The sequence below is a fragment of the Solirubrobacter soli DSM 22325 genome (assembly GCF_000423665.1).
GTDB classification, from domain to species: Bacteria; Actinomycetota; Thermoleophilia; order Solirubrobacterales; family Solirubrobacteraceae; genus Solirubrobacter; species Solirubrobacter soli.
Genome location: NZ_AUIK01000024.1, coordinates 1 through 195,837, shown reverse-complemented (window position 1 = coordinate 195,837; position 195,837 = coordinate 1). Strand labels below are relative to the sequence as shown.

Annotated in this window: 183 protein-coding genes, 1 tRNA gene, 1 pseudogene and 1 riboswitch; of the genes and pseudogenes, 82 read left to right on the top strand and 103 right to left on the bottom strand. The window is 70.5% G+C overall.

Translation table 11 applies throughout. The annotated features are described in order from the left end of the window. Positions 1 to 23: 23 nt before the first annotated feature. The 3 genes from G569_RS49910 to upp all read right to left on the bottom strand — a co-directional run bounded on the left by G569_RS49910 (position 24) and on the right by upp (position 1,962). Positions 24 to 683 (bottom strand): integrase core domain-containing protein, encoded by a 660-nt coding sequence (locus G569_RS49910; RefSeq protein WP_169542108.1) that lies wholly within the window; start codon positions 681 to 683, stop codon positions 24 to 26. Between the two features lie 398 nt (positions 684 to 1,081). Beyond that, positions 1,082 to 1,264: a hypothetical protein gene (locus G569_RS62760; protein ID WP_157592162.1), complete on the bottom strand. Its 183-nt coding sequence runs from the start codon at positions 1,262 to 1,264 to the stop codon at positions 1,082 to 1,084. Between the two features lie 68 nt (positions 1,265 to 1,332). Beyond that, entirely contained in the window at positions 1,333 to 1,962 is a 630-nt protein-coding gene (upp, locus tag G569_RS0119770; protein WP_028064702.1) for a uracil phosphoribosyltransferase, read from the bottom strand. A gap of 27 nt (positions 1,963 to 1,989) precedes the next feature. Here upp and G569_RS61280 point away from each other — a divergent pair, with 27 nt between their 5' ends. The 9 genes from G569_RS61280 to G569_RS0119725 all read left to right on the top strand — a co-directional run bounded on the left by G569_RS61280 (position 1,990) and on the right by G569_RS0119725 (position 11,669). Beyond that, positions 1,990 to 2,898 carry a cytidine deaminase gene (locus tag G569_RS61280; protein ID WP_084285256.1) on the top strand — a complete coding sequence of 303 codons (909 nt, stop codon included), beginning with the start codon at positions 1,990 to 1,992 and terminating at the stop codon, positions 2,896 to 2,898. Beyond that, the gene (locus G569_RS0119760; protein ID WP_028064700.1) at positions 2,895 to 3,671 is read left to right on the top strand and encodes a purine-nucleoside phosphorylase; all 777 of its coding nucleotides are present in this window, start codon (positions 2,895 to 2,897) and stop codon (positions 3,669 to 3,671) included. The genes G569_RS61280 and G569_RS0119760 overlap by 4 nt, the downstream gene beginning before the upstream one ends. Before the next feature lie 3 nt (positions 3,672 to 3,674). Continuing rightward, positions 3,675 to 4,979 carry a thymidine phosphorylase gene (gene deoA, locus G569_RS0119755; RefSeq protein ID WP_028064699.1) on the top strand — a complete coding sequence of 435 codons (1,305 nt, stop codon included), beginning with the start codon at positions 3,675 to 3,677 and terminating at the stop codon, positions 4,977 to 4,979. Next, a complete protein-coding gene (add, locus tag G569_RS0119750) occupies positions 4,976 to 5,962 on the top strand; it encodes an adenosine deaminase (protein WP_028064698.1) in 987 nt (328 codons plus the stop codon). The genes deoA and add overlap by 4 nt, the downstream gene beginning before the upstream one ends. 41 nt (positions 5,963 to 6,003) lie before the next feature. Beyond that, the gene (locus G569_RS0119745; RefSeq protein ID WP_028064697.1) at positions 6,004 to 7,059 is read left to right on the top strand and encodes a BMP family lipoprotein; all 1,056 of its coding nucleotides are present in this window, start codon (positions 6,004 to 6,006) and stop codon (positions 7,057 to 7,059) included. 61 nt (positions 7,060 to 7,120) lie between these two features. Beyond that, positions 7,121 to 8,647: an ABC transporter ATP-binding protein gene (locus tag G569_RS0119740; protein WP_028064696.1), complete on the top strand. Its 1,527-nt coding sequence runs from the start codon at positions 7,121 to 7,123 to the stop codon at positions 8,645 to 8,647. Further along, positions 8,644 to 9,849: an ABC transporter permease gene (locus tag G569_RS0119735; RefSeq protein WP_053226680.1), complete on the top strand. Its 1,206-nt coding sequence runs from the start codon at positions 8,644 to 8,646 to the stop codon at positions 9,847 to 9,849. Before G569_RS0119740 ends, G569_RS0119735 begins: the two co-directional genes overlap by 4 nt. Beyond that, positions 9,846 to 11,009: an ABC transporter permease gene (locus G569_RS0119730; protein ID WP_211233029.1), complete on the top strand. Its 1,164-nt coding sequence runs from the start codon at positions 9,846 to 9,848 to the stop codon at positions 11,007 to 11,009. The genes G569_RS0119735 and G569_RS0119730 overlap by 4 nt, the downstream gene beginning before the upstream one ends. 36 nt (positions 11,010 to 11,045) lie before the next feature. After that, on the top strand, positions 11,046 to 11,669 hold the full coding sequence (locus tag G569_RS0119725; protein ID WP_157592160.1) for a hypothetical protein: 624 nt from the start codon (positions 11,046 to 11,048) through the stop codon (positions 11,667 to 11,669). A 158-nt stretch (positions 11,670 to 11,827) separates the two neighbouring features. Here the strand turns inward: G569_RS0119725 and G569_RS49905 are convergent, their stop codons facing one another. Both G569_RS49905 and G569_RS0119715 read right to left on the bottom strand, forming a co-directional pair. Then, positions 11,828 to 12,241 carry a response regulator transcription factor gene (locus G569_RS49905; RefSeq protein WP_157592159.1) on the bottom strand — a complete coding sequence of 138 codons (414 nt, stop codon included), beginning with the start codon at positions 12,239 to 12,241 and terminating at the stop codon, positions 11,828 to 11,830. A gap of 59 nt (positions 12,242 to 12,300) precedes the next feature. Continuing rightward, entirely contained in the window at positions 12,301 to 13,308 is a 1,008-nt protein-coding gene (locus tag G569_RS0119715) for a hypothetical protein (protein WP_157592158.1), read from the bottom strand. Positions 13,309 to 13,411: 103 nt separating this feature from the next. Between G569_RS0119715 and G569_RS0119710 the strand changes: the two genes are divergently transcribed. From G569_RS0119710 to G569_RS0119695, 4 genes are all read left to right on the top strand, one after another. Then, on the top strand, positions 13,412 to 13,720 hold the full coding sequence (locus tag G569_RS0119710; RefSeq protein WP_028064691.1) for a DUF4031 domain-containing protein: 309 nt from the start codon (positions 13,412 to 13,414) through the stop codon (positions 13,718 to 13,720). Next, positions 13,713 to 14,102, top strand: a complete 390-nt coding sequence (locus tag G569_RS0119705) for a cupin domain-containing protein (protein ID WP_053226678.1) — start codon at positions 13,713 to 13,715, stop codon at positions 14,100 to 14,102. The genes G569_RS0119710 and G569_RS0119705 overlap by 8 nt, the downstream gene beginning before the upstream one ends. A gap of 443 nt (positions 14,103 to 14,545) precedes the next feature. Continuing rightward, positions 14,546 to 15,172, top strand: coding sequence for a hypothetical protein (locus tag G569_RS0119700; protein ID WP_028064689.1), 627 nt, complete (start codon positions 14,546 to 14,548; stop codon positions 15,170 to 15,172). After that, a complete protein-coding gene (locus tag G569_RS0119695) occupies positions 15,169 to 16,701 on the top strand; it encodes a tetratricopeptide repeat protein (protein ID WP_028064688.1) in 1,533 nt (510 codons plus the stop codon). Before G569_RS0119700 ends, G569_RS0119695 begins: the two co-directional genes overlap by 4 nt. Positions 16,702 to 17,085: 384 nt before the next feature. Here the strand turns inward: G569_RS0119695 and G569_RS0119685 are convergent, their stop codons facing one another. From G569_RS0119685 to G569_RS0119655, 7 genes are all read right to left on the bottom strand, one after another. Next, positions 17,086 to 17,334 carry a hypothetical protein gene (locus tag G569_RS0119685; RefSeq protein WP_028064687.1) on the bottom strand — a complete coding sequence of 83 codons (249 nt, stop codon included), beginning with the start codon at positions 17,332 to 17,334 and terminating at the stop codon, positions 17,086 to 17,088. Between the two features lie 66 nt (positions 17,335 to 17,400). Beyond that, positions 17,401 to 17,643 carry a hypothetical protein gene (locus G569_RS62755; RefSeq protein WP_157592157.1) on the bottom strand — a complete coding sequence of 81 codons (243 nt, stop codon included), beginning with the start codon at positions 17,641 to 17,643 and terminating at the stop codon, positions 17,401 to 17,403. A 77-nt stretch (positions 17,644 to 17,720) separates the two neighbouring features. Next, positions 17,721 to 18,815, bottom strand: coding sequence for a lytic transglycosylase domain-containing protein (locus G569_RS58450; RefSeq protein ID WP_169542198.1), 1,095 nt, complete (start codon positions 18,813 to 18,815; stop codon positions 17,721 to 17,723). 67 nt (positions 18,816 to 18,882) lie between these two features. Continuing rightward, positions 18,883 to 19,569 carry a hypothetical protein gene (locus tag G569_RS0119670; protein WP_028064685.1) on the bottom strand — a complete coding sequence of 229 codons (687 nt, stop codon included), beginning with the start codon at positions 19,567 to 19,569 and terminating at the stop codon, positions 18,883 to 18,885. Between the two features lie 56 nt (positions 19,570 to 19,625). Next, positions 19,626 to 19,877 carry a hypothetical protein gene (locus G569_RS0119665; RefSeq protein WP_028064684.1) on the bottom strand — a complete coding sequence of 84 codons (252 nt, stop codon included), beginning with the start codon at positions 19,875 to 19,877 and terminating at the stop codon, positions 19,626 to 19,628. Further along, a complete protein-coding gene (locus tag G569_RS49890) occupies positions 19,865 to 20,062 on the bottom strand; it encodes a hypothetical protein (protein WP_037497682.1) in 198 nt (65 codons plus the stop codon). Before G569_RS49890 ends, G569_RS0119665 begins: the two co-directional genes overlap by 13 nt. A gap of 293 nt (positions 20,063 to 20,355) precedes the next feature. After that, positions 20,356 to 21,294 (bottom strand): NAD-dependent epimerase/dehydratase family protein, encoded by a 939-nt coding sequence (locus G569_RS0119655; RefSeq protein WP_169542197.1) that lies wholly within the window; start codon positions 21,292 to 21,294, stop codon positions 20,356 to 20,358. Positions 21,295 to 21,334: 40 nt separating this feature from the next. On the opposite strand from G569_RS0119655, the gene G569_RS0119650 reads away from it, so the two are divergent. After that, on the top strand, positions 21,335 to 22,279 hold the full coding sequence (locus G569_RS0119650; protein WP_028064682.1) for a polysaccharide biosynthesis protein: 945 nt from the start codon (positions 21,335 to 21,337) through the stop codon (positions 22,277 to 22,279). 5 nt (positions 22,280 to 22,284) lie between these two features. After that, positions 22,285 to 22,959, top strand: coding sequence for a nucleotidyltransferase family protein (locus G569_RS0119645; protein WP_211233028.1), 675 nt, complete (start codon positions 22,285 to 22,287; stop codon positions 22,957 to 22,959). Here G569_RS0119645 and G569_RS0119640 read toward each other — a convergent pair. Continuing rightward, positions 22,945 to 24,660, bottom strand: coding sequence for a hypothetical protein (locus G569_RS0119640; RefSeq protein WP_028064680.1), 1,716 nt, complete (start codon positions 24,658 to 24,660; stop codon positions 22,945 to 22,947). The genes G569_RS0119645 and G569_RS0119640 overlap by 15 nt on opposite strands. Positions 24,661 to 24,680: 20 nt before the next feature. Between G569_RS0119640 and G569_RS0119635 the strand changes: the two genes are divergently transcribed. After that, complete coding sequence (locus G569_RS0119635) at positions 24,681 to 25,289, top strand: histidine phosphatase family protein (protein WP_084285251.1); 609 nt, start codon at positions 24,681 to 24,683, stop codon at positions 25,287 to 25,289. Here the strand turns inward: G569_RS0119635 and G569_RS0119630 are convergent. From G569_RS0119630 to metG, 6 genes are all read right to left on the bottom strand, one after another. Further along, a complete protein-coding gene (locus G569_RS0119630; protein WP_028064678.1) occupies positions 25,286 to 26,122 on the bottom strand; it encodes a sulfotransferase family protein in 837 nt (278 codons plus the stop codon). The two genes, G569_RS0119635 and G569_RS0119630, sit on opposite strands and share 4 nt — an antisense overlap. Then, positions 26,115 to 27,041 carry a glycosyltransferase family 2 protein gene (locus G569_RS49885; RefSeq protein ID WP_053226676.1) on the bottom strand — a complete coding sequence of 309 codons (927 nt, stop codon included), beginning with the start codon at positions 27,039 to 27,041 and terminating at the stop codon, positions 26,115 to 26,117. Before G569_RS49885 ends, G569_RS0119630 begins: the two co-directional genes overlap by 8 nt. Next, positions 27,038 to 28,099, bottom strand: a complete 1,062-nt coding sequence (locus G569_RS0119620; protein ID WP_028064677.1) for a glycoside hydrolase family 99-like domain-containing protein — start codon at positions 28,097 to 28,099, stop codon at positions 27,038 to 27,040. Before G569_RS0119620 ends, G569_RS49885 begins: the two co-directional genes overlap by 4 nt. 8 nt (positions 28,100 to 28,107) lie before the next feature. Next, positions 28,108 to 28,593 carry a methyltransferase domain-containing protein gene (locus G569_RS0119615; protein WP_028064676.1) on the bottom strand — a complete coding sequence of 162 codons (486 nt, stop codon included), beginning with the start codon at positions 28,591 to 28,593 and terminating at the stop codon, positions 28,108 to 28,110. Further along, entirely contained in the window at positions 28,590 to 30,404 is a 1,815-nt protein-coding gene (locus G569_RS0119610) for a glycosyltransferase family A protein (protein WP_169542196.1), read from the bottom strand. The genes G569_RS0119615 and G569_RS0119610 overlap by 4 nt, the downstream gene beginning before the upstream one ends. A 71-nt stretch (positions 30,405 to 30,475) precedes the next feature. Further along, positions 30,476 to 32,155: a methionine--tRNA ligase gene (gene metG / locus G569_RS0119605; protein ID WP_028064674.1), complete on the bottom strand. Its 1,680-nt coding sequence runs from the start codon at positions 32,153 to 32,155 to the stop codon at positions 30,476 to 30,478. 128 nt (positions 32,156 to 32,283) lie between these two features. On the opposite strand from metG, the gene G569_RS0119600 reads away from it, so the two are divergent. The 4 genes from G569_RS0119600 (at position 32,284) to G569_RS0119585 (ending at position 37,454) form a co-directional block, all read left to right on the top strand. Next, positions 32,284 to 33,198, top strand: a complete 915-nt coding sequence (locus tag G569_RS0119600; protein ID WP_157592155.1) for a radical SAM/SPASM domain-containing protein — start codon at positions 32,284 to 32,286, stop codon at positions 33,196 to 33,198. Positions 33,199 to 33,990: 792 nt separating this feature from the next. Further along, positions 33,991 to 34,569 carry an adenylyl-sulfate kinase gene (cysC, locus tag G569_RS49880; protein WP_084285249.1) on the top strand — a complete coding sequence of 193 codons (579 nt, stop codon included), beginning with the start codon at positions 33,991 to 33,993 and terminating at the stop codon, positions 34,567 to 34,569. 600 nt (positions 34,570 to 35,169) lie between these two features. Further along, positions 35,170 to 36,456 carry an IS256 family transposase gene (locus G569_RS49875; protein ID WP_064750400.1) on the top strand — a complete coding sequence of 429 codons (1,287 nt, stop codon included), beginning with the start codon at positions 35,170 to 35,172 and terminating at the stop codon, positions 36,454 to 36,456. Beyond that, a complete protein-coding gene (locus tag G569_RS0119585; protein ID WP_028064672.1) occupies positions 36,384 to 37,454 on the top strand; it encodes an IS110 family RNA-guided transposase in 1,071 nt (356 codons plus the stop codon). The genes G569_RS49875 and G569_RS0119585 overlap by 73 nt, the downstream gene beginning before the upstream one ends. 1,102 nt (positions 37,455 to 38,556) lie before the next feature. On the opposite strand, the gene G569_RS66020 is transcribed toward G569_RS0119585, so the two are convergent. Both G569_RS66020 and G569_RS61270 read right to left on the bottom strand, forming a co-directional pair. Then, on the bottom strand, positions 38,557 to 38,874 hold the full coding sequence (locus G569_RS66020; protein WP_306765113.1) for a transposase: 318 nt from the start codon (positions 38,872 to 38,874) through the stop codon (positions 38,557 to 38,559). Positions 38,875 to 40,204: 1,330 nt separating this feature from the next. Beyond that, entirely contained in the window at positions 40,205 to 41,023 is an 819-nt protein-coding gene (locus tag G569_RS61270) for an IS110 family transposase (RefSeq protein ID WP_245602516.1), read from the bottom strand. A 1,646-nt stretch (positions 41,024 to 42,669) separates the two neighbouring features. On the opposite strand from G569_RS61270, the gene G569_RS0119555 reads away from it, so the two are divergent. Next, positions 42,670 to 43,044, top strand: coding sequence for a hypothetical protein (locus G569_RS0119555; RefSeq protein WP_028064668.1), 375 nt, complete (start codon positions 42,670 to 42,672; stop codon positions 43,042 to 43,044). 199 nt (positions 43,045 to 43,243) lie between these two features. On the opposite strand, the gene G569_RS0119550 is transcribed toward G569_RS0119555, so the two are convergent. Continuing rightward, positions 43,244 to 44,986, bottom strand: a complete 1,743-nt coding sequence (locus tag G569_RS0119550) for a ParB/RepB/Spo0J family partition protein (RefSeq protein ID WP_157592153.1) — start codon at positions 44,984 to 44,986, stop codon at positions 43,244 to 43,246. A gap of 147 nt (positions 44,987 to 45,133) precedes the next feature. On the opposite strand from G569_RS0119550, the gene G569_RS49865 reads away from it, so the two are divergent. Beyond that, positions 45,134 to 45,355, top strand: coding sequence for a hypothetical protein (locus G569_RS49865; RefSeq protein WP_037497671.1), 222 nt, complete (start codon positions 45,134 to 45,136; stop codon positions 45,353 to 45,355). 189 nt (positions 45,356 to 45,544) lie between these two features. Here the strand turns inward: G569_RS49865 and G569_RS0119530 are convergent, their stop codons facing one another. The 17 genes from G569_RS0119530 to G569_RS0119435 form a co-directional block, all read right to left on the bottom strand. Next, positions 45,545 to 45,748 (bottom strand): hypothetical protein, encoded by a 204-nt coding sequence (locus tag G569_RS0119530; RefSeq protein WP_028064666.1) that lies wholly within the window; start codon positions 45,746 to 45,748, stop codon positions 45,545 to 45,547. A gap of 69 nt (positions 45,749 to 45,817) precedes the next feature. Further along, positions 45,818 to 47,719 carry a vWA domain-containing protein gene (locus G569_RS0119525; protein ID WP_028064665.1) on the bottom strand — a complete coding sequence of 634 codons (1,902 nt, stop codon included), beginning with the start codon at positions 47,717 to 47,719 and terminating at the stop codon, positions 45,818 to 45,820. After that, positions 47,719 to 48,762 (bottom strand): AAA family ATPase, encoded by a 1,044-nt coding sequence (locus tag G569_RS0119520; RefSeq protein WP_028064664.1) that lies wholly within the window; start codon positions 48,760 to 48,762, stop codon positions 47,719 to 47,721. The genes G569_RS0119525 and G569_RS0119520 overlap by 1 nt, the downstream gene beginning before the upstream one ends. A gap of 83 nt (positions 48,763 to 48,845) precedes the next feature. After that, entirely contained in the window at positions 48,846 to 49,391 is a 546-nt protein-coding gene (locus G569_RS58445) for a metal-dependent hydrolase (protein ID WP_053226675.1), read from the bottom strand. A gap of 349 nt (positions 49,392 to 49,740) precedes the next feature. Then, positions 49,741 to 50,727, bottom strand: coding sequence for a nucleoside 2-deoxyribosyltransferase (locus G569_RS0119510; protein WP_028064663.1), 987 nt, complete (start codon positions 50,725 to 50,727; stop codon positions 49,741 to 49,743). Between the two features lie 133 nt (positions 50,728 to 50,860). After that, positions 50,861 to 53,530 carry a TrlF family AAA-like ATPase gene (locus tag G569_RS62750; protein ID WP_157592152.1) on the bottom strand — a complete coding sequence of 890 codons (2,670 nt, stop codon included), beginning with the start codon at positions 53,528 to 53,530 and terminating at the stop codon, positions 50,861 to 50,863. A gap of 204 nt (positions 53,531 to 53,734) precedes the next feature. Continuing rightward, positions 53,735 to 56,809 (bottom strand): helicase-related protein, encoded by a 3,075-nt coding sequence (locus G569_RS0119490; protein ID WP_169542194.1) that lies wholly within the window; start codon positions 56,807 to 56,809, stop codon positions 53,735 to 53,737. 298 nt (positions 56,810 to 57,107) lie between these two features. Then, positions 57,108 to 57,836: a DUF6946 family protein gene (locus G569_RS0119485; RefSeq protein WP_028064660.1), complete on the bottom strand. Its 729-nt coding sequence runs from the start codon at positions 57,834 to 57,836 to the stop codon at positions 57,108 to 57,110. Positions 57,837 to 58,293: 457 nt separating this feature from the next. Next, on the bottom strand, positions 58,294 to 58,503 hold the full coding sequence (locus tag G569_RS0119480) for a hypothetical protein (RefSeq protein ID WP_028064659.1): 210 nt from the start codon (positions 58,501 to 58,503) through the stop codon (positions 58,294 to 58,296). Positions 58,504 to 58,714: 211 nt separating this feature from the next. Next, positions 58,715 to 61,243 (bottom strand): Ig-like domain repeat protein, encoded by a 2,529-nt coding sequence (locus G569_RS0119475; RefSeq protein ID WP_084285242.1) that lies wholly within the window; start codon positions 61,241 to 61,243, stop codon positions 58,715 to 58,717. A gap of 106 nt (positions 61,244 to 61,349) precedes the next feature. After that, positions 61,350 to 62,267: a PD-(D/E)XK nuclease family protein gene (locus G569_RS0119470; RefSeq protein ID WP_028064657.1), complete on the bottom strand. Its 918-nt coding sequence runs from the start codon at positions 62,265 to 62,267 to the stop codon at positions 61,350 to 61,352. A gap of 81 nt (positions 62,268 to 62,348) precedes the next feature. Beyond that, positions 62,349 to 62,744: a hypothetical protein gene (locus tag G569_RS0119465; protein WP_028064656.1), complete on the bottom strand. Its 396-nt coding sequence runs from the start codon at positions 62,742 to 62,744 to the stop codon at positions 62,349 to 62,351. Further along, complete coding sequence (locus G569_RS58440) at positions 62,741 to 63,601, bottom strand: hypothetical protein (protein ID WP_053226674.1); 861 nt, start codon at positions 63,599 to 63,601, stop codon at positions 62,741 to 62,743. Before G569_RS58440 ends, G569_RS0119465 begins: the two co-directional genes overlap by 4 nt. A 28-nt stretch (positions 63,602 to 63,629) precedes the next feature. Then, entirely contained in the window at positions 63,630 to 65,675 is a 2,046-nt protein-coding gene (locus G569_RS0119455) for an ATP-dependent helicase (protein ID WP_028064655.1), read from the bottom strand. 851 nt (positions 65,676 to 66,526) lie between these two features. After that, positions 66,527 to 66,829, bottom strand: coding sequence for a hypothetical protein (locus G569_RS0119445; RefSeq protein WP_028064653.1), 303 nt, complete (start codon positions 66,827 to 66,829; stop codon positions 66,527 to 66,529). Further along, positions 66,826 to 68,025 carry a hypothetical protein gene (locus G569_RS0119440; RefSeq protein WP_028064652.1) on the bottom strand — a complete coding sequence of 400 codons (1,200 nt, stop codon included), beginning with the start codon at positions 68,023 to 68,025 and terminating at the stop codon, positions 66,826 to 66,828. The genes G569_RS0119445 and G569_RS0119440 overlap by 4 nt, the downstream gene beginning before the upstream one ends. Before the next feature lie 65 nt (positions 68,026 to 68,090). Further along, a complete protein-coding gene (locus tag G569_RS0119435) occupies positions 68,091 to 68,384 on the bottom strand; it encodes a hypothetical protein (RefSeq protein WP_028064651.1) in 294 nt (97 codons plus the stop codon). 153 nt (positions 68,385 to 68,537) lie between these two features. Between G569_RS0119435 and G569_RS61265 the strand changes: the two genes are divergently transcribed. Beyond that, the gene (locus tag G569_RS61265) at positions 68,538 to 69,119 is read left to right on the top strand and encodes a DUF2510 domain-containing protein (RefSeq protein ID WP_157592151.1); all 582 of its coding nucleotides are present in this window, start codon (positions 68,538 to 68,540) and stop codon (positions 69,117 to 69,119) included. A gap of 122 nt (positions 69,120 to 69,241) precedes the next feature. Here the strand turns inward: G569_RS61265 and G569_RS0119430 are convergent, their stop codons facing one another. The 9 genes from G569_RS0119430 to G569_RS0119390 form a co-directional block, all read right to left on the bottom strand. After that, entirely contained in the window at positions 69,242 to 69,478 is a 237-nt protein-coding gene (locus tag G569_RS0119430; RefSeq protein WP_157592150.1) for a hypothetical protein, read from the bottom strand. Positions 69,479 to 69,496: 18 nt separating this feature from the next. Beyond that, the gene (locus G569_RS0119425; protein WP_028064649.1) at positions 69,497 to 69,718 is read right to left on the bottom strand and encodes a hypothetical protein; all 222 of its coding nucleotides are present in this window, start codon (positions 69,716 to 69,718) and stop codon (positions 69,497 to 69,499) included. 144 nt (positions 69,719 to 69,862) lie between these two features. Continuing rightward, positions 69,863 to 70,429: a Uma2 family endonuclease gene (locus G569_RS49850; RefSeq protein WP_053226673.1), complete on the bottom strand. Its 567-nt coding sequence runs from the start codon at positions 70,427 to 70,429 to the stop codon at positions 69,863 to 69,865. A gap of 40 nt (positions 70,430 to 70,469) precedes the next feature. Continuing rightward, positions 70,470 to 71,087: an NADAR family protein gene (locus G569_RS49845; protein WP_053226672.1), complete on the bottom strand. Its 618-nt coding sequence runs from the start codon at positions 71,085 to 71,087 to the stop codon at positions 70,470 to 70,472. Next, positions 71,080 to 71,598: a hypothetical protein gene (locus G569_RS0119410; RefSeq protein ID WP_028064647.1), complete on the bottom strand. Its 519-nt coding sequence runs from the start codon at positions 71,596 to 71,598 to the stop codon at positions 71,080 to 71,082. Before G569_RS0119410 ends, G569_RS49845 begins: the two co-directional genes overlap by 8 nt. Continuing rightward, on the bottom strand, positions 71,595 to 72,320 hold the full coding sequence (locus G569_RS0119405; protein ID WP_028064646.1) for a response regulator transcription factor: 726 nt from the start codon (positions 72,318 to 72,320) through the stop codon (positions 71,595 to 71,597). The genes G569_RS0119410 and G569_RS0119405 overlap by 4 nt, the downstream gene beginning before the upstream one ends. A 148-nt stretch (positions 72,321 to 72,468) precedes the next feature. Further along, positions 72,469 to 72,693, bottom strand: a complete 225-nt coding sequence (locus tag G569_RS0119400; protein WP_028064645.1) for a hypothetical protein — start codon at positions 72,691 to 72,693, stop codon at positions 72,469 to 72,471. Between the two features lie 374 nt (positions 72,694 to 73,067). Further along, the gene (locus G569_RS0119395) at positions 73,068 to 73,259 is read right to left on the bottom strand and encodes a hypothetical protein (RefSeq protein WP_028064644.1); all 192 of its coding nucleotides are present in this window, start codon (positions 73,257 to 73,259) and stop codon (positions 73,068 to 73,070) included. A 195-nt stretch (positions 73,260 to 73,454) separates the two neighbouring features. Further along, complete coding sequence (locus tag G569_RS0119390) at positions 73,455 to 73,811, bottom strand: hypothetical protein (RefSeq protein ID WP_028064643.1); 357 nt, start codon at positions 73,809 to 73,811, stop codon at positions 73,455 to 73,457. A 227-nt stretch (positions 73,812 to 74,038) separates the two neighbouring features. On the opposite strand from G569_RS0119390, the gene G569_RS58435 reads away from it, so the two are divergent. Next, positions 74,039 to 74,647, top strand: coding sequence for a hypothetical protein (locus G569_RS58435; RefSeq protein WP_157592149.1), 609 nt, complete (start codon positions 74,039 to 74,041; stop codon positions 74,645 to 74,647). Between the two features lie 220 nt (positions 74,648 to 74,867). Here G569_RS58435 and G569_RS0119380 read toward each other — a convergent pair whose 3' ends face one another. The 3 genes from G569_RS0119380 to G569_RS0119370 form a co-directional block, all read right to left on the bottom strand. After that, complete coding sequence (locus tag G569_RS0119380; protein ID WP_028064641.1) at positions 74,868 to 75,146, bottom strand: hypothetical protein; 279 nt, start codon at positions 75,144 to 75,146, stop codon at positions 74,868 to 74,870. 737 nt (positions 75,147 to 75,883) lie between these two features. Further along, entirely contained in the window at positions 75,884 to 76,789 is a 906-nt protein-coding gene (locus tag G569_RS49835; protein WP_053226671.1) for a ParB/RepB/Spo0J family partition protein, read from the bottom strand. Further along, positions 76,786 to 77,628 carry a ParA family protein gene (locus tag G569_RS0119370; RefSeq protein ID WP_028064640.1) on the bottom strand — a complete coding sequence of 281 codons (843 nt, stop codon included), beginning with the start codon at positions 77,626 to 77,628 and terminating at the stop codon, positions 76,786 to 76,788. The genes G569_RS49835 and G569_RS0119370 overlap by 4 nt, the downstream gene beginning before the upstream one ends. A 593-nt stretch (positions 77,629 to 78,221) precedes the next feature. On the opposite strand from G569_RS0119370, the gene G569_RS0119365 reads away from it, so the two are divergent. After that, on the top strand, positions 78,222 to 79,646 hold the full coding sequence (locus G569_RS0119365) for a restriction endonuclease (RefSeq protein ID WP_211233027.1): 1,425 nt from the start codon (positions 78,222 to 78,224) through the stop codon (positions 79,644 to 79,646). Positions 79,647 to 79,773: 127 nt separating this feature from the next. On the opposite strand, the gene G569_RS0119360 is transcribed toward G569_RS0119365, so the two are convergent. The 5 genes from G569_RS0119360 to G569_RS0119340 all read right to left on the bottom strand — a co-directional run bounded on the left by G569_RS0119360 (position 79,774) and on the right by G569_RS0119340 (position 83,497). Next, the gene (locus G569_RS0119360; RefSeq protein ID WP_211233026.1) at positions 79,774 to 80,664 is read right to left on the bottom strand and encodes a NaeI family type II restriction endonuclease; all 891 of its coding nucleotides are present in this window, start codon (positions 80,662 to 80,664) and stop codon (positions 79,774 to 79,776) included. Between the two features lie 181 nt (positions 80,665 to 80,845). Then, entirely contained in the window at positions 80,846 to 81,865 is a 1,020-nt protein-coding gene (locus G569_RS49830) for a DNA cytosine methyltransferase (RefSeq protein WP_064750404.1), read from the bottom strand. A gap of 41 nt (positions 81,866 to 81,906) precedes the next feature. Then, positions 81,907 to 82,137 (bottom strand): hypothetical protein, encoded by a 231-nt coding sequence (locus tag G569_RS0119350; protein ID WP_028064637.1) that lies wholly within the window; start codon positions 82,135 to 82,137, stop codon positions 81,907 to 81,909. A gap of 41 nt (positions 82,138 to 82,178) precedes the next feature. Next, on the bottom strand, positions 82,179 to 82,586 hold the full coding sequence (locus G569_RS0119345; protein ID WP_028064636.1) for a very short patch repair endonuclease: 408 nt from the start codon (positions 82,584 to 82,586) through the stop codon (positions 82,179 to 82,181). 71 nt (positions 82,587 to 82,657) lie between these two features. Continuing rightward, complete coding sequence (locus G569_RS0119340; protein WP_028064635.1) at positions 82,658 to 83,497, bottom strand: hypothetical protein; 840 nt, start codon at positions 83,495 to 83,497, stop codon at positions 82,658 to 82,660. A gap of 58 nt (positions 83,498 to 83,555) precedes the next feature. Between G569_RS0119340 and G569_RS0119335 the strand changes: the two genes are divergently transcribed. From G569_RS0119335 to G569_RS58430, 6 genes are all read left to right on the top strand, one after another. Next, positions 83,556 to 84,569 carry a hypothetical protein gene (locus G569_RS0119335; RefSeq protein WP_157592148.1) on the top strand — a complete coding sequence of 338 codons (1,014 nt, stop codon included), beginning with the start codon at positions 83,556 to 83,558 and terminating at the stop codon, positions 84,567 to 84,569. Next, positions 84,566 to 86,068, top strand: a complete 1,503-nt coding sequence (locus tag G569_RS0119330; RefSeq protein WP_028064633.1) for a DISARM anti-phage system protein DrmE domain-containing protein — start codon at positions 84,566 to 84,568, stop codon at positions 86,066 to 86,068. Before G569_RS0119335 ends, G569_RS0119330 begins: the two co-directional genes overlap by 4 nt. Positions 86,069 to 86,076: 8 nt before the next feature. Next, the gene (locus tag G569_RS0119325) at positions 86,077 to 87,771 is read left to right on the top strand and encodes a nuclease-related domain-containing DEAD/DEAH box helicase (RefSeq protein ID WP_169542193.1); all 1,695 of its coding nucleotides are present in this window, start codon (positions 86,077 to 86,079) and stop codon (positions 87,769 to 87,771) included. Further along, entirely contained in the window at positions 87,764 to 91,270 is a 3,507-nt protein-coding gene (locus G569_RS0119320) for a helicase-related protein (RefSeq protein ID WP_037497659.1), read from the top strand. The genes G569_RS0119325 and G569_RS0119320 overlap by 8 nt, the downstream gene beginning before the upstream one ends. Continuing rightward, positions 91,207 to 93,174 carry an MrfA Zn-binding domain-containing protein gene (gene drmB / locus G569_RS0119315; RefSeq protein WP_084285233.1) on the top strand — a complete coding sequence of 656 codons (1,968 nt, stop codon included), beginning with the start codon at positions 91,207 to 91,209 and terminating at the stop codon, positions 93,172 to 93,174. Before G569_RS0119320 ends, drmB begins: the two co-directional genes overlap by 64 nt. Before the next feature lie 341 nt (positions 93,175 to 93,515). Further along, positions 93,516 to 94,451: an NgoMIV family type II restriction endonuclease gene (locus G569_RS58430; protein WP_053226668.1), complete on the top strand. Its 936-nt coding sequence runs from the start codon at positions 93,516 to 93,518 to the stop codon at positions 94,449 to 94,451. 376 nt (positions 94,452 to 94,827) lie between these two features. On the opposite strand, the gene G569_RS0119305 is transcribed toward G569_RS58430, so the two are convergent. From G569_RS0119305 to G569_RS0119295, 3 genes are read right to left on the bottom strand one after another with little or no spacing between them, the layout of a single operon-like run. Beyond that, positions 94,828 to 97,566, bottom strand: a complete 2,739-nt coding sequence (locus tag G569_RS0119305) for a C-terminal helicase domain-containing protein (RefSeq protein WP_028064629.1) — start codon at positions 97,564 to 97,566, stop codon at positions 94,828 to 94,830. After that, the gene (locus G569_RS49820; RefSeq protein ID WP_157592146.1) at positions 97,563 to 99,557 is read right to left on the bottom strand and encodes a phospholipase D-like domain-containing protein; all 1,995 of its coding nucleotides are present in this window, start codon (positions 99,555 to 99,557) and stop codon (positions 97,563 to 97,565) included. Before G569_RS49820 ends, G569_RS0119305 begins: the two co-directional genes overlap by 4 nt. A gap of 8 nt (positions 99,558 to 99,565) precedes the next feature. Next, the gene (locus G569_RS0119295) at positions 99,566 to 100,849 is read right to left on the bottom strand and encodes a hypothetical protein (protein ID WP_157592145.1); all 1,284 of its coding nucleotides are present in this window, start codon (positions 100,847 to 100,849) and stop codon (positions 99,566 to 99,568) included. 307 nt (positions 100,850 to 101,156) lie between these two features. On the opposite strand from G569_RS0119295, the gene G569_RS66430 reads away from it, so the two are divergent. Further along, positions 101,157 to 101,327: a DUF6228 family protein gene (locus G569_RS66430; RefSeq protein ID WP_371683479.1), complete on the top strand. Its 171-nt coding sequence runs from the start codon at positions 101,157 to 101,159 to the stop codon at positions 101,325 to 101,327. Between the two features lie 498 nt (positions 101,328 to 101,825). Here G569_RS66430 and G569_RS0119290 read toward each other — a convergent pair whose 3' ends face one another. The 14 genes from G569_RS0119290 to G569_RS62740 all read right to left on the bottom strand — a co-directional run bounded on the left by G569_RS0119290 (position 101,826) and on the right by G569_RS62740 (position 120,256). Beyond that, positions 101,826 to 104,696, bottom strand: coding sequence for a type IV secretion system DNA-binding domain-containing protein (locus G569_RS0119290; protein ID WP_028064627.1), 2,871 nt, complete (start codon positions 104,694 to 104,696; stop codon positions 101,826 to 101,828). Then, positions 104,693 to 106,030 (bottom strand): hypothetical protein, encoded by a 1,338-nt coding sequence (locus tag G569_RS0119285; RefSeq protein WP_157592144.1) that lies wholly within the window; start codon positions 106,028 to 106,030, stop codon positions 104,693 to 104,695. Before G569_RS0119285 ends, G569_RS0119290 begins: the two co-directional genes overlap by 4 nt. Further along, entirely contained in the window at positions 106,027 to 106,578 is a 552-nt protein-coding gene (locus G569_RS0119280) for a stage II sporulation protein M (protein WP_028064625.1), read from the bottom strand. The genes G569_RS0119285 and G569_RS0119280 overlap by 4 nt, the downstream gene beginning before the upstream one ends. After that, on the bottom strand, positions 106,575 to 107,294 hold the full coding sequence (locus tag G569_RS0119275; RefSeq protein WP_028064624.1) for a CpaE/TadZ family protein: 720 nt from the start codon (positions 107,292 to 107,294) through the stop codon (positions 106,575 to 106,577). The genes G569_RS0119280 and G569_RS0119275 overlap by 4 nt, the downstream gene beginning before the upstream one ends. 74 nt (positions 107,295 to 107,368) lie before the next feature. Further along, the gene (locus G569_RS0119270) at positions 107,369 to 110,044 is read right to left on the bottom strand and encodes a VirB4 family type IV secretion system protein (RefSeq protein ID WP_028064623.1); all 2,676 of its coding nucleotides are present in this window, start codon (positions 110,042 to 110,044) and stop codon (positions 107,369 to 107,371) included. Beyond that, complete coding sequence (locus tag G569_RS63875; RefSeq protein ID WP_028064622.1) at positions 110,035 to 110,415, bottom strand: hypothetical protein; 381 nt, start codon at positions 110,413 to 110,415, stop codon at positions 110,035 to 110,037. The genes G569_RS0119270 and G569_RS63875 overlap by 10 nt, the downstream gene beginning before the upstream one ends. Beyond that, a complete protein-coding gene (locus tag G569_RS0119260; protein WP_157592142.1) occupies positions 110,412 to 112,286 on the bottom strand; it encodes a TrbL/VirB6 family protein in 1,875 nt (624 codons plus the stop codon). Before G569_RS0119260 ends, G569_RS63875 begins: the two co-directional genes overlap by 4 nt. Positions 112,287 to 112,310: 24 nt before the next feature. After that, positions 112,311 to 112,628, bottom strand: a complete 318-nt coding sequence (locus tag G569_RS0119255; RefSeq protein WP_028064620.1) for a hypothetical protein — start codon at positions 112,626 to 112,628, stop codon at positions 112,311 to 112,313. A gap of 125 nt (positions 112,629 to 112,753) precedes the next feature. Next, positions 112,754 to 113,098: a hypothetical protein gene (locus tag G569_RS0119250; protein WP_157592141.1), complete on the bottom strand. Its 345-nt coding sequence runs from the start codon at positions 113,096 to 113,098 to the stop codon at positions 112,754 to 112,756. 311 nt (positions 113,099 to 113,409) lie between these two features. After that, positions 113,410 to 114,933 (bottom strand): Ig-like domain-containing protein, encoded by a 1,524-nt coding sequence (locus G569_RS62745; protein ID WP_157592140.1) that lies wholly within the window; start codon positions 114,931 to 114,933, stop codon positions 113,410 to 113,412. Continuing rightward, complete coding sequence (locus G569_RS0119240; RefSeq protein ID WP_028064617.1) at positions 114,934 to 116,169, bottom strand: S8 family peptidase; 1,236 nt, start codon at positions 116,167 to 116,169, stop codon at positions 114,934 to 114,936. It abuts the gene before it with no gap. Beyond that, the gene (locus tag G569_RS0119235; protein ID WP_157592139.1) at positions 116,166 to 117,827 is read right to left on the bottom strand and encodes a hypothetical protein; all 1,662 of its coding nucleotides are present in this window, start codon (positions 117,825 to 117,827) and stop codon (positions 116,166 to 116,168) included. Before G569_RS0119235 ends, G569_RS0119240 begins: the two co-directional genes overlap by 4 nt. A gap of 20 nt (positions 117,828 to 117,847) precedes the next feature. After that, positions 117,848 to 119,188: a sigma-70 family RNA polymerase sigma factor gene (locus G569_RS0119230; RefSeq protein ID WP_028064615.1), complete on the bottom strand. Its 1,341-nt coding sequence runs from the start codon at positions 119,186 to 119,188 to the stop codon at positions 117,848 to 117,850. Between the two features lie 300 nt (positions 119,189 to 119,488). Continuing rightward, positions 119,489 to 120,256, bottom strand: a complete 768-nt coding sequence (locus G569_RS62740) for a hypothetical protein (protein ID WP_157592138.1) — start codon at positions 120,254 to 120,256, stop codon at positions 119,489 to 119,491. Positions 120,257 to 120,606: 350 nt separating this feature from the next. Here G569_RS62740 and G569_RS0119220 point away from each other — a divergent pair, with 350 nt between their 5' ends. The 6 genes from G569_RS0119220 (at position 120,607) to G569_RS0119195 (ending at position 129,888) form a co-directional block, all read left to right on the top strand. After that, a complete protein-coding gene (locus G569_RS0119220; protein WP_028064613.1) occupies positions 120,607 to 124,365 on the top strand; it encodes a GTPase in 3,759 nt (1,252 codons plus the stop codon). Between the two features lie 10 nt (positions 124,366 to 124,375). Further along, positions 124,376 to 126,088 (top strand): GTPase domain-containing protein, encoded by a 1,713-nt coding sequence (locus G569_RS0119215; protein ID WP_169542192.1) that lies wholly within the window; start codon positions 124,376 to 124,378, stop codon positions 126,086 to 126,088. Beyond that, positions 126,088 to 126,846 carry a hypothetical protein gene (locus tag G569_RS0119210; protein WP_028064611.1) on the top strand — a complete coding sequence of 253 codons (759 nt, stop codon included), beginning with the start codon at positions 126,088 to 126,090 and terminating at the stop codon, positions 126,844 to 126,846. Before G569_RS0119215 ends, G569_RS0119210 begins: the two co-directional genes overlap by 1 nt. A gap of 67 nt (positions 126,847 to 126,913) precedes the next feature. Then, entirely contained in the window at positions 126,914 to 127,600 is a 687-nt protein-coding gene (locus G569_RS58425) for a sigma-70 family RNA polymerase sigma factor (protein WP_084285226.1), read from the top strand. Between the two features lie 132 nt (positions 127,601 to 127,732). Beyond that, on the top strand, positions 127,733 to 128,086 hold the full coding sequence (locus tag G569_RS49810) for a hypothetical protein (RefSeq protein ID WP_037497651.1): 354 nt from the start codon (positions 127,733 to 127,735) through the stop codon (positions 128,084 to 128,086). Between the two features lie 257 nt (positions 128,087 to 128,343). Beyond that, positions 128,344 to 129,888, top strand: coding sequence for a tyrosine-type recombinase/integrase (locus tag G569_RS0119195; RefSeq protein WP_028064609.1), 1,545 nt, complete (start codon positions 128,344 to 128,346; stop codon positions 129,886 to 129,888). A gap of 278 nt (positions 129,889 to 130,166) precedes the next feature. Here the strand turns inward: G569_RS0119195 and G569_RS0119190 are convergent. Next, positions 130,167 to 130,240 (bottom strand) — tRNA-Thr (locus G569_RS0119190). Positions 130,241 to 130,297: 57 nt separating this feature from the next. On the opposite strand from G569_RS0119190, the gene G569_RS63870 reads away from it, so the two are divergent. Continuing rightward, complete coding sequence (locus tag G569_RS63870) at positions 130,298 to 132,577, top strand: sensor domain-containing protein (RefSeq protein ID WP_028064608.1); 2,280 nt, start codon at positions 130,298 to 130,300, stop codon at positions 132,575 to 132,577. Positions 132,578 to 132,592: 15 nt separating this feature from the next. On the opposite strand, the gene G569_RS0119180 is transcribed toward G569_RS63870, so the two are convergent. The 4 genes from G569_RS0119180 to G569_RS62720 form a co-directional block, all read right to left on the bottom strand. Beyond that, positions 132,593 to 133,306, bottom strand: coding sequence for a L,D-transpeptidase (locus tag G569_RS0119180; RefSeq protein WP_037497646.1), 714 nt, complete (start codon positions 133,304 to 133,306; stop codon positions 132,593 to 132,595). Continuing rightward, positions 133,306 to 134,787 carry a choice-of-anchor D domain-containing protein gene (locus G569_RS0119175; protein WP_028064606.1) on the bottom strand — a complete coding sequence of 494 codons (1,482 nt, stop codon included), beginning with the start codon at positions 134,785 to 134,787 and terminating at the stop codon, positions 133,306 to 133,308. The genes G569_RS0119180 and G569_RS0119175 overlap by 1 nt, the downstream gene beginning before the upstream one ends. 88 nt (positions 134,788 to 134,875) lie before the next feature. After that, the gene (locus G569_RS0119170; RefSeq protein ID WP_028064605.1) at positions 134,876 to 135,784 is read right to left on the bottom strand and encodes a GDP-mannose 4,6-dehydratase; all 909 of its coding nucleotides are present in this window, start codon (positions 135,782 to 135,784) and stop codon (positions 134,876 to 134,878) included. 127 nt (positions 135,785 to 135,911) lie between these two features. Beyond that, a complete protein-coding gene (locus G569_RS62720) occupies positions 135,912 to 136,442 on the bottom strand; it encodes a hypothetical protein (RefSeq protein WP_053226667.1) in 531 nt (176 codons plus the stop codon). 66 nt (positions 136,443 to 136,508) lie between these two features. On the opposite strand from G569_RS62720, the gene G569_RS61260 reads away from it, so the two are divergent. From G569_RS61260 to G569_RS0119140, 5 genes are read left to right on the top strand one after another with little or no spacing between them, the layout of a single operon-like run. Continuing rightward, a complete protein-coding gene (locus tag G569_RS61260; protein WP_157592137.1) occupies positions 136,509 to 138,170 on the top strand; it encodes an NAD(P)H-dependent glycerol-3-phosphate dehydrogenase in 1,662 nt (553 codons plus the stop codon). Positions 138,171 to 138,181: 11 nt separating this feature from the next. Beyond that, a complete protein-coding gene (locus tag G569_RS0119155) occupies positions 138,182 to 138,715 on the top strand; it encodes an RNA polymerase sigma factor (protein WP_028064604.1) in 534 nt (177 codons plus the stop codon). Then, positions 138,708 to 139,085 (top strand): hypothetical protein, encoded by a 378-nt coding sequence (locus G569_RS0119150; protein WP_028064603.1) that lies wholly within the window; start codon positions 138,708 to 138,710, stop codon positions 139,083 to 139,085. The genes G569_RS0119155 and G569_RS0119150 overlap by 8 nt, the downstream gene beginning before the upstream one ends. Before the next feature lie 33 nt (positions 139,086 to 139,118). Continuing rightward, positions 139,119 to 139,685, top strand: coding sequence for an RNA polymerase sigma factor (locus G569_RS0119145; protein WP_028064602.1), 567 nt, complete (start codon positions 139,119 to 139,121; stop codon positions 139,683 to 139,685). Next, on the top strand, positions 139,682 to 140,407 hold the full coding sequence (locus tag G569_RS0119140) for an anti-sigma factor (protein WP_028064601.1): 726 nt from the start codon (positions 139,682 to 139,684) through the stop codon (positions 140,405 to 140,407). The genes G569_RS0119145 and G569_RS0119140 overlap by 4 nt, the downstream gene beginning before the upstream one ends. On the opposite strand, the gene G569_RS49795 is transcribed toward G569_RS0119140, so the two are convergent. After that, positions 140,375 to 141,082 (bottom strand): TetR/AcrR family transcriptional regulator, encoded by a 708-nt coding sequence (locus tag G569_RS49795; RefSeq protein ID WP_037497644.1) that lies wholly within the window; start codon positions 141,080 to 141,082, stop codon positions 140,375 to 140,377. The two genes, G569_RS0119140 and G569_RS49795, sit on opposite strands and share 33 nt — an antisense overlap. Before the next feature lie 38 nt (positions 141,083 to 141,120). Here G569_RS49795 and G569_RS49790 point away from each other — a divergent pair, with 38 nt between their 5' ends. From G569_RS49790 to G569_RS0119120, 3 genes are read left to right on the top strand one after another with little or no spacing between them, the layout of a single operon-like run. Continuing rightward, on the top strand, positions 141,121 to 142,071 hold the full coding sequence (locus tag G569_RS49790) for a daunorubicin resistance protein DrrA family ABC transporter ATP-binding protein (RefSeq protein WP_037497642.1): 951 nt from the start codon (positions 141,121 to 141,123) through the stop codon (positions 142,069 to 142,071). Next, on the top strand, positions 142,068 to 142,841 hold the full coding sequence (locus G569_RS0119125; protein ID WP_028064600.1) for an ABC transporter permease: 774 nt from the start codon (positions 142,068 to 142,070) through the stop codon (positions 142,839 to 142,841). The genes G569_RS49790 and G569_RS0119125 overlap by 4 nt, the downstream gene beginning before the upstream one ends. Before the next feature lie 38 nt (positions 142,842 to 142,879). Then, entirely contained in the window at positions 142,880 to 143,677 is a 798-nt protein-coding gene (locus G569_RS0119120) for a rhomboid family intramembrane serine protease (RefSeq protein WP_028064599.1), read from the top strand. Here G569_RS0119120 and G569_RS0119115 read toward each other — a convergent pair. Continuing rightward, positions 143,674 to 144,558 carry a cobalamin-binding protein gene (locus tag G569_RS0119115; protein WP_028064598.1) on the bottom strand — a complete coding sequence of 295 codons (885 nt, stop codon included), beginning with the start codon at positions 144,556 to 144,558 and terminating at the stop codon, positions 143,674 to 143,676. The genes G569_RS0119120 and G569_RS0119115 overlap by 4 nt on opposite strands. Between G569_RS0119115 and G569_RS49785 the strand changes: the two genes are divergently transcribed. Together G569_RS49785 and G569_RS49780 are read left to right on the top strand one after the other, a co-directional pair. After that, positions 144,557 to 144,814, top strand: coding sequence for a 4a-hydroxytetrahydrobiopterin dehydratase (locus G569_RS49785; protein WP_245602515.1), 258 nt, complete (start codon positions 144,557 to 144,559; stop codon positions 144,812 to 144,814). The two genes, G569_RS0119115 and G569_RS49785, sit on opposite strands and share 2 nt — an antisense overlap. 37 nt (positions 144,815 to 144,851) lie before the next feature. Then, the gene (locus tag G569_RS49780; protein WP_053226664.1) at positions 144,852 to 146,174 is read left to right on the top strand and encodes a hemolysin family protein; all 1,323 of its coding nucleotides are present in this window, start codon (positions 144,852 to 144,854) and stop codon (positions 146,172 to 146,174) included. Positions 146,175 to 146,603: 429 nt separating this feature from the next. On the opposite strand, the gene G569_RS0119100 is transcribed toward G569_RS49780, so the two are convergent. Beyond that, the gene (locus tag G569_RS0119100) at positions 146,604 to 147,395 is read right to left on the bottom strand and encodes a 3-hydroxyacyl-CoA dehydrogenase family protein (protein WP_028064597.1); all 792 of its coding nucleotides are present in this window, start codon (positions 147,393 to 147,395) and stop codon (positions 146,604 to 146,606) included. A gap of 138 nt (positions 147,396 to 147,533) precedes the next feature. Here G569_RS0119100 and G569_RS49775 point away from each other — a divergent pair, with 138 nt between their 5' ends. Then, positions 147,534 to 148,223, top strand: a complete 690-nt coding sequence (locus tag G569_RS49775; protein ID WP_053226663.1) for an FHA domain-containing protein — start codon at positions 147,534 to 147,536, stop codon at positions 148,221 to 148,223. A gap of 16 nt (positions 148,224 to 148,239) precedes the next feature. Continuing rightward, positions 148,240 to 149,193, top strand: coding sequence for an oxidoreductase (locus G569_RS0119090; RefSeq protein WP_037497637.1), 954 nt, complete (start codon positions 148,240 to 148,242; stop codon positions 149,191 to 149,193). On the opposite strand, the gene xseB is transcribed toward G569_RS0119090, so the two are convergent. After that, positions 149,183 to 149,410 (bottom strand): exodeoxyribonuclease VII small subunit, encoded by a 228-nt coding sequence (xseB, locus tag G569_RS49770; protein ID WP_037497635.1) that lies wholly within the window; start codon positions 149,408 to 149,410, stop codon positions 149,183 to 149,185. The genes G569_RS0119090 and xseB overlap by 11 nt on opposite strands. 247 nt (positions 149,411 to 149,657) lie before the next feature. Between xseB and G569_RS0119080 the strand changes: the two genes are divergently transcribed. Next, complete coding sequence (locus G569_RS0119080) at positions 149,658 to 150,767, top strand: HD-GYP domain-containing protein (RefSeq protein WP_028064595.1); 1,110 nt, start codon at positions 149,658 to 149,660, stop codon at positions 150,765 to 150,767. A 565-nt stretch (positions 150,768 to 151,332) separates the two neighbouring features. Here G569_RS0119080 and xseA read toward each other — a convergent pair. From xseA to G569_RS0119060, 4 genes are all read right to left on the bottom strand, one after another. Further along, positions 151,333 to 152,709, bottom strand: a complete 1,377-nt coding sequence (gene xseA, locus G569_RS0119075) for an exodeoxyribonuclease VII large subunit (RefSeq protein WP_028064594.1) — start codon at positions 152,707 to 152,709, stop codon at positions 151,333 to 151,335. 91 nt (positions 152,710 to 152,800) lie between these two features. Continuing rightward, a complete protein-coding gene (locus G569_RS0119070) occupies positions 152,801 to 153,049 on the bottom strand; it encodes a hypothetical protein (protein ID WP_028064593.1) in 249 nt (82 codons plus the stop codon). Between the two features lie 65 nt (positions 153,050 to 153,114). Further along, a complete protein-coding gene (locus G569_RS49765; protein WP_053226662.1) occupies positions 153,115 to 153,426 on the bottom strand; it encodes a hypothetical protein in 312 nt (103 codons plus the stop codon). 2 nt (positions 153,427 to 153,428) lie between these two features. Beyond that, the gene (locus G569_RS0119060; protein ID WP_169542191.1) at positions 153,429 to 154,619 is read right to left on the bottom strand and encodes a cell wall-binding repeat-containing protein; all 1,191 of its coding nucleotides are present in this window, start codon (positions 154,617 to 154,619) and stop codon (positions 153,429 to 153,431) included. Between the two features lie 147 nt (positions 154,620 to 154,766). Next, positions 154,767 to 154,911: riboswitch (cyclic di-AMP (ydaO/yuaA leader) on the top strand. A 4-nt stretch (positions 154,912 to 154,915) separates the two neighbouring features. On the opposite strand from G569_RS0119060, the gene G569_RS62715 reads away from it, so the two are divergent. The 7 genes from G569_RS62715 to G569_RS0119025 all read left to right on the top strand — a co-directional run bounded on the left by G569_RS62715 (position 154,916) and on the right by G569_RS0119025 (position 160,012). Then, positions 154,916 to 155,536, top strand: coding sequence for a hypothetical protein (locus G569_RS62715; protein ID WP_157592136.1), 621 nt, complete (start codon positions 154,916 to 154,918; stop codon positions 155,534 to 155,536). A 116-nt stretch (positions 155,537 to 155,652) separates the two neighbouring features. Beyond that, positions 155,653 to 156,450, top strand: a complete 798-nt coding sequence (locus tag G569_RS49755) for a PspA/IM30 family protein (RefSeq protein ID WP_084285213.1) — start codon at positions 155,653 to 155,655, stop codon at positions 156,448 to 156,450. Then, complete coding sequence (gene pspAA / locus G569_RS0119045; RefSeq protein WP_028064591.1) at positions 156,447 to 156,725, top strand: PspA-associated protein PspAA; 279 nt, start codon at positions 156,447 to 156,449, stop codon at positions 156,723 to 156,725. The genes G569_RS49755 and pspAA overlap by 4 nt, the downstream gene beginning before the upstream one ends. A 79-nt stretch (positions 156,726 to 156,804) precedes the next feature. Continuing rightward, on the top strand, positions 156,805 to 158,043 hold the full coding sequence (locus G569_RS0119040; RefSeq protein ID WP_028064590.1) for a sensor histidine kinase: 1,239 nt from the start codon (positions 156,805 to 156,807) through the stop codon (positions 158,041 to 158,043). Beyond that, positions 158,031 to 158,684: a response regulator gene (locus tag G569_RS0119035; protein ID WP_028064589.1), complete on the top strand. Its 654-nt coding sequence runs from the start codon at positions 158,031 to 158,033 to the stop codon at positions 158,682 to 158,684. Before G569_RS0119040 ends, G569_RS0119035 begins: the two co-directional genes overlap by 13 nt. Then, positions 158,681 to 159,517 carry a DUF4097 family beta strand repeat-containing protein gene (locus G569_RS0119030; RefSeq protein ID WP_028064588.1) on the top strand — a complete coding sequence of 279 codons (837 nt, stop codon included), beginning with the start codon at positions 158,681 to 158,683 and terminating at the stop codon, positions 159,515 to 159,517. Before G569_RS0119035 ends, G569_RS0119030 begins: the two co-directional genes overlap by 4 nt. Beyond that, positions 159,518 to 160,012, top strand: coding sequence for a hypothetical protein (locus G569_RS0119025; RefSeq protein WP_028064587.1), 495 nt, complete (start codon positions 159,518 to 159,520; stop codon positions 160,010 to 160,012). It abuts the gene before it with no gap. Here G569_RS0119025 and G569_RS0119020 read toward each other — a convergent pair. Further along, entirely contained in the window at positions 160,009 to 160,335 is a 327-nt protein-coding gene (locus G569_RS0119020) for a winged helix-turn-helix transcriptional regulator (protein WP_028064586.1), read from the bottom strand. The genes G569_RS0119025 and G569_RS0119020 overlap by 4 nt on opposite strands. A 66-nt stretch (positions 160,336 to 160,401) precedes the next feature. Between G569_RS0119020 and G569_RS0119015 the strand changes: the two genes are divergently transcribed. Genes G569_RS0119015 through G569_RS63860 form a run of 3 tightly spaced genes read left to right on the top strand, consistent with a single transcriptional unit; the run spans position 160,402 to position 162,127 of the window. Then, entirely contained in the window at positions 160,402 to 161,217 is an 816-nt protein-coding gene (locus tag G569_RS0119015) for an SDR family oxidoreductase (RefSeq protein WP_028064585.1), read from the top strand. A gap of 11 nt (positions 161,218 to 161,228) precedes the next feature. Further along, positions 161,229 to 161,366, top strand: coding sequence for a hypothetical protein (locus tag G569_RS63865; protein WP_169542190.1), 138 nt, complete (start codon positions 161,229 to 161,231; stop codon positions 161,364 to 161,366). Beyond that, the gene (locus G569_RS63860; protein WP_169542189.1) at positions 161,363 to 162,127 is read left to right on the top strand and encodes a class I SAM-dependent methyltransferase; all 765 of its coding nucleotides are present in this window, start codon (positions 161,363 to 161,365) and stop codon (positions 162,125 to 162,127) included. The genes G569_RS63865 and G569_RS63860 overlap by 4 nt, the downstream gene beginning before the upstream one ends. Positions 162,128 to 162,166: 39 nt before the next feature. Here the strand turns inward: G569_RS63860 and pspAB are convergent, their stop codons facing one another. Continuing rightward, positions 162,167 to 162,739, bottom strand: a complete 573-nt coding sequence (gene pspAB, locus G569_RS0119000) for a PspA-associated protein PspAB (protein WP_028064584.1) — start codon at positions 162,737 to 162,739, stop codon at positions 162,167 to 162,169. 10 nt (positions 162,740 to 162,749) lie between these two features. Then, positions 162,750 to 163,637, bottom strand: coding sequence for a zinc metalloprotease HtpX (htpX, locus tag G569_RS0118995; protein ID WP_028064583.1), 888 nt, complete (start codon positions 163,635 to 163,637; stop codon positions 162,750 to 162,752). A gap of 124 nt (positions 163,638 to 163,761) precedes the next feature. On the opposite strand from htpX, the gene G569_RS58405 reads away from it, so the two are divergent. The 7 genes from G569_RS58405 to G569_RS49735 are packed head-to-tail and all read left to right on the top strand — an operon-like array spanning position 163,762 to position 170,679. Next, a complete protein-coding gene (locus tag G569_RS58405) occupies positions 163,762 to 164,964 on the top strand; it encodes a murein hydrolase activator EnvC family protein (RefSeq protein ID WP_157592135.1) in 1,203 nt (400 codons plus the stop codon). Positions 164,965 to 164,967: 3 nt separating this feature from the next. Beyond that, positions 164,968 to 165,699: a prolipoprotein diacylglyceryl transferase gene (locus G569_RS0118985; protein WP_028064581.1), complete on the top strand. Its 732-nt coding sequence runs from the start codon at positions 164,968 to 164,970 to the stop codon at positions 165,697 to 165,699. A gap of 11 nt (positions 165,700 to 165,710) precedes the next feature. Then, positions 165,711 to 166,937, top strand: a complete 1,227-nt coding sequence (lysA, locus tag G569_RS0118980) for a diaminopimelate decarboxylase (protein ID WP_028064580.1) — start codon at positions 165,711 to 165,713, stop codon at positions 166,935 to 166,937. Further along, on the top strand, positions 166,921 to 168,144 hold the full coding sequence (locus tag G569_RS0118975) for a homoserine dehydrogenase (protein ID WP_028064579.1): 1,224 nt from the start codon (positions 166,921 to 166,923) through the stop codon (positions 168,142 to 168,144). The genes lysA and G569_RS0118975 overlap by 17 nt, the downstream gene beginning before the upstream one ends. Before the next feature lie 2 nt (positions 168,145 to 168,146). Beyond that, positions 168,147 to 169,154: a threonine synthase gene (gene thrC / locus G569_RS49740; protein WP_037497632.1), complete on the top strand. Its 1,008-nt coding sequence runs from the start codon at positions 168,147 to 168,149 to the stop codon at positions 169,152 to 169,154. After that, complete coding sequence (gene thrB, locus G569_RS0118965) at positions 169,151 to 170,002, top strand: homoserine kinase (protein WP_028064578.1); 852 nt, start codon at positions 169,151 to 169,153, stop codon at positions 170,000 to 170,002. The genes thrC and thrB overlap by 4 nt, the downstream gene beginning before the upstream one ends. Continuing rightward, complete coding sequence (locus G569_RS49735; protein WP_053226659.1) at positions 169,999 to 170,679, top strand: alpha/beta fold hydrolase; 681 nt, start codon at positions 169,999 to 170,001, stop codon at positions 170,677 to 170,679. The genes thrB and G569_RS49735 overlap by 4 nt, the downstream gene beginning before the upstream one ends. Before the next feature lie 92 nt (positions 170,680 to 170,771). Here G569_RS49735 and G569_RS49730 read toward each other — a convergent pair whose 3' ends face one another. From G569_RS49730 to G569_RS58400, 3 genes are read right to left on the bottom strand one after another with little or no spacing between them, the layout of a single operon-like run. Then, positions 170,772 to 171,146 carry a response regulator gene (locus G569_RS49730; protein ID WP_053226658.1) on the bottom strand — a complete coding sequence of 125 codons (375 nt, stop codon included), beginning with the start codon at positions 171,144 to 171,146 and terminating at the stop codon, positions 170,772 to 170,774. A 14-nt stretch (positions 171,147 to 171,160) separates the two neighbouring features. Then, complete coding sequence (locus G569_RS49725) at positions 171,161 to 171,931, bottom strand: ParA family protein (RefSeq protein WP_037497630.1); 771 nt, start codon at positions 171,929 to 171,931, stop codon at positions 171,161 to 171,163. Between the two features lie 16 nt (positions 171,932 to 171,947). Continuing rightward, a complete protein-coding gene (locus G569_RS58400; RefSeq protein ID WP_053226657.1) occupies positions 171,948 to 172,403 on the bottom strand; it encodes an FHA domain-containing protein in 456 nt (151 codons plus the stop codon). A 199-nt stretch (positions 172,404 to 172,602) separates the two neighbouring features. Here G569_RS58400 and G569_RS0118940 point away from each other — a divergent pair, with 199 nt between their 5' ends. From G569_RS0118940 to G569_RS0118930, 3 genes are read left to right on the top strand one after another with little or no spacing between them, the layout of a single operon-like run. Next, positions 172,603 to 172,800 carry a hypothetical protein gene (locus tag G569_RS0118940; protein ID WP_028064577.1) on the top strand — a complete coding sequence of 66 codons (198 nt, stop codon included), beginning with the start codon at positions 172,603 to 172,605 and terminating at the stop codon, positions 172,798 to 172,800. A gap of 23 nt (positions 172,801 to 172,823) precedes the next feature. After that, complete coding sequence (locus G569_RS58395; RefSeq protein ID WP_028064576.1) at positions 172,824 to 173,318, top strand: SRPBCC family protein; 495 nt, start codon at positions 172,824 to 172,826, stop codon at positions 173,316 to 173,318. A 12-nt stretch (positions 173,319 to 173,330) separates the two neighbouring features. Beyond that, on the top strand, positions 173,331 to 173,879 hold the full coding sequence (locus tag G569_RS0118930) for a hypothetical protein (RefSeq protein WP_028064575.1): 549 nt from the start codon (positions 173,331 to 173,333) through the stop codon (positions 173,877 to 173,879). On the opposite strand, the gene G569_RS0118925 is transcribed toward G569_RS0118930, so the two are convergent. Beyond that, complete coding sequence (locus tag G569_RS0118925) at positions 173,876 to 175,597, bottom strand: penicillin-binding transpeptidase domain-containing protein (RefSeq protein ID WP_084285206.1); 1,722 nt, start codon at positions 175,595 to 175,597, stop codon at positions 173,876 to 173,878. The two genes, G569_RS0118930 and G569_RS0118925, sit on opposite strands and share 4 nt — an antisense overlap. 41 nt (positions 175,598 to 175,638) lie before the next feature. Here G569_RS0118925 and G569_RS62710 point away from each other — a divergent pair, with 41 nt between their 5' ends. From G569_RS62710 to G569_RS0118910, 3 genes are read left to right on the top strand one after another with little or no spacing between them, the layout of a single operon-like run. Beyond that, a complete protein-coding gene (locus G569_RS62710) occupies positions 175,639 to 176,784 on the top strand; it encodes a MarP family serine protease (protein ID WP_028064573.1) in 1,146 nt (381 codons plus the stop codon). 20 nt (positions 176,785 to 176,804) lie between these two features. Next, a complete protein-coding gene (locus G569_RS49710) occupies positions 176,805 to 179,024 on the top strand; it encodes a type IA DNA topoisomerase (RefSeq protein ID WP_053226656.1) in 2,220 nt (739 codons plus the stop codon). A 50-nt stretch (positions 179,025 to 179,074) separates the two neighbouring features. Then, on the top strand, positions 179,075 to 179,938 hold the full coding sequence (locus G569_RS0118910) for a DUF559 domain-containing protein (RefSeq protein ID WP_028064572.1): 864 nt from the start codon (positions 179,075 to 179,077) through the stop codon (positions 179,936 to 179,938). Here G569_RS0118910 and G569_RS0118905 read toward each other — a convergent pair. Next, positions 179,935 to 180,264 (bottom strand): hypothetical protein, encoded by a 330-nt coding sequence (locus G569_RS0118905; RefSeq protein WP_028064571.1) that lies wholly within the window; start codon positions 180,262 to 180,264, stop codon positions 179,935 to 179,937. The two genes, G569_RS0118910 and G569_RS0118905, sit on opposite strands and share 4 nt — an antisense overlap. 164 nt (positions 180,265 to 180,428) lie before the next feature. On the opposite strand from G569_RS0118905, the gene G569_RS0118900 reads away from it, so the two are divergent. Both G569_RS0118900 and G569_RS0118895 read left to right on the top strand, forming a co-directional pair. After that, entirely contained in the window at positions 180,429 to 183,278 is a 2,850-nt protein-coding gene (locus G569_RS0118900) for a PD-(D/E)XK nuclease family protein (RefSeq protein ID WP_037497628.1), read from the top strand. Then, positions 183,275 to 187,126: a UvrD-helicase domain-containing protein gene (locus tag G569_RS0118895; RefSeq protein WP_028064569.1), complete on the top strand. Its 3,852-nt coding sequence runs from the start codon at positions 183,275 to 183,277 to the stop codon at positions 187,124 to 187,126. The genes G569_RS0118900 and G569_RS0118895 overlap by 4 nt, the downstream gene beginning before the upstream one ends. Here the strand turns inward: G569_RS0118895 and G569_RS61240 are convergent. Both G569_RS61240 and G569_RS65430 read right to left on the bottom strand, forming a co-directional pair. Then, positions 187,035 to 187,835 (bottom strand): YihY/virulence factor BrkB family protein, encoded by an 801-nt coding sequence (locus G569_RS61240; RefSeq protein WP_245602517.1) that lies wholly within the window; start codon positions 187,833 to 187,835, stop codon positions 187,035 to 187,037. The genes G569_RS0118895 and G569_RS61240 overlap by 92 nt on opposite strands. A gap of 143 nt (positions 187,836 to 187,978) precedes the next feature. Next, positions 187,979 to 188,152: a hypothetical protein gene (locus tag G569_RS65430; RefSeq protein WP_245602518.1), complete on the bottom strand. Its 174-nt coding sequence runs from the start codon at positions 188,150 to 188,152 to the stop codon at positions 187,979 to 187,981. Positions 188,153 to 188,189: 37 nt separating this feature from the next. On the opposite strand from G569_RS65430, the gene G569_RS58390 reads away from it, so the two are divergent. Beyond that, positions 188,190 to 188,945 carry an inositol monophosphatase family protein gene (locus G569_RS58390; RefSeq protein ID WP_084285199.1) on the top strand — a complete coding sequence of 252 codons (756 nt, stop codon included), beginning with the start codon at positions 188,190 to 188,192 and terminating at the stop codon, positions 188,943 to 188,945. Here the strand turns inward: G569_RS58390 and G569_RS0118875 are convergent. Then, positions 188,934 to 189,530: an ANTAR domain-containing response regulator gene (locus G569_RS0118875; RefSeq protein WP_028064566.1), complete on the bottom strand. Its 597-nt coding sequence runs from the start codon at positions 189,528 to 189,530 to the stop codon at positions 188,934 to 188,936. The genes G569_RS58390 and G569_RS0118875 overlap by 12 nt on opposite strands. A 111-nt stretch (positions 189,531 to 189,641) precedes the next feature. Between G569_RS0118875 and G569_RS0118870 the strand changes: the two genes are divergently transcribed. Continuing rightward, complete coding sequence (locus tag G569_RS0118870; protein WP_169542188.1) at positions 189,642 to 190,439, top strand: SigB/SigF/SigG family RNA polymerase sigma factor; 798 nt, start codon at positions 189,642 to 189,644, stop codon at positions 190,437 to 190,439. Positions 190,440 to 190,450: 11 nt separating this feature from the next. Beyond that, entirely contained in the window at positions 190,451 to 190,774 is a 324-nt protein-coding gene (locus tag G569_RS0118865; protein ID WP_028064564.1) for a pirin family protein, read from the top strand. Here G569_RS0118865 and G569_RS0118860 read toward each other — a convergent pair. The 6 genes from G569_RS0118860 to G569_RS0118835 all read right to left on the bottom strand — a co-directional run bounded on the left by G569_RS0118860 (position 190,771) and on the right by G569_RS0118835 (position 194,205). After that, positions 190,771 to 191,193, bottom strand: a complete 423-nt coding sequence (locus tag G569_RS0118860; RefSeq protein ID WP_028064563.1) for a BON domain-containing protein — start codon at positions 191,191 to 191,193, stop codon at positions 190,771 to 190,773. The genes G569_RS0118865 and G569_RS0118860 overlap by 4 nt on opposite strands. A 26-nt stretch (positions 191,194 to 191,219) precedes the next feature. Next, positions 191,220 to 192,104 carry a ParB N-terminal domain-containing protein gene (locus G569_RS49700; protein ID WP_053226652.1) on the bottom strand — a complete coding sequence of 295 codons (885 nt, stop codon included), beginning with the start codon at positions 192,102 to 192,104 and terminating at the stop codon, positions 191,220 to 191,222. Positions 192,105 to 192,121: 17 nt separating this feature from the next. Continuing rightward, the gene (locus G569_RS0118850) at positions 192,122 to 192,475 is read right to left on the bottom strand and encodes an STAS domain-containing protein (RefSeq protein WP_028064562.1); all 354 of its coding nucleotides are present in this window, start codon (positions 192,473 to 192,475) and stop codon (positions 192,122 to 192,124) included. A gap of 221 nt (positions 192,476 to 192,696) precedes the next feature. Next, positions 192,697 to 193,104 carry a hypothetical protein gene (locus G569_RS0118845; RefSeq protein WP_028064561.1) on the bottom strand — a complete coding sequence of 136 codons (408 nt, stop codon included), beginning with the start codon at positions 193,102 to 193,104 and terminating at the stop codon, positions 192,697 to 192,699. After that, a complete protein-coding gene (locus G569_RS49695) occupies positions 193,101 to 193,556 on the bottom strand; it encodes an ATP-binding protein (RefSeq protein WP_053226648.1) in 456 nt (151 codons plus the stop codon). Before G569_RS49695 ends, G569_RS0118845 begins: the two co-directional genes overlap by 4 nt. Before the next feature lie 418 nt (positions 193,557 to 193,974). Then, entirely contained in the window at positions 193,975 to 194,205 is a 231-nt protein-coding gene (locus G569_RS0118835; RefSeq protein WP_028064560.1) for a hypothetical protein, read from the bottom strand. Positions 194,206 to 194,270: 65 nt separating this feature from the next. On the opposite strand from G569_RS0118835, the pseudogene G569_RS49690 reads away from it, so the two are divergent. Further along, positions 194,271 to 194,846: pseudogene (locus G569_RS49690) on the top strand (type 1 glutamine amidotransferase domain-containing protein). Between the two features lie 175 nt (positions 194,847 to 195,021). Next, entirely contained in the window at positions 195,022 to 195,804 is a 783-nt protein-coding gene (locus G569_RS49685) for a SigB/SigF/SigG family RNA polymerase sigma factor (protein ID WP_169542187.1), read from the top strand. Positions 195,805 to 195,837: the final 33 nt, after the last annotated feature.

The following is a 195,837-nucleotide window of genomic DNA, read 5'->3' as shown; positions in this document are numbered from 1 at the left end:
GACTAGGTGTCCTGCCCGCGGAGTTAGTGGACGCGGGTGATGGGTGCTCGGCCGCCTGCGGCGCTGTGAGGTCGGTAGCGGTTGAAGTATCGGATGAATGAGCTCAGGGCGCGGTCGCGGGTGGCGCTGTCGGGCCAGAGGCGGCCGTGGGCCCATTCGTCTTCGAGGGTGCCGAAGAAGCGCTCGATCTTCCCGTTCCAGCGCGGCGTGTAGGGCGGGATGAGGATGTGACGGGCGCCGAGCTCGCTGAGCGTGTCGCCAAAGGCGTGGCTGCGCGAGTAGCACTTGGCGTTGTCGCTCATGACCGCCTCCACGGGGCCGCAGCCCTGCTCGAGAAACCAGCGCGCGGCGCGGCGCAGCACGATCGAGACGTTCGCGCCGTTCTCGGCGCTGTGCAACTCGGCATAGACCAGGCGCGTGTGATCGTCTTGGACGGCGATCACGACGGTCTTGCCGAGGTTGCGCGCCCGGTCGTGCTTGTCACGATCGCCGGTCACGCGATGCCCGGGCGTCAGGAATTTCGGGGCGCTGTAGGCATCGATGTGCAACAGCGCGCCGGGCTGGCTCCACTCAAAGCGCCGAAAAGTCTGCCGCCGGCCGCGCCGGCGACGCGACACGCCGTGGCGCCAGAGCACCTTCCAGATCGTTGAGCGGTGCCGACCCGTCAACGCCGCCAGCCGCATCGGGCCCCAATTGGTGCGCTCCCGCGCTCGCACGATCAGCGCTTGCTCCTCACCGCTCAGCTGCCACGGACACGACGCAGGCACCGGACGCCGCGGCGCCAGACAGCTGAAGTCCGCCCGCCCGGCCTCGTCGGCCTGCGCCCACCGATCAGCCTGCACCTTCACCGTCGTCGGCGAACACGCCATCGACCGCGCGATCGAACGCAACGACTCCCCGGCCTCGCGACGACGGACCATCTCGATCCGCGCCGCCAGTCCGAACCTGCATCTACGGTCTTGCACTGTCCGGTCCCTTTCCACTCGCTGAGCTGGCTCGCACCTCTCAGCGTCCGGCAGGGACCGGACAACTCTCCCCTAGATCAATTGATCACTGTCCAGCAAGACCGCGGGCAGGACAACTAGGCGGGCGGTGCGGCCGCGGGCGGCATCGGCCGCTCCGGCGTCACCGCGCTCGTCACCGGCGAGCGGAACCGGTCACGCGGCTCCATCGTGGTCAGGCAGCGCGGGCACTGATCCCCGCGCAGGTAAGTGGCCGTGGCCGGCACGGTCAGCTTGCACTCCGGGCACTGCATATAGGCCATCGAGGAGTCCTCCGCAATTCGGGGGGCCTGCTCGCAACGATAACCCGTTTGTCCGCGCTGGACAAACCTCAGCGGTCGGTGCCGAAGATCCGGTCTCCGGCGTCTCCCAGCCCAGGGCGGATGTAACCGGTTTCGTCCAGTTCCCGGTCGATCGTGGCGGTCGTGATCGTGACGTCCGGGTGGGCTTCGCGCAGCGCCGCCACGCCCTCGGGCGCCGCCACCAGGCAGACGAAGTGCAGCCGCTTCGCGCCCGCCCGCTTGAGCCGCGCGACCGCCTGCACGCCGGAACCGCCGGTGGCGAGCATCGGGTCGACCACGAACACCTCGGCGTCCTCGACGCCCGAGGGCACGTTCTCGTAGTAGCCGACCGGCCGCAGCGCCTCCTCGTCGCGGTACATCCCGAGGTGCCCGACCCGCGCCTCCGGCACGAGCCGCAGGAACCCGTCCACCAGCCCGAGCCCGGCGCGCAGGATCGCGACGACGAAGACCTCGTCGGCGAGCCGCACCCCGGACGTCGTCTCCAGCGGCGTCTCGACCGAGATGTCGGCGCCGCGCAGCCCGCGCATCGCCTCGTAGCCGAGGATCAGCGCGGCGTCGGTCATCGTCTCGCGGAAGACACGGTGTGGCGTGTCCTTGTCGCGCAGGATCGAGAGAAGCCGCCGTAGCAGCACGTGATCGACCACCGTGACCCCATCCATGATGCGCAACGTACTAGCGTTGGGCCCATGGCCGCGCCGCGCCGCAACATCGAGCTCAAGGCGTCGGACCCGGACCCGGAGCGTTCGCTGGCCGTCGTGCTCGGCCTCGGCGCCCGCGATCGCGGGCTCCTACGCCAGCGGGACACCTACTACCGGGTCACCACAGGTCGCCTCAAGCTCCGCGAGGAGGACCCTGGGGGCGCCGTCCTGATCCAGTACGACCGGGTCGACGCAGACGAGGCGCGCGAGAGCCGCTACCGGCTGATCCCGATCGAGGACCCAGCTGCGCTGCACGCCGCACTGGCATCGAGCCTCGGGGTGCTGGCGGTGGTCGAGAAGGAACGCCACCTGCTGCTGTGGCAGAACGTCCGCATCCACCTGGACCGCGTCAAGGACCTCGGGAACTTCGTCGAGCTCGAGGGCGTCGCGACCCCGGACTCCAACCTCGCCCAGGAGCTCGACAGCGTCACCCGCCTCACCGAGGCGCTGGAGATCCCGCCCGAGCGGATCCTGCGCAACTCCTACAGCGACCAGGTGGTCGGCAGCGACGCGCTGGTCAACGCCGCCAAGGACGTGATGGAGCGGGCGCACGCGCCGTATAGCCGCTTCCGGGTCGGCGCCGCGCTGAGGGCCGAGGACGGCTCGATCCACGTCGGCGCCAACGTCGAGAACGCCGCCTACCCGCAGGGCCAGTGCGCGGAGGCGTCCGCGATCGGCGCGCTGATCGCCGCCGGCTGCAAGCGCATCACCGAGGTGGCGGTGATCTCCGACGGGGAGGACTTCTGCGTGCCCTGCGGCGGCTGCCGCCAGCGCCTGCGCGAGTTCATCGTTCCCGGCGCCGAGATCCACGTGTGCGCCGCCAATGGCGCGCGCCAGACCACGACGCTCGACGCGCTCCTGCCGCGCTCGTTCGGACCGGAGTTCCTGCCCAAGTGAACGTCACCGACTTCAAGCCCCGGCTGGGCATCGTGCTCGGGTCGGGCCTCGGCGGCATCGCCGACGCGCTCACCGACGTCACCCGCTTCCCCTACACCGAGCTCGACGGCTTCCCGCAGCCCACGGTCGCCGGCCACGGCGGGACGCTGCACATGGGCGAGCTCAACGGCCTGCCGGTCGCGGTCTACGCCGGCCGCAAGCACGTCTACGAGGGCGGCGACCCGGGCGCGATGCGCGTGCCGATCCGCCTCCTCAAGCAGCTCGGCGCGGACGCGCTGCTGGTGACCAACGCCGCGGGCAGCCTCAGAGGAGAGGTCGGCCCCGGCCGCCTGATGGCGATCACCGACCACATCAACCTGTTGGGCGTCAACCCGCTGACCGGCCCGAACGACGACAGCGTCGGCCCGCGGTTCCCGAGCCTCCGGGACGCTTACGACCCGGCGCTCCTGGAGCACCTCCGAGCCGGCGCGTCCAAGCTCGAGATCGACCTCGCCGAGGGCGTCTACCTCGCCACGGCGGGCCCGACCTTCGAGACCCCGGCGGAGATCCGCATGTTCCGCACCCTGGGCGCGGACGCGGTGGGGATGTCCACGGTCCCCGAGGTGATCCTCGCCCGCCACGCGGGCCTCAGGGTCGCCGCGGTCTCGGCCATCACCAACCTCGCCGAAGGCATGGGCGGCGAGGAGCTCTCGCACGAGCAGACGCTGCGCAACGCGGAGGTGGCGGCTCAGGATCTCGTGCGGCTCGTCCAGCAATTCGCGGAGGACTTCTGAACAGTGCTCGCCCCTGAGATCATCCGGAAGAAGCGCGACGGGAGCGCGCTGACCGCCGACGAGATCGCGTTCCTCGTCAGTGGCATCACCGACGGCGGGCTCTCCGACGCGCAGGTCGGCGCGCTGGCGATGGCGTTCTTCCTCAGAGGCCTGGACGCCCAGGAGCGCCTCGCGCTCACCACGGGCATGCGGGACTCGGGCACGGTCCTGGACTGGGATCTCGACAAGCCCGTGCTGGACAAGCACTCGACCGGCGGGGTGGGGGACAAGGTCTCGTTGATCCTCGCCCCGATCCTCGCCGCCTGCGGCGCGGCGGTGCCGATGATCTCCGGCCGCGGCCTCGGCCACACGGGCGGGACGCTCGACAAGCTCGACTCGATCCCCGGCTACCAGTCGGTCCCCGCGATCGAGGTCATCAAGCGCGTGGTGCGCGACACCGGCGCCGCGATCGTCGGCCAGACGGCGGACCTCGCGCCCGCCGACCGCCGCCTGTACGCGGTCCGCGATGCCACCGGCACGGTCGAGTCGATCCCGTTGATCGTCGCCTCGATCCTCTCCAAGAAGCTGGCCGAGGGCCTGGACGCCCTCGTGCTCGACGTCAAGACCGGCTCGGGCGCGTTCATGGCGCGGCGCGACGAGGCGCAGAGCCTGGCCGAGGCGCTGGTCGAGGTCGCCAAGGGCGCCGGGCTGAACACCGTCGCGCTGATCACCGACATGGACCAGGTGCTCGGCAGCACCGCGGGCAACGCGCTCGAGGTGCGCGAGTCGATCGACCACCTGACCGGCGCGGCGCGCGAGCCGCGTCTGCACGAGGTGACGCTCGCGCTCGCCGCGGCCGCGCTCGTCCAGGCCCGCGTGCACCCGGACGACGCGACCGCCCGGGCGGCGGCGCAAGCCGCGCTCGACGACGGCAGCGCCGCCGAGCACTTCGCCCGCATGGTCAACGCGCTGGGCGGCCCGAGCGACCTGCTCGAGCACCCCGGCTCGCACCTGCCGCACGCCACCGTGACCAAGCCGGTCGCGCCCGAGCGGCCCGGGTACGTCGTCGCGATGGACGCGCGCGCCGTCGGCCTGGTCGTCACCGGCCTCGGCGGCAACCGCCGGCGCGAGGACGACCAGATCGATTACGGCGTAGGGCTCAGCCGGGTCGCGGCGATCGGGACCCAGGTCGGCCCGGACACCCCGCTGGCGATCGTGCACGCCCGCGGCGACTCCAGCGCCGACGAGGCGGCGAGCGCGTTGCGCGCCGCGGTCCGGGTGTCGAGCGAGCCGCCCGCGGAGAAGCCGGTGCTCCTGGGACGCGTATGACCCTCCCGCTCGCCGAGCTGCACGTCCACCTCGAGGGCACGGCGCCGCCGGCGCTGATCCAGAGGCTGGCCGACCGCAACGGGCTCACGGTCCCCGACGGGGTCTTCGCCGGCCCGGACCGCTTCCGCTGGGTCGACTTCCTCGACTTCCTGCGCACCTACGACCTCGCCGCCAGCGTGATCCGCACGGAGGAGGACTACCGCGACGTCGCCTACGAGTACCTGATGGCCTGCGCCTCCGAAGGCGCCATCTACGTCGAGCTGATCGTCTCGCCCGACCACGCGGCGTCGGTCGGCCTCAGTGATGCGGCCCACTACGGAGCGATCGCGCAGGGGATCGACGACGCCCGCCGCGACTCCGGCATCGAGGCGCGGATGCTGGCGACCGCGATCCGCAACTTCGGCCCCGAGGCCGCGGTGTCGATCGCGGGGCGCGAGCACCACCCGTACGTGGTCGGCTTCAACCTCGCGGGCGACGAGGCGGGCTACCCGGCCTCGCTGTTCACCGAGGCCTACGCCGTCGCGACCGCCAACGGCCTCGGGTGCACGTGCCACGCGGGCGAGCACGACGGCGCCGACTCCGTGCGCCAGGCGATGGCCCTCCCGGGCATCTCCCGCATCTCGCACGGGGTGCGCGCGATCGAGGATCCGGAGCTCGTCAAGGAGATCGCCGACCGCGGTCTGGTGCTCGAGACGTGCCCGACGTCCAACGTCGCGACAAAGGTGTTTTCCGGATACGAATCTCACCCATTCAGAGCGCTTCACGAAGCGGGTGTGAAGCTCACGTTGGGTTCTGATGACCCCCCCTATTTCGGCGCTACGATCGGCGGCGAGTACGCCGTGGCGCGTGAGCGCTTCGGCTTTGAGGAGGGTGAGTTGGAGACGATCACGCGGACGGCAGTCCAGGGGTCCTTCGCGGACGATGCGGTGAAGCGCGCCCTGCTCAATCGAATTACTGCCACAAGCGACCGACGCACCGAATAGGCTCGCGCCGGTCGCGTTCTTCGACAAAAGGAGTTCCGGCCGTGCGCCGACCTCTTCATCTACTCGCGTTGCTGCTGCTGGTGGCTTCTTGTGCCGTTGTGACGGCGTGCGGGAGCGACGACAACTCGAGCTCTGGCTCGTCGTCGACGAGCAACAGCAGCACGAGCACCCCCGAGGCCAAGAAGATCAAGGTCGGTCTCGTGACCGACATTGGCGGCCTCAACGACCGTTCGTTCAACCAGTTGGCCAACCAGGGCCTGGAAAAGGCCAAGGCCGACCTCGGCGTCGAGACCCGCGTGCTCGTGTCCAAGGCCAACTCGGACTACGTTCCGAACCTCTCCACGCTGGCGCAGCAGAAGTTCGACCTGGTGATCGGCGTCGGCTTCCTGATGGCTGACGCGATGGACACCGTCAGCTCGAAGTTCCCCGACACCAAGTTCGCGATCATCGACGTCGACGCGACGGGCCTCAAGAGCAAGCCCCAGAACGTCTCCGGCGCGCTGTTCAAGGAGCAGGAGGCCGGCTACCTCGTCGGCTACATGGCCGGTCTGTACCTGAAGGACGAGGGCGGCGGAACGGCCGGCTCGGTCGGCGGCCAGAAGATCCCGCCGGTCGACCACTACATCGCGGGTTACCAGGCGGGCGTGAAGGCCGCCAACCCGGACGCGAAGGTCGTCAACGCCTACTCGCAGAAGTTCGATGACCCGGCGCCGTGCAAGGAGATCGCGCTCGACCAGATCTCCAAGGGCGCGAAGGTCGTCTTCCAGGTCGCCGGCGGCTGCGGCCTCGGCGCGCTCGACGCGGCCAAGGAGAAGGGCGTCCAGGGCATCGGCGTCGACGCCGACCAGGCGTACCTCGGAGACCACATCATGACCTCGGCCCTCAAGAAGGTCGATCAGGCCGTCTACGACGAGACCAAGGCCGTCCAGGACGGCACGTTCAAGGGCGGCACCAACACGGTGTTCGACGTCAAGTCGGGCGGCGTGGGGATCGGCGACACGAACGAGGTCGGCGCCAAGTACGCCGATCAGGTCAAGGCGATCCAGGACAAGATCGCCTCCGGCGAACTCACGGATATCCCCGACACGGTGAAGTAGAGGCGATGCAGCCCCTCCGCCCCACCCCGATCATCCGACCTTAACCACCTAGGACGGAACGTTGACTGACACGCCCGCGCTCGAGCTCCGCGGCATCACCAAGCGGTTCGGACCCCTGGTCGCGAACCGCTCGGTGGACTTCGAGCTGCGCCGTGGGGAGATCCACGCGCTGCTCGGGGAGAACGGGGCGGGCAAGTCGACCCTGATGAACGTCCTCTACGGGCTCCACCAGCCCGACGAGGGCGAGATCCTGCTCGGCGGCGAGAAGGTCGAGATCCGCTCGTCCAGCCGGGCCATCGGCCTCGGCATCGGGATGGTGCACCAGCACTTCATGCTCGTGCCCGTGATGACGGTCGCCGAGAACCTGGTGCTCGGCGCCGAGCCGAAGAACGGGCCGCTGCTGGACTACAAGGAGGCCGCGCGCCGCACGCGTGAGCTCTCCGAGCGGTTCGGCCTCGCGGTCGACCCGGAGGCCCGCGTGCAGGACCTCGGCGTGGGCGCCCAGCAGCGGGTGGAGATCCTGCGGGCGCTGTTCCGCGGCGCCAAGGTGCTCGTCCTGGACGAGCCGACCGCCGTGCTCACGGCCCAGGAGGCGCAGGACCTGTTCGTGGTCCTGCGCAACCTCAAGGCCGAGGGCACGGGGATCATCTTCATCTCGCACAAGCTCAACGAGGTGCTCGACGTCGCCGACCGGATCACGGTCCTGCGGCGCGGCGAGAAGATCGACACGGTCCCGGCCGAAGGCGCCACCGAGCGGTCGCTCGCGACGCTGATGGTCGGCCGCGACGTGCTCCTGCGCGTCGAGAAGGACGACACCCAGCCGGGCGAGTCGCTGCTCTCGCTCGCGAATGTCTCCGCGCGCGACGATCGCGGCCTCCCGGCCGTCCGTGACGTCACCCTGGACGTCCGCGCGGGCGAGATCGTCGGGCTGGCCGGCATCGACGCCAACGGGCAGAGCGAGTTGATCGAGACGATCATGGGCCTGCGCAAACCGGACGAGGGGACGATCAAGGTCGCCGGCCGCGACGTCACCCACGCCAACCCACGCCAGACGCTGGACTCGGGTGTCAGCCACATCGCCGAGGATCGCCACCGGCGGGGCCTCGTGCTCGAGTTCAACCTGGCGGAGAACCTGGCGCTGCGAGAGTACGACACGCCCGCGTTCTCCAAACGCGGTTTCCTCTCGCCGAAGAAGATGGTCGCCCGCGCGCGCAAGCTGCTCAAGGAGTTCGACGTCCGCGGCGGCGACCCGGAGACCCGCGCCGGCTCGCTGTCGGGCGGCAACCAGCAGAAGGTCGTCATCGCGCGTGAGCTCAACGCCGACCCGCAGGTGATCATCGCCGCCCAGCCCACACGCGGGCTCGACGTGGGCGCGATCGAGTTCGTGCACCGGCGCCTGGTCGAGGAGCGCGACGCGGGCCGCGCGGTGTTCCTGGTGTCGCTCGAGATGGAGGAGATCCGGTCCTTGAGCGATCGTGTGCTGGTGATCTACGAAGGGCAGATCGTCGCCGAGATGTCACCTGAGTCCTCCGAGGAGGACTTCGGGGTGATGATGACCGGCGGTGGGCGAGGAGAGGCTGTAGCTTGAGCGACGTCGACGACGAACTCCCGCCCGACGCGACCGTCGCGGCGAAGCTCGCCACCTATCTCCGCGCCGGCGGGATCGTCACCCCGCTCATCACGCTGTTCATCGCGTTCCTGATCGCCGGCCTGGTGGTGCTCATCACCGGGCACGATCCGATCGCCACCTACAAGGCGATCTTCAACGGCACCGGCCTGAACTGGTTCTTCCCGTGGATCAGCGAGAGCGACCGCACGATCGCCGCGATCAACCTGCAGCAGACGCTGATCTGGACGACGCCGCTGATCCTCACCGGCCTCGCGGTCGCGTTCGCGTTTCGCTGCGGCCTGTTCAACATCGGCGGCCAGGGCCAGTACATCATGGGTGGCATCGGCGCCGTCTGGGTCGGGTCCTCGTTCGCCGGCATGCCGAGCCTGCTGCACATCGTGCTCGCGATCCTCGCGGGCATGGCCTTCGGCGGCGTCTGGGCCGGCATCGCCGGGCTCCTGAAGGCCGTCGCGGGCACCAACGAGGTGATCACGACGATCATGCTCAACTGGATCGCGATCTGGACCGGTGCCTACCTGTTCAACCTCGGCGGCCCGCTGCAGAACGACAACCCGGCGCAGAAGGACGTGCCGGTCTCCAATGACGTCGTCGCGGGCGCGAAGCTCCCGGTCTTCTGGGGCGACCCGGACCTGCAGGGCCTGCACATCGGCCTGTTCATCGCGATCGGCGCGCTGCTCGTGTTCTGGGTGCTGCTGAACCGCACGACGCTCGGCTTCGAGGTCCGCGCGGTCGGCTTCAACCCGGACGCCGCGCAGGCCTCCGGCATCTCGGTGCGCCGCAACTACATCGTCGTGATGGCGATCTGCGGCGCGTTCGCGGGCCTGGCCGGGACGATGGACGTGCTGGGCTGGCAGTTCCGCATCGCGGTCAACGACGTGCAGATCGGCAACCTCGGGTTCTTCGGCATCGCGGTCGCGCTGCTCGGGCGCAACACCGCGGTCGGCACGTTCTTCAGCGCGCTGCTGTTCGGCGCGCTGATCACCGGCACCTCGGGCCGCACGCTCGACCCGGACGTGTTCGACCCCGCGCTGGCCACGAACCTCACGTCGATGATCCAGGGCCTCGTCGTCCTGTTCGTCTCGACCGACATCATCGTGCTCTGGCTCTGGCGGCTGCGACGTAAACGGCGCACCTCGACGGATGTGGCGGTGGCGGCATGACTCCGGCCAAGCAGATCGGCTGGGGCGGGATCGCCCTCGGCTTCCTCGCGTTCTTCATCGCCGTGCCGCCGATCACGGTGCGCACGCCGATCCCGATCGCGCTCGTCGGGCTGCTCGCCATGACGGCCGGCCTGCTGGCCTATCGGGGCGGTGAGAAACGGCTCGGCTGCGGCGGCATCGTCGCGGGCGTGATCGGGATCTCGGGCGGCTACGCGGCCACGCGGTCGGGCGAGAGCAACCTCACGGAGGTCGTGGTCTGGGGCGCGCTGCTGGCCTCGACGCTGCGCTACGCCACCCCGCTGATCTTCGGCTCGCTCGGCGGCCTGTTCTCCGAGCGCTCCGGTGTCATCAACATCGCGCTCGAGGGCATGATGCTGATGGGCGCGTTCTTCGCCGCGTGGGGCGCGGACATCACCGACTCGTGGTTCCTCGGCCTCGTCATCGCGCTCGTCGCGGGAGCGATCTTCGCCGCGCTGCACGCGCTGTTCGCGATCACCTTCCGCGCCGACCAGATCGTCTCGGGCACCGCGCTGAACCTGCTCGCGGTCGGCATCACGGGCTACATGTACGTGGACATCTACGGCGAGCAGGGCACGCCGGACGACCTGCCGGCCGTGCCGGACGTCCACCTGCCGATCAAGTCCGTGCCCCTGCTCGGCGACGTCTTCGGCCAGCTCAACCTGCTGATCTGGGTGGCGCTGGCGATGGTCGTCGTCACGTGGGTCGTCGTGTTCCGGACGGCGTGGGGCCTGCGGCTGCGTTCGGCGGGCGAGAACCCGCTCGCGGCCGAGACGGCCGGCCTGTCGGTCGTGCGCACGCGCTACATCGCGGTCATGTGCTCCGGCTCCCTGGCGGCGCTCGGCGGCGCGTTCCTGTCGATCGGCTTCGTCCACACGTTCTCGCAGAACATGACCGCGGGACGTGGGTTCATCGCGCTCGCGGCGCTGATCTTCGGCCGCTGGAGGCCCGGGGCGGCGCTGGCCGCGACGCTCCTGTTCGGCTTCGGCTCGGCGCTCGCGCAGCGGCTCCCGGTGTTCTCGCAGTCGGGCGCCGTGCTCTTCCAGGCGCTGCCGTACGTGCTGACCTTGATCGCGGTCACGGGGCTGATCGGGCGCTCGATCCCGCCCGCGGCGCTCGGCCGACCTCTACCGAAGTCGTGACGTTTTCAGCCCTCGCCCACCTACAATCGATCTCGGATGAGGCTGCCGTGGGCGATTGCTGGAGTGGCGCTGGTGCTCGCAGGATGCGGGAGCACGGCGAAGCAGCCGGATCGCTTTGACCTGACCACCCCCGGCGTGCACACGGGCGATCCGGTCCCGTCGTCGACGCCCGTCGCGACCCCTACGCCCGAGCCGGTGACCGCCGCCGAGAAGCGCGTGATCAAGGGCTGGGCGGACAGCCTGCGCCGCGGGCACGTCAACGCGGCCGCGGCCTACTTCGGGGTGCCGTCGTCGGTCTCCAACAACACGCCCGGCCTCGTCGAGCTGGCCACGATCGAGGACGTCCGAGCGTTCAACGCCACGCTGCCCTGCGGCGCGAAGCTGCTGCGGACGCGGCGCGCCACCGACGGCTTCGTGGTCGGCGAGTTCCGGCTGACCGAGCGCAAGAACGCTCCGGCGCCCTGCGGTCAGGGGGTCGGCGCCGAGGCCGCGGTGGCGTTCCAGATCGCCGACGGCCACATCAAGATGTGGGTGCGGGTCGTGGATCCGAGCGAGACCGACCCGCTGGCGACCGCCACACCGTCGGCGACGGCCACGCCCACCGAGACGCCGACGCCGACGCCCACCGAGACGCCGAGCGCCGAACCGACCGTTACGTAGGGTTCGCTGAGGAATGGTCGGTCCGACCGCTGTGGTGTAGCCGCCAGTGGCTCGGGTCGCCCGCGCTCGCGCTGCGGCCCTCTGGGCCGTGAGCAGCGTGGGTGGCGCGAGGCGCTGCGGATGCGCCGCGGCGGGCGCACCGGAATTCCTCAGCGGCCCTAAGTCAGGCTGGGGCTCAGGTACTGGTCGCCGCGGGTGACGGCGTCCAGGCCTGCCAGGAGCTCCGGCAGGCCGCCTTCCTTGAGCACGATCCCGTCGGCGCCCGCCTTGAGGACCTCGTGCAGCTCCGTCGGGTCGGTCGTCGCCGTGAAGACGACGAGCTTCGTGTCCGACGCGGTCTCCGCGAGGCGGCGGATCAGCGCGTCACCGCCCCCCTCGGAGGCGAGGTGCAGGTCGACGACGGCGACGTCGGGAGCGGTGTTCAGGACGAGCTCGGCGCCGGACTCGGCGGTGCCGGCGACGCCGGTCACCCTCCAGCCGAGGCGGGTCAGGACGTCGCGAAGGAAGATGCGCAGCGCTCCGTGGTCCTCAACGATCGCGACGCGGCGAACGGCGGTCTGGTCAAAGCTCATCAAACGGATGATCGGCAGCCGCACACTGAACTTGCGGCTGCCGGTCGTCGTTCAGACGACTATCCGAGGACGCGCTTGATGCGGATCACGTCGTAGACGGTCCCGCGGGCCATCAGCGAGTTGCCCTTGAACGAGTACCGCATCCGGTACGTCCCGACCTTGAGCCGGAAACGCAGCGTGATCTGGCCCTTGCTGTTGATCTTGGGCTTGCCGAGCGTGCGGAACCGCTTGCCCTTCTTGCCGTTGGCGACGGCGACGGTGACGCGGCTGCCGGCGGCGCTGGCGTCGCCGAGCGTGGCGCGGACCTGGTAGCTCGGCCCGCGTGAGTCGGGGAACGTGCGCGACGAGATGTCGAACGGCGTGATCAGGTTGAAGTTCTGCGGCGCCGTCCACGGCGTGAAGTACCCGAGGGACTTGGCGCGGGCGACGATCGTGTACGTGCCCGGCTCGCGCGCGCCGATCAGCTCGACCTTGCCGGTCGTCGAGTTCACGAACCCGTCCTTGATCGCGGGCGAGTTCAGGCTGCCGTCGGGGTTGACGGTCGCGCCGAGCGCGTACTTGATCTCATAGCCCGAAGCGCCCGGGTTGCCGGCGAAGTTGAACTGCTGCACGATCGTGGAGTACGAGTTCGGCTGCCGCGTGAGCATCGTCGGGGCGGGCGGTGAGATCGCGACACCCGCGGCGATGTTCCACGTGTACGTCGTCGAGCCCGTGGCCTTGGTGCAGCCGATGTCCGAGAACGCCGTCACGAGGAGTGTGTACGTGCCGTTGCCGTGGTAGTCGACGTAGCGCGTCGATTCGATGCCCGGCGACCCGCAGCTGAGCGCGCTGCCCGCCGGCTGGCCGTCCGGGCCCGCGACGGCGACGCTGAAGCCCTTGCCATCGCTGGTGTTGACGTAGGCCTTGACGTCCATGTTGCGCAGGGTCGGCGGCGCGCCCGGAGCGATCAGCGCCGGGTTCCCGGTGTCGTCCGTGATCTTGACCGACAACGCGGCGTTCGCCGTCGCCGGCACGACGAGTCCCATCGCGGCGACTGCGGCCGCGAGGAGCTTCCCCCCTACCTTCATCCCTTGCCTCCTGCTGTGAATCAGATCCGTCTTGGTAACCCAAGATCCTGACGAACGATTCGCCGCCTTCAAGGCCCAAGCGCCAAGATGAGACCCCGGACCCATGCCCGTCCTCGTCGACCCGATCCGCCGCTACGACCACATCCGCCTCTCCGTCAAGGACTGGTGCCACATGGCCGTCGACGGCTCCTTCGAGGAGCTGCACGCCTTCGCCGCCTCGTTGGGGATCCCCCGCCACCGCTTTCAAGGCGACCACTACGACCTCCCGCCCTGGCTGCGCGTGCGCGCCGTCGAGCTCGGCGCCCTGGAGGTCTCCACCGCCGATCTGCTGGTCCGGATGGCCGGCCCGCGCGGCGACCGCGCCCGCGTGCGCGCCGCCCGCCGCGCCGGTACCGTCGGCGTCGATGACTGAGCAGCCCTACTTCGACGACGCGGGCGAGGCGTCCACCGAGCCCGGTCGGTTCCTGCGTGTCGCCGAGGACGTCGCACCGCTGGAGCTCATCCCCGGTCTGCGCTTCCAGCCCGTCACCACCGACTCGGTGATGACGAACGTCGTCACCTTCGAGCCCGGGGTCGAGGCGGCGACCCACCACCACTTCGAGCAGCAGATCGCGATCATGGTCTCCGGCGAGCTCACGTTCACGGTGGGCGGCGAGACGCGGGTGATGACGGCGGGCGACCTGGTGGTCATCCCGCCCCACGTCCCGCACGGCGGCGTCGCCGGCCCGGACGGCTGCGTCGTGATCGACGTCTTCACGCCCCCGCGCGAGGGCATCGTGCGCGCGATGGGCTGACCGGCACGGTACGCGCGTAGAAGCCGGAGGACGGATTCGAACCGACGACCTACCGCTTACAAGACGCCAGTGGTCACCGTTCGTCTGCCGAAGATATCCCTGCACGCAGCCGCATTCCATCACGTGACGCCAGGCCCGAAATGCCGCCGGTTTCGACCAGAATCCCGTGGGTTTCGTCACCGTAGTGTCACCGAGCGTCGGCGGATGCCGAGCCGCCCCGGCGGGTTGCTCCGGGCGCGCTGTAGGCCCCTGATGCGCGTCGTGCGAAGTAACCGCGGGACTGGCGTGAGGCGGACGCCGGAAGTACGCGGACAGCAGTGCAGCTATGCCAAGTGGGAGTTCGATTCCCCTCGCCAGAGCCAAGCCCCGTCGTGCTGAGCGCGGAGGACCTTGACCGTGCGTCCCGCCGTGGCGATGATCGCTTCTCAGCGCGACTCACGCCCATGCGCTACTTCTGCTACATCTCGCGGCGAAAGATCGACGTGCTCTACGGTCAGCTCGAGCCGGAAGGCCTCGACGAGATCGCCGAGACTGAAACAGCCGAGCGCACGGTGGGTGGACACGCCGAAGCCGGCCTGAGCGTCGCTGACGTGATTTCGCTCTTTAGAGGGGACGTTACCTACGGGCGGAAGAGCGTCATCCAAACCGAGCGCAAGGTCAAGGCCAGCTACACCGACCGCCTCTATCGCGTCCTGCGCGCCCTTGCCGACGACAAGCCCATCCCGCCGCTGGAGTCTGTCCTGTCCGGTGCGGAGCCGAGCGCGCGGTACTGCCACTACATAGGGCAGTTCAGTGTCATCTCGCGGCAGGCGAACGACACGATCGTCACGATGGAATCCGAGACGCTGAGGCATCGCGTCGTGCTCGACTGCTCGGTGCGCTTCTTCAGCGAGAGCACCGACGTGGACGGGCAGCTCAACCCGCATTCCGGCAATGTCCGGTTCTTCTCGGGTGAGATCGCATTGACCCTTCGCACGGTTCTCGTGCTGATGGCAATCCGCGACTCGACCGTGTTCGGCTCGCCGCTCTTCCTCGAGCTGCCCGACCCGGACCCGTGGACGGTGCTGTGACGGCCGAGCGAGAGCCCCTGGACCTTGCCGTCCATGACCCCGAGCAGTGGGAGGGCAAGTACATCGACGTGGGCGGCGCCCGGTACACGATCGGGCATGAGATCGGAGCCGGCTCCTCGAAGATCGTCCACCGGCTGGTCAACGACCGGTCCGGGCTGTTGGAGCTCGCGCTCAAGATCTGGCGCGACCCGTCGGCCGCGGGCCCAGGGGGCGCCGAAAGTGTCCGCCGCCTGTACGGCAGCCTAGGCATGAGCACGACCATCCCCAGCGAGGTGACGTTTTGGGCGCATGGCGGCTGCCTGCAGCTCCAGGAGTTCTTCGGGAACAGCAACACGAATCCAGTGGTGTCCAAGCTGCTCGACGACGCGCTGGAGCTCCTGCTGTCCGCCCAGGCGGTCGAGCCGCGTGGGGGCGGTCAGCTGAAGCTCAGCCGGGCACGCGCGCCGTTCCGGCGCCAGACGCTCGGCACGTTGTCGCTGGTCGACCTGGAGTGGGGCGACCCTGCGGGCAACCGGCTCGACGAGTACCGGACCAATAATTTCGAGTCGGGAGGACGGCCGCTGCGGTCGCTCACGCGCAGGCTACGAGAGCGGCTGGGCGGGACGTCGGTGCTCGCGCAGGCGATGGCCTGCTACCAGGCCGTGCTGCGCGAGAACCCCGAGCACTCCGAGGCCCTGCACAACGCCGCGGGCATATGCGCGGTCGCGGGTGACATCGAGCAGGCAACCGACCTCGAGACCCGCGTGGTCGTCATCGAGCCTAATTACCTTCCCTACCTCCAGGCCTGCACGTACTACGCCTCGGCGGCGGGGTTACCGCGCCGCGCGTTGTTGGCGTTCGAACAGGCACGGCACAAGTTCCCCTATGATCACGACCAGGACGGACTCGCTTGTGAGGCCTATCTCCAGTGCGGGGAGCCAGAGCGAGCGGCCGAGCTGCTCGACGCGGCGGTCGCTGCCGCGGACGAGGCGCTGCGCGGGTCTGTCGCGGCCGCCGTCCGCGGCCACGAGGCTGCGAGGGAGCTGCTGGTGTTGGGATGCCGGGGGCTCGATGAGGGTGACACCGGGGCCTCGCGGCGCGCGGTGGAGCAGGCGAGCCGTCAGGCTCCGGCGGATCTGCTCGTGCGCGCCACGATGGCCCTCTTCACGCGCGCCGACGGAGATCCGGCCGCGGCGCTCGACGAACTGCTGCGCGTCCATGACCTGGCACGTCCGGGGCTCGATATGCACTGCCTCAGCACCGCAGCCGCGATCGCCTTGGAGATCGGGGATCTCGCGCAGGCCGCCCACCTCCTGGATCGTGCGTGGCGGCTGATGCAGGCATACCACGACGACGCCTCACCGATCGATCCCGACTGGATTCCGGGAATCGCCGAGTTCTTCAGCCCCGACGGCGTGTTCGAGCGCCCTATGAGCGCGATGGCCGAGCTCCTGGAGAACGCCGTACAGGGTCGGGGGGCCGAGGCGCCGGCTCAGCTGATCGAGGCGTATGCGGCCAGGTACTGGGAGGCGGCCGCGCTGACCGAATAAGGCGCCAGGGGGCGAGGCTCTTCGGGGGTCGGCCGACAATCCGGATATCGAAATGGACGACGGCATCAAGTGCGCCACCTGCAGGCGCCGCCTGAATAGTGGTCCGCCTGCGCGGGTTTAGAAGTGGTCCACCTCGGCGCGGGGTCGGAGGTCGTCCGGCCGGGCCGGAGATCTGGCTCGATCTGTTGATCGAGACCGGGGGGGATGGGCGCTTGGGTTGGCGTGGAGCTGTGAGCGGAGATCCGGCGGTTGAACCATTTGGAGGGCCTCTCGCAGCGCGAGATCCATCGTCGCACCGGTGTTTATCGCGACACGATCCGCAACGTGCTGGCGTCGTCGACGCCGCCGGTCTACGGCCGCGGCCGCCGCGGCTCGAGCCGTTCGTCACGGTGATCGGATGGCTCTAGCCCACCGGAACCTCCGAGCGCGGCTCACACAGATCGAACTGCCCAGCTCGCCAGGTCGGTACCGGGTGCGCTGGAAGCTGCGCGGCGGCCGAGCAAACCGCGGCCGCAACTCGCGCAACAACTCATCAAGGATCGTCTTGCGGCCCCCGTAGCCGAGCTTCTCGAGCTCCTCGCGAACACGCATCGCCGGCAGCGTCGGCTCGCCAGCGAGCAGTTCCTGGACCATCGACAACTCATGGTCCGATGGTCCGATGGTTCGATGGTGCGATGGTGCGACGCGAGCAGCCGCGAACTACCCGACTTCCCGCAACGCGGAGCGCGCATTGGCGGCCAAACGGTGTTGGCGCGAGCGATCGACGGCGTTGCTCGCGACGTTGACGAAACGTATGTCCGGTTCCCGATCACGGTGCCGCGAGACGGCGTGGATGACATCCCGATCGCCGTTTGCGTCGTCGCCGATGGCGCCGAGCAACCGGCGTCCGTCGTGTACCCGTTGCGCATCGGCCGCGGGCCGCAGGCTGAGCGGTACACGCACCGTCGTCGCCCCTCCGAGACGCCGGGCAAGGGTCCGCCCTAGGCTCAACCACCTTGGTCGGATTGTGGTCCCGGCGGTTAGCGGTCCGACGCCACGGCATTCGCGGTGGCGAATGCGGTGACTGACGCGCACGGAGGCGACGGCGCGCTGGTGCCGTAACACGGGGATACCCACGAGATGTGCAAGTGCGCCGCGCATGATGGTGCGCGGCAGGTGCGGGGTGAGCCGTGGCCGGGGTAGCCCTCGTAGCCAACGAACTGGATGGCGGGTACCAGCGGGCAGGCCGGTCGCACGCCTGACGCGCCGCAGGGGGCTGTCCAGCCGAGGTCGCGGGCGAGCGCCCGGGCCGTTGCATCCCACGCGGACTGGTCGACTGGTTCCGCGGGGATGAGGTCGAGGGCGGTGCCGTCGCCGTGGGTGTTGTGGCCGGTTTCGCGGGCGGCTGTGACGCGGAGGTGGTAGGTGCGCAGGATCCAGAGCGCGTTGTCGAGCAAGCGAGCGTCGATCGGCTCGGCAGCCCGGCCGCCGGCCATGGTCCACGCGGGCAGCATCGCGTACGCGCGCGGGGTTTCGCGCCGCTCGGCTTCGTGCAGATTCGCCGGGGTCCCGACCTGCTGTCCTGGTGCACAACCGGCGTTGGCGGGTGCCGTCAGTGCCTGTTCGGGTCGAGCGCTGTACGCGTTGGCGCGTGCGAGTACGTCGGTGACGTAGAGGCTGGAGTGGTTGTAGCCGTAGACGGCGCGCGAGATGTCGCCGTGGGATTGCGCGAGCAGGGTGTGCAGGTAGCGCCCGGCTGACGCGATCGCGTCCGCCGGGTCATACGGGTCGGTGTTTCCGTCTCCGTAGCCGTCGACGCGGTAGGTCTGCCACGTCGAGGGTGGGCCGTCGCGCAGGTTGAACTGCATCGGGCCGGCGCAGCAGCCGACGGCGTTGACGCCGGACTGCACGCCGGGGGCGTGCGAGCGGCCGTGGTCGGATTCGATCGCACCGATCGCGGCGAGGACCGTCCAGGGGACGTGGTAGGCGGCTGCGGCCCGCTGGTAGAGCGCGAGGTAGGGGGCGGGGATCGTCTGCAGCGCCGAGGGAGACGGTGTCGTGTCCGAGCCGGTGCCGCAGTTGGCGCCGGTCAGCAGGGCGGGGATCAGGCTGGCCGCACCGGCCAGCAGCAGCACGGCGACTGTCGCGAGCGCGGCGCTGACGCCGGCGAGGCGCGGGCCGGGGGAGAGGACGGCGCCCACGTCAGATCGGTGGGGCCGGTTGCGACGCGCGGTGGCGGCCCACTCTCTTGTCCGTCGCGGGTTGACGGCCGGGACTGGATCGGCCGACGTCGGCTACCGCGGTCTGGAGCGGGTGGCGCTGGTTGGCTGACCAGTCGAGACGTTGCGTTCTGTCAGCCCGCGTCGGGAACGCGTCCGCTCGGGCCGCCTCGGGCGTCCTGTACAGCCGACGGATCACCGACTGCGATGGCCAGCGAGCGGAGCTGTAGCGAGCGAGCGCGGCACCGCCGCGTCGGCGCGCGTGGGTGCCCGACCAGTCGACCGAGGACGCGACGAAGCCGAAGCGCTCACGCCAGAAGTGGTGCGCTCCGCGAACGAGCTCGCGGGTCCAGCGTGCCCGGGATTGCGGCTTGCAGCGCTGGCAATGGCACGACGCGTGTCCCTTGCCGTCCGCCCCGGACGTCGGCGTGCCGCAGCGCTCGCAGGTGCCGGCGTAGGAGGCCTTGCGGGCCTTCGCCTTCTCGCCGGTGGGGTCGTGCAGGTAGCCGCGGATGGTCGCGGGCGCGCGGTCGAGCAGGTGCGCGATCTGGGCGATCGACCAGTCCTGCTGGCGGTGGTGCTGGGCGAGCAGGACGTTGCGTCGTCGCGTGAGCCGCCGGCTCTCAGGCGGACGGTCCGCCGCGGCGGGATCGGGTGCTGCCTGGGCCATCGTGAGGTGCTTCCGCTCGTGCGTGCCGCTGCCTGCCGCGGCGTTGGACGGACTGATCAGGCGGTGTCGTCGGGCATGCCCACGGGTCCGCCGGGGTGTAGCTGAACCGCCGCGCCGGCGGCGGCGTGCGCGACCTCTTCCAGCGTCCGCGTCGTGTCTCTGAACGGGTTGGGCGAGTCGTCCGCATCGGCTCCGTTGATGTCGTCGGCGGTCGGGTGGGGCACCTGCGCGTCGAGTACCTCGAGCATGGCTTGTTGGAAGCGCGGGACGGGCCCGTGCGCGCCCGGATCGGCGGTCATGAGCGGCATGGCTTCCTTGACGCGTCGGCCCAGCGCGCGATCACGAGCGTGATCTGGATCGCCGGTCGCCAGGCGGGCTCGTACATCTGCACGCTGACCAGGTGCGCGTGCAGATGCTCGATCTGCTCGGCGCGGTCGGCGGGCGCGAAGGCCATCCTGGCGCGCAGCGCGCCTGCCGCGGCCAGGCCAGCCACGCGGTCGCGGCGCGCTGGGCGTCGGCGTTGCCGGGGCGCTCGCTGACTGCGGCACATGCGCTGCGAGGACCGCATGATCAGAGGCTGGGCGCGAGCTTGAGCCCGGCGCCGAGCGGCCATCCGAGGTGGATATTAGGTTGTTCCAACCGGCAATCACGGTGTCCGTCGGACCCAGCCCGCGTCAATTTGACTCACGGCCCGAGCGCAGGAGGGAGCCGACAGCGGGCGCTGGACCGGGAGCGGTGCGCGCAGTGCCGCGCGCCCCCACGGCAAGGCCGGAATCATCACACGCGTCAGCCTGCGCCACCGGGAGCGAATTCACCCGCAGCCCATGCGGAGCGAAACCACTCGAAGGTTCGGCTCAGGCCATCCTCCAGTCCAACCTTGGCACGCCATTCGATATGTCTCGCTGCCTGTTCGGTATCAGCACGGATCGCGGTCACGAACGGTCGATCGACCATTGCTCCGTACTGCGGCTCAACGGCGGTCTGGCTCAGTTCGCTTACAATTCCTACAATCTCGCGGAGGGTGGCGAGCCGCCCCGTCCCGATGTCGACTCGCGCCGTTGGCCGCGCGAATGCCGCCGCCAGCAGGCCATCGACCGCGTCGTCGATGAAGGTCCAATCCAAGGGAAGCACTCCCGCCCCGAAGCGTGGCCTCTCGTTGCGAATCGTCGCCAGCATCAGGTGCGGAACCGCCTTTGTCAGCTGCGTGTCGCCCGGGCCGTAGACCATGAAGAGGCGCGCGCGCACGACCGGAACGTCGCAGATGTGCGCGTAGAACTCGGCGACGCCGGCGGCCGCGGCTTTGGTAGCGGCGTACGGGGAAGCGGCAAGTTCTTGGCCGCCCGGACCAGGCTCGGCCATCGATCCGACGAGCACGACGAACGGCGGGCGACTGAGTTGGGCCGCCGCGTCGAGCACGTTCGCTGTGCCCATGACGTGCACGCCCAGCATCTCGCGCATGAGCGCACGGTCCGGGGCGCCGGTTGCGCGACCTGCGAGATGGAAGATCCCGGAGGGTTCAAGCTCATCCACGAGACGTGACACAGTTGAGGGGTCAGCCACGTCACCGCGCCACCAGCGATTCGCGGGAAACGACTCGGGCCGACGGGAACGCGCGAGCACGTGAACCTCGGCGCCGCCCGCGACAAGGCGCGTGCAAAGCGCCCGCCCCAAGAAGCCGCTTCCACCTGTCGCTAGTATCCGCACGCCCGTAAGGCCGACCTTCACGTCCAACTCCTATCATGATTTCCCTGTCTGGTTCGACCCGATGAAGCGCGTCCTCATCACCGGCGGGTCCGGCTTTCTAGGGCGTCGCCTTGCCACACTTCTGCGGGACTCGTACGAGCCGGTCCTCGCATCGCGAAATCATTCTGCCAATCGGCACGCGGAGATCGCCACGGGCTGCCGGTCCGTGCCTCTTGACGTAACCAACATCGAGTCCGTTCGCGACGTGATCGCTGACGTCGAACCCGGTCTGGTGGTCCACGCCGCCGCGACCAAGTACGTGGGGCTGGCGGAACTGCATCCGATGGAGTGCATCGACGTGAACGTTCGCGGGTCTCAGAATGTCGCGCGCGTTGCGGTCGAGACCAACGTTGAAGCCGTCATCGGCGTTTCGACCGACAAGGCGGCCTCGCCGAACGCGGGAACGTACGCACTCTCGAAGGCCCTGATGGAAAGAGCATTCTGCGGAATGCACGGCAAGCGGGGCACGGAGTTCTCCTGTGTCCGGCTCGGCAACATCGCGTGGTCGACCGGATCGGTGCTTCCGGAGTGGCGTGAGATGAGTCGCGACCCGGGTGTCATCACTTCGACTGGGCCCAACATGAGCCGCTTCTTCATCTCCGCCGACGAGGCGGCCGCCGAGGTTCGCTCCGCGCTGGAGACGCGCGATCAACTTGGAGGCAGGGTCCTCGTACGGCCCATGCGCGCCACGAAGATCTCCGACCTCCTCGAAGTCTGGACCGCCGTGTTCGGAAACCGATGGACCGTCGGCGAACGCCGTGTCGGCGACCGCGACCGCGAGTGGCTTGTTTCGCCGGCCGAGTCATCTCACACGCAGATGACGGAGGTTGCCGGGCGCCCCGGCTACGTGATCTCGTTTACGACGCCGCCAGTAAAATATGCGGTGGCGGAAATCTCCTCGGAGACCGCGCCACGATTCACGCGACCGGAGCTTGAAGCTCTACTCCGAGCAGCCCCTGACGGCTGAGGAACGTGTTCCGGCATGTCGTGATCATGGCCGCCGGACGCGGCGCTCGGATGATGCCGCTGACCGCGGACGTCCCAAAGGCCATGGCTCCCTACCGAGGCTCTACGCTGCTTCGACATAGCCTCGAGGTCGCCCGCCGACAGGTCTCGCTCGTCCATGTCACCGTCGGGTATCGCAAGGCGATGCTTGCCAGCCATGCGATCGAGCATGGCGCCGCCAGCGTGTTCAATACCGAGGGCCAGATGAACGCATGGTGGATACGCAACACATTTCTGAGCTTCCTAGACGAGCCCGTTGTCGTCCTGACCTGTGATGGCATCGGCGAGTTGGACTTGGCAATCATCGCCGCGGAGTACGAGCGACTCAAGAGACCCGCGTGCATGCTGGTCCCAATCGCTCCGGTCGCGGGGCTTGACGGCGACTACATCCGCCACGATCGCAACGGAACCGTGCTCGAGGTCAGCCGCACTGCGGTAACCCGAATGTTCGCCTCAGGGATCCAAGTCCTGAATCCGTCGCGCGTCTGCGCATTGTCCTCAATTCAGGCAGATAACTTTGCCGACGTGTGGCGCGAACTCATCAGCCACCGCGAGCTGAAGGCCTGCGCGCTCTACCCGCGGTGCTGGCGCGCCTTTGACACGGTAGAGCAGCTCCGCGTCGCGGAGTTAGCCGAAGGTTAGGTCGAACGCCAGCTTTCGTGCAGCCAGGAGTTCGACAGCCTCGCGGATGTGTCGGCGGCCGATACGGGGCGACGTCGGATACACCTTCAGGCCGGAAATGGGAACACCGCTGGGTGTCGTGACAAAGTGACGCGTATACGAGTAGACAAAGCCCCCAGCGTTCACATCCATGCGTCCCTGGTTATCCCACACGAAGAAGCGCTTGAGATACGCGTTGCCGGCAGTGACGAACTCCCCCGTCGACGCATCTGAGCGGGTAAGTTCCGCGCCACGCCGATCGTCATCGGCCGTGCCGGGCTCATATAGGCGTACCATCGTCTGGTACCCCAGCGCGTACGGGTTCAGGACTTCCATCTCGAACTGCTGCTCGACCAGGTGTCGGAACAGCATCGCGTTTTCGATGAGGTTCGCCACCGCGCGTCGGTACCCGTCGCGCCCGAGACTATGGAGCGAGCCAAGGGCAGCCAACGGCTTACCCCCGGCGCGCGAAGTTTCCAGTGTATAGTCGACCGGCGATACGACGCTCAACTCGTCCGCGAGTTGGTGGGTGCTGGCCTGCGGTGTATCTCCCTTTCGCAGCCTGACGATGTCGGCCGCGTCATTTGCGATGAACATGCTGCAGTCGATGGGACAGGCACCCGCGCCCTTGTGAAAGTCGACACCCCACGAATCGGCGAGGCTGATCCATTTTGCGCGCTCATATTGAGCCCTGATGGCCTCAAGGCCACGGGGTGACAGGCCCAGCGGATTGGCATCGAAGTCATAGTGACGGAAGAAGAGCCAAACCCACCCCACGACGGAGTCGGCGTGGACATGGGGGACGTATTCGAGCGAATAGTCAGTGACCAGCCGGTCGCGCAGCTCGACGAACGCCGGAATGTCATCTATGGCGTGGTCATACGTCGTGCCGCCGTTGATCAGCAGTGCGGGTACCGTGTTCCCACGTTCGATTGCCTCCCTGAGCAGACGCTCCGCTCGCTTGATGCACGACCGTCGCTCTCTATCCGACGGCAGGATCAGGAGTTCGTCGGACCCGATTCCGAGCCAGTCCGCGGCCGTCGCATGGGAGAAGTGTGCATCCTCGGTGACGGCGAGCCGGATGTTACGAGGACGGCCGCGTCGAACTGACTCGGGGGCCGCCTTGCGCAAGCCGACCTTGATCGCGTAGGCAATGGTCCCAGTCCCGCCAAAAGTGAAGAGCCCGTGTCCGTGACCGGCTTGGACGCCGGCCGCCTCGAGCAGGATCGCGGCGACGGCCTGTTCCGCGACGATGGTGTTTCCGGCCAAACCATCGTTGATGAGGAAGACGTTCAAGTCGAGCGCGACGGCGTAGAGCGCTGAGCTCACCACATTGACAGCGGCCCCGAGGTTGTATTGAAGTTCGGGGCAGCGCCAGTTGACGGCGCCAGGGAAGAAGTCCGACGCGATCTGAGTCACCAGTGCATCAGGTTGCGAGTGCATGTCCGCCGGCAGCGAGCAATAGCGCTCGAGCAACGCTTGATACTCGCCTTTTCCATCCCAGCCCGGCACACGGGGAAGATCGCCATCAGGCATGAGCCGCGCGAGCGCGTCCGACGCGGCCGCACACAACCGGGCCAGCGATCCGGTCGCGTGCCCTCTGGGGAAAAAGCGCTCGAGCTCTTCCTCGGTGAAGAGCGATTCAGCCTGGGGGGCGCGCGACGACGCGCCGCGGCTACGCATTGGCCATGATCCCTTCCTGAGTGCGCCGAGACTCCATATCGTCAGAACACTATTCGTTCGGCCGACAAGACGTGGGGGCTGTTCTTGTGCGCCATGGCCACGCCGACATCAGCGCGTTGGCCGAGCACGGCACGGTGTTCACCGGCGCTCGCTACGACTTCGTGCCGCTGAGTGCCTGCGGTCGAAGAGAAGCGGACGATGCGGGCGCCGCGCTCGCCACGGGCGGCTTCCGGCGCATCGTTTCGTCGCCCTACACCCGGGCACTTGAGACCGCGGCCCGGATTGCCCGGCAGATCGACCTCGAAGTCGTTGTGGACCTCCGGCTTCACGACTGGCTTCCGGTTCGCCAAGGATCCAGTCAGATCACGGAAGGGGACATAGCCGCTAGCACCAGAGCGTACGAAGCCTGTGATGGCGTCCCGTCGACGGACGATCCTGGCTGGGAGTCGAGCGAGCGTATGTGGACGCGCGCGAGCACGTCGATCGCCGACCACACGCAGCAGGGCACGGAAGCGGTCGTGGTCGTCACACACGAGGCGCTCATTCGTGTGCTAGTGGGTGCGGTCGCCGTGCCGACCGGAAGCATCCATCCCGTCACGTGGCCGTTGGTTCGGCCAACCCCGCCCTAGGTGTCTGGGAGTTCGTAACCGAGACGCTGCATGTCGTTTCCCGCGACCGCCGCGAAGATCGCAAGCTCTTCGGCGGGCCATTGGTCCCATTGCGGTTCTCTGGCGCGAAGGTCCTGACGCGACGGCGTCGCGTGTGGCGTCGAAAGCACGCGCGCATCCGGCGACGACTGAGGAAGCCCGAGGTCACGTAGCAGCGCGCCAAACGCGCCGGTGGGATCGCGGCAAAGGGCCTCAAAGCGGATTTCGGCGAACCGTTTGGGACCGATCTGGCGGCCAGCCTCCTCGCATTGCGCGACCATCGACGTCCAGAGTTGCGCTCGGGCGCGAACGTCAGCCCCCGCCCAGTCGTGCCCTCGCTGGTGCGAGCTCTTCAGTGATTGTGCCACCGCCCCGCCGTTGCGGAGCACGTGCACGAATCGGGCGCAGGGAAAGATGGCGTTCAGAAGCGGTGCGCCCAGCCCGTACCAGGGAGTGTGATCGACCAGGGTCGACTGGCACGCTTCCCTGTAGCGATCTGCGAGGACTCGGTCTGCGAACGCACCGGCGTACTCAACGAAGTCACCGAGGTCGACCGGGTCAACTCCCTCAACGACGCGGCCCGTACGCCAACCTAGTTCGTACAGCATGTCGTGCAGAAAGACCAGGAACGTACTCTCGCCAATCGAACGATGATTCGCCCCGGCCGCCAGGAGTTCCCCGACCAGCGTCGTTCCGGATCGCGGACAGCCGACGACGAAGATCGGCTCGGCCGGAGCGTACGTCCGGGAGACTCCATGGAACGCGTCCCACGGGAGCCGCTTGCCCAGCAGGGCGCGGAAGAAGGACTCAGACAACGAACTCCGAGAGCTTGCGAACGGCGTAGGAAGGAGTCACCGCAAGCGCGAATCCGATCCGGATTAGCGCGCGGCCTGTTCGTGCCCCGCTGCGGTCCTCCAGCGATCTGCGCAGCATCGCCTGAGACCATCTCAGGCGACGCGAATCCGTCCACCCACCGTTGATCGACCGTTCATCACGAGCCTCCCGCGACTGAATCCTCGCCGCGGCGGCCTGCTGCTCCCGTAGCCGAAGGGACGTCGAGCTGTTCGGATGCACGCGGTAGCCCCCGACCGACATCGGTAGCCAGCGAATGTCCCCGAGGCGCGCGAGGCGTGCGATGAAATCGAGGTCCTCGACCTGCCCCGGCTCCTGATCGAGTCGCTCGTCAAAGCCGGCGATGGCGCGAACGGCATCCCCACGGGCGAGTGACGAGGAAAGCGGGAACGGCATGACCCGCGCCTGCTGGATCGCCGCTTGCGACGCGTGGCGTCCCATTAGCCCGACCCGGCCAATCGTTCGCGAGTCATCCGCTGTGATCGCCTCCATGGGCGATCCCACGCAGACCACCCGCGGAAACGCCTCAAGGATGGCCACTTGCGCCGATACCTTGAAGTCATACCAGGTGTCGTCGGCGTCGAGCCATGCGACATAGTCGCCCGTTGCGCGACGCAAGCCGTGATTGCGTGCGGCTGCCACCCCGGCTCTTGTCGGGATGCTCACCATACACAGGCGCGAGTCCTCGATCGATGACACGAGAGCATCCGTGTCGTCAGTTGAGCCGTCGTCGACGACAATCACTTCCACGCAGGTGTGGCTCTGTTGCAAGACCGAGTTGACCGCGGCGAGGATGTACCGCGAGCCGTTGTGTACCGGGATCACCACGCTCACAAGCGGCGCGGGTGAGGCGGACGTCTTCCGGTCGTCAAAGTCCGTCATTGCAAGTTCTCGCGGTGCGCCTCGAGAAAGCCGGAGCCGAACAGGCGATCCGGCTCTAGATAGTTGCCTTCCCCCCACTCATTCCAGGCACGCACGAAGATAATCCGCTCGTCGGCGCTCCTGCGGAGCACAAGATCGACCGCGGCGGCGACCTGCCGACCGAATCCTTCGGGGTGCGCTCCGTGGACGACCACGCCGCGGCGGCCAACCCGCGGGGTGTTGTCCCATTGCGGAACGACGCACGGAAAGCTCAACGTGCCCTCGGGATGAAGTCGAGGGAAGCCGGCGCAGCCTGCGTCGTAGTCGAAGACGCGCGGGCCGTTGGGATAGACCGTGGTCGACGTAAGGTGCGAGAAGCCGAAGTCGATGGTCGCGTCTAGGCCGAGACTGGAAGGTGGCCAGGGTCGGCGACCAGGCCTGAAGTGCACCTCACCGGCGAAGAATATGCCCTCCAGACCGGCGTGACGTGCCATTCGCTGCCAGCGCCGCACGAAGCCGCGGAGATCCGGATGCTTCCTCGGACGGAGCACGACGAACAGGGGCCGGCCGCCGATCCTGACGTACCTGGGATCCTCAAACGCGGGAAGCACAGCCGCGAAATGAGCTTCCTCATCCGGCGTGCCTGGATACATCTGGGCTACCAGCATCCGATCCGGCGCGCCGTACCATGTACCGGTCCAGCTCTCATTGGCCCATGCCAAGCAAAACGGAAAGTCGGGCTCGCCCGACGCGAGCACCTCGTCGAACACTTCCGTCAGGATCCGGCGGCCGCCACCGAACCAGTAGTGCCAATAGCAGAAGGCTGAGATCCCGAACGCCCGTGCGAGAGCCGCTTGTCTGGCGCGAATGTCCCTGTCGCGCAAGTCGTAGTACCCCAGCTCCCCGGGGACACGAGGCTGCTCATGCCGAGGGAAGAGCGGGCGCGCCCGCGACACGTTCGTCCACTCGGTGAAGCCTGGCCCCCACCAGCGATCATTTTCCGGGATTGGGTAAAACTGAGGCAGGTAGTACGCGATGGACCGAGTGGGTCGGTCTCCGTCAAGTGACGCGATGGCCATAGGACTCGCTAACCGGGCTTTCGCAGCACGGCGAAACCTTCCCAGCCGTCCTTCACGTACCAGGCGTCACGCTCGAGCGGCGCCCAGCGACGGATTCCGTAGTCGGCGCTGGGCAGATACCCGGCTTCGCAGAAGTAGAGCAGTGACTCGGGGAACCAGAACACGCTGACATGCGTCGGGTCGGCAAACGGCTGCCACCCATGCACGGGACGCGGTTTCCACTCCTCGTCAGAATACCCAATCAGCGGGACGACGATCTCGAAGACGCCGCCGGGCTTGAGCACGCGATGGATCTCGTTGAAGGTCGTGATGCGGTCTGGTCCCGCAGGTATGTGCTCGAGTACATGACTCGCGAGCGCGCGATCCGCGACGTTGTCGTCGAGCGGAATGCCCTCTTGTACGCGCCGCCTCATCTCCCCCACGCCATGCACCGGGTCGAGCTGGAGGTACCCGGCGCGTGGGGCGGTACCCCCACCGATTTCCAGGTGCGTCATCGAGCCTGTCGGTCGGTGATCGCGCGACGCCGGGCCAAGATCCCGCTCCCATAGCGCGCGGTGAGCTGCGTGGCGAACTGCAACAGAGGCCCCGCGCTCCACCACCGTGAACAGTGCCGATAGTCCGCGATCTCCCGGCGGAGCGGTTCGAGATCGGAGCCGAAGTAGGAGGTGTTGGCAGACACCCGTTCAGGGTCGCAAACGCAGCGCAGGAGCACGTAGTTCTTGATCACGTACGTTCGCAGGTCATCCCAGTTGAGCCGACTGGCGACGCCATTCAACCACTCGTGACGCGAGGATGCCGACCGAAACGCCGCCATCTCCCCCAAGTAGGTCGTGCCGTCAAACAGCGCGCGCGGATCGTTGAGCAGGCGACGCGGACTGGTGACGTACCCGGGGGACTTACACCACCCGGTCCGGGCGCCGATGGCATCGGCCCGAAATTGGAGAGGCCAGCCGACGGCCAGGATCTCCGTGCCGTCCACGTGCTGTTCGGCCATGAACCCGTCAACCGCTTCGTAGAGGGCTGCCGTCATGCCGAATCCGCAGTCGGCGACCGGGCGTCCAAACAGCTCGAAGAGGAGCGGGCTGAAGAGAGCCCGCGACTCGTCGATCTGCAGCGCTCGTGTGGTCTCGGGATCAAAGAACACGGTGCCGACTTCGTCGGCATACGCCGCCGCTAAGTCGGGGCACCGCTGCCACAGTTCGGGCTCAAACCAGCCCGAACTCGCGACCAGTTCACAACCGCCGGCGAGTTCCGTCATCACGGAGTCGAGCCAGCCTGCTGGAAACCACGTGTCGGCGTCCGCCGAAATGAGAAACCGCGGCGACCGGATGCCTCGGTCAAGGAAGCTCTGCATGCCGGCCACGCGCTTGCCGACAAGCGTCAGGTCGTCCGTCTGCAACGCTCGGCAATTCACCCGAGCGTACCGCTCGTCGCACTCGGCGACGATCGCATCTGTGTCGTCCGTGCTCCCGCTCGACACCACTACGACCTCGACGTCCCCGGCATCGAACAGCGTACCGTTCGAGCGGGCCTGTGCCACGATGCTGTCGATCGTCGTCGCAATCCAATCGGCCTCGTTGAGTGCCGGGATCACGATGCCCACGACCGTTTGACCGTGACCGGACCGTCGGTCGACTCGGGGCTTATCACCTGGATCCGGAGCCACCCCACTGTCCGCAAGCGCGCGCCGCGCCGACTCCGGACGTTCGCAACCGGCGAGGTAGCGATCAACGCTGTTAAGGTACTTTACGGCGACTTCCGCATGGTGAGGCCCGCTTCGCGGCTCCCACACCTTCGCGGCCGCGCCCAATTGCTCGAGGAGGGTAACGTGCGTTGGGTGTGTCACGTCGAGCGAGTACTTGCTTGCGAGGCGCAGGAAGCGCGTGAGCAGGAGATACGGATCTTCGCCGTCGACAGGCCGAATGAGCGTCGCCACGCGCGTGACGAGCGCGTGACGCGCGTCGAACGGATCCACCAAGTCGCCGCCTGGGAATCGCCACCTGACGCTGTCGAGGTCGAAACAGCCTATCCGGCCAGTGTCGGCCAGCATGTTCACGTCGAGGGCGAGGCCATCGACATTGGCGTCCACCATCAATACTGGGTGAACGAGTCCGATCCGGTAGCGCCGCAACTCGCCTCTGGTCCCACCCCGTGCGAAGATTCGCGCCAAGACTTCCACTGTGGAGGCTACACCGCATTGGATCGCAATGTCGATGTCTCGGGGTGACACGCTTCCGGCCACCAGAAGGGCAAGCGCGGCACCGCCGAATATCTCGAACTGCGACACGCCGGTCGCGGTCGTCACCGCTCTAGCCAACGCCGGGAGATCAAGCGCCGTCCCGAACCCCTGCTGCTCACGCCTCATGGAATCAGGTGTCACGGTACGCCACCATACCGCTGTTCCCAATCGGCGATCTGCCCCTCCGTGATCTTGGAGAACAGGACCGGTGGCACCGCGAAATGGTGCCCGCCAGAAAGCGCATCGAGGTCTGCGGAAGCCGGCCATTCGTGCTCACACTGGTCAACGTTGAGATAACCGAGGACCTCGGTGGCCGTGATCGGAATGATGGGAAGTGACAAGCGCGCAAACAGCGCGATGAGGTTCGTCGCCGTCCGAAGCGTCAAGGCCGCCTCCGCCTCATCTGACTTGATTGTCTCCCAAGGTTTCTGCGCGTCGAAGTACGCATTTCCCATGGTCCAGATCCGCCTCAGGGTCTGACACGCCTTGCGGAACTCTAGTGCACCGAGATAGCTCGTGTATTCCGCGATGGCGACATCGAGATCGGCTTGCAACTGCTGCTCCGCCGGACCAGGTTCTCCGCCCGACGGAACCGCATCCCCGAACCGCCGCACCACGAAGGTGAGTGTGCGATTGATGAAGTTGCCTAGCGTGTCCGCCAAATCCTTGTTGACCGCGGTCGCCACGCCCTGCCACGTAAAGCTCGTGTCGTCGGACTCTGGCGCGTTGAGCAGCAGATAATACCGCCACACGTCGAGTGGGAGCTCGTCGAGCGCATCGTCCATGAATACGCCGATCTGCTCTGACGTCGAGAACTTGCCTCCGTAATACGTCAGCCAGTTGAACGACTTGAGATAATCGACCAGTTTCCATGGCTCGCGCGACCCCATCAGTGTGCACGGGAAGCCAACCGTGTGAAAGGGCACGTTGTCTTTGGCCATGAACTGCGTGTACCACACGTCATCCGCGTCGTACCACCAACTTCGCCACTCGTCGCCCTTGCCGTTGGCGTCGGCCCACTCCTGCGTAGCCGCGATGTACTCGATGGGGGCATCGAACCACACGTAGTAGACCTTGCCCTCCATCCCAGGCCGGTCAACTGGGACACCCCACTGAAGATCCCGCGTAATTCCGCGGTCCGCGAGGCCCTCATCGAGCCATTTCAGTCCGATCGAGCGAGCGAGCACCGGCCAGTTCTGTTTGTCTTCTAGCCAGTCACGCAGATCGTCGCTCAATAGTGACTGTCGCAGAAACAGATGCCGGCTCTCGCGAACCTCGAGATCACGACTTCCTGAAATGGCCGATCTTGGCTCAATCAGATCGACCGGCTCGAGCAGACGGGTGCAATTCTCACACTGGTCACCTCGCGCACGCGGGTAACCACAGTGCGGACAGGTTCCGACCACATACCGATCCGGAAGGAAGCGGTGATCCGCGAGCGAGTAGATCTGCCTCGTGGTGCGCTCCTCGATGAAGCCTTCCTCGTCGAGTCGCCGGCCGAAATGCTGCGTGAGTTCGCGGTTCTGCGGAGACGAGCTCCGCCCGAAGTGATCGAAGCTCAGGAGATACTGCTCGGCCAGCTTCGCCTGAATCTCGTGCTGCCTGCGACAGTACTCCGCCACGTCAAGTTCGGCGGCCGCCGCCGCGAGCTCGGCGGGCGTGCCGTGCTCATCCGTCGCGCAGATGAAGAGCACTTCCTGGCCCTGAAGGCGAAGGAACCGGGCGTACGCGTCGGCGGGGAGCATGGAGCCGACAAGATTGCCGAGATGCTTCACACCGTTGATATAGGGCAACGCCGACGTGATGAGGTAGCGCACCGAGCGAGTGTATCGAGCCGCCCTGGTTCGTCGGGGTTGCCATCGGGCACCCGACCTGCAAGCATCGACCCATCGAGGCGTTGAACCCCATCCGCGACGCGCGCGTCAGCGAGCCCCCTCGGACGGTAATGATCGAGCTCACCAACGAGTGCCAGCTCGCGTGTGTGACGTGCCCTCGAGACAAGAAGGACGCACACGATTACGACATCGGGACGATGTCGTTTGAGACGTTTCAACAGGTGTTCGACGGCTTTGGTGAGAGCGTGGACACACTCGATCTTACCGGGCTCGGCGAGAGCCTCACGCATCCTGATATCTGGCGGATCATCCGGTGGGTGAGATCGAGGCGGGACGTCCACATCTATCTGACGACCAACACGATCCTCCTGACCCCGCGCAATATCGAGCGGCTGCACGCTGATCCGGTTGACACGCTGTGCATCTCGATCGACGGCGTCACCCAGGAGCAGTTCTCGGCGATTCGCGGGCCACTTCAACTTGGCAAGCTCAAGCGCCGAGTCGCATCCGCGGTAGGCGCGCTGCGCGAACGCATGGACTTCATTCTCTGCACAGTGCTGATGAGCGAGAACCTCGGCTCGATGGTCGACTTCGTCGAGCTGGCCGCAGAGCTGCACATGCGCAAGCTGTCACTCAAGCCTCTGAACCTCGTCGCGCACGATCTTCCGCTCGCTTACTATGATCAGTTCCGGACGCCGAGATTCCAGGAGCTTGCCGAAGCAGCGCGGCTTCGTGGGTCAGAACTCGGAGTCGAGGTCTCGGTCTTCTCAATCGGGGAGTATGACTGCATCTTCCCTTGGGAGATGCCATACGTGACCTGGGACGGGTTCCTGGTGCCCTGCTGCGCCAAGCCGTTCCCGAAGCGCCTTCACTTTGGCAACGTCCTCGAAGTCGGCTACGAAACGGCGTCGAACTCGGCCTCGGCCGTCGAGTTCCGCCAGGCCCTTGCTGCCCCGGTCGGCTGTCCCGAATTCTGCAGCGGATGCCATGTCATGAGCAAGACGATGGACGCCTCCTCGACGTGACCGCAGTCCGGAATTGCACGTGCGAGCCAGGATCGTGCATGAGATCTCCGCGGCCCAGATGGTCGGGCCGCGGAGTTGTGCGCCTGAGCAGGGATTCTTGCGTGCTGAGGCCTGAAGGATCGAATCGGGAGGGTCACCTTGTAGTTGACGCACGATGGGCGCCAGATTGCGGTAGAAGTCACGTCGGACGGACTGGACGTGTGTCACACGGCGGCAACAAGCTGTTGGCTCAGGTCGCCAATAAGGCCGGCCTCGGGCGGGGCGTTTCGGGCGAGCGGGCGAGTTGCAGTTGCGGGCCCTACGGCGAGGCCTACGACGCCTCTCGCCGAGTCCACGATCGGGCGCGTTAAGACCGGGAAGCTTTAAAGCGAAGCGCCGTGGAGACGCGCTCAGACGTCGAACTGACGGCGCTGGAATAGGTCGACGCTAACACTACGCGCCTGCACTCTGCCTGCGGCAGACTCTCCCCGGCGAAGTACGAGCAGCGATAAATCGACAACCTTCAAACCTACTGGCAACAGCCTCCAACGAAGCCGGGGCGGTTCAGGGTGATTCAATTCGTGTAGTGAGCGCCGCGAGGCTTCGAAGCCCTGTGGCTTTCGCAAGAGGCTCTTCCGCAGTCGATGCGGCGCCCAATCGCGAGCACGCCACAGTTGTCGATCTGGCAGACCGCTGCCACAGTGATCGCTCCTGGCGCCTCGGCCCGCGGGATCGCACACCGCTGGAGGCGCAACCTAAGTTCAATGCGTCGCGTCTGTCAAGTCGTGTTGCCGGGCGCTCGCGACTCGCTCAATCGCGCGCACGGTTCCCGGGGTGAGGCACACGCGGCGCGGCGCGACCATCTGGCTCACCGGCCTTCCTGGCTCGGGCAAGACCACGCTTGCCCGGGGTGTCGAGCGGCGCCTCGCCGCCAAGGCGCGGCTTGCGTATGTGCTGGACGGGGACGCCATCCGCAGCGGCCTCTGTTCCGATCTCGGTTACGACGCTGATTCGCGGAACGAGAACGTCCGGCGGGTGTCCGAGGTGGCGGCCCTGTTCGCTGACGCCGGGGTGATCGCCGTCGTCGCGTTGATCAGCCCGAGTCGGTCCGGTCGCGCCCAGGCACGCGCTCTCCACGACCGGATGGCGCTGCCGTTTCTGGAGGTATTCGTCGACACGCCCCTCGAGATCTGTGAGCAACGCGACCCGAAGGGCCACTATTCGCTGGCACGGCGCGGGCTGCTCAAGGCCTTCACCGGCATCGATGCCCCGTACGAGCGACCGGTTGATCCCGACCTCGTTGTGCGTCCGGCAGCCGACCCGATCGAGCTGGGGGTTGATTGCGTGGTAGGCGCGGCTGAACGGATCATCGCGCGACCCGGGCCGGGGTGAGCCAGGCCGGGATTGGCGGAGTCACCAACCCGCAAAACCCGGTCCGGCTCAAGGAGGCGGCCGAGGGAGTTGCGAGACTGTCCGCAAAACTGTTCGTCCGCCTGCGCCAAAAACCCACGTCGACACCCCCCCGTGTCGTCTGACGCGACTTCTACGGTTCCTGGGGCGTCCATCACCGGTCAGCCTCAAGGTGAGGCTCCAAGCTTGAATCAAGACCTTCGGCTACCGCAAGAACCGTCTGTCGGACCGGACGGTACTCGCGCTTCCGCCCAACGGAGCGCGGCCCTGAGAGGATCGCTGCTGGACGCTCGGGACTTAGGTTAGGCGGCTGCAGGGGAGCGAGCGCAGCGGCTCGCTGACGTCGGTCTGCCGCCCGTGCCGGACTGGCGCCTGCGCTGATCGGCGACCTCGACGCACCTGCTATCCAGCGGCGCGCGGGCGTCCGACCAGCCTACGTACAACGGACGGGGTCCGGGGTCACGTCCCTAGAGTTGGTGTAGGAGTGTGTCGGACGGAACCGCGCTGATCGTGGTTCCGGCCACCGTGGCGTCCATGATCGTCGGGCTTTCCACGGCTACGACGAGAAGGGAGGCGCCAGCGATGGCCGGTGCCGACAGGATGACGATCGAGGAGGTCGTCAAGCAGGTGATGGTGCGCGAGCACGGTGATGTGCTGCGGGCGGCGTTGGAGGCGGTCTGCGGCGCGTTGATGGAGGGCGAGGTGTCGGAGTTGATCGGCGCCGAGCTCGGCGAGCGGCGGCCCGAGGATCGGCTGACGCATCGCAACGGCTATCGGTCCAGGGAGTGGCAGACGAGGGCGGGGACGGTCGAGTTGCAGATCCCCAAGATCCGCCAGGGCAGTTACTTCCCGAGCTTTCTGGAGCCGCGGCGGCGGTCTGAGCAGGCGCTGTTGGCGGTGGTCCAGCAGGCTTACATCTGCGGCGTCTCGACACGGCGGGTCGATCAGTTGGTCGAGAGCCTCGGGCTGCGGATCAGTCGCAGCGAGGTCAGCCGCGTCTGCGCGGCTTTGGATGAGCACGTCGACGCGTTCCGCACGCGCCCGCTGGAGGGCCGCTACCCGTATCTGTTCCTTGACGCCAAGGTGGAGAAGGTCCGCGCCGGCGGGCGCGTGGTCAACAAGGCGTTGGTGATCGCGCATGGCGTCCACGAAACCGGCCGCCGCGAGATCCTCAGCATTGACGTCGGCGAGGCCGAGACCGACGCCTTTTGGACCAGCTTCCTCCGCGGCCTGGTCAAGCGCGGCTTGGTCGGCGTCCAGCTCGCCATCTCCGACGCCCATGGCGGCCTCAAGGCGGCGATCGCGAAGGTGCTCGGCTGTGCCTGGCAGCGCTGCACGGTCCACTTCCTGCGCGACTGCTTCGGGCACGCCCGCAAGGACCAGCACGGCCTGCTCGGCGCGCTGATCCGCCCGATCTTCGCGGCCGACAGCCTGGCGCAGGCGCGCGATCGGCTCTCCGAGGCCGTCGCACACCTCGATGGCCGGCTGGGCAAGATCGCGACGATGCTCGAGGACGCCGAGCCCGACATCCTCGCGTTCTACGCGTTTCCGTCGTCGCACTGGCGCAAGCTGCGCTCGACCAACCCGCTCGAGCGCTTCAACAAAGAGATCGGCCGGCGCACCGACGTCGTCGGCATCTTCCCCGACGACCGCAGCCTGATCCGGCTCGCCGGCATGCTCTGCATCGAACAAAACGACTGTCATGAAGGACTCGCGGGCCGCGGGTGCGGTCTGTCCTCCCCGCGCCGGAGACGCGGCGCTGGCCAGCAACCCACTCGCGATGCGAGGAGGACTTCATGCAGTATCTCGGGATCGACTGGGGCACGCGACGCGCAGCGTGGTGCGCGATCGGCCCGGACGGCGAGCTGACCGAGGGCGCGATCACCGCCGACGAGGACGGCCTGGTTCGGCTGGTCACGCGGCTCGGGCCGGAGGTGCGCGGCTGCATCGAGATGATGAGCGGCGCGCCCTGGGTCCGTGACAGCCTGGCGGTCTGCGGCTGGAGGATCCAGATCGCCGACGCGCGCAAGGTCAAGGCGATCGCTCCGCTCGCGTGCAAGACCGACCGTGTCGACGCGCGCGTGCTCGCCGACCTCGCCCGCCGCGACCTCGTCCCCGAGCTCTGGGTCGCGCCGCTGGATGACCGCGCGATCCGCGAACGGCTGCGCCGGCGCTCACACCTCGTCCGCCTGCGCACCTCCTCGATGAACCGCACCTTCGGTTTGCTCACCCAGTGGGGCTTGCGCCGCAGCGTCACGGCCTTGCGCCAACCCGGCGCGGTCGACGAGCTCGCCGAACATGGCGTCCCGCAGGTCTGGCGCGACTCGCTGAGCACGCTGCTGTCGGTCATCGACGATCTCGACCGCCAGCTCGAGCCGATCGAGCGCGAGCTGCGACCGCTCGCCCGCGCCGACGACCGCGCCCGCCTGCTGATGACCATCCCCGGCGTCGCCGAACTGCTCGGTCTCACCATCGCGTCCGAGATCGGCGACGTCGCGCGCTTCCCCAGCGCAAGCAAGCTGGTCGGCTACTCCGGCCTGAACCCCAAGATCAAGCAGTCCGGCCAAAGCGCCCGCATCGGGCGCATGTCCAAGGCCGGCCCCGACACGCTGCGCTGGGCCGCGGTCGAAGCATCCCAACAGGCCTGGCGCCCCACCAACCCCTGGCACGAGCTCTACGCCGACATCAAGCGCCGCCACGGCAAGGCCAACCCGGCCAAGGCCGCCGTTGCCCGCAAGATCCTCATCGCGAGCTGGCACATCCTGTCCCGCAACGAGCCGTTCAAGCCCAGCGCCCCGCGCGCGACCGACCCTGCCCCGGCAAGCTCCTCCATTCGTCTGGCCCACCGAGGCCCACAAACGATCTGAGAAGCCGGGGCAGCTGCAACCGACTACATGCGCCGCCAAGCGCCGAAAGAGATCTCAGCAGCCCGCTGCCCACAACCCCTCAGGGGGTGACCACCAGCAGACCGCTTGACAACCCGACGTCCTTCAAAGAGATGAGTGGCTTGTCGGCCGCGGCTATCTCTCGGCGGAGTCGATCTCTCTCTGCCTCGCGGGGCCAGCCGATCACATAGACACAGAGATCAAGGAGGAAACGACCCAGCTCCAAGCGGCCTGAGCAGCCACAACCTCACCGACGATCAAGGCCTCGTCCTCCTACACCACCTCCAGGGACTTGACTGGGTCCGGCTCACATTGCCGTACGGTGGCCGGCGCCGGAGAACTCCAGATTGGCGGAGAGATTTGTCGCAGGTTGCAGCGTCGGGCTGTTCGGACCACCTCCGGCGTCGGAAGGTGCCTGCCGGAGCACGCGATGTCCTAGGCTCCTTACATGAGCACGGACGCTGGTCACGTACTCCGGGTTGGCGTTTCGATCAGCGCGAGCGTATTGTGCCCCATGGTGTTTCCGTGGTTCCCGATCCCGCGCGCATGGACTGATCCTGTTGACGTACGCGAACACGCAGCGTCCACCGCGTCTGACCTGAGCGTCGTGGGATCCTCGAACGGAGCATCGCTTACGACTATCGGCAGCGGCACGCTCTCGCGAGAGGACTATCGCCTCGCGGAGTTTGACGAGCAAGGCGCCAAACGAGGGCTACACGCGCGGCTACAAGCCGTGTTCGCAGGGACCGAGTCAAGTCCCGAGACGTGGGACCTCGATCGTCGGTGAGACGTCGGCTGCTCAGGCCGCTTGGAGTGCTGGGACATCTTCCTTGATCTGGTTGTGGTGTCCTCGGCTGGTCCTGCGAGGCAGAGCGATCGATTCGGCTGAGAGGACCGGCGGGCGACAGCCATTCGACTCTCCTATGTCAAGGGTCCGGTCCAGGCAGGGCGGTCTGGCCCAGGCATAGAGGCGGCGGTAGACGGTGTTGGCGAGGTGGCGTTTGAGGGCGGGCTCGTCGAGCGGTCTTGCCCTCCGCGCGTTTGCGTTGGTGGTAGGCGCGCGCGCCTCGGGATGCACCCGGGCTTAGACGACGGCGATCCGGTGCAGGGTGGCGTTCATCTGCCGGTTGCCGCCGCGATAGAGGCGGTGGCGTTCGGCGGTCTGGCCGGAACCGCAGTGGATCGGCGCGGCGCCGCAGAAACGTGCGAAGGCGGCCGGGCTGCTGAAGCGTCGGACATCGCCTGCGTGGGCGATCATGGCGGCGGCGACGGCGGGGCCAGCGCGGAGGAGATCAGCGATGGGGGTTGCGGTACTGCTCGAGCAGGTGTGCGAGCTCGGTTTTCGAGCTCGACGACGCGACGGTTGAGCCGTTCGATCTCGCGCGCCAATTCGCGGACGCACCGCGCCGCGGTTTCGGCGGCCAAGTCGTCTCCGAAGGCGATCCGCCTGAGCCGTCTCAGGGCTTTCTGGCGATGCGCGTGCACGACCTCGGCCTCAGCCTAGGGGTCGACCTGCATCCAGATTGCCCGTAGTCGCCGGATGGCTTGGGAGCGATCAGCGACCGTCTGGCGACGCAAGTCTCCAGCAGCGCGATCGCGCGGACCAGCTCCGGTTCCAATGCGCTGCCAAACTGATCCCGCTTGCGCAGGACGACGTGGGGAGGATGTTGATGGAAGGTCACCGACGGCACCTGGGGCCGCTGGTGGAAATTCACGGTCGGCACGATCGCCGCGCGTTGACGATCGGGAGCGGGATCGCGGCGTCGTCGCCGGGCGCGACGGGCTCAGATCGGTCGCGGGTGTTGTTCGCGCTGGGGCTGCTGTCGTCTTAGAGTTCCAACACGCGTTGCCCTTGCTGGTGTCGCGCGGCGTGTGGCAGGGGCGCGGGTGTGCGTACGTGGCGTGATGCTCGTTGTCGATCCCGATCCTCGGCGCGTCGCCGGCCAGCTCGCGGCTGGCCGGTTGGCCTTTCCGGGGTGTGGCGGGCGCGTCTCGCCGTGGGGGTTCGCTGGATCGCGAGTCGTGCGCCAGCGCTAGGGGGCGCCGTCGGCGCGTGCGTTGGCGCTCATGCGCGGTGACGCTCGTGCTCGTGCCGGCGTCGCTAATGGCGCGACGGCGCGACGCGGTCGAGGTTATCGGCGACGCCCTGCATCTGGCCGCCCTGGGTTACGGGGACGTCGGATCGCGGCGCGCCCAGAGCGCCCGCCGGACACGGTCCGTGGCTGGCTGCGCCCCGCACGCCGTGTTCTGGAGCCCGTCCGAGCGTGCGCGGCCCGCTGGTATGTCTCGCTGGAGCCCGACTGCGGTCCGGTGGCGCCACAGGGCTCACCGCTGGGCGACACGGCCGAGTCGCTGACCCAAGCCGCCCCGCCTGGAGGCTGCGGTTCGGCGCAGAACGCACCGGGTCGTGGCCACGCGCGCAATGGATTGCCGCCGGACTGTTCTCGCCGACTCCGACGTTGCCGCCGTAGTCGTGGGTGCTGGTCGTGCCCCGCACGATCTGATCGGTGATCAGCTCTGACGCTGGACGGGGTCAAGCGCCGCCCCGCTATCCCGGGCTCCGACCGCCCACGCCCTCGGCGCTTGACGCTGGCCAGCGTCAGAGCTACGCCGTCCCCGGCCGTGGGCATCGCCATCCTCGCCGAGGACCCTTTCCCGGTTTCTCGTTCGCTCGCCGCGCGCCCGGCGTCCCGACCGTGAACTCCCATCCCATCCCGATCTTCGGCTTCCGACTACAGGGCGATCGCGAGCGCGTGGCCGGGGTCGCTCTTGCCGGGCCCGGAGGTGTGGCGACCACGATGCGTGCGCCACGCCGGGACGTTGAGCACCTGATCTCCAGTGACCGACAACGCCGTGCGGCGCGGCCGTCCGTAGCCAGCGGCGTTCTCAACGCCGATCACTGCGTCGGCCGCTTCGTGCTCGGCCAACCAGCCGCGCAGCTTTTGGATTCCGTCGCGGCTGTTGGCGAAGCACAGAGTGCTGATCTCCCCGCCGCGCGCGTACAGCAGGGCTGCGGGGTGGATGTGTTTGTGGATGTCGATGCCGACGTCGACGCGTTGATCTCCCGGGGCTGTGATGTAGCCCGCCAGGCTGGGCCGGCGCGGGACGCCTCTGTGCAGATCGGACGTGTGAGTCCTGTCGTGGGGCCTTGCCAGGGGAGCCTGATAAGACCAGTCGGCCGAAAAAGCGGCGGGACCCTGCAGAAGGATCAGCGATCGAACGATGAGTAGCCGCTCCAGCGCTGCTCGATCGCTAAAATTTCCACCGGTCGGCGGTCTCTCGGAGTTCGTCCCGCGAACTCCGAAACCCCTTGGCGCGCTGCTGATCGGCTCGCCGCTTCTGCGCTTGCCTTGCCTCCAAGGCCACCACGGCGGCGAGCACCGCCTTGCTGCGGCTAGTGGCTGCGGCGGTGCCTCCGATTGCTCCGAGAGCAAACATCCCGGCCGTGCGGACGCGAGCTCTCGCCCCGGCCTGGCGCCGCAACTCCAATTCCTCCGCCGCCACGTCACCGAACAGCATCCCAGGCGTGCTGCGACGTCTGAGGTGATCATCGCTGAACTCGCTGAGGTCGCTTCTCGCCATGATCGCATCTCCTTACGCTCGGGTGACTCGTCTGTACACTGCTGCTTCGTTCGAGCGGTGCGGTGGCTTCAATTTGATGAAGTACCGGATTAGCAAAGGGCACCGCCGAGCTAAGGCTCAGCCTACGCCCAGCGGCATGTCCCCGCATCGGGCGAATGCCCGAGATCGCGGCGCCACAGCACCCTAGGCACACACTCTGGGCGCAGGTTGGCGCGTGTAGCTTCTTCGGCGGAGTCGAATCCCATAGCGCCGTAGGGTCCGGGTAGGACGGAACGTCGGTGTGGCGCGGCGCTGATAGATCGTCGGGTACCCCAACGGCTTCGACGAGAGGAGGCGCGATGCGGCCGGTGAAGCGCGCTGCCGGTCTCATTACTAACTCATCGGGAGCGTCGCGCCGGCGCTGCAGTCGCATTGGTGAAGCCCTCCACTTCGATCTCCGCCATCGCATGCCTCCCATCACAGTTCCTAAGGGGCCGGTCCATCGCCGCGATCCTGCCGGTGAGCGCCCTGCTGAGGCCAACCGATCGCCATCCTCCGCGATCCTCTCGCGGACCTGACCGAGAGAGGATGGCGCGGTAGTGAGGTCAGTAATCGTCGAGAATCCGCTTGACCAGCCACATGGCAGCCAAGCCGGCTGCCACGGTCAGCGACGCCTTGGCCCACTCATGGTCATCAGACGATGACCAATACCCCGTCGGCTGCGATCGTGTGGTAAGCGCGTTGGAGTGCGACACCGGAGCCGCAGGTCTCGAAGCCGCAGGCGCGACTGGGGCTGTGAATCGTCGATACTCACGGCCGCCGATTCGGATAACCAGCGGTGAATACGGAGAGCCAGCCGCATCAACGACGGCGAAGCTGAGCGGCTGACCGCCTATGGTGTCGACGCGGCCGGATCTGTCGAATGACCACAGGCGCCCGTTACGCGGATCGATCCGATAGGTACCGCTTGTGCGGCCACCGCCTGAAGGAGCTGATTGCCGGGGGCCTAAGCCATAGGCGGCGCTCGACCGCGAACTCACCCAATCGAGCCGACCGTCGGGATGAAACGTCCAGGTCTCAAGTCCGTCTGCTGCTCGGTAGCCGCCCGCGAGCACTCCCTAACACTACGGTACGCTCGACGCACGGTCAATGCACGATACCTCGCGCGATCTCTTCGGCCCGATTGCCACACCTCGGCGCGCAGCGCGCCTCGCCGCTCGGCAGTCCCTCGTGGAGCTTGCGGTCGATGGGCTCGCGGTGTAACTCCTCGGTCCACGTGACGGCTCGTCGGTCGAGCGCGAAGCGGGGGCGGCGGGCGAGGAGTGCGGCAAATCGCGTCGGGCGGTCGGGACTGCAGCGGGGGGCGAGTTTTTGTGCGCGCCGGCCTACAGATGACATGGACATTTTCAGGCCTGCGCGGTCGGTGTGCCGCAATCGTTAGCACTCAGTGTCTGCGCCGCGTGGGTGCATCGGCGGCCTGTGTTCTGGCGCGGGTGGGCGGCGCTGACCGTTTCGCCGGGCGCGTCGTGCGCCGCTCGGGGCTGTGCGTGCGCTTCACCCGTGCCCGGCCGGCCGCATCGGTCTGCGACGGCCATCGCGCGCTCGCCGCATGTGTGGGGCGTGGTCGCGCGGCCGCGTGTCGCTGGTCGCCGTGCTCGCTGCGGTTCTGGCGGCGCCGGTCGCGTCCGCGCAGGTGACGGTGACGCCGTCGAGCGGCGGTCCCCGGGCTGCCTTTGAGATCGCCTTTGCCGCGCAGAGCGTCGGCCTGGATCTGCAGCTCGCGGGGCCGGGCCGCTGCGGCGACGTGGACTCTCTCCACATCTCGATCCGTCGCGCGCGTGACGGCCGCTTTCGGTTCGGGCCGCGTGTCCCGGGCGCGCGTCCGCGGCGCGACGGCAGGCGCCTGCGCGGTTGGTGTCGCGGTCGCTACGGCGTCGCGGTTGTCGCCTCGGGCGAATTTGAGCCCAGCCCGAGCGAAGTCATCGCTGACGGCCGGTGCACCGTGAGATAGCCGGGGGGTTTTCGCGGTGAGCCGGAGCGACTGGCCGGAGCGATGACGGACGCCGGGATCGAGTGCTCGGCCGGCCCGCGCGGCTCGAGCGGGACGCGCGATGAGAGGTCGGACAACGCGCGAGGCCTGAAGAACGGGCTCGGCGTCGCGGCGACCCGCTCCCTGCACGGGAGTGGGTCGCCGTCGTTCGGTCAGGTCGTTAGGCCGCGAGATCCTCGTCGAGGTCCAGGTCATCGAGGCTCGAGTCGCCCCGGTGGGCGGGGAGGTCGACGGTGCTGTGCTCGGTCGCGTCAAGCACGAATGCGTGGCGGTGAAGCTCGGTTAGGCGTGGTGAGAGCATCGGTCGCAGGAACGCCCACACCGCGGCGCGCAGCGGCTCCTCGCCGCCGGGCAGCGCCTCGTGGAGTTTGCGGTTCATGCGTTCGCTGCCGAGCACCTTGGTGCGGGTGATGCCGTCGGGGTCGAGCACGAACGCGGCGGCGCAGCGTGCGACCAGGCCGGCGATCCCGCGCAGCGGATCCGGTTCCTCGAGCGCGCGCTTGAGTTCGGCGTCGACGATCGCGTCGATCGCCATCGGCTCCAGGCGCCCGCTCTCACCGATCGGTCGCTGGCGCTCCGGATCCGTCCAGCCAGCGCCGTAGGCGATGACGTCGCGGTAGTCGCGGGCGAGCAGATGGCACAGGATCGCGCGCAGCGCGTCGAGCTGGGCGGGGGAGGGGTCGATCAGCCCGGCGCGCAGGTCGTGGCCGAGGCCGAGGTTGGTCTGTACCGCCTCGGCGTGGCGCTGGCGTTGTTCGTGGCGACGTTGGCGCTCGGCGGCGGCCGCCTCGCGCAGGTCGGGCGCGTCGAGGCCCGCGCCGGCGAAGTAGGCGGGGTCGGAGGCGGGTTGTGCGTCGGTGTGGCCGGCGAGCGTCTGGTGGACGGCGTCGAGCATGAACACGGGGTCGACGATCCAGATGCCGGCGGCGAAGTCGGGTCCGCGCTCGTGGACGTAGGCGTAGCGGCCGGTGCGGGCGCGATCGCGCAACGCTGCGTCGACGCGGAGCTGGGCGGCGGTGGCCTTCGCGCGGGTCTGCAGGCTGTCGAGCTCGGTGTCGAGCTCGTCGGGCGCGCAGCCGAGCACGTTGACGAGTTGGCCGCGGCCCTGTGGGGTGAGGTGGTCTCGCGCGAGTGCGACGTGGGCGTGCGCGTCGAGCAGGGCGCCGTCGTCGATCCGCACGGCGTAGGTGCCCTCGTCCTCGACGATGGTGCGGTGCACGAAGGCGCCGAGGTCGCGCAGCGCGGCGTCGTGCAGGTCGCCGGTGGAGATCCGTTGGGCGACCGCCTGGGTGAGCTCGGGGGCGACGTCGTGCATGTCGGCCAGGCGGTTGGCGAGCGTGACGGAGAGCTGGCGTTCGCCGGGCCGTTCGGCGACACGTGTGCGGATCGGTTCGGGGAGCGTGAGCTGGCGGCGCAGGTTGTGGGCCTTGACGGCGCCGATGCCGAGGTCGGCGCAGACGGCGGCGATCCGGTCGGGCTCGCGCACGCCGGCGCGGGCGGCCCAGCAGTCGGCGAATTGCGCCTGCTGGTCTGCGAGTGTGAGGTCCTCGCGCTGGTTCTCCTGGGCCTGGATGCGGCGGATCTCGTCGGTTGCGGGCTGGTGGTCGAGCAGCGTGACGATCAGGCTGGAGACCGGGGCGAGGCCGTCGCGGGCGAGCTCGTGGCTGCGGCGCGCGGCCAGCAGTCGTCGTTGGCCGGCGTAGAGCACGACGTGATCGTGCTCGGGGTCGGGTCGGTGGCCGATGCAGGGCACGAGTTGGCCGGCGCGCATCAGCATGCCGGCGAGCCGGTCGATCCCGTCGGGGTCGACCTCGCGGCGGGCGTTGGGCGCGAGCTCGAGGTCTGAGAGCCGCGACCCGCACCAGCCGTCCGGTGGGGGTGCCCGCGGCGGTGGTGGTGACATCGAGCAGCGCGGGTGCCGGGGCGGCCGGCGCCGTGGGGTGTGGCATGGGGTCCTTTCGGATGAGGGTCGAGTCGGCGTCGCGGGCGCTCGAGGCGTCCGCGGCGGTTGGGGTCGCGGTGGCGGGGTGGACGCGGCGCGGGTAACCGGGTGCCGGCGCGGATCGCGCGTCACCCGGGGCGCGTGGCGCGCCATCCCGGGTGGATGGTGCGCTCGACGCGGCAAACGCTGGAGGCGGTGGGGCGGGCGTTCGTGGTGGTGGCGCTGTTCCCGCGCACCGCGGCGTTCGTGCACGCGCCGGGCCTGTTCGGCCCGTGCGGCGTGCTGTTGCACGTCGTTGGCTGGACGCTGTTTCTCTTCGGCATGGGCTAGTGGGTGGGTCCGGCCGCCCGCCGCCGCATCGAGGCCGACCGGAGCGAGCGCGCGGCGCTGCAGCGGGAGCTCGGCCGCGAACCGACCGGCGAGGAGTTCTCTGCGCGCCTCGTGGCGTCTCGTCGAGCGAGGCGACGCGGTCGCCGGGTCTGGGCGCGGCGCGATGCCGGCGCGGCCTGAGCGCGCCGCTCAGCGCGGCCGCGCGGCCGGTGGCAGCTCGATGCCGTTGGCGTAGACGAGCAGGTGAAACGAGGCGAGCGCGGTGCTCGCGGGGGAGAGGTGGCGGGCGGCGTCGACGTGCACGGCGTGGTCGCGCAGGGCGGATTCGATCTCCGCCCTGGCGCTCGCCGGGTCGTCGGCGTCGACGCCCAGCAGCACCGGGACGAGGTACATGTGGGTCCTTTCGATTCGAGCGCCCGCGGTGATGCCGGCGGCGCGTGAGGTCTTTTGGTGTGCGGGGGCTCAGCGAGTGCGCCGGCGACCGCTCGCGGCGCGCAGGGCCTCGACGGTGTCGGCGGCGATCTGGTCGAGCGCGTCGGCGGGGTCGGTGATCACGACGATCCGGTCGGCTTCGACGGAGAGCGGGGCAGCGCCGATCGCGATGTGGATGGTCGGGACGCCGTGGTCGGCGAGCCACCGGATCCGTTCGACTCCCGCGGGCGTGTCGTACCAGCCGCCATCGCTCAACACGTACGAAAAGCGCGGACGGCGCGGGTTGGTCATCTCGAGCTGGTCGCAGGCGAGCACGATCGCGTCGCCGGCGAAGACCGTCCCGCCGCCCGTCTGGATGCCCGGGACGAGCCGGAGCCGTTCGCCGCCGTCGGTCAGCAACCCGGCGCCGGAACCGAAGAGCGCGATCGCGCAGCGCCCGCCGATCTGGCGCAGCCCGTCGGAGAGGATCCAGGCGATCGGGCCGAGCGCGTACTCGTAGGCGCCCATCGAGCCGGACGTGTCGATGACCAGCGCGACGTGCGGCTCCTGGATCGGCGCGCTGATCTGGCGTGTGATCCGCCACGGGTGCGTGCTCACGGGACGGCCGTGGGCGCGCTGCGCCTGGCCGCGGGCGTAGGCGCGGCCGTCGAAGTGCCCGCCGGGCGTGCGCTTGTCGATCGTGCGCGTGCCGAGCGTCATCGCCTGACGTAGGCGGGTGGCGTAGCGGCGCGCCTGCGCGACCTCGTCCGGGAACGGCGGGCGGTCGACGCCGCGGTTGGGCATCCGGCCGCACGGCGCGCCGGTCCCGATCCCGCCGCCACGGCGGGGTGCGTGCGCGCCGTGGCGGGCGACCTCGTCGAGCAGCGCCCGCAGGTCGACCTCATGCTCGAGCTGCTCGAGCTGGCCGGGGCGGGACTGCGCGAGCGCCTTCTCCAGCGCCTCGGCCAGTGAGCCCGCCGTCGGCGCGCTCCCGCCGTCTTCGCCCCCGGCTGCGGTCTCACCGCCGGGCGCGCCCGTTCGGGTACCGGCGTCGTCGCCCGGGCCGCCGGCCGGACCGCCCGTGCCGACGTCGCAGGCAACCGGGGACCCGGCGCCTTCGCCGGACGTGTCGCCATCGCCGTCGTCGGGCTCGGGCTGGGCGATGATCGTCCGGTACTCGCGCGCGGCCCGGTCGAGGGCGTCGTCGTCGCCGTCGGCGATCCAGATCAGCCGTGCGAACAGGGCGTCGAGCGCGGCCAGATCGTCTTCGCCGAGCACGGTCTGCCAGATCGGCTCGAGCCAGGTCAGTGTGGCCGGGTCGGCGGCACCGTAGGCCGTCCGCGCGCGCAGGTAGACGGCAGCGGTGCCCGCGAGCTCGCGTGTCACGGGCCGGCCGGCCAGGGCGGGCGCGAGCAGTTCGGCGGCGAAGCGTGGCAGCAGCGTGTCGGCGACCGCGGCCTGCAGCGCGTGCCGCACGAAGCGACCGCGGATCGACTCCCTCGGGAAGTCGCGGCTGCCGTGCGCCTCCATGCGCGGCTCCTCCAGCAGCCGCCGGTCGGCGCCGAGCAGGCGCGCATCGCGCTCGTCGGAGCGCTCCAGCGCCACCGTGCGCTCGACCGTCCAGCGCTTGGTGTGCTTGCCGTGGAAGGTCTCGTGGAAGGCGACGCCGAACGTGCGCAGCACGTGGCGGCGCGGGAGCTCGCCGGCCATGAGCGCGTCGCGCGGGCCGAGCAGCTCATCGGCATCGAGGTAGATCCAGCGCGAATGGACCTCGATGTGCGCGGGGTCTGAGAGGCCGGGGCCGATCAGCGCCCACACCGGGTACAGGCGCTGCAGGATCCGCGTGAGCTGCTCGGAGAGGTCCTGATAGAGCGGCTCCAGCCGGCCGCGCTGGGCGGCGGCGCGGTGCAGCTGTTGGACGAACGGCGCCGGCCCGCGATGTGTGACGGCCATCAGCCGGTCACCGCACGCGCGTAGCCGTGCAGGTTGGGGACGCCGCCGCTCGGGCGAACGCGGTACTGCGCGTAGCCGGCCTGGTCGAGCATCCGGCAGGCCGCCGCGGCCTCGGCGTCCTGCAGCTTGCCCGCCTGGACCTGCTCGTGCAGGTTGGACGCGAAGAAGGCCAGCGCGGCGCGCTCGCCGACGCGCTCGCTCATCCGCCACAGCGACTCGACGTCACGAAACTGCGGCGTCCAGGTCAGGCCGTCCTCGCCGGCGATCCGCTGACGGTCGAGCACCGCCGCCTCGCGCACGAGCGCGGCGGGCGCGCCGAGCGCGGCGAGCGCGGGCCAATGGCTGGTGACCTCGAGCGTGGCGGGGAAGCGCGAGTGCCACGCGTCGGGAATGTCGGTCGCGCCGACCAGGCCCGGGTTGTAAGCCAGGATGACCGCGAACCCGGGCTGGGCGATCACGGTTTCGCCGGTCGCCGACAGATACAGCGCGAGGCGTCCGTCGAGCGTGGCGTTGATCGAGAGCAGGCAGACGTCGCGGGCGGTGTTGACCTCGTCGATCATCACCACCCAGCCCTCGCGCATCGCCTGCACGAACGCGGAGTCCACCAGCGACACCTGTCCGCCCGAGCCGGCGACGGGCACCCATTCGTGGCGGAAGAAGAACTCGTCCGAGCTCGGCCCGGGCTGCATCTCCACGAAGCCGTAGAAGGGCGCGCCGCGACGGTCCTCGACGTGGTGGCCGCGCTCGGTCCACAGGTGGTAGGCGATCGCGCGCGCGATCTGGCTCTTGCCCGCGCCGGGCGGGCCGACCAGACGCAGGAAGCTCGAGCGCGCCGGGTCGTCCATGTCCAACAGCGCGAGCGCGAGGGCGTCGACGCGCTCGCCGTGCAATAGCGGCGGGTAGATGCGCTTGCCGTCCGGCAGGACGATCGGGTCGCTCGGTGCCTGGAGCTCGAGCGCGTCGGAGGGGAGGGGGTCGGGGGCGAGGTCGCCTTCGGCGGCGACATCGTCGAGCTGCGCCAGGGCAGCGGTGATCGCGCTCATGCGAGCGGCTCCTTTCGTCATGGCGAGGGTGAGGTGGCGGCCCGCTGTGGGTCGGCGGTTCCGCGGTTGGTGTGGCCGGCGGGTCAGCCAGCGAGGACGGCGATGGCGGCCAGCGAGAGCGCTGCGAGCACGATCGCGGCCGCGACTTCACGCAGGCTGCCGGTCGGGATGCGCGCCGGCGCGGGCAGCAGCCATCGCCGTCGGCGCGACAGCGGCGCCCACAGCGCGACACGGCCCGGCGTGCACGCGTCACCGGCGATGTGCGCGGCATACCCGATGCCGGCGCCGGCCGCGGCGGCGATCGCGAGTTCGGGTGCGACCAACGCGACGACCGCTCCGGCGACGATGGCAGTCAGCACGCACGCCAACAGCGAGTGCGTGATCCCGCGGTGCGGCAGCAGGGCGAGCAGGCGCAGCGGCAGTCGTAGGAGCGCTCCAGCGACGCGCGCCGACATGTGCCGACGCTCCATGCGGGTTCGCTGGTGGACGTGCGCACCGGGCTTATCCGCGTCGGGCAGCATCGAACCAAGCCACGCCGCTCCAACGAGAACGGCTGCGGCGGTGCTCGGGACCTCGAGCGCGGCGGCGGAGACCGCGGCGGCGCCGACACCGGTGATCTGATGGGTCATCCAGCGCGTGCTGCAGACGCTACGGACGGGGGCGGACGTCGGGCCGGCCCCGCGCGAAGCGTCCGAGCTCGACTCGCAAGACCCCCACGAATGGCGCTGCCTCGCGCGGCCGACCGTAGCTGACGCGACTCGTGCAAAGGGGCGGCCGGCCGCGTAGTCGGCGCGGCCGCTCCTCCTCGCGCAAAGCGACAGCAACTTGAGGATCGACGTCTGCCAACTCGCCGAGTCTTGTCATTTGGCGGCTCCGATGGATGAGAACCACGAACGCACGGCCGCGTCACATAGCGCGCGCGAAAGTTCTTGTCCGGACAACGCGGCACAGATGTGGTCGAGCCGCCCTTGTGCGACGTCACGCGCCGGACGCTCTCAAAGCGCCGTGGAGAAACCCGATGAGCTGGGCTCGCGCGGCCGGAAGCTCGTTGCTGGCATACGCGATCTGACGCCAGTCCTTGATATCGAACGGCGTGGTGCCAGTGTCCTGATTTAGGACGATAATGCGCTTGTTTAGCGCGTCCGCGTAGCCGAGCTCGAACATGACGTTCGCGTTGCTGCCCGTGATGTCGGCGACAAGTACGTCGGCCCGCTCGATCGCCGCGACGATGTGGTCTGTGATGCGGCCCGTCTCGGTCATATCGTCCGCACGCTCCCATCGGAGGCCGGAAATTGTCTGCTCAACTTCGCGACAGGCCTGCTCGATGCAGTCCTTGACATTCAGTGACCAGGCCTCCCGGAACGGCATGACGATGAACACGTACGGCTGGGCCGGCGGCGGGGAGATCCACTGCGGGCTCGGCGGTTCCGGGCGTCGCCGCACGTAGTCGGCGACATCCTTGACATCGCGGTAACGACGTAGCCCGCGATTCAAGCTGAGTCCCCATGAGCCGTCGTTGCCGCGTGAGCCCACGTTTGGGACGCCCTCGAGCGATGTGAGCTCGAACAGCCGCTTCAACTCATCGCCGTCGAGCTGCCGATCCCAAATGGCGTTGCTCTCCAAGTGCGAGACCTCTGGTACCACCATCGTGCTCGGCTTTGGAGGCGGCAAAATCTCTCGCTCACGCTGGGCCGCGTAACGCAACAGCGCTACGAAGTGCTCTAAGTCCATGGAGGCTGCGCCGATCTGCGCGAGCGCCGCCACATGGGTCCTGCACGATGAGTGATCGGAGATGATCATGGTCGCCGGCAAGGACGACGCGACGACTTCGAAGTCGTCACCGTGGTCGCGATCCAAGCGGGCGTCGACGTACTGGGTCGCCGGCCACTCGCCCGCCTCGCACAGGCCTGCGTAGATGGTCTCAACGAGTCGGCGTTGCGGGTCGCTGAGCGGAATCGTGTCCATGCGGCGATTGTGTGTCACGCGTCGGCGGCCGCGCGCTGGCAATCACGACTGGTACCGAGCGTCTCAGCGACGTAGAAGTCGTGAGAGTCGGTCGTGGTCTCGAAGCGAGGCAGGTCGCGTGTCGCAGACATGCTCAATCTAGGCGGTACCGGCGGCGACGCGCCTCGAACGCGTCGCGTCCGCCCTCGAGTCGCCGCTCGATGAGCGCGCGTACAGACGGTGCATCAACCGCACCGATGTGTTCCGGGAGAACCTCGCCGCGCCGCTGGTCCGAGTCCTTTGCGGAGATCCCGATGACCAGCTCAGCATCAGCAAGCACGGGTACGTTCGCGTTGTGGGTCGAAAACACGAACTGCCGGTGGTGCTTTGCGTCGCGGACGGCGGGCACAACTCGGGTCGAGATGAAGCGGTTGTCGAGATCATCTTCAGGCTGGTCAACGATGAGCGGCGCCTCGGAATCCAAGAGGAGGAGCAGCAATACCGCGATCGCCTGTTGACCTTTCGACAGTTCCTCGATCGGCGTCCAGATCGGGGTGCTGTCTTCTGGCGCCGTATTCAGCTGGATCGCAGTCGTGATGCCAAGCGGCGCCTCCTCGAGTTCGAGGAGGACGAGCCGGGGCAGCGAAGCGATCTTTGCCGCTTGCTGCGGCGGCAGCCCCCACTTCTTGCCGAGCGCGTCCGTGCCACTGCGGGCCGTCTCGACGAGTGCCCGCGCCGAGAACGTCGCGTCCTGACGGAACAGCGTGAGTGATTCGTTGAGGCGACCGCCAGGCTTTCGAAGAATTCGCTCGATCAGGTCGTGATCGACAACCGCGTTCACCTCGATCCGCACGGACGGTGCGAGCATGGTGGACACACGACTCGCTGCCTTGCGAAGTCCCTTGAGGATGGTCGCTTCAAGCTTTTCGCGCGTGAGGAGAAGCTCGCGACGAGCAGTGACCGTTTTGTCTCTCGCCGACGTGGCAGCCTGCAGCTTCGGCTCGAGCTCTCCGAGTTTGTCGACTTGTTGCTGGACAGCCCTGAAGTCTTCGTAGTCGATGCCTTCGCCTTCGAGTTGCGCGCGGGCCGCTTGGACCGTCTGGTCTGCCTCTGCCCGCCGAGTCTTCCACTCGTCGAATATCACGCCGACATCCGTCGTCGCGCCGTCGAGTGCCGTGCGAAGCGTCTGTTGCTGAACGGTCGCCAAAGCAAAGGGCTTGTGGACGGCCGAGCCGGCGCGCTCTAGTTGCGGCAGGAACGGCGACTCAGCCACGGATGAAAGATCGAGTAGGCCATCTGGGCGCTCGTCGCCAAAGGTTTGGAGGAGTTCGCCCAGTTCATCGATGAGGCTCCGCGCGCGTTCGATCACGCGAAACTCACGGTCGAGAAGCACTTGCTCGGCCACACGGTCTGCGACGTTGGCTTCTCCAAAGAGCTTGAGCTTCTCCCGAGCCCCCGGAAGCAGAGATAGCTCTGCCTGAAGTTCCTCGACCTTGCTGGCGCTTTCGTGCACGCGTCGTCTCGATCGCTTCAGCGACGCGGCGGTTTCGTCGTACTCGCCCTGGAGGTCTTCGCGTCGCCCGACGAATCGATGGAGCAGCGCCGTCCGGCGAGCGGAGTCCGCGGCAAGATCTGCGATCTCGTGCTGACCGTAGATCTGAGGGATTGGGGCAAGATCAGCAACTTGCCGATCGGACGTCGCCCACGACTCCGCAACCCGAACAACCGATGGGTTCGGGAGCCGACGCTCGATCACGTATCGGACGGGCGCCGGCGATGGATGGTCGATCACCACCGAAACGGTTGTCCCATTCCGCAAAACCTTCTCAACGATCCCGTGATGGTCCTCTCTCGCACGCGCACTTGATGGACTTAGCTCAAACGCCGCCCGGATGCTCTCGATCACAGTCGACTTCCCTGCTCCAGGCGCACCAATGAGCACGTTGAGCTCTCCTGCCAGAGGAATCGTCTGCTCATCCAGCAGGCCTCCCTCCCAATGAAGCGCCACCAAGCACGGACGTGGCCGGCGCGGCTCATCGGTGTCGAGTCGGACGCGCGAGGCCGGATCGAGAAGCGCGTGGCGCAACCCAGCCTGGGTAACGGCTGAGAGTCTCAGCAGGCACGACGCTCCGGGTCGCGTAACCATCTCAGGGGAACTCACATCTCCAGCGTTCAGGAGCGCCGGTACTATGTCGCGCTTGTACTCACGATCCTTGTTAAGGAGGATCGTCTTGTGCCGCTCAGGAACCACGTTCACCGACCCGGGTATCGCTACCGCGTAGAGATACTCCGACTTCCAGGCAGCTTTACGCGCCTGCCCTTGGAGGTGTTCGAGGAGACCGTTCGCGTGCGTGACATGCGCAGCGATGCATGCGGCCTTCTCGTCCGCACATAGCCGCAGCAGCCGCACTGACGAGATTCCGCTGTGTGGCGAAGGGGTGTCGACGTCGCGTACGTCGCATTTGCCAATCAGTCGCTCGATGTCGCCGATACGCGACTGCTCGTCGAGCACAACGAGGAAATGGACTCCCTCAACCGTGCTGGCCTCAAATCCGGGAAGAGCCACGATCCCTGCCGCCCGCGCGGCCGAAAGCAGACTTTCGCTATCCGCAATCCGAAAATGATCCGTGACCGCGATGAGACGAACGTCAGCCTCGAGAAGAGCCTCTATCAACGCGTCGTTGTACGCACCCTCTTCCGTGAATCCCGAGTCGACCCCGTGACGCGTTCCGTATGCAAACGGGTTGACCTGCAGTGCACATCGCACCCATTGCTCTCGCGTTGGATGTCGCAATTCAGTCAGCCAGCCCGGAACGGATGCCATTAGTCGAGCATATTGTTGCGATGCGAGCTACGTCAATGAGACCTGAGGGCGCGTGGCAGAGTCCGGAACTGCCCAATCAGATGCCCGGGCCGGCGAGCTGTCGGCCAATGCGGTTCGGGGCATAGTCGGGATAGTCGCGATTGCCCCCTCGTCGACGGACTCGCCACTTTCGCCTTCGCGTGACAGCGGCGACGACGCGCGGGATCAGCCGACGCCGAACACGCTCGCCGCGACGCGCAGCTTTGCCGCCGTCCCGGCGTAGCCGGCCAGGTCTTTGTGCTCGGCGATCTCACCGGTGATCTGCCCGAGCTGGGTGGCGATCGTGGAGTCGGCCGCGGCGACGCCCTCGTAGGAGTCGAGCACCTGGTGGTGTTCGCCGCCGCGTGGGGAGAGGATCGAGACGACGTGCGCGACGCCGGCGTCGCGGATGTAGGGGATGTAGGTCTGCACCCACCCGCGCGCGGCTCCGGGTCGCGCGGCGCGTCCGACGCGCTGTTCGAGTCCGGCGGGCAGCCACGGTAGGTCGAGGTGACAGAGCACGCTCGCGTTTTGCAGGTTGTGGCCCTCTTGCCCGACTTTCGAGAGGCAGAGGATCGGGAACTCGCCGGCGGTGAAGCGGCTCTTGAGCGTCTCGAACTCGCGGCTGGCGATCGAGCCGTCGGCGGCGTACGTCTCGATGCCGTGGCGTTCGCGCAACGTGGCGGCGAGTTGGCGTAGGCACCGCACGCGTTCGGCGAACACGAGCACCTGTTCCTCGCCGGCGATCCCGGCGAGGGTCTGGGCGGTCACGCCGCGCAGCAGCGGCTGGCCGTCGCCGCCGCCGCGCATCGCCTCGAGCACCAGTCCCTGTCGGCAGAGCGCCTGGGCGAGCGCGGCTTTGGAGTGCGTGAGCGTCTCGGGGTCGACGGAGGCGTCGACGTAGACGCCGACATTTCCCAGGACCACGCCTTGGACGCGTGCGATCTCGGCCAGCGCCTGCTTGTAGACCGGGCTGGCGGGTTCGAGGTCGCGCAGCTCGCGCAGCAGTTCGAGCAGTCGCCGGTAGGCCTCGCGGCCGCCGCGGCGGATCGCGTCCAGCAGTTCGGCCAGTGCGGTGTCGGCCTCGAGCGCGAGCGGCTGGGCGGGGCGGACGTCGGGCATCCAGGGCTGCATGTCCTGGCGGGTGACGCGCACGAGGTGCGGGCCGTAGTTGACGCGCAGCCGGTGGGCGTTGAGCTCGTCGAGCAGGTCGCCGGCCTCGCGCGTGGTGAGCCGTTCGCGGATCATCGCCTCGTCGCCGAGCGCGAGCCCGACGAGCACATCGAGCTGTTCGGCGTCCTTGCCGCGCGGGGTGGCGGTCAATAGCCAGCAGTCGGCGACCGATGACATCCGTAGCTGGGCGAGGGCCTGGTGGGCCTCGGTGGCAGGGTTGGCGTAGCGCAGCGCCTCGTCGGCGATCAGCAGGTGCCAGTCCAGCGCGGCCAGCTCGCTGGGGTGGCGGTCGAGCACGCCGTTGGCCACCAGCGCGACGCCCGGCCGGTCGCCGAGCTCGCGGTCGAAGCGGCGCATCCGGCCGGCGATCGGGCCGTGCTCGGCGAGCACGAGCACGTCGACGTTCGGCGCGAGCGCCGGCAGGCCGCGCGCGGGCGCGCCGTGCAGCAGCTCATCGCGCCACTGGCCGAGCAGCCGGCCCTCGGCCACGATCGCCCCGCGAAATCGCGGGGTGGTGGCGGCGCGGTGCGCGAGCGCGCGGCCGGAGGTGATCGTCTTGCCGGTGCCGGTCTGCGAGGCGTCGACGCCCGAGCCGACGACCTTCAGCGCCGCGAGCTCGCGCTGGCGGCCGAGCAGCACCGGGTCGTCGGCCAGCGGCCGCGCGCGGACCATGCGCACCAGCTGGCGCGCGCCCGCGTCGAGCGTGACACTCGAGCCGCTGCGCTTGAGCTCGCGCAGTTCGGCGATCGCCTGCTCGCCCACGATGCGGCGCGTGGTCGCGCTCGGGCCGTCGGCGGTGGTGATGGCGAGCAGGCCGGGGCGGCCCTTCATGCGTCCGACGCGCACGGTGTCCTTGAGCTCCCCGGAGGCCTCGGAGGACAGCAGCAGCGGCAGGCCGTGCTCGATCGCGGTCTGGACGGCCTCGCCGAACTCCATAACCGCGCTTTGGGTCGCGTGGAATTCGTCGAAAGGTGCCGAGCCGAGCCGGCGGCGCGGGAGGCGGCGCACGGGCAGGGTGACGACGCGCAGTGAGATCTCTGCGATCTCGGTGCCGCCGGTCGTGGTGTGGCTTTGGCGGCGGACGAGGATGCGGCCCCAGCGGTCGATCGGGTGCTCGGGGGCGCAGGGGTTCACGCTCTGGCCGAGTTCGCGGGTGAGCGCCTCGGCGAGTGGCGTGGCGGCGTCCGCGTTCTCGCGCGGCCCGGCGTGCAGCGTGCGGGGGTTCCAGCGCTCGAGCAGTTCCGGGATGAGGTGCGCGGGCAGCGTGGCCGAGCGCAGATCGGTGTGCAGGCTCGCGCCGAGCGCGGCGAGCGTGCGGATCGCGTTCAGCGAGAAGGTCGGGGCGAGTTCCCAGCCGTCCTCGCGCGCGGGCGTCAGGAACACGCCGACCGGGCGCTCGACCTGCTCCACCGGTGGCAGCTGGCGGTCGGCGAGGGCCAACCACGGGTGCGAGGCGATGCGCCAGCAGCGCAGGTCGTCGGCGTCGAAGTTGTCGAGGTGCTCGACGGCCCAGTGCGAGACCTGCGTCGCGACGGCGGGGTCCAGGCCGAGCCGGCGCGCGAGCGCGCGCTGGCGGTCCTCCGGCGCGACCCAGACGGCGGGGTCGTCGAGGTCGACCGGCAAGCGCGCGTGCGCGCGACGCAGCGCGTCGTCGAGCGCGCTCGCCGGGGTGGTGACGCGCGTCCAGTCGAGCCCGGCGGCACGGTCGGCCTGGGCCTGTTCGCGCGCGACCTGGCGGACGGCCCGCAGCTCGAGTCGGGTCGCGCGCACGCCGGTGATGCCGTGGCGGCGCAGGACCGCCGCGGCGTGCGCGTCGGCGTCGACCCACGTATCGGGGTCGTTGAGGTCGACCGGCTCGTCGGCGGCCAGTCGTCGCCACGCCGCGGGGTGCAGCATGTCGATCGGCGGCCCGAGCGTGCCGAAGCAACGCGCCAGTTGGCGAGCGGCGTCGGTCTCGAGCCCCGCGGCCGAGTCGGGCCGTTCGATCCGGCTCAGCGGCGTGTGCTGCGTCGAGGGCGCCGGCGGTCGCTTCGGGGGCGCGTCGGCGGGTCGGCCGCGGTCTGCGGCCGTCAAGCTCGTGTGAGACAAGGTGGGCTCCTTGTGTCGGGGATGTGCCGTGCAGCGCGCCGTGATGCGGGCGGGCGAGACCACGGCGGGTGAGGACTTCGGCGGGGCGGTCAGTGGGGCCTTCGCGGCGGCTGGGAGTGGCGCGGCCGAGGGCCCGCGGGTCGGCGACGGCACGGCCGCCCGCCCTTGGCGCGGCTGCTCGCCGCTCAACCGTGCGCGCGGTTCCTGGCGTAGGAGGTCAATCGCCCCGGACGGTGATCTCGCGCGATTCGCGTCGCCGTGCGCCACGATCGCCCGTCGCGTCGCGGGCGGTCGCCGCTCAGCCGGTGGCCATGGTGTCGGTCCGCGCGAGTCCGATGAAGACCGACAGGTCGGGTGTTCCGGCGATCGTGATGCGCTGCAGCTCACCGGGTGACGGTGGGTCTGCGCCGAGCGCGGCCAAGAAGACGGCGAGATCGTGGTGGTTCTGCGCGTGCTTGGCTGCGGTGGTCTCTGTCGTCTTGAACTCGTGGATGGCGAACACCGCCTGCTCGGCGTCACGGAGCTTGGCCTCGAGGACGGTCGCGCCGAGCCCGTGCAGCAGCTGGTAGCGCAACGCGGCCGCGTCGACGTCGGCGCCGAACACCAATTCCACGAGGTTGGTGATGCGCGCCGGGAGGTTGGATGTCGGCTTCTCGGCCACGTCGTCGAGCGCTTTGGTGACCGTGGGTCCGAACGGCTCGTCGGCTTTCGCCTCGATCGTGATCAGCGTGCGCCCGCCGTTGGCGGTCCCAAGGAGCAGCAGGTCGGCGTTGCGTGTGGCGCCCGCGTGCTCATCGAGCCGTAGTTGCGCCTCCGGCCGGGCCAGGCCGGCGGCAAAGCCGGTCGTTTCGGGCCGTGACACGAGCAGCAGCGCGAGTTCCTCTGGCAGCGCCGGCCGGTTTGGACGCAACCACGCGGTCGCGAGTTCGCGCGCGGAGCGTCCGGCGCGCCACTGCTTGGCGCGGCCAGCCGGCGGCGCCAGACACAGCCAGTCGCCGAGCGACTCGATCGGCGCCGCGAACGCCACGCACTCGCAGCGGCGGGAGAAACGCGTCCGGATCGGTGATCGCCTCGCTGTCGGTGGGCATGCGCGCAGCGTAGTCAGCAGAGGCCGTGCCGCCCCGCGTCGTCTGAGCAGTCAGTACGGCCGTGTTCCCCACTCGTTGAGCGTCGGGGCGAGCAGCCTCACGCGGGCGTCGCGGCCTCGGTGACCGCGTCGCTCCCAGGATCGCCGACGGTGAAGCGCAGTCGCAATCGGCGTGAGCATGGAAGTCGTTGTGGTCCCGCGTCAACGTCCAGTCCGTTGTCGTTGTAGTCCGTTGTCGTTGTGTAGTCCGTTGTCGTTGGAGTGGCGCGCGTGCACGAGAGGGCGCCGCGCGCGACGGATTCGTACGCGGCGTCCTGATCGACGCAGAGGCATCCTCCTGTACCGGGGTACTTGACGACCGCGCAGCCCATGAAGCACATCGCAGTCATGCATTCGCCTACAGCCCGCCTCCGCCGGGACAGCGGCCGCAGCGCCCGCAGTAGCGAGCCGAGCATTTCCAGCCGCTCGGGTCCGCGAACCCCCATGTCTCATCTGGTCCGTAGCGTTCGTAGAGCGCGTGGATCTGGCTGGCGGCCTGCGCGATCCGCACGAGCGTGGCGCGCAGCTCACGGGTCGACCGGCGGGTGACGACGAGCGCGGTGCTCATCGTCTTGCGTTTCTTGCCGGGCGTGCCGATCTGGGCGAAGCAGAAGTGCTCCGCGGGGCTGCCGACCCGCCAGCAGCGCCCGGCAAGGCACGGACAGGCTAGCGGTGTTGCTCCGCCTCGGCTTCGACGCACAGTGCGACCTTGAAGCTGGCGACAGCGGGCAGGCAATCGTGCGTCGGCGCTCGCTCATCAGTCGGACTCGGGGGACTTCTCAGTGCCGAGACGCGATCATGATCCAGCCCCCGGGGCCCGTGGGGCGGGCGGCGGCGCGTGCTTGGGCCGGTGAACGGATCTTCAGTCCGGTTTCGCTGGTGATTGGCGTGCCGTGCTTCGGCGTGAACGTCGTGACGATCCGTGCCGTGAGCGTCGCTTTCCGGCGCAGGGCCCGTCGTCCGATGGGGGTGAGGCGCAGGCGGATGGTGCCGCTTCCTGCAGTGGCGAACCTATGCGTCGCGGATGCGAGCAGCATCGGCTTGGCATGGGGTGCCCCCTCGGCGGGTGTCGCGAACACCTGTTGTTGGAGTTTGCCGGGCGCCGCCACCGTGAGCCGCTGCCGTGTGGTGGTGAGGGCGGCGCGGCCGCTGCGCTTGAGTGCGCGTGTCAGCGTCGCGGTCATCGCAGCCAGCTCCTTGGCGCTAGTCGCTTGCGTCGCGCGCGCCGGTGGGCTGGCTGCCGGAGTGGGTGTCGCGACGGCCGGTGCGGCGGGAGCTGCCGTGACGGTTTGGAGGAGCGCGGCGGAGGTGCTTGGCTCAGTGTCCTCGTCCCCGCTGTAGCTCGCCGAGATCGCGTCCGTCCGCGCGGCACCGGTCGCGGTGCCCGTCAACACCACCACACCGCTGTCCGGGTCGTCGGGCAAATCCTCGAGCTCGAACGGATCGCTCGCGTCGACACCGTCGACCCGCAGCGCAACGGTGCCGAGGGGTTCGACGTCGCCAGGAGCGAGCGTCGTCACGGTGATTGTGAAGCTCACCTTCGAGCCCGCGGCGACAGGGTTGGGAGCGCTCGCGATGGTGGTCTTGGTCTTGGCCCGCAGAACAGTCTGGTCAGCGGAGCCCACGCTCGCGGCAAAGCGCTGATCGCCGCTGTACGCGGCTCGCACCGTGTAATGCCCGGCGCTGGCCGAGGCGGGGGCCTGCGCTCTGCCGTCGTGGATCTCCGCAGCCGCGAACGGGGTGCCGTCGGCCTCCGTGAAGACCACCGTGCCGGTCGGCTGCCCGCTCGCCGGCGGGTCGGCTTGGACGACGGCACGGAACATCGCGTCCTGGCCGGCCACGGTCGGGTCCGGTTCGACGGTCAAGGTTGTGGCCGTCTTCAGGCGTTCGACGCCTTGGGCCAATTCGGCCTGGCTGCTGACGAACGCGGCCGGCCGATCTGGTTGGTAGGCCGCGATCACGGCACGCGTTCCGCTCGCCAGGCTCGCCGTTGTGAAGGTGGCCGTGCCGTGCTCGTCGAGGGCGACCGGGTTGCCGGCTGCGTCCCCGTCGATGCTGAACTGGACGTGACCGGTCGGGGTGAGTCCCGGCTCGTCGGAGTCGCTTACCCGGGCGGTAAAGGTGACCGACTGCCCGATCGTCGGGTGCGCAGCCGAGCTGGTGAGAGTGGTTTGCGTTTGGTCGGCGGCGACCGTGTACAGGATCGTGTCGCGGGTGTCGGAGAAGTCCGGGCCGTCGGCGCGGTAGACAGCGGAGACGACGTGCACGCCGCCGGTCATGGATACGGTCGTGGTGGCGTGTCCCGTGGCGTCGAGCTCGACCGCCGACCCGACAGGGACGTCGTCGACGATCAGTTGGACGTGGCCGCTGGGTGTCTGAGCCGGGTATTCCAGGTCGCTCACGGCGAAGCTGGCGCGCGCTTCGTCGGGACCCGACGCGCCCCGGCTCAGAGCGAACTGCACCCGGGTGAGATCGCGACGCTGGTTGTCCAGGTGCCAGTTGAGGACGTCCTGCGCGGCGGTCGTGTCCGCGGTTGAGGCGGTGAACCCGACCCAGCTGAGTCCGCCGAGTGCGCTCGAGAGGCTGATCGTTCGCTCGAAGAGCGGCTCGCCGGAAAAGACTGGATGGTTGAGCGGAATATCCCCGGCGACGCGCAGGATCTGGGTTTGCGGCCAGTAGTCGATGAACAGCCGGAGCGTCTGCCCGAAGGCCGGCCAGCCTGATTGCCAGTACGAGTACAGAAGTTGGTCGAGATCGCCGTTCTGGACGAGCACGATCTGGTCGCCGCCGAGACCTTGCCGGTTGGGCTGTACCGCGACCGCCACGCTGGGCGTGAGCCCGCCATAGCCGAGGCCGTCACCGGCCATGCCGAGGGCGTTGGGACCATTGCTCGACCGCTGGATCACGAACGCAAAGCGGCCAAGCCCAGCCGTGCCGTCATGAGCCCGGAGGGTAAAGGAAGTGTGGAACGGCACCGCCGGATCGATCCGAGTCCCGAAGAACGCGCTACCGCGGGTATTCGGTGAAGCAGGCGTCAGTTGCAGGACGTTGCCTTGCCTTTGGGCTGCACCGTTGAGTGTGAGCCCGGCGGTGCTCGAGAAGTCGGGGTAGTCGACGGTTACTGCCAGGGCGGCCGCGGTGATTGTCCACGTCAGCGCACAGGCGACAGTGGTCGTGATCGCAAGGCGACGTACTGCCAGCCGGCGATCGCCTCGATGGCGTCGGTGGAGTTCGACGATTCTCGATGCGACGGCGGCGCACCCTGCTCGGCGTATGCAACCGCCGCTGCTGGCGACAGGACAGCTCATTTCAACCCCGCGCCTTCGGCGACGCGAGACTCCTATACGACCCTACGCCGCCATCGATCCCTTCGTCAAGAATGCTTCAGCGCCCGAGGGCGACGAGCGTCACGTGTCACAGCCCACCGCCGCCCGGGCAGCGCGCCCAATGCCCGCAGTAGCGGTGAGAGCACTTCCATCCGCTCGGGTCGGCGAACCCCCACGGCTCGTCTGGCCCGTAGCGCTCGTAGAGCGCATGGATCTGGCTGGCGGTCTGGGCGATCCGCGCCAGCGTCGCGCGCAGCTCGCTGACTGAGCGGCGGGTGACGACGAAGCTCGTGTTCATCGTCTTGCGCCGCTTGCCGGGTTTGCCGATCTGGGCGAAGCAGAAGTGCTCGGCGGGCGCTCCGGCGAGCCAGCGGCCGGCGAGGTAGAGCCCGGCCTGCGGATCGTTGTCGGCCTTGGCCTGTGAGTGCAGCGTGTTCTTGACCTTGTAGTCGACGATCGCCGGGACGAGCTCGCCGCCGCGATCGTCATTGGGGCGGAGGGTTTCGAGGTCGAGGAAGCCCTGGATCGTCCAATCCAGCCCGGGCGCGAGCGCGTAGTCGAGCTCGCGCTGGACCGCGACGGGACGTCCGAGCAGCGGGAGCAGTTCGCGCCGCGTGAGCGCGAGCGCCTCCAGGCCCAGCGTGAACGCGCGGGTTTCGTCGAGCTCTGCGTCCCAGTGCACGCCGCGGTCGGCCGCTTCGGCGGCGAGCTCGCGCGTCCAGTGGTCGCGGTAGTCGTCCTGGAGCTGGTCCAGGGTGAGCCGTTCGCCGCAGGCGAGCAGGTGGCGGTGGTAGGTGGAGAGCGCGTCGTCGACGCGCGCGCCGAGGAACATGTGCCCGCTCGGCGGGGTGCGCTCGCCGAGCAGGTAGTGGCGGCGCCAGTCGTCGGGGCAGAGCAGGAACTTGGAGTAGGAGGAGTGCGAGAGGTGGCGCAACGGCTCGCCATCGTGGCGGACGGGCAGCCGGCGCGGGATGCGGATGCGTGCGGCGAGTTCCGCGGCGCCCACGGGCGTGGGCGCGTGCGGACTCGGCGAAGCGAGTGAGGCGACGACGGACAGGGGAGGCTCCTTCCGGAGAGCAGTTCGGGATCAGGCGGCCCGCGTGAGCGGCGCGACCGCCGCCGGCTGCGCGCTGTACGCGGCGAGCCGCGCGGGGTCGGCCTCGCACGGGGAGAGCCCGTAGAAGCGCGGGTGGTTGAAGCGCAGCGCGGCGATGCTCAGTTGGGCGCGCCAGAAGGGCTCGCGCCAGCGACCATCGCGGTGACGTAGCCGGTAGGAGCCGACCAGGTCCGGGATCGCCTCGGCGCGGTGGCCGCACTGGGCGAGCACTTCGACCGCGGTGGCGACGTGGGCGAGCCGCGTGTCGTCGAGCCGGTCGCCGGGCCGGTGCGCGGGCAGGGCGGCCTCGGCGATCAGCAGCAGCGTGTCCGGGCCGTACCCCGCGGCCGCGGCGAGTGCGGCCAGCCGCGTGCGGGCCGGGCTCACGCCGCGGGCGGTGTCGCGGGGCCGAGGCCGCCGAAGTCGATCGTGACCAGCTCGCCGCTGCCGTTGCTTGCGTGCCCGTTGGGGACGTCGGCCGGCTCGGCAGCGGCGGTCGCGTGGGGGTCGGCGGGCGTCTCGGGCGTGGGGTGCGCGGCGGCGTCGGTGCTCTCGCCCTGGCCGATGCCGTCGTCGGGTTCGCCGTGGGCGAGGATCGGCCCGAGGTCGCGGACCACCGTCTCGCTGAGCATCCGGGTGCGGTAGCCGGCGCGCAGCCACGCCTCGGTCTCGGGGGAGAGCAGCAGCAGGTCGCTCTTGCCGTTGCGGCGCAGACACTGCACGTGCCGGGGCGCGTCGCCGATCGGCAGCACGACGGCGGCCAGCGCGGTGTACAGGTAGGCGCCGATCCCGGCGGCCACGCCGGCGCGCTTGCGCGCGTCGGAGTACAGCGCCTTCAGTCCGGCCAGCGAGCCGGCGTCGCATTCGCCGACGTCCTCGTAGACGGCCTCGACGTCGGGCCCGTTGACGACCTCGGGGAGCGTGACGTGCAGCCGGCAGGCGAGGTAGAGCCGTCGGCGGGTCTGGCCGTCGGCGGCGGCGGCGAGCAGGTCGCCGTCGACGGGCGCGAAGCTCATGCGCCAGCGGCCGGGGACGACGCAGTTCAGGCGTTGCAGGACCGATTGGGCGCCGATGTAGGCGGCGACCTGGGCGCCGCCCCACGGGTCCTCGTTCCACGGGACCTTGCTCATGGCGCGAAAGCCCACGGCGCCGGGTGCGAACGGCCGCCGGAACAGCGCGATCGCTTCGTCGTGGGTGCGCGCGGGCGGCACGGGACCGGCCGCGGTGGCGGTGTGGTGGGTCATGGTGGTCCTTCCGGAAAGGATGGGGGCGTTAGGCGGCGAGCGCGCGGCGGCCGAGGTCCAGTCCGGCCTCGGCGAGGAAGCGCGACGGTCCGCCGGTGGCGCGGCCGCCGCGGACGTGGCAGCGGGTGAGGACGAGGTGGTCCTTGGCGCGGGTGGCGGCGACGTAGAACAGCCGGCGCTCCTCCTCGAGGTCCTCGGGGTCGGCGCTCGCCAGTGAGCGCCACGAGGGCAGCAGCTGGTCCTCGCAGCCGAGCAGCACGACGAGCTGTGCTTCGCTGCCCTTGGCGCGGTGGATGGTGCTGACGGTGATGCGGCGGTCCGCGCCGGGGCGGATCTCCTCGGCGTGCAGGCCGGCGGCGTGTTCGAGCAAGCCGGTGACCGAGGCGGCGGTGCCGACCTGGTCGGCGTGGGTCTGGGCGGCGCGGCAGAGCGAGCGCAGGTCCTCGAGCACGCGCTCGCCGTCGCGGCGCTGCTCGGCGCGCGGGGCGTGGTCGCGGCGCGCCTGGTGGTGGGCGACGACGCCGCCGTCGAGCGTGAGCGTGGCGACGACGACGTGGCCGAGCGAGCGCCCGGCCCGGTACTGCGCGCGTACGCCGTCCAGGCCGGCGCCGAAGGTGGCGAGCGCGTCCCTGGTCGCCTGCGAGCGGAGTCCGTGGAGGACGTGGGCGTTGGCGCAGGTGGTGATCAGGTCGCCGTCGAAGCGCTCGCGCGCGGCGGCGACCAGGCGGCCGATCGTGGCCGTGCCGACGCCTCGCCGCGGCGCCTGCACGGCGCGCCGGAAGGCGCGCGCGTCGCGCGGGTTGGCCAGCAGCGCGAGGTAGGCGAGCGCGTCGCGGACCTCGGCACGCTCGTAGAGCCCGAGCGAGCCGAGCACGCGGTGCGCGATCCCGGCCGCCGCGAGCGCCGCCTGGATCGGGCCGAGCGCGAACGCGGTACGGGCGAGCACGAGTACCTCGGACGGCGGGGTGCCCGCCGCGAGCGCGTCGGCGATCAGCCCCGCGGCCCAGCCGGCCTCGTCGCGGTCGGTCGCAAACCCGCGCGTGCTGATCCGCCCGCCGCCGCCGCGGACGGCGACCAGTGCCTTCGGGTGGCGCAGCTCGTTGACGGCGATGCAGCAGGTCGCGGCGGTCAGGATCTCGGCGCGCGAGCGGAAGTTGCGCCCGAGCACGACGCGCTCGTGGCGCGGGTAGCGCTCGCCGAAGGCCAGGATGTTGCGCGGCTCGGCGCTGCGGAAGCGGTAGATCGCCTGGTCGTCGTCGCCGACCACGGTCACGTTGCCTCCGGAGCCGGCGAGCAGCTGCACCAGCGCGGCCTGGGCCTGGTTGGTGTCCTGCATCTCGTCGACCACGAGCCAGCGCCAGCGGCCGCGCAGGTGCGCGAGCCGGGCGGGCTGCTCGCGCAACAGCCGCACCGCGAACACGAGCAGGTCGTCGAACGAGAAGGCGTTGCAGCGCTCGAGCTCGGCGTCGAGTGCGCGCCACACGGCGCTCGCGACCGGCGCGGACGGGAGGCGGCTGGTTTTCAGGTAGCCGGCTGGTTCCAGCAGCCGGCTCTTGGCTAGCGCCAGTTCGGTCTCGAGCTCGGCTGCCGGTGGCTGACCGCAGGCGGTGATCGCATCCTGGATGGCCGGTCGGCCGTGGTCGGTGAGCAGCGCGTCGATGACGCGCCGAACGTCGGCCTGGTCATAGATCGTGTAGGCGTCGGTGCGCCCGAACAGCGTGGCGTGCTCGCGCAGCAGCCTGGCGCAAACGGAGTGAAAGGTGGCCGCGAGCACGCCGCGGGCGGTCTGCTCGCCGAGCAGGTCGGCGAGTCGCAGCCGCAGCTCGCCGGCGGCGCGCACGCTGAACGTGACGGCCAGGATCTCGCCGGGCGCCGCGGCGCCGGTGGCGAGCAGGTACGCGACGCGATGGGCGAGCGTGCGGGTCTTGCCGGTGCCGGGGCCGGCGACGATCAACAGCGGGCCGGGCCCGTGGCGGACGGCCCGCTTCTGTTCGGGCGTGAGCCCGGCGAGTAGGTCATCCGGTGCCCGCTCGCGCGGGCAGGGGCCGTGGACCCCCGCGTGCGGATGCGTCATGCATCACCTCCAGGTGGAAAAGAAGGCACACGCCGGCTGGCGGCGTGGGGAGTTCGTGGCGTCCCGCGCCCGTACGGCTCGGGGCCGGGCGCCGCCGGTCCAAGACGGGGTGTCCCCGTCAGTCACGAGAGACAGAGACACACGGCCAGCGGATCGGACCAGCCACTACGGCATGAAGTGCATGGCATCGACGTCATCGCGGGCGCAGAGGTGCGACGATTGGCACGTGTCCGGTGACTACCCGCTGGCGAAGGTCGGCCGCTATGGCCGCAAGACCCATGCCGTCACGGACGTTGCTCGCGAGCTCGTGGCTTGCAACGCCGACGGCTCGTACCTGGTCCGCGACGACCAGGGCGGATACTCGGACACGTCTCGGACGAGCGAGCTGCATCCACTCGGACGCTCCGGCGTTCCCAGTTGCGGAAAATGCCGAGCCGTCCTCGCTCGTCATTGACGACCATGGAGCACCGTTCCCGCGGCTCACGGTCGACCCGACAGCGAACGCAGCGGACGACGAGACCGGCGGTTGAGTCGCAGCGGGATTTCCGCGACGATGCCGACGTCACATCGATCGGAGGTCGCACGTCGGTGGGTTCGCGAATCGGCCAGCTCTTCTGGGAGTCCCGGAGACGCTCAGGTCTTGAAGGTGGCCAGCGGGAGACCGGGCCCGTGCTCCGCGTCCTCGGACTCGGACGAGGTGGCGGATCGCGTCGTTCGCCGGACGCCAACGGCCCTTTCGCCGGCCGCGGCCTCCAGCAGGTGCGGTGGCGAGACGACGCGACGGGCGAGGACTTCAACGCGCACTACGCCAAGTACGTCAAAGACATCGACGTCCACGGTCGGGGCAGGCTCTACTGACCGTTAGGGTCGCGCGCTGCAACGGGGACGCAACTCGGGCCTGCGGGGTCGAGGTCGACGACCCGTCGCCCGCCCGCGGTGGCGACGGTCCAGTGGTTGCCGTCGTCGCTGTCACGCGGGCCGATCAGCAGGGCAACGAGCGCGAGCGCGGACGCCCGCGGCTGCGGCGGACTGGTGTAGGTGCGGCCGTCGTGACCGGAGAGGCGCTCGTCGAGCACGTCGCGCGCGTGGACGACCCAGGCGTTCTGCTCGGTCGCAGATGCGGTGACGCGGCCGGCGGGGCGGACACTGGTCATCGCCGGTCGCCGAAGACCTGCATCACGCGAGCGCGGGCTCGCGCGAACGCCGCGCCACGCAGCTGCTCCCCCCAGGGCCCACCTTCCAGCACCGAGGCGAGGTCGTAGATCGCGCCGCGCGCGCCGCAGCTAGCGCTGTGGCAGCACCAGCCCTGCTCGGGCCTGGTTGCGACGCTGCAGGAGGGGTGCCGGTCGCGATGCCTTGGCACGGGGCAGGACACGAGTCCGCCGCGCGGCACGCTGATCCCGGCGAGGAGCTCGAAGTACTCGGGCGGCGCGATCCGCTTGTACGGGTCGTCCGACGCCCCGTCCCGGCGCCCGTTGCGCGGCGCGGACGCGGCTGTCGGCGCGTCGGGCAGGTCGCCGACGAGCTCCTCGATCGCGTACGGCGCGAGCGCGAGATCGGCCTCGAGCACGCGCGCCCACGCGCCGGTCTTGAAGTTGATCGTGCCGGCCAGGCGCATCACGCGTGAGCGTTCGGCGCAGCGCGGGTCGGCCACGTTCGGCCGGCCTGCTTCGTCGACCCCGAGTGCGCGGATGATCCGGCCGTGGGCGCGCTCGATCGGCTCGGTCACGATCCCGTCGGGCCGCACGTGGCGGGCGGGCAGCGGCTCGGCGAGCTGCCAGTACGCGTGCACGCCGCCGCTGCCGCCGGAGGCGATCAGCAGCTGGCAGGGCCGCTCGGCCAGGAACGCCCACAGCGCGTCGAGCCGGTCGGGCCGGTCGACGTCGACCCACAGCCAGCGCGTGCCCGCCACGGCGTCGCGGCTCCCGGAAGGACACTCGCGTGGGGCGACGCCGACGAACACCTCTTCACCGGGCCGTTCCCCGGGCCGCGCGCTCGCGTAGGTGCCGGCGATGATCCGCTCGGCGTGGTCGAGCAGCGCCCGCAGCCAGCCCGCCTCGCCGCCGGCGCCGCCGGGCCGGAAGTGCTCGAGCTGGCGGCGCCGGTCGACCTCGAGCCGCCCGTCGGCGCGGCGCGTCCCGGGCGTGAGCTCGACCAGCCCCGCCGTGTCGGCGTGCAGCAGCCCGAGCTGCAGTGAGCGATGGCGGGCGGCGGGCAGCGCGCCGGTGAACACGCGTCCGTCGGCGAGCCGCACCCGGCATGGCAGCGGGCCCGCGCCGGCCCCGGCGGTGATGAGCGAGGGCGCCGGGGCCGGTGGGGCGGGCGAGGTGGGCGGCCGGAGGATGTGCATGGCGCGCCTACCACCACCATTGGCAGCCGGCGTCCGTGTGCCTGCCGTGATCGTCGGCGCGTGAGTCAGGCCGCGCACGCCGGCTCCTCCTCGCTCGGCGGGTCGGGGCGCAGTCGCGGCAGCGGGTCCTCGAGCCGCTCGCCGTCGTGGTAGGCCCGCTGCTCGGCGGCGTAGTCGACGGCCAGGGCGGTGGCCTGGGAGAGCAGGTCGTCGAAGCCGGTCAGCGTCTCCACGTGCACGACCTCGGTGTCGGTCGTGTCGAGGATGCGCCAGCGGCCGGCCGGGGTGGTGAGCACGAGCACGTCGTGCTGGCGGCCGTCGCGGGCGCGGTAGGTGGCTGCGATGCGGGGAGGAGGCATATCGCTCCTTTCGCGGGAGGGCTGTGAACAGAAGGCGGAATTGGGCATGAGGCTCCGCGCTGACGTGTGCGCCGTGTCCACGAGCGCGCGTGTCGTTGACCTTCAGCGCGGTCCGGCGGGTCCTCGTTCTGCGGCGTTTATGCTCGTGCGGTCGTGAGCGGCGGGACGAGCAGCGGGGGACGGGGTCGCTGGCTGATCGTCGTGCTTGGGCTCGCGGTCTGCGGCGCGGCCGCGGGCGCGTGGGCGGGCCGGAGGATCGCGCCGGATGAGCCGGCGGTGGCGATGACACTGGCGGTGGCGGGCTTCGGGCTGGGCGGCCTGGTCGGCATGCTCGGGCTCGCCCTGCGCGCCCTGCTGTTGGGCGCGATTGGGCTCCTCAGCCGATCGCGAGACCCCGCCGCGGCGCCGAGCCCCGCCGCGCAGGACACCGAGCCGGATGCACCTGCATCGCCACCGGCGCCCGACCCTGAACTTCAGCTCACAGCAGATCCTCAACCGCAGCCGGGAGGGCCTGGCCCACCGGCCGCGGCGGAGCCCGGACCGCAGCCCGAGCCTGGACCCGAGCCCGACCCGCCGCCGGCGCCCCCGGCGGGCGAAGCACCCGGCTGGTACCCCGACCCGCGCCAGCCCGGGCGCAACCGCTACTGGGACGGACGGACCTGGACCGCGCACGTCTCGCGGGACCGCGAACCACACGCCCGCCGCGGCTCGCGGTCCCGGCGTTCATCACGCTGAGTCGGCTGCCTGGTCTAGCGCGCCGCGTCGGCCGCCGGCAGGCGTCGATCAGCGCGAAGTTGACTTCGGGCGCTCGAGACCATCTGCCTGCACCGACACGCAACGGCTGGGAACGCGCGAGCCTAGCCCTGCTCGTCGCGCAGGAACTGCTTGTCGCGTGCGAAGTGCAGCGTGCGAAGCTCGGCGATCGTCTTGCCGATCAGGTCGCCCTCGCAGACGAGCACCTCATCGTCGTACCAGCGCAGTGCCTCGCCGGTCGTGCCGTCGCTCCATCTGACGATGGCTCGACGGCTGCCGCGCTCGTCAGCTCGCAGCGCCTCGAACGCGACGACTTCGACGACGACGGGGTTCGGGACCACGGTGACCAACGCTATCGCTTAGAGCTCGGGGTGCTGGTCGAGCACGCCGAGCGTGTCGAACTCTGGAGCGAGTCCCCACTGTGCGTGCGGGCCGCCGTCACCTCGCTCGCAGTCCTCGACGTTGACGGGCATGACGTGCCACGGCTCGCCGACGAAGACGGCGCCCGCGGCAGCGGCGTGGATCTGCAGTCCGTCCTCCCTTGCGGCGGGCAGGACGATGACGATCGCGCGGTAGGTCATTGATGTGCCTCCTTCATCATTCGAGAGGGATTCGACTCGCGCGCAGCTGGAACGCCGGCGGCGCGCTGCGCGCGAGCGGGCGGCGGGGCCTCGCAGGCCGCTCGTGCTCTGCGGCCGGCCCGAGCGGCGCCTGCGGTTAGTCGGTTAGTCGGCGTCGAGTGCGTCGGTGACGCGGAGCGCGGGCAGTGCCAGCGCGACGCTGACGAGCTGCCCGTCAGCAGGCACCTCGAGGCGTTCCCGGTAGCCGCCGGCCTCCGGGCTGCGGTGCACGATCGCGCGGCGCCCGTCGAGGTCCAGGACCCAGTACTCGGCGATCCCGGCCGACGCGTACAGCGGCGCCTTGACGGCGAGGTCGACGGGCAGCGAGGACGCGGCGACCTCGATCACGAGCACGGCGCTGGACGGGTGATATGGCTTCGGGGTGCCGCGCTCGCGGACGACGAGGTCGGGCTCGGGTTCGGAGTCGCCGATCGTCAGCGCCCGCTGGCATCCGACGCTGTAGCGGTCGAGGTCCACGTGGTGCATCAGCCATTCGAGCAGGAACTCCGTGGCCGCCTCGTGGGCTTCGGACTTCGGGCTCATGCGGACCAGCAGCCCGTCGAGGAGCTCCACGCGTTCGCCCTCGAACCCGTCGGCCTCCACGAGCCGGTGGTAGTTCTTCAGCGAGAGCGGCAGCAGCGCGTCGACGCCCAGGTGCTCGGCGGCGGCCATGCGACGGAGGATACGCCCGCGCGCGCCCCCGGATCGGCGTTCATCGACGCTCATGGCGTCGGTCGCGCTCGCGATCGCGGTGATCGGGCGTCCGCAGTCCCTGCGGATCGCGCGGCGCTGCTTCGTCCCCGCCAGGCGCCGCCGTCCAGAAGCCGCACGGCGCGGGTGTCTGCTCTCGCAGCGCCGTGCGCAGCTCCGCGCGCCGCTGCATGAGCAGCTGCCCGAGCCGGTTCTGGCCGATGCCCTCGCTGACCCCCCAGCGGCGGTCGCCCCCGTGGTTGCCCTCGACGAGATCGGCGTTGCCGGTGGCCAGCAGGCGCAGGGCGAGCGGCTCGCCGAGCCGGAACTTCTGGGCGAGCAGCCTCCGCATGACGTCCTCGCGGACCTGCTCCCAGTCGGGGCGCAGTGAGGCGCGGCGGCCGAGCCGTTTGGCCTGCGCGGGTGTGGGCGCCGCGGCGATCAGGCGGCGTTGGTCGGGCTCGAGCGCCTTGCAGGCCTGAAAGCCGTGCTCGACGGTCGCACATTCGATCAGCTCAAGGCCCTGGCGGTCGGCTCGGATCCGGACGGTAGACGCGTAGAAGTTGCCCAGGAACTCGTACGTCGTGTTGTCGAACCGGTCGATGCGATCTCGCCCGGCCCGCGGGAGCGGGTCAGCCACGGCGCCCTCCGCCGTGTCGGGGCCGCTCGGGCGGCGGTGGCGGCGTGAGCTCGGCGGCCGGGAGGCGGCCGCCCGTCAGCCGCCGGTAGGTGCTGATCAGCCCGAGGTGGCCGACGGCGTGCGCGACTTCGGTCCGCCAGCGCGGCTCGAGGTACGGCAGCAGGTCGAGCCCGCCGGTGTCGAAGGCGCGGTGGTGCACCCAGCACATCGGCACGACGCAGTCGGGGTCATCGCAGCCGCCCATCCCACGCGCCGCGAGGTGCGCGGGCATGAGCCCGTTGGTCTTCTCGCACACGACGCACGCGCCGCCGATGATCTTGGCGCGCTGTGGCTGGCTGGCCGCCATCGGCCGCCGGGCGCTCGGCGTCGCGGCCTGCTGGAGCGCACTCGGCCGCAGCTGGGTCTTGGTGCCGCGGGCCAGCGGGGTGCGGCGGTGAAGCGGCGTGCGCCGCGCGGGCGGGATGCCGGCGCGCAGCGGCCGCGCCCGCCGCAGCGGCTGGGGGCGGTTCACGCCGCGCTCCGTTCGCGTTCGACCAGGCCGACGGGGGCGAGCCGGTAGCCGACGCCCCAGACGGTCTCGATCCAGTGCGCCTGGCCCGCGGCGCGCAGTTTGACGCGCAGCCGGGCGGCGTGGGAGTCCAGCGTGCGGCTGATTCCGGGTGTGCGGTAGCCCCACACGTCGCGCAGCAGTTCGTCCTTGGTGAACACGCGCGTCGGGTCGCCGGCGAGGTGCACGAGCAGCGCGTACTCCTTGGCCGCCAGCGCGACCGGCTGACCGGCGATGAGCACGGACTGGCCGACGAGGTCGATCTCGAGCTCTGAGATGCGGATCAGCCGGCCGCTCGGCGGCTGGTGCACGCGCCGCAGGACGGCGCGGATGCGGGCCAGCAGTTCGCCGTAGTGAAACGGCTTGCGGACGACGTCGTCTGAGCCGTGCTCGAAGAGCCGCACGCGCATCAGCGCGTCGGCGTGGCGGGTGAGCACGATCAGCGGAGTGGCCGGGTCGATCCGGGCGGCGAGCCCGGCGGCGCCGCGGACGGCGTCGAGCAGCTCGAGCGTGTGGCCGTTGACGTCGCACAGCACGAGGTCCGGCCCGGTTGTGAGCTTGTTGATCGCGTCGGCCTTGTCGGCGGCGACGATCACCTGGTAGCCGTCGGCGGTCAGGTTGTCGGCGAGAAAGCCGCGGCAGACCGCGTCTTCCTCGACGAGCAGGATCGAGCGGGTGGATGGCATGGGATGCGCTCCAGGGATCGGCCGCCCCGGGCTGCGGGGACGGCGAGGGGATGCGAGGTCGCGTCGCGCCACCTGCGCGACGCTTCCGGAGGCGCGCCCGGCTGCCTGCCGGGCGCGCACTCGGGTCGGATTGGTCAGGCGCCGTCGCTCAGAGCAGGTCTTCGCGCGGCAGCCACGCGCACAGCACATGGCCGAGGTCCTCGCGGGCCTGCAGGGCGGCGGGCTCCAGCGGCGCGCGGAACAGGCCCACTGGGCCGTCGAGCGCGCCGAACTCGTCGCGCTCGCTCAGCGCGCGCGGACCGGCGAACGAGATGCCGGGCGCTCCGTTCACGACATCAGCGGGCAGGCCTGCGACGAGCAGCAGATCGGACATGGGGGCTCCTTCACTGGGCAGTTGGATTGGCCGCGCCGCGGGTCACCCGCGCAGCGGCGGTTGCCGCGGTTGCGGCGACTTCCGGCGATGGGTCTCGCCGCCGGGCGCGGTCGGCGCGCGGACATCGGGCGCACGGATCGGTCACAGTCGGCGTGCGTCGCGGCTCTTAGGTGCAGAGCCGGGTTGGACGCTCGTGACGTCGCGCCCCGGCCGCGCCCGCGGATCGTCGCCGTCCCGCCGACGCCGACCGCGAACGGGCCGAGCGGAGTCTGACCAGCTCCGCCGGCGCGGTCCGCGGGCGCGCCGCGCGCGTTCGGCGTCGCGCGGCCCGGCGATGACGCCGGGCCCAGGTGTTCGTACGGTTCTCGGGAGCGCTAGAGCAATCCGTGCGCCGCGAGTTCGGCGCGGATCTCCAGGCGCTCCTGGCGCTTCAGCCACGCGGGCTGCTCGTCAAGGGGCACGTCGCGGTCGGGGCGGCGGGTGGTGACCGCGTAGCGCAGGATCGCCTCGTCGGTGTCGGCGATCTGGGCGTGCGTGGACGCCCCGGTGAGGGTTGGGTTCAACATCGGTATCGGTCTCCGGGTCTTGGGTCGGTGGTGTGCGCGTGTCCGGCACCGCTCCACGGACGGGGCGGGCTGGTCGCGCAACGACGAACGGCCCGGCCACCACCCCGGTGAGGGAGCGGCGTCCGGGCCGTCACGGATTCAGGCGGCGAGGCGGTCACGCGCGAGGCGTGTCACCTTCGCCGGGCCGTGGTCAGCTCAGAGCGAGAAGCTCCAGCCGTCGGGCAGCGTCACGAGCTCGCCGCCGGCGTGCGCGAAGCGCAGGCCGACACTGCCGTGCGGGAAGTCCGCCGGCAGCGACTCGGGCAGCCAGCTCACCGCCGGGTCGAGCGGGTAGCTCGCCGGCGAATGCCCGTCCAACACGGCCATCGCGCGCAGCTGCGCGAGCGTCGGCCGGTGGTGGACTCGCACGCCCGGGCGCGCGAATTCGCACGCGACCTGCAGCGCGGCGCTGACGCCGCTCGCCCGCCTCGAGGCGGGCGGGTCGTCCGCCGTGGACGGCGGGCCCGGAGATCCCGGAATGCCGTCCGGGGCGGTGGTACGCTTCCAATGCATTGTGCTGAGCCTCCTTTGGCTCGACCTCGACCCCGGAGTTGCCTCTCTGGGGTCGACGCGTTTTCGGGGACGTGGAAAGGCCCGGCTCGGCGCCGGGCACGGTCAGAACATCGGACCTCCCTTGAGTCGAAGCTCGGTGCAGGTTTGCGCCTTTGTCGCCGACAACCCAACTCGGTCCGCGACCCTGCGCCGGTTCGTCGGACTTGCTATTCGGGCACTTCGTGCCCATGGCAGAACGACCGTTGGTTCAGCGTGCTCAGGTCAAGCGACTCGAAGGCACCGAGCAGCTGGGTCCCGCCACAGTGCTCGATTTCTGGCGCTGGGCCATGGGCGACCTGCAGATGAACACTGCGCGCGGCCTGTTGATCGAATGGCTGATCGCGCGAGCGGTCGGTGATCCGTCCGCGTTTCGCGTCGAGTGGGGACCGTACGACGTCCTGGCCGCGGATGGCACGAAGGTGGAGACTAAGGCCACCGGGTTGCTGCAAGGCTGGGCGATGAAGCGCCAGTCGACGCCGCCATGGACGTTCGGAGCTGTGGCCGCCGACACCGTGTGGACGGAGGAACTCGGCGAGTACGTGCCGGTCGATCCGCAATCCCGCGTGCATGTGTGGGTCTTTGCTCTGCATACGGCGACCGAGCAGGAGCAATATGACCCGCTGGATGTCGAGCCCTGGGAGTTTCGGGTCATGGCCCACCGGCGGTTGCTGGCCACCGGGCAGAAGAGTGCGGGTCTGGCGACCCTTACGAAGTGGGGGCTCAAGCCAGTCAGCTACGCGGAGCTTCCCGAAGCGATTGCTGACGCCCGCCGTGACAACGACGCATTGAGCCCTTAAGGGCGCGGCGAGGCCGGTTCCGCGACCGGCACCGTGGGCTCGACTACGCCGGACAGTCGCAGCTCGAACCGACCAGCGGAATGGCTGGTCGACTTTGTCCGGCGGCGCTGAACGAGTCCATCCAGCACACGGCGTGGTTCACCGCCCGGCGCGACACGGAGCCGCGGACAGCGCGCCTCGTGTGCCAGGATCCGGCCGCCGGGGTCGCCGAGTGAGTGAGCTATGTCCGCGCTTGGTCCTCGACCGCCGCCGCGTCGAAGAGGCGGTCGAGGATCGCGCCGAGGAACTGCTCCAGTTCGCGCCTGTGGTTCAGCGGAAGGTTGTCGGCCCGCTGGTAACGCATCGAGCCGCGCTGGCTCGTGTCAACCGTGCCGACGGCGATGTTCGCGTGACCGTCGGGGTAGGCGGTCAGCTCGACGGTGGTTCTGACCCCGGTGCGGACCTTCGTGATCGGCGTGGCGTCTATGAGCGCCTGCGAACGGGCGGGGAAGTCGGACATGGCGCTAGCTTGCCACTCGCTTCACGCTAGAGCGCACTCGCCGCTGCAACAGGAATCAACCAGTGGGGACGTCCGGCATTCGGAGTGACGGACGCTGTCCTTTGTCGGTTGTGGCGGTACAGGCCCCGTCAGTGCGGGGAGGTCACCGGAAACGGTGAGCCGTACACAAGAAGCGCGTACGTTACCGCCGCCGTTTGACGATTCGCGACGTCACCGACACACCTCCCGTGCCGGAGCGCCGTGGACACGCCCATCGCGCCTCACTGACGGCCTCTCTGGATGAGGCGTCGTACGGGAGGTCCGGAAGCCGAGCTTCACGGTCGAACGCCGCGGCTGCGGCCAGGTTCGACCTACCTAAGTCTCCGGCCGCGGTTCGCCGCTACTTGGGCGGAACGGCGGACAAAATGGCTGCAAATCGAGTTCTTTAACGCTGGGATGTCGCAGCTGCGGAGCGTCACGCTCCGCCCAAGTTCGTGGGACTCGAACGTGCGCCAGCGCAGATCATGCGAGCCACGGCGGGGCGGGAGTTCCGGCGCCCTTGCGGCGTTGCGCTTCACCGAGGTAGTGGCCGCTTTCGCTCAACTACGGCGGCACGCGACGGAGGCGGCGCGGCGCGGTCCGACCTGTGGTCGCACGCGTGGCAGGGAACGCGCGGGACGACGATCCTTGTGTGCACGGCGACGCGCTCGGATCGACCGTCGCGTTGGCGGCGACCAACAGCGTCCGGCGCTGAGAGGTTACGGCTGTGCGTCTCGGGCGAGTCGGGCGAGGACCGACACGACGGTGGCGCGGTCGGCCGCGAGGAGCCGCACGGCGAAGCCGTTACCACGGGGACGCACCTCGACCGGTATGTCGATGGTGCCGGCGGCGCGTTCGGTGAGCTCGCGCGCGAGGGCGGCGCGACCGTCGACTCCGTCTGGGGATTCCGGGCGGTGCGGGGCGGACGCCGAGATCGCGCGCTCGAGCTGCCGCACCGACCAGCCGGCCTCGACGGCACGTCGCGCCAGCCGGCTGCGTTCGGCCGCGTCCGGGAGAGCCAGCAGGCTCTTGCCGTGCCCCTTGCTGAGCCGGCCGGCGCCGATCAGATCCAGCGCGTCGTCGGGGAGGTCGAGCAGTCGCAGCGTGTTGGCGAGGTCGGAGCGGCTGCGGCCGATCCGCTTGGCCAGCGCGGCTTGGGTGAGTCCGAGGTCGTCGATCAGCGTGCTCAGCGTCCGGGCCTCCTCGACCGGGGTGAGGTCCTCGCGGGCGGCGTTCTCGATCAGGGCGAGCTCGAGTGCGGCGGCGTCGTCGGTGTCGCTGCGTACGTATGACGGGATCGTGTCGAGTTCGGCGAGCTGCGCGGCGCGCCAGCGCCGCTCGCCTGCGATCAGTTCGAACCGTTCGTCGCCGAGCGGGCGGACGAGCACGGGCTGCAGCACGCCGCGTTCGCGGATCGAGTCGGCGAGGCGCTCGTGCGCTGCCGCGTCGAAGCGTTTCCGGGGCTGCTCGGGGTTCGGGGTGATCGCGTCCAGGGGCAGTTCGCGAAGGCGCGCGTCGGTGGGTGAGCTCGGTGTGCCGAAGGGATCGGATCGCCCCGGCGCGGCGGCCGTGCGTCGCGTTGTGTTGCGGGTGGGCAGGGCGCGGGGCGTCGGTGGCCGAGTCATCGCGCTGGCCTGGCGGCGCCGAGGTTCATGTCGTCCGCGGCGCGGTGCGCGTCGAGTTCGGCGAGACGGCCGGTGACCTCGTGGGCGAGTTCGCGGTAGGCGACGGCCACGGTGCTGGCGGGCCTCAGCCACACGGTGGGCACGCCGTAGCGCGCGTGGTCGGTGACCGGCTGGTGGCGCGGGATGACGGTGTCGAACAACGCGAGTCGCTGCGTGGCGGCCATGGCGGCGAGGTGGCGGCCGTACTCCTTAGTCGAGCGCCAGCGCGGATCGGCGTTCAGGACGAGGGCGCCGAGGAGGTGCAGGCGGGTCTGCGCGTGCTGTGCGCGTTCGTCGAGCACATCGAGCGCGCGCGTCAGCGCGCGGAGTTCGTGGTAGCCGGGCAGCAGCGGGACGATCGCCGCGTGAGCGGCCACGATCGCTTGGCGTCCGAAGACCGTGTCGCCGGCGGGCGTGTCCACGAGCGCGATGTCGAACCGGCCGTCTAGCGGGTCCAGGAGCCGCCGAAGCTCGCGACCATCCCCGCCCAGCAGGCGAGCGGTCTGACGGCGCAGGCGCTCGTGGCCGGTGGGGAGGAGGGCCAGGCTTCCGGCGCCGTCGCCGAGCGGGATGTGCGCGAGCGCGTCGCTGACGTCGGCGTCTGTGTGCTCGAGCGAGTCCTCGATGCGCAGACGAGTGGCGTCGTCATTCAGCGCCCAGCTGGAGGACAGATCGGCTTGTGGGTCGAAGTCGACCATCAGGACTGCGTGTCCCAGGTCGGCAAGGCCCGCGGCGAGGTTGGCGCACGTCAGCGTCTTGCCGACGCCGCCCTTGTGGCTCAACACGGCGATCGTGAACACGACAGGCTCCTCCCGCGGACGGTGATGTTCTACGTGGAACGTTGCCGCCGCACCCAGCTACGCCTGCCTGCCGATCAAGCCGCCAACGCCGGTGTCGATGACCACTGCAGCGGCGGAGTGCGGCTCGGATTGGGATACGGACGTCACGGCGGCCGACGGCGGGTCGCGCACCCGCCGTGTTGCCGCCGCGGCGCGCGCGCTGCGAAACTGGCGACCATGAGCGCCGGGTCGGCCCGCGAGTCCCAACCGCGCCGCAGCCCCGCCGGCGGCGTGCCACACGAGATCCGCGCCGGGGACCCCGGCAGCTGGGACACGGAGGCGATCGTCGCCGCGATGCAGGACTGGGCACGCGTGCGCGGCGGGCGGCCGCGCGCGCACGAATGGTCGGCCACGGCAACCGGCCCGGGCCCCGGGTCGGCACGCTGGCGCTCCGAGCACCCGCGCTGGCCAAGCGCCGGGACCGCCGCGCACCACTTCGGCTCCTGGACCGCGGGCCTGCAAGCCGCGGGGCTCCCCGTGTCTACGGTCGAGCACGACCTCCCGCTCGGCGAGCGGTCGCGAGCGCCACGGCGCTGCGGGCGGCCGGAGAGCCGGTGCGCGCGATCGCCGAACACCTCGGCGTCGACCTGCGCACCGCCTACCGCTACCTCGCGGCCACGGTCTGCCGCGGCTGCGGCGGCCCGGCCCTGCTTGGCGTCCGCTGCCGCGCCTGCCTGCCCCGAGCCCGCCCCGCCTTCGGTCGCGACGAGATCATCGAGGCCTTAAAGGCCTGGACGGCGGGGCCGATGCGGGCATTGCGCGGTTCGGCGATACTCGGGGCTATGCCGACGCGCGTCGCGTATGCGGATCTGCCGACAGCTGACCTGACGATCGGGACGATCTACGAGCAGGGACCTCAACCCGACATCAGAGCCGAGCCGCTACACCGCCTCTTACCCGGCGTCGGCAACCAAGGCGGCTTTCGCACCGCAGGCAGCGTCCAGTCCGGCAGCGTCAAGTTCGCAGTCCTGTTCAGCTCTGGCGAAGACCTTGACTGGCCCGACCGCCTCGACGAGGAGACGGGCCAGTTCACCTACTTCGGCGACAACAAGGTCCCGGGTTCCGACCTGCACGCGACCTCCCGCAGCGGCAACAGGCTGCTGCGGGCGTGCTTTGACGCGCTGCACGGTGAGCCGCCTCAGCGACACGCGATCCCGCCGTTCTTCGTATTCCGCAAGGCCGCCGCGGGCGGCGGCCGCGACGTCACCTTCCTCGGCCTCGCGGTCCCCGGCGCCGCCGAGCTGCTCCCGGGTGCAGACCTCGTTGCGATCTGGCGCACCACCGCGGGCCAGCGCTTCCAGAACTACCGGGCGATCTTCACCATCCTCGACACCGGGACCACGGTCGCGCGAGCGTGGATCGGCGAACTTGCTACCGGCTCTCCACCGGGACCGGCATGCCCGCCGCCGTTCCACGGGTTCATCGACAACGGCAAGTACACGCCCCTCCGCGCCGCACGGACCCGTACGTGGCGCGCACCCGCCGAGCAGGGACCTGCGACAACGGCCGACGCGGCGCTCCTGAGGGCGATAACCGATCATTTCCACAGAAGGCACCACGAGTTCGAAGCTTGCGCCATTGCGTTGTGGCGCATGATGGCCAAGGAGGCCGTCAGCTTCATCGAGGGCACCCGCCGCAGTCGCGACGGCGGCCGCGACGCGATCGGCCGGTACTCGCTTGGCCCGCAAGCCGATCAGATCCACCTGGACTTCAGCCTCGAAGCCAAGTGTTATGCGCCCAGCAACCTGTCCGGGGTTCGTGACGTTGCGCGTCTCATCAGTCGGCTTCGTCACCGCCAGTTCGGCGTCTTCGTCACCACCAGCGGCCTCAACAGGCAGGCCTACGCGGAGCTGCGCGACGATCAGCACCCAGTCGTAGTGATTTGCGGCCGCGACATCACCGACCTGCTCAAGGAGCACGGTTACGCCACGCCGGAAGCAGTCAAGTCCTGGCTGTCTGCGAACTTCCCGCCAATGTGATCTCCGCGGCTCTCGGGTTCCTCTTGGCGCCGCAACGAAGCGCCGATGAGGGCGCGATGACCCGCGCCAGTTGTCGTCGCCACACCGTCGGCCGGGGAAGTCAGCGTTGTGCCGTGATACACCTTGGTCAGCGAGCGTCTCGGCGTGCGACGCGAACTAGCTGCGGCGCTGCCGGTGGTGTGTCGTCCGGACCGGCGACGCGCCAGAGATTGCCGTTGATCTCCGCGACACCGGGACCAGGCAGCCCGTCGTGTGGAGTGACTCGCGCGCTGATGAACTCGCCCTTACGGGGAACCGGCAGGCCGAGAGCGGCTGCCACGAGCGGATCCTGCTCTTGATGGCCAAGGACCAGATATCCCTCGCGTCCAAGATGGCGTGGCAGCCGCGCGTCCCGCGCGCGTTTGAGGCTGTCGTCTTGCATCGCGACCGTGAGGATCACGGCACGGCGGATGATCCTGCCGGTGACCGACCGGAAGAGCTCGTTGATCCGCTGCTGGCCGCTGCCTGCGCTGAAGATCCGCTCGCGGGCCTCATCGGTCAGATGGAGCAGCAGGTTTTCGGGAAGTGGGGGCCTGTCGTAAAGCCATCGGACCCGGCTCTCACCCTCGTCGGTCAGGCGCCGCTTCGCGTCGCGATTGCCACCCGGTCGCAAAAACCCCTCGTGCACACGAATGAGCCCGGCTTCCCAGCGGCTGAGGTCATCGCTCGCCCAAACCACGAGGCATAGATGGCCCACTGACTCTGGCGGCATTTCCCACCCGCCGAGCGACTGGGAGAACTTGCAGTCGACCTCGGCGCCATCGATGCAGTAGTCCATCTTGTCGCCGTCGCCGAAGTCGAACTCCCGGTGCAGATTGATCTCGACCAACGTCCCCATATGGGTCTTCTCGGTCTTGCGCAGCGTGAGCCAGTCCCAGCGGCCCGTGGCCTGGCCATCGAGTAGCTGGTCGTAGGTGTCGCGGAGTACGTCACCTAGCCTCTCGCCGTGAGGGTCGGCGGTGACGATGTAGTCGGTCACGCGATCAAGCTCAGGGTCCGCGCCGCGCGCGGGCGGGTCAGCCCCCACCAGGTGCCTAGGCTCGTTACGGAACCTCTTAGTGCGAGGGACTAGCGTCCCGCTGGCAGGGGAGCGAGGCATCGCACGGGAGTTCGCCGTGCGATAGCTATGTCCCTACGTGCCGGGGTGCGCTTCTACCAAGCTACGCCGCGGCGCGCTCGCGCTCAAGGCGCGCCGCAAGATCAGCCGGCGGGGCTGCGGCAGCAGCCAGGAGCGCTGCGTGGATCTTCCTCCCGACAGCTTCGGCCACCGGGGGTGGGAACGCGTTGCCCACTTGGCGGTACGCGGCGGTCTTGCTGCCCTGCAAGGGCCAATCGCGCGGGAAGCCCTGCAGCATCGCGGCCATGCGCACGGTCAATATCGGATTACCGTCGAGCGGGAAGTCTGGCGCGGGCGGCTCAATCGCCACGAGGTGGGCGTTGACTCCCATCGCTGCCCACTGCTTCTTAGCCTGTGTCGGACCGAGGTCCGGGCCGCCGTGCTTCTTCGACCCGCCCACGAGCGTGGGAGCGATGCCGTTGGCTCGCTTAGCCCACTCAGTTGCGCCGCTCCAACCGCCGCGACCCATCTCCCGGCGCAATACTTCACCAACGGAGCTTGTCGCCTCGGGGCGCTTGTCGGGCCACGCGAAGTGCTCGTCGGCGTCCTCCTTCAGTGCGACAAGGAGCACCCGGGGCCGCAACTGCGGCACGCCGTAGTCTCGCGCTTCCAGAAGTTTCCATCGCGGGACGTAGCCCATGTTCATGAGCGGTTGTTCGATCACGGTACGCCGGTAGTCATCGAAGTCGGGGGAGAGGAGTCCGCGCACGTTCTCCAGCATCACGGCTCGCGGCTCGCACTCGCGGATCAGCTCAATCGCTGTAGGGAATAGGTCACGTTCGTCGTCTGCGCCGAGCCGGCGTCCGGCCCGTGAGAACGGGGGACAAGGAACACCCCCTGCGAACAGGTCCACCCGGCCCTTGAACGTCGTGGCCTTCCACTCCTTCACGCTGAGCTCGCGGACCTGATCCCTCCACAGGCGGCGCGCCCGGAGAGTCTCGCAACACCAGCGATCGTTCTCGACGAGCGCGAGGTGCTTGAACCCCGCATTCTCGAGACCGTGCGCCTGGCCGCCAGCGCCAGCGCAAATCTCCACCGAGGTCAGTTGAGCAACCGGAGCCACGCCGAGAAGATAGGACCCCGTTCGGACGTGACCGCTCGAGATCACCTCGCCGGGCGCTCGACGTCAAGCTTCAGCCCGAGCTCTTCGGTGCCCATGATCACGACGCGGCGTCCAGCAATCGTTAGCTCCGTCTGAGGCAATGGACGCACGCCCGCGTCGAGCGCGGTCAGGACATCGGCTACCGCGAGCCCGAAGGCGCGACCGTCCGCCGCGCTCAACGGGAGGACGATCGGATCGTCCGAGTCATCGCTGAATGCGCGCAGCTCTGTCACTCCGTCATCGCACTGCGTGAGAATGAACGGTGCCGGGTTTCTCATGCCCGGTCCCGGCTGGTCCGCTGGCGCGCCTCGGCCACGCGCTCTTCGATATCGGCGGCAACGGCCGCGGGGTCATCGTGTTCCCAGTACGTGAGGACCGTCCAACCCGCGGAGCGTAGAGCTGCGAGCTGCTCTCCGTCTCGCTCGATGTTCCGCGCGATCTTTGCGCTCCAGTAACCCGGCGGCGGCGGCTTGCGCTCTTTGCTGCATTCCGCGCATCCGTGCCACCAGCAGCCCTGGATCCGGACACAGACAAGCAGGCCCGCGAAGACGACGTCCGGGCGAATCGGCCTCCGGCCCGGGAGCTTGATCGGGTAGTCGACGCGATAGCGCAGCCCCCGGCTGTGGAGCATGCGGCGCACTGTCAGCTCAGGACCCGTATCGCGACGCCGGTTGGCGCGCATGTTCGCGCTGCGCGCGGAAGGCCCGGGAGATGAAGGGACCCGAACGGGCACGAATCCGAGCCTACCCGCCCTCATGTGAGGAACCGATCGGCGAATTGCTCGATCTCGGCCCGGGAGGGAAGATGCACGGTCCCGTACTCGCGCCGTGTCAGTCGCGGCATCTCGACGAACTTGAAACCGGGGAAGTCGCTCAGCAGTCTTCTTGCGGTCAGCTTACGTCCCGCTCCCTCGGCGTCCCGGTAGCGAGCGTTGGCGACGAATAGCGAGATGACGGTGTCTCCCAGCCAGAAGTCGACCCGGAACAGCGCGTCAGCGAGAACGTGGTACTCCACCGCCCGCCCAGTGTCCCGCAGCACCGCCAAGACGTACAACTCGCGGAGCAGCGAGTAGTAGGCGTTGCCTAGACGCCACCACATCGCCTCCTCCGCATCAGCTCGTGAGCGGCCCGCCTGTTCAGCAGTAGCAATCGCTTGCGCTGCAGGGAGGCCCAGCATCGTGCGGGCTGGTTCCTGTTCTCGCCACAGGGCGATGAACTCGTCCCACAATGGTGGCCGCTGCAGGTGCTCGACCGCCCAGTACAGCGAGTGGACGATCGGGAAATTGGGATACCAGTTGGCGATCTCCGTGACCGACTCGCCGATCGATCTCCTCAGCCGCTGGCCAGCAGGCCCTTCAAGCGCGTGACGGGTCGCTTCGCATGCTTCTTCGACGTGCTCGGGGGAGATCAGATACGCCGCTCGCGTCTGCATCTGCTCGGCGAAGCTGACGACGGGCGCCTTGCCTGGCAACGCCCGCCATCGGCGGAGCTCCCCGGACGCCCGCTGGCTGCGGCCGAACCGATTGACGACATCCTCGTACGTCGTGGCGTCAGCCCCAGTTGTCAGTTGATCCACCATCGAGGTCAGCTGCACAACCTAAACGCGCTGGGAGTTGATCCGGTGTCAGATACGGCATACCTTCCCCGACTCCGTGCAAGTGGTTGGGCGATCTTCACCGAAGGTTTCTGATCTGTGGTTCTCGGGCGCCGAGGACGCTGACGGTGACGCGCGGCGAACTCGGATCCCCGAATGGGCATGCTTCATGGCGCACCTAGGCCGGGGCCTGGCCGGGCTTGCTCCGGGGCGCCCGACGACTGCGGTCGTGTCGGTGCCGGTTCGCGACTTCGCGGCTGCATTCGCTGCCGCGGCTGCAGTCCTGCGCTGCGATGAGCTCAATGCTATGGCTCCGGATGATGTGGCGGCCCACATCGAGCTTCTGCGCAAGACACCACCGCGAACGCCGATCAAGTACTTCGGCCCGAAGGACCGAGTGCACGACGGCCGGTGGTGCGGATTCGAAGTGTCGCCGGCTGACGGTGAGGAGCGCATCTGCTTCGAGCTGAGGCGAGGCGAGACACGCAAGCTAACGATCGCCCACGCTTTGAAGATCCGGCTGACCGGGGAAAGCGAGTCCGGCGGCACGCTGCAGGCGCGCACCGTCCGGACATCGCCTTTGCTCCAGGCACTGGTGGGCGGGCCTGCGGCACTCAGCCTCGCGACGACCAAGCGGTGCGACGTCGTCCTGGTCGGGACGCTGGCCGCCCTTGAACAGGACATGTGCGAGGAATCATTGTTCCCGAGTGGCGGACCGGATGAAGCCCGGTCCGGGGTCTTACAGGACCTGGCACGCGTCCAGCAGTTCCGCGAAGCGCACCGGTTCTACCGCTCCGCCGCGATCTCGTCATCGGCCGAGCCGGCGAGCGCTCACCGGGAGCTCGTTCCGAAGGTCGCGGTACTTGACGGCGGGCGGGCGTTTCTCCGGTACCGGCACCTGTGGCCTTCGGCGCACAAGCTCGTGGTGCTCGACCGGTCGACGATCAGCGCCGAGGACGCCTCCGCCGAGCTCGCACAGGACATGGCGTACGCCGCGGAGGACACGGAGCTGTCCTGGCGCCTGGTGGTGCCTGACGGGATCGAGTTCGCCGCATTCACGGAGGCAGCGTGACCCTCCTCGCCGCTGATCGGCTGCACCAGCTCGCCCGGACGTGGACGGGGCATCCAGCAATCGTCGAGAACCCGGTCGTCGAGGAATTCTCCCACCAGATCCAGTTGTTGCTGAGATCGGTCGGAGATGAGGCGGCCGAGGGATACTGGGCAAGCATCGCGCGTCCGCTCCGCGCGCTGCGCTGGCGCTTGGCCACGGTACCGCTGCCGGTGAACTCTCCAGCTCTCGGCGTGCAAGCCGTCGCCGATGAAGTCCTCCCGCGGCTACGGCGCGCGGGCGATGTCGCACCTGATCACGCGCACTTGGCGAGCGCGGTCGCCGGAATGCTCGAGCACTTGTGGGCTTGCGGCGACGACCCGCTCGGTGAGGCCGTCCGGGAGCAGATGGCCTCCCACCAGGACGCTGCGATCCTCCTCGTCGAGGGCCGGCACGCCCGGGCGGTCAGCGAAGCATTCATGGAAGCGCCAGTCCTGACGGCGGCCGAGCTGAGCCGCACGCGGGTAAACGACGTTATCGCGGTCGGGCCGTCAGAGTGGTTCCCGGACCGCGTACTGCGCGCTCCGCGTGCAGAGCGCTTCGTCTTCGTGCGGTTTGGGTGGCTCCGCGACCGCCGTCCCGAGCTGGATCTCGTCAGCGGGAGCCAGAAGCGAGTCCGCCAGGCGCTCGCAGATGCGCCCGCCCGCGACCCTCGCGACGGGCGGCCGGTTGTCGAGGCCGGGGAAGTGGTTCCCCAGATCGAGTGGCATGCGGTACGGCGTGCTGCCCGTCACAGTGATGCGGACAGCTCGGGCGAGCCAGTCGAAGCGGCGCTCTTCGTCTTGGCCTCCGGGCAAGGCGTCCACTTCGAGAGCAGGGAAGGCGCGCGAGCGAATGTCGCGCAAGTCGAGGAAGAGCTCCTCGTCCACCAAGTCGCAGTGGCAGACCTCGCTCAGGGCGACTTCCTCGTCGTGCGGACAGAAGGCGATGAGAACTACGTCCGGACGTATGCGGACAAGCTCCTCGGAGCCGGAGCGGCGGACCTGCGGCGCCTTCAACGCCGGATCAAGGGCCGCCTCATCTCCGAGCTTGACGACGCTGGCGCCGCGCAAGTCGCGCGCAGGCTCCAGCGCCTAGGAAGCAACATCGCGTCTGAGAACAACGTCCGGCGCTGGGCCGATCCGTCGAATATCAGGACGCGGGACTACAGCGATTTCGCCGCGATCTGCGCGCTGATCGGCGAGGAACAGCCGGAAGCGATGTGGGAAGCGATGGACAAGATCTGGAAGGCCCATATCAAGGCCGGCAACGAGATCCGGAAGCTGCTTCTCGCCGAACTGCAAAAGGCAGACCTCAGCGCCCTCTTGCAGAACGGCTGGGACGACTACGAGGTCGAGGAGATCGACGGCGAGGGCACGCTTCGCGTGGCGCGCATCACTGGCCGTGCACCGGATCTAGCCACCGTTCCGCGGAGCCGCCTTCGCAGGGTGTTCGATATTGAAGGTGACTTGTGGCTCGGATGATCCCTTCCGTGATTGCCCCGGACACCGCAAGCCCGGGTGAGCGAGAGCTCTTCAAGCGCTTCCGCGACGATCCGGCCACCGGAGGGTGGACCGTCCTTCACTCCTTCAATCTGCCGCGCCACATCAGCCAGGTGCGCGGCGAAGCCGACTTCGTGGTGCTCGCGCCGGAACTCGGGATGCTGTGCCTAGAAGTGAAGGCACACCGCCGCGTATCCCGCGACGCAGACGGCCGGTGGCGGCTCGGCAACGATCAGCCCACGACGCGGAGCCCGTTCAAGCAGGCCGAGGACAACATGCATTCGCTGCTTGGCGTGCTGAGAGAACGGCGGCGGGCGGAAGCCGACGCGATCATCGCCTGGTCAGCGGTTGCGTTCACGCATGTGGACTTCCGCGAGCCCGCGGTCGAGTGGAACGACTGGGAAGTCATCGACAGTCGGGACCTGCGCCGCACGTCCATTGCTGAACTTGTCACGGCGATCCTCACGCACGCTCGCGGTTGCCTCCCGCACAAGGCCATCCGCGGCGTCCCGAGCCAGCGCCAGTGCGACGTGATCGCTGCGGTATTGCGACCGAGGTTCGAAGTCGCGCAGGCCGCCGCACGGCGCCGCGACGAGGTCGCCGCGGAACTCCTCGCCTACACCGCGGAGCAATACGCCGCTCTGGACGGCCTCAGCCGCAACCCGCGCGTGGTGTTCGAGGGCCCCGCGGGCACTGGCAAGACGCTGCTGGCACTCGAAGCCGCCCGCCGCGCCTCCGCCGAAGGTGAGCGAGTCCTGCTCGTGTGCTTCAACCGGCTTCTCGGCGCCTGGATCGCGAGCCAGGCGAAGGACCTACCCGGAGTGACCACCAGCACCCTGCACCAATGCATGTTGCGCGTGAGCGGCGCTGCGCCGCCGCAGGCAGCGAGCGACGAGTGGTTCCGGGATGAACTCCCGGATCTCGCAGTCGCCGCGCTTCTCGACCAGGAGGGCGGGGGGGCGTACGACCGGATACTGGTCGATGAGGCCCAGGACATCTTGCGCGATGCGTACCTCGACTTCCTGGATCTGCAACTGGCTGGCGGGCTGTCATCGGGCCGCTGGACGTTCTTCGGCGACTTCGAGCGGCAGGCTCTTTTCGATGCGGCCGATGTCGGTCTTGATGAGTTCCTTGCGTCACGCGGGCCGGCTCCCGTGTACACCCTGCGGGCGAATTGCCGGAACACGCCGCGTATCGCCCGCTGGGTCACGATGTTGTCCCGGCTAGAGCCTGCGTACGCGGCCGTCCGCCGCCCTGATGGTGGACGCGCACCGCGGATCCGCTACTTCACCGCCGCTGGAGATCAGGCGCGGGAAGTGCAGGCGGTCCTGGCCGAGCTCTACGCTGGCGGCGCCGAGGGCCGCGACGTCGTGCTCCTCTCCCCGGCCCGCGACAGCATTGCGAAGCGCCTGCCTTCACCGTGGAAGGAACGCCTGCGGCCGTACGCGCAGGATCCGGCACGCAACCTCATCAGGTACGCGACGGTTCAGGCCTTCAAAGGGCTCGAGGCGCCGATTGTCCTCGTTACGGACATCGCCGAAGTCCATGGCGACAGAGCGCGGTCGCTGTTCTACACGGCAACCACCAGGCCGACCGAGCAGTTGTACGTCTTCGCAGACGCGGTGCTCCGCGACGAGATCCTGGACCTCATGGACCGCTTCAACGCTGAGGAGCGTCATGCCTGACTTCATCGCAGCGCGGGAGCGCCTACTCGCTGCGCTCCGCGCGGAGCTAGTGGGACCGTCGCCTGCTGGCAAGGAGATCGACTGCGCTGGCAAGCTCGAATTCGACGCACCGCCAGCCGCGGCTGGCCCGTACCGGCAGTCGGGGACTGGCGAAGAGATCCTGACCGGAGATAGGCCAGGCAAGCGCTATGGGGTGGGCGTTCTCTATCCGATCGGGCTCGAGCTCGAAGCCGATCCCGCGAAGAGCGCCGCCGAGGAGGACACGCTCGATGCCATCGGGAGCAGTCCTGCCACCAACGGTGCCGAGGAGGATGCGCTCGATGTCGCCGAAGCCGAGGCGACTGCGGATAGGGACCGCGGCGACGCTACGGACGGGCTCACGGCGCGGCGGGCGATCTCGCGCGAAGCGGCCGACGATGATCTCCCGCTGACGACCGCCAACGGATTCCGCCCGAGCAGCCTCGGCCTGAGTTTCGTGTGCGACCTGTCGGACGCTGGACACCTTGAGGTCGGGTTTTCTGGCGCCCGTTATCGCGGCAAGGAAATCGCCATCCGCTCGACGGGTGCTCGGTGGACCTGGTGGCTGCGCGAGCCCTTCACGGTTTCGGCGCGCTTTCCCCGCGCGTCGCTCACGGCGGGCCGCGGGATGGTCGCCGCTGAGATCACCGAAGGCGTGCTGCCTGAAGGCATCGCCCTGGACATCGCGGCCTTCACAAGGCCTCTCGGCGGCGGCCGGTGCCTGCTGACGGTCAGCGCCGTCAACCGCTCGAGCGCGAAAGCGCCCGACAGCACCTCGATCTTCCAGGTGCAGCTTGCTTGTAGAGCCGCAGGCGCTGCGATCTTCTGCCCTTACGAGGAGCGGCAGCGACTCGGCGAAGATCCTGAGCTCGCCTCGCTCGCCCTTCTGTACCGGGATGTTCCGGCCTTCGCCATCGGCCACGGGTGCTCAGCCGACTGGAGCGCGCCGGAGGGGAGTCACCGGGCGACGGAAGTCCTGACCGCCGCACTTCCAGAGGTGGAGCTTCCCAGTACGACACCAGAGATCAAAGACGACGACGGGAACACGATCGCGGTTCCCATGAAGCCACTGGCAGGGATGGTGGCGGACGACGACGGAGTCCAGTCACTCAGGGACATCGTGGCCGGCTACGCGGCGTGGATCGAGAAGCAGGCGGCGCGGATCGATGGGGTCCCTGATCACCGGGATGCAGCCGTGGAGCACATGCGCCTCTGCCGTGAGGCCCGCGACCGGATGCAGGACGGCATTGATTTCCTCGTCTCAGGAAAGGACCCGCTGGCGGCCGAAGCGTTTCGGCTCGCGAACTGGGCCATGCTGCTGCAGCAGCAGCGCAGTGGCCACGATCTGCGGGAGACGATCTACGACCGCAAAGCCAAGCGCATACAGATCCAAGGCAGCTTCACGCCTCGGACCGAGGGCCGCGGCGCATGGCGTCCGTTCCAGATCGCGTTCGTCCTGGCTTCTCTCCGCTCGACCGCGCAAGGGGCCGATCCGGAGCGCGGGGTCGTCGAGCTCATCTTCTTCCCGACGGGTGGCGGCAAGACCGAGGCGTATCTCGCACTCACCGCATTCTCGATCTTCTACCGGCGGCTCCGGGACGGGGACGATGCGGGCGTAGACGTCCTGATGCGGTACACGCTGCGCCTGCTTACCGCGCAGCAGTTCCAGCGGGCGTCGGCCTTGATCTGCGCGATGGAGTACATCCGCAAGCAGCGCACCGAGTCCCTCGGCGATCACGAGATCTCCATCGGGGTGTGGCTTGGCGGCTCCGTGACACCCAACTCGCGCCGGGACGCGGTCGCGGCGCTGCGTAAGCTCATCCGCGACGGCGACGGGGAAAACCCGTTCATCCTGCTCCGCTGCCCGTGGTGCGCAGCGCAGATGGGACCCATCAAAGCGTCCAAGGAAGGCCGCCCCGCGAGGACCGAGCCAAAGATCGCCGGCTATGTCGCCCGCGAGGAGTCCGTCGCGCTGCGGTGCCCGGACGGGACGTGCGAATTCCACACGGGCTTGCCCGTCTACGTCATCGACGAGGATGTCTACGAGCGCAGGCCCTCCCTCGTCATTGGCACGGTCGACAAGTTCGCCATGCTCGCTTTCCGCCCTGAGGCCCGCCGCTTGTTCGGGCTGACCAGCGGCGGCCACCGCGAAGTAAGCCCACCGAACCTGATCGTCCAAGACGAGCTGCATCTAATCTCCGGGCCGCTGGGCTCGATGGTCGGCCTGTACGAGACGGTGGTCCACGAGCTCGCGACTGACCGCCGTAGCGGTGATCCGGTGCCGCCGAAGATCGTCGGCTCAACCGCCACGATCCGCCGCTACGAGAAGCAGGTGAGGGACCTCTATGCACGAGATCGCGTCGCGCTGTTCCCGCCACGAGGTATCGATGCGGGCGACTCCTACTTCGCGAGCTACGCGCGCGACGATGAGGGCAAGCTGGAGCACGGCCGCGTCTACGTCGGCATCCACGGAGCAGGCCTGGGGTCCGTGCAGACCGCGCAGGTGCGCACGTTCACCACGCTGCAGCAAGCGGCCTACATGCTCGACGCAGACGTCCGGGATCCCTGGTGGACATTGCTCGTGTTCTTCAACTCGCTGCGAGAGCTCGGGACCTCGGTCTCCCTGCTGCAGTCGGATATCCCGGACTACTTCCGCGTCCTTGCTAAGCGCCTCGGCCTCGAAGCCGCCGAAGTCCGGCGGATCTGGCGGGACACGGAATTGACCGGCCGCCTGCGCAACGACGAAGTGCCTGCCGCAATCGAAGAGCTCGAGGTGCGCGTCACAGAAGAACAGAATCGAGCAGTGGATGTCTGTCTGGCCTCAAACATCGTCGAGGTCGGCGTCGACATCGACCGGCTATCGCTGATGTCAGTCGTGGGCCAGCCCAAGACGACCGCGCAATACATCCAGGCGACCGGGCGAGTCGGCCGTAGCTGGTGGGAACGCCCTGGGCTCGTCGCGACGATTTACAGCGCCTCCAAACCGCGCGACAGATCGCATTTCGAGAAGTTCCGCTCCTACCACGAGCGCCTCTACGCTCAGGTTGAGCCAACCAGCGTCACGCCGTTCGCGCCACCTGTGCTCGACCGCGCTCTACACGCCGTCATCGTTGCCTATATTCGGCAGCTCGCTCAGGATGGCACCGGTCCCCGGCCGGTGCCTGATGACCTGCTTGAAGCCGCGCGCCAGCTCCTGCAGAACCGCGTCGACTACGTCGACCCCGACGAGTCGGAGCAGCTCGCCGCCGTCTTCGCCAAACGCGCTGAGCAGTGGCGCACATGGGGCTATTCAGACTGGCTCGCTGACAATGACTCAGAGGACTACGCGCTACTGCGGTTCGCAGGGAGCTACGCCAGCCGCGAGGAGCAGCTTCTGTCGTGGGCCGTCCCGACATCGTTGCGCAACGTCGACGCCGAATGCCGGGGAGAGGTAACGCAGGCCTATCTGCTGGCCGAGGAATACGAGCGGGACCGGGCCTGATGTCGCGCGCACCTGTACGCCGCGCCCACATGATCAGCCCGTTCGGGCCCGGAGCCATGCTTGTCGCGCCCGACGGGACCTCGATGATCGCAGCAGGCCTGGATCATTGGTTCGGCCAAGACGAGGACGGCACCGCCGCAGACGACGCCGAATTCCGGATCGAGGAATGGCGGCTGCAGCGGCGGCTCGGCGTCGGCCACTTCCGCCTGCCGCCTGACTACCGCCGCCGCCGGCGTGGCCATGCCGTACCTAACGTCGAATTGACCGTCCCGTTCCTGCGTTTCCCGCAGTGGCATTTTTGCCCGTGGTGTAAGACGCTCCGCGAGGTGCGCCTGGAGGCAACCGGGCGGCAGAAGTGCACCGCGTGCGAAGCCGAAGGGCGCAAGCGCTTCTTGGCGCAGGTCCCGTTTGTCGCGATGTGCGACGCAGGCCACCTGCAGGACTTCCCGTGGCGCGAGTGGGTCCACCGGAGCGCGGCCCCGGGGTGCAGGGGAACGATGAAGCTGTTCTCGACGGGCGGCGCGACGCTGGCCAACCAGCGCGTGACGTGCTCATGTGGCGCCAAGCGCAACCTCGGGAGCATCACGCAGGCTGAAGGGGACTCGTCCTTCCTAGCCCGCAACTTGGAACCCGGGACCGTTTACAACTGCAACGGCGTCACTCCGCAGCACGGAAGCTCGCAGCCGCATAGTTGCAACCGGCCACTGCGCGGCAGCCTGCGGGCAGCATCGAACGTCTACTTCGGCGTCATACGCAGCGCCATCTACCTGCCCGCCACCACCGCTACGAGCGCCGCTGAGGAACTCGTTGCGCTGATCCTCGCGACGCCCGACCTGATCACGAGGGTCGTGACCGATCACGACAGTGATCGCGCACCAGACGCCAAGCGCCTCCGGGCCGGCGGCTACGAGCGGATGCTACGCAAGTACTCGGACCCCGAGGTTGAAGCAGCGGCCCAGGCCGCGCTCGATGTGGAGCTCGGCGCCCGGGAAGTCCCGCAAGATGACGGTGACGACGAAGAGAGCGAGGAGCAGTTCCGCAGAGCCGAGGCCGCCGTCCTCAGCGACGTCATTGACACGCCGGAACTGACGGTCCAGCGCCGCGACGCCGACGACTACGCCGGCGTGATCTCTGCCGCGTTCAGCACGCTTAACCTCGTCGAACGCCTCCGCGAGACTCGTGTCCTGGCCGGGTTCAGTAGGATCTTCCCCGAGCAACCTCCCGACCGGGAACACCGGCTCGCACAGCTCTGGAAGGTCCCGCCCCCTCACCAAGAACGATGGCTTCCCGGCTACTGCGTCTTCGGCGAGGGCCTGTTCCTACGGCTCAGCGAAGCACGGCTCAAGAAATGGGAAGCGCAACCAGACGTGCGCGAGCACGTCGGCAAGCTCGTCAAGTTCTACGCCAAGGCGCGGGCGAAGCGGGACCTCCGGGAACGCGATCTGACCGCGCGCTTCGTGCTCGTCCACACGCTCGCGCACCTGCTGATGAACCAGCTGTCGTTCGAGTGCGGATACAGCTCTGCCGCCCTGAAGGAGCGCCTGTACGTGTCGTCCGCCACCGGCCAAGAGCAGGCCGCCGTCCTGATCTACACCGCAGCCGGGGACGCGGAAGGCACGATGGGCGGTCTGGTGCGCATGGGCAAGCCGGACTATCTCGAGGATGTCCTCGATGCCGCTCTCCGCGGAGCCACTTGGTGCGCGTCGGATCCGGTCTGCATGGAGATCGGTATGTCATCCGGGCAAGGCCCCGACTCGTGCAACCTGGCCGCGTGCCACAGTTGCGCGCTCGTGCCCGAGACCGCCTGCGAGGAGTTCAACCGCTTCCTTGACCGCGGGCTCGTCGTCGGGACGCCCAACCATCCCGAGCTCGGCTTCTTCCCCTACTGCGGTTGGGAGGCATGAACGGCGTCGACGCCAAGGCCGAGCTCGATCGGCCGGGTGGAGACCTCGCCGCGGTTCACGCGCCTCGGTCACCAAGGGACTATCGGCACTCCGGATAGACGCCATCACGTCGTTTTCGCGGCCGCGGCTCGTGAGGCAACCCCCGCCGGACACCTGATGCCCGGAGAGTCGTTGGTTTGAACACCAGAGGACGTGCGCCTCACCGGTGCCCGCGCGGCGGGCGTGCTCTCATCCGTGACTCACCTCACTGGAACGCGCAACGCTCGCGGTGAGCGCGCAAGCAGGCGCCCAGAAATGCATACCACGAAGGGCTTCGCATCTATTGCGCGAACCCGCTGTGCGTGCCACTTATCGAGACCCGGCGCGATGCGTTCGCGGCTGCCCTGTGCACGGACATCCTCGGCTACAAGGGCGGCGCCAAACCGACGATGTCCGACAGCAGTTCGGCGGTCAGCGTGGAGATCGGGCGGCGCTTCCTGGCGCGCCTCGCGGCAGCGGGCTTCGTTCCCGCAAAGGGCGTATCCCTCAAGGGCCAGGAGGTCGGGAAGAGGTTCGACGTGCATGTGCGCGAGTACGTGGACCAAGCGTTCGTCAACGGCACGGCGAGTCTCGTCTCCGTTTCGCCTGCGACTGACTTCCACTGCCGCAGCGGCGTGCATATCCGTGATACCGCGCAGTACGCTCACCTCGAGATCCTCCGTCAGATCGGTGAGGATCCTGCCGTAACGACGTCGGCTGTTGCGCGTCAGCAGTTCCGCGCCGTGACTGCGAGCGACTACCAGGTGCAGGCAGATGTCGTTGTCCTCCGGCGCCCGACGCCAGCGACGACCGCACCGCGAACGGGCAAGCTTTACAGTTCATCCAGCGGCCTGGCGATGAGCACAGCGGTTCTGAACCGGCGGCCTGGACAGCACGATCTCCTACACGCAAACGTCTCGTGCAAGTGGACGTTCCGCAGCGATCGCGCGCAAAACATCCGGACCGAAGCTATCGCTTTGATGCGGCACCGGAAGGGGCGGATGCCACACATGGTCGTCGTGACAGCGGAGCCGCTTCCGTCACGTCTGCGGTCAATCGCCATCGGGACAGGCGAGGTCGACTGCGTCTACCACATCGGGCTCGACTTCCTCGCGGATGCGCTCGCCGACAGCCTCGCGGCGGCAACCACCACCCAACGCAAGAAGGCCCTGAGCGACCAGATCGGGCAGTTCGAGCTCATGCGTGATGGAGACCGCCTCCGTGACGTCAGCGACCTTCCATTCGACCTCTGTTCCTGAGCTAAACCGGCTGCGCGTGGCGGCTTAGCGAGCGAACTCCCGCCAAGGCGTCTCGAGGTGCCCCGGCGTGTGCGGTCGGCCATAACATGAGATGCGGCTATGCTCTCGCTGTGCTCACGCGGCACGCGGCACCGCTGCTCTGCCAGACCCGCTTCGAGCGGCGGCCTGGCAGAGTATCTTCGCCCATTGTCTGAACTTCCGGTACTTACGGGTCTTGCTCAACGGATCCTCTCGATCATCGAGCAGCCCATCCTCTGATGCCTCCCGGACAGAGCTTCGCCGGCTACGCCAGCTCAGAGCCCTCCGAAAAACGAATCAAAGAACTGTCAACTCCCCGACGGGGTCCTCGCCACCTCGGTGACGCCGTCATCCCGAGTCAGTTGGAACCAGCGCGGCTCGGTTTCCCTGAGAGCGGTACGACGGCGAGATCCATCACGAGCTCAGCCGCAGCGTCCGGAGGGAGCGGGACGCGGTCAGCCAGTCGATCGGTGTGGAGCTCATCGAGCTCGAGTTGATCGCCCATCACGACGTTGAACCAGCGCTCGCGATCCTTCATCACGCGGAACTGCTTCTCGTCCTGCGCGCCTTCGACGTATGGCTCATAGACGAGGATCGGGAGCCCGGTCACCTCGCCCTTGCTATCGATCCGGTCCAGCCGCCCCGTGCGCTGCTCGATGACGCTCGGGTTCCAGTCGAGGTCGTGGTGGATCACGTGCCGGCAGTTGAGATGCAGATCCACGCCTTCGGCCATGACCGAGCTCGCGACCAGCACCTCCGGGAAGAACGGCGTGTTGAACGCGATCATCAAGCGCTCGCGCTGCTCGTGCGCGACGTCACCGTTGGCCAGGCGGACGTTCGCGATCAGCCCTTCTCGCTCACCTTCGTCGTCGCGGACGGAGATCTCACCCACGCCGATGCTCTCCAGCGCGTCGAGGTAGCGGGCCCGCTCGCTTTCCTCGCGGCGCGCGATGAACGCGCCGAACGCCCCGACGAGCTCACGCAGCCCCCGTCCCGACGCATCCCGACGCTCGAACGCCAGCTCCATCGCGGCGCGCGGTTCGGCGGAGAGATCGGTGTAGCGCACGAGGAACGACCGCGTGCGCAGGAAGCGCAGGCTGAGATCGGCCGCGCGCGTGAGTTCGTCTCCGCTCAGGGCTGACTTGAGCACGGTCAGGAGCTCGCGCTCGACGTAGCGCCGCGCCGGCGACCCCGGACGGAAGAGACGCTCGCGGACCGTGTCGAGCTCTCCGAGAACGTCCGTGTCGCGACGCGCGTCGATGCGCAGCGACTCGGCCCCGAGCCGCACAATCTCGGCTTCGATTCCGCGCGCGATGTGCAGCCGCAGCGCTCGGCCCGTGGCCTTGTAGAAGCAGAAGATCAGCGCCTTCTCGCGGGCGCGCCAGAGCGCCAACGCACGGTGTACCGTCGCAGCGACCTTCGGGTGCGAGCCGAGCGCGGCGCGATCCTCGTCGGGAAGCGCCTGCGCGATCCGGTCGAGGTACCACTGCGTGCTCGCGGGCAGCTCGATGTGCATCCCGGCGACCGCGTCGTCGAGGTCCTCGCCGGCGGTCGCCGGGAGCCTTGTCCGCCGATACGCCTCAAACGACGACGCCAGCCCGTCAGCGAAAAGGGCACGCACCGCGCGGTGGTCGCGGAGGCCCGACGCCGCGACGATGGCCTGCGCCCGTGCCGCAAGCAGGAACGGCAGCACGGCGGCCCCGTCGACGCCGAGCCCGCCGCTGTCCGACACATTTCCGCTGACGATCGACCGCCCACACCACAGCTCGCGGCGAGCATCCCGGTCGGGGCGCACGTGCCGGACCACCAAGGGGCGCAGCGCCGTGGCGGCGGCCCCGGCGCGCTCACGGACTTCGGACCACGTGGCAGCGACCGCGCGCACGCTGTCCGGGGCGTGCTCCCCGCTGTCCGCCCACCAGCGTGAGCGCCGCGCGGCGGACACGTCCTCCGGCGTGAGCCGACCCCAGGCGCGATCGAGCCGCAGCGCCGCAGCCTGCATGTCGTCCAGCGCCCTCCTCAGCTCTTCAAGCCGTGCTTCGTACGCCGCGCGATCCAGGTCGTTCCAGCGCACGCCGATGAAGCGCCGGAGTACCTCGATCAGCTCCTCGTGACCGAGCTGAAAGGGGGTGGCGGTGAGGAAGAGCATCCGATCGAACACGCCGCCGAGCCCGCCACGCAGCGCCTCGACCTCCTCGCGGGCTTCTTGGTTGGCGAACAGCCCAGCCAGCCGTGTCGCGGGATTCTTGGCGTGGTGAGCCTCATCGAGGATGAGCAGAGGCAGGTCCAGATCGAGCTCCGCGAGGCACCGCTTCCAGATAGCGGTGACCTCCGTCGTCGTAGCGCTGCGCATCATCTTGAGGCGGTGCTCAAGACTCTGGCTCGAGCGCAGCGGGAGCTGGGACTCGATGATCTCGCGCAGGGTCCCAAGGTCGGCGCGTGGAAGTGCGTCGAGCACCGACGTGGGGACCGGATCATCACCGGGGTCGGCGCCGATCAAGCGCAGCACCCGTCGCCATCTGCTCACCGGCGTCTCGATCAACGCCCGGCACGTCGCCTCGCTGTACCGGAGGCCGGGGATGATCCGGCCCGCCCAGCGCGGAAACGCCTGGCGCTGCGCTTTCAATCGAGGGCTCAGCAGCGCTTGGCGGACGATCGCAAGCTTCAACAGCGGGTCGTTGAGGGCGTTGTGCAGCGCGCCGTGGGTCAGAAAGATGAGGTGCTTGCGCCGGTCCGGAGGGTCGTCGAGAAGCTTCAGAAACTCCGAGGCGGACGTGACGGACTCCTCCGCCGCCCGGATCTCCATGTCGGTGTCCAGGCGGGCGGCGAGTTTCCGCCACTCCTTCGGCCACTTGCCGCGCACGGACGGCGGCACCATCACGACGACGGGGCTGTGCCCGCCGGTCGCCTCGATCACCGAGACGGCGACCGCGAGCGCGACGAACGTCTTGCCCATGCCGACCTCGTCGGCGAGCACCACCCCGGGCAGCTCGTCGAAGCGGCGCAGGATCTCTACGGCGGTCCGGCGCTGGCGCTCGGCGTCCGCCGGTTGGATCCCGCCGCCCTCGAGGTGAACCGCACCTGAGAGCCGCCACCTCATACGCCGGCCCTCGCGAACGCGTCGCGGACGTACGCGCCGAGCGCTCCCTCGCCGTCCTGCGGAGCCAACGCATGCAACGCCTCGATCGCCCCGCGCAGCACGGTCGCGGCCTCCTCGGCGTGCTCGGGGCACAGGCGCATCGCTGCGGCCACATCGACCCCTGAGAGCGTCAAAGCCACCTCGGCCAGCAGGAACGCGCTCTCGCCCGGAAGCGTCCGTCCGTCCGTGCGCTGCTCCAACAACCGTTCGGCGATCGCGACCGGTCCGAACTGCCCTTCGACGCGCCACCGAAAGCCGTCAATGCTCGCGGCCGGTCGTTGCAGTCGCTCCTGCAGGCCACTGAGCGCCGCGGACAGTTCCCGGGTACGGTGCAGCAACTGCCCGGCGGGGGAGAACCGCCGCAACGGATCCAGCAGCTCCAAACTGTCCGCGCGTGGGAGCTGCATGCCCTCAAGCGCGTCCACCAACGCCTCGTGCATCGGTCGCGTGGACGCGAGCGCCCGTAGGACGGCCTCCAGCGGCAAGGCCCGCAGCTCTTCGGGCGGCGGAAGCGCGGCCGGATCGGTGACGTTCACCGGCAGCGCGGCGTGCTGCCACGCGTCCGGCTCGTGCTCCCAGGTGACGTGAACGTTGAACGGAAGCTCATCGGGGTACACGTGCACGTGCGACGGCCGTCCGCCGGCCCGCCACGCGTCGGCGTCGAGCAACAGCGCGCCAGCGGCGAGCCGCAGCTCCCATGCCGCAGGGAGCTCGGTCGCACGCAGTTCCAAGTGCAGCGTCGGCGGCGTGCTCGGCTCGCCGATCGCCTGGACGAAGCCGGCCGGCAGCGGAATCACGCGGTCCGCCGGATCGGGCTCGGGGTCGAACTCCACCGCGCCCTCGATCGGATCGCCGGCCAATGCGAGCGCGCGTAACGCCGGTGCGGCCACGCCGTCGCTGCGCGTCCCGATCGCGACGCCGATCTCGACATTGCCGCCGCCGATCCCCAGCCCGGGCGCCGTGAAGTTCGCGGAGCCGACCAGCGCCACGGTCCACGCGTCGCTCTCGAGCAGCACGAGCTTGCCGTGCAGGCCGCGCGGCTCATCGGCCACCGGCTGACGCACACCGAGGAGGCGTCGCTCGATCCGGCGTGGCAGACCTTGCACGAGCGCCTTCGGGACTCGGAGGACGGCGCGATCGTCGAGCTGTTCCAGCGCCACGACGAAGTCGACCGACGCGCTGCGCTTGGCCAGCACATCGACGAGCCGGACGGCCGCTCGGCTGGCCCGCTCCTCCGCATCGAAGAACGGCGACATCACGGTGGCGTGTTTCGGTGGCGAGCCCTGCCAGACGCTGCCCAGCTGCGCGAGCGCGTCGTCCTGTCCGCGGCCGGTCGCGACGACGGCGAGCCGCTCGGCGCCACGGGTGGGCCGCGCCGGAAGCGAGAAGGCGTCGATCCGCTCGCGCGCCCGCTGCAGGATCGCGGCGGCCCGGACGACGGGGCCGACCCCCGGCTGCCAGGGCGGGACGAGCGCGACGACGCCCGCGAGCGCGTCCACCAACTCATGCGCGAACGACACCGAGAGCTCGCTCGCCGCGCTTAGATCGAACGCGACGGCGATCTCGAGGCTGCTGCGGTATGACCGCTCGACGAGATTGGCGGACGAGACGATCACCCGGACCGTGTGCTCCCAGATGAGCAGGGCGGCCTTCGCGTGCATGACGCCGATCGGCGCGCGGACGCCGAGCACGTCCCAACGAAGGCTGCGCGCGTCGGGGTTGCAGCTGCGGTCGGCGAGGACAACGACCGGCGTCTCGGCGAGCTTCTCCTCGCGTTCGATCAGCGCGCCGAGATCATCGACGTCGCGCTCCCCCATGCGCGCATCCAGCCGGAGATAACGGGCAAGGCACTGTTGCTCGACGAAGTCGACGTCGAACGTAAACGTGGTGGCGAGACACCCGAGCGGCCGGCCGGCGCCCTCCGGCGGCATCCACAGATCGAGGAGACGCAACGGCTCCGTCATGACGCCGGGTGCAGGTCGCTGGCGAACGAGCGCAGCGAGTAGATCCGATAGGGATGCAGGTACTCGGTGCGCGGCGCGATCGGATCGTGCCGCTGCGCCGCGGGACGGACCGCGAATCCACGTTCGTCGCGCTCGAACCAGCTGCGCTTGCCCTTGTCACGCTGAACCCCGTCGTGGCGATCAAGCAGCGCCTCGACGAACGCCTCGGGGCTTCGCACATCGCGGAACGAGCCGAGCGCGTCCTCCACGTCGACCTCGAGCCCGAGCGGCGCCAGCGCGGCCGACGCAGCGGCCACCGCGGACGCGACGCTGCCCGCCGCGCGGGCGAGACCCGGATGCGCGGCGGCCCGTGAGGGGCGCACCGGCGCCGGCATCAGGGCGCTGGCCAGCACGCGCAGGATCTGCAGGCCGTCGTCGAGCTCACGCACGAGCGCCTCATAGGCCCCGATGGCGGCCAGCCGGGTTGCAAGCTCAGGGCTCACGTCCAGGGTGAGGAACTGCTCAATTTCCTCGCGCTCGGTGTGCTCGGGACGGCCGTGTCGCCGGACCAGCTCGGCCAGCTCGCGCCGCATCGGATGGACCGGGTCCGTGAGGAGCTTCCACAGGAGTGCACGTTCCCGTGGGCCGGCGCCGCTCGGCGCGAACACGCGGCTCACGTCACCCCAGAGGTGGGCGCGCGGGCTGGCGCGGACGCGACCCCCGTCGAGGGCCGCCCGCACCTCGTCGAGCAGGCGACGCGCCAGGCGTTGCCGTCCCATGAGGAACCCGCCGAGGCCGGTCTCGCGCTCCCATACGCGAAGCAGGCCCTCTCCGCGCGGGAGCAGGCCGAGCACCTCGTCGACGACCTGCATGTCCCGCGCCAGGCGCTTGTAGACGCCGTGGAAGCCGAACACTTTCGGGATCTGGAGATAGGAGCCAGCGTCCAGATGCGCATTCGGCGACCGAAGTTGCCGACGTGCCTTCTGCGACCCAGGGACACCATCGAGCGCGCCGTCCGGACGGCGTCGCACAAACGCCTCGACGACCAGCCACTCGAACGCGAGGTAGGCCGGCGTTCCGTCCGCGCCGACAAGCTCGATCGGGCGTTCCACGAGCGCCGAGCACGCAGCGATCGCGGTCACGAAGCGGATGCGCGACATGCGCGCGGTGACTTCGGGAGCAATCTCGTCCGCGAGCCGATCAGCGATCCGCGCGAGCCCCAGCGGGTCCAGACTTCCCTCGCCGCTGACGTCGGGATCCGGCGCGCTGACGAAGGGAAGGGTCAGACCCGCGATGGTCATCGCGCTGCACGCATGCGGGCCGTCCGCGCGCCGGGCGCGGCCTCGCACCCGACACACCGCGCGGTCGCCACGGCGAACATCCAAATTTGCATCTGAATCCTTTCGTCCCGCGACCCCTGGGACTCGCGGCTCTGTCGTCGAACGTCGGCCAGCCCATCATCGACGAGCAAGGCGTGTCCTGCTGCGATTCCGGCCTGCATTCCTCGGCTTCTTTGGCGAGTCGCGAGTCTATGCAGCGACCGCGGTTTCTCGAGTGGCCGAGGAAGCAGACTTCTGACGCGCGGGTCCGCGATCGGCGCGTCGACGTCTGTCGAGAACATCGGTCCTGGTACCAAGGCGGCCTGTCCAGTTCTTCGGCGACCTCACGCGCAGCTGGCGGGGCTGGCCAGACGACAAGGTGCTCTCAACGATGGAGCACGACTTCGGGCTACGCGCGACGGATGACGGCACGCGCCATGCGACCCTGTGGTTCGGATGAGAAGACCGGGCGCTCGCTGCGCCCTTGGAACTCGAGGCAGGCGGGCTCGACCGACTCGCGGCGCAGATCCGCGTTGAGCTAACCGTCCGGTAGGTCGCCCGCTCTCGCTTTGACAACATCCGAGAGTGGCGTTTCTCGACTCTGGCCCGCGACCCGTCGCGGTGTCGCGTTGCATGTCGGGATCGGGCTGCGTTCGGTTGCTCGGGCAGGCCGTTCGACGGGTCAACTTTGAGCGACACCGGTCCGGTCGGCGTGTTTCCGCCGCCTCATCGGCCACCATCGGATCACTCGCATGATCTCGGGCTCGTTCGCCAACGACCCGCACTCAATACCGGCAACCCCGCGCGAAGGCGTTAGGGGATGCGCTGTCGCGGTCGGGGCCTCGAACGGGGAATTTTCGGGCGGCGGGCATGACAGAAGTTCCGGATTTGCAGGGCCGTCCCGCGAGTCGAACCTATTCCCACCGCAGCAGCTCGCGGGGTGAGCGGGGTTGGATTGCTAGCCCGATGCGCGCACGACGGTCGGCGGCAGGAGTTCGACGGTTCGGATCGCGAGTCGGTCGGCGTCGCTCCGCGGCGCATTTTCGCTGGGTGATGGCAGCGGCGGAAGAGCGAAGGCTCTGAGCGAGTCGCGGTGGATGTCGGGTTCGGCGGCGAAGAAGAGGTGTTGGCGGCCGGCGTAGTACCAGTCGCGTGCCGCCGTGCCCATCTGTCCGACGCGGCCGGTCAGCAGCCGGTCGGCTTCCCGGGCGCAGGCGAGGGCGCTGCGGCGGTCGCGGAACACGAAGACGGTAACCGGCCGCGTGCCGAGTGCGCGGTAGCGCGGGTGGGCGAGCGTCCAGCCGGTGAGGAAGGCGTCGTAGGCGCGCAGCTTGTCCTGGTTGTAGGAAGGGCGGGCCGTGAGGTCGAGCTCGACGAGCAGGTCGAAGGTGAGCCGCAGGCTGGGGATCCGCAGCTCGAGGGAGAGGTCGGGCTTGATCTCGCGAAACGGCGGCAGGTCGAGGTAGGCGTGACCTTCGGCGACGTCGAGTTCGGCGGCGGTGATCGGGTGGCGTTTGTGGCCATTGCCGGTCTGCGGGACGGGGTAGCGGCCGGTGGCGTAACGCGGGGTGCGCCAGTAGTCAGTGGCGAGTTCGCCGGCGACGCGGTGCAGTTCGATCGCCCAGGAGATGGCGTGCAGGTTGTGCGGGAGCGTGCCGGCGCGGCGCTGCTCGATCGGCTTCCACTCGCGTTGTGGGTGCACGGCGGGCGGCGTGCGTTGTTGGGCGAGTTCGAGGCCGAAGCGGGTGAGGCTGTAGACCGCTGGGAGGCGGCCGTCGGCACTGGTGCGTTCGCTGAGTCCGATGCCGGCGCGCGCCACGAGGCCGTGCCCGTAGAGCTTGCTGAGGCGGTGGCGGACGGTCTTGGCGTCCTTGCCGGGCAGGACGGCGCGGCCGATAAGCGAGGGTAGGAGGAGGCCGGCGCGGTCGAGCAGCGCGAGGATCGCGTAGTCGGTGTCGTAGAGGCGCGGGCGGCGCTCGGCGGGCGGCTTGTGCTCGAGCGGTTTGATCTCGTTGATGCGGTCGATGAACGCGAGCTCGCGCAGGCTCTCCGGTGCTGGTCGCGACGGACGCTCGGTGTCGAGCGCGCGTGCGGGCCGACCGACGACTCGAAGCACGGGGCTCGCGAACTGCGGCGCGGGTTCGGACTCAATCCGCTCCACGCGAGGCGCGGGTCGGGACGCCTCTGGCCGTGCGACGTTGTCGAGAGGCGACGGGCACGGAGCCTGCCCGCCCTCTCGCTGCTCCGAGGTCGTGAACGATCTCGCCGCGGCGGGCGTGGCGCGTTCGGTCGTCGCGTCCGGGAGGTGTGCGGTTGCGGCCGCGGTTCGGCGTTTCGCGTTGTCGGCCGCCGGCGGCGACTCCGAAGGCGGCGATTGGTCGGAGAGCGCCGGCGGTGACGGCTGAGGCCTGGAAGGGCTCTGCAGGGTGAGCGTTGAGGCGAGCGCCTCGGGGTAGGGGCCGACGGCGTCGTGGAGTCGGTGCCGGTGGGTCTGGGCCCAGGTGTCGGTGATGTCGGGGGGGAAGGGGAAGGTTTGGCCGATGAAGCTGGCGGCGCGGGTGCCGCCGGCGATCCAGGAGGCGAGGCAGTGGTGGACGGGCAGGTTGAGGATCTGTTCGGGGGTGACGCGTAGGCGGGCGCGGGAGTCGGGGTCGTCGCGGATCATCGTCGTGTAGACCGCCATGGCGATGCGGACGGCGTCTTCGGCGTCTTCGTGGTCGCCGAGCCGGAAGAGCAGGCGGCTCTGGAGGAGGTTGACGATGCCTTTGCGGATCTTCTGTTCGTGCTCTGAGCCGGCGCCGAGCTGGGCGAGGTACTGGAGGCCAAAGGTGACATCGAGGCCGGCGGCGCGGTGGGTGGCGATCTGGTCAACGACGTTCTCGGCGGAGGCGATGTAGTGCGCTTCGTCGGCGAGCAGCGCGACGCGCGGGCGGTCGGTTTCGGGGCGGCGGACCTGGCGTTGGAGTTGGGTGTGGAGCATGCGCAGGACGAAGTGCATGCAGGCCTTGCTGTTCTCGGCGCCGATGGCGGCCATGTTGGCGTCGACGATGAGAATGTCGCGGGCGTCGACGATGTCTGAGAGCGCGACGTCTGAGGTGTGGTTGAAGAAGCGCCGCAGCGGCGGGACACCGGTGAGGCCGGAGACCTTGTTGCGGGGCGCGTCGAGGCGCTGGGCGGTGGCGCTGCCGGCGATCTGCAGGTCCTGGGGGAGTTCGGAGCGAAAGAACTCGGCGGTCTGGTCGAGGTCCGGCGTGTCCGCGCACGCCTCATAGACGGCGGTGCGAGCGTCCGCCTTGGCGGGGAGCAGGAGTTGGTAGACGTCCTCGAAGCGGGCGCGGCGATGCTGTTTGGCGGCCAGGGCGAGGGCACCGATGACGGCGTGGTAAAGGTAGCGGCGGGAGGATTGGAAGATCTGGTTCTCGTTGATGTCCAGCAGCGCGGCGACGATGTTGTCGGCGATCGCGGTGGCCTGCAGCGGCAGCGGTTCGGCGTCTCTGAGGCGCAGCGGGCTCATGCCGAAGGCGGGGTGGCCGAGGTCGAGAAACCAGACGCGTTTGGGCGTGTCGGGCGGGGTGAGCTGCAGGCAGAGGTGGCTGAGCTCGCTCTTGGGGTCCAGGACGACGACGGCGGCGTCGTGGTCGCGGATGTCGTTGAGGTAGGTGCGCAGCATGGCGGCGGTCTTGCCGCTGCCCTGGCCGCCGACGAGCAGGGTGCCGTAGCGGCGGTCGTCGGGGTGGATCAGCCCGGCGCCGTTGGCCGCGCGCAGCACGGGAAGCACGGGGTAGGGGAGCGGGCGGTGGCGGACGCTGCCGGCGGTGAGCGTGCTCATGGGGCGATCCCGCGGGGCGTGTCGGGCGCGGGGATGGCGTGCTCGGCGTTGGCGCGGTGGATCTCGGGCGGCATCGGGATGCGGGGGATGGCGATCCGGCGGACGGGCACGCCCTTCATGCGGGCGGTCGGTAGGGCGAGCAGGTGCGCCGCCTCGGCGGCCGAGATCACGGCGCGCGGCGAGGGGATCAGCGGTGGCATGACGGTGGGGAAGCGGCGGCGGTAGAGGTTCTGGCGGATCGGCATCCAGCGGCGATGCAGGCGGTTCTCGCCGCGGCGGGCCTGGACGGCGGCCGCAAGCTGGCGACAGGTCTCGCGGTCGGCGGCGGCGATGACGAGCTCGAGCCAGAACAGGCTGCGGTTCTGCGCGCGGCCGGCGTTGGTCAGCTCGGCGCGCTGCAGCGTCGAGGTCAGGCCGGCCTCGGGCAGTCCCCACCGGCCTTGGCGCGCGAGCCGGTTCTCGTGGCGGCGGAAGAGCCGGTGCGCGATCGCCTCCAAGCTGGCGGGCGTGGGGGTGAGCGCGAAGCGGATCGTGGACGGCACGCCGAGCGAGGCCTGGGCGTGCGCGATCGCTTCCAGGGGCGGTGAGGCGAGCTCGTCGGCGGCCGGCAGCAGCGGGTAGATGAAGCCGCGCTGTTTGCGGAAGCGCATCACGTGCCCGGGGATCGCGACGGGAGTGGGGGCGGGTTGCGGGGGTTCGCCGGCGATGCGGCCGAGGCGGGCGTCGGGGTAGGCGGCGCTGAGTGCGCCGTCGAGGGCGACGGCGAGCCGCGGGGGGCAGCGGACGGCGAGTGCCCATTCGGGCTCGCCGGAAGGGCCGGGGCCGTGGTCGAGCTCGAGGGCGACGTAGGGTTGGCCGTGGCGTGCGCGGTCGGCCGGCAGGGCGCGCACGAGGTGTGCGATCGCCTCCATGAGATCCTCGACGTCCTGGGGTTTGGCTTCGTCGTGGGGTGAGAGATGCAGGACGTAGCGCGCGTAGTCGCGGTGGCGGCGCGCGCGGGCCCGCCGGACGCCGAGCGCGAGGGCCGTGGTGGCCAGTCCGAGCGCGCCGCCCGCGACCTCGAGCGCGATCAGGATCGGCAGGCTGAGGCCGAGCACCCGTGGGCCCAGCTCTGACCGGCCGACGTGGGGTCGAGGTGCCGGGGTCCGCGGCGTGGACGTTGGCCGAGCCATGCGGTGGCGGTGGGGCTCGCGATTGGCCGGTTCGCGCGACGCGCTGGCGGGTGGATCGGGCGCGACGGTCAGGGTGTGCGGCAGCCGCGCGGCGAACAGCGCGCTCGTGGCCAGCGCGGCGCCGACGAGCAGCAACAGCGCGACCATGCGGCCGGGGCTCATGGCACGACCCAGGTCTCGAGGACGGCGGCGAGGACCAGCAGGGCGATGCAGCCCGGGGCGACCGCGGCCAGGTGGCGGGGTGCCAGTGGGCCTTCGCGGGCCCGCAGGTAGAGGGCGAGCGTGAGCGCGAAGGCGGCGAGCTCGAGCGGTCCGTGGGGGAGCATGGCGGTGGCCATCCGTATCCCGTAGGCGCCGAGTGCCGCCCCGACGAAGCACACGTTGAATGCGCTGTTGAGCGCGACGAGCGCGTCGAGCGCGCTGACGACCAGCGTGCCGACTGCCGTGCGGTGGCCGGCACGCGGGACGCACCACGGCGATTGGACGATCACGGCGGCGGCCAGCGTGGCGATCAGCAGCCGGAGGTTGGCGGCGAGGATGCTCATTGCCGTCTCGGGGCCCGCGATCAGCCCGGCGAACGGGAAGTCGAGCAGCCGGCGCGTCGGTTCGGCGGCCGCGAGGCGCACGACGAGGGCAACGGCCAGAGTGGCGGCGGCGATCGCCGCGCCAACGCTCGCGGCCTGACGGCTGAGACGGTCGGCGTGGCTCATCGTCGCAGCACGCCGAGGACGGCCTGCAGACCGACCTGCGCTGCCGTCAGCGCGCGTCGGGTGTCGTCGGGCAGGAGGGGAAGGTGGACGAGCGGGGCGCCGCGCGCCGCGGCGAGCCGTGCGAGCGTGCGCAGCGAGGCGGGCGCGGCGGCGGGATCGCGTCGCGCGAGGATCAGCTCACGAGCCGCGGGCCGGGGTGCGAGCAGCGTGTGGATTGCTCGGGCGTGCGCGACGCCGCGGTCGGTGTCGGGGAGCACCCAGGCGACGTGTGAGGCATCGCGCAGCGTGTGCAGGCCGGCTTCGTGCTGCAGCGTGCCGCAGTCGATGACGACCAGCGTGTGGTGAAGGTCACGCCGCAGGATCTTGAGCAGTCGCGCGAGCCGGGCCGGGCTGACGGGGGAGAGTTGGCCGGGCGCGGCGGCGACGATGCGTCGCTCGAACGGCCCGATCCGCTCGGTCGCCCAGAGCCGGCGGGCGAGGTCGGGATCACGCACCAGCAGCTCTGCGGCCTCGGGCAGCGACCATGGTGTCTGGACGCCGGTGCGGGCGGATAGGCCGCCGCTCGGGCCGCCGGTGTCGGCGACCAGCACGTGCCCGTTGGCCGCGGCCGCGGAGGCGATCAGTGCGCTGATGGTGCTCGCGCCCGCGCCGCCGCAGACGCCGCAGACCGCCAACAGCGGCGCGGCGCCCAGCGGCGCGGCCGGCGCCGGCGACACGCGCGCAACGCGGGATTCGACCGTGGGGTGCGCGCTCGTGGGGGCGTGCGCGAACGGTTGCGATGCTGTAGCGGTCACGGAGCCGATTGCGTCGGGGTGCTGCGCGCGAGGGCAGTGATGGCCGCCCACGCGTCGCCGTCGTGCTCGCGTAGGGCGGCTTCTCTCCGTGGGATGTCGCGGCCCTGATCGGAGGTGAAGGCCCAGTACTCGAGCGGGCCGACGCGCGCGCTGACGCGGCCGCGGCCGCGGGTGCCGTTGATCCAGAGCATCTGGGCGTGGCTGCCCTTGACCGTCTTTAGGCGCGCGACGAGCTCGCGTTCCTCGTCGGAGAGCTTCAGCGCGGTCTGCATGAAGGCCAGCTCGCTGGGGTGTTGGGCGAGCAGCAGCTGCATGGTGGAGTTCTGCAGCAGCGCGTGGCCGTGTTCGGTGTCGGCCTGGGAGAGCTGCTGGAACATGACGGCGAGCACGAGCCCGAGGTGGCGGGCGCGCAGGGCCAGGTCGTTGGCGTAGTCGCCGGTCTCGCGCCGGCGGACCAGGTGCCAGGCCTCGTCGATGAGCATGATCGAGCGCCCGGCGAAGCGCGCGGTCTCCCCTGTGGGTGCGCCGGCGGTCGTGTGCGTGTGCCAGTGGCGCTCGACGGTGCTGGTGACGTACTCCATGATCGAGAACATCACTGGCCGCAGGACGTCCTGCGGGCAGCGGCGGGTGTCGAACACGACCAGCGGGCTGTCGGCCGGGACGGTGGTGGGGCGGTCGAGCAGGTAGGCGTAGCTGCCGTCCTCGCACCACTCCGAGAGGCGCGTGGCCAGGCTGCGGCACAGCGCGGCGAGCTCGTGCGCGCCGTCGCGCTGGTGGAAGTCGGCCATCGCCGCAAGCTCGGCGCGCAGCAGCGACTCACGGGGCGGCTCGTCCTCGAGTGTCGCAGCGCGCGCGTAGACGGCGCGGATCGCCTCGCCGAGCACGGCCTGCTCGGCCTTGCCCAGGCCTTCGTCGCCCATCATCAGCGTGTGCAGCGAGAGCAGGAAGGCGACCTTCTCGCTCGAGACCCGGGCGGGGTCGGGCACGTCCCAGGGGTTCAGCGCGAACCGTGAGCGGGCGGCGCCGAGCTCGATCTGCTGGGCGCCCGCGACGAGCCGGGTGAGCAGCTCGTAGTGGCCGGCGCGGTCGATTACGAATGCGCGCGCGCCGCAGGCGATCAGCCGCGCGAGCAGCAGGTTGGCGGTCATCGTCTTGCCCGAGCCCGACCGGCCGCAGATCAGCAGCGTGTGGTTGGCGTGCTCGGGGTCGTAGGGGTCCAGGCGCTCCAGCGTGCGGCCCGGGTCGGTGAAGGCGAACGGAATCCCGCCGGGGGAGCCGCAGCCGGTGCCGACCAGCGGGACCGTGTCGGCGGCGTTGCGGGTGGCGTACTTGCGGGTGCGGCGCGCGTTGTCGTGTCCGAGCGGCAGCGTGCTCGCCCACAGCTCGCGCTGGCGGAACTCGCCGCGGCCGACCTTGCAGTCGGCCGCGGACTCGATCGTCTCGGCGCAGTAGTCGACCGCCTCGCCGAGCGCTGCGAGGTCGGGGGTTGGGCCGGGCGCCCTGAGTGCCTGGTAGATCGAGACCTCGAACAGGCCGGCGCGCTCCTGGCCGGCCATTTCGCCCAGCAGCTGCTGGTACTCGTGCTCCTGGGCGTAGCGGTCGAAGTCGGGGACGCGGCCGCGTTGCTCGGCGCCGCGGTTGATCGCGAACAGCCGCCGGTAGCCGAGCCGGATCCGCTGGCGCTCGCGGCGGCGATCCAGTGCGCGCACGTGGACGCTGAGCGTGTACGGCTGGCGCGTGAGCATCGCCCCCAGCAGCCAGCCCATCGCGGTCTGCTGCGCGGTGGTGTGCACGTAGATGACCTGCTCGAGGTCGCGGCCGAGCTCGAGCAGGTGCCGCCCGCGCTTGAGATCGACGCTCGACTGCGCCAGCCGCGCCCGCAGCTCGAGCGCCGCCTGCCGGGCCTGCTCGCGATCGCTGGCGGCATCGAGTTCGCCGAACACCTCGACCCCCTCCACCGCCGGGCGACGGCCGACGTCGGCCAGCGTCGGGTTCACGCGCTCCCACAGCAGCCGGAATACCTCACCGCCGTTGAGCTGGCGCACCGGCAACCCGAGCGCCTCAAGCTCTGCCCGCAACGCGTCGACGTGCCCCTGGCTCTCGCGCGCCGCGCGCCGATGCTCGCCGACGCTGCGTTGCAACGGCGCCGGAGCGCCCGGTCGCAACACGGCGCGCGCGCCGCGTCCGCGCGGCCGCAACGGGATCACCGCGTAGGCGCCGAGTGCCACCGCGGCCTGCGCCTCGCCATGCAGACGAAGCGACTGCTCCAGCGCCGCGTACAGCCGCCAGCGCGACAGTGCCATCGCGTCGCGCGCGGGCCGCGCGCGCGTTGGCGCCGGCCCGGCCGCGGCCTCCACATCGGCGCGGACCTCGGCCAGCACGGCGTCGAGCTGGATCGGCCGCGCGTCCAGATAGAACTGCAGCGACTGGCCCGGCCGCAGGCGCCCGAGCATGCGCCCGAAGCCGCCCGCGATCGCTTCGCGGTCGCTGCCGGAGAGGATCAGCGGGTTGGCCGGCGTGATGCGCAGCACCCGCACGAACGCGCCGTCGCCGGTGACCACGAGCCCGGTGCGGTCGATCGCCTCCACGGGCAGCAGATCGCCGGCCTCCGGCAGTTCGTCGGTCGGAGCGCGGCGTGTGTTCCGTGCGTGAAGGGTCGCGGTCAGTCCCATAGCGCCTCCAGATCGAGCTCGTCGGTGCGCGCGAGGGAATCGGCCGCCGGGTCGCCGTCGGACACCAGCAGATAACCGCGCGCCGCACGGCCACCGCCGGGCAGGTAGCGCGCCGGCTGGCGCCGGCCGCGGAGCGCGGCGACCAGCAGGCCGCCGAGGTCGAACTCGCTCAGGCTGGCAAAGAACGCCGCGCTGGCCGGCACCGCCCCGAGGTAGATCCCGAGCACCATGCTCCACACGCCTCCGAGCGGGCTCAGGTACTGCGCGAACGCGAGACCGAACAGCAGTCCCGCGACGACCGCCGTCCACTGCCCGATGGTCAGCTCGCCGAAGCGCAGCTTCGCCTCGAGGTGCTTGAACGCGACGTTCATAAGGCCGCCGACCCGTCGGCGGGACGGCTGTCATCGGCTGACGGGGGTGCCGGCTGCGCCGGAGGGGCCGCAGGTGCGGGGGCGCCCATCGGGCCGCTCGCCGCGAGCGGTCCCGGGTCGCCAGACCGAGTCGCGTCTCCGGGTGCCGTGACGGCGCTCGAGGCCTGCGTGTCGGCGAAGAAGTCGGCGATGCCCTGCGTTCGGACCTGCGGCGTCGCGGCCGCCAGCGTCCGGAACGCGTCGCGTTCGCCTTCGCCGATGTCAGAACGCGCCGCCTGGTGGACCATCTCGCCGCCGATCCGGCCCTTCTTCGCGTCCGCCAGGCGCTGCAGGGCCGACTGCGTCTCGGGGTCAAGGTCGCGCATGGCCGCCGCCACGTCGGCCCGCGTCGTGGAGTCACGGCGCGCGGCCGCCGCTTCGGCCTCGGCCGGAACGCGCTCGCGGATCTCCTGCCACGACGGAGCCCGCAGCCCCCGGTTCACCGGAGCGGGTGCCGACGAGTCGGCTCGCGGCGACCGCGCGCTCGGGACCGGCGTGGCCGACCCCGTGCTCGCCGGGGACGTCGATGAAGCCGCGGCTGCCGCGCTCGCACCCCTCCCGCCGGCCGCCGTCCCCGCGCCGGCGCCCCTCGCTCCGGCCGCCGCTGCCGCCCCCACAGGGCCGCCCACGGCGGTCGCCGCTGCGCTACCGGCCACGGCGGCGCCGGTGGGACGCTGGCCGCGCGCGCCCGCCCCCGGGGACGCGGGGTCCGGCACGTCGGACGCGCCCGAGCCGCGCTTGCCCCCGAAACTGCTGGGGACGCCTTGGCTGATCGCCGCGTCCGTCCGGCGCGCCGCGACGTAGCTCGCCGTGCGCGCGCCGAACCCGCCACGAGCGAACCCGCCGAGCATCGCCATCCGCGCCAGCGATCGCGGCAACGCGAGCATCACCCACAGCAGCGCCAAGGCGACCAGCGGCATGATCAGCGAGTCCGCCAGCGACCCGGCGCCCTTGAGCTCGAGCGCGTCCATGCCGACGGCGGCGAAGGTCGCAAAGCACAGCGCCCACGCCACCGGGATCACCAGCACGACCGCGAAGGCCCGCATCGCCGCGCGCGCGACCCACTCCAGCTCCGGGATCACCCACAGCGCGGCGGCCAGCGGCATCGCCGTGAACACCAGCGCCGTGCTCGCGCTGGCCACGATCTTGCACATCAGCAGCGCCAGAAACAGCAGCCCGGCAGCGCAGGCGATGACGATCGCGAAGAAGTTCAGGCTCACCGCCGACACGAACGCCTGGCCCAGCAGCCGACTCGTGTCCTCCAGCACGCTGCCACTGCCGAGCAGCCCGCGCGCCGCCGCGTTGCTCAGATCCGCCGCGTGCCGGAACAGCCACGGCCACGCGACCACGAACAACGCGGCCCCGACGGTCCGCGCCAGGCCCTCGAGCGCATCAAAGCCGCCCGACCCGCTCAGGCCCGCCGCCCAGTAGCGCAGCCCCGCCACCGTGCCGACCGCGGCCAACAGCGCGAACGCCATCGCTGACGTCGTCGACGCCAGTTCGGCCAGGTTGCTGCCCGCGCGGCCACTCGACGTCGACCGTGGGGAGATCGCGTAGTCCGGGACCGCGACCAGCCAGGCCAGCAGGTGCCGGTTGATCACCTCGGCCGGCCAGGAGAAGAGCTTCCCCAGCAGCGCGCTGAACCCGTCCACGGCCGCGCCGCCGAGCCCGCCGGTGATCGCGTCGACCCCGACGCCGATCGCCGGCCCCAGCGGACCGACCGGCACCGGCGGCAGCGCCCGCGCCTCATCCGCGCTACTGAGAGAGCCGACCGACGCCACGCCGATCGCGACCAGGGCCCAGCCCACGACGGCGCGTGGGCGAGTCCGCATGCGACGCTCGGTCATCGGGTCGCCTCAGGCGACGATGCCCTTGACCGACCCGAGGAAGATCAGCGTGCCCAACGAGGCGCCGATGATCACCATTCCGCGGCGGCTGCCGAACATCAACGCCCCGGCGCCGACCAAGCAGCCCAGCGGCGCCACGGCGGCCATCGCCACCAACGCCGGACCGATCAGCGCGTCCGCCGCGGCCACGAACCCCTCGAGCCCTTCGGCCTTGTCGGGAATCGCGGCTGCGCGACGCACGATCGCGATCACGCCACCGCTCCCCGACGCCGTCACCACCGCCACCAGCGCGAGCAGCCCAGCGGCGTGCCAACCGATCGATTGCATCCGTCGAGCGCTCATGAACACGTGATCACCCCTGAAGCCGGTCCGATATGCGGCAACCCGTGCGCCGCAAACAGACCATTGAGAGAGGGCCGGCCGGTGCCTGCCCGAAGCCCGGACCGAAGGGCTCAGCATCTGTCGACCTCGCACGGCGCGTACCCGAGCGCGCGTGCGAACCGCCCGGCGGTCTCAACGCCCACGCGCTCCAGCAGCCGCGCCGGATACGTGCGCCCCCGCCGATCGGTCTTCGGCGCGGTCGCCCGCAGCCCCAGCCAGCGCTCCACCTGTACCTGCGAGGTGCCCATCCGCCGCGCCAACGCGGCGACCGTCAGGCCTGGCTCATGCCGCCGACGATCGACGAGCAACTGACGCAGCACCTCTGTACTGACATCAGAGCCGGCGAACTCGGACACCCGCCGGCGGTCGGCGTCGGCCTCCAGCATCCGCTCCACACGTGCCGCAGACACGCCCATCTCGCGCGCCGCCTCCGCCACCGACAGCCCGCCGCCCGTGACCAGCCGGACCGCCCGTCGCCGCCGCGCGGCACACGCCGGACACGGCCGATCCGGATGCCGCTCACACCAGTCGCAGTCCGGTGGAGCGCCTCCCGTGATTGGTCCCGACGCGTGTTGCGTCGGGCGTGTTGAGTCACCGCACTCCGGGCGCGATTGAGTCAGGGACATGGGGACCTCGCGACGTAGCTCGCCTGCTGCGCGCCCCGTCTGAGGGGGCGCTACTCAGTAGGCGGCAATGGCGAGGCGCCCCCGCGCTTTTCCGCGCCGTTCTAGCGCGGGACGCGGCGACGGGCGGTGACCGCGCGATATCCGTCCTGCGCCTCAAAGCGCACCACGACGCTGAGCCGCCGTAGCCGCGCCATCCGGGATGTCAACCGCAGACCGCGATTCCAGCGACCCTCGCGGATCCCGGCGATCCCGCGCACGCGCAGCAGCCGCGACCCGACGCGCCGCTCGACACTCACCCGCACCCGACCCGACGCCGGCTCCGCAACACCCCGGACCCTAACCAGCCTTCCGCGCCGGCTCACCCCGCGGATCCGCACGCCCGGATTGCGACCTGATGCCCCGGCGAGGGACAGCCGAAGCGGGCCGGCCGCACGGTCACTGCTCGCGTTGCCGGCCGCGTCCTCCAGCCAGACCCGCAAGTCCCAATCACCCGACGAAGGAACCTCGAGAGCGTCAAGGCTATCAATCGACGGCTGGACCTTCGCGCCCTCGCTGCACGGCATCGTCTTAGCCGCGGGACACAACGACCAGCGCGCTGCCACGATCGGCGCGATCTGGTCTCCCGGGTTCTGCCAGTGAACGTCGAAGCGATTCGCCGAACGGCGTGCGGCGCCATCCAACTGCAGCCCGACCGGAGCGCTGGGGGCTGTGTTGTCGACGACGATCGATCGCGTCGTCGAAGTGGTGTTGCCCGCGGGGTCGTCGGCTGCAGCGACGAGCGTGTGCTGGCCGTCAGCGAGCGTGCGAGTGTCGAACGTCAGCGTCGCTCCTGCTCCGTTGCTGCAGGGCACCGTCAGCGTGTAGTCACACAGTCGACTCTCCGTTGTGCGGGCTTGATTGTCCACCAGAAGACGTGTGGCACGAATGCCCGTGTTGTCGGTGGCAGTGATGGCGAGGCTCTCCGCACCGCGGTGATATCGGTCGCGCCATAGTTCGCCGTTCGTCGCCTGAATTATTGGCGACGAGGCGTCGGTCACCTGGACGCGAGCGCCGTAGAGCGCGGCCCACACGTGATGGAGCGTCGCTCCGGTACCGCACTGCCCGGTCGCGGCGGCGCAGCGTACGCCCAGCTCCAGGCCTGCGGTATCGACGGCGAAAGAGTCGGCTGGCCCGAACGGAGAATAGGGCGTTGCCCCGCGCTCGCAGGTCGTTTGGCCGCCTGGTGGAACGCAGCTTTGCAGGACGTTCCCTTCGGCCGTTCGAATGAACGGGAGCCACTCGTTCGCATTCGTCTGTCCCAGGTAGTACTGAAGCGTCAGCTGGGTGATTCGCGTGCCGGTAGGGGCCACGATCCGCCACCCGGCTTCCTGGCCTCCGGGCGTATTCGGCGGGCCAGGGATGCGATCCGTTCCGAACAGTCCGTCCTCGGCGCCGCCGAGGATCGAGGCGCAACTGTCCTCAGCACGGAGACTGGTGGGATCACCGTTGAAGGGAACCCATGAGCGATTGATGCCGCTGCTCGCTCCGCAGCTGAGCACCTCGTAGGTTCCCGCATGGGCGAGATCGGCGGAGAGGAGGGCGCAAGCCACGCACGCCAGGCCGAGCCGGAGCGCACGAGGTTGCATTTATCCGGCTCGTCTCTTCAGGCGAACGACGGTCGGGTCGGACGGCGCGAGTCCTTTGGCGACGAAGCGGATGGTCACGCGCTTGGCCTTGCGCGAGTTGATCGTAATCACGCGGGACCGGGTTGTATGACGTCGAGGCTTGCCGTTGACCCTCACAGCCACGCGCACCGACTTTGGAAGCGGGTACAACCGGATGATGACTGCTTGACGCGTCTTTCGCACGTTGCGGACCCGCGGCGCGGTGCACACCCGGATTTGGGGGTTGCAGGGGGCCGGCGCCTGACCTGTCGCCGCTGGTGGGGGTGCCGGAACGTAGCTATCGGGCATGGCGGCGAGCCCGGCAGCGCGGAACACGGCGCCGACGTCGAGAGCGCCACGCAGCAGGTCCTCGGTCTGTTGCACTGAGAGATCCGGCCGATAGGAGCGAAGCCCCACGACAACGCCGGCCGCGTATGCGGACGCAAGGCTCGAGCTCTGACCCACGCCAGACTCCCCGTTCGGCACCATGGCGACCTCCATGTCGCAACCGGGCGCGGTGATGTCAACCTCCGCACCGCGAGACGAGAACGCGCAGAGCGCACCAGCCCGGTCGGTCGCACCTACAGCGATGACGCCGGGGATGGACGCCGGAACGTTGACCGCACCCGCGTCGTTACCGGCCGCGGACAGCACGACGAGACCGTTCTGACGCGCGTATGCGACAGCGTCGGTGATCTGGGTAATTTCAGACTCCGGTCGGTCGGTCGCGGGACCTCCGAGTGCGAGCTCGACCGCTCGAACATCGACTCCCTGCATGTTCTTCGCCTGGACGCATCGGACGATGCCAGCTCGGTAGTCCTCGGCGCTCAGGTGCTCGCTCCCCTCCGGGAGGACGCGAACCGAGAGTACGCGCAGACCGGGCCAGGCGCCGATCATGCCCCACCCGTTTGCGGCGGCGCCGGCCACCATCGCGACGTAGGTCCCGTGGTGGTAGTCCGTGACGTCGTCGGTGGTTCCTCCGTGGATTGATTCGCGGCCGACGAGCATGGTTTCGGTGTCGGGGTTGACATCGACGCCCGAGTCGACGAGGCAGAGCACACCCTGAGTGGGTGGCGGCGGCGCTTGGGTGAGGAACTCGCCGTGGGCCGCGACCGCCTGTGCGGTGACGGTCAGTTCCGCGGCTCGGGCCGAACCGGAGCAACTCAAAACGATGAACCCGACGATCGCGTGCGCAAACGCTCGACGGCCGCGGCTCATCGCTCGACCGTCACCCACGCGGATCGCGACGCGCCGGCGGCGTACGGCAGACCGGCTTGGGCGCGGACGTAGATACGCCACAGAAACTGCGCTCCGCCGGCGGTGTGCCGGAAGCGGTAGCGGTAAGCGAAGCGCCCTCGTCGCACCGGGAGGGTCTTGAAGGTGCGCCACTCACGTCCGTCGAGGGCCTGGAGTTCGACGAGTGCTCGCGCGGCGGCGTCGGTGCCGAGCAGGCGCCCGCGGACGCGGACGCTCCCGCCTGGCCGCACCCTCGCCGGTCGCAGGGACATGGTCACACCGGCTCGCACGCGGACGGACACCTGGGCGCGAGCGCCGACCGACGCCGCCCCAAGCGGCGTGCGGTACTCCATCGCAATGACGCGCGAGGTGCCAGGCGGGACCGCATAGCGGAAGCGCCCCGAAGCGTCGGTGCGGATCTGGCCGACAGGGCGCCACGTCGGCGAGTCGACCGGAAGCTCGCTGACGTCGAGTTGAGCGTCGGCGATCGGTAGACCGGAGGCGTTGACGAGCCGTCCGCCCAGTGTGTGTCGGCGCCCGTAGGCGGTCGAGATGGTGCGCCGGCCCGAGATCGCCAAGCGGGCGGTCGCCGTCGCGTTGATGCCGTTGGGGGACGGCGGAGCGCGGACGCAGCCGTCCGTGGGGCAACGCAGGCCGTCGGCCGGCAGTTCGAACGTGGCGACGCGATCGATGGCCGCGGTGCGGTTTCCCGACGCATCCTCAACCTCGACTCGAACCTGATGCTGGCCGGAGGTGGGCAGTGAGGAGAGGACGAAGCTGCGCGACGTCGACGCGGTCGGACACGCCGAAACGGAGCTGAACTGGTATGGGTCGGCGCTTGTCGGCTCGGCATCGCGGCAGTCCGTCACGGCGGGCGAGAACGGCTCGGTCTCAACGATGCGCCCGTCGACGGTGACGATCAGGCGGTAGAGGCCGAGGCCCGTGTCGGAGGCGTTGATCGAGACGGTGCGCGTGCGGACCGGTTGATCGCTGGCCAGCGGGCCGACGACACCGCCGATGACCGGCGAGACCATGTCGTCGACGCGCAGCACCATCCGGCGGATGCCCAACATTTCGCCGCTCAGCGGCCGCTGGCAGTTGTTGCCGGCCTTGTAGCAACCGAAGCCGATCCGCAGGAGCGGGGTGGGCACGGGCGGCAGATTGACGACGATGTCCGGGAACTGCCAGCTGCCGCCGGCGGTCGCCACACAGGGTTGCGGCCCCCACTCGTAGCTCCACGCCGTCCCGCAGCGCTCGATCGGCGTGTTCTCTGAGGTGGTCAGCCGATAGCCGAAGCCCCACGTGCTCGGCTGCACCGCGGTGCTGTAGAGGTAGCCGAAGATCTGGCGTTCGAGCCAGCCGCCCGAGATCGACGTTCCGGGAGGACCGGCGATCACCAGCTCGCCGGTCGTCGTCGGGTCCCAGTTGCCCGATGAGCCACGAGCGAGCTGGATGCCCCACCCCGAGGATGGTTCGTGGCAGAGGACACTCACGCTCAACCTGGCCGGGTCCGGCAGCCGCAGCATGTCGGTCGCGGCGAGCTGGCCGGCCGGTCCGCGGCACTGGTAGACGGTCGCGCTGCCGGCGCGTGCCTGCGGCGCTGCGAGCAGTCCGGCGGCGATGCACGCCGCGACACTCACGATGCGCCGGCTCGCGGGCGTCACGGTCGAAACTCCCCGCTGAAGGACGAGCTGCGCGGACCCGTCGACCGCTTCGGAGCCGCCGGAGGTGGGGGCGGAGGCGGCGCGCTGGACGTTGCGCTTGCCCCGCCCGCGGAGGCGGCGCTCGCCTTGGCGGTCGCGTCGACCTGTGGCGTGGCGGCTTCGGGTCCGAACTCGCGCGCGACTGCCGCCCGCTGCCGGCGTCGGCGTTCAGCGGCGCTGAGCCGCGCCCGCGAGTGGCGCTTCGGCTTCGGGCTGGCGCTGGCGGTCACGGTCGCGGTGGGCGTGGCGGCAGCGGTCGTGGTCGTGGTCGTGGGCGCCGGCGTGGGGGTCGCCTTCGAGGCGCTGGCGTGGCGCGGCGCGTGCGTGCGCTCCGTGGCGTCCAGCGCGTGGGGGCTGGTCGTTTTTGGCGCGAACTCGTGCGCGAGCGGGCCGGCGCACATGGCGGCGATGGTGACGCCGGCGCAGCCGACGGCGACCTTGGTACCGAGCCCGACGCTGAGCGCGGTGCCCGCGCTCACAGCGGTGCCGCTGGCGAGCGCGGCGTCCTGCGCGTCGCGCGCGGCCGCTCCGCCGCCGCGGCCGACGAGGGCCCCTACGCGAGCGGCGAGCCGTTCCCACGCGCTGATCAGCGGCACGCCGATCACCTCGAGCAGGCCGCGCGCGCGAAGCGCGTATGCGCGGCAATGCAGGCAGTCGAGCAGGTGCACGTCGATCCGCGCCGCGTCGTGTCGCGCGTATCGCGTCCCGGCGCGCAGCAGCTGCCGCACGGGACCGCATGCGGGGCCGGACTCGGCGCTGGTCAGCGCGTCGAGCCCGCGCTCGCTGGCGCGCGTGAGCCGGCGCTCGTACTGCGAGCGGCTGAGGCCGAGTTCGGCGGCGATCTCGTCTGGCGCGCGCTGCTCGAGGTACTTCAGCCGCAGGACCTCGGCGTCGTCGGGCCGCAGGCGATTGAGCGTCCGCTCGATGGTGGCGTGTCGCTGAGCCAGCGCTTGCGCCGCCTCGAGCTCGCTGTCGGGCGCCGGCCCCGCGGCGGCGAGTTCGCCGGCGTTGTCGATCGGCACGAACTCCCGCGCGCCGTCTTGCAGGTTGCGGCCGTAGCGGCGTCTGAGCTCGTCCAGCGCGTCGTGGTGCAGCGCGCGGCGCAGGTAGTTGCGCCGCCGCCGTCCGCCGTCGGGCAGGCGCGGATCGGCCGCCAGGACGGGCAGGGCGTCGGCCACGAGATCCTCGGCGTCCTCGACGCTGAGCACGTCCGGGAACTGTCGCGCCAGCCACGTGACGAGCGCGTCGCGCTCTTCGGCGAGGCGCTCGAGCTCGGTGGGGCTGGCGAGCACGGCCATCTGCACTAGTAGGCGGAGGTCGCGAACGCCCTCCGCGCCGAATTGTCCTGCCGCCGTCGTGCCCTGCGCCCGACCATCGCTCCCGGCCGTGATCCTGTCACCCGGACCCCCCGGTGGGCAAGACTCGTGACCGTCCTCGACGGCCCGCGCGCCGGCGCCCCGGGCCGCCCTCGAGCGTGGAAGAGGTTCTCCGTTCGGCATGTACCGCCTCTAGGCCGCGCCGACAGAAGTTCGCCCCCCAATTTCGCGAGTCGGGAGCTCGCGGTCCGCACCATGACATGCCAGTGGGGCGGCGGCCCATCAGCCCGCGTTCCCGCTGACCGGCAGGCGCGCCGTCGACCGCCGCCGCCAATGCGGTCCCGCCTTCGCCACGATCCGGGAGACGTCGTCGGCTGCGAGTCCGCGCCCAGGTTCCCAGCCGTCCAGCCACGGCAGCAGTTCATCGACGCCGAGCACCCAGCCGCCCCGTCCGCCGTGGTCGGCACCGCCGTACCAGGAGCGTGGCTCAGCTTGGTCGAAGGCGAGACACACCACCGCCTCGACCCTCCCCTGGTATCCGGGGAGTCGATCGCGCAATTCATCGCCGAGGCGCGACAGGACCTCCAAGTCGTACAACGTCCACGCGCCGTCGGTCGCGCACAGCACGAACACCCCAGTCGGCCCGAGGAGCACGAATGGGACCCGGAGGTTGTCGACCAGCACGTAACGTTCGACCATCCAGCCGTCAGCGCTGGTGAGCTCGCGGGCGACCCGCTCCTCCGCCGCGATCAGCCGCCGACTGCGCTCCAGCACTTCGGCGAGTGGATCGACCGAGCGCAGCCTCGCGATGCGCGCACAGCTGGCCGTTGTTGCGTGGCGGTGGGCGGACAGACGCAGCAACCCTGCCGAGCAGGGCCCGGGATTCCGGCCATCATGGTCGAGCGAGGGCGTCGGTCGCGACCAGCGAAAGGCGCGGCTGCGGATGAAAAGCAGGACGCAAACGCTGATCAGCGCCGTGATTGCCAATCCGTCGCTTAGGAGATCAAGACCTTCGGGAACGCTCATGCTGATGGCTGTCCAGTCGCTCACCGGTCGACCGTATCGTCGGGCTTGGCCGTGATCGGCCGCGCTGGGCCCTGAGCGCCCGACCGGCGTTACAACTTCGGCGCAGAAAGTTGCAAAGTCGTCACAACGTTTAGGGCCTCAGTGGCGGGCTCCGCGGGGAGAAGCCGCCGCCAGAGCACATCCTCGAGTTCGCCGCTCGCGACTCGATCTTGCCTCGCACTAGTCAGATACGGGCAACGTGCAACGACTCAGACGAGGTGGATTGGACCTTCCACCAGATTGTCACGGAGTTGATTGTCTATGCGAGACATGCTGCGTAAATTCGCGCCGCGAGGGACGCGCCACAGGCGCTGGATGGTCAAGGAGCGCTCGAAATGACGCAGGCGTTCGCTGAGACGCCGTTGGATACGGCGGTATCGTCGGCGGTCCAGCAGGGCCTGGAGACCGTCTCGAAGTTGGAGGAGCACGTCGCGCAGGTGTCGCGCGAGTGCGTCGTGCTCGCCCGCGAGACGGCGGCGCGTCACGGCGACCAGTCGGGAAGCGAGGTGCTGGCGAGTCTCGAGACGGCGCTGCGGGCATCGCAGGCGGACGCGAGCGCGCGCTTCGAGCGACAGCGCGAGCGATTGCGGACGTTCAACCTCGTGCTGTTCGGCCGGACGGGCGCGGGGAAGAGCAGCCTGATCGAGGCGCTGTCGGGTGGCGACGGCCAACCGATCTCGCAGGGCGAGAGTGACTGGACGACGGATGTGCGCGACGTGCGCTGGCGCTCGTGCCGGCTGTTCGACACGCCCGGCATCGGCGGCTGGGGCCGGACGGTCGCGCGCGCGGATCTGGAGGCGCGTGCGCAGGCGGCCGTCGAGGACGCTGATGTGGTGGTGCTTTGCTTCGACACGCAGAGCCAGCAGGCTGGCGAGTTTCGCAAGGTCGCGGACTGGGTCGCCCAGTACGGGAAGCCGGTGGTCGCGGTCCTCAATTCACGCAATGCTCGTTGGCGGTTCTACGACCGTGTGCGGCGGGAGAGCACGCGGCGGGGGATGTCGCGGTCGGTGCACGAGCACGCGGGCAACATCAGCGACGAGCTGGCGCGGATCGGGTTGGTGGACGTGCCCGTCGTCGCCATCCACACCCAGCGCGCCGCGTTCGGGCGCACCGTCGATCCGTACCACGGGCCCCCCAAACAGGCGCCCGTGCGGGCGCAGCTCCGCGAGCAGTTCGGCGCCGACCAGCTCGTCGAGTGGTCCAACCTGCCCGCGCTGGAGGCGCTGCTGACGGCGGCGCTGCGTGACCACGCGGCGGCCCTGCGCCTGGGGATGCTCCACGAGCAGACCCGCGGCGTGCTCGGAGCCCTCCAAGAGCGCCTGGACGAAGACCGCGTGGCGGCGACCGCGCTGTCCGAGCAACTCGAACGCGGGATCGGCGACGTGCTGCGCGTCCTCGGCCAGCCGAAGGACCGCGCGCTGCGGCTGCGTCTCGAGGAGCTCGAGAAGTTGCGCGGCGGCGGGTTCGGCGTCGGCGCCGAGGGCGAGGCCGAAAGCCGTGCGCGGCGCCGTCTGGAGGCAGCACTCGCGGGGGCGCGCCGCACCGCGTTGCGCCGGGCCGAGCAGCTGGTCGAGGAGGAGTTCGGCAAACGCAAGGACATCGGCGATGAGCGCTTCGAGCGCGTGGTGTTCGTGCCCGGCCGCACGCGGGTGGAGTCAGCGGTCAAAACCGTCCAGCAGGAGTTCGTGGGCTATCTCAACCAGCGCCTCGAGCTCATCGTCGCGGATCTCCGCGCTGACTTCGACGCGACGGCCTCGGCGTTTGCGGGGGCGAAGGGTTCAGCCGGCAGCAGCCGCCGGTGGGCGGGTGTCGGTGTCGAGTCCGTCGGCATCGGGATCGGGGTGGCGGTGATGGTGGTGGCCGCATCGAACCCCGTCGGGTGGGTCGCGGGCGGCGCTGCGGCCGCTGCGACGAAGGCCTTCGGTGGGCGTCTGCGCAAGCAGGCCGCACGGGCGCGCGAGCAGTCGCGCAGCAAGGCGCGGGCGAACGCGCGCAGGGCCGTCCACGAACGTTTCAACGGCATCGAGGCCGAGGTCTGCGCCCAGCTCGCGAGTGTTGTCGCTGACGCGTTTGACGAACGTCTGACCGACCAGGTCGAGCGCGCGAGCGCGCTGCGGCACGCTGCCGCGGTCGCGGAGCGGGCCGGCGCGCTGGTGGGTCGGGCCGGGACGGAGGTCCCGGCCGCCGGTGCGAGCGATCACGTGCTCGCCGACGTCGCCCGCCGGCTCCAGCGCGAGCGCTACCCCGGCCGGCCGAACGCCGATCGGCTCCTGTGGCTCGGCGAGGCGTGGTGTGAGGATCCGGAGGGCCTGGACGAGCGCTTGGAGGCGCCCGATCACGACGAGGCGCCGCTGCCGCCGTCGCTGCGCCAGGAGCACGTGCGCGAACGACTGTGGGCCTTCGCGACCGCGCGCCGCGCACGTCCCGTCGCGGGTGAGGGCGCGGCGTGGCTGGCCGAGGCGCGTTCCCTGCTCGCGGACGACGAGGACGCAATGCGCGTGCTCGACGCCCGCGCGGGTGCGCAGCGACCGCGGCTGATCGTGGCCGGCGACTACAGCGCGGGAAAGTCCTCGTTCATCAAGCGCCTGCTGGTCGAGGCCGGCACTCCGGTGCCCGACGCGCTCGCCGTGGCCGCGCAGGCCTCGACCGATCGCGTGTCGCACTTCGCCTGGGGCGGTTGGGATCTCGTGGACACGCCCGGATTCCAAAGCGGCACGACCGCTCACGCTGCAGAGGCGCACCGAGCGCTGGCGGGCGCCTCCGTCGTCCTGCTGCTGTTGAACCCCAACCTGGTCGTCGGCGACCCGGAGGACCTGACGTCGGTCCTGCTCGGAGACCCGGCCGGCGGACGCGTGGGCAAGCTGAGGCGGACCGTGTTCGTGATCAACCGCACCGACGAGCTCGGGGCCGACCCGTCCGACGACATCGACGCCTACGAGCGACTGTGCGCGCGCAAGGAACTCGAACTCACGCAGGCGATCGCAGCGCTGGTCGGCGCGAACCCGGAGACCGTGCTGTGCGTCGCCGGCGACCCGTTCGGGATGGTCGGCGACCGGCGCGACGTCACCGCCGCCGACTACGCGGAGCATCGCGACTGGGACGGGATCGCGCCGCTGCGGGAAACGCTGCTCGACCCGCAGGGCGACCTGCTCCGGCACGGCATCGACGTGATGGTGCTCGAGGGTGGCGCGGCCGGGCTCGGCCGGATCGTCGCCCGCGGCCGCGAGGAGCTGGAGGCGGCGCGCCAAGGCCTGACCCAGCAGCGCCGCCTGCACCTGGACCTGGAGGCCTGTGTCGCCGGCGGCGAGGCGATCGCCGAGACGGCGCGCGATCGCCTCGCCGCGCTCTTCGTCGCCTTCGTCTCAGCCCTCTACGACGAGATCGAGCAGGCGCCGGACGCCACGACGCGCAACGCCAAGATCGAGCGCCTCGAGCAGTGGTCGGAGGACGACGAGCTCCAGCAGCTCTATGCCGAATGGACGGCAGAGGTCGAGCGGGAGCTGCAGCGGTGGCAGCAGACGACCGCCGACCGCGTCGAGCAGCGCCTGCACTCCGCGGCCTTCGCGGCTGCGTTCCCGGCGCTGGAAGATGCGATCGACCTCGGTCGTCTTGCGGCGGAGGCGGGCCCGGGAGCCAAGCGCGTGGCCGGGGAAGGGGGCCGGCTGGCAGCCGGTGGCGCGTCGAAGGTCGAGCGCGAGATCGTCTTGAAGGTCGCCCATCGTCTCGGGCACAAGTTCCAACCGTGGGGCGCAATCAAGCTCACGAACAAGATCAAGTTCGCGGGAAAGGCGGGCGGGGTCGCGTTCATCGTCTGGGACACGGGTCGCCTGTTGAAGAGCCTGCGGGACGAGGGCAAGGCCGAGCGTCGCGCGGCCGAGATTCGCTCTCAGTTGTTGAGCGATGTTCGGAGCGCCGCGAACGAGCATTTCGAGAACGGTCCAGGCGCCGAGCTCGCCGCGGTTCTGGCGCCGGTCGGCGCCGCCTGCGCGGACGTCGCGCAGCGTATGGGCACCGCGGAACGTGCTGCGGTGGCGTTGGAGGAGAAGATCGAACGAACCGGCGCGTGTGTCACGGCAGCGCTGGAGCGACTGTGAGGACACGAGGATGAACGGAGATTGGCCCGCACGCGTGCTCGAGGGCATCGCCGAGGTCGCCGGAGCGCCTGCGCGCGACGAGGTGGCGGAGCGCTGGGCCGAGCACGCGGCGCGCGATAAGCCGGAGATCACGGTGCTCGGGCCCTACGATGCCGGCAAGAGCTCGCTGATCCGGCGGCTGCTGGCCGAGGACGACGTCGCGATCCCGGATTGGCTGACGGTCAGCGCCCGGCGTGAGACGTTCGAGCTCAACGAGGTCGAGGGGCCCGCGCTCACCTACACCGACGCGCCGGGCTTCGGGTCCACGGTCGAACGTCACGATGCGGCCGCCGAGGATGCGCTGGCGATCTCCGACGCGTTCCTGCTCGTCGTTCCGCCGCAGCTGCTCACCGAGCACAGGGGTTGGGTCACCGAGGTCCTCTCCGGCGAGCACTTCTTCGGTCGCCCGGGGGGAGCGGTCCCACAGGCCGCGATCGCAGTGATCGCGCAGGCCGACTCCCTCGGGATCGACCCCGACGACGACCCGGAGGGCATGCGCGAGCTCGCCGACCGCAAGCGCACCGAGCTGGTCGCGCAGCTCGGCGACGGCGGCGCGGGGTTGGAGGTTCTGGTCGTCTCGGCTGACCCCTACGAGGAGCAGGCGCGCACCGCCCAGCCGGTCCGTGCCGACTTCGAGGCCTTCCGTGAGTGGGACGGCATCGACGCGCTGCGCTCCGCCTTGGCGGAGCTCGCGGCGCGGTCGAGCGAGCTGCGGACGGCCGCCGAGTTGCGTTATCTGAGCCGCGTCGGCGGGATGGTGCACGCCGAGGCGTCCGCGCTCGCCGAGCAGGTCGAGGCGGCCGCGGCCGAGTTGTCCGCCCGCGCCATGACGTTCGCGCAGATGCGTGACCGGGTGGACGGCGTCGTAGGCGCCGCACGCGTCGCGCTGGCTTCGGACCTCATCTCCGTCGGCACGGACGCGGCCGAGGAGGTCAGCCCCTCCGACCCGGGCGCGGCCGGGGCGGTGGAGGGCCGCCTCATGGCAGCGATCGGTCGCTGGGACGAACGCCGGACGGCTGAGCTCGAGATCTTGCTGGGCGAAGCATCGGTGGAGGTCGACGGCCGTCTCGGACGGCCATCCGCTGAGCGCACCGAGGCCTTCCTGCGTTCGTTGCAGGTGCCGGTCGCGGACGCGGACGCGACCACGGCGAACAGTCGCGTGATCGGCATCCTCAACGACGTTCGCGATCAACTCCACGGTGTCGCCAAGGGCACGTTCGCGTTGCGCCTCGGCGAGTCGTTCGACGACGCCCTCGAGGCGGCGCGCAAGATCAAGCATCCCAAGCGGCAGAGCGCCGATACGGGAGCGAAGACCACCGGCACCGGCGCGGTCAAGCTCCAGGCCGCCCTGCAGGTCGTCGACGGCGTGCTCGCGATCGCCACCACGCTTGACGCCGAGCGCGCGCAGGGCGCTCTCGAGCAGAAGCTCCGCGACCAGCGCGAGGCCGCCCGCGACCGGCTCGAGCGGGCAGCCGAGGCGATCGCCACGGAGGTGGTGGAAGGCGAGCACGGGTTCCGCTCCCGAGCGACCGTCGCGCTGGACGCACTGCGCAGCGCCCTCGCCATCCCCGCCGATGCGTCCGCGGTCGAGGCCCTCGCCGAAGACGCCCGCCGGCAGCGCGAGCGCCTCGACTCCTTCGCCGCGCTGCTCGCCGACTGCCCCGCGCTGACGGGCGGCGGATAATGGCCGACTGGGCCGAGCTCGAGGGCCGCGCGCAGGAACTGCACGCGGCGCAGGACGTCTCAGACGCCGCTCTCAACGTGCATGAGCGGATACTCGCGCTGCGGCCGACAGACGCCGCGGCCGCAAACCGCCGCGCATTGCTGTTCGTCCGCCGCGGGCTGCCGGAGGATGCGCTGGCCGCCTACCGCGACGCCATTGTCGCCAACCGCGACAACGCGATCGCTGCCGGAAAGGTCCGCGAGCTCGAGGCGACGGTGGCCAAGCGCCAGAGCGCCGACTTCGTCCGCCGCCCGCCCGCCGAGATCGTCGAGCCGGTGCTGCGCGGTCCGGGCCGAGTGCCGGCGCTGCGGTTCTTCGCCCGCTCGATTCGCCAGATCCAGTCGCTCGACGGCACCCGCCTCGCGGTCACCGACCTCCCGAGCGATCGGCGGTTCCGAGTCGTCGGCGGGATCTACTCCGGCGTGACGCCCTGGAACGGCCTGCTCTGCGTCTCGATCGACAAGGCACGCGGCCGCTCCGTGGTCGAAGCAGTCCAGGCCGTGGGCGGCATCGTCACCGACCGGCCCGGGCCGATGTCCGCCGTACCGCGCTCACTGCAGCTCGGGGTGCCGTTGAACGCCGTCGACCGCTTCGCCGAAGCATTGTGGGAGCCGCACGTCGAGCACCTGCGCGCCTCGATCGAGTACGGCGCCCCAACCTGGCTACACCGGCACGACCCGGCGCTCATGACCTACCTCCTGACCCAAGCCGACGCTTAGCGCACCCTCACGGGCGCGCGACCGGTGACTCGCCGAATCGTCAAAAACCGCGCGTACGGTCGGGTCCATGTCACAGACGGCCCGCAGGCTTCCTCCCCCCACCACCGACTCCGAGCGGCGCATGATCCTGGCCGCGCGCGGCGGCGACGCCACCGCGCAGGGCCGCGTCCTCGCCCAGTACGAACCGATGATGCGCCTCATCGCCCGGCGGCTCTACCTGCCGGGCGGCGAGCCCGACGACCTCGCCCAGGAGGCGCGCATGGGCCTGGTCGACGCGATGCGCCGGTGGGACCCCGACCGCGGAGTCCCGTTTAGCAACTTCGCATGGCTGTGCTCTACCCGCGAGGCCCGCAATGCCGTCCACGCCGCCCGCGCCACCAAGCACCACGTGCTTACCACGGCCACCCCGCTCGGCGTCGCCGACGGCAGCGCCAAGGACGGCTACACGGCGGGCGAAACGCCCCCTGACTTCCAAGCCACCGCCGAGCGCCGCCGGCGCGTTCGCACCACCGGCCCCGCGTGCGCCAATGGCGGCGATCGCGACCCCGTCGCCAAGACCCTCGCCCGCGAGCAGCTACGGGCGCTGATCGCCCGCACGCGCACGCTCTCGCCGCTCGAGCGACGCGCGCTCATGCTCGCCAACAACGACCGTCCGCACACCGAGATCGCCGCCACGCTGCACATCCGCGTCCGAGCGGTCAACAACGCGCTCCAACGCGCGCGTTACAAGCTCCGCGAACCGACCGCCGTCTGACTGGCGGAGAACGCATTCGCGCTCGTCCGCGGGTCAGCAGGCGCGGCGAACTCGTCTCGCAATGGTGTGCGTGAGGCCGTGTGATCCGACCGGCTTCGCGCACCGCTGCCGCGCTGTGGCTCCCGACCGCCGATGACGCTCGACCCGGATGACATCGAAGCTGTCGCGCGGCGCGTGGCCGAGCTGCTGCGGGCGTCGACGAGCGCGACCGAGCCGCTCGTCGACGCGGCCGAGCTCGCCCGGATCCTCGGCGTCGATCGCGATTGGGTCTACGCGCACGCGCGGCGGCTCGGCGCCGTACGGCTTGGCGACGGGCCGAAGGCACGGCTGCGCTTTGACATTGAACGCGTCCGCGCGACTCTCGCGGCAGTGGGGCCAGGCAAGCAACCTGCCCTGGGCGAGCTGCCGCGCCCTCGGCGCGGACGCCCCCGCAGACCTGCTGGCGCAGTGGGTGTGCCACTCATCCAGGGGAGGTCAAGTCGGTGACGAACGGCCGCGGGCGCTCGACACTGTGGCGCCCGCGCGTCCTGTTCAACGTTGTGGTGATCTTCGGGGGGGCGCTGGGGTCGCCCTCAATGTCGCCGCCCGACTCGTTCGAGATCGGGCGAGACGGGGAGGCGCCGGTTCCGTGAGCCCCCGCTGGGGCCGGGCCGACAGCCCGAGTTCGTCTGCGGCTCGCCGGTCGCTCGCAACGAGCAGGGTGCTCGGTGACGGCGCTCGAGCCCGGGGGTAGGCTGGCCGTCGTGGCCAGGCCCACGGTCGGCACCGTCATCCGCAAGAGCACGACCCGCGGCACGAGCTTTGCGCTACGCGTGACCTTCGGGGGCGAGCGCGTGTTCGTCCCGCTCGGCGGGTCCTGGGAGGGCTGGACCGAGGAACGTGTCCAGGCCGAGCGCGAGCACATTGCGCGCATGATCGCCCGCGGCGAGTGGACGCCGCCCGACAACGAGCCGGTCGCCGCCACGCCCGGCGAGCCGCCGAGCTTCCAGGTGTTCGCGTCCGAGTGGCTGGAGCGCAAGCGCCGCCGCGTCGGGATCAAGACCCACAGCGACCTGCTGTGGCGACTGACGACCGGCATGGACCACTTCGGTGCGCACCGTGTCGACCGGATCGACGAGGTCGTGATCGAGGACTTCGTGCAGGCGATGCTCGCCGAGCGCGAAGCGATACGCGTCGCCGCGGCCGCCGGCCATCCGCTGATGCAGACGGTCAAGCTTCCGGACGGGCGGACCTACGAGCGCCGCCGGCGGCCGCTGTCGAACGGATCGATCAACAAGGCGATCGCCGCCGTCCGCATGGTGCTCAAGGACGCCCGTCGGCGCTATCCGAAGCACGTGCTGCGCAACCCCGCCGCCGAGCGCGACGTCTACTTGAAGGCCCCGCCCGCCGCGAGGTCGTTCCTCGAGCCGCATCACATCGCCGCGATGCTCGAAGCGGCACGCCAGCTCGACGGCCGTGGCGGTGTGCTCGACTGGGACAAGGTCGCCTACATCCGCCAGTCGGACAAGAGCGCCGTCAGGCTCGCACGCGACCTCGGCGTCTCCGACGTCCTAATCGGCAAGGTCCGCCGCGGACTGGTGTGGAACGACGCGCGCACCGGGAACCGTCGCCAGCGGCGCGCGATCGTCGGCGCGCTCGTGCTCGCCGGCCCGCGCATCTCTGAGCTGTGCGGGCTGCCGGGCGACCGGCTCGATCTTGCCGGCGGCCGGATCCTGATCCCGCCGCGCGACATGGACGAGACCGGCCCGCAGACGAAGACGTTCGCCGGTGAGCGGATCATCCCGATGGTCCCTGCCCTGCGCGAGATTCTCCTCGACTCGCGCGCGAGCGCGGGCGCGAGAACCGAGTCTTCCGGACTGAGCTCCGCCGCGTTTTCCACACGCAACGGCACGCCGCAGACGCCGGGCAACGTCGCCCATCACGTCCTCGCGCCCACGGTCGCGCTCGCCACGGAGCTGCTTCGCGCGCGCCGGCAGACGCCGATGCCCAGCGTCACGCCGCACACGCTTCGGCGCACGTTCGCGTCGATCCTGGCCGAGTGCGGCGTCGCCCCCCGTCGCGCGATGTATCTGCTCGGCCACACCGACGCGAAGCTCACGCTCAGCGTCTACCAGCAGGTCCTCGACATGAGCGGCGACGCCGTCGAGACCCTCGAGCAGGTGCTCGGCGGGGACCTCGACGACATCGGGGAACTGCTCAACGGCCGGACTCGCCGCCGGCGGCGGGCGACGGAGCAGGCCGACGCGGTCGACGACGCCCTCCAGGACCTCGCGGACGGCGAGCGGTGAGCTGCGCACGCCGGCGACCCGCCTAGCTCGCTCGAGCGCGCGACCTGCGGGCAAGTGGGCCGCGACCCAAGGGTGGCGGAGAACCCGCGCAAGGACTGCGAGTTATCCCGCTCGGGTCGATCTGGGTGGTCGGACCACGGCAACGGCTGTGGCACCCGCGCCATGTCGCCAGGTCGTAGTGTCACCCAATTGTCACCCGGGCCGGAAAATTCTCTGGCTGCCACCAGCTCGCGGGCGAGGAAGCCGCGAGGTCCTCGCTGTAGAGCCACATTGCGTGAAGCCGGAGACGGGATTCGAACCCGTGACCTACCGCTTACAAGGCGGTTGCTCTGGCCAGCTGAGCTACTCCGGCGAAGGGACGGCCAGTGTAGGCGTCAAGATCGACACCCGATCGACCGATCTATTGACTGTGTCGGTCCAGGTGAGCCCGGAGGCGGGTCGCGGTTCTGCGCTCGAAGCGCTGGTGGAAGCGGCCGCGGGGATTCTCGCGGCCGACTCGCTCGACGGAACGCTCGGGAGGATCGCGCACCATCTGCGGGCGCTGCTGCACTTCGACGACCTGACGGTGTACGAGATCGACGAGGCGGCGCAGCTGCTGCGGCCGGTGTTCGCGGTCGGGGACTGGGTCGACGAGGTGCTCGAGAATCCGATCCCGCTCGGGACGGGGATCACCGGGTGGGCGGTCGCGAACCGGCGGACGCGCAACGTCCCGAACGTCTGCACGGAGCCGTTGTCGAACGTGGTCGCGGGGACGCCGGACGAGCCGGAGGCGTTCGTGTGCGTGCCGCTGCTCGCGCGCGACCAGGTGCTCGGTGCGTTGAACGTGTATCGAAACGGACTCGGGCAGGAGTTCTCCGACGCCGAGGTGGAGCTCGTCGAGCGGTTCGCCACGATGGCGGCGCTCGCGTACGACTCGGCGCGCCAGCGGCACACGCTGCGCGAGCAGGTCAAGCGCGACGGGCTGACCGGGCTGCTCAACCACCGCGCGTGCCATGAGCGGCTGCGGCAGGAGCTGGCCGGCGGCGGGCAGGTCGCGGTCGTGTGCATCGACCTCGACCACTTCAAGGTCATCAACGACGCGTACGGGCACGCCGAGGGCGACCGGGTGCTGGCGGCGACCGCGGAGCGGCTGCGCTCCGTCGTGCGCGCCACCGACGTGGTCGGGCGGCTCGGGGGCGAGGAGTTCGTGCTGATCCTCCCGGGGGTCGACGTCGAGAGCGCCGAGGACTGCGCGGAACGCGCGCGGGCGGCCCTCGCGGAGCTCACCGTGCGCGGGCGGCCGCTGGCGGCTTCGGCGGGTGTCGCGGCCTCGCCGGCCGACGGCGCCGACGCGGGCGAGCTGCTCTCCAACGGCGACGCCGCTCTGTACTGGGCCAAGCGCACCGGTCGCGGGCGGACGGTCCGCTACGTGCCGGGGCGGGTGGTGCCGGAGGCGCAGCAGCGCGACGAGATCGCCGCACTGCTCGAGCGGGGCACGGCTGCGCTGCGGACGGTCTTCCAACCGGTCGTCGAGCTCGCCACCGGCCGGCCCGCGGGCTACGAGGCGCTGACGCGCTTCGAGTCGGAGCCGCCGCGCGGCCCGGACGAGTGGTTCGCGCAGGCGCACCGGGTCGGGCTGGGGGAGAAGCTCGAGGCGCTCGCGCTGCGCAGCGCGCTGAGCGTCCCCGACCGCCCCGAGGGAACGTTCCTCGCCGTCAACGTCTCTCCGCGCGCGCTGCTGAGCGAGCCGGTGCGGGCGGCGCTCCCGCAGGACCTGAGCGGGATCGTGGTCGAGCTGACCGAGCACGAGCTGTTCGGGGCCGAGGGGGAGCTCGAGGCCGAGCTCGCCTCGCTGCGCTCGCGCGGTGCGCGGGTCGCGCTGGACGACGCGGGCGCGGGCTACGCGGGGCTGCAGCAGATCATCCGGATCGCGCCCGACATTTTGAAGCTCGACCGCGCGCTGGTGCACGGCGCCCACGCGGACGGCTCGCGCCAGGCGCTGCTGGAGGCGCTGATCGGGTTCGCGGGCACGACCGGCGCGGCCGTCTGCGCCGAAGGCGTCGAGGATCTCGACGACGTGCGCGCGCTCGTCTCGCTCGACGTCACCTACGCCCAGGGCTACGGCCTCGCCCGCCCGGGGCCGCCGTGGCCGGCGCCGCTGGCCGACGCGACCGACGCGGGCGCCGCCGAGATCCGCTCCGGCCTGCGGGTCGCCATCGCCCCGCGCGGCGTGGCGGGCGCGTTCGCCTCCGGCATGGCGTCGCTCGCCGACGAGCTGGCCGACGCGACCTCGCTCACCGACATCGGCCTGTCGCTGCGCGCCGCCGCGGGCATCCTGCGCGGCGACGACGTGGCGTTGATGCTCGTCGACCGCGAGGCCGACGAGCTCGAGCTGCTCTCCGACCACGCCACCAACGCGTCCGGCTCCCGCTGGCCGCTCAGCGACTTCCCCGCGACCCGCTTCGTGCTCGACCACCGCGTGCCGGGCCAGGTCGTGGCCGGCGACGCCGCGGGCGACCCGCACGAGCTCGCCGAGCTCGAGGCGATCGGCATGGCGACCCTCCTGATCGTCCCGATCGTCTACGGCGGCCGCGAGCTCGCCGTCCTCGAGGTCTACCGCACCCTCCCGCAGGCGTTCACCGCCCGCGAGGTCGACCGCGCCCGCGTACTCTCGCAGCAGTTCGGCGCGGCCCTCGACCGCCTCACCTAAAGGGTCAACCTTTATCTAGCGGCGGATGAGGACCGGGGTGCCGCGGGGGGCGAGGCGCAGGAGGCGGTTGAGGGTCTTCTGCGCGACGCGGACGCAGCCGTGGGAGGCGGCGGTGCCGAGTGGTGCGCCGAGTTGCTCGTAGGCGTGGAAGGCGGTCTGGGGGATGCCGCCCTGGTAGCGGGCGAGTGCTCGGGAGTAGGCGGCGATCGCGAGGATGCGGCGGCCGAGCTTGGCCGACGCGGGCTGGTCGACGGGGGCGTCGACGGCGAACAGGCCCGTGGGCGTGGGTGTGGAGGGCGCGCCGATGACCGCGCGGCCGCGGGCGAGCAGCTTCCCGCCGTCGCGGATCGTGACCGTCCGCGAGGAGAGGTCGACGACGACGCGGCGGGTCGTTCGCGAGAGCTTGAGGTGGTCGGCCGGCACCCACCCGCCCAGGCCGGCGGGCATGCGCTTGAGCAGGACCTTGACGTAGTCGACCTCGCCGACGCGCTTGGCGTCCAGCACGAGCAGGACGTTCGGGCCGCCCCAGTACGGCGCGTGGCGGCCGAGTCGCTGGAGCGTGGCTCCCTCGCCGGGGCGCTGGGTCGCGTCCACCGGCGTCAGCACCCGCGCGGTCCACGCGGACTTGGCGCCCGGCTTCGGGCGGGACGGGAGCTCAACCGCGTGTGCCGCCGCCGGGAAGGCGACGGCACACAGGACGGTGAGCGCACTGATCGTGCGCGCCAGCATCAGCCGGTGAAGCGCGGAGCCTGCTTCGCGGCGGCCTTCTTCTTGACGGCCGGCTTGGGGATGCGGATGACGACCTGCTCCTGACGGGTGGCGTGGGAGCCGTCGGTGAACGTCGTGTTGACGGTCAGCGTCGCGTGGATCAGGCGGATGCCCCGCTTCTGCGCCTTCTTGATGAACGCGGGCGAGAGCTTGAGCTTGATCTCGCGCACCTTGCCCGGGGCGACGCGGACGCCGGAGAAGCGCGCGACGGTCTGGGTGTCGGTCGCGGCGGCGCGGACCTGCTTGTTGGAGACGAGGTCGGAGGTCGAGATGACGACCGTACCGTCGAGCGTGCACGCGACGCCGGTCGGGCAGCGCAGCGGGACGGTGACCGACGGGGTGCCGCCGGAGCTCGGGGTGGTGACCGTGAACGTCGTCTTGCTGTTCGGCGGCAGCGTGGCGCCGGTCGGCGGGGCGACGGCGGTGGCGGTGCCGGTCAGGGCGACGACGGGCGCGCCGGCGTCGGAGGCGACCGTCAGCGACGCGGCGGCCGTGCCGGCGGCGGTCGGCTTGAACGACACGGTCAGCTCGCAGCCGGTGCCGGCGTCGACCGTCGGATGGCAGGTGCTCGCCGTGACGGAGTACGCGCCGCCCGCGGTGATCTCGCCGAGGGTCAGCGCGCGAGTGCCCGGGTTGGACACCGTGACGGTGCGGGTCGAGGCGGCGCCGACCGTGACCGAGCCGAAGTCGAGCGCGGTCGCGGAGAGCGCGATGCCCGGCGTCTTGACCGTGAAGTCGTCCGTCCCGGTCGAGGCCGTCAGATACGCGTTGTCGGACGCGCTGTAGGAGGCCGTGACGACGTGCTTCCCACCGGCGGCGGGAGCCACCGCGGTCTTGCAGGTCGCGATGCCGGTCTCACCATCGACCGGGCGCTTCTGGCAGTCCGCGACGGGCGCGCCGTCGACGGCGAAGTCGACCGTCTCGGTCGGCGCGTCGCCCTCGCAGCCACCGGAGCAGGAGGTGATGCCGCCCTGGACCGGACGCGGCGTGGTGACGGACTTGTAGAGCATCGTCTCGCCCGGGTCGGCGAGCTTCGGCGACGCGGTGACGGTCGTGGTCGTCACGGCGTTGACGGGCATGAAGTACATCTGGCTGTTGGAGCCGTACATGCCGCTGCCCAGGTACATCGCGTTGATGTAGTGCAGGCCCGGCGTGGTGAGACCCGTGGTCGTACACGTCGCGACGCCGTCGACGACCGGCAGAGAATCGCAGCCCGGAATGGCCATGCCCTCGTAGAGCGCGACCGTACCCACGTTCGGCGCCGGCGAGAGCGTCATGGTGAAGGTGATCGACTGGCCCGGGGTCGGATGGGCGACGGACGGCGTCACCGTGATGACGGGCGTGATCGGCGGGGTCGCCTGTGCGGCGGGCGCGACAACGGCGAACGCGACTGCGGCCAGCGCGGTCAGCCGCGCGGCGTGCTTCAAGGTCCTGCTCTTCATGTGTCGGGCCTCGGATCGAAGGACGGGCGGCGACCGTGCCGCCTCATTACCCATGGCCATCGACCGGCCCTCGCGAGGACTGAAGCGCTCAGTCCCCCGTCTGACGCCCGCGCCACCACGCGAGCGTGTCGCGCAGCGTCGTCTCGAGCGGGATCTCCGGGCGCCAGCCGGTCGCCGCCTCGATCGCGTCATTGGCGCCGCGGATCTCGAAGACCTCGTGCGCGCGGACCTTCGCGGGGTCGACCTGGTGGTCGACGGCCACGCCCGCCACTTCGCCGAGCGCGACGAGCAGCTCGCGCGCCGAGCGGGTCACGCCGGAACAGACGTTGAGGACCGCGCCCGCCACGCCCCGCTCCGCCAGGAGCCGATACGCGCGGACGACGTCGCGGACGTCGGTGAAGTCGCGGCGGGTGTCGGGGGACCCGGTGACGATCGTGATCGGGTCGTCGCCCGCGTTCTCGGCGAACTGGCGCGCGAAGTTCGCGATCGCGTAGATCGGCTCCTGCCCCGGCCCCGCGTGGTTGAAGGCACGGGCGTGGATGACGCGCAGGCCGTGGGCGTCGGCGTAGAAGCGGGCGAGCAGGCCCGAGGAGGCCTTGGACACCGCGTACGGGTTCTGCGGCCGCAGCGGATGCGCCTCGGTCGTCGGCACCGTCTCCGGCGGCCCGTACTCCTCGCCCGAGCCGACGGAGATCACGACCGCGTCCGGTGCCGCGCGCTTGACCGCCTCGAGCACGGCGGCGGTCATCGCGACGTTGTCGGACAGCGTCCCGATCGGGTCCTGCCACGACTGCCCCACGTGGGCGCGCGCGGCGAGGTGATAGACGACGTCCGGCCGCGCGTCGGCGACGAGCCGCGCCGTGGCGGCAGGATCGCGCAGGTCGAGCGCAACGGAGGGCGGGGCCGAGATGACCTCGTCGCCGCCCGCCTCGCAGGCCGCGACGAGATGGCGCCCGGCGAAGCCCGTGGCGCCGGTGATGAGGACGCGGCGGCTCATGGCGCGGCGAGGCCGTGGGGCGGCGCGGCGAGGCCGTGAGGCGGCGCGGCGAGGCCGTGAGGCGGCGCGGCGAGGCCGTGGGGCGGCGCGGCGGCGTGCGCCGCCGGGGTCGGGACGGCCGGCAACGTCAGTTCAGCGACACGACGTACTCGGCCGACCCGTGGCCGTTGGAGGCGGCGGCCGCGGGATCGATCGGGCGGGGTTCGGTCTCCGGGGGGTTCAGGCGGCGCTCGAGCTCGCCGAGCACGGTGCCGAACAGCAGGTGGCGCCAGGTCGCCTGCGCGAAGGCGGCGCCCGAGCCCCAGAGCTCCGGGAGGTCGTCGGCGGCGGGGTGGACGCGCGACAAGGCAGCGGTCCCCGGCCACGTCGCCAGGTGCTCGGCCAACCCGGCGAGCGGTCCACGCAGAACGCCCGGGACCGGCAGCGCACGGCCGGCGTTGGCGTACACCGCGCCGAACACGGCGCCGTTCAAGACGTGCATCGCGAGCCCGATCGGATACGCGGCACGGCCGTCGGTGACGAAGCGGCCGAGCAGCTCGACGTCGTCGTAATCGACCCCGAAGACGCGCTGGTCGAGCGGCTGCTGCGCGGCCCAGACGGCTGCGGCGGCGGCGCCCGCGAGAGCGCCTCGGAGAGTTCGGGTGCGGTCGAGCGCCATGAGCCGACTGTAACGCGCCGTGAGGGCGCGGTGTACCCAATCCGCGAGGAGGAGTCACCAGAACCCATGGATCACAGATCTCTGCATGCCCGTGCCCGGACGAAGGGCGTCAACCCGATCGTCTACTGGCTGATGCGCGCCTGGCTCCAGCCATTCGCGCACCTCTACTGGCGCCTCAGCCGGATCGGGCGCGAGCACGTCCCCAGCGACGGGCCGGTGATCTTCGTCTCCAACCACCGCAGCTTCATCGACCCCTTCATCCTCGGCCTCTGCAACCGGCGTCCGGTCTACTACGTGGCCAAGGAGGAGCTGTTCAAGTTCAAGCCGCTCGGCTGGTTCCTGAGCTCGCTCGGCGCGTTCCCCGTGCGCCGCGGCGCGGCCGACGCGGACATGATCGAGACGGCCAAGGCGATCCTCAAGCGCGGCGACCCGGTGCTGATCTTCCCCGAGGGCACGCGCACGCGTCCGGGCGCGCTGGGCAAGCCCAAGCGCGGCGTCGGCCGGCTCGCGCTCGAGACCGGCGCGACTGTCGTCCCGGTGGCGATGATCGGCACCGAGGCGATCCGCAAGGGCATCCTGATCCGCCCGCACAAGATCCGCGTGCGGATCGGCGCGCCGCTGCACTTCCCGAAGGTCGAGCAGGCCACCGCGCCGCTCGCCGCGGCCGTGACCGACCGCATCTGGCCCAACGTCATGCTCCAGTGGGAGTGGCTCGGCGGCCTGCCGCCGCTCCGCCGCGCCGCGGTGATCGGCGGCGGGAGCTGGGGAACCGCGATCGCCGTCGCGCTCGCCCGCGCGGGCATCGACGTCGACCTCGGCACGCGCACCCGCGCGCAGGCGGACCTGATGACCGCCTCGCGCCGCAACGAGCACTACCTCCCCGGCATCGACCTCCCGGCCCGCGTCACGCCCGTCAAGGCGTCAGAGCTCGAGCTCAGCCGCCACGACCTCGTCGCGTTCGCGGTCCCCGCGGCCGAGCTGCCCGCGGTCGTCGCCGAGCACGCCCCGAACATCACCCCCCGCAGCGGCGTCCTCGTGCTCTCCAAGGGCCTCGTCCCGCCGCTCGGGACGCTCCCCTCCGCGTACGTCGCCGAGCGCACCCAGGCCTGGGCGTCCGGCGTCCTCGGCGGCCCCGCCCACGCCGCGGAGGCGCTCGCCGGCGGCGCGAGCCTCGTCCTGGCGGCGACCGACGACGCCTTCGCCCGCCAGGTCGCCGACGCCCTCTCGGCCGCCAAGCTGCGCGTCGACCACACGACCGACGTGATCGGCGTCGAGCTCGCGGGCGCCGCGAAGAACGCCGCCGCGCTCGCGGCCGCCGCGGCGTCGCCCGCCGGCGCCAACGCGGCCGGCGCCGCCGCCGGCAAGGTCTTCGCCGAGATCGACGCGTTCGCGCGCGGCTACGGCTCCCAGCCCGAGACGTTCGCGGGCCTGGCCGGGACGGGCGACCTCGTCGCCACCGTGCTCGCCGAGGGCAGCCGCAACCGGCGCGCGGGCGAGCTGCTCGCCGCCGGGATGCCCGCCGACCAGATCGCCGACGCGCTCGGCCAGACCGCCGAGGCCGTGGCGGCCGTCCCGCTGCTGGCCGCGCGGCTGCAGCAGGCGGGCGTCGACGCGCCCGTGCTCAAGGGTTTGGCCGGCGTGATCGAGGGCAAGGTCGACCCGGAACGCTGGACCGCGAGCCTGACCGCGCCCAAGCCGGCCGGACGGAAGGCCGCAAAGGCGGCATAGTTCCATGCTGCATGGCGGACAAGGCCAAGCTCGACGCCGACTTCAGCGAGCTCTACAAGGCGCACCTGAAGGACGTCTACTCGTACGCGTACTACCGCGTGGGCAATCACCACGACGCGGAGGACCTGACCGAGCAGACGTTCCTGCAGGCGTACCGGCACTTCGCGCGCGCCCAGGAGGAATCCAAGGGGCGCCCGCTGCGCCCATGGCTGATCCGCATCGCCCACAACCTCGCGGCCAACTACTACCGCGACCGCTCGCGACGGCCGCAGACGAACATCGACGACGCGGGCGCGCTCTCCGCGCCGCACACGACCGAAGGGCTGGTGGAGGATCGTGACGACCTCGCCCGCATCCTGCGCGGCGTCCAGCAACTGCCCGACGACCGCCGCGAGGCGCTGATCATGCGCTTCGCGCTCGGCATGGACAACCGCGAGATCGCCCGCGCCCTCGATCGCACCGACGGCGCGACCAAGGTGTTGCTGCACCGTGCGATCCGCCAGTTGGAGGACATCGTCCAAGCGGACATGAACGGAAATGGCTGACAGCACTTTCGAGGACCTGGAGCGGCGCCTGCGTGCGGCGCTGCAGCCGGTCGACCCGCCGATCCATCTGCAGCAGCGGCTGGAGACGACCCTCGACAACATCGTCGAGCTGGCCGCCGACGAGCTCGAGTCGTGGGAGATCGAGGCGATCAAGGACCCGCGCAACTGGCCGCGGGCAACGCTCGGCCCGGCGACGGCCGTCGTGCTCGGCAGCGGCGCCGCGGTCGGCCTCGTTCTGCTGCGGACGCAGCGGCGCCGGCACAAGCGGCGCGCCCAGTCCAAGGGCGTCCGCGACCTCGCAGCGCGCACGATGCGCGACGCGGCGCGCGAGGCGCTGAAGGTCTTCAGCGAATTGACGCCGGATCGGTGATCCGAACCGTCGGCGGATGCGAAGAGACGTGCAATGGACGTCCGCGCACTCGCCGATGAAGACCTCATCCCGCTGATGGCGAGGGGTGATGCCCGCGCGTTCGAGACGATCTACGAGCGCCACTCCGGGGCCGCCTACTCGCTCGCCTACCGGATGGTGGGCGCGCGATCGCTCGCCGAGGACGTGACGCAGGAGGCGTTCCTGAACCTCTGGCGCAGCGGCGCCCACTACGACCGCGTCCGCGGCTCCGTGCGCACCTGGATCCTCGGGATCGTGCACCACCGGGCGATCGACGCGCTCCGGCGGGCGTCCGTCCATTCCAAGCGACGTTCCGACGACGAGACGGCGGCCGAGCGGCTGGAGGCGCCCGACCGCGTCGAGGAGGACGTCGCCCGGCGCGACGAGGCCGCCATCGTGCGCAACGCGATGGACATCCTGCCGTCCGATCAGTTGAAGGTCATCGAGCTCGCCTACTTCGGCGGGTTCACGCACGTGGAGATAGCCGAGATGCTCGAGGCGCCGATCGGCACAGTGAAGGGGCGCATGCGCCTGGGTTTGAAGAAGATGCGTGAAGTGCTCGCGCAGGGAGCGGTCGGATGACGGATCACGAGCGCTGGGAAGACGCGGCGGGAAGCTACGTCCTGAATGCCCTCTCGGACGACGAGACGCGCGACTACGAGTCGCACCTCGCGACCTGCCCGGAGTGCCGGGCGGAGGTGAGCGAGCTGCGCGTGGCCGCCGAGGCGCTGCCGGTCTCGCCGCCGCCGATGGTGCCGCCGCCCGCCTTGAAGGCGCGGATCATGGCCGAGGTCGAGCGCGAGGCGGCGCTGCTCGCGTCCGCCGCCAAGCCGGACCGTGCCGCCGCGCCGGCGCCGAAGAAGAAGGAGCGCCGCCGCTGGTTCGGCGGGGGCGCGATCGCGCTCGGACGCCCCGCCCTGGGGCTGCTCGCGTGCGCCCTGCTCGTCGCCGGCATCGCGTTCGGCGTGCTGGTGTCGGGCGGCTCGGACCTGCGCACGGTCCCGTTCGAGTCGACGATCCAGCAGGCCTCCGCACAGCTCGAGGTGGGCGACGACGGCGCGACGCTGACCGCCAACGGGCTCCCGCCGGCCGCCGCGGGCAAGACCTACATGGTCTGGATCCAGCGCAAGGACGGCGCGGTGGAGCCGACGTCGGCGTTCTTCACGCCGGGCCGCGACGGCTCGGCGACCGCCAGCATGCCCGGCGACATGTCCAACGTGAAGGCCGTCCTGGTCAACACCGAGCCCGTGGGCGGTTCGCCCGCTCCGACCTCAGCTCCGGTCCTCACCGCCTCCCTCACCTGAACCCATCGCTTCGAGTCCGCGGACGAGCAGTTCGATCGCGAACTCGAAGCGCGCGTCGACGTCGCCCGCGACGAGCTCGTCGGCGAGCCGGTTGAGCGTGGGGAACTGGTCCGGCGGCAGCGAACGGAAGTACTCGCCGATCTGCTCCGGCGTCGCCTGGCCCTCGTGGGAGAGGCTCTCCTCGTAGGCGAAGGCGCCCACGTAGAGGGCGAACATGTCCGCCGCGTAGGCGATCACGTGCGGCGGTAGGCCCGACGCGGCCAGCACCGCCAGGTTGCGCTCGAGCACCGGGAGCGAGTTCGGCCCGGTGGGGACGCGGCCGAGCGAGAGCTGGGCGGCGTCGCGGCGCTCGGACAGGTGCCTGCGGGTCGCGCGGGCGAGCTCCTTGACCGCGCCCTGCCAGTTCTCCGGGTCGGGCTCGGGCGGCCGGGCCTCGCCGACGATCCGGTCCAGCAGCAGGCCGAGGAGCTCCTCCTTGTCGCCCACGTGCCAGTAGAGGGACGCCGCGCCGGAGCCCAGCTCCTGCGCCAGCCGGCGCATCGAGAGGCCCTGCAGGCCGTCGCGCTCGAGCAGCGCCAGCGCCGCGTCGACGATCAGCTCGCGGGTCAGTGGCTTCTTGTCGCGGGCGGGCGCCGATCGGCGCCGCCACCACGGAGGTTCAGGTACGTCGGGCATTGACACGAACAGTGTACCGGAGTAGAACACTGTTCGAGATGACTCAAACAGTGTTCGAGAACGCGATCGAGGCCACCGGTCTCGTCAAGCGATACGGCGAGGTACAGGCGCTCGACGGCCTGGACATCCACGTCGAGACCGGCACGGTGTTCGGCCTCCTTGGGCCCAACGGCGCCGGCAAATCCACGACCGTCCGCATCCTCACGACGCTCAGCCGGCCCGACGGCGGGACCGCGCGCGTGGCGGGCCTCGACGTCCTGCGCGAGCCCGTGAAGGTGCGCCGCGCGATCGGCGTCGTCGGCCAGAAGCACGGCTGCGACATGGACGCCACGGGGCGCGAGAACCTGATCCTGCAGGCGGAGCTCTACGGGATCGCGGACGGGCGCCGGCGTGCCGCCGAGGCGCTCGAGCGCTTCGACCTCGCCGACGCGGCCGACCGCCAGGTCAAGCACTACTCGGGCGGCATGCAGCGGCGGCTGGACGTCGCGCTCGGGCTGATCCACCGCCCGCAGGTGCTCTTCCTCGACGAGCCCACCACGGGCCTGGACCCCGAGGCGCGGGCGCTGATGTGGGCCGAGATCGAGCGGCTCGCGCGCGAGGAACGGATGACGATCCTGCTCACCACCCACTACCTCGAGGAGGCCGACCGGCTGGCCTCGCAGCTGGCGATCGTCGACCGGGGCCGGATCGTCGCCCGCGGCACGCCGGACGAGCTCAAGGCCGAGCTGGAAGGCGACGCCGTGCACGTGGAGCTGGCCGGTGACGACGGCGGGACGGCGCAGCTCGCGCTCGAACGCGTCCACGGCCTCGGCGACGTGCTGATCGACGGGCACACCGTCCGCGCCCGCGCGGCGAACGGCGCGGCCGCGATCCCCGCCGTGCTGGCCGCGCTCGAGGCCGTCGGGGTGCGGGCCGCGAGCGTCACCCTCGCGCGCCCCTCGCTCGACGACGTCTACCTCCGCCACGCGGGAAGGGCTTACGTGTCATGACCGGACTCCGCCAGACCTGGCAGGTCGCCCTGCGCTACCTGCGCGTGCTGCTGCGCCAGCCCGCCTTCATCATGATCACGCTGATCCAGCCGCTGATCTGGCTGCTGCTGTTCGGCGCGCTGTTCAAGGCCGTCACCCAGATCCCGGGTTTCGACGGCACCTCCTACATCGACTACCTGACGCCCGGCGTGGTCGTGATGCTCGCGGTCTCGAGCGCCGGCTGGACCGGCATGGGCTTCATCGAGGACATGAACTCGGGCGTCATGGATCGCATGCTGGTCGCGCCCGCGTGGCGCGGCGCGTTCAACCTCGGCAGCGTCGCCCAGTCGGTGATCTCGGTGGTGCTGCAGACGCTGCTGATCGTCCTGCTGGCGCTGCTGCTCGGCGCGCACTACACCAACGGCGTGGGTGGCGTGCTCGTGCTGCTGCTCGTGGCCGCGCTGCTGGCGGCGATCTTCGCGTCGTTCTCGAACGCCCTCGGCATCCTGACCGGCCAGCGCGAGTCGCTGATCGGCGCGGTCAGCGCACTGCTGCTTCCGCTGACGTTCCTCTCGGGTGCGCTGATGCAGTTGAGCCTCGCGCCCGGATGGATCGGCACCGTCGCCAAGTTCAACCCGGTCGACTGGGCCGCCACCGCGGCGCGCAACGCGACCTCGCAGTCCTTCGACTGGGGGCTCGTCGGGCTCCGGCTCGGCCTGCTCGGCGCGCTGACGGCGCTGGCGGCGTTCCTCGCCACCCGCGCGTTCGGCGTGTACCAGCGCTCGCTCTGAACATTCCTAAAGAATCCGTCGCTATCGTCGCGGCTCGAATGGCCACTTGCTACCGCCACCCGAGCCGCGAGACGGGCGTGTCCTGCTCGAACTGCGGCAACCCGATCTGCCCCGACTGCATGACCGCGACGCCGGTCGGCATGCGCTGCCCGGACTGCGCGCGCCAGAAGACCCAGACGCGCTCGCTGCAGTCGGTCGCGGTCGAGCCGATCGTGACCTACGTGCTGATCGCGCTCAACGTGGCGATCTTCTTCGGCGCCCGCAGCAGCATCTCGGCGCAGAACAACCTGATCCTCTTCGGGCCGGCGGTGGCCGACGGCGACTACTGGCGGCTGATCACGTCGGGCTTCCTGCACGTCGAGATCACGCACATCCTGCTCAACATGCTCTCGCTGTACTGGCTCGGCCGGATGATCGAGCCGGCGCTCGGGCACGCGCGCTTCCTGGGCATCTACATGGCGTCGCTGCTCGCGGGCTCGCTCGGCGTGATCATCCTCTCCAACGACGAGGCGACGCTCGGCGCGTCCGGCGCGATCTACGGCCTGCTCGGCGCAGCGATCGTGATGGCCCGCAACCGCAACATCAGCCTGATCCAGTCCGGGCTGGTCCCGATCCTGGTGCTCAACTTCGCGCTGACCGTCACGCTGCCGGGCATCTCGCTCGGCGGCCACGTCGGCGGCTTCGTCGGCGGCCTGATCTCGACCTTCTTCGTCGAGCAGCTGGCGATGCGACGGCAGAAGTCGACCGGGCCCGCGGTGGTGGCGTGCGCGGTCGTGGGGATCGCGGCGGGTGTGGCGGCGGCGGTGCTCGCGTCGCCCGTGACCGCCGGCTTCTAGAGCTCCACGACGCCGCCCGGCGGCGCCGGGACGAGGTCGGGGTGCAGGACGTGGCCGAGCCACTCCAGCCCCTCGACCAGCCGCGGCCCGGGGCGGGAGAACCACGCGCAGGCGTCGGCGATGACGATCCGCTCGGCGCCGAGCGCGCGCAGGCGGTCCTCGTAGGCCCGCGCCTCCTCGAGCGCGCGGTCGACCTCGTAGCCGCACGGCGCCACGATCACGACCTCGGGTCTGACGGCGGCGACCTCCTCCCACGAGCGCTGCTCCGACGGCTCGCCGGCGAGGCCGAGGAGGTCGGTCCCGCCCGCGTACTCGATCAGCTGCGGTACCCAGTGGCCGCCGACGAAGACCGGGTCCAGCCACTCGAGCATCGCCACGCGCCGGCGCGGCGCGTCCTTGACCGCGACCCGCACGCGGTCGATGCGCGCGGCGGCGTCCTGGACGAGGTCGACGCCCGCGTCCTTGGTCCCGGTGGCCTGGGCGAGCGTGCGCACGTCGCCGAGCACCTCGCCGAGCGTGTGCGGGTCGAGGCTGACGATCTCGGGGACCGGGTCCATCTCGGCCGCGATCGCCCGCACGTCGTCGACGGAGACCGCGCAGACGCTGCACAGGGCCTGCGTGACGATCAGATCCGGCTTGAGGTCGCGCAGGCCGACGCCGTCGAGCTGGTAGATCGAGCGGCCCTGCTCGGTGAGCTCCTTCACGGCGCGGTCGATCGCGTCGGGACCCAGACCCGGGCCGATCACATCGCGGGTGACCTTGGGTAGATTCCGGGCGTCCGCCGGAAAGTCGCACTCGTGCGTGACGGCGGCGACCTGCTCGCCCAGGCCCAGGGCGAACAGGGTCTCGGTGGCGGATGGGACCAGGGAGACGATGCGCATGGCCGGACACTCAGTATGGCGGGAGGAGGATGAGTCGCTGATCCGCGACTACGAGTTCAAGGACTTCGCCGCCGCGATGGCCTTCGTCAACCAGGTCGCCGACGCGGCCGAGGAGGCCAACCACCACCCGGACATCCTCGTCCACGGGTGGAACAAGGTCCGCCTCACGCTCACCACGCACTCCGAGGGGAAATTGACCGAGAACGATCGTGCGATGGCCGCGCGCATCGACGCTATCCTCGGCACGTCGCCCTGATGAACGACGACGACATCCCCCGAAGTAGCGGGGACCGATGATCGCCCTACTGCTGCTGGCGGTCGTGGTCCTCGTTCTCCTCAACGCGTTCTTCGTCGCCGCGGAGTTCGCCCTCGTGCGCTCCCGTAAGGCGCACCTGCAGACCGACGCCGACGCGGGCAAGCGCGGCGCCGCCACCGCGGTCGACATGATGGACGACCTGTCGCGGTACCTGTCCGCGGCGCAGGTGGGCATCACGCTCACCTCCCTCGGCCTCGGCTTCCTCGGCGAGCCCGCGATCGGCTCGCTGCTCGAGAACCTCTTCGGGGAGGGTGTCCCGCACTGGGTCTCGACGACGATCTCGGTGACGCTCGCGTACCTGATCACGACGTCGATCCACATCACGTTCGGCGAGCAGGTCCCGAAGATCTACGCGATCCAGAAGGCCGAGCCGGTCGCGCGCCGGGTGGCGCGGCCGCTGCTGGTCTTCTCGAAGATCTTCTCGCCGTTCATCGCGGTCCTCAACAGCGCCTCCAACGGGATCCTGCGGCTGCTCGGCGTGCGCACGTCCGGGCAGCTCGACGAGGGTGAGACGCCGGAGGAGCTGCGGGTGCTGATCCAGGAGTCGCTGACCGGCGGCAAGCTGGACGCGGGCGAGGCGGGCATGCTCACCGGCGTCTTCCACCTGCACGAGCAGCAGGCGCGCCAGGTGATGACGCCCGCGCCGGCGGTCATCACCGTCGACACGTCCGAGGACGTCGAGACGGCGCTGCGCCGCTGCGTCTCCTCCGGCCACACCCGCCTGGTCGTGACCGAGGACGAGAACCGCGACCGCGTCAAGGGCATCGTGCACTCCAACGCGCTCGCGCAGCTGCTGCTGGCCGAAGGCCCGCAGGCGACGCTCGACGGGCTCGTGCGCGAGGTGCCGATCGTCCCGGAGACCAAGCCGCTCGACGACCTCCTGGCCGACCTCCAACGCCAGCGCTCGTCACTGGCGGTTGTCATCGACGAGTACGGGCGTACTGCCGGCATCGTCACCGTCGAGGACATCATCGAGGAGGTCGTCGGCGAGATCGACGACGAGACCGACCCGCAGGGCGGCGAGGTCAGAAGACTGGCCAACGGCGACTGGTTCGTCCGCGGCCACGTCGCGATCACCGACCTCATCGACTACGGCCTCGAGCTGCCCGTCGACTCCGACGCCTACAACTCGGTCGGCGGCTTCGTCTTCGGCGAGCTGGGGCGCCTCCCCAAGCGAGGGGACACCGTCACGCACAACGGATATTCGATCCGCGTCGAGTCCGTTCGCGAGAACCGGATCGAGGCCGTTCGCATCCGCGAACGCCACCTTCCGAAGGCCGAACCAAAGGTCCAGTCCTAAAACGAAACTGCGTGACGAATTGCACATTGGGCTCTGACGCGCTACCTTCCCGCCAGCCAACTTGCCGCTCCGGCGGTTGAGGAGGAGAGAGAGGGAGATCCTGGGGAGGATCGACCGAGTAAGCACGAAGCGCCCGGGCTCAGGGGAGCGAGGCCGGGCGCGACGTGTTTAACGACCCGTTTCGCCGCGCCGCCGCCGGGCACGCGAGCCAGGGGTCTGGCCCCTTCAGGTTCGCGCGGTCGGGGCCGCCTCAGAGCGGCCCGTACCTAAAGGGGCCTGACCCCTTTAGGTCGTTAAACACCTGCGCCCGCCTCAGGGGAGCGAGACGGGCGCAAATGGTTCTGGAGGAGGGGTGCGATGAGAAGATCGTCGCGAAACAGATGGTCCCAACGCGTTCTCAATCCTAGCTAAACATTCCCCCGATGTAAATCAATATCGGTGGAATCCGCGCCCGGCCTTGCGTCCGAGCGCTCCGTCGGCGATCAATGCGTCGATCGTGGCGGGGATCTCGACGCCGATCGTGCGGCCGATCGCGGCGCTCACGTCGAGGCCGACGAGGTCCAGCAACGCGAGCGGTCCCATCGGGTGGCCGGCGCCGAGCCGCATGCAGGTGTCGATCGCTTCGGCGTCCAGCTCCGTGCGCTCCATCAGCCGCACGGCCTCGAACAGGAACGGGAACAGCAGGCGGTTGACGACGAACCCCGGCGTGTCCGGGACCTCGACCGCGGTCTTGCCGAGCGCCACACACAACGCGCGGGCGCGCTCGCGCGTAGTGTCCGTCGCCTCGTCCGGGAACGCGAGCTCGATCAGCTCCATCTTCGGCACCGGGTTGAACACGTGCAGCCCGACGAACCGCTCAGGGCGGCCGCTCGCGCGCGCCAACTCGCCGATCGGCAGCGAGGAGGTCGTGGTGGCGAGCACGGCGTCCTCGGCGAGGTGGTCGTTCAGGCGGGCGAAGAGCTCCGCCTTGGCGGCCGGGTCCTCGACGACGGCCTCGACGACGAACGTCGCGTCGGCCAGCACCGCGGGGTCGCGGCTGACCAGCACGTTGCCGTTGACGCTCGCGCCCATCCGCTCGCAGAGGGCACGCACTTTGGCGTCGGCCTTGTCGCAGGACCCCTCGGAGCGTGCGAATACGGTTACGTGGCCCTGGGTGGCGGCGACGGCCGCCAGCCCACACGCGATGGCCCCGGATCCCGCGATGGCAAGACGCTCCGACATGTTGGCGGCTCTCTCTCCTGTTGATTGACTCGCCAGTCAACGCCAACCTTAGTCCGCTGGATTACATCCGTGTGGAGGTTGCGCACACGTTGCGGGACTTGCCGGAAGTGGTCAGGCGGCGTAGGGTCCGACCGACCCATGGAGTCAAACGCAACGCTCGGCAGTCAGACACCCGAGGAGCTGGAGGAGCGCCAGGCGGCGCTTGACCGCGGGGAGCCGTTCCTCCTGTTCCGCGATGGAGACGGCCGCCAGCGGATCGTCTCGCTCGGCGAGACCGAGGCGGTCACGATCGGCCGCCGGTACGAGGCCGACATCTCGCTGCCATGGGACCCGGAGGCCTCGCGCCTGCACGCCGAGCTCTCGCTGCGCGCGGGCGAGTGGACGATCGTCGACGACGGGTGGTCCCAGAACGGCACGTGGGTCAACGGGCTGCGCCTCGCCGGCCGCCGGCGCCTCGCCGACGGCGACCTGGTCAAGATCGGGCGCACGATCCTCGGCTTCCACTCGCCGGGCGTGACCGGACCCGGGCCGACGATGGTGCAGGGCGAGCTGAGCGCGACGCCGCGCTTCTCCGAGCAGCAGCAGCGCATCCTGCGCGCGCTCTGCCGTCCGCTGTTCGCCGACGGCGACGGCTTCAACCCGTCCAGCGACCTCGAGGTCGCCGACGAGACCGGGATCGACGTGGACGTCGTCACGCAGGAGCTCGACCTGCTCGCCCGCCTGTTCGGCCTGGAGGACATGCCGCGGCCCGAGCGCCGCGCCGAGGTCGCCCTGCTCGCCGTCCGCTCCGGATTGGTGGGCGCCGATGAAGGTGGTACTCAGGGCTGACGGGTAGGCTCGCGTGATGCGGGCCTTTGTGGCGGAGAGGAGAGACGACGAGGTCGTGCGCGGCGTGCGCGACTTCGACGATGCCGACCTGGGTGAGGGCGATGTCCACGTCCGTGTCGCCTGGTCGAGCGTGAACTACAAGGACGCGCTGGCGACGATCGCGAAGGGACAGGTGGCGCGCATCTCGCCGCTGATCCCTGGGATCGACCTGGCCGGGACCGACGAGGACTCGGGCGAGGAGGTGCTCGCGCACGGGTACGACCTCGGGGTGTCCCACCACGGCGGCTACGCGGAGCACGCGCGGGTGCCGTCGGAGTGGATCGTCCCCCTGCCCGACGGCCTGTCGGCCAAGCAGGCGATGACGATCGGCACCGCGGGCTACACCGCGGCGCGCTGCGTGATCGCCCTCGAGGCGGCCGGTCTGAACCCTGACTCGGGACCGGTGCTGGTCACCGGGGCGTCCGGCGGCGTCGGCTCGACCGCGGTCGACATCCTCGCGGCGCGCGGCTACGAGGTCGTCGCGTCGAGCGGCAAGGGCGAGGACTTCCTGCTCTCGCTCGGGGCCGCCGAGGTGATCTCCCGCGAACAGGCGGCGGGCGACGCGGGCCGGCCGCTGGAGAAGGCGCGCTGGGCCGGCGTGGTCGACTGCGTGGGCGGCGAGGTCCTCGCGGGCGCGCTCCGCAGCGTCAAGTACGGCGGTGCCGTCGCCGCGTGCGGCAACACCGGAGGCGTGAAGCTGCCCACGACCGTCCTCCCGTTCATCCTGCGGGGCGTTTCGCTGCTCGGAGTGGATTCGGTCCAGACGCCGATCAAGGAGCGCCAGGACACCTGGAAGCGGCTCGCGACCGATCTGCGCCCACCGCACCTCGAGGACGCGCTCGCGCACGAGACCGACCTCGACGGTCTCGAGGACGCGCTCACGCGCATCCTGGCCGGCGAGATCTCCGGCCGGACGATCGTCAGGCTCTAGGAGCTTCCAACCGCGCTACCAGCTCGTCGAGGCGCAGCTCCTCGAGCCCTTGGCCGACGGCCTCGAGCTCGGCGGCGCAGAACTCGACGAGCGAGCGGCCTTCGCGGCATAGGTCGAGCGTCTCGCGCAGCCCGGCCTCGCCGGAGTCCAGCCGCGCGATGATCGCCTCCAGGCGGGCGCTCGCGGTCTCGTAGGTCAGCGTTTCCTCGACAGCCACGCTCCGCAGGGTACCGGCGGCCCCGGCGGTCTTCGCATCCGATCACAACGCGTATCGACTGCGTTCCCACCGGGGGCCGTGCTGCACCGACCGTCCGATGGTTCGCTCGTCTCTGGACGGTCGTCGTGGTCGGATTTCACGTGGTCGATGAATTCACCTTGAATCTGTTTTTCTGGCGGGACGCGGTGCTCGCCCTTTTGTCGGTGGGCTGGTCAAGTGGGGCCCCGTCGCGCCGATCAAACGGGCAGTGCGTCTGATCCCTGCCCGCAAGATCCGCGATGGCGTAGAACTGGCCCGCGACATCGTCGCGGGCCCGCCTGGCACCGCGCCCTTGCTGCGGGCGGGCGTGAAACTCTCGGCGCGCTACGCGGAACTGTTGCCGAAGGCCGGCGTCGGATCGGTCTGGATCGAGGACGACCTCGGCGCGGAGATCGACGTCGTCGAGCCGCTGTCGATCGAGACCCGCGCGAAGGTGCACAGGGCCACCGGCGCCGCGATCGCCGCCGCCGGCGTCGCGCTGCGCTCCGGCTCCGGGATGCCGGGCGCGATCGTCGACTCCCTCAACGACGTCGCCGGCGCGATGGTCAACGACCTCCTGGACTGTCCCGACGCCGCCTTGGCGCTCGACGACCTGTCGGCGTTCGACGACTACACCCACCGGCACTCCGTCCAGGTCACCGTCCTGGGCCTGCTGATCGCCCGGCGGGTGTGGGCGACCGACGGCTGGACCGACTACCGCGGCCGCCGCCGCCACGACCGCGTCGAGGAGCGCCTGCGCAAGCTCGGCCTCGGCCTGCTGGTCCACGACGTCGGCAAGCTTGCCGTCCCGCCCGAGATCCTCAACAAGCCCGGCCGCCTCACCTCCGAGGAGATGGCGGTCATGAAGACCCACGCCGTCGCCGGCGTGGAGCTCCTACGCCCCGCCGACCTGTCCCCGATCGCGATCTCCGTCGTCCGCGACCACCACGAGCGCATCGACGGCTCCGGCTACCCCGAGGGCCTCCACGGCGCCCAGGTCCAGGAGTTCCCCCGCATCGCGGCCGTCGCCGACGTCTACGACGCCGTCACGAGCGAACGCGTCTACAAACCCGCCGCCCCGCCCCACGTCGGTGTCCGCGTGATCACCGAAGGCGCCGGCACTCAGTTCTGCCCGGCGATCGTCCGCCACTTCCGCGCCGTCGTCATGCCCTACCCGGTCGGCCACGAGATCCGGCTCCCCGACGGCCGCGCCGCCGTCGTCGCCGCGGTCGACATCGAGTCCCCCGATATGCCGACGGTGCGGGTGAAGGGGGCGGCGGGTGTGGAGGAGTTCACGGTCGACATGACCGCCGACGCCGCTGAGCGCGACGTCGCTTAGGGGCGTGGCATCGGTGGGCGGTTGCGTGTTGTTCGGCGGTGCCGGTATTCGGGAAACGGCCTAGCACTGAGGGGGGAGGGGGCAGAGAGCCGGCGGGTTCTCGAGCCTTCGTCCTGCGCGTCTATCGGCTGGGTCGTTCGAAGCGGGGTCTAAGGGAGACCGACAGTTACGGGTCGTGATATTGGACACCTCTGTCCGTCCTTGGCTGCCGTGATCGGCCTGAGGAACGTCCATCTTCACTCCGAGGGGGTGGCCTACGTTTCGCCCCTGTACGGGGGCGGAACGTCGAACACCCCTGCGAACGCGCCAAGTCGAACAGTGCGCTTTCGGTCGAGAAGCGCCACCACCGGAGAAAGTGACCACAACCGATCTCGCATGGTCTCCGTGGACTGTAACTCGACGGTCTCCCTGCACGGCGCGGCGAGTCAGCACGGCCAGGCGCGTGGCGGACGGCGGCACGACCGGCCAGGCCAGGGCGCAGCTGCGCTCCCCCTCCCTCAGTGCTCGGCCGTTTCTGGCGCACGGAACCGACGACGAACCGCGGCGCGGGCCCACCGAGAGCGGCTCAGAAAAGGGTCGCGTCGTCCGCTGGCGCGGGATCGCCCGGCGTCACCGTCACCCGCCCGTCGTGGAGCCGCACTGTGAGCGTCGGCTGCGCGCGGGCCGCCTCCGCGCTGGTCACCGGCTCTCCCTGCGGGTCCTCGATCAGCGCGTAGCCGCGTTCCAGCGTGCGTTGGGGGTCGTGGGCGGTGAGGGTGGCGAGGATGCGGTCGAGGTCGCGGCGGCGGCGCTGCACCGAGACGCGGTCGAGCGCGGTGGCGCGGGCGAGCGTGCTGCGGTGGGCGGCGTCGCCGGCCGAGGCCGCGGCGGTCGCCTTGCGCTCCAGGGTCGCGGCGCGGGAGAGCGTCTGGCGCTCGCCGGACGCGAGCGCGCGGCGGGTGGCGGCGCGCAGCTCGCGCAGGTGCTGGTGCAGGCGGGAGCGGTGGCGGGCGACGTGCTGCGACGGCGCGCGGGACAGACGGGCGAGCGTGCGCGCGCGGTCCAGGACGGCGCGGCGGCCCTGGTGCTCGAGCCGCCGGGCGAGGTGAGTCAAAGCGGTGCGGGCGGCGGTGCAGTCGACGGGGACGGCGGTCTCGGCGGCGTGGGTGGGGGTGGAGCACGCGACAGCCGCGACGTCGTCGAGCAGCGTGCGGTCCGTGTGGTGGCCGACGCTCGAGATCACCGGCACGCGCAGCAGCGCGACGGTGCGGCACAGGGTCTCGTCGCAGAACGCGAACAGGTCGGCGAGCGACCCGCCGCCGCGCGCGACGACGATCACGTCGACCTCCTCACACGCGGCCAGGTCCTGCAGGGCGCGGGTGATCGCGGGCGCCGCGTGGCGGTCCTGCACGGGGGCGAAGCCCCACACGAGCTTCCCCGCCCAGCCGCGGCGGCGCAGGCCCGCCAGGACGTCGTCCCGCGCCTTTCCGGACTCGCCCGTCACGACGCCGATGCAGCGCGGGAGCCGCGGCAGCGCGAGCGCCTTCTGCGGCTCGAAGAGCCCTTCGGCGTGCAGCTTGCGCCGCAGTTGCTCGAGCTGGGCCAGGAGGTCGCCCTCACCCGCGACCCGCAACCGCGTCACGCTGAAGCTGAACCCGGGCGACGCGGTCCGCGACCCGGGGTAGTAATCGCACCCACCCGCGACCACCACCTGCGCGCCGTCGGCGAGCGGCCCGAGCCGCAGCTTCTCGAAGTCCTCCCGCCACATCGAGCAGGGCAGCGCGCCGCCGGCGTCGCGCAGCTCGAACCACACCTTCGCCCGCCCGGCCTTGAAGCCGAAGACCTCCCCGAAGACCTGCACTCGCGTGAACCCGCGCAGCCGGTCCCGCAGCGCGGCCGCGTAGGTCCCGACCGGATAGGGGCCCGTCAGGACGGAGCCGGGGATGCCGTCGGGAGCTTCCACGACCGCTGACGGTAGCCGCGAGCGTGGACGACACGCGAGGTGAGCCGGTTTCGTCAGGCGAGGCCAGACGAAACCGGCTCACCCGGCGCGATCAGCCTCGCGGGCGGCGGCCCGCGAGGGCGGAGCGGTGCGCGTGGTGCAGCTTCGGCGAGCGGCCGCGGCGCGGGGCGCGTGGGGAGCCGTGTGGCGGGCCGTCGTGGCCCGCGTCCGCCAACAGGTGCGCGAGCAGGATCGTCAGGACGACGTTGCGGGCGGCCTCGCCATGCCGACCGGACGAGGCGCGCAGGGCGAGCGCGAAGAGCTCGCGCAACCGCGCCGCGTCCGCGCGCGGCTCAGCCACGGGCGACCTCGCCGCGAGACCGGGCGGCGGCGCCGCCGGCGGTCGGGCACGTCCTGCCGAGCCGCTCAGCCGTCGGTGGCGCCCTTCAGATAACGCGGCTGCTCGGTCTCGTTGACCGAGGGGAGCTGACGCATGCCCGGCTGCTCGGGGGTGCCGCGCACCTCGCCGGTGAAGCCCAGCGACTGCAGCTTCGCGATCTCGGCCTCGCCGTAGAGGCGGACCGGGGAGTCGGCCGGGAGCGGCGTGATCAGCGTTCGGATCCGGTTGCGGATCTGGTACGAGAAGTGCGGCGTGGCGGACGCGACGAGCTGGCGCACGTCATCGACGGTGACCTCGCGGCCGCCGCGTAGGCGTTCGGGTTGCTCGGCTTCGGCCATGCTCAGTGGGCTCCGGTGTCGACGGGCTGGATCTCCAGAAGCGTATCTATCCGCGCCTGGACCGCCGCGGCCAGCGCGCTTTCGTCGCCGATGATCCAGCCGTGGTTGTACACGCCGCGGACCGGGTCCGCGTCGTATCCGGGCTGGATGTCGAGCAGATAGTCCTGCAACGGCTGGGGCAGGACTCCGGCGTCCGGGAGCAGCAGCATCGGCCCGTACGTCCCCGTCGCGCTCAAGGGAGCGGCCGCGGCGGCGTCCTGTGGGCGCCGTGAGGACACGAACACCAGGCCGTGCCCGGGATCGACGATCGACCAGCCGAACTTGCCCGCATCGTCCATGTAGCGCGCGAACGTGATCGCGGAGGAGACCGCGTCACCCGCCGCGACCCGCTTGACGGTGCCGAGCTTCTCCAGCGCCGAGAACACGCTCTCCGGCACCACGTCCGCCGGCCCGAGCACGTAGATCTTGGCCGACTTGTGGGTCTTGATCGCCGCCTCGGTCTCCGGCGGCACGCCGGTCCCGTTGACCCACAGCAGCGGCACGCCCGCCTTGGCGGCGTACCCGGCGGCGGGCATCGCGTACTCGGGCCGATCCGCGTTGGCGATCATCACCGCCTCCTTCGCTTCACCGCCCACCGCGGCGGCGTGCGCGCGATCGACGGCCGCGGCCAGATCGGCCGGATTCGCGCCCGCGATGTCGGTCGTCTTGTAGCCCTCGACCGGCGCCTTGGTGCCCACGCGGATCACCTGCGCGCCGCCCACCGCCTTCGACCCGGTCGGCTGCAGCGCGTCCAGGGCGGCCTTCGTCGCGTCCGGGATCTTGTCCTGGTCGGCGAACAGGATCGGCGCGTTGATCGGCTTGCCGACGAGGACCGAGGCGGCGATGCCGGTGCGCCAGTCGCGCACCTCGGCGAGGATCACCGCGGCCGGGCGCGACTCGGGCGTGCGCGAGGGGTAGGTCGCCAGCGCGATCGCGGCGGCGTCGGCGATCGCGTCGCCGCCCGCGACCCGCGTCGTGTTCTTGGTGGCGAACACGGGGAAGCCGAGCGGCGGACCGCCGGCGGGCACCTCGTCACCGGTCTGGCCGGAGACGGGAGGGGTCGAGATCGGGGAGGCCTTCTTGTCGTCGGAGCCCCCGCCGCAACCGGCGACGAGCAGGGAAAGAACGGCCACGGCCAAGGCGAGGGAGCGCACGTGGACCCGAGCGTAGTGGGTCATATGTAAAGAGCGGATACGCGCCAGGGATTCAAGCTCCCGCTAAGCTCGCCGATCTCAAATCAGGACCGGCCACCCCCCAAGTGGCCCGTAGTTACTGGACATAAACCCGCGGCTTCGTATAAGTTGCCGCACACGCCGAGCCCCTGGTTGGTCTCCAGGGGGCGGGGGACCCAAGTAGTTGGGGCTAATCGTGCCGTGGTGGCATGAGACGCAGGCTCTTTCAGCGTCAGCCCGTCAGCTAACCCCGCAGGCCGACGAAAGAGGAATACGGCTTGAAATCGCTGCGGGCTCTCGCCCTCTGTATCACGACATCTGTAGTTCTGGTTCTGCCTGCGACGGCCGCGGCGCAAACCCCCGCGTCCGACAAGTCAGGCGGCGCGGCGTACCAGGAGCCGACCCCGACCCCCACGCCGCCCCCGGCGCCCCAGAACCTCACGGTCCCCGGGTCGGTCGCGCAGCTGCTGCCCGACGGCACGGCCGCCGCTCCCGCCGACGCTCCGCCGCAGGTGCAGCAGGCGATCTGGGCCGCGAACCTGATCCAGGACAAGCCGTACATCTACGGCGGCGGCCACGGCGACTTCGAGGACGACGGCTACGACTGCTCCGGCACCGTCTCCTACGCGCTCCACGGCGCCGGCCTGCTCGACCAGGCGCTGGACTCCGGCAGCTTCATGAAGTGGGGCGAGAAGGGCCCGGGCACGTGGATCACGGTCTACACGAACCCCGGCCACGCCTACGCGGTCATCGCCGGCCTGCGGCTGGACACGAGCGCGGCCTCGGTCACCCGCTCCAACACGCGCAAGTTCAAGAAGGCGCTCGAGCGCGGCCCGCGCTGGCGCCCGACGCAGCGGAGCCCGAAGGGCTTCAAGGTGCGTCACCCGCTCGGCTTCTAGTTCGCCCTACCGAGCACCCTGGTGGTACCCGGCTCGTCTCTTCTTAAAGGAGCCGAGTAGGCTTGGTCTGACTCCATAAGTCCGACCACACATGGAAGGGAGGTGCCGTGGCCGGCATGTCCGGGCGGTTCTCCACGGTAATCAAGGCCAAGATCAACAAGCTGCTCGACAAGGCCGAGGATCCGAGCGAAACGCTGGAGTACAGCTACCAGAAGCAAATGGAGCTGCTCCAGAACGTGAAGAAGGGCATCGCGGACGTCGTGACGTCCAAGAAGCGCCTTCAGCTCCAGCAGCAGAAGCTGGAGCAGCAGGTCGTCAAGCTCGACACCCAGGCTCGGCAGGCCCTCGCGCAGAATCGCGAGGATCTGGCGCGTGTGGCGTTGGAGCGCAAGCAGTTCGCGCAGACCGAGCTGCAGGGGCTGGACAGCCAGGTCCAGGAGCTCGAGGCGCAGCAGCAGAAGCTCGTCGATCAGGAGGCCAAGCTCCGCTCCAAGATCGACCAGTTCCGCACCAAGAAGGAGGTCATCAAGGCGCAGTACTCCGCCGCCGAGGCCTCCGTCAGGATCTCCGAGGCCGCCACTGGCGTGGGCGAGGAGATGGCCGACATCGGCATGGCGATGCAGCGCGCGCAGGACAAGACCGAGAACATGCGTGCGCGTGCGCAGGCGATGGACGAGCTCGAGGCCTCGGGCGCGTTCGACGACCAGCTCAGCCTCACGGCCGGCCAGGACGACATCGACCGCCAGCTGCACGAGCTCAGCTCACAGTCCGCGGTCGACGACGATCTCGCCCGCCTGCGGGCCGAGCTCGGCCAGGGGCCCGCTCCCCAGCAGGCACTCGGTGCCGGCGATCCGGCTCAGGCGCCGGCTCCCGCGCCCGCCCCGCCCACGCCGTCGCAGGAGCGTCCAGCGTGATCGTCCGCATCGCCACCGAGGGGCAGTACGACTTCCCCGACGACGACGTGGACCGGCTCAACGAGCTGGACAACGAGGTCGTGGAAGCGGTCGAGGCTGGGGACGAGGAACGCTTCCACACGGCGTTCGCGTCGCTGCTCGAGCTGGTCCGTAGCGACGGCAGGCCCGTCGCCGACGACGTGCTCGAGGAGTCCGACGTCATCATCCCGCCGCCGGACCTGACGTTCGCCGAAGCCGGGCACCAGTTCACCGGCGATGGCCTGATCCCGGACTGAGCTCCGGCTAGCCAGAGATGAAAGATGCGGGGTGGCCGGTCTGGTCGGCGCCCCGCATCCGCCATACCGTTCTCGGCGCATGATGAAGCTGCGAGCGACGTTCTCCGCCGAAGCGTTCGAGGCCACCGCGTACGTGGCCCTGAGCGCCACGATCGGCTTCATCGCGTTCTGCGTCCTGCTGCCGACGCTGCTGCTCGGCACCGCGCTGCTCGTGCTGGCGCTCGTGGGCCTCCCGCTGATCGTCGTCGTCTTCGCGCTCTCGCACCTGCTGGCGCGGCTCGAGCGCCGCCGCGTGATGGCCGTCTTCGGCGTCGACTTCCCCACGCGCCGCCTGCCGCGCGACGGCAACTGGCTCAACCGCGCGCTGCGCTGGCTCGGCTCGCGGGGCGCGTGGTTGGAGCTGACCTACGCGCTCGTCGCGCTGCCGTTCGTGGGCTTCATCGGCTCGAGCCTCGTCTTCTTCGCCTGGGGCGCCGCGATCGCGATGCTCAGCTTCCCGCTCTGGGGCCTGTTCGCCGACGGCGGGCACGTGATCTTCGGCGCCGAGATCGGCTACTTCCCCTCGGCCGTCGCCCACGTCGTCGGCGGCGCCGGCGCGCTGTACGCCGCTCCGTGGCTCGCCCGCGGCGTCGCCGCGGTGCAGGTCGCGATGGCGCGCCTGCTCCTGGAGGCGGGGGAGCGCGAGCGTCTCACCGCCCGCGTCGACACGCTCGAGGCGACCCGCGCCGGCATGGTCGCGGCCGCCGACGCCGAACGCCGCCGGATCGAGCGCGACCTGCACGACGGCGCGCAGCAGCGGCTCGTCGCGCTGGCGATGACGCTCGGCCGCGCCAAGGCGACCGAGGACCCCGCGCTCGCCCGCACGCTCGTCGGGGAGGCGCACGGCGAGGCCAAGGAGGCGCTCGTCGAGTTGCGCAACCTCGCCCGCGGCATCCACCCCGCGGTGCTGACCGACCGCGGGCTGGACGCCGCCGTCTCGGCGTTGGCGGCGCGTTGCCCGATCCCCGTCGCCGTCGACGTCGACCTGCCGCGCCGCGCGAGCGCGCACAGTGAGGCGATCGCCTACTTCGTCGTCGCCGAGGCGCTGACCAACGTCGCCAAGCACGCCCAGGCCACGCGTGCCTGGTTGACCGTCGAGTACCTGGGCGACCGGCTCGTCGTCGAGGTGCTCGACAACGGGCGCGGCGGCGCGCTCGCCACCGGGATCGGCATCTCGGGCCTGCGCGACCGCGTCCGCGCCGTCGACGGCGACCTACACCTTTCCAGCCCGCCCGGCGGGGGAACGACCCTGCGAGTGGAGTTGCCATGCGAGCCGTGATCGCCGAAGACGCCGTCCTGTTGCGCGAGGGACTCGCGCGGCTCCTCGACGAGGGCGGGTTCGACGTCGTCGACTGCGTCGCCGACGGTGAGGCGCTGCTGCGCGCCGTCGAGAAGCACCAGCCCGACGTCTGTGTCGTCGACATCCGGATGCCGCCGACGTTCTCCGACGAGGGCGTGCGCGCGGCGCTCGTGATCCGCAAGCAGTGGCCGGACGTCTCTCTCTTGATGCTCTCCCAGTACGTCGAGGAGCGCTACGCCGTCGACCTGCTGGCCGGGGACTCGAGCGGGATCGGCTACCTGCTCAAGGACCGCGTCGCCGACGTGTCCGAGTTCCTGGAGGCGTTGCGCCGCGTCGCCGCCGGCGGCGCCGCGCTGGACCCGGAGGTCGTCACCCAGCTGTTGGTGCGGTCCGGCCGGAAGGACCCGCTCGAACCGCTCTCCCCGCGCGAGCGGGAAGTCCTCGCCCTGATGGCCGAAGGCCGCACCAACAGCCTCATCGCCGAGTCGCTCGTCGTCACCGAGGGCGCCGTCGAGAAGCACGTGACGAACATCTTCCTCAAGCTCGGCCTGCCGCCCGCCGACCAGGCGCACCGCCGCGTGCTGGCGGTGCTGCGCTACCTGGAGCACGATCACAAATGACGCCGCGCGCACAACGCGGCGCCGCGCTGCTGATCGGCGGCGCGCTCGCCCTGCTGTTCTCCGCGATCGCGGCCGTGCAGGTCGCGGGGTGGACGGTCGGGTCGGTCGAGCGCACCAACCACCAGGTGATCCCGGGGCCGGTCTCCAGGCTCGAGGTGGACGCGGCCGCAGGCGGCGACATCACGGTCGTCCGTGAGCTCTCCACGATGCCGCTGGTGACCGTCGACTCCTCCGTCAAGGGCTCGATCCACGCGCCCGTCCTGCGTGCCGTCAAGGACGGCACGACGGTGCGGATCAGCGGCAACTGCCCGTACATCAGCTTCGGCCCCTGCCGCGCCCGGATCGTGATCCGCGTGCCCGCGGGCACCGCGGTCGACGTCCGCGCCGGGTCCGGCGACGTGACCGCCGACGGGCTGAGCGGGAACGTCAAGCTCGAGACCGGCTCGGGTGACGTCAACGCCACCGGGCTGACCGGCGACTCCGAGCTGCACACGAGCTCCGGCGACGTCAACGTGCGCGCGCTCGCGGGCGCGGCGGATCTGCGGACCGGCTCCGGCGACATCAGCGGCGAGGACCTCGGCACCGGCCACCTGGCCGCCGACACCGCGTCGGGGGACGTCGAGCTCGACTTCGCGCACGCTCCCGAGGTCGTCGACGCCTCGACCGCCTCGGGCGATGTCGACATCTCGGTCCCCGAAGGCGGCACGTACCGCGTCGAGGCCGACTCCGGCAGCGGCGACCAGCACCTGAACGTCAAGAGCGACCCGGCGGCGACCCGTATCCTCCGTGCCCAGACGTCCTCCGGTGACGTCACCGTCGGCTACGGAAACTGATTGCTCCCGATCCTGCTCGCCTCGCTGGCCTTGGTCCCGACCGCGGACTGCGCGCAGCACGTCGAGGGCGGGGGGATGACGGCCGAGCAGCGCCGCGCTGTGCTGCGCCGGTCCGTGCAGGTGGGCGGCGTGACGTTCTTCGGCCTGCGCAACGCCGTTCGGCACGACTTCACCGAGGAGCCGGTCTACAAGTCCGGCCTCGGCGTCCGCGCGGGGGCGCCGGTGCGGATCAAGGTCGCGGCCCGCGACCGCTCGTGGCTCGCCGTCGACTACGACCGCACCGACCGGTCCGGCAAGGGCGCCCCAGAGGTGCGGGTGATCCCCTGCGCCCCCGACACGCCGCACTTCTCAGACGACGGCGTCGTGGGTGAGGAGACCGGCTACGCGGGCGGCTTCGTCGCGCAGCGCAACGGGTGCGGGACGCTGCTGGTGCGCCGCGAGGGCGCGCGGGAGTGGCGCCGCGTGCCCGTGGCCTTCGGCGCGCGCTGTCCCTAGGCGGCGAGGTCGTACAGGTCGCGGTCGCCCCACGCGGCCATCGCCTCGAGCACGGCGCGGAAGCTCTGGCCGCGCTCGGTGAGCTCGTAGACGACGCGGGGCGGGACCTCCGCGTACACGGTGCGGGTGAGGATGCCCTGGTGCTCGAGGATGCGTAGCCGTTCGGTCAGCGTCTTCGGGCTGCCCATCCCCAGGGAGGTGCGGAGCTCGGTGAAGCGCTTCGGTCCGGACAGCAGGTCGCGGATGATCAGGACCGACCACTTGCCGTCGAGCACGCGCAGCGCACGCTCGATCGGGCAGCCGGCGGTCGGGGACGCGTCCATGGTTCCCTCGAGGATACTGCATCCCGTTCTGGGTACTGCTACCCAAAGGGAACTATAAGGTCGGACATGACCAAGACCATCGCCGTGCACGGCGCGACCGGCTCGCAGGGCGCGCCCATCGCTGCCGCCTTCGCCACCCACGACGTCCGCCCGCTCAGCCGCGCGACCGGCGCCGACCTGCTCGACCGCGCCTCGCTCGAGTCCGCGTACGCGGGCGTCGACGCGGTCGTCCTCACGCTCCCGGTCGTCTACGACGGACGCGGGCCGCGAATGGCCGCCAACGCCGCCCGCGCCGCCGAGACGGCCGGCGTACGCCACTTCGTGCTCAACACCAGCGGCCCGATCCCGCCCGAGCGCACCGGCGTGCCGTTCCTGGACGCGCGGGTGATCGCCGCCGAGGCCGACGTGCCGGTGGTGACCGTGCTCGCGCCGACCGTCTACCTCGAGAACCTCAGCGCGCCCTGGTCGACGATCGGCGAGGGCGTCGTCGCCTACCCGGTGCCCGCGGCGGCGCCGCTGGCGTGGGTCGCGACCGCCGATGTCGGCCTGGCGGCCGTCCGAGCGGTCGAGGACGGCGTGGCGGGTCGGTTCGCGCTGCCCGGCCACCCGTATACCGGCGTCGAGTTGGCGGCGGAGCTCGGCGAGGCGCTCGGGATGGCGCTGCGCTGGGAGCAGATCGCGCCCCGCGAGTTCGCCGAGCGCCTGCGGCCCCACCTCGGCGACCACGCCGCCGACGGCACCGCGGCGGTCTACGAGCTGCTGGCCTCCGCTCCGCCGGCTCCGGCGCCCGACCCGCGGCCCGCGATCGAGGCGCTCGGCTGGGCGCCGCGCCGAGCCGGTGAGTGGGCGGCCGAGATCGCCTGGCCGCTCGAGCGCGTGTAGAACTCCGCGGCATGGAGGAGCGGGCGCGGGCGGCGTTCGAGGGCGGCGACTGGGAGACGCTGCGGCTGCTGCAGGACTCGAACCGCCTGCCGGCGCCCAGCTCGATCGAGCTGCGCGACGATCAGGTCTACCGTTGGACCGCGACATGACGCACCCGAGCAGCACCGCGGAGTGGGACGACTTCTTCGGCGAGTTCTATCTGCGCGCCTACGTCCACGACGAGATGGACGCGCAGGCCGCCGGGGACGCGCTCGCGGTCGCGAGGCTGGCGGGCGTCGAGCCCGGCGCCGACGTGATCGACGTGCCCTGCGGCTACGGGCGCCACACGATCGCCCTCGCCCGCGCGGGCTACCGGGTCGTCGGCGTCGACCGCTCGCAGACGCTGCTCGACGAGGCCCGCCGGCGCGCCGGCCACGAGCGCTGGCCGAAGCTCATCCGCGCCGACTACCGCGAGTTGCCGATGCCGGATGCCTCGTTCGACGCCGCGTTCAACCTGTACACCTCGCTCGGCTATCTCGGAGACGAGGAGGACACCAAGGTGCTCGCGCAGATCCGGCGCGTCCTCCGGCCGGGCGGCAAGCTCGTCCTGGAGACGATGCACCGCGACCGCCTGGTCACCGGCTGGCAGGAGAAGGACTGGCTGCTGATGGGCGAAGGCCGGCTGCACCTGCAGCAGCGCACCTGGGACCCGGTGACGGGCGTCGCGCAGACCACGCAGACCCTCATCCACACGAACGGCGAGCGCGAGTCGCGCACGTTCAGCGTTCGCACCTACAGCGCCACGGAGCTGCTCGCGATGATCGACGCGGCGGGGTTCGCCTCCGCCAAGGCCTACGGGTCCTTCACCGGCGACCCGCTGACGACCACCAGTCGCCTGGTGATCGTGGCGGCCAAAGGTGACGCGCCTTGAGGTCGGATGATCGGGGTGGGGCGGCGGGGCTGCCCTGCCTCAAATAGGAATTCCCCAGAGCGGGAACCAGCGCTCGAGCTCGGGCTCGATCGGCAGGTCGGCGCCGATCTGGGCCTTCAGGCGCAGCGCGCGCTCCTGGTCCTGCTGCTGGGCGCCGGGGGCGGGGACGAACGGGTAGAACCCGCCCCGCTTGTAGTTGTAGATCCAGTAGACGGCCTTGCCCTTGTTGTCGCGCAGGGCGAAGACCGCGCAGAGGACGCGGTCGCCGTAGCCGCCGCCCTGGATCGCGGTCGAGACCGCGTTGACGCCGACGACGAGGTCCTCCATGTCGGGGTCGTTGAGGATCATCCACCGGTAGCCGAACTCGTCGTCGGTGGAGGTGACGGTCGTGCCGGTCTCCTCGCCGGTGCCCTTCACGACCTCCTCCATGTCGCGGACGATGCCCTCGAAGTCGGCGGTCGCGAGCGGCTGGAAGACGATCGCGGCCTGGCCGGTGGTCTTCATCTCGAGCTCGAGCTCGAGCTTGACGTACGCGGTCGACATGGCGAACAGCCGGTCCGCGGCCGGCTGCTTGAGCTCGCGCTTGCCGCGGAGGATGTCGAAGAGGCCCATGCGCTACAGGCTAGACCCGCTGGCCCTGCAGCTGGGCCTCGAGCCGCTCCAGCGCCGCGATGCGCTTCTCCATCGGCGGGTGCGTGGCGAACAGGCCGCCGATGCTCGTCGGGAAGATGAAGAACGCCTGCAGCTCGCTCGCCGCGCGCAGGTCCTGCTTGGGGATCCGCGCCATGCCGCCCGAGATCTTCTGCAGCGCGCTCGACAGGGCGGAAGGCCGCCCGGTGATCAGCGCCGCGCCGCGGTCGGCCGCGAACTCGCGGTAGCGCGACAGCGCCTGCATCAGCAGGAACGAGACGAAGTAGACGACCAGCGAGACCAGCACCAGCACCATCGCGCTCGGGCCGTCGTCGTCGTCCTGCGACGTGCCGCCGAAGAGGAAGCCGAACTGGACGATGTAGGCCGCGATCGTGGCGAAGAACGAGGCGAGCGTCATCACCATCACGTCGCGGTTGGCGACATGGGTGAGCTCGTGCGCCATCACGCCCTCGAGCTCGGCGGGGGTGAGCAGCTCCATGATGCCGGTGGTGGCGCAGACGGTCGCGTTCTTGGGCGAGCGGCCGAGCGCGAACGCGTTCGGCATCGCGGTGTTGGCGACGGCGACCTTCGGCTTGGGCAGGTCGGCCTGGACGCAGAGGCGCTCGATCATCGCGTGCAGCTGCGGCGCCTCCTGAGGCGTCACGACGCGGGCCCCCATCGCCGCCAGCGCGAGCTTGTCCGAGGTGAACAGCTGCAGCGCGGCGAGCCCGACGAGGATGATGATCACGGGCACGGCGCTCTTGAGCGCCGCGATCAGGACGGCGCCGAAGACGACGTACAGCAGGCCGAGCAGGAAGAACGTGAGGGCCATGCGGACCTGCAGGCCGGTGTCCTTGCCGAAGGAAGTGGGTCGTGGCATCTCATAAAGAAGTCTGGCAGCCGCGGCGGGCGGCTTATCAACTTTTAGCGCCTGGTGAAAGACCTGCTCCATGCAGGAAACCGTGCAATCGCCCAGGGTCCGGTTGCCTAGCATGCTCGGCCGCATGTGGCGTCGTCTTGCCCTGCTCGCACTGGTCGCGAGCCTTCCCTTCGCGCTCTGGTCGGTCCTCCCGGTCGGATCGTCCGCGCAGGACCCTTCAAAGATCCAGAAGAAGATCGATCGCAACAACTCGCTGATCGGCGGCCACAAGGCCAAGGAGCGCGTGTTGACGACCGACATCTCGCGCCAGACCTCCAAGATCAACGCGCTCGAGTCCGACATCACCCGGCTCTCGGCGCGCCAGCAGAAGCTGCAGTCCAACCTCGACGGCAAGCTGGCGGAGCTGGCGGTCGTCCAGCGCAAGCTGCGTGAGGAGCGCGCCCGCCTGACGCGGCTGCGCGCCCGCCTGCTGGTCGTCCGCCGTGCGCTCGCGCAGCGCCTGGTCGAGCTCTACAAGGCCGACGCCCCCGACGCCATCACCGTCGTGCTCGAGTCCGACGGCTTCGCCGACCTGCTGACCCGCGCCGACTTCATGGAGCGCGTCTCCCGCCAGGACTCCAAGATCATGGACATCGTCGCCACCGCCAAGGCCGACGCGACGACCACCGCCAAGCAGCTCGACACGCTCGAGAAGCGCCAGGCGGACGTCGCCAAGACGATCGAGGACCAGCGCGACGAGGTCTCCAACATCCGCACGGGCCTCGTCGACCGCCGCGACCGCATCCAGACCGCCCGCGCGGACAAGAACCGCCTGCTGGCCAGCTCGCGCGACCGCCGCCACGCCCTCGAGGACGACGTCGCCGCCCTGCAGAAGCAGCAGGCGAAGATCCAGGCCAAGCTCGCGGGCTACTCCGGGCCGGTCACGGCGGGCCCGATCAAGCCGGGCTCGGGCGGCCTGATCTGGCCGGTCAACGGCCCGATCACCTCGCCGTTCTGCGAGTCGCGCGCCTGGGAGTCCTGCCACCCCGGCATCGACATCGGCGTCCCCGCCGGCACCCCGATCCGCGCCGCCGCGGCGGGCAAGGTCGTGCTCATGCAGGGCGAGGCATCCTCCGGCGGCTACGGCAACTTCACCTGCATCCAGCACGCGGGCTCGCTCTCCACGTGCTACGCCCACCAGTCCCGGTTCGGGACGAGCATGGGCGCCCACGTCAGCCAAGGCCAGGTCATCGGCTACGTTGGGTGCACCGGTCGCTGCTTCGGCGACCACCTCCACTTCGAGACCCGGATCAACGGGTCCGTCGTGAACCCCATGAACTACCTGTAGGCCTTGAAGCCCGAGATCAACCTGTTCGGCCTGACGATCCAGTCGTTCGGCCTCTGCCTGGGCGCGGCGTTCCTGGTCGCGGGTTGGCTCGCGGCCAAACGCCTGCAGGAGACGGGCCGCAACGTCGACTTCGCGTACGAGATGGTCTTCGCCGCGCTGATCGGCGGGATCGTGGGGGCGAAGCTCTGGTACATCGCCGAGAACGGCGGCCCGCTGTTCTCCGGGACCGGGCTGGTGTTCTACGGCGGCCTGATCGGCGGCGCGCTCGCGGTCTGCGCCTGGGCGTACTACCGCGGTGAGCTCGACCTGCAGCTCGCGGACATCGTCGCGCCGAGCCTCGCCGCCGCGTACGCGATCGGGCGGATCGGCTGCCAGCTGGCCGGTGACGGCGACTACGGCAAGGACTGGGACGGGCCGTGGGCGATGGCCTATCCGCACGGCACGGTGCCGACGACCGCGACCGTCCACCCGACGCCGGTCTACGAGATCATCGTCATGGGCGCCTTCACGCTGCTGCTGTGGCGCTGGCGCAACCGCTGGCAGCCGGGGACGCTGATCGCGATCTACCTGGTCGGCGCCGGCCTGGAGCGCTTCCTGGTCGAGTTCCTGCGCCGCAACTCCGACGCCTTCCTCGGCCTCACGCAGCCGCAGCTGGTGTCCGTGGTGATGATGCTGGCGGGTGGCGCGTGGCTCGTGTCGCGCCGCGGCAGGGTGCGAGAACCCGCAACCGCCTAGCATCCTGCGCCGTGCTTTATCCGGAGGCCTCCACCGTCGAGGACGGCCGCCTGCTGATCGGCGGCTGCGATGCGGCCGAACTCGCCAACGAGTTCGGCACGCCGCTGTACGCCGTCGCCGAGGACGACCTGCGCCACCGTGCGCGGGAGTTCACGGCCGCGATGGGCGACGGCGAGGTCGTCTTCGCCTCCAAGGCCTTCCCCTGCACCGCGGTCCTCGAGGTCTTTCACCAGGAGGGCCTGAGCGTCGACGTCGCCAGCGGGGGAGAGCTGGCACTCGCTCAGAAGGCGGGCTACGAGGGACGCAGGATCGTCTTCCACGGCAACGCCAAGTCGGCGGCCGAGCTGCGCGCCGCCGCCGAGGCCGGCGCCCGGATCGTCGTCGACAACTTCGACGAGCTCGACAAGCTGGAGGCGCTGCAGGCGCCGGTCGAGGTCATGATCCGCGTCACGCCGGGCGTCGTCGCCGACACCCACGCCGCGATCCTGACCGGCCACGCGGGCTCGAAGTTCGGCTTCAGCCTCGCCCAGGCGCCGGAGGCGATCCAGCGGCTGAGCGACGCTCCTTGGGCGGACCTGAAGGGCCTGCACATGCACATCGGGTCGCAGCTGTTCGACCTCGAGCCGTGGCGGCTGGCGGTCGAGGCGCTCGCGACCCTCGGTGACTTCGGAGCCTACGACCTCGGCGGCGGCCTCGCCGTCGCCTACACGCCCGACCGGCGCCCGCCCACCGTGCGGCAGTACGTGGACACGATGCGCGCGACCGCCGACGAGCTGCTCGGCCCCGGCAAGGCGCTCTCGATCGAGCCCGGCCGCGCGCTGGTGGCGACCGCGGGCGTGACGCTCTACACGATCGAGTCGGTCAAGGACGTCGACCTGCCCGACGGCGCCGTTCGTTTCGTCGCCGTCGACGGGGGCATGTCGGACAACATGCGCCCGATGCTCTACGACGCGCCGTACGACGCCGATCTCATCCACAGGGTGGGTGAGGCGGGCACGCCGTGCACCGTCGTGGGCAAGCACTGCGAGTCAGGCGACGTGCTGATCCGCGAGACCACGCTCCCGGACCCGCGGCCGGGCGACGTGCTCGCCACGCCCGTGACCGGCGCGTACGTGTACGCCATGGCCAACAACTACAACGGCGTCCCGCGCCCCGCCGTCGTGTTCTGCACGCAAGGCGACGCGCGGCTCGCCGTCCGCCGCGAGACCTACGAGGACCTGTATGCCAGAGACGTATAGGGTCGGCCTGCTCGGCCACGGCACGGTCGGTGCCGCGTTCGAGACGCTGCTCGCGGAGCGCGCCGACGCGATCGCCCACATCACGGGCTTCAAGCCCGAGATCACCGGCGTGCTCACCCGCTCGCGCGGCGACTTCGACGAGATCCTCTCGCGCAGCGACCTGATCGTCGAGCTGATCGGCGGCACCGACCCCGCCCGCGACTACGTCCTGCGCGCGATGCGCGCCGGCAAGCACGTCGTCTCGGCCAACAAGATGCTGCTCGCCTCCCACGGCGAGGAGCTGTGGAGCGTCGCCCGCGAGCACAACGTGCAGCTGCGCTTCGAGGGCGCGGTGGCCGGCGTCGTCCCGGTCATCCGCGTGCTGCAGGAGTCGCTCGCCGGCGCCCACGTCGAGCGCATCCACGGGATCGTCAACGGCACCACGAACTTCATCCTCACCGAGATGGCGCGCGGCGGCGCGACCTACGAGGCCGCGCTCAAGCGCGCGCAGGAGCTCGGGTACGCCGAGGCCGACCCGACCGACGACGTCACCGGCCGCGACGCCGCCGCGAAGATGGCGATCCTCGCCCGCCTCGCGTTCTCCACGCCCGTCCATCTCGACCAGGTCAGCTACGAGGGGATCGAGCACATCACGCCTGAAGACGTCGCGTACGCGCGCGACCTCGGCCTGGGCCTGAAGCTGATCGGCACCGCCGAGCGCGTCGACGGCGGTATCAGCGTGCGCGTGCACCCGGCGTTCCTCTACGCCGGCCACCCGCTGGCGTCCGTCAACGGCTCCTTCAACGCCGTCACGATCGAGTCCGACGCGATCACCGAGGTCACCCTGTCCGGCCCCGGCGCGGGCGGCTCGCAGACCGCCAGCTCGGTGCTGGGCGACGTCATCAGCGCGATGATCCCGCCCGCCTCGACACCCGAGACGAGCGCGAAGCTGCCGATCGTCGAGGACGTCTCCAACGCGTTCTACCTCTCGATGGAGGTCGACGACCAGCCCGGCGTGCTCGCCCAGGTGGCCGAGGTGCTGGGCATGCAGGGCGCGTCGATCAAGTCGGTGCTGCAGCGCGGGCTCGGGACCCACGCCCGGCTGACGATGGTGCTGCACCCGCTGCTGGAGTCGCGTTTCTACGGCGCCGTCCAGCTCGTCTCGCGGATGGCGTTCGTCCGCTCCGCGCCCCGCGCGATCCGGGTCATCGAGGAGGAGTTCGAGTAGTCATGGGCCTGATCACGCGCTATCGCGAGCGGCTGCCGTTCGCCCCTGGGGACCCGGTCGTCTCGCTCGAGGAGGGCTCGACCCCGCTCGTCCTCGCCGAGCGCGTCTCCGAGCGCGCGGGCGTCGAGGTGTGGCTCAAGCTCGAGGGCGCGAACCCCACCGGCTCGTTCAAGGACCGCGGGATGACGTGCGCTGTGTCGGACGCGGTCCGCGAGGGCAAGGAGGCGGTGATCTGCGCCTCCACCGGCAACACCGCCGCCTCGCTCGCCGCCTATGCCGCCCGCGCCGGGCTCAAGGGGGCGGTCATCGTCCCGGAAGGCAAGATCGCGACCGGCAAGCTCGCCCAGGCGCTGATGCACGGCGCGCGGGTGATCGCGCTGCGCGGCAACTTCGACGAGGCGCTCAAGCTCGTACGGGCGCTGTGCGAGATCCACCCGATCGGCCTCGTCAACAGCGTCAACCCGTTCCGGCTGGAAGGGCAGAAGACCGCGGCGTTCGAGGTCCTGGACGAGCTCGGCGAGCTCGACGCGCTCTGCATCCCGGTCGGCAACGCGGGCAACGTGACGGCCTACAACAAGGGCTTCGTCGAGATGGGCGCGCGGCCGCGCCTGTTCGGCTTCCAGGCCGAGGGCGCCGCGCCGCTCGTGCACGGCGCGCCGGTCGCGAACCCGGAGACGGTCGCGAGCGCGATCCGGATCGGCAACCCCGCGCGCTGGGAGGAGGCGATGGAGGCCTTCACGTCCTCCCGCGGCGCGGTGAACGCGGTCAGCGACGCGCAGATCCTCGACGCCTACCGCTTCCTCGCGGCCAACGAGGGCGTGTTCTGCGAGCCCGCGTCGGCCGCCTCGGTCGCGGGCCTGCTGACGCATGGCGTCGACGGCGCCGAGCGGGTCGTCTGCGTGCTCACCGGGCACGGGTTGAAGGACCCGCAGACGGCGCTCTCGCAGGCCGGCGCGGTCGTACCGTGCGAGCCGAACATGGCGGCGGTCGAGAAGGCCGTCCTGGCTTGAACCGTCGCAGGACCGTTCGCGTCCCCGCGTCCTCGGCCAACCTCGGGCCGGGGTTCGACGTGATGGGCGCGGCGCTGGACCTGCACATGGAGGTCGACGTGGTGGAGACGGGCGAGTTCGCCGTCCACACCGACCTGCAGATCGCCCGCGACCGCCGCAACCTGATCGTGCGCGGGTTCGCCGCGCTGCACCCGCCGGACGACTTCGAGTTCACGATCCGCTCGGACATCCCGCTCTCCGGCGGGCTCGGGACGAGCGCCGCGGCGATCGTCGCCGGGCTGGTGGCGGCCGACTCGATCTTCGAGCTCGGCGCCGACGTCCTCGGCGAGGCGACACGCATCGAAGGCCACCCGGACAACGTCGCGGCCGCGCTGCTCGGCGGCTTCGTGCTCTGCACCGACGACCACGCGGAGCGCTTCGAGCCGCCGCCCGACCTCGAGTGCCTGCTCGTGATCCCCGAGCAGGCGGTACGCACGCAGAAGGCGCGCGAGGCGCTGCCGTCGCGGATCCCGGTCTCCGACGCCGTCTTCAACATCGCCCACGCCTCGCTGCTCGTGCTCGGCCTCGCCCGCGGCGACCTGGACCTGGTCTCGCGTGGGCTCGGCGACCGGATCCACCAGCCGCGCCGCGCCCACCTGTACCCGCGGTCGTGGGACCTTGTCCAGAGCGCGAAGAGCATCGGCGCGCTGGGGGCGACGATCTCCGGCGCCGGCCCGACCGTGCTCGTCTGGTGCGACGTGGCCTCGACGGGCGCGGTCTTCGAGCGCCTGCACACGGTGGCCGACGGCTGGGCGGAGGTCCGCCGCGTGCCGTTCACGGGCACGGGCGCCGACGTGCGCTCGTTGTGACGATCGTCCTCCTGCACGGCTTCGCGGACTCCCCGCACACGTGGGACCTCATGCGGCCGTACCTGGGGGACGTCCTCACGCCGGCCCTGCCGGGCCACCTGGGTGGGCCACCGCTTCCGCGAGACCTGGATCTCGTGGGCTGGCTCGAGGGTTTCCTCGACGATGCGGGCCTGGAGCGCGCGCACCTCGTGGGCAATTCGCTCGGCGGCTATCTGGCGCTGGCGGCCGCCGCGCGAGGGAGGGCGGAGACCGTGGTCGCGCTCGCGCCGGCCGGGGGCTCAGACCACGCGGAGACGCTCGACCGCCAGGAGCGCGGCGTCATTCCGTTGTCGGACTTCACCACCCGCGAGCTCGAAGACGACGTCAAGCACTGGCTGGGCGCCTCGTTCCGCGCCTGCGACCGCCTGCCGCTGATCGCCAACGCCCGCGAGCACGGCTGGCCGCTGGACCTCGCGAAGGTCCGCTGCCCGGTGCGCATCCTCTGGGGGATGGAGGACAAGCTCCTGCGCTGGCCTGAGGATGCCGAGCGCTACCGGCGCGGGCTGGACGCGGAGTGGATCGAGCTCGACGGCGTCGGCCACGCGCCGCAGCTCGACATCCCGCTCGAGACGGCTCAGTTGATCTCGGGGTTCGTTGACGAATGGTCGGTCCGACCGATGTGGTGCAGCCGCCAGTGACTCGGGCCGCACGCGCTCGCGATGCGGCCCTCTGGGCCGTGAGCAGCGCGGGTGGCGCGAGGCGCTGCGGGTGTGCCGCATCGGGCGCACCGTTATTCGTCAGCGGGCCCCTTCGCGACTTCGCGGATCGCGTCGATCAACGGGCCCTCGTCGTCGCCCTTCTCGAGGTAGCCGTCGGCCGACTGGCCGAGCGCGCCCTCGTGCATCAGCCGCACGTAGCCCGAGTAGACGATCACCTTCACGCCGGGGACGGCCGCGCGGATCTCGCGCAGCAACGAGTCGTCGCCCGGCTTGCCCAGCGTGTCCAGCAGCACGACGTCCGGCCGTGCCGCGGGCAGCGCGGCGAGGGCGGCGTCGGCGGTGTGCGCCTCGCCGACATGCTCCATGTCGTCGTGCTCGGCGAGCCAGAACGCCACGAGGCGCGTGAACGCCTCCGAGTCATCGCAGTGGAAGACGCGGATTCCCATTGACCGCTTCCAGTCTAGGCGAGTCTGGCGCGAGCGTCTATGCGCCCGATTCGGTCCAGCACCTCGGCCGCCAGCGCCTCGTAGTCGGCGCCCAGATCTGGCCGGTAATCAAGAATTGACAACGCTTTCTCCGCGGACTCGGCGTAGGCGATCGAGGAGCGGATCACGGTCTCGAACACCCGCTCGCCGAACGCCTCCCGCAGCTGCTCGTAGGCGTCCTTGGAGTGCTTGGTCCGCATGTCGGCGATGTTCATCAGCACGCCGAGGACCTGCAGGTCGTCGTTGTAGTACTCGCGGGCCTGCTCGATGACCTCCAGGGCGCCGTTGACGCCCTGCAGCGCGAAGTACTGCGCCTCCGAGGAGACGATCGCCCAGTCGGCGGCGACGAGTCCGTTGACGGTCAGCAGGCCGAGCGCCGGCGGACAGTCGATCAGGATCACGTCGTGCTGCTTGCGGGCGTCCTTGAGCGCCTTCTTGAGCACGACCTCGCGGCCCATCTTGCCGCTCAGCGACCGCTCGACCTCGGCCAGGTTCAGCGTGGCGGGGACGATCCCGCCGTCGTAGACCGCGTCCTTGAGCTTCGCGTCGCCCGACAGGACGTCGGCCACGCTGGGCGACGCGTCCGGCGGGACGTCGAAGTAGTCCGACAGGTTGCCCTGCGGGTCGAGGTCGACCGCGAGCACGTCGAGGCCGACGCGCCTGAGCACGTCGGCCAGCGTGCGGACGGTCGTGGTCTTGCCCGTGCCGCCCTTGAGCGACAGGACCGCGATCGTGTCTGCGGCCATCGCGGCCGCACATTAGCTACTCGGCCAGCGCTTTCGGGCGGGCGAGTGTGGGTGTGGACACAGTGTCCAGGTAGTACAGGGTGTGGCGGCCGATCACGAGCTCATCGCCGTCGATCAGCGGGCTCCACTCGACACGGCGGCCATTGACCACGATGCCGTTGAGGGAGCGATCGTCCAGCACGCGAACCCCGCCCTCCTCGTTGGCGACGAGGGCGTGACGGCGCGAGACGGTGGCGTCATCGAAGCGGATGTCGGCCGCCAAAGACCGGCCGATCCGCGTCCATTCGCGGCTCACCGGGACGACGACGATCCGCGAGTCCTGCTCGTAGGCGAGATAGCGCCCGGGGGTCCCGAGACCCGATCTCGCCTCTTCCAGCCAAGCCGGAGGCTCGGGCCGGGAGCTGAGCGCGCCCGAACCGATACCGGGCAAGGTGCCGGTGGTCTGGGCGTCATGGTCGAATCGTGGGTCCATCAAGACAGCTTTCCTCCCTGGGTCCGACGACCCCTCCGCTCAGGAAGCATAAAGCCATGCGGGTGGGGTTGCGACCCCAAATGGGCCCGCGGTTGCACCGGCAGGGTCCCGCGAACCCCCGCCGAATTCCGGGGTCATGCCCCAGCTCTCGGTTCTCAAACCCTTCGGACCTCCAGAACTTTCTTTCGTCCGATCGAGCATGCGAGCGCTGGCCGGCGCCCGCGAGGGCTGCGAGGGCTGCCACCGCACGCCGCTCGTGGGTGAGACCGTGTACTTCTTCGACGAGCGGATGGTCTGCGAGCTGTGCAAGCCGCTGCGCCGCGACGAGCCGCAGCGGAGCGAGAAGGTGCACTCCAGCGAGTACGAGCTGACCGTGAAGCGCCGTTTCGCCGCGTAGCTGCACTATTCTCCGCGGTCGAAATGGACCCTGTCACCGCGAACGTCTTGATCGACCGGCCTCGTGAGGAGGTCTTCGACTACCTGGCGGACATCGCCAACCACCAGGAGTTCTCCGACCACTACCTCAAGGAGTGGCGGCTGACCCGGGTGGACTCCGTCGGGCGGGGCGCGGGCGCGCGCTTCAAGATCGACGCGCCGCTGGATCGCTTCGGCTGGGGCGACATGACCTTCATCGAGGTCCAGCGGCCGTACAAGATCGTCGCCGCCGGTCGCTCGGGCAAGTTCAACCGCAACAAGACCTGGACGACCTGGACGCTCTCGCCGTCCGGCCACGCCACCCAGGTCGAGGTGACGACCGAGGCCGAGGTCAACATGGCCACGGACAAGTTCCTCGCGGCGGTCCTGCGTCGGCGGGCCTGGATGAAGCGCGGGCTGCGCAAGGGCCTGCGTCGCATGCAGTCGATCCTCGAGGAGGATCTCGACCGCGGCAAGCGCGCCACCGTCGGCGGGCTGTAACCTCCGCCGCCCATGTTTCGCAAGCTCGTTCTGCTGTTCTTCGTCGCCGCGTTCTTCGCCGGCTGCGGGGACAAGGAAGCGGTCCACACCGAGGCTGAGACCGAGGGCGTCTACGTCGACGTCGGCGGCCTGACCTACCAGGTCCAGTTGTCGCGCTTCCTGAATCCAGGTGACGTCGAGGACAAGCAGTACCTCGAGGGCCTCCCCACGGGCACGGCCCCGGATCTGCCCGGCGACGAGATCTGGTTCGGCGTCTGGATGCGCGTCAAGAACTACTCGGGCGGCCCGCTGACGCCGACGACGAAGTTCACGATCGTCGACACCGAGGGCAACAAGTTCACCCCCGTGGTGCTGGACGCGTCGAGTCCGTTCGCCTACGAGCCGATCGAGCTGCAGCACTCGCAGGTGCTGCCGACGCCCGACACGGCCGCTTCAAGCGGTCCGATCCAGGGCTCGCTGATCCTCTTCAAGCTCCCCACCGACTCGCTCCAGAACCGCCCGCTCAAGCTCGAGATCGAGCAGGACGGCGCGACCACGGGCGTGGTCGACCTCGACCTCTAGGTCAGGGCGGCCTTGAGGACGGCGCCCGCCGCGGGAGCGGCGGTGTCGCCTCCGGCGCCCTGGCCGACGAGCATCACCGCGACCGCGATCGACGGGTTGCGGTAGGGCGCGAACGCGACGAACCAGGCGTCGGTGTCGGAGGTGTCGTTCTCGGGCGGTGGCTGGTTGGGGTCGGTCACCTCGGGCGGCGGCTCCTCCTTGACCGTGGTGCGCAGCTCCGCCGTGCCGGTCTTGCCGGAGACCTTGATGCCGTCCAGCGCCGCGGCGCCGCCGGTGCCGTCGGTGACGACCGTGCGCATGTAGCTCTTGATCGTGCGGGCGACGGCCGCCGACGCGGCGCGCACGGTCTGCGGGTCGGCGCCCTTGAGCAGCGTCGGGTGCGCGCGCACGCCGTCGTTGCCGATCGCGCCGGCCACGGTCGCCATCTGCAGCGGCGTCGCGAGGACCTTGCCCTGGCCGATCGCCGACGAGCCGACGGCGAGGTCGTCGCCGATCTCGGCCGCGGCGGGAATCGTGCTGCGGGCGGCGCCGGCGATCGGCGGCTCCTCGTTGAAGCCGAACTTCTCGGCGGTGCTCACCAGCTTCTCCGCGCCGAGCTTGGCGCCCAGCGGCGCGAAGACGCTGTTGCAGGAGTGCGCGAAGGAGATCTCCAGCGAGCCGCCGCAGGACTCGCCGTTGGCGTTCTGGATCTCGACGCCCTCGATCGTCGCCGCGTTCTGGACCGGGTACGTCGACTTGCGCTTGGCGATCTTGTTCTGCAGGACGCCCGCGAGCGTCACGATCTTGAACGTCGAGCCGGGCGGCTGCGGCGCGCTGGAGGCGATCCCGGCCAGCGCGAGCACCTCGCCGTTGTCCGGGCGGACGACCGCGATCCCGCCGTAGCGGCCCGCGAGCGCGTTCACCGCGGCCTGCTGGATCTTCGGGTCGATCGTCGTCCGGACGGCGCTGCCGGCCTTGGGCTTGACGTTGGCCAGCACGCGCTTGCCGGCGAACAGGATGCCGCCGGGCGTGCCGGTCAGCCGCTCGTCGAACTCGCGCTCCAGGCCGGTCAGGCCGACGGTCGCGCCGGCGGGGACGCCACGCGCCTCGAGCTCGGCCGTGCGGGTCTCCGGCGCCGGGCCGATCGTGCCCGCGAGGTCCGACGCGATCGGTCCGAGGTCGGACACGCGATCCGGGCCCTTGGCCAGCGGGGTGCCGTCACGCGCCTCGATCGTGGCTCGTGCGGGGAGCGAGGTCTCGCGCCGCAGCTTCTCTCCGCGCCGCAGCCCGGGGTAGACGAGCTCGGCGCGCCAGTCGATGCCGGGGCCCGCGTCCTTGCGCTCGCCCATCGGGAGCGTCAGGTTGCCCCTCAGCGTCCCGAAGATGCGGGTCTCGAGGGCGATCGGGATCGTCTTGTCGCCGACGACCCGCCCGACATGGACCTTCTCCAGCGTCAGCGTGTCCGCGGCCTGCTTGTAGGTGCGCTGCAGCCGCTGCGGGGTCGTGCGCTTCTTGGCGGCGTCGCTGAGCAGCGCGTACATCGCGTTCTGGTCGCCGCGTTCCCACGCACGGGCGAACGCCGTCGCGGTCTTGCGTTCGTCCGGCACGTGGCGGGCGCCGATCACGACCCCGGCGGCCAGGGCGGCGAGCGCCGTTGCCGCGATCGGGGCGAAGCGGCGAGGATCGGCGATCGCATGCCGTCGTCGCCGAGTGCGCGGGCGGGGCCTACTGCTGGTCAACGGAAAGGATCGTACGTGGCCGCCGGTACGCTCGGTGCTACGTGACGGGGATCGACTGGCTGATCGTGGGCGTCGTGCTGCTGTTGGCGCTCTTCGGCTGGGCGCAGGGGTTCGTCGCCGGGGCGCTCGCGCTGCTCGGCTTCGCCGTGGGCGCGTACGTGGGCACGCGCCTCGGGCCGCTGCTGCTCGACGAGGGCCGGCGTTCCCCCTGGTCGCCCGCGTTCGGCCTGGTCGGAGCGCTGATCGCGGGAATGGTCTTCGCGCTCGGGTTCGAGGGGGTGGGCGCCCGGTTGCGCGGGCGGGTGCGATCGCCTGCCGCGACCGCGGTGGACGGCGCCCTGGGCGCCGTGCTGACCGCGGTCGTGGGACTGGGGATCGTGTGGGTGCTGGGCGCGCTCGCGCTCGCCAACGGCGGCGACGCGCGGCGCGAGGTCCAGCGCTCGACGATCCTCCAGCACTTGAACACGGCGCTGCCGCCGTCGAGCGGGCTGATCGAGGCGCTCGCCCGCCTGGACCCGTTCCCGCGCATCGACGGTCCGGAGGCGCGGGTGCCGGCGCCGACCGCGTCGATCGCCCGCGCGCCGGGCGTCGTCGCCGCCGCCGCGTCGGTCGTGAAGATCCTCGGCAACGCGTGCGGCCTCGGCGTCGAGGGCTCCGGCTGGGTCGTCGCGCCCGAGCTCGTGGTCACCAACGCGCACGTCGTCGCGGGCCAGAAGGACACGCGGGTGCTGCTGCGAGGGCGCCAACCTGGTCTCGACGCCCAGGCGGTCTCCTTCGACCCCAAGAACGACCTGGCGATCCTGCGCGTACCTGGTCTGAAGGCGGACGCCCTGTCGGTCGTCTCCACGCCCAAGTCCGGCACCTCGGCGGCGATCCTGGGCTTCCCCGGCAACGGCCCCTACGACGTGCGGGCGGGGCGGATCGGGGCCACGCGCGAGGTGATCACGCAGGACGCGTACGGCCAGGGGCCGGTGCGTCGCTCGATCACGTCGCTGCGCGGCGCGGTGCGGTCCGGGAACTCCGGCGGGCCGATGGTCGACTCCGAAGGCCGGGTGGTCACGACGGTGTTCGCGGCGACCACCTCCGGACCCCGCGGGGGCTTCGGCGTACCCAACGCGATCGTGCGTTCCGCGCTCGAGCGGGCGAAGTCCTCGGGCGGTGTTTCGACCGGCCCTTGCACGGGCTAGCGCTACCCTCCCGGCGCGAAATGGGCAAGACACTCGTCATCGCCGAGAAGCCGTCCGTCGGACGCGACCTGACCAAGGCGCTCCCGGGCGCCTTCGCCAAGCACGAGGGGTACCTCGAGTCCGACTCGCACGTCGTCACGTGGGCGGTCGGCCACCTCGTGCAGCTCGCTGAGCCGGACGAATACGACGCCAAGTACAAGAAGTGGCGCATGGCCGATCTGCCGATCGTGCCGGACCGCTTCAAGCTCGTGGTCCGCGACGAGCGCTCCCGCAAGCAGATGACCGTCATCACGCGCATGCTCAAGCGCGACGACGTCGACGTGGTCATCAATGCCTGCGATGCCGGGCGCGAGGGCGAGTTGATCTTCGCGTGGACGTTCGAGAAGGCGGGCGCCAAGAAGCCCGTGCAGCGGCTCTGGCTCTCCTCGATGACGGCGAAGGCGATCAAGGAGGCGTTCGCGGCGCTCCGGCCGGCCTCGGAGTTCGACCTGCTCGAGCAGGCCGCGCGGTCGCGCTCGGAGGCGGACTGGATCGTCGGCATGAACGCGACGCGGGCGGCGACGATCCGGCTGCGCTCCTCGTTCGACGGCGCGGTGTCGCTCGGGCGGGTGCAGACGCCGACGCTGGCGATCATCGCGCGGCGCGAGGAGGAGATCCGCGCGTTCGTCCCGGAGCCGTACTGGCTGGTCGACGCGACGTTCGAGACCGTCGACGACCCGCGGACCTATGCGGGCCGCTACCACGCGGGCTCGCAGCCGCGGCTCAAGACCGCCGCGGAGGCGGAGGCGATCGTCGATGCCGTGCGCGGCGGCGCGGGCACGATCACCAAGCTCGAGAAGACGACCCGCCGCGAGAAGGCGCCGCTGCTGTACGACCTGACGTCGTTGCAGCGTGAGGCGAACACCCGCTACGGCTTCTCCGCGCGGCGCACGCTGGCGGCGGCGCAGCGTCTGTACGAAGAGCACAAGGTGCTCACGTATCCGCGTACGAACTCGCGCTTCCTGCCGTCGGACATGATCGGCGAGATCAAGCCGATCGCGGGCGTCGTCGGGTCCTTCCCGGAGTACGCCAAGGCGGCCGCGTACGTGCGGTCGTTGGACGTGCTGCCGCTGGGCCGCGTGATCAACGACGCCAAGGTCACCGACCACCACGCGATCATCCCGACGAACTCGGACCACAAGGTCGACAAGCTCAGCGACGACGACCGGCGTGTGTACGACATGGTCGTCCGGCGCTTCCTGGCCGTCTTCCACCCGGAGGCCGTGTTCGAGAACACGCGGCTGGAGACCACGGTGCTCGAGCACGTGTTCCGCACCACCGGGCGCGTGCTGCTGGAGGCCGGCTGGCGCGGCGTGTACGGCCAGCTCGAGGAGCAGAAGTCCGACTCCGACGAGGGCGACAATCAGACCCTCCCCAAGCTCACGCAGGGCGAGGCCGTCAGCGTCGAGAAGGTCGGCTCGGAGGAGAAGATCACCCAGCCGCCGAGGCGCTACAGCGACGCCTCGCTCCTGGCCGCGATGGAGACCGCGGGCAAGGACCTCGACGACGAGGAGCTGCGCGAGGCCATGAAGGACTCGGGCATCGGCACCCCCGCGACCCGCGCCGCGATCATCGAGCGGCTGATCGACGTCGGCTACGTCGAGCGCGACGGACGTTCCCTGGTCTGCACCGAGAAGGGCCTCGGCGTCATCCGGCTCCTCGACGACCACGCGCTGACGTCGCCGTCCTTGACCGGCGACTGGGAATCGCGGCTGTCGAAGATCGAGCAGGGCTCGGAACCACGCGAGCGCTTCATGGCCGACATCGCCGAGTTCGCCGGCGCGACGGTCACCACGCTCGACGAGAAGCTCAAGGACATCCGCATCCCGCGGCAGAACCTCGGCCCGTGCCCGGTCTGCGGCCACGACATCGTCGAGAACCGCAAGGGCTTCTCCTGCTGGGGCCGCGAGGACCCGGGCTGCGGCTTCGTCATCTGGAAGCTCAAGGCGGGCAAGACCCTGCCGCCCGCCGTGGCCCGCGAGCTGATCTCGCGTGGACGGACGGAGAAGCCGGTCACCGGCTTCAAGGGCCGCTCCGGCCGCTCGTTCCGCGCCAAGCTCGCGCTGATGCAGACCGAGGACGGCAAGTGGCGCGTCGAGTTCGACGAGCCCTGGGCCCGCGAGGGCGCCAAGCCGCCTGACGAGCCGCAGTCGGCCGAGGCGACCGAGTCCGCAGAGTCGGCACAGTCCCAGGCCGCTTAAGTCACAAAGCGGTGTAGATCCGTCACAGGCCGCGGCGCGATGCTGCGGCCATGTGGTCGCCAAACACTGCACAGCAACGCTCAGAGACCAGTCCCGACGCCCGCGCGGCCCGACTCGCCGCCGGACAGTGGGGCGTCCTGCACTACGACGAGCTGATCGACGTCGGACTATCGGCGCAGGCGATCCGAACACGGGTCGGGCGGGGCATCCTCCACCCGCTCTACCGCGCGGTGTTCGCGTGGGGCCACCACAACATCGCGGTCGAGGGGCGGTTCCTCGCGGCGGTCAAGGCGTGCGGGAAGCTGGCCGTGCTGTCGCACTACTCCGCCGCGGCGTTGCGGGCGCTCGTGAAGTGGGACGGGCGCCCGTTCGAGATCACGGCGCCGACCAAGCACGCGCACCCTCGTATCAAGGCCCACCGCAGTGAGCGGATCGAGCGCGAGGTGCTCAAGGGCATCCCGGTCACGCCGAAGCTGCGGACGATCATCGATCTTCGGCGCGTGGAGAGCGACGACGTCGTCAAACGGGCGCTGCGCGCGGCAAGGTTCAACGCCGCCGAGCTCGAGCGGCTGCCGCGTTCGATCGTCGATCTCGGAGCCGTCCCAACCCGGAGCCCGCTGGAGGACCGTGCGTATGACCTGGTGGTCGGGCTCGGGTTCGAGCCTCCGCTTTCGAACCCGCCGTACCGCCTGGCGGGGCGGACGGTGTATCCCGACCTCTACTGGCCGCACCTGCGGCTGATCGTCGAGGTCGACAGCCGCGAATGGCACGACGACCCGCTCGCGCGGCGCGACGACATGGAACGGCAGGCCGAGCTCGAGGCGGCTGGCGAACGGGTGCTGCGGTTCAGCAGCGCGGAGCTGGGCAACCCGGGGCGGGTGGCCAAGCGGCTACGCGCGGCGGGAGTGCGCTAAGGACGTGGCTCGGCGTCCGCCGAGCGAGGTGCGCGGCGGTCGTCGCGCGGCGCGGGGAGTTCAGCGCGGGTGCTCGGCGGGCGGATGATCGCGTTCCAGATCGCCGAGATGCTCTGCACCATGGCGACGACGACCTCGGCGAACGGGGAGATCGCGGCGGCCTGGATCTCGTCCGGCGTCAGCGTCTCGACCTCCGGGATCAGGCCCGGGCCCTCGCCGTGCGTCCACGTCACGTAGAGCTCGTGACTGCCGACCACGTGCGCCACCTCGGTGGCGAGGGCGACGTCCGTGTCTGTGTGAGCGGCGGGGAGGTGCAGGGTCGGCATCGCTGCCTCCGGAAGGGTCTGGCTAGGACAGAGCCAGGGTCGCAACTCTTAACGCCGAACGCTGTCCAACATTCGTCCAGAGTGCGTTTGGAGACGCCACGTGGCGGCAATGGGCGGCGTCCCAAGCGTTCTGGCCGACCCGCACGCGACCCTATGTGGTCGCCATGCCGCTGACCTTGATCACCGGACCCGCGAACGCCGCCAAGGCCGGCGCGGTGCTCGACCGCCTGCGTGCCGCGATCTCGCGCGACCCGGTGCTCGTGGTCCCGACCTCGGCCGACGCCGCCCACTACGCCCGCGAGCTCGCCGGCGCGGGGATCGTGTTCGGCGCCGACGTGACGACGTTCCCGCGGCTGATGCGCGACATCGCCCGCTCGGCGGGCGTGCGCGGGCGGCCGTTGGGGAGGCTGGCGCGCGACCGCGTCGTACGGGCCGCGATCCGCGAGACCGACCTGCACGCGCTCGCGGCCTCCGCGCGCGGCCCAGGCTTCGCCGACGCCCTCGGGGACCTCTTCACCGAGCTGCAGCGCTCGCTCGCGACGCCGCAGCGGTTCGCCGCCGCCGTCCGCGCCTGGCGCGAGGCCGGCACCGCGCCGCCGCACGCGGGCGAACTGGCGGCGCTGTACTCGGCGTACCACCGCCGGCTCGAGGCGCTCGGCGCCGTCGACGCCGACGGGCTCGCCCACGCCGCGCTGGACAAGGTCCGGGAAGCGTGGGAGGGCAAGCCCCTGCTCCTCTACGGCTTCGACGACCTCACGCCCGCCCAGCTCGCGCTGGTCGAGACGCTCGTCCGCCACACGGACACCGAGGTGACGGTCGCCCTCAGCTACGAGCCGGGCCGCGCCGCGCTGGCGGGCAGCGCCGCGACCGTCGAGCTGCTGAAGCCGATCGCCCGCGAGCACGTCGTCCTCGAGGCCCGCTCCGAGCACTACGCCGCCAGCGCCCGCCGCGCGCTCCACCACCTCGAGCGCGGGCTGTTCGAGCCGCAGACGGGCGTCGTGCCGCCCAACGGCGCCGTCCGTCTGCTGGAGGCGGGCGGCGAGCGCGCCGAGGCCGAGCTCGTGGGCGCGTCGGTCCTGGAGCTGCTGCGCGACGGCATGGCGCCGGAGGACATCGCGGTCCTCGTGCGCTCCGGCGCCGATCTCTTCGCGCAGGTGCTCGAGGGCTATGGCATCCCGGTCGCCCGCGATCGCCGCACCCCGTTCTCCCACACCCGCCTCGGCACCGGCGTCCTCGCCTTCGCCCGCGCCGCACTGGGCGGCACCGCGATGGACGTCGTGACGTGGCTGCGCACGCCGGGCAAGCTCGAAGGCTCGGGGGCGGACCGGCTCGAGGTCTCGGTTCGCCGCCACGAGGCGCGGACCGCTCGCGACGCCCGCTTCTGGTGGCAGCGCATGGGCGAGCAGGACCTGATCGCGCTCGACGCGCTGGCGGACGCGGCGGAGGAAGGAGCCACGCCGTTCCTGACCGCGCTGATGAACGAGGCGGAGGCGATCTGGACCGCGCCGCACGAGCGGCGCGCGAGCGTGCTCGACGCCGGCGCGGAGGCGGACGCCCGGGCCGCGCGTGAGCTGCGGACGGCGGTCAAGGAGCTGATCCGCATCGCCGAGCAGGACCCGGAGCTGGCGGGCACGCCGGCGGAGCTGCTCGACGCGCTGGCGCGGACCGAGGTGCGCGAGACCGCGCCCGTCGAGGACGGGATGCCCGGCGTGCTGCTCGCCGACCCGCTGGCGATCCGCGCGCGGCGCTTCCGGGCGATCCTCGTGTGCGGCCTGCAGGAGGGCGAGCTGCCGCAGCGTCCACAGCCCGAGCCGTTCCTCGACGACGGAGCGCGGGCGGCGCTGGCGATCGCATCCGGGCTTGTCTTGCCACGCCACGAGGCGACGCTCCCACGTGAGCGCTCGTTGTTCTATGCCTGCGTCTCGCGACCCGAGGAGGCGCTGTTCCTGAGCTTCCGCTCGAGCGACGAGGAGGGCGGCCCGCAGCAGGCGTCGCCGTTCCTCGACGACGTCCGCGCGCTCTTCACCGACGAGCTCTGGGAGGACCGCGGGCGCCGGCTGCTGGCCGAGATCACGTGGCCGCCGGCCGAGGCGCCGACGCCGCACGAGCTGCGCCGCTCGCAGGCCGCGACCGGCGACGCGCCCGACCCGGCCCCGCTGGCCGCGCCGAGCGACCCGGCGGTGCTGCGCGCCCTCGCCGCCCGCGACCGCGAGTCCGCCCGCGGCCTGGAGACCTTCGCCACCTGCCCGGTGAAGTGGCTGGTCGAGCACGTGCTCAAGCCCGGCCCGGTCGACGCGGACCCGCTGCCGATGCGGCGCGGCTCGCTCGCCCACGAGGTGCTCGAGCGCACGCTCGCCCGCCTGAAGGAGCACACGGGATCGGCGAGGCTCACGCCCGCCTCGCTCCCGCGGGCGCTCACCGAGCTGCACACGGCGATCGGCGAGCTGCAGACCGCGGCGCGGACCACGGCCGCGAGGGCCGCCGCGCGCGCGCTGGAGGTCGACCTCGAGCGCTACATCCGCCACGAGGCCAAGACCGGCGCGGAGTGGGAGCCGACCCAGCTCGAGTGGAGCTTCGACGACTACATGCTCGACGGGGTCGCGGTCAGCGGGCGCGTCGACCGCGTCGACACGCGCGGCAACCAGGCGATCGTGCGCGACTACAAGGGCCGCACCGTCCACGCGGGCGCCCGCTGGGCGGAGGACAGCCGCATCCAGGCGGCGCTGTACGCGCTCGCCGTCCGCGAGAAGCTCGGCGTGGAGATCGCCGGCGCGCTCTATCAGCCGATCGGCACCACCGACCAGCGCCCCCGCGGCGTCGTCCGCGCCGACATCCCCGGCCGCTACGTCAACGGCGACGTGAGCGACGCGGCGCTGCTGGAGACCCGCCTGCAGGACGCCCGCACGATCGCCGCCCAGGCCGCGGCCGACCTCCGCGCGGGCCGCATCAAGCCATGCCCCGACCGCTGCGGCTACCAGGGCGGCTGCGCGCACCCGGGGATCTGCCGCTCATGAGCCGCAACTGGACGCCCGAGCAGCGCGCCGCGATCGGCGCCCGCGAGCACTCCTCGCTGCTGACCGCCAACGCGGGCTCGGGCAAGACCGCGGTGATGGTCGAGCGGATCGCGACCGCCGTGCGCGAGGACGGCGTCAACGTCAACGCCGTGCTCGCGCTCACGTTCACCGAGAAGGCGGCGGGCGAGCTGGCCGAGCGCCTGCGCCACCGCCTGCTCGAGCTCGGCGACGACGAGAGCGCCCGCGCCGTCGACGGCGGCTGGATCGGCACGATCCACGGCTTCTGCGCCCGCCTGCTGCGCGCCCAGCCGCTCGCCGCGGGGCTGGACCCGCACTTCGAGGTGCTCGAGGAGACGGCCGCCCAGCGCCTCGCGGAGGCCAGCTACGAGGCCGCGCTCGAGACGTGGGCGCGCCGTCACGGCGCCGGCGCGATCGACCTCGCCGCCTCCTACGGCCCCGGCCTGCGCGACCTCGTCCAGGACGCCTACGCGAGCCTGCGCGCCCGCGGCCACGCCCGCCCCCGCCTGGTGATCCCGCCGCCCGTTCCGGCGCCGGACCCGGCCGCGCTCGCCGCCGCGAGGGAGGCCGCGGCGCGCGACCTGGCGACCGCGGGCGACGGCGTCCGCGTCGCGGCGGGACGAGACGCGCTGGAGCTCTGCGGCGAGCTGCTCGAGGCGGCGCTCCCGCAGGCCCCCGCGGCGCCGGGCCCCGCCGGCGCCACGCCGGGCTCAACCGGCCCCACGCCTGGCCCCGCCCGGGCTTTGCCGGGCCCGGCCGGGGCGGGGCAGGTGCCGTGGCCGGGCGCGCTCAACCCGGCCGAGCTCAAGGGCGGCGCGAAGGCGCTCACCTCGGACGCGTGCGAGGCCTACCGCGCCGCGTTCACCGCCTACCGCGCGGCGTGCGCGGACTTTCACGCCGTCACCGCGCTCGCGTTGATCGACGCGCTCCTCGACGCCTACGGCGCCGCGTACGACGACGCGAAGGCCGAGCGGGCGGCGATCGACTTCGACGACCTCGAGCTGCGCGCCCGCGACCTCCTGCATGACGAGCCGACCCGCGCCAAGTGGGCGGAGCGGTTCGAGCTGATCATGATCGACGAGTTCCAGGACACGAACGCGGTCCAGCTCGGCATCCTGCAGTCGCTCGAGCGCGACAACCTGTTCGCGGTCGGCGACGAGTTCCAGTCGATCTACCGGTTCCGCCACGCGGACGTGAACATCTTCCGCGGACGGGCGAGCACGCTCGACCCGCGCGAGGTCCGCCGCCTGTCGATGAACTTCCGCAGCCGCGAGGAGCTCCTGGACGTCCTCAACGCCGCCTTCCGTCCCGAGCTGGGCGAGCGCTTCGCCCCGCTCAACGCCGGCCGCAAGGAGCTGAGCGTCGACGAGCACGGGGCGCTGCGGCTCTTCGACGTCGGCCCGCCCAGCGGTCAGCCGCCCGTCGAGCTGCTCGTGACCGGGACCCAGGGGTGGGACGAGCTGGCGCCGCGCCTGGGTCTCGCGCAGGGGGGAGACCAGCCCTGGCGGCGCGCGGAGGCACGCCTGCTCGCCGACCGCCTGCGCCGCGAGCTCGACGGCGGGCGCCGCGCCGGCGACATGGTCGTGCTCGTCCGCGCGACCGCCTCCCTGCGTCTGCTGGAGGAGGCGCTGGAGGAGCAGGGCCTGCCGACGTACGTCGTCGGCGGCCGCGGCTACTGGAGCCAGGAGCAGGTCCGCGACGGCCTCGCCTGGCTGCGCGTGCTCGCCAACCCACAGGACGAGGAGGCGCTGCTGATCGTGCTGTCCTCGCCCTTCCACGGCGCGGACACGGACGAGCTGTTCCGCCTGACCCAGGACGGTCACGCCCGAGGCAGCCTGTGGGACGCCGTGCAGGCGACCGGCAGCCCCGTCGCCCGCCTGCTCGCCGCCGAACGAGAGCACGCGCAGCGCGCCCCGCTCGAGGTGCTGCTCGAGCGCGCGATCGTCGCCACCGGCTACGACCTCGCCACGCTCGCGCGCCCAGGCGGCGACCGCCGCCTCGCGAACCTGCGCAAGCTGATGCGGCTGGCGGGCGAGTACGAGCGCTCCGAGGGCCGCGACTTGCGCGGCTTCCTCGCCGACGCCCAGGCGCGCGACCTCGCCGAGGCCCGCGAAGGCGAGGCCGCCCTGGAGTCCGAGGGCCTGGACGCCGTGCGTCTGATGACGATCCACCGCGCCAAGGGCCTCGAGTTCCCCGTCGTCTGTGTCGCCGACCTGGGCCGCAAGGCGGGCGGCACCCGCTCACCGCTGCTCGTCGCCGACGACGGCACCGCGGGCCTACGGCTCGCCCCGCTCGGCGGCGGCGACACGATCCCCACGACCACCTGGACCGACCTCGCCGACGCCGACGCCGAGGCCGACGCCGAGGAGGAACGCCGCCTCTTCTACGTCGCGATGACCCGCGCCAAGGAGCTGCTGATCCTCTCCGGCGGCACCGACATCTCCCGCTGGCCGTCCCCCCGCCCGGGCGGCCCGCCCCTCGACTGGATCGCCCGCGCGATGGTGGGCCTGCCCGAAGTGGTGTTCGCGCGCGCCGCGGAGGCGGCGGGTGGCGCCGCGGGCAGCCCAGGCGCGGCGGGCGCCGCCGCGGGCGCGGCCGGCGCGGCCGGCGCGGCGGGTGGCGCCGCGGGGGCCGCCGGCGCGGCGGGTGGCGCCGCGCCCCGCGCGCGGTCTCGCCGCGCCCAGCCGGACTCGCCGGCGGCGGCCGAGCTCCTCGTGCGCGACTGGGACGGGCGCCAGGCGCGGGTCGTCGCGCAGCTCAACGTGCCCGAGACGTTCGGCACCGTCCTCACCGAGCGGGCGCTCGAGTCGCGCCCGCGGGCGCGCGCCGCCAAGCCGACGACCGCGCTGCCTGCCAAGCCCGCGTTCGTCCCGCCCGCGCCGGCCCGCGCGCGGCCGACGCCGCAGCGGCTGAGCTACTCGCAGCTGACCGATTACGCCAAGTGCGGCTACCGGTTCTACCTACGGCGCGTGCTCGGGCTGCCGGACGTCACGCCCCCGCCGCCGGAGGTCGAGCCGGAGGTCGTGGCGGGTATCGACCCGCGCACGCGCGGCTCGATCGTCCACCGCGCGCTCGAGGCGATCGACTTCCGCGATCCCAAGGCGCCCGACGAGCAGACCCTGCGCGCGTTCGGCGACGACGCGGGCGTCACGCTCACCGACCAAGAGCTCCAGGAGATCAACGCGTTCGTCCAGGCGTTCGCGGACTCACCGCTGAGCAAGCGGCTGACCGAGGCGACGAGCACGACCCGCGAGGCGTGGTTCGCGTTCGCGCTGGAGCCCGACGGCGGCGGCCCGCTGGTGCGCGGCATCGTCGACGTCTACGCCCACGAGGCCGACGGCGCCCACCTGGTCGTCGACTACAAGACCGACCACGTCCCCGACGACGCGACCCCCGCCGAGTACATCGCGCGCAACTACGAGACGCAGCGGCTCGTCTACGCGCTCGCCGCGCTCAGAGCGGGCGCGCCGAAGGTCGAGGTCGCCTACTGCCTGCTCGAGCGCCCCGGCGACACCGTCACCACGACCTACCAGGCTGACGACGCCCCCGAGCTCGCCGACGCGCTCGCTAGCCTCGCCCACGGCCTGCTCACCCACGACTACGCGGTCACGAAGACTCCGCACCGCGAGCTGTGCGGCGACTGCCCCGGCCGCCACGCGCTCTGCAGCTACTCACAAGAGGAGACGCTCAGGAGTTCGGCGGAGCATGATCGGTCCGACCGGGATGCTCCGGCGGGCTCTAGGCCTCCGCCGGCTCTTTGGCCGGGAGCACCGGCCCGTCGTACGTCGCAGGGAGGTGCTCCGCCCGCCGCAGATCCACTACTGCGTTGAGCTCGGCGCCGAAGAGCACGGCGACGTTGGTCACCCACAGCCACACGAGCAGGATCACCGCGCCCGCGAACGCGCCGTACGTCGCCGAGTACGACGAGAAGTTCGAGACGTAGACGAAGAACAGGCCGGAGACGACGATCCAGAGCAGGACGCCGGTGACCGCACCCGCCGTGATCCAGCGGAACTGGCGCACCTCGGCGTTCGGGGCGGCGTAGTAGACGATCGCGTAGATCGCCATGGCGACCAGCAGCGCGGCCGGCCAGCGCAGGTACATCCAGAGCGACGCGGCGGTGTCGCCGAGGCCGATCTTGTCGAAGACGTCGGCGGCGAGCTGGCCGCCGAGGAAGATCAGCACGAAGGTGATCAGCGCGAGGCCCATCAGCAGCAGCGTCCACGCCAGGTCCTGGACCTTGCGCTTGACGAAGCCGCGGCCTTCCTCGACCCGGAAGATCTTGTTCAGCGCCCGCCCGACCGCGGCGAACGCGCCAGACGCGCCGTTGAGCGAGATCATCAGGCCGACGATCAGCGCGACGACGGCCTTGCCGCGCTGGTCCTGGGCGGAGCGAAGCGCGCTGGTCACGGCGTCGACGGTGTTCTGCGGCGCGCCGGCGTCGCGCAGGTAAGAGGCGGCGTCGTCGATCAGCCCTTGCTGGCCGAAGACGCCCAACAGCGCCGCACAGAAGAGCAGCGCCGGAAAGAGCGAGAGCAGCGAGTAGTAGGTGAGCGCCGCCGCGTCATCGGTGATCGAGTCCTTGCGGCAGCGCCCGAACGCGCTCTTGAAATCCCCGAACGTCAGTGCGGGGCCCGCGAGGCGGCCGTCGGTGACGGCCGCGCCTTCACGCGGGGTTCCGGTCAGACTCCGCGCCTTCCGCCCCAGCGGTTGCCGAGACCGTACCCGCCACTGGGGATGCCGGCGAGCAGAACGAGGATCGCGGCGATGATCGCGACGATCGCGGGAAGACCAAGGACGACACAGAGCGCGTACACGAGCGCAGCAAGCAGTACAGCAATCAGAATTCCGATCACTTCCAGCCCTTTCTCTCGAAGAACCTAACTGTCTGTGATGCTTCCCACAAGCGCGAGCGATCAATCCGACCTGTCAATCGCCGTTGCCGCCGCTCAGGCGGCCTTCAGGGCCGCCGAGGCCGCCCGCACCGACCCGCTCAACCCGCGCGCCAAGGGCGTCAGCGCCGACCTCGTCACCGACGCGGACGCCAAGGCCGAGGCCGCCGCGGTCGAGGTCCTGCGCGCCCACCGGCCCGCCGACGCCATCGTCGGCGAGGAGGGCGCCAACGACGCCGGCGAGACCGGCCGTCGCTGGTTCATCGACGGCATCGACGGCACGGTGGCGTTCGCCAGCCGGATCGCCACGTGGTGCAGCGCCGTCGTGCTCGAAGGCCGGGCCGCGGCGGTCTACGACGGCGACGAGCTCTACACGGCGGCGCGCGGCGAGGGCGCCCACGTGGACGGGCAACGGCTCCAGGTGCGCGAGGGCCGCACGCTCAAGACCGCCCACGTCGCCACGTTCTTCCGTCAGGACCGCCTCGTCGCACCGGGCGTGCGCGCCAACGCGCACACGATCGTCGACGCCGCAGGCCTCTTCCGCCACGCCGGACCTGGCACGCTCGAGCTCGCCTGGGTCGCCGCGGGCCGCCTGGACGCCTGGATCCAGCCCGCGACCGACCCGTGGGACTGGCTTCCGGGCGCGCTCCTGGTCACCGAGGCGGGCGGCGTCGCCACGATCGTCGAGCGCGAGACGCGCTGGCACGTGGCCGGCGCGTCAGCGGTGGTTGACGAGCTCGTGGCGCTACTTCGGTAGCAGCGCGTGCCCGTCGAGCACGCTCTGCGCAACCTCGACCACGCGCCGCGAGCCCGAGCGCGCGTGGTCGCGCAGCAGCTCGAACGCGCGCCGGTCGTCGACCGAGTGGCGCTCCATCAGGATGCCCTTCGCGCGCTCGATGACCGCGCGCCGCTCGAGCGCGGACTCGAGCTGGGAGACCTTCTCGCGCAGTCGCTGCTCGTCCCGGTGACGCGCCAGTGCGACCTCGATCGCGGCCTGCACGTCGGCGGGCGCCCAGGAGTCCACGTAGCCCGCGATCCCCATGTCCGCGGCCTGCGCGATCGTCTTGTTCTCCTCGACCTCGCGGATCGTGACCAGCACCGGGCCGGACGCGAATTCGACGGTCTCGGCGATCAGCGCGAGCCCGTGGGCGTCGTTGCCGTCGAACACCACGAACGCCAGGTCGGGGTCCTCGCGCGCGATCAGCTCGACCGCCTCCGACACGGACACCGCGAACGGCGTGACCTCGTGTCCGAGCGCCTCGAGCACGTCGCCGAGCTCGCGCAGCTCCTCCTCGCGGTCGTCCGCGAGCAGGACCCTTAAGTTCTTCTCCGTCATCGTCATCGCGTCAGTCCTTCTCTACACTTCATAGACCTCCCGGCCCAGAGACCCGCCGGAAGAGCAGCGCGCCCCTGAACCCCGGCGCGAGCTTCTTTCCGACGAACAGAGTTGGGCTTGAACGAACACCAGTTGGGCGCGAGTGCGCCGCGAGCATACCCGCCAGAGAACGGCGATCGAGAGGCGCGCCTCCGCGCCGACCGCGCGCTGCTGGTGCGCGCCCACCACGGCGACCAGTCGGCGCGCGAGCAGCTCGTGCAGCGCTTCCTACCGCTCGCGCGCCAACTCGCACGCCGCTACCAGCGGGGCGGCGAGCCGCTCGACGACCTGACGCAGGTCGCCTCGCTCGGCCTGCTCAAGGCGATCGACCGCTTCGACCCGCAGCGCACGACGGCGTTCTCGAGCTTCGCCGTGCCGACCATCCTGGGCGAGCTCAAACGCCACTTCCGCGATAAGGGCTGGTCGGTGCGCGTCCCGCGCGACCTGCAGGAGCTGACGGTCCGCCTGGAGCCGGCGACCGAGGCGCTCGCGCGCCAACTCGGGCGCACGCCGACGACGGCCGAGCTGGCGGAGCACCTCGACGTGACCGTCGAGCAGTTGCTCGAGGCGCGCGAAGCGGCCGGCGCGTACCGAGCCGTCTCGCTCGATCGCCCGCGCGACGACGACGAGGACGGCGACGGGCTCGCCGCGGGCTTCGGCGTCGAGGACGAGGGGTTCTCGGAGGCCGAGGACGCCGCGACCGTCTCGCTCCTGATGCGGGTGCTGTCCGACCGCGAGCGCGAGGTCCTGCGGCTGCGCTTCGCCGAGGACCTGACCCAGGCGGAGATCGGCACGCGCATCGGCGTCTCGCAGATGCATGTGTCGCGAATCATTCGCCAGGCGCTCACGCAGCTGCAGCACGCGGCAGAGGAGTAGGTTGCCCGGGCATGGAGCACTGGGACCTGCGCACCCTCGAGGTCGAGCCGCACCAACCGAAGATCCTGCACTCCGCGCGCGGTGAAGCGCGGTCGATCCTGATCAACCTCCCGGCTGGGGAGGAGTTGCAGGACCATCAGGTGCATGAGCGCGCGTACGTGGTCGTCATCGACGGCGAGGTGGAGCTCGGCGGGCAGATCGGCGGCGCCGGGAGCGCCGCCGTCTTCGACCCGAACGAGCGCCACGCGGCGAAGGCGGTCTCCGACGCGCGGCTGCTGATCGTGCTCGCGCCCTGGCCCGGCAACGGGCACCCGGGGGCGCGTGATCCTTCTTAGTGAGGCGTGGGCGTCCCGGGCGTGTGGAGCAGGTTCTTTACGCCCGTGATGCCCGTGACCTTGCCGGCGTCCTTGGCCAGGCGCTTGGACCACTCCTCGTCGGGGACGGTGCCGCGCAGGTAGGCGACGCCGTCCTGGACGTCGACGGAGATCGTGCTCTTGGGCGCGTCGGCCGGCCGGAAGATCTCCGACCGCACGCGGTCGGCGAGCGTCATGTCGTCCATGGGTTCGTGGCGGTGCGGCGTGACGGCGTGGACGGCGCCCTTCATCGCGTTGGCGGAATGGTGGGCCTGCGTCGAGGCGGCCGACGCGGCGGTTGACGCCGCGGAGGCGGCTTTTCGCCCGGTGGCGGGCGTGAGGAAGCGCGCGGCTGCGGCTCCCGTGGCCACACCGAGCGCGAAGGAGAAGACGGTTCGCATACTCCTCGGCTACCCAGGCCCGGGGGTCAGTAACGCGCGCGCCGACGTCGGCGCGGAAGCCGACGTCGCTTTTTGTCGCTCCCCCGTCGCAGGCGGTTGACGACCTCGTCGGACCACTCGTGCGTGCGCAGCAGCAGGTAGCGCTGGCCGGCGAGGCGCATGTACGCCTCGGCCTCGGTCTCCTCGGGCTCGGTCAGCCCGCCCTCGGCGAGCATGTCCGAGACCGGCGCGTACTCCTGCTCGAACCAGCGCTTGGCGACCTCGTAGCGGTCCGCGAAGTGCCCGCGTTCCTGCATCATCCGGAAGCCCCAGGCCTCGACCATCTCGGCCAGCCATCCGAACTCCCACGGGTCCGAGAGCTTGATCCGCTCGCGCTGGGCGGCGGTCAGCGGCACGCGCTCGCGGAACAGCCGCTCGTGGTCCTTGAGCGGCAGCTCGGACACGCGCAGGTCGTGCGAGAGCTTGAGCTTGGTCGTGACCTCGGTGACGTAGGCGTCGATGTCGTCGCGGCCCTGCGACTTGGCCACCGACACGCGGTGGTGGCCGTCGCGCACGAAGTACAGGTCGCCGACCTTGTACAGCGAGACCGGGGGCATCGCCTCACCGCGCCGCTGCGCGGCCGCGATCCGCTCCCAGCGCGAGCGCAGGCGCTGCGTGGTCGGGCGGAAGCCGCGGTCGAAGTCGGCCGCGCGGTCGACGGTGCCGACGATGTCGTCGAGTTGGACGACCTGCAGCCCGCGATCGACCTGGCCGACGCGTCCCAGCGCCTCGACGACCTCCTCGAACGGGAGGATCATCGCCACGTCGTCGGGTTCGCCGCGCAGCCGCCGCGCGACGTCGGACAGCAACCGCGCCCGCCGGGCGCGGCTGAAGTCGTGCTGGGCGTCCTGCGAGGGGGAGCCGGTGCTCATCCGGCTCCCGAATCTAGCTAAGCACCCACAGCGTTGCCGTTGAGGGCCTCGTCGAGCGTGGCGACGATCGTGAAGACGCTGTCGAGCCCGGTGATCCGGAACGTCTTGACGATCGCGTCGTTGGAGCAGACGATCACGAGCGACCCCTCCAATCGGCGCAGTCTTCGGTGGGCGCCGATCAGGACGCCGAGCGACGAAGAGTCGATGAAGGTCGTCTCCGTCAGATCGACGATCACGTGGGTGCGCCCGGCGTCGATCGGGGCGGAGACGCGCTGCTTGAACTCCGGGGCGGTGAACAGGTCGATCTCGCCTGTGACCGCGACGACGTGCGTCTCACCGTCGACAATCCGGTCCTCGATTGAAAAAGCCATGGCCATCGGGGCTGTTCATCCCCGGCAAACGCGTTCTTCAATCCAGGCGGAACGTTTAGGAGTCTGTTGACGAATGGTCGGTCCGACCGATGTGGTGCAGCCGCCAGTGGTTCGGGCCGCCCGCGCTCGCGCTGCGTGGCCCTGCCACGTGAGCAGCGTGGGTGGCGCGAAACGCCGCGGATGTGCCGCAGCGGGCGTACCGGTATTCGTCAACCGGCTCCTTAGTTCGCCGCGCCCGCGTACTCCAAGCGGACGTGCAGGTACTCGCGCTCGCCCTCGGGCGCCACCCGCAGCTCGTCGGCGAGCTGCTCGATGACGTTGCCCACCCCGGGCACCGCCGCGTCCACGACGAGTGCGTCGCCGCCGCCGGGGCGGAGTGGGCCGACCCGCAGGCTGAGCGTGCGCGGGCCGGGCTCGAAGGCCACGTCGACGGTCCCGTGCAGCACGTGCGCGGGTGCGCGGGCGGCGATCAGGTCCGCGACCAGGACGGCGTCGTCCAGCCGGTCGAGCGGGAGGTCGGCACGCGCGGCGAGCATGCCCACCACGCGGCGCAGGATCGGCCCGACCAGCGGGCCGGCGGCGATCGAGACGGTCGTCGGGGCGTCCGCGCCGTCGGTGTTCGCCGTCACGCGACGTCCCCGCGGCGCTGCCGGGAGAACGTCATCGCCACGCGGCTTCCGCCGCCTGGCACCGGCTGAAGCTCCACCTCGTCCGCGATGGCCGCGATCAGCGGCAGGCCGAGACCAGGACCCGTGGTGTCCGAGCTGGTCCCGATACCCCGTCCGTGATCGGAAACGATGACGGTCACTTGCTCCTCCAGCGGCTGGATCGAGATCTCGACCGGGCCGGTCTGTTCAGGCGGATACGCATGGCGGACGACATTTGTACAGGCCTCGGTGACCGCGAGGCGCAAGTCCTCGACGAGGTCGTCGGGCAGCCGCAGCGCCTCCGCGAACGCGCCGAGCACGTGGCGGATCACCGACACGTTCTCCGGTCGGGCCGGGAGCGTGAGCTTGACGTCGGTGTCAACCCGTTGCATGGCGGTCACGGGCTTGAGCTGGGTTTGTGCGGAGCTGCCCATTGAGATTCACGCGTCCTGATACCCCCGCCGATCAGCGTCCTAACCGTGGCAGAGGACTCTTTCTTGCCGTCGGAAGGATGACACGTCGTCACACGTGCTCGCGCCGCTCAGATGGGGCGGGGATTCGGGTCCGGCGGCAGCGGGATCGGGTCCGGCGTGGGCACCGGCGGCTGCGGGTCGGGACCGGGGGTGGGGGGCCTCGGAGTAGGGGTCATCGCACCGTGGGCTTCCCGCGCAACGCGCGCGCTTAACGCAAACGGGGCGCCCGGTCCAGGCGCCCCGTTCACTGAGGAGGAGGGTTGTGGCGCGCCAGTCGGAGAGTGGAGGGCATCCGTTCAGCGCGTCGAGGCGTTTGTCTCCGGGACGCTTATGCCCTAAACCAACGCACGCTCAATCTGTGCTCAAAGCGTCCAGAATGTCAGCGCGTGGACCTGCGGCCCTCGGCCTCGCCGCCGTCGACGGCGGGCGCGACATCCGGACGGTTCTCCTCGCGGCGGAACCGCGCCTCGTCGTCGCTGATCTCGCTGGTGTCGCCGAGCGGTGTCGGGTCGGGCGACAGGTTGCTCTTCTTGGTCGCGTTCGTGACCAGGAACAGCACGAAGCCGCCCACGATCAGGAGGACGAGGATGGCGGCGATGACATATCCCATACCGATCGCGCTACCCGGCGTTGCGTGACGGTGAAACGGCGTCGCGTTCGGGTAGCGCCGAGGCCATGGCAGATGAACTGAAGGGCAAGAAGATCGCATTCCTCGCCGCCGAGGGCGTCGAGCAGGTCGAGCTGACCGAGCCGTGGAAGGCGGTTGCCCAGGCGGGCGCCGAGCCCGTGCTGGTCTCGGTCGACTCCGGCACGGTGCAGGCGTTCAACCACCTCGACAAGGGCGACACGTTCGACGTCGACCAGACCGTCGCCGAGGCGTCCGCGTCGGACTTCGACGGGCTCGTGCTCCCGGGCGGCGTCGCCAACCCGGACTTCCTGCGCACCGACGAGGACGCGGTCGGCTTCGTGCGCGCGTTCTTCGAGCAGGCCAAGCCGGTCGGCGTGATCTGCCACGGCCCGTGGACGCTCGTCGAGGCCGACGTCGTGCGCGGGCGCACGCTGACGTCGTGGCCGTCGTTGAGGACCGACCTCGAGAATGCGGGCGCGACCTAGGTCGACGAGGAGGTGCACGTCGACGAGGGCCTGACGAGCTCGCGCAACCCGGACGACCTGCCCGCCTTCTGCGCCAAGATCGTCGAGGAGTTCGCCGAGGGCGAGCACGCGGGACAGGCGGCGAGCTTGCGCACGTGAGGGTTTGAACGAGCGCCGAGCGGGTTATTGGACGACCCGAGGCCGGCACGGGAGGCGTCCGGCTCCATCGACCACGGACGCTGCTATGGATACTCTCGAAGCTACCTCGCCGGCTGCGCCCATACGACACGAGTCGGAGCGGCGGTTTCCGGCCCGAGAGGAGAAGCCTTTCGCGATGAGCTCCGTCCCCGCGGGACGGCCCGAGGATGGTCCGAGCCGGTCAGAGGAAGACCGTCGCCTGCTGGTCCGCTACCACCGCCACGGAGACCAGGCGGCGCGGGAGCAATTGGTGCAGCGCCTGCTCCCGCTCGCCCGTCGTATGGCGCGCCGGTACCGCCGCTCGGACGAGCCGCTCGACGACCTCGTGCAGGTCGCGACGCTCGGGCTCATCAAGGCGATCGATCGCTTCGACCCCGCGCGGGAGACCGCGTTCTCCTCGTACGCCGTGCCGACGATGCTCGGCGAGCTCAAGCGCTACTTCCGCGACAACGGCTGGGCGGTCCACGTCCCGCGCGGGATGCAGGAGCGCGTGATGCAGGTCGACAACGCGATGAAGGACCTCTCGCGCCGGCTCGGCCGCTCCCCCTCGGCGGCGGAGGTGGGCCAGCAGCTCGGTCTGTCGACGGAGCAGGTGCTCGAGGCGATGGAGGCCGCGTCCGCGTATGACGCCGTCTCGCTCGAGTCCTATCGCTTCGGCGACGAGGGCGACGGGGAGACCTACGCCGAGTCGATCGGCGTCGAGGACGATCGCTTCGAGCTCGTCGAGTACGGCGCGACGATCGCCCCGACGCTACAGGCGCTCCCCGCCCGCGACCGGATCGTCCTGCACCTGCGCTTCGTCGAGGACATGACGCAGGCGGAGATCGCCGAACGCGTCGGCGTCTCCCAGATGCACGTGTCCCGCCTGATCCGCCGCGCGCTGGAACGCCTGCGCACGGTCGCAGAGCACTCCGGTTAGGAGCCGGTCGACGAAAACCGGTGCGCCCGCTGC

Coding starts and splice junctions, on each gene's coding strand:
- G569_RS0119400 (WP_028064645.1), bottom strand. CDS start 72,693: ATGTCCGATCTGCTGCTCGTCGCAGGCCTGCCCGCTGATGTCGTGAAC.
- G569_RS0118850 (WP_028064562.1), bottom strand. CDS start 192,475: ATGGCTTTTTCAATCGAGGACCGGATTGTCGACGGTGAGACGCACGTC.
- G569_RS0119280 (WP_028064625.1), bottom strand. CDS start 106,578: ATGAGCCACGCCGACCGTCTCAGCCGTCAGGCCGCGAGCGTTGGCGCG.
- G569_RS58405 (WP_157592135.1), top strand. CDS start 163,762: ATGTGGCGTCGTCTTGCCCTGCTCGCACTGGTCGCGAGCCTTCCCTTC.
- G569_RS0119120 (WP_028064599.1), top strand. CDS start 142,880: ATGGCCACTTGCTACCGCCACCCGAGCCGCGAGACGGGCGTGTCCTGC.
- G569_RS0118875 (WP_028064566.1), bottom strand. CDS start 189,530: ATGACGATGACGGAGAAGAACTTAAGGGTCCTGCTCGCGGACGACCGC.
- G569_RS0119425 (WP_028064649.1), bottom strand. CDS start 69,718: ATGACCTACCGCGCGATCGTCATCGTCCTGCCCGCCGCAAGGGAGGAC.
- G569_RS0119015 (WP_028064585.1), top strand. CDS start 160,402: ATGACCAAGACCATCGCCGTGCACGGCGCGACCGGCTCGCAGGGCGCG.
- G569_RS0119640 (WP_028064680.1), bottom strand. CDS start 24,660: ATGCGTAGCCGCGGCGCGTCGTCGCGCGCCCCCCAGGCTGAATCGCTC.
- G569_RS0119155 (WP_028064604.1), top strand. CDS start 138,182: ATGGCGGACAAGGCCAAGCTCGACGCCGACTTCAGCGAGCTCTACAAG.
- G569_RS0119215 (WP_169542192.1), top strand. CDS start 124,376: ATGAACGGAGATTGGCCCGCACGCGTGCTCGAGGGCATCGCCGAGGTC.
- G569_RS0119220 (WP_028064613.1), top strand. CDS start 120,607: ATGACGCAGGCGTTCGCTGAGACGCCGTTGGATACGGCGGTATCGTCG.
- G569_RS0118905 (WP_028064571.1), bottom strand. CDS start 180,264: ATGCCGACCCTGCACCTCCCCGCCGCTCACACAGACACGGACGTCGCC.
- G569_RS49795 (WP_037497644.1), bottom strand. CDS start 141,082: ATGCCCGACGTACCTGAACCTCCGTGGTGGCGGCGCCGATCGGCGCCC.
- G569_RS0118900 (WP_037497628.1), top strand. CDS start 180,429: ATGCCGCTGACCTTGATCACCGGACCCGCGAACGCCGCCAAGGCCGGC.
- G569_RS49775 (WP_053226663.1), top strand. CDS start 147,534: ATGGAGTCAAACGCAACGCTCGGCAGTCAGACACCCGAGGAGCTGGAG.
- htpX (WP_028064583.1), bottom strand. CDS start 163,637: ATGCCACGACCCACTTCCTTCGGCAAGGACACCGGCCTGCAGGTCCGC.
- G569_RS0119670 (WP_028064685.1), bottom strand. CDS start 19,569: ATGGCCCAGGCAGCACCCGATCCCGCCGCGGCGGACCGTCCGCCTGAG.
- G569_RS0119665 (WP_028064684.1), bottom strand. CDS start 19,877: ATGCCGCTCATGACCGCCGATCCGGGCGCGCACGGGCCCGTCCCGCGC.
- G569_RS62750 (WP_157592152.1), bottom strand. CDS start 53,530: ATGGCATCCGTTCCGGGCTGGCTGACTGAATTGCGACATCCAACGCGA.
- G569_RS0119615 (WP_028064676.1), bottom strand. CDS start 28,593: ATGACGCACCTGGAAATCGGTGGGGGTACCGCCCCACGCGCCGGGTAC.
- G569_RS0119715 (WP_157592158.1), bottom strand. CDS start 13,308: ATGAAGGTAGGGGGGAAGCTCCTCGCGGCCGCAGTCGCCGCGATGGGA.
- G569_RS0119140 (WP_028064601.1), top strand. CDS start 139,682: ATGACGGATCACGAGCGCTGGGAAGACGCGGCGGGAAGCTACGTCCTG.
- G569_RS62760 (WP_157592162.1), bottom strand. CDS start 1,264: ATGGCCTATATGCAGTGCCCGGAGTGCAAGCTGACCGTGCCGGCCACG.
- G569_RS0119530 (WP_028064666.1), bottom strand. CDS start 45,748: ATGTACCTCGTCCCGGTGCTGCTGGGCGTCGACGCCGACGACCCGGCG.
- G569_RS0119150 (WP_028064603.1), top strand. CDS start 138,708: ATGGCTGACAGCACTTTCGAGGACCTGGAGCGGCGCCTGCGTGCGGCG.
- G569_RS0119100 (WP_028064597.1), bottom strand. CDS start 147,395: ATGTCGGAGCGTCTTGCCATCGCGGGATCCGGGGCCATCGCGTGTGGG.
- G569_RS58440 (WP_053226674.1), bottom strand. CDS start 63,601: ATGACCCACCACACCGCCACCGCGGCCGGTCCCGTGCCGCCCGCGCGC.
- G569_RS0119480 (WP_028064659.1), bottom strand. CDS start 58,503: ATGAGCACCGCGCTCGTCGTCACCCGCCGGTCGACCCGTGAGCTGCGC.
- G569_RS61260 (WP_157592137.1), top strand. CDS start 136,509: ATGGATCACAGATCTCTGCATGCCCGTGCCCGGACGAAGGGCGTCAAC.
- pspAB (WP_028064584.1), bottom strand. CDS start 162,739: ATGGGCCTCTTCGACATCCTCCGCGGCAAGCGCGAGCTCAAGCAGCCG.
- G569_RS0119255 (WP_028064620.1), bottom strand. CDS start 112,628: ATGCAATCGATCGGTTGGCACGCCGCTGGGCTGCTCGCGCTGGTGGCG.
- G569_RS58400 (WP_053226657.1), bottom strand. CDS start 172,403: ATGGACCCACGATTCGACCATGACGCCCAGACCACCGGCACCTTGCCC.
- G569_RS49700 (WP_053226652.1), bottom strand. CDS start 192,104: ATGAGCACCGGCTCCCCCTCGCAGGACGCCCAGCACGACTTCAGCCGC.
- G569_RS49785 (WP_245602515.1), top strand. CDS start 144,557: ATGGCCGGACACTCAGTATGGCGGGAGGAGGATGAGTCGCTGATCCGC.
- G569_RS0119705 (WP_053226678.1), top strand. CDS start 13,713: ATGACTGAGCAGCCCTACTTCGACGACGCGGGCGAGGCGTCCACCGAG.
- G569_RS0119395 (WP_028064644.1), bottom strand. CDS start 73,259: ATGTTGAACCCAACCCTCACCGGGGCGTCCACGCACGCCCAGATCGCC.
- G569_RS0118860 (WP_028064563.1), bottom strand. CDS start 191,193: ATGCGAACCGTCTTCTCCTTCGCGCTCGGTGTGGCCACGGGAGCCGCA.
- G569_RS58425 (WP_084285226.1), top strand. CDS start 126,914: ATGTCACAGACGGCCCGCAGGCTTCCTCCCCCCACCACCGACTCCGAG.
- G569_RS0119525 (WP_028064665.1), bottom strand. CDS start 47,719: ATGGCCGTCACACATCGCGGGCCGGCGCCGTTCGTCCAACAGCTGCAC.
- G569_RS0119685 (WP_028064687.1), bottom strand. CDS start 17,334: ATGGTCCAGGAACTGCTCGCTGGCGAGCCGACGCTGCCGGCGATGCGT.
- G569_RS49910 (WP_169542108.1), bottom strand. CDS start 683: ATGCGGCTGGCGGCGTTGACGGGTCGGCACCGCTCAACGATCTGGAAG.
- G569_RS0119175 (WP_028064606.1), bottom strand. CDS start 134,787: ATGAAGAGCAGGACCTTGAAGCACGCCGCGCGGCTGACCGCGCTGGCC.
- G569_RS58390 (WP_084285199.1), top strand. CDS start 188,190: ATGCTTCCCACAAGCGCGAGCGATCAATCCGACCTGTCAATCGCCGTT.
- thrC (WP_037497632.1), top strand. CDS start 168,147: ATGGGCCTGATCACGCGCTATCGCGAGCGGCTGCCGTTCGCCCCTGGG.
- G569_RS49685 (WP_169542187.1), top strand. CDS start 195,022: ATGAGCTCCGTCCCCGCGGGACGGCCCGAGGATGGTCCGAGCCGGTCA.
- G569_RS0119285 (WP_157592144.1), bottom strand. CDS start 106,030: ATGAGCCCCGGCCGCATGGTCGCGCTGTTGCTGCTCGTCGGCGCCGCG.
- G569_RS0119145 (WP_028064602.1), top strand. CDS start 139,119: ATGGACGTCCGCGCACTCGCCGATGAAGACCTCATCCCGCTGATGGCG.
- G569_RS63860 (WP_169542189.1), top strand. CDS start 161,363: ATGACGCACCCGAGCAGCACCGCGGAGTGGGACGACTTCTTCGGCGAG.
- G569_RS0119600 (WP_157592155.1), top strand. CDS start 32,284: ATGATCGAGCTCACCAACGAGTGCCAGCTCGCGTGTGTGACGTGCCCT.
- G569_RS0119620 (WP_028064677.1), bottom strand. CDS start 28,099: ATGGCCATCGCGTCACTTGACGGAGACCGACCCACTCGGTCCATCGCG.
- G569_RS0119585 (WP_028064672.1), top strand. CDS start 36,384: ATGCAGTATCTCGGGATCGACTGGGGCACGCGACGCGCAGCGTGGTGC.
- G569_RS0118930 (WP_028064575.1), top strand. CDS start 173,331: ATGTTTCGCAAGCTCGTTCTGCTGTTCTTCGTCGCCGCGTTCTTCGCC.
- G569_RS49725 (WP_037497630.1), bottom strand. CDS start 171,931: ATGGCCGCAGACACGATCGCGGTCCTGTCGCTCAAGGGCGGCACGGGC.
- G569_RS0119650 (WP_028064682.1), top strand. CDS start 21,335: ATGAAGCGCGTCCTCATCACCGGCGGGTCCGGCTTTCTAGGGCGTCGC.
- G569_RS49810 (WP_037497651.1), top strand. CDS start 127,733: ATGACGCTCGACCCGGATGACATCGAAGCTGTCGCGCGGCGCGTGGCC.
- G569_RS0119180 (WP_037497646.1), bottom strand. CDS start 133,306: ATGCTGGCGCGCACGATCAGTGCGCTCACCGTCCTGTGTGCCGTCGCC.
- G569_RS0119725 (WP_157592160.1), top strand. CDS start 11,046: ATGAGGCTGCCGTGGGCGATTGCTGGAGTGGCGCTGGTGCTCGCAGGA.
- G569_RS0119550 (WP_157592153.1), bottom strand. CDS start 44,986: ATGTCACCACCACCGCCGCGGGCACCCCCACCGGACGGCTGGTGCGGG.
- G569_RS49875 (WP_064750400.1), top strand. CDS start 35,170: ATGGCCGGTGCCGACAGGATGACGATCGAGGAGGTCGTCAAGCAGGTG.
- upp (WP_028064702.1), bottom strand. CDS start 1,962: ATGGATGGGGTCACGGTGGTCGATCACGTGCTGCTACGGCGGCTTCTC.
- G569_RS49755 (WP_084285213.1), top strand. CDS start 155,653: ATGTCCGGGCGGTTCTCCACGGTAATCAAGGCCAAGATCAACAAGCTG.
- G569_RS49730 (WP_053226658.1), bottom strand. CDS start 171,146: ATGGGAATCCGCGTCTTCCACTGCGATGACTCGGAGGCGTTCACGCGC.
- G569_RS0119305 (WP_028064629.1), bottom strand. CDS start 97,566: ATGAGGTGGCGGCTCTCAGGTGCGGTTCACCTCGAGGGCGGCGGGATC.
- G569_RS0119710 (WP_028064691.1), top strand. CDS start 13,412: ATGCCCGTCCTCGTCGACCCGATCCGCCGCTACGACCACATCCGCCTC.
- G569_RS0119020 (WP_028064586.1), bottom strand. CDS start 160,335: ATGGACGCGTCCCCGACCGCCGGCTGCCCGATCGAGCGTGCGCTGCGC.
- G569_RS0119390 (WP_028064643.1), bottom strand. CDS start 73,811: ATGCATTGGAAGCGTACCACCGCCCCGGACGGCATTCCGGGATCTCCG.
- G569_RS0119730 (WP_211233029.1), top strand. CDS start 9,846: ATGACTCCGGCCAAGCAGATCGGCTGGGGCGGGATCGCCCTCGGCTTC.
- G569_RS0119290 (WP_028064627.1), bottom strand. CDS start 104,696: ATGAGCACGCTCACCGCCGGCAGCGTCCGCCACCGCCCGCTCCCCTAC.
- G569_RS0119240 (WP_028064617.1), bottom strand. CDS start 116,169: ATGAGCCGCGGCCGTCGAGCGTTTGCGCACGCGATCGTCGGGTTCATC.
- G569_RS49765 (WP_053226662.1), bottom strand. CDS start 153,426: ATGGCCGAAGCCGAGCAACCCGAACGCCTACGCGGCGGCCGCGAGGTC.
- G569_RS63875 (WP_028064622.1), bottom strand. CDS start 110,415: ATGAACGTCGCGTTCAAGCACCTCGAGGCGAAGCTGCGCTTCGGCGAG.
- G569_RS62720 (WP_053226667.1), bottom strand. CDS start 136,442: ATGGCGCTCGACCGCACCCGAACTCTCCGAGGCGCTCTCGCGGGCGCC.
- G569_RS62745 (WP_157592140.1), bottom strand. CDS start 114,933: ATGCAACCTCGTGCGCTCCGGCTCGGCCTGGCGTGCGTGGCTTGCGCC.
- G569_RS0119295 (WP_157592145.1), bottom strand. CDS start 100,849: ATGACCATCGCGGGTCTGACCCTTCCCTTCGTCAGCGCGCCGGATCCC.
- G569_RS0118835 (WP_028064560.1), bottom strand. CDS start 194,205: ATGGGATATGTCATCGCCGCCATCCTCGTCCTCCTGATCGTGGGCGGC.
- G569_RS0118895 (WP_028064569.1), top strand. CDS start 183,275: ATGAGCCGCAACTGGACGCCCGAGCAGCGCGCCGCGATCGGCGCCCGC.
- G569_RS0119125 (WP_028064600.1), top strand. CDS start 142,068: ATGACCGGACTCCGCCAGACCTGGCAGGTCGCCCTGCGCTACCTGCGC.
- G569_RS0119230 (WP_028064615.1), bottom strand. CDS start 119,188: ATGGCCGTGCTCGCCAGCCCCACCGAGCTCGAGCGCCTCGCCGAAGAG.
- G569_RS0119475 (WP_084285242.1), bottom strand. CDS start 61,243: ATGAGCTGTCCTGTCGCCAGCAGCGGCGGTTGCATACGCCGAGCAGGG.
- G569_RS0118865 (WP_028064564.1), top strand. CDS start 190,451: ATGGAGCACTGGGACCTGCGCACCCTCGAGGTCGAGCCGCACCAACCG.
- G569_RS49835 (WP_053226671.1), bottom strand. CDS start 76,789: ATGACTCGGCCACCGACGCCCCGCGCCCTGCCCACCCGCAACACAACG.
- G569_RS0119445 (WP_028064653.1), bottom strand. CDS start 66,829: ATGACCAGTGTCCGCCCCGCCGGCCGCGTCACCGCATCTGCGACCGAG.
- G569_RS0119435 (WP_028064651.1), bottom strand. CDS start 68,384: ATGCCTCCTCCCCGCATCGCAGCCACCTACCGCGCCCGCGACGGCCGC.
- G569_RS0119115 (WP_028064598.1), bottom strand. CDS start 144,558: ATGCGCATCGTCTCCCTGGTCCCATCCGCCACCGAGACCCTGTTCGCC.
- G569_RS0119345 (WP_028064636.1), bottom strand. CDS start 82,586: ATGCGCGCCAACCGGCGTCGCGATACGGGTCCTGAGCTGACAGTGCGC.
- G569_RS0118975 (WP_028064579.1), top strand. CDS start 166,921: ATGCCAGAGACGTATAGGGTCGGCCTGCTCGGCCACGGCACGGTCGGT.
- G569_RS58395 (WP_028064576.1), top strand. CDS start 172,824: ATGGACCCTGTCACCGCGAACGTCTTGATCGACCGGCCTCGTGAGGAG.
- G569_RS61280 (WP_084285256.1), top strand. CDS start 1,990: ATGGCCGCGCCGCGCCGCAACATCGAGCTCAAGGCGTCGGACCCGGAC.
- G569_RS0119380 (WP_028064641.1), bottom strand. CDS start 75,146: ATGTCCGACTTCCCCGCCCGTTCGCAGGCGCTCATAGACGCCACGCCG.
- G569_RS58435 (WP_157592149.1), top strand. CDS start 74,039: ATGGCAGAACGACCGTTGGTTCAGCGTGCTCAGGTCAAGCGACTCGAA.
- G569_RS49710 (WP_053226656.1), top strand. CDS start 176,805: ATGGGCAAGACACTCGTCATCGCCGAGAAGCCGTCCGTCGGACGCGAC.
- drmB (WP_084285233.1), top strand. CDS start 91,207: ATGCCGGGGAGAGGTAACGCAGGCCTATCTGCTGGCCGAGGAATACGA.
- G569_RS0119250 (WP_157592141.1), bottom strand. CDS start 113,098: ATGGGCGTGTCTGCGGCACGTGTGGAGCGGATGCTGGAGGCCGACGCC.
- G569_RS0119320 (WP_037497659.1), top strand. CDS start 87,764: ATGCCTGACTTCATCGCAGCGCGGGAGCGCCTACTCGCTGCGCTCCGC.
- G569_RS0119170 (WP_028064605.1), bottom strand. CDS start 135,784: ATGAGCCGCCGCGTCCTCATCACCGGCGCCACGGGCTTCGCCGGGCGC.
- G569_RS58445 (WP_053226675.1), bottom strand. CDS start 49,391: ATGACCCATCAGATCACCGGTGTCGGCGCCGCCGCGGTCTCCGCCGCC.
- G569_RS61270 (WP_245602516.1), bottom strand. CDS start 41,023: ATGATCACCTCAGACGTCGCAGCACGCCTGGGATGCTGTTCGGTGACG.
- G569_RS49885 (WP_053226676.1), bottom strand. CDS start 27,041: ATGACGGACTTTGACGACCGGAAGACGTCCGCCTCACCCGCGCCGCTT.
- G569_RS0119520 (WP_028064664.1), bottom strand. CDS start 48,762: ATGAGCGCGATCACCGCTGCCCTGGCGCAGCTCGACGATGTCGCCGCC.
- G569_RS0119440 (WP_028064652.1), bottom strand. CDS start 68,025: ATGCACATCCTCCGGCCGCCCACCTCGCCCGCCCCACCGGCCCCGGCG.
- G569_RS0119700 (WP_028064689.1), top strand. CDS start 14,546: ATGCGCTACTTCTGCTACATCTCGCGGCGAAAGATCGACGTGCTCTAC.
- G569_RS0119035 (WP_028064589.1), top strand. CDS start 158,031: ATGCGAGCCGTGATCGCCGAAGACGCCGTCCTGTTGCGCGAGGGACTC.
- add (WP_028064698.1), top strand. CDS start 4,976: ATGACCCTCCCGCTCGCCGAGCTGCACGTCCACCTCGAGGGCACGGCG.
- G569_RS0119090 (WP_037497637.1), top strand. CDS start 148,240: ATGCGGGCCTTTGTGGCGGAGAGGAGAGACGACGAGGTCGTGCGCGGC.
- G569_RS0119455 (WP_028064655.1), bottom strand. CDS start 65,675: ATGACGCATCCGCACGCGGGGGTCCACGGCCCCTGCCCGCGCGAGCGG.
- G569_RS0119040 (WP_028064590.1), top strand. CDS start 156,805: ATGATGAAGCTGCGAGCGACGTTCTCCGCCGAAGCGTTCGAGGCCACC.
- G569_RS63865 (WP_169542190.1), top strand. CDS start 161,229: ATGGAGGAGCGGGCGCGGGCGGCGTTCGAGGGCGGCGACTGGGAGACG.
- G569_RS0118940 (WP_028064577.1), top strand. CDS start 172,603: ATGCGAGCGCTGGCCGGCGCCCGCGAGGGCTGCGAGGGCTGCCACCGC.
- G569_RS0118910 (WP_028064572.1), top strand. CDS start 179,075: ATGTGGTCGCCAAACACTGCACAGCAACGCTCAGAGACCAGTCCCGAC.
- G569_RS49695 (WP_053226648.1), bottom strand. CDS start 193,556: ATGGGCAGCTCCGCACAAACCCAGCTCAAGCCCGTGACCGCCATGCAA.
- G569_RS0119510 (WP_028064663.1), bottom strand. CDS start 50,727: ATGGACACGATTCCGCTCAGCGACCCGCAACGCCGACTCGTTGAGACC.
- G569_RS0119210 (WP_028064611.1), top strand. CDS start 126,088: ATGGCCGACTGGGCCGAGCTCGAGGGCCGCGCGCAGGAACTGCACGCG.
- G569_RS0119270 (WP_028064623.1), bottom strand. CDS start 110,044: ATGGGACTGACCGCGACCCTTCACGCACGGAACACACGCCGCGCTCCG.
- G569_RS49780 (WP_053226664.1), top strand. CDS start 144,852: ATGATCGCCCTACTGCTGCTGGCGGTCGTGGTCCTCGTTCTCCTCAAC.
- G569_RS0119405 (WP_028064646.1), bottom strand. CDS start 72,320: ATGCCATCCACCCGCTCGATCCTGCTCGTCGAGGAAGACGCGGTCTGC.
- G569_RS0119260 (WP_157592142.1), bottom strand. CDS start 112,286: ATGCGGACTCGCCCACGCGCCGTCGTGGGCTGGGCCCTGGTCGCGATC.
- G569_RS49905 (WP_157592159.1), bottom strand. CDS start 12,241: ATGAGCTTTGACCAGACCGCCGTTCGCCGCGTCGCGATCGTTGAGGAC.
- G569_RS49790 (WP_037497642.1), top strand. CDS start 141,121: ATGACTCAAACAGTGTTCGAGAACGCGATCGAGGCCACCGGTCTCGTC.
- G569_RS0119030 (WP_028064588.1), top strand. CDS start 158,681: ATGACGCCGCGCGCACAACGCGGCGCCGCGCTGCTGATCGGCGGCGCG.
- G569_RS49850 (WP_053226673.1), bottom strand. CDS start 70,429: ATGGCCGCCGCCGAGCACCTGGGCGTCGACGCGCTGCTGCCGCTCTCG.